General features: G+C 65.8%; 223 protein-coding genes and 2 tRNA genes (2 of these 225 only partly in view). 109 read left to right on the forward strand and 116 right to left on the reverse strand.

The window, feature by feature from the left end:
• A protein-coding gene (locus AAA989_RS05600; RefSeq protein ID WP_338241732.1) for a hypothetical protein crosses the window boundary here: on the forward strand, positions 1-12 show its 3' portion. It extends 648 nt beyond the left edge of the window; 12 of the gene's 660 nt are visible here — the last part of the coding sequence; the start codon falls outside the window, past its left edge; it ends in the stop codon at positions 10-12.
• Between the two features lie 7 nt (positions 13-19).
• Here AAA989_RS05600 and AAA989_RS05605 read toward each other — a convergent pair whose 3' ends face one another.
• Entirely contained in the window at positions 20-277 is a 258-nt protein-coding gene (locus AAA989_RS05605) for an HP1242/YdcH family protein (RefSeq protein ID WP_338241733.1), read from the reverse strand.
• Between the two features lie 337 nt (positions 278-614).
• Positions 615-1691: a ribonucleotide-diphosphate reductase subunit beta gene (locus AAA989_RS05610; protein ID WP_338241734.1), complete on the reverse strand. Its 1077-nt coding sequence runs from the start codon at positions 1689-1691 to the stop codon at positions 615-617.
• Between the two features lie 190 nt (positions 1692-1881).
• On the opposite strand from AAA989_RS05610, the gene AAA989_RS05615 reads away from it, so the two are divergent.
• Together AAA989_RS05615 and AAA989_RS05620 are read left to right on the forward strand one after the other, a co-directional pair.
• Positions 1882-2091: a hypothetical protein gene (locus AAA989_RS05615; RefSeq protein WP_338241735.1), complete on the forward strand. Its 210-nt coding sequence runs from the start codon at positions 1882-1884 to the stop codon at positions 2089-2091.
• Between the two features lie 38 nt (positions 2092-2129).
• The gene (locus AAA989_RS05620) at positions 2130-2450 is read left to right on the forward strand and encodes a hypothetical protein (protein WP_338241736.1); all 321 of its coding nucleotides are present in this window, start codon (positions 2130-2132) and stop codon (positions 2448-2450) included.
• A gap of 27 nt (positions 2451-2477) precedes the next feature.
• Here the strand turns inward: AAA989_RS05620 and AAA989_RS05625 are convergent, their stop codons facing one another.
• Positions 2478-2780, reverse strand: coding sequence for a hypothetical protein (locus AAA989_RS05625; protein WP_338241737.1), 303 nt, complete (start codon positions 2778-2780; stop codon positions 2478-2480).
• Positions 2781-2958: 178 nt separating this feature from the next.
• On the opposite strand from AAA989_RS05625, the gene AAA989_RS05630 reads away from it, so the two are divergent.
• On the forward strand, positions 2959-3810 hold the full coding sequence (locus AAA989_RS05630; RefSeq protein WP_338241738.1) for an arylamine N-acetyltransferase family protein: 852 nt from the start codon (positions 2959-2961) through the stop codon (positions 3808-3810).
• 26 nt (positions 3811-3836) lie between these two features.
• Here the strand turns inward: AAA989_RS05630 and AAA989_RS05635 are convergent, their stop codons facing one another.
• The 4 genes from AAA989_RS05635 to AAA989_RS05650 form a co-directional block, all read right to left on the reverse strand.
• Entirely contained in the window at positions 3837-4133 is a 297-nt protein-coding gene (locus tag AAA989_RS05635; RefSeq protein WP_338241739.1) for a hypothetical protein, read from the reverse strand.
• Positions 4134-4225: 92 nt separating this feature from the next.
• Entirely contained in the window at positions 4226-4501 is a 276-nt protein-coding gene (locus AAA989_RS05640; RefSeq protein WP_338241740.1) for a hypothetical protein, read from the reverse strand.
• Positions 4502-4523: 22 nt separating this feature from the next.
• Positions 4524-4808: a hypothetical protein gene (locus AAA989_RS05645; RefSeq protein WP_338241741.1), complete on the reverse strand. Its 285-nt coding sequence runs from the start codon at positions 4806-4808 to the stop codon at positions 4524-4526.
• A gap of 7 nt (positions 4809-4815) precedes the next feature.
• Positions 4816-6849, reverse strand: a complete 2034-nt coding sequence (locus tag AAA989_RS05650; RefSeq protein WP_338241742.1) for a ribonucleoside-diphosphate reductase subunit alpha — start codon at positions 6847-6849, stop codon at positions 4816-4818.
• A 563-nt stretch (positions 6850-7412) separates the two neighbouring features.
• Here AAA989_RS05650 and AAA989_RS05655 point away from each other — a divergent pair.
• Complete coding sequence (locus AAA989_RS05655; RefSeq protein ID WP_338241743.1) at positions 7413-7631, forward strand: hypothetical protein; 219 nt, start codon at positions 7413-7415, stop codon at positions 7629-7631.
• An 80-nt stretch (positions 7632-7711) separates the two neighbouring features.
• On the opposite strand, the gene AAA989_RS05660 is transcribed toward AAA989_RS05655, so the two are convergent.
• Positions 7712-7987 (reverse strand): hypothetical protein, encoded by a 276-nt coding sequence (locus tag AAA989_RS05660; protein WP_338241744.1) that lies wholly within the window; start codon positions 7985-7987, stop codon positions 7712-7714.
• A gap of 212 nt (positions 7988-8199) precedes the next feature.
• Here AAA989_RS05660 and AAA989_RS05665 point away from each other — a divergent pair, with 212 nt between their 5' ends.
• The gene (locus tag AAA989_RS05665) at positions 8200-8499 is read left to right on the forward strand and encodes a DUF1330 domain-containing protein (protein ID WP_338241745.1); all 300 of its coding nucleotides are present in this window, start codon (positions 8200-8202) and stop codon (positions 8497-8499) included.
• A gap of 24 nt (positions 8500-8523) precedes the next feature.
• On the opposite strand, the gene AAA989_RS05670 is transcribed toward AAA989_RS05665, so the two are convergent.
• From AAA989_RS05670 to nadB, 3 genes are all read right to left on the reverse strand, one after another.
• Positions 8524-9546 (reverse strand): methyltransferase, encoded by a 1023-nt coding sequence (locus AAA989_RS05670; protein ID WP_338241746.1) that lies wholly within the window; start codon positions 9544-9546, stop codon positions 8524-8526.
• 90 nt (positions 9547-9636) lie between these two features.
• Entirely contained in the window at positions 9637-10665 is a 1029-nt protein-coding gene (locus AAA989_RS05675) for an amidohydrolase family protein (RefSeq protein ID WP_338241747.1), read from the reverse strand.
• Between the two features lie 27 nt (positions 10666-10692).
• Positions 10693-12285, reverse strand: coding sequence for an L-aspartate oxidase (gene nadB / locus AAA989_RS05680; protein WP_338241748.1), 1593 nt, complete (start codon positions 12283-12285; stop codon positions 10693-10695).
• Positions 12286-12471: 186 nt separating this feature from the next.
• On the opposite strand from nadB, the gene AAA989_RS05685 reads away from it, so the two are divergent.
• Complete coding sequence (locus AAA989_RS05685; RefSeq protein ID WP_338241749.1) at positions 12472-12639, forward strand: hypothetical protein; 168 nt, start codon at positions 12472-12474, stop codon at positions 12637-12639.
• Here AAA989_RS05685 and AAA989_RS05690 read toward each other — a convergent pair.
• Entirely contained in the window at positions 12636-13571 is a 936-nt protein-coding gene (locus AAA989_RS05690) for an ABC transporter ATP-binding protein (protein ID WP_338241750.1), read from the reverse strand. The genes AAA989_RS05685 and AAA989_RS05690 overlap by 4 nt on opposite strands.
• Before the next feature lie 56 nt (positions 13572-13627).
• On the opposite strand from AAA989_RS05690, the gene AAA989_RS05695 reads away from it, so the two are divergent.
• From AAA989_RS05695 to AAA989_RS05705, 3 genes are all read left to right on the forward strand, one after another.
• A complete protein-coding gene (locus tag AAA989_RS05695; protein WP_338241751.1) occupies positions 13628-13882 on the forward strand; it encodes a zinc-finger domain-containing protein in 255 nt (84 codons plus the stop codon).
• Between the two features lie 72 nt (positions 13883-13954).
• On the forward strand, positions 13955-14362 hold the full coding sequence (locus AAA989_RS05700) for a hypothetical protein (protein WP_338241752.1): 408 nt from the start codon (positions 13955-13957) through the stop codon (positions 14360-14362).
• Between the two features lie 5 nt (positions 14363-14367).
• Complete coding sequence (locus AAA989_RS05705) at positions 14368-14922, forward strand: DUF924 family protein (RefSeq protein WP_338241753.1); 555 nt, start codon at positions 14368-14370, stop codon at positions 14920-14922.
• Here the strand turns inward: AAA989_RS05705 and AAA989_RS05710 are convergent, their stop codons facing one another.
• The 3 genes from AAA989_RS05710 to AAA989_RS05720 are packed head-to-tail and all read right to left on the reverse strand — an operon-like array spanning position 14923 to position 17084.
• Positions 14923-15708: a hypothetical protein gene (locus AAA989_RS05710; RefSeq protein ID WP_338241754.1), complete on the reverse strand. Its 786-nt coding sequence runs from the start codon at positions 15706-15708 to the stop codon at positions 14923-14925. It lies immediately after the preceding gene.
• Positions 15705-16364, reverse strand: a complete 660-nt coding sequence (locus AAA989_RS05715; RefSeq protein ID WP_338241756.1) for an endonuclease III domain-containing protein — start codon at positions 16362-16364, stop codon at positions 15705-15707. Before AAA989_RS05715 ends, AAA989_RS05710 begins: the two co-directional genes overlap by 4 nt.
• A gap of 6 nt (positions 16365-16370) precedes the next feature.
• On the reverse strand, positions 16371-17084 hold the full coding sequence (locus AAA989_RS05720) for an endonuclease III domain-containing protein (protein WP_338241757.1): 714 nt from the start codon (positions 17082-17084) through the stop codon (positions 16371-16373).
• Positions 17085-17203: 119 nt separating this feature from the next.
• On the opposite strand from AAA989_RS05720, the gene AAA989_RS05725 reads away from it, so the two are divergent.
• Genes AAA989_RS05725 through AAA989_RS05735 form a run of 3 tightly spaced genes read left to right on the forward strand, consistent with a single transcriptional unit; the run spans position 17204 to position 19487 of the window.
• Positions 17204-18430 (forward strand): MFS transporter, encoded by a 1227-nt coding sequence (locus AAA989_RS05725; protein ID WP_338241759.1) that lies wholly within the window; start codon positions 17204-17206, stop codon positions 18428-18430.
• Complete coding sequence (locus tag AAA989_RS05730; protein ID WP_338241760.1) at positions 18430-18867, forward strand: hypothetical protein; 438 nt, start codon at positions 18430-18432, stop codon at positions 18865-18867. The genes AAA989_RS05725 and AAA989_RS05730 overlap by 1 nt, the downstream gene beginning before the upstream one ends.
• Positions 18807-19487: a hypothetical protein gene (locus tag AAA989_RS05735; protein ID WP_338241761.1), complete on the forward strand. Its 681-nt coding sequence runs from the start codon at positions 18807-18809 to the stop codon at positions 19485-19487. The genes AAA989_RS05730 and AAA989_RS05735 overlap by 61 nt, the downstream gene beginning before the upstream one ends.
• A gap of 7 nt (positions 19488-19494) precedes the next feature.
• On the opposite strand, the gene AAA989_RS05740 is transcribed toward AAA989_RS05735, so the two are convergent.
• From AAA989_RS05740 to guaA, 3 genes are all read right to left on the reverse strand, one after another.
• Complete coding sequence (locus AAA989_RS05740) at positions 19495-20652, reverse strand: alkene reductase (protein WP_338241762.1); 1158 nt, start codon at positions 20650-20652, stop codon at positions 19495-19497.
• A gap of 192 nt (positions 20653-20844) precedes the next feature.
• Positions 20845-21210, reverse strand: a complete 366-nt coding sequence (locus AAA989_RS05745; RefSeq protein ID WP_338241763.1) for a hypothetical protein — start codon at positions 21208-21210, stop codon at positions 20845-20847.
• Positions 21211-21253: 43 nt separating this feature from the next.
• A complete protein-coding gene (gene guaA / locus AAA989_RS05750) occupies positions 21254-22828 on the reverse strand; it encodes a glutamine-hydrolyzing GMP synthase (RefSeq protein ID WP_338241764.1) in 1575 nt (524 codons plus the stop codon).
• Between the two features lie 221 nt (positions 22829-23049).
• On the opposite strand from guaA, the gene AAA989_RS05755 reads away from it, so the two are divergent.
• The 4 genes from AAA989_RS05755 (at position 23050) to AAA989_RS05770 (ending at position 28183) form a co-directional block, all read left to right on the forward strand.
• Entirely contained in the window at positions 23050-23349 is a 300-nt protein-coding gene (locus AAA989_RS05755) for a hypothetical protein (protein ID WP_338241765.1), read from the forward strand.
• 414 nt (positions 23350-23763) lie between these two features.
• Positions 23764-26310, forward strand: a complete 2547-nt coding sequence (gene gyrB / locus AAA989_RS05760; protein ID WP_338241766.1) for a DNA topoisomerase (ATP-hydrolyzing) subunit B — start codon at positions 23764-23766, stop codon at positions 26308-26310.
• Between the two features lie 62 nt (positions 26311-26372).
• Positions 26373-27452, forward strand: coding sequence for an AI-2E family transporter (locus AAA989_RS05765; protein ID WP_338241768.1), 1080 nt, complete (start codon positions 26373-26375; stop codon positions 27450-27452).
• On the forward strand, positions 27449-28183 hold the full coding sequence (locus AAA989_RS05770) for a M50 family metallopeptidase (RefSeq protein WP_338241770.1): 735 nt from the start codon (positions 27449-27451) through the stop codon (positions 28181-28183). The genes AAA989_RS05765 and AAA989_RS05770 overlap by 4 nt, the downstream gene beginning before the upstream one ends.
• A gap of 43 nt (positions 28184-28226) precedes the next feature.
• On the opposite strand, the gene AAA989_RS05775 is transcribed toward AAA989_RS05770, so the two are convergent.
• From AAA989_RS05775 to AAA989_RS05795, 5 genes are all read right to left on the reverse strand, one after another.
• Entirely contained in the window at positions 28227-28934 is a 708-nt protein-coding gene (locus AAA989_RS05775; protein WP_338241772.1) for a hypothetical protein, read from the reverse strand.
• Positions 28935-29024: 90 nt separating this feature from the next.
• Complete coding sequence (locus AAA989_RS05780; protein ID WP_338241773.1) at positions 29025-29705, reverse strand: 1-acyl-sn-glycerol-3-phosphate acyltransferase; 681 nt, start codon at positions 29703-29705, stop codon at positions 29025-29027.
• Positions 29706-29766: 61 nt separating this feature from the next.
• Positions 29767-30474, reverse strand: coding sequence for a head GIN domain-containing protein (locus AAA989_RS05785; protein WP_338241775.1), 708 nt, complete (start codon positions 30472-30474; stop codon positions 29767-29769).
• Positions 30475-30606: 132 nt separating this feature from the next.
• The gene (locus AAA989_RS05790) at positions 30607-31431 is read right to left on the reverse strand and encodes a hypothetical protein (protein WP_338241777.1); all 825 of its coding nucleotides are present in this window, start codon (positions 31429-31431) and stop codon (positions 30607-30609) included.
• An 8-nt stretch (positions 31432-31439) separates the two neighbouring features.
• Positions 31440-33041, reverse strand: coding sequence for a carboxyl transferase domain-containing protein (locus tag AAA989_RS05795; RefSeq protein WP_338241778.1), 1602 nt, complete (start codon positions 33039-33041; stop codon positions 31440-31442).
• Between the two features lie 85 nt (positions 33042-33126).
• Here AAA989_RS05795 and AAA989_RS05800 point away from each other — a divergent pair, with 85 nt between their 5' ends.
• Entirely contained in the window at positions 33127-33870 is a 744-nt protein-coding gene (locus AAA989_RS05800) for a hypothetical protein (protein WP_338241780.1), read from the forward strand.
• Between the two features lie 9 nt (positions 33871-33879).
• On the opposite strand, the gene AAA989_RS05805 is transcribed toward AAA989_RS05800, so the two are convergent.
• Both AAA989_RS05805 and AAA989_RS05810 read right to left on the reverse strand, forming a co-directional pair.
• A complete protein-coding gene (locus tag AAA989_RS05805; protein ID WP_338241781.1) occupies positions 33880-34905 on the reverse strand; it encodes an alpha/beta hydrolase in 1026 nt (341 codons plus the stop codon).
• Positions 34906-34918: 13 nt separating this feature from the next.
• A complete protein-coding gene (locus AAA989_RS05810; RefSeq protein ID WP_338241782.1) occupies positions 34919-36079 on the reverse strand; it encodes an isovaleryl-CoA dehydrogenase in 1161 nt (386 codons plus the stop codon).
• 125 nt (positions 36080-36204) lie between these two features.
• On the opposite strand from AAA989_RS05810, the gene AAA989_RS05815 reads away from it, so the two are divergent.
• From AAA989_RS05815 to AAA989_RS05825, 3 genes are read left to right on the forward strand one after another with little or no spacing between them, the layout of a single operon-like run.
• Positions 36205-37722 (forward strand): sensor histidine kinase, encoded by a 1518-nt coding sequence (locus tag AAA989_RS05815; RefSeq protein ID WP_338241783.1) that lies wholly within the window; start codon positions 36205-36207, stop codon positions 37720-37722.
• Complete coding sequence (locus AAA989_RS05820; protein WP_338241784.1) at positions 37723-38490, forward strand: ATP-binding cassette domain-containing protein; 768 nt, start codon at positions 37723-37725, stop codon at positions 38488-38490.
• Positions 38487-40028 carry an ABC transporter permease/substrate-binding protein gene (locus AAA989_RS05825; protein WP_338241785.1) on the forward strand — a complete coding sequence of 514 codons (1542 nt, stop codon included), beginning with the start codon at positions 38487-38489 and terminating at the stop codon, positions 40026-40028. The genes AAA989_RS05820 and AAA989_RS05825 overlap by 4 nt, the downstream gene beginning before the upstream one ends.
• Here AAA989_RS05825 and AAA989_RS05830 read toward each other — a convergent pair.
• Together AAA989_RS05830 and lgt are read right to left on the reverse strand one after the other, a co-directional pair.
• Positions 40025-41116 (reverse strand): class I SAM-dependent methyltransferase, encoded by a 1092-nt coding sequence (locus AAA989_RS05830; RefSeq protein WP_434781426.1) that lies wholly within the window; start codon positions 41114-41116, stop codon positions 40025-40027. The genes AAA989_RS05825 and AAA989_RS05830 overlap by 4 nt on opposite strands.
• The gene (lgt, locus tag AAA989_RS05835) at positions 41113-42045 is read right to left on the reverse strand and encodes a prolipoprotein diacylglyceryl transferase (protein ID WP_338242188.1); all 933 of its coding nucleotides are present in this window, start codon (positions 42043-42045) and stop codon (positions 41113-41115) included. Before lgt ends, AAA989_RS05830 begins: the two co-directional genes overlap by 4 nt.
• A 147-nt stretch (positions 42046-42192) precedes the next feature.
• Here lgt and AAA989_RS05840 point away from each other — a divergent pair, with 147 nt between their 5' ends.
• Positions 42193-44952, forward strand: a complete 2760-nt coding sequence (locus AAA989_RS05840; protein ID WP_338241786.1) for a [protein-PII] uridylyltransferase — start codon at positions 42193-42195, stop codon at positions 44950-44952.
• A gap of 3 nt (positions 44953-44955) precedes the next feature.
• Here AAA989_RS05840 and AAA989_RS05845 read toward each other — a convergent pair whose 3' ends face one another.
• On the reverse strand, positions 44956-45444 hold the full coding sequence (locus AAA989_RS05845; protein ID WP_338241788.1) for a hypothetical protein: 489 nt from the start codon (positions 45442-45444) through the stop codon (positions 44956-44958).
• A 103-nt stretch (positions 45445-45547) separates the two neighbouring features.
• A complete protein-coding gene (locus tag AAA989_RS05850; RefSeq protein ID WP_338241789.1) occupies positions 45548-46216 on the reverse strand; it encodes a YggS family pyridoxal phosphate-dependent enzyme in 669 nt (222 codons plus the stop codon).
• Positions 46217-46236: 20 nt separating this feature from the next.
• Between AAA989_RS05850 and AAA989_RS05855 the strand changes: the two genes are divergently transcribed.
• The 7 genes from AAA989_RS05855 to AAA989_RS05885 all read left to right on the forward strand — a co-directional run bounded on the left by AAA989_RS05855 (position 46237) and on the right by AAA989_RS05885 (position 53953).
• Positions 46237-46770 carry a thiamine phosphate synthase gene (locus AAA989_RS05855; RefSeq protein ID WP_338241790.1) on the forward strand — a complete coding sequence of 178 codons (534 nt, stop codon included), beginning with the start codon at positions 46237-46239 and terminating at the stop codon, positions 46768-46770.
• 175 nt (positions 46771-46945) lie between these two features.
• Positions 46946-49300, forward strand: coding sequence for an FtsK/SpoIIIE family DNA translocase (locus AAA989_RS05860; protein WP_338241791.1), 2355 nt, complete (start codon positions 46946-46948; stop codon positions 49298-49300).
• Between the two features lie 177 nt (positions 49301-49477).
• Entirely contained in the window at positions 49478-50377 is a 900-nt protein-coding gene (locus AAA989_RS05865; protein ID WP_338241792.1) for a hypothetical protein, read from the forward strand.
• On the forward strand, positions 50367-51941 hold the full coding sequence (locus AAA989_RS05870; RefSeq protein ID WP_338241793.1) for a 7TM domain-containing protein: 1575 nt from the start codon (positions 50367-50369) through the stop codon (positions 51939-51941). Before AAA989_RS05865 ends, AAA989_RS05870 begins: the two co-directional genes overlap by 11 nt.
• The gene (locus tag AAA989_RS05875) at positions 51859-52629 is read left to right on the forward strand and encodes a sugar-transfer associated ATP-grasp domain-containing protein (protein ID WP_338241794.1); all 771 of its coding nucleotides are present in this window, start codon (positions 51859-51861) and stop codon (positions 52627-52629) included. Before AAA989_RS05870 ends, AAA989_RS05875 begins: the two co-directional genes overlap by 83 nt.
• A gap of 108 nt (positions 52630-52737) precedes the next feature.
• Positions 52738-53247: a hypothetical protein gene (locus tag AAA989_RS05880; protein ID WP_338241795.1), complete on the forward strand. Its 510-nt coding sequence runs from the start codon at positions 52738-52740 to the stop codon at positions 53245-53247.
• Positions 53248-53323: 76 nt separating this feature from the next.
• Positions 53324-53953 carry a hypothetical protein gene (locus AAA989_RS05885; protein ID WP_338241796.1) on the forward strand — a complete coding sequence of 210 codons (630 nt, stop codon included), beginning with the start codon at positions 53324-53326 and terminating at the stop codon, positions 53951-53953.
• A gap of 61 nt (positions 53954-54014) precedes the next feature.
• Here AAA989_RS05885 and AAA989_RS05890 read toward each other — a convergent pair whose 3' ends face one another.
• The 3 genes from AAA989_RS05890 to AAA989_RS05900 all read right to left on the reverse strand — a co-directional run bounded on the left by AAA989_RS05890 (position 54015) and on the right by AAA989_RS05900 (position 57466).
• Complete coding sequence (locus AAA989_RS05890) at positions 54015-54236, reverse strand: hypothetical protein (RefSeq protein WP_338241797.1); 222 nt, start codon at positions 54234-54236, stop codon at positions 54015-54017.
• A gap of 368 nt (positions 54237-54604) precedes the next feature.
• Complete coding sequence (locus AAA989_RS05895) at positions 54605-55615, reverse strand: HWE histidine kinase domain-containing protein (RefSeq protein WP_338241798.1); 1011 nt, start codon at positions 55613-55615, stop codon at positions 54605-54607.
• A gap of 285 nt (positions 55616-55900) precedes the next feature.
• Complete coding sequence (locus AAA989_RS05900; protein ID WP_338241799.1) at positions 55901-57466, reverse strand: DUF6351 family protein; 1566 nt, start codon at positions 57464-57466, stop codon at positions 55901-55903.
• 158 nt (positions 57467-57624) lie between these two features.
• Here AAA989_RS05900 and AAA989_RS05905 point away from each other — a divergent pair, with 158 nt between their 5' ends.
• The 5 genes from AAA989_RS05905 (at position 57625) to AAA989_RS05925 (ending at position 64408) form a co-directional block, all read left to right on the forward strand.
• Positions 57625-59064, forward strand: coding sequence for a helicase HerA domain-containing protein (locus AAA989_RS05905; RefSeq protein WP_338241800.1), 1440 nt, complete (start codon positions 57625-57627; stop codon positions 59062-59064).
• A 60-nt stretch (positions 59065-59124) separates the two neighbouring features.
• Entirely contained in the window at positions 59125-60375 is a 1251-nt protein-coding gene (locus AAA989_RS05910; RefSeq protein ID WP_338241801.1) for an SGNH/GDSL hydrolase family protein, read from the forward strand.
• Complete coding sequence (locus tag AAA989_RS05915) at positions 60372-61382, forward strand: alpha/beta fold hydrolase (RefSeq protein WP_338241802.1); 1011 nt, start codon at positions 60372-60374, stop codon at positions 61380-61382. The genes AAA989_RS05910 and AAA989_RS05915 overlap by 4 nt, the downstream gene beginning before the upstream one ends.
• 115 nt (positions 61383-61497) lie before the next feature.
• Positions 61498-62613: an alanine dehydrogenase gene (gene ald / locus AAA989_RS05920; RefSeq protein WP_338241803.1), complete on the forward strand. Its 1116-nt coding sequence runs from the start codon at positions 61498-61500 to the stop codon at positions 62611-62613.
• 76 nt (positions 62614-62689) lie between these two features.
• Complete coding sequence (locus AAA989_RS05925) at positions 62690-64408, forward strand: sensor domain-containing diguanylate cyclase (RefSeq protein ID WP_338241804.1); 1719 nt, start codon at positions 62690-62692, stop codon at positions 64406-64408.
• Here AAA989_RS05925 and AAA989_RS05930 read toward each other — a convergent pair.
• Both AAA989_RS05930 and AAA989_RS05935 read right to left on the reverse strand, forming a co-directional pair.
• Positions 64405-64818 carry an acyl-CoA thioesterase gene (locus AAA989_RS05930; protein ID WP_338241805.1) on the reverse strand — a complete coding sequence of 138 codons (414 nt, stop codon included), beginning with the start codon at positions 64816-64818 and terminating at the stop codon, positions 64405-64407. The two genes, AAA989_RS05925 and AAA989_RS05930, sit on opposite strands and share 4 nt — an antisense overlap.
• On the reverse strand, positions 64815-66959 hold the full coding sequence (locus AAA989_RS05935; protein ID WP_338241806.1) for a S9 family peptidase: 2145 nt from the start codon (positions 66957-66959) through the stop codon (positions 64815-64817). The genes AAA989_RS05930 and AAA989_RS05935 overlap by 4 nt, the downstream gene beginning before the upstream one ends.
• Positions 66960-67076: 117 nt before the next feature.
• On the opposite strand from AAA989_RS05935, the gene AAA989_RS05940 reads away from it, so the two are divergent.
• The 5 genes from AAA989_RS05940 (at position 67077) to AAA989_RS05960 (ending at position 72168) form a co-directional block, all read left to right on the forward strand.
• A complete protein-coding gene (locus tag AAA989_RS05940) occupies positions 67077-68885 on the forward strand; it encodes an aminopeptidase P family protein (protein ID WP_338241807.1) in 1809 nt (602 codons plus the stop codon).
• A 10-nt stretch (positions 68886-68895) separates the two neighbouring features.
• A complete protein-coding gene (locus tag AAA989_RS05945; protein WP_338241809.1) occupies positions 68896-69300 on the forward strand; it encodes a cupin domain-containing protein in 405 nt (134 codons plus the stop codon).
• 200 nt (positions 69301-69500) lie between these two features.
• On the forward strand, positions 69501-70025 hold the full coding sequence (locus AAA989_RS05950; RefSeq protein WP_338241811.1) for an EF-hand domain-containing protein: 525 nt from the start codon (positions 69501-69503) through the stop codon (positions 70023-70025).
• Entirely contained in the window at positions 70022-70759 is a 738-nt protein-coding gene (locus AAA989_RS05955; RefSeq protein ID WP_338241813.1) for a response regulator, read from the forward strand. Before AAA989_RS05950 ends, AAA989_RS05955 begins: the two co-directional genes overlap by 4 nt.
• Before the next feature lie 17 nt (positions 70760-70776).
• Positions 70777-72168, forward strand: coding sequence for an ATP-binding protein (locus AAA989_RS05960; protein ID WP_338241814.1), 1392 nt, complete (start codon positions 70777-70779; stop codon positions 72166-72168).
• A gap of 22 nt (positions 72169-72190) precedes the next feature.
• On the opposite strand, the gene AAA989_RS05965 is transcribed toward AAA989_RS05960, so the two are convergent.
• A complete protein-coding gene (locus AAA989_RS05965; RefSeq protein ID WP_338241815.1) occupies positions 72191-73717 on the reverse strand; it encodes a helicase HerA-like domain-containing protein in 1527 nt (508 codons plus the stop codon).
• Positions 73718-73772: 55 nt separating this feature from the next.
• Here AAA989_RS05965 and pabB point away from each other — a divergent pair, with 55 nt between their 5' ends.
• The 9 genes from pabB (at position 73773) to AAA989_RS06010 (ending at position 81617) form a co-directional block, all read left to right on the forward strand.
• Positions 73773-75584 (forward strand): aminodeoxychorismate synthase component I, encoded by a 1812-nt coding sequence (pabB, locus tag AAA989_RS05970; protein ID WP_338241816.1) that lies wholly within the window; start codon positions 73773-73775, stop codon positions 75582-75584.
• A complete protein-coding gene (locus tag AAA989_RS05975; RefSeq protein ID WP_338241817.1) occupies positions 75581-76759 on the forward strand; it encodes a pyridoxal phosphate-dependent aminotransferase in 1179 nt (392 codons plus the stop codon). Before pabB ends, AAA989_RS05975 begins: the two co-directional genes overlap by 4 nt.
• A 108-nt stretch (positions 76760-76867) precedes the next feature.
• Entirely contained in the window at positions 76868-77521 is a 654-nt protein-coding gene (locus AAA989_RS05980) for an RluA family pseudouridine synthase (RefSeq protein WP_338241818.1), read from the forward strand.
• A 12-nt stretch (positions 77522-77533) separates the two neighbouring features.
• Positions 77534-77938 carry an alternative ribosome rescue aminoacyl-tRNA hydrolase ArfB gene (gene arfB / locus AAA989_RS05985; RefSeq protein WP_338241820.1) on the forward strand — a complete coding sequence of 135 codons (405 nt, stop codon included), beginning with the start codon at positions 77534-77536 and terminating at the stop codon, positions 77936-77938.
• 131 nt (positions 77939-78069) lie between these two features.
• Entirely contained in the window at positions 78070-78237 is a 168-nt protein-coding gene (rpmG, locus tag AAA989_RS05990) for a 50S ribosomal protein L33 (protein WP_047003840.1), read from the forward strand.
• Between the two features lie 142 nt (positions 78238-78379).
• Complete coding sequence (locus tag AAA989_RS05995) at positions 78380-79015, forward strand: LolA family protein (protein ID WP_338241821.1); 636 nt, start codon at positions 78380-78382, stop codon at positions 79013-79015.
• 249 nt (positions 79016-79264) lie between these two features.
• On the forward strand, positions 79265-80053 hold the full coding sequence (gene xth / locus AAA989_RS06000) for an exodeoxyribonuclease III (protein ID WP_338241822.1): 789 nt from the start codon (positions 79265-79267) through the stop codon (positions 80051-80053).
• A 32-nt stretch (positions 80054-80085) separates the two neighbouring features.
• A complete protein-coding gene (gene ribA / locus AAA989_RS06005) occupies positions 80086-81123 on the forward strand; it encodes a GTP cyclohydrolase II (protein WP_338241823.1) in 1038 nt (345 codons plus the stop codon).
• Entirely contained in the window at positions 81120-81617 is a 498-nt protein-coding gene (locus AAA989_RS06010; RefSeq protein ID WP_338241824.1) for a GNAT family N-acetyltransferase, read from the forward strand. Before ribA ends, AAA989_RS06010 begins: the two co-directional genes overlap by 4 nt.
• Here the strand turns inward: AAA989_RS06010 and asd are convergent.
• The 5 genes from asd to recQ are packed head-to-tail and all read right to left on the reverse strand — an operon-like array spanning position 81596 to position 86658.
• Positions 81596-82462, reverse strand: a complete 867-nt coding sequence (gene asd / locus AAA989_RS06015) for an archaetidylserine decarboxylase (protein ID WP_338241825.1) — start codon at positions 82460-82462, stop codon at positions 81596-81598. The genes AAA989_RS06010 and asd overlap by 22 nt on opposite strands.
• Complete coding sequence (locus AAA989_RS06020; RefSeq protein ID WP_338241826.1) at positions 82462-82725, reverse strand: DksA/TraR family C4-type zinc finger protein; 264 nt, start codon at positions 82723-82725, stop codon at positions 82462-82464. The genes asd and AAA989_RS06020 overlap by 1 nt, the downstream gene beginning before the upstream one ends.
• Before the next feature lie 52 nt (positions 82726-82777).
• Complete coding sequence (locus AAA989_RS06025) at positions 82778-83767, reverse strand: right-handed parallel beta-helix repeat-containing protein (protein WP_338241827.1); 990 nt, start codon at positions 83765-83767, stop codon at positions 82778-82780.
• 51 nt (positions 83768-83818) lie between these two features.
• On the reverse strand, positions 83819-84829 hold the full coding sequence (locus tag AAA989_RS06030; protein ID WP_338241828.1) for an LLM class flavin-dependent oxidoreductase: 1011 nt from the start codon (positions 84827-84829) through the stop codon (positions 83819-83821).
• Between the two features lie 44 nt (positions 84830-84873).
• Positions 84874-86658, reverse strand: coding sequence for a DNA helicase RecQ (recQ, locus tag AAA989_RS06035; protein ID WP_338241830.1), 1785 nt, complete (start codon positions 86656-86658; stop codon positions 84874-84876).
• An 87-nt stretch (positions 86659-86745) separates the two neighbouring features.
• Between recQ and AAA989_RS06040 the strand changes: the two genes are divergently transcribed.
• The 3 genes from AAA989_RS06040 to phhA all read left to right on the forward strand — a co-directional run bounded on the left by AAA989_RS06040 (position 86746) and on the right by phhA (position 88318).
• On the forward strand, positions 86746-87093 hold the full coding sequence (locus tag AAA989_RS06040) for a hypothetical protein (RefSeq protein WP_338241831.1): 348 nt from the start codon (positions 86746-86748) through the stop codon (positions 87091-87093).
• Positions 87090-87338 carry a hypothetical protein gene (locus tag AAA989_RS06045; protein ID WP_338241833.1) on the forward strand — a complete coding sequence of 83 codons (249 nt, stop codon included), beginning with the start codon at positions 87090-87092 and terminating at the stop codon, positions 87336-87338. The genes AAA989_RS06040 and AAA989_RS06045 overlap by 4 nt, the downstream gene beginning before the upstream one ends.
• Before the next feature lie 89 nt (positions 87339-87427).
• Positions 87428-88318: a phenylalanine 4-monooxygenase gene (phhA, locus tag AAA989_RS06050; RefSeq protein ID WP_434781438.1), complete on the forward strand. Its 891-nt coding sequence runs from the start codon at positions 87428-87430 to the stop codon at positions 88316-88318.
• 80 nt (positions 88319-88398) lie between these two features.
• Here the strand turns inward: phhA and AAA989_RS06055 are convergent, their stop codons facing one another.
• From AAA989_RS06055 to AAA989_RS06075, 5 genes are all read right to left on the reverse strand, one after another.
• Positions 88399-88650, reverse strand: coding sequence for a hypothetical protein (locus AAA989_RS06055; RefSeq protein WP_338241835.1), 252 nt, complete (start codon positions 88648-88650; stop codon positions 88399-88401).
• Positions 88651-88731: 81 nt separating this feature from the next.
• Positions 88732-89001, reverse strand: a complete 270-nt coding sequence (locus tag AAA989_RS06060) for a GlsB/YeaQ/YmgE family stress response membrane protein (protein ID WP_338241836.1) — start codon at positions 88999-89001, stop codon at positions 88732-88734.
• Between the two features lie 134 nt (positions 89002-89135).
• The gene (locus tag AAA989_RS06065; protein WP_338241838.1) at positions 89136-89981 is read right to left on the reverse strand and encodes an undecaprenyl-diphosphate phosphatase; all 846 of its coding nucleotides are present in this window, start codon (positions 89979-89981) and stop codon (positions 89136-89138) included.
• Positions 89982-90093: 112 nt separating this feature from the next.
• Positions 90094-92217 carry a M13 family metallopeptidase gene (locus tag AAA989_RS06070; RefSeq protein ID WP_338241839.1) on the reverse strand — a complete coding sequence of 708 codons (2124 nt, stop codon included), beginning with the start codon at positions 92215-92217 and terminating at the stop codon, positions 90094-90096.
• 162 nt (positions 92218-92379) lie between these two features.
• Positions 92380-94176 carry an ABC transporter transmembrane domain-containing protein gene (locus tag AAA989_RS06075; protein WP_338241841.1) on the reverse strand — a complete coding sequence of 599 codons (1797 nt, stop codon included), beginning with the start codon at positions 94174-94176 and terminating at the stop codon, positions 92380-92382.
• A gap of 223 nt (positions 94177-94399) precedes the next feature.
• Here AAA989_RS06075 and AAA989_RS06080 point away from each other — a divergent pair, with 223 nt between their 5' ends.
• Complete coding sequence (locus tag AAA989_RS06080) at positions 94400-95632, forward strand: polyhydroxyalkanoate depolymerase (RefSeq protein WP_338241842.1); 1233 nt, start codon at positions 94400-94402, stop codon at positions 95630-95632.
• 47 nt (positions 95633-95679) lie between these two features.
• Here AAA989_RS06080 and AAA989_RS06085 read toward each other — a convergent pair whose 3' ends face one another.
• From AAA989_RS06085 to AAA989_RS06095, 3 genes are read right to left on the reverse strand one after another with little or no spacing between them, the layout of a single operon-like run.
• Complete coding sequence (locus AAA989_RS06085) at positions 95680-96798, reverse strand: acyltransferase family protein (protein WP_338241844.1); 1119 nt, start codon at positions 96796-96798, stop codon at positions 95680-95682.
• A complete protein-coding gene (locus AAA989_RS06090; protein WP_338241845.1) occupies positions 96795-98162 on the reverse strand; it encodes a putative O-glycosylation ligase, exosortase A system-associated in 1368 nt (455 codons plus the stop codon). The genes AAA989_RS06085 and AAA989_RS06090 overlap by 4 nt, the downstream gene beginning before the upstream one ends.
• Positions 98155-98310, reverse strand: coding sequence for a hypothetical protein (locus tag AAA989_RS06095; RefSeq protein WP_338241846.1), 156 nt, complete (start codon positions 98308-98310; stop codon positions 98155-98157). Before AAA989_RS06095 ends, AAA989_RS06090 begins: the two co-directional genes overlap by 8 nt.
• 88 nt (positions 98311-98398) lie before the next feature.
• Between AAA989_RS06095 and AAA989_RS06100 the strand changes: the two genes are divergently transcribed.
• The 4 genes from AAA989_RS06100 (at position 98399) to AAA989_RS06115 (ending at position 107467) form a co-directional block, all read left to right on the forward strand.
• A complete protein-coding gene (locus AAA989_RS06100) occupies positions 98399-99628 on the forward strand; it encodes a TIGR04063 family PEP-CTERM/XrtA system glycosyltransferase (protein ID WP_338241847.1) in 1230 nt (409 codons plus the stop codon).
• A gap of 42 nt (positions 99629-99670) precedes the next feature.
• Positions 99671-101122: a TVP38/TMEM64 family protein gene (locus AAA989_RS06105; RefSeq protein ID WP_338241848.1), complete on the forward strand. Its 1452-nt coding sequence runs from the start codon at positions 99671-99673 to the stop codon at positions 101120-101122.
• A 240-nt stretch (positions 101123-101362) separates the two neighbouring features.
• On the forward strand, positions 101363-106018 hold the full coding sequence (gene gltB / locus AAA989_RS06110; protein ID WP_338241849.1) for a glutamate synthase large subunit: 4656 nt from the start codon (positions 101363-101365) through the stop codon (positions 106016-106018).
• 12 nt (positions 106019-106030) lie between these two features.
• Complete coding sequence (locus AAA989_RS06115; RefSeq protein ID WP_338241850.1) at positions 106031-107467, forward strand: glutamate synthase subunit beta; 1437 nt, start codon at positions 106031-106033, stop codon at positions 107465-107467.
• Between the two features lie 12 nt (positions 107468-107479).
• Here the strand turns inward: AAA989_RS06115 and AAA989_RS06120 are convergent, their stop codons facing one another.
• On the reverse strand, positions 107480-107656 hold the full coding sequence (locus tag AAA989_RS06120) for a hypothetical protein (protein ID WP_338241851.1): 177 nt from the start codon (positions 107654-107656) through the stop codon (positions 107480-107482).
• 113 nt (positions 107657-107769) lie between these two features.
• On the opposite strand from AAA989_RS06120, the gene AAA989_RS06125 reads away from it, so the two are divergent.
• Complete coding sequence (locus AAA989_RS06125; RefSeq protein WP_338241852.1) at positions 107770-108027, forward strand: DUF6894 family protein; 258 nt, start codon at positions 107770-107772, stop codon at positions 108025-108027.
• Between the two features lie 39 nt (positions 108028-108066).
• Here the strand turns inward: AAA989_RS06125 and AAA989_RS06130 are convergent, their stop codons facing one another.
• Genes AAA989_RS06130 through AAA989_RS06140 form a run of 3 tightly spaced genes read right to left on the reverse strand, consistent with a single transcriptional unit; the run spans position 108067 to position 110839 of the window.
• On the reverse strand, positions 108067-108399 hold the full coding sequence (locus tag AAA989_RS06130) for a TraR/DksA family transcriptional regulator (RefSeq protein WP_338241853.1): 333 nt from the start codon (positions 108397-108399) through the stop codon (positions 108067-108069).
• Positions 108400-108443: 44 nt separating this feature from the next.
• On the reverse strand, positions 108444-109133 hold the full coding sequence (ung, locus tag AAA989_RS06135; RefSeq protein ID WP_338241854.1) for a uracil-DNA glycosylase: 690 nt from the start codon (positions 109131-109133) through the stop codon (positions 108444-108446).
• The gene (locus AAA989_RS06140; RefSeq protein ID WP_338241855.1) at positions 109130-110839 is read right to left on the reverse strand and encodes an ABC transporter ATP-binding protein; all 1710 of its coding nucleotides are present in this window, start codon (positions 110837-110839) and stop codon (positions 109130-109132) included. Before AAA989_RS06140 ends, ung begins: the two co-directional genes overlap by 4 nt.
• 112 nt (positions 110840-110951) lie before the next feature.
• Here AAA989_RS06140 and AAA989_RS06145 point away from each other — a divergent pair, with 112 nt between their 5' ends.
• From AAA989_RS06145 to AAA989_RS06155, 3 genes are read left to right on the forward strand one after another with little or no spacing between them, the layout of a single operon-like run.
• Entirely contained in the window at positions 110952-111572 is a 621-nt protein-coding gene (locus AAA989_RS06145) for a ribonuclease D (protein ID WP_338241856.1), read from the forward strand.
• Between the two features lie 23 nt (positions 111573-111595).
• Positions 111596-112252 carry an LPS export ABC transporter periplasmic protein LptC gene (lptC, locus tag AAA989_RS06150; RefSeq protein WP_338241858.1) on the forward strand — a complete coding sequence of 219 codons (657 nt, stop codon included), beginning with the start codon at positions 111596-111598 and terminating at the stop codon, positions 112250-112252.
• Positions 112253-112266: 14 nt separating this feature from the next.
• The gene (locus tag AAA989_RS06155) at positions 112267-112830 is read left to right on the forward strand and encodes an LptA/OstA family protein (protein WP_338241860.1); all 564 of its coding nucleotides are present in this window, start codon (positions 112267-112269) and stop codon (positions 112828-112830) included.
• Here AAA989_RS06155 and AAA989_RS06160 read toward each other — a convergent pair whose 3' ends face one another.
• The 6 genes from AAA989_RS06160 to AAA989_RS06185 all read right to left on the reverse strand — a co-directional run bounded on the left by AAA989_RS06160 (position 112831) and on the right by AAA989_RS06185 (position 119521).
• Positions 112831-113541, reverse strand: a complete 711-nt coding sequence (locus tag AAA989_RS06160; RefSeq protein ID WP_338241861.1) for a hypothetical protein — start codon at positions 113539-113541, stop codon at positions 112831-112833.
• The gene (locus AAA989_RS06165; protein ID WP_338241862.1) at positions 113429-114823 is read right to left on the reverse strand and encodes a sugar transferase; all 1395 of its coding nucleotides are present in this window, start codon (positions 114821-114823) and stop codon (positions 113429-113431) included. Before AAA989_RS06165 ends, AAA989_RS06160 begins: the two co-directional genes overlap by 113 nt.
• Before the next feature lie 149 nt (positions 114824-114972).
• Positions 114973-116007 (reverse strand): DNA polymerase III subunit delta, encoded by a 1035-nt coding sequence (gene holA / locus AAA989_RS06170; protein ID WP_338241864.1) that lies wholly within the window; start codon positions 116005-116007, stop codon positions 114973-114975.
• Positions 116008-116017: 10 nt separating this feature from the next.
• The gene (gene lptE / locus AAA989_RS06175) at positions 116018-116524 is read right to left on the reverse strand and encodes an LPS assembly lipoprotein LptE (RefSeq protein ID WP_434781427.1); all 507 of its coding nucleotides are present in this window, start codon (positions 116522-116524) and stop codon (positions 116018-116020) included.
• A complete protein-coding gene (leuS, locus tag AAA989_RS06180; RefSeq protein ID WP_338241865.1) occupies positions 116521-119040 on the reverse strand; it encodes a leucine--tRNA ligase in 2520 nt (839 codons plus the stop codon). The genes lptE and leuS overlap by 4 nt, the downstream gene beginning before the upstream one ends.
• A 19-nt stretch (positions 119041-119059) precedes the next feature.
• A complete protein-coding gene (locus tag AAA989_RS06185; RefSeq protein ID WP_338241866.1) occupies positions 119060-119521 on the reverse strand; it encodes a DUF3576 domain-containing protein in 462 nt (153 codons plus the stop codon).
• Positions 119522-119866: 345 nt separating this feature from the next.
• Here AAA989_RS06185 and AAA989_RS06190 point away from each other — a divergent pair, with 345 nt between their 5' ends.
• Together AAA989_RS06190 and phbB are read left to right on the forward strand one after the other, a co-directional pair.
• The gene (locus tag AAA989_RS06190) at positions 119867-120649 is read left to right on the forward strand and encodes a hypothetical protein (RefSeq protein WP_338241867.1); all 783 of its coding nucleotides are present in this window, start codon (positions 119867-119869) and stop codon (positions 120647-120649) included.
• A 114-nt stretch (positions 120650-120763) separates the two neighbouring features.
• Positions 120764-121486: an acetoacetyl-CoA reductase gene (gene phbB / locus AAA989_RS06195; RefSeq protein WP_338241868.1), complete on the forward strand. Its 723-nt coding sequence runs from the start codon at positions 120764-120766 to the stop codon at positions 121484-121486.
• A gap of 43 nt (positions 121487-121529) precedes the next feature.
• Here the strand turns inward: phbB and AAA989_RS06200 are convergent, their stop codons facing one another.
• Complete coding sequence (locus tag AAA989_RS06200; protein WP_338241869.1) at positions 121530-122282, reverse strand: DUF4019 domain-containing protein; 753 nt, start codon at positions 122280-122282, stop codon at positions 121530-121532.
• 86 nt (positions 122283-122368) lie between these two features.
• On the opposite strand from AAA989_RS06200, the gene AAA989_RS06205 reads away from it, so the two are divergent.
• On the forward strand, positions 122369-122614 hold the full coding sequence (locus AAA989_RS06205; protein ID WP_338241871.1) for a ribbon-helix-helix domain-containing protein: 246 nt from the start codon (positions 122369-122371) through the stop codon (positions 122612-122614).
• On the opposite strand, the gene AAA989_RS06210 is transcribed toward AAA989_RS06205, so the two are convergent.
• Entirely contained in the window at positions 122608-122853 is a 246-nt protein-coding gene (locus AAA989_RS06210; protein WP_338241872.1) for a hypothetical protein, read from the reverse strand. The genes AAA989_RS06205 and AAA989_RS06210 overlap by 7 nt on opposite strands.
• A gap of 143 nt (positions 122854-122996) precedes the next feature.
• Between AAA989_RS06210 and galU the strand changes: the two genes are divergently transcribed.
• Entirely contained in the window at positions 122997-123872 is an 876-nt protein-coding gene (gene galU / locus AAA989_RS06215) for a UTP--glucose-1-phosphate uridylyltransferase GalU (RefSeq protein WP_338241874.1), read from the forward strand.
• A 36-nt stretch (positions 123873-123908) separates the two neighbouring features.
• Here the strand turns inward: galU and AAA989_RS06220 are convergent, their stop codons facing one another.
• The 4 genes from AAA989_RS06220 to glnE form a co-directional block, all read right to left on the reverse strand.
• Entirely contained in the window at positions 123909-124580 is a 672-nt protein-coding gene (locus AAA989_RS06220; protein ID WP_338241876.1) for a M23 family metallopeptidase, read from the reverse strand.
• A 149-nt stretch (positions 124581-124729) separates the two neighbouring features.
• Positions 124730-125521 (reverse strand): ferritin-like domain-containing protein, encoded by a 792-nt coding sequence (locus AAA989_RS06225; RefSeq protein WP_338242190.1) that lies wholly within the window; start codon positions 125519-125521, stop codon positions 124730-124732.
• Between the two features lie 6 nt (positions 125522-125527).
• On the reverse strand, positions 125528-126004 hold the full coding sequence (locus AAA989_RS06230) for a peroxiredoxin (protein ID WP_338241877.1): 477 nt from the start codon (positions 126002-126004) through the stop codon (positions 125528-125530).
• Entirely contained in the window at positions 126004-128670 is a 2667-nt protein-coding gene (gene glnE / locus AAA989_RS06235) for a bifunctional [glutamate--ammonia ligase]-adenylyl-L-tyrosine phosphorylase/[glutamate--ammonia-ligase] adenylyltransferase (RefSeq protein WP_338241878.1), read from the reverse strand. The genes AAA989_RS06230 and glnE overlap by 1 nt, the downstream gene beginning before the upstream one ends.
• Before the next feature lie 110 nt (positions 128671-128780).
• Between glnE and AAA989_RS06240 the strand changes: the two genes are divergently transcribed.
• The 5 genes from AAA989_RS06240 to AAA989_RS06260 all read left to right on the forward strand — a co-directional run bounded on the left by AAA989_RS06240 (position 128781) and on the right by AAA989_RS06260 (position 135291).
• Positions 128781-130424: a M28 family peptidase gene (locus AAA989_RS06240; RefSeq protein ID WP_338241879.1), complete on the forward strand. Its 1644-nt coding sequence runs from the start codon at positions 128781-128783 to the stop codon at positions 130422-130424.
• A gap of 16 nt (positions 130425-130440) precedes the next feature.
• Entirely contained in the window at positions 130441-131415 is a 975-nt protein-coding gene (locus AAA989_RS06245; protein WP_338241880.1) for an agmatine deiminase family protein, read from the forward strand.
• A 293-nt stretch (positions 131416-131708) separates the two neighbouring features.
• Positions 131709-132620 (forward strand): sulfate adenylyltransferase subunit CysD, encoded by a 912-nt coding sequence (gene cysD / locus AAA989_RS06250; protein ID WP_338241881.1) that lies wholly within the window; start codon positions 131709-131711, stop codon positions 132618-132620.
• The gene (cysN, locus tag AAA989_RS06255; protein ID WP_338241882.1) at positions 132620-134542 is read left to right on the forward strand and encodes a sulfate adenylyltransferase subunit CysN; all 1923 of its coding nucleotides are present in this window, start codon (positions 132620-132622) and stop codon (positions 134540-134542) included. The genes cysD and cysN overlap by 1 nt, the downstream gene beginning before the upstream one ends.
• Positions 134543-134553: 11 nt before the next feature.
• On the forward strand, positions 134554-135291 hold the full coding sequence (locus tag AAA989_RS06260) for a 3'(2'),5'-bisphosphate nucleotidase CysQ (protein WP_338241883.1): 738 nt from the start codon (positions 134554-134556) through the stop codon (positions 135289-135291).
• Here AAA989_RS06260 and AAA989_RS06265 read toward each other — a convergent pair.
• From AAA989_RS06265 to thrS, 3 genes are read right to left on the reverse strand one after another with little or no spacing between them, the layout of a single operon-like run.
• Positions 135288-136025: a sulfite exporter TauE/SafE family protein gene (locus tag AAA989_RS06265; RefSeq protein ID WP_338241884.1), complete on the reverse strand. Its 738-nt coding sequence runs from the start codon at positions 136023-136025 to the stop codon at positions 135288-135290. The genes AAA989_RS06260 and AAA989_RS06265 overlap by 4 nt on opposite strands.
• Before the next feature lie 3 nt (positions 136026-136028).
• On the reverse strand, positions 136029-136772 hold the full coding sequence (locus tag AAA989_RS06270) for a sulfite exporter TauE/SafE family protein (protein WP_338241885.1): 744 nt from the start codon (positions 136770-136772) through the stop codon (positions 136029-136031).
• Between the two features lie 3 nt (positions 136773-136775).
• Positions 136776-138794, reverse strand: a complete 2019-nt coding sequence (gene thrS, locus AAA989_RS06275; protein WP_338241887.1) for a threonine--tRNA ligase — start codon at positions 138792-138794, stop codon at positions 136776-136778.
• An 85-nt stretch (positions 138795-138879) separates the two neighbouring features.
• On the opposite strand from thrS, the gene AAA989_RS06280 reads away from it, so the two are divergent.
• The 4 genes from AAA989_RS06280 (at position 138880) to AAA989_RS06295 (ending at position 146723) form a co-directional block, all read left to right on the forward strand.
• Entirely contained in the window at positions 138880-139605 is a 726-nt protein-coding gene (locus AAA989_RS06280) for an alpha/beta hydrolase (protein WP_338241888.1), read from the forward strand.
• Positions 139602-140582 carry an LLM class flavin-dependent oxidoreductase gene (locus AAA989_RS06285; RefSeq protein WP_338241889.1) on the forward strand — a complete coding sequence of 327 codons (981 nt, stop codon included), beginning with the start codon at positions 139602-139604 and terminating at the stop codon, positions 140580-140582. The genes AAA989_RS06280 and AAA989_RS06285 overlap by 4 nt, the downstream gene beginning before the upstream one ends.
• A gap of 128 nt (positions 140583-140710) precedes the next feature.
• Entirely contained in the window at positions 140711-145441 is a 4731-nt protein-coding gene (locus AAA989_RS06290; protein WP_338241890.1) for an NAD-glutamate dehydrogenase, read from the forward strand.
• A 58-nt stretch (positions 145442-145499) separates the two neighbouring features.
• Positions 145500-146723 (forward strand): NAD(P)/FAD-dependent oxidoreductase, encoded by a 1224-nt coding sequence (locus AAA989_RS06295; protein ID WP_338241891.1) that lies wholly within the window; start codon positions 145500-145502, stop codon positions 146721-146723.
• Here AAA989_RS06295 and queG read toward each other — a convergent pair.
• Positions 146707-147768, reverse strand: a complete 1062-nt coding sequence (queG, locus tag AAA989_RS06300) for a tRNA epoxyqueuosine(34) reductase QueG (RefSeq protein ID WP_338241892.1) — start codon at positions 147766-147768, stop codon at positions 146707-146709. The two genes, AAA989_RS06295 and queG, sit on opposite strands and share 17 nt — an antisense overlap.
• Positions 147769-147819: 51 nt before the next feature.
• On the opposite strand from queG, the gene AAA989_RS06305 reads away from it, so the two are divergent.
• Genes AAA989_RS06305 through msrB form a run of 3 tightly spaced genes read left to right on the forward strand, consistent with a single transcriptional unit; the run spans position 147820 to position 150564 of the window.
• A complete protein-coding gene (locus tag AAA989_RS06305) occupies positions 147820-148794 on the forward strand; it encodes an ABC transporter ATP-binding protein (protein ID WP_338241893.1) in 975 nt (324 codons plus the stop codon).
• Positions 148791-150053 carry an ABC transporter permease gene (locus tag AAA989_RS06310; protein WP_338241894.1) on the forward strand — a complete coding sequence of 421 codons (1263 nt, stop codon included), beginning with the start codon at positions 148791-148793 and terminating at the stop codon, positions 150051-150053. Before AAA989_RS06305 ends, AAA989_RS06310 begins: the two co-directional genes overlap by 4 nt.
• Positions 150054-150063: 10 nt before the next feature.
• Positions 150064-150564 (forward strand): peptide-methionine (R)-S-oxide reductase MsrB, encoded by a 501-nt coding sequence (gene msrB / locus AAA989_RS06315; protein WP_338241895.1) that lies wholly within the window; start codon positions 150064-150066, stop codon positions 150562-150564.
• Here msrB and AAA989_RS06320 read toward each other — a convergent pair.
• The 5 genes from AAA989_RS06320 to AAA989_RS06340 form a co-directional block, all read right to left on the reverse strand.
• Complete coding sequence (locus tag AAA989_RS06320) at positions 150561-152303, reverse strand: hypothetical protein (protein WP_338241896.1); 1743 nt, start codon at positions 152301-152303, stop codon at positions 150561-150563. The two genes, msrB and AAA989_RS06320, sit on opposite strands and share 4 nt — an antisense overlap.
• A gap of 12 nt (positions 152304-152315) precedes the next feature.
• Positions 152316-152717, reverse strand: coding sequence for a GtrA family protein (locus AAA989_RS06325; RefSeq protein WP_338241897.1), 402 nt, complete (start codon positions 152715-152717; stop codon positions 152316-152318).
• Positions 152718-152721: 4 nt separating this feature from the next.
• Complete coding sequence (locus AAA989_RS06330; RefSeq protein WP_338241898.1) at positions 152722-154353, reverse strand: NAD(P)/FAD-dependent oxidoreductase; 1632 nt, start codon at positions 154351-154353, stop codon at positions 152722-152724.
• 90 nt (positions 154354-154443) lie between these two features.
• Positions 154444-155073 (reverse strand): PilZ domain-containing protein, encoded by a 630-nt coding sequence (locus AAA989_RS06335; protein WP_338241899.1) that lies wholly within the window; start codon positions 155071-155073, stop codon positions 154444-154446.
• 148 nt (positions 155074-155221) lie between these two features.
• Positions 155222-155307, reverse strand: a tRNA-Leu gene (locus AAA989_RS06340).
• Between the two features lie 108 nt (positions 155308-155415).
• On the opposite strand from AAA989_RS06340, the gene AAA989_RS06345 reads away from it, so the two are divergent.
• From AAA989_RS06345 to AAA989_RS06365, 5 genes are read left to right on the forward strand one after another with little or no spacing between them, the layout of a single operon-like run.
• Positions 155416-157065 carry a GMC family oxidoreductase gene (locus tag AAA989_RS06345; protein ID WP_338241900.1) on the forward strand — a complete coding sequence of 550 codons (1650 nt, stop codon included), beginning with the start codon at positions 155416-155418 and terminating at the stop codon, positions 157063-157065.
• An 11-nt stretch (positions 157066-157076) separates the two neighbouring features.
• Positions 157077-157979, forward strand: a complete 903-nt coding sequence (locus tag AAA989_RS06350) for an MBL fold metallo-hydrolase (RefSeq protein ID WP_338241901.1) — start codon at positions 157077-157079, stop codon at positions 157977-157979.
• A 1-nt stretch (position 157980) separates the two neighbouring features.
• Positions 157981-158787, forward strand: coding sequence for an N-acyl homoserine lactonase family protein (locus AAA989_RS06355; RefSeq protein ID WP_338241903.1), 807 nt, complete (start codon positions 157981-157983; stop codon positions 158785-158787).
• A complete protein-coding gene (locus AAA989_RS06360; protein WP_338241905.1) occupies positions 158784-159674 on the forward strand; it encodes an NAD(P)-dependent oxidoreductase in 891 nt (296 codons plus the stop codon). Before AAA989_RS06355 ends, AAA989_RS06360 begins: the two co-directional genes overlap by 4 nt.
• 42 nt (positions 159675-159716) lie before the next feature.
• Positions 159717-160112 carry a hypothetical protein gene (locus tag AAA989_RS06365; protein ID WP_338241907.1) on the forward strand — a complete coding sequence of 132 codons (396 nt, stop codon included), beginning with the start codon at positions 159717-159719 and terminating at the stop codon, positions 160110-160112.
• A gap of 6 nt (positions 160113-160118) precedes the next feature.
• Here the strand turns inward: AAA989_RS06365 and AAA989_RS06370 are convergent, their stop codons facing one another.
• The 10 genes from AAA989_RS06370 to AAA989_RS06415 form a co-directional block, all read right to left on the reverse strand.
• Entirely contained in the window at positions 160119-160907 is a 789-nt protein-coding gene (locus AAA989_RS06370; RefSeq protein WP_338241909.1) for an SDR family NAD(P)-dependent oxidoreductase, read from the reverse strand.
• A gap of 3 nt (positions 160908-160910) precedes the next feature.
• Entirely contained in the window at positions 160911-161126 is a 216-nt protein-coding gene (locus AAA989_RS06375; protein ID WP_338241911.1) for a hypothetical protein, read from the reverse strand.
• A complete protein-coding gene (locus tag AAA989_RS06380; protein WP_338241912.1) occupies positions 161123-162703 on the reverse strand; it encodes a phytoene desaturase family protein in 1581 nt (526 codons plus the stop codon). The genes AAA989_RS06375 and AAA989_RS06380 overlap by 4 nt, the downstream gene beginning before the upstream one ends.
• A gap of 9 nt (positions 162704-162712) precedes the next feature.
• Positions 162713-163858, reverse strand: coding sequence for a serine hydrolase domain-containing protein (locus AAA989_RS06385; RefSeq protein WP_338241913.1), 1146 nt, complete (start codon positions 163856-163858; stop codon positions 162713-162715).
• A gap of 12 nt (positions 163859-163870) precedes the next feature.
• Complete coding sequence (locus tag AAA989_RS06390; RefSeq protein WP_338241914.1) at positions 163871-164620, reverse strand: SDR family NAD(P)-dependent oxidoreductase; 750 nt, start codon at positions 164618-164620, stop codon at positions 163871-163873.
• Positions 164620-165036 carry a nuclear transport factor 2 family protein gene (locus AAA989_RS06395; RefSeq protein ID WP_338241916.1) on the reverse strand — a complete coding sequence of 139 codons (417 nt, stop codon included), beginning with the start codon at positions 165034-165036 and terminating at the stop codon, positions 164620-164622. Before AAA989_RS06395 ends, AAA989_RS06390 begins: the two co-directional genes overlap by 1 nt.
• A 17-nt stretch (positions 165037-165053) precedes the next feature.
• Positions 165054-165557, reverse strand: a complete 504-nt coding sequence (locus AAA989_RS06400) for a nuclear transport factor 2 family protein (RefSeq protein WP_338241917.1) — start codon at positions 165555-165557, stop codon at positions 165054-165056.
• Positions 165535-165945, reverse strand: a complete 411-nt coding sequence (locus AAA989_RS06405; protein ID WP_338241919.1) for a carboxymuconolactone decarboxylase family protein — start codon at positions 165943-165945, stop codon at positions 165535-165537. The genes AAA989_RS06400 and AAA989_RS06405 overlap by 23 nt, the downstream gene beginning before the upstream one ends.
• 11 nt (positions 165946-165956) lie before the next feature.
• Positions 165957-167186 (reverse strand): serine hydrolase domain-containing protein, encoded by a 1230-nt coding sequence (locus AAA989_RS06410; RefSeq protein ID WP_338241921.1) that lies wholly within the window; start codon positions 167184-167186, stop codon positions 165957-165959.
• 88 nt (positions 167187-167274) lie between these two features.
• A complete protein-coding gene (locus AAA989_RS06415) occupies positions 167275-168084 on the reverse strand; it encodes a CmcJ/NvfI family oxidoreductase (RefSeq protein ID WP_338241922.1) in 810 nt (269 codons plus the stop codon).
• A 356-nt stretch (positions 168085-168440) separates the two neighbouring features.
• Between AAA989_RS06415 and AAA989_RS06420 the strand changes: the two genes are divergently transcribed.
• A complete protein-coding gene (locus AAA989_RS06420) occupies positions 168441-171074 on the forward strand; it encodes a TonB-dependent receptor (RefSeq protein WP_338241923.1) in 2634 nt (877 codons plus the stop codon).
• A gap of 106 nt (positions 171075-171180) precedes the next feature.
• On the opposite strand, the gene AAA989_RS06425 is transcribed toward AAA989_RS06420, so the two are convergent.
• Both AAA989_RS06425 and AAA989_RS06430 read right to left on the reverse strand, forming a co-directional pair.
• Entirely contained in the window at positions 171181-171465 is a 285-nt protein-coding gene (locus tag AAA989_RS06425; RefSeq protein ID WP_338241924.1) for an integration host factor subunit beta, read from the reverse strand.
• Between the two features lie 181 nt (positions 171466-171646).
• Positions 171647-171985 carry a GntR family transcriptional regulator gene (locus AAA989_RS06430; RefSeq protein WP_338241925.1) on the reverse strand — a complete coding sequence of 113 codons (339 nt, stop codon included), beginning with the start codon at positions 171983-171985 and terminating at the stop codon, positions 171647-171649.
• Positions 171986-172148: 163 nt separating this feature from the next.
• On the opposite strand from AAA989_RS06430, the gene AAA989_RS06435 reads away from it, so the two are divergent.
• From AAA989_RS06435 to AAA989_RS06450, 4 genes are all read left to right on the forward strand, one after another.
• On the forward strand, positions 172149-173786 hold the full coding sequence (locus AAA989_RS06435; protein WP_338241926.1) for a peptide MFS transporter: 1638 nt from the start codon (positions 172149-172151) through the stop codon (positions 173784-173786).
• Between the two features lie 5 nt (positions 173787-173791).
• Positions 173792-175186 carry an amidohydrolase gene (locus AAA989_RS06440; RefSeq protein ID WP_338241927.1) on the forward strand — a complete coding sequence of 465 codons (1395 nt, stop codon included), beginning with the start codon at positions 173792-173794 and terminating at the stop codon, positions 175184-175186.
• Complete coding sequence (locus AAA989_RS06445) at positions 175183-176556, forward strand: amidohydrolase family protein (protein WP_338241929.1); 1374 nt, start codon at positions 175183-175185, stop codon at positions 176554-176556. The genes AAA989_RS06440 and AAA989_RS06445 overlap by 4 nt, the downstream gene beginning before the upstream one ends.
• A gap of 99 nt (positions 176557-176655) precedes the next feature.
• The gene (locus tag AAA989_RS06450) at positions 176656-177336 is read left to right on the forward strand and encodes an NnrU family protein (protein WP_338241931.1); all 681 of its coding nucleotides are present in this window, start codon (positions 176656-176658) and stop codon (positions 177334-177336) included.
• On the opposite strand, the gene AAA989_RS06455 is transcribed toward AAA989_RS06450, so the two are convergent.
• The 8 genes from AAA989_RS06455 to rpe all read right to left on the reverse strand — a co-directional run bounded on the left by AAA989_RS06455 (position 177333) and on the right by rpe (position 186665).
• Positions 177333-178073, reverse strand: coding sequence for a hypothetical protein (locus AAA989_RS06455; RefSeq protein WP_338241932.1), 741 nt, complete (start codon positions 178071-178073; stop codon positions 177333-177335). The genes AAA989_RS06450 and AAA989_RS06455 overlap by 4 nt on opposite strands.
• Before the next feature lie 101 nt (positions 178074-178174).
• Positions 178175-178954, reverse strand: a complete 780-nt coding sequence (locus tag AAA989_RS06460; RefSeq protein ID WP_338241933.1) for an alpha/beta hydrolase — start codon at positions 178952-178954, stop codon at positions 178175-178177.
• Between the two features lie 29 nt (positions 178955-178983).
• The gene (gene dxs, locus AAA989_RS06465) at positions 178984-180915 is read right to left on the reverse strand and encodes a 1-deoxy-D-xylulose-5-phosphate synthase (protein ID WP_338241934.1); all 1932 of its coding nucleotides are present in this window, start codon (positions 180913-180915) and stop codon (positions 178984-178986) included.
• A 67-nt stretch (positions 180916-180982) separates the two neighbouring features.
• Positions 180983-181447, reverse strand: a complete 465-nt coding sequence (locus AAA989_RS06470) for a Fur family transcriptional regulator (RefSeq protein WP_338241935.1) — start codon at positions 181445-181447, stop codon at positions 180983-180985.
• A gap of 57 nt (positions 181448-181504) precedes the next feature.
• The gene (gene msrA, locus AAA989_RS06475; RefSeq protein WP_338241936.1) at positions 181505-182179 is read right to left on the reverse strand and encodes a peptide-methionine (S)-S-oxide reductase MsrA; all 675 of its coding nucleotides are present in this window, start codon (positions 182177-182179) and stop codon (positions 181505-181507) included.
• A 262-nt stretch (positions 182180-182441) separates the two neighbouring features.
• Complete coding sequence (gene purH, locus AAA989_RS06480; protein ID WP_338241938.1) at positions 182442-184064, reverse strand: bifunctional phosphoribosylaminoimidazolecarboxamide formyltransferase/IMP cyclohydrolase; 1623 nt, start codon at positions 184062-184064, stop codon at positions 182442-182444.
• A 10-nt stretch (positions 184065-184074) separates the two neighbouring features.
• A complete protein-coding gene (locus AAA989_RS06485) occupies positions 184075-185994 on the reverse strand; it encodes a heparinase II/III family protein (protein ID WP_338241939.1) in 1920 nt (639 codons plus the stop codon).
• Positions 185991-186665, reverse strand: coding sequence for a ribulose-phosphate 3-epimerase (rpe, locus tag AAA989_RS06490; RefSeq protein WP_338241940.1), 675 nt, complete (start codon positions 186663-186665; stop codon positions 185991-185993). Before rpe ends, AAA989_RS06485 begins: the two co-directional genes overlap by 4 nt.
• A gap of 250 nt (positions 186666-186915) precedes the next feature.
• Here rpe and AAA989_RS06495 point away from each other — a divergent pair, with 250 nt between their 5' ends.
• On the forward strand, positions 186916-187401 hold the full coding sequence (locus AAA989_RS06495; RefSeq protein ID WP_338241941.1) for a DUF2141 domain-containing protein: 486 nt from the start codon (positions 186916-186918) through the stop codon (positions 187399-187401).
• A gap of 9 nt (positions 187402-187410) precedes the next feature.
• Here the strand turns inward: AAA989_RS06495 and AAA989_RS06500 are convergent, their stop codons facing one another.
• Positions 187411-188304 (reverse strand): hypothetical protein, encoded by an 894-nt coding sequence (locus AAA989_RS06500; RefSeq protein ID WP_434781428.1) that lies wholly within the window; start codon positions 188302-188304, stop codon positions 187411-187413.
• A complete protein-coding gene (locus AAA989_RS06505) occupies positions 188301-189329 on the reverse strand; it encodes a diacylglycerol/lipid kinase family protein (protein WP_338241942.1) in 1029 nt (342 codons plus the stop codon). The genes AAA989_RS06500 and AAA989_RS06505 overlap by 4 nt, the downstream gene beginning before the upstream one ends.
• A 206-nt stretch (positions 189330-189535) precedes the next feature.
• Between AAA989_RS06505 and AAA989_RS06510 the strand changes: the two genes are divergently transcribed.
• Positions 189536-190750, forward strand: a complete 1215-nt coding sequence (locus AAA989_RS06510; protein WP_338241943.1) for a M20 metallopeptidase family protein — start codon at positions 189536-189538, stop codon at positions 190748-190750.
• Here AAA989_RS06510 and AAA989_RS06515 read toward each other — a convergent pair.
• Positions 190747-191367 (reverse strand): cytochrome P450, encoded by a 621-nt coding sequence (locus AAA989_RS06515; protein WP_338241944.1) that lies wholly within the window; start codon positions 191365-191367, stop codon positions 190747-190749. The genes AAA989_RS06510 and AAA989_RS06515 overlap by 4 nt on opposite strands.
• Positions 191368-191489: 122 nt before the next feature.
• On the opposite strand from AAA989_RS06515, the gene AAA989_RS06520 reads away from it, so the two are divergent.
• Positions 191490-192125, forward strand: coding sequence for a class I SAM-dependent methyltransferase (locus tag AAA989_RS06520; RefSeq protein WP_338241946.1), 636 nt, complete (start codon positions 191490-191492; stop codon positions 192123-192125).
• Positions 192126-192242: 117 nt separating this feature from the next.
• On the opposite strand, the gene AAA989_RS06525 is transcribed toward AAA989_RS06520, so the two are convergent.
• The 3 genes from AAA989_RS06525 to AAA989_RS06535 all read right to left on the reverse strand — a co-directional run bounded on the left by AAA989_RS06525 (position 192243) and on the right by AAA989_RS06535 (position 193636).
• Positions 192243-192761 (reverse strand): hypothetical protein, encoded by a 519-nt coding sequence (locus tag AAA989_RS06525; RefSeq protein ID WP_338241948.1) that lies wholly within the window; start codon positions 192759-192761, stop codon positions 192243-192245.
• Positions 192762-193081: 320 nt separating this feature from the next.
• Positions 193082-193158 (reverse strand) — tRNA-Arg (locus AAA989_RS06530).
• 82 nt (positions 193159-193240) lie between these two features.
• Entirely contained in the window at positions 193241-193636 is a 396-nt protein-coding gene (locus AAA989_RS06535; protein WP_338241949.1) for a DUF6152 family protein, read from the reverse strand.
• A 159-nt stretch (positions 193637-193795) separates the two neighbouring features.
• Between AAA989_RS06535 and AAA989_RS06540 the strand changes: the two genes are divergently transcribed.
• The 14 genes from AAA989_RS06540 (at position 193796) to AAA989_RS06605 (ending at position 205954) form a co-directional block, all read left to right on the forward strand.
• Positions 193796-194611, forward strand: a complete 816-nt coding sequence (locus tag AAA989_RS06540) for a hypothetical protein (RefSeq protein ID WP_338241951.1) — start codon at positions 193796-193798, stop codon at positions 194609-194611.
• 43 nt (positions 194612-194654) lie between these two features.
• Complete coding sequence (locus AAA989_RS06545; protein WP_338241952.1) at positions 194655-195056, forward strand: hypothetical protein; 402 nt, start codon at positions 194655-194657, stop codon at positions 195054-195056.
• 40 nt (positions 195057-195096) lie between these two features.
• Entirely contained in the window at positions 195097-195627 is a 531-nt protein-coding gene (locus AAA989_RS06550; protein WP_338241953.1) for an MmcB family DNA repair protein, read from the forward strand.
• Between the two features lie 76 nt (positions 195628-195703).
• A complete protein-coding gene (locus AAA989_RS06555) occupies positions 195704-196420 on the forward strand; it encodes a sterol desaturase family protein (RefSeq protein WP_338241954.1) in 717 nt (238 codons plus the stop codon).
• A 77-nt stretch (positions 196421-196497) separates the two neighbouring features.
• Positions 196498-196863 (forward strand): DUF2141 domain-containing protein, encoded by a 366-nt coding sequence (locus AAA989_RS06560; protein ID WP_338241955.1) that lies wholly within the window; start codon positions 196498-196500, stop codon positions 196861-196863.
• 115 nt (positions 196864-196978) lie between these two features.
• Entirely contained in the window at positions 196979-198349 is a 1371-nt protein-coding gene (locus tag AAA989_RS06565; RefSeq protein WP_338241956.1) for a PAS domain-containing protein, read from the forward strand.
• Between the two features lie 69 nt (positions 198350-198418).
• A complete protein-coding gene (locus tag AAA989_RS06570) occupies positions 198419-199558 on the forward strand; it encodes a phosphatase domain-containing protein (RefSeq protein ID WP_338241957.1) in 1140 nt (379 codons plus the stop codon).
• A 52-nt stretch (positions 199559-199610) separates the two neighbouring features.
• Positions 199611-201080, forward strand: a complete 1470-nt coding sequence (locus tag AAA989_RS06575) for a M48 family metalloprotease (protein WP_434781429.1) — start codon at positions 199611-199613, stop codon at positions 201078-201080.
• Between the two features lie 9 nt (positions 201081-201089).
• Positions 201090-201782 carry a DsbA family protein gene (locus AAA989_RS06580; protein ID WP_338241958.1) on the forward strand — a complete coding sequence of 231 codons (693 nt, stop codon included), beginning with the start codon at positions 201090-201092 and terminating at the stop codon, positions 201780-201782.
• A 79-nt stretch (positions 201783-201861) separates the two neighbouring features.
• Positions 201862-203100, forward strand: coding sequence for a sensor histidine kinase (locus AAA989_RS06585; RefSeq protein WP_338241959.1), 1239 nt, complete (start codon positions 201862-201864; stop codon positions 203098-203100).
• Positions 203097-203891, forward strand: a complete 795-nt coding sequence (locus AAA989_RS06590) for a LytR/AlgR family response regulator transcription factor (RefSeq protein ID WP_338241960.1) — start codon at positions 203097-203099, stop codon at positions 203889-203891. The genes AAA989_RS06585 and AAA989_RS06590 overlap by 4 nt, the downstream gene beginning before the upstream one ends.
• A 56-nt stretch (positions 203892-203947) precedes the next feature.
• A complete protein-coding gene (gene nadC / locus AAA989_RS06595) occupies positions 203948-204811 on the forward strand; it encodes a carboxylating nicotinate-nucleotide diphosphorylase (RefSeq protein WP_338241961.1) in 864 nt (287 codons plus the stop codon).
• Complete coding sequence (locus AAA989_RS06600; protein ID WP_338241962.1) at positions 204808-205254, forward strand: hypothetical protein; 447 nt, start codon at positions 204808-204810, stop codon at positions 205252-205254. Before nadC ends, AAA989_RS06600 begins: the two co-directional genes overlap by 4 nt.
• Positions 205241-205954: a ribonuclease T2 family protein gene (locus AAA989_RS06605; RefSeq protein ID WP_338241963.1), complete on the forward strand. Its 714-nt coding sequence runs from the start codon at positions 205241-205243 to the stop codon at positions 205952-205954. The genes AAA989_RS06600 and AAA989_RS06605 overlap by 14 nt, the downstream gene beginning before the upstream one ends.
• Here AAA989_RS06605 and AAA989_RS06610 read toward each other — a convergent pair.
• Positions 205951-206406: a nucleoside deaminase gene (locus AAA989_RS06610; RefSeq protein ID WP_338241965.1), complete on the reverse strand. Its 456-nt coding sequence runs from the start codon at positions 206404-206406 to the stop codon at positions 205951-205953. The two genes, AAA989_RS06605 and AAA989_RS06610, sit on opposite strands and share 4 nt — an antisense overlap.
• Positions 206407-206514: 108 nt before the next feature.
• Here AAA989_RS06610 and rpmB point away from each other — a divergent pair, with 108 nt between their 5' ends.
• On the forward strand, positions 206515-206805 hold the full coding sequence (gene rpmB, locus AAA989_RS06615) for a 50S ribosomal protein L28 (RefSeq protein WP_338241966.1): 291 nt from the start codon (positions 206515-206517) through the stop codon (positions 206803-206805).
• Positions 206806-206874: 69 nt separating this feature from the next.
• On the opposite strand, the gene AAA989_RS06620 is transcribed toward rpmB, so the two are convergent.
• Genes AAA989_RS06620 through xseA form a run of 4 tightly spaced genes read right to left on the reverse strand, consistent with a single transcriptional unit; the run spans position 206875 to position 210506 of the window.
• Positions 206875-207834, reverse strand: a complete 960-nt coding sequence (locus AAA989_RS06620) for an esterase-like activity of phytase family protein (RefSeq protein ID WP_338241967.1) — start codon at positions 207832-207834, stop codon at positions 206875-206877.
• Between the two features lie 18 nt (positions 207835-207852).
• Positions 207853-208794: a M23 family metallopeptidase gene (locus AAA989_RS06625; RefSeq protein WP_338241968.1), complete on the reverse strand. Its 942-nt coding sequence runs from the start codon at positions 208792-208794 to the stop codon at positions 207853-207855.
• Positions 208791-208994, reverse strand: a complete 204-nt coding sequence (locus AAA989_RS06630; RefSeq protein WP_338241969.1) for a DUF2093 domain-containing protein — start codon at positions 208992-208994, stop codon at positions 208791-208793. Before AAA989_RS06630 ends, AAA989_RS06625 begins: the two co-directional genes overlap by 4 nt.
• Positions 208995-209054: 60 nt before the next feature.
• Positions 209055-210506, reverse strand: a complete 1452-nt coding sequence (gene xseA / locus AAA989_RS06635; protein ID WP_338241970.1) for an exodeoxyribonuclease VII large subunit — start codon at positions 210504-210506, stop codon at positions 209055-209057.
• On the opposite strand from xseA, the gene purD reads away from it, so the two are divergent.
• On the forward strand, positions 210505-211791 hold the full coding sequence (gene purD, locus AAA989_RS06640) for a phosphoribosylamine--glycine ligase (RefSeq protein ID WP_338241971.1): 1287 nt from the start codon (positions 210505-210507) through the stop codon (positions 211789-211791). The two genes, xseA and purD, sit on opposite strands and share 2 nt — an antisense overlap.
• The gene (locus AAA989_RS06645) at positions 211788-212360 is read left to right on the forward strand and encodes a protein-methionine-sulfoxide reductase heme-binding subunit MsrQ (protein WP_338241972.1); all 573 of its coding nucleotides are present in this window, start codon (positions 211788-211790) and stop codon (positions 212358-212360) included. Before purD ends, AAA989_RS06645 begins: the two co-directional genes overlap by 4 nt.
• Here AAA989_RS06645 and AAA989_RS06650 read toward each other — a convergent pair.
• Positions 212357-212872 carry a ComEA family DNA-binding protein gene (locus AAA989_RS06650; protein ID WP_338241973.1) on the reverse strand — a complete coding sequence of 172 codons (516 nt, stop codon included), beginning with the start codon at positions 212870-212872 and terminating at the stop codon, positions 212357-212359. The genes AAA989_RS06645 and AAA989_RS06650 overlap by 4 nt on opposite strands.
• Positions 212873-213053: 181 nt before the next feature.
• Positions 213054-214052, reverse strand: coding sequence for an adenosine kinase (locus AAA989_RS06655; RefSeq protein WP_338241975.1), 999 nt, complete (start codon positions 214050-214052; stop codon positions 213054-213056).
• A gap of 80 nt (positions 214053-214132) precedes the next feature.
• On the opposite strand from AAA989_RS06655, the gene AAA989_RS06660 reads away from it, so the two are divergent.
• From AAA989_RS06660 to AAA989_RS06670, 3 genes are all read left to right on the forward strand, one after another.
• Positions 214133-214840 (forward strand): EI24 domain-containing protein, encoded by a 708-nt coding sequence (locus tag AAA989_RS06660; protein WP_338241976.1) that lies wholly within the window; start codon positions 214133-214135, stop codon positions 214838-214840.
• Position 214841: 1 nt separating this feature from the next.
• A complete protein-coding gene (locus AAA989_RS06665; RefSeq protein WP_338241977.1) occupies positions 214842-215279 on the forward strand; it encodes a hypothetical protein in 438 nt (145 codons plus the stop codon).
• Positions 215280-215353: 74 nt separating this feature from the next.
• Positions 215354-216295, forward strand: a complete 942-nt coding sequence (locus tag AAA989_RS06670; RefSeq protein WP_338241978.1) for a hypothetical protein — start codon at positions 215354-215356, stop codon at positions 216293-216295.
• A gap of 51 nt (positions 216296-216346) precedes the next feature.
• On the opposite strand, the gene AAA989_RS06675 is transcribed toward AAA989_RS06670, so the two are convergent.
• The 10 genes in view from AAA989_RS06675 to sufB are tightly spaced (each overlapping or abutting the next) and all read right to left on the reverse strand, a layout consistent with a single transcriptional unit that may run on beyond the window.
• Positions 216347-216706 (reverse strand): HesB/IscA family protein, encoded by a 360-nt coding sequence (locus AAA989_RS06675; RefSeq protein WP_338241979.1) that lies wholly within the window; start codon positions 216704-216706, stop codon positions 216347-216349.
• Positions 216703-217215 carry a GNAT family N-acetyltransferase gene (locus AAA989_RS06680; RefSeq protein WP_338241980.1) on the reverse strand — a complete coding sequence of 171 codons (513 nt, stop codon included), beginning with the start codon at positions 217213-217215 and terminating at the stop codon, positions 216703-216705. Before AAA989_RS06680 ends, AAA989_RS06675 begins: the two co-directional genes overlap by 4 nt.
• The gene (locus AAA989_RS06685) at positions 217212-217730 is read right to left on the reverse strand and encodes an SUF system Fe-S cluster assembly protein (RefSeq protein WP_338241981.1); all 519 of its coding nucleotides are present in this window, start codon (positions 217728-217730) and stop codon (positions 217212-217214) included. The genes AAA989_RS06680 and AAA989_RS06685 overlap by 4 nt, the downstream gene beginning before the upstream one ends.
• Positions 217730-218923: an aminotransferase class V-fold PLP-dependent enzyme gene (locus AAA989_RS06690; RefSeq protein ID WP_338241982.1), complete on the reverse strand. Its 1194-nt coding sequence runs from the start codon at positions 218921-218923 to the stop codon at positions 217730-217732. Before AAA989_RS06690 ends, AAA989_RS06685 begins: the two co-directional genes overlap by 1 nt.
• Positions 218920-219678, reverse strand: coding sequence for a SufD family Fe-S cluster assembly protein (locus AAA989_RS06695; protein WP_338241984.1), 759 nt, complete (start codon positions 219676-219678; stop codon positions 218920-218922). Before AAA989_RS06695 ends, AAA989_RS06690 begins: the two co-directional genes overlap by 4 nt.
• Positions 219675-220004, reverse strand: a complete 330-nt coding sequence (locus tag AAA989_RS06700) for a hypothetical protein (RefSeq protein WP_338241985.1) — start codon at positions 220002-220004, stop codon at positions 219675-219677. Before AAA989_RS06700 ends, AAA989_RS06695 begins: the two co-directional genes overlap by 4 nt.
• Complete coding sequence (gene sufC / locus AAA989_RS06705) at positions 220001-220747, reverse strand: Fe-S cluster assembly ATPase SufC (RefSeq protein WP_338241986.1); 747 nt, start codon at positions 220745-220747, stop codon at positions 220001-220003. Before sufC ends, AAA989_RS06700 begins: the two co-directional genes overlap by 4 nt.
• Entirely contained in the window at positions 220747-221292 is a 546-nt protein-coding gene (locus AAA989_RS06710; RefSeq protein WP_338241988.1) for a DUF559 domain-containing protein, read from the reverse strand. Before AAA989_RS06710 ends, sufC begins: the two co-directional genes overlap by 1 nt.
• On the reverse strand, positions 221289-221636 hold the full coding sequence (locus tag AAA989_RS06715) for a hypothetical protein (protein WP_338241989.1): 348 nt from the start codon (positions 221634-221636) through the stop codon (positions 221289-221291). The genes AAA989_RS06710 and AAA989_RS06715 overlap by 4 nt, the downstream gene beginning before the upstream one ends.
• Positions 221636-222893: the 3' portion of a Fe-S cluster assembly protein SufB gene (gene sufB / locus AAA989_RS06720; protein ID WP_338241990.1), read on the reverse strand. The gene runs 224 nt beyond the window's last position; the window shows 1258 of its 1482 coding nt (coding positions 225-1482); its start codon lies beyond the right edge, outside the window; its stop codon occupies positions 221636-221638. The genes AAA989_RS06715 and sufB overlap by 1 nt, the downstream gene beginning before the upstream one ends.

A 222893-nucleotide genomic window follows, 5' to 3' on the forward strand; every position in this document is an offset into this window, starting at 1 on the left:
TGGGGCTGGTGACACGCCGCTAGGCCGCCGCCGCGCGCGCCTTTTCCACGATGGCGGTGATCTCGTCGAGCAGGGCGAGGCGCCGCTTTTTCAGCTCTTCGGCATGGTCGTCGCTCACCACCTCGGCCTCGCTCTCGTGCCGATGCACAGCGCGGTTCACGTCGTGATACTCCTCCGCCAGCCGCGCATAGTGCGCATCCTGCGTCTTCAGCCGCGTGAGCAGGTCTGCATCGCGTTTGAAGATGGCGGTGAGTTCGTTCGGGGTATGCTGCGACATTGCCGGGTCCTTCCAAGGGGTGGTGTTGGAAGGAGGTTAGCGCGGGTTCGGAGGCGGGGCTTTGAGATGGGTCAAGTTAGAGCCCGCGGTTATCGCTCAAATGCCGCTGGCTGATATGCGCTACTTTTCGCTGCCACTACCTATATTGGCCTCCTAAAGCGGCTAGCAATATTGAGTGGAGGATGATCGAAATGAGCGCAAAGCCGAGTAGTCCTTCACGGACATTCGGCATGCGCCCACTCAGAAACTGCGAGCGAAAATAGCCGAACAGAGCTCCGGAAGCCGCGTAAAGAAGCAGCTTTAACGCCTCTGCCCCGGTGGCCTGTCCGGCAATCAACTACTCCGCAGCAACGCTCCCGGCAGCACCACCCTTGGGCGTAGTCTCACCGAACATGTCCGGACCTTCGTCCACCGCGTCTTCCTCGTTCGCGGCCTTGGCTTTCTGGCGCTTGTCGAAGCTGGACCACACGTCCTGCCAGTTGCCCTTGGTCGCGCCCTTGGAATATTCGGTCGCGCGGGTTTCGAAGAAGTTGGCGTGCTCCACGCCGTTCAGCAGCGGGGCCAGCCAGGGCAGCGGGTGGTCGTCCACCATGTAGATGGCGGGCAGGCCAAGCTGCGACAGGCGCCAGTCGGCGATGTAGCGGATGTACTTCTTGATCTCCTTCGCCGTCATGCCGGGCACGGGGCCCATCTCGAAGGCGAGATCGATGAAGGCGTCTTCCAGCCGCACCGTCTTCTGGCACATGTCCATGATGTCTTCCTTCACCGGCTTGGTGAGGCAGTCGCGCTCCTTGCAGAAGGCGTGGAACAGGCGGGTGATGCCCTCGCAGTGCAGCGATTCGTCGCGCACCGACCAGCTGACGATCTGGCCCATGCCCTTCATCTTGTTGAAGCGCGGGAAGTTCATCAGCATGGCGAAGCTGGCGAACAGCTGCAGCCCTTCGGTAAAGCCGCCGAACATGGCCAGCGTGCGGGCAATGTCCTCGTCGTTGTCGACGCCGAATTCCTGCAGGTAGTCGTGCTTGGCCGCCATCTCCTCGTATTCCAGGAACATGCCGTACTCGCTCTCGGGCATGCCGATGGTGTCGAGCAGGTGGGAATAGGCGGCGATGTGGATCGTCTCCATGTTGGAGAACGCGGCCAGCATCATCTTCACCTCGGTCGGCTTGAACACGCGGCCGTATTTCTCGTGGTAGCAATCCTGCACTTCCACGTCGGCCTGGGTGAAGAAGCGGAAGATCTGCGTGAGCAGGTTGCGCTCGTGATCGGTCAGGTTCTGCGCCCAGTCGCGGCAGTCCTCGCCCAGCGGCACTTCCTCGGGCATCCAGTGCACCTGCTGCTGCCGTTTCCAGAACTCGTAGGCCCACGGATATTCGAAGGGCTTGTAGGTCTTGCGGGCTTCGAGCAACGACATCTGGTATCTCCGGCTTTGCGTGCGAATGACCTACATAGGGAATCATTAACCCGATTCGATAGCAAGCCCGGACTTTGTGTCGTGGATAAATCGGGATTTGCCGCGCCATCCGGGCGACGAACGGCGGAACGGGCGCGCCCGCTCGCCCGTTGATACCTGTGAACGACATATTCCGTCACAGGAGGCCCCGATGGGCGAATACGAACCCCGCGATTCCCGCAACGTCACCCTGAAGCCGGGGAATGAGCCCGGCAACATCAAGCGCACCGGTCCGCAGGAGGATGAGGCACGCGACGAGGCCCGCAAGCGCGAGGCCGAAAAGGCGAAGGACGATGAAGACCAGCGCTCCGACGCCTCGCGCCGCTCGCAATACGACCCCGCCGAGCGGACCAGCGGCTGACCTGAACGACAGACACGAAAGAGAGTTCGAGACACATCATGACCCAGCAGACCGGAAACGACCGCTACGCGGGCACGACCCCAGCGCGCGAGACACAGGGCGTGCAGCGCCTCTATGACGGCGCGATCATGGAAGAGCCGAAGCAGACCGGCGCGCAGATGGACGACCAGACCCCGCGCGACGAGGATGACAGGCGCCGCGAACAGGCCGGCGCGCAGTCGGACCGCGGCTTCGGCTACGGCGCGGAAGGCGGCGAGGAAATGGCCGACGCGCCCGACGCCAGCGAACGCGGATACGGCGGCGCTACCGAAAAGCGCGAGGAAAAGATCGAGAAGGAGAAGCGCGGGAAGGACGACTGACGCGCGTCCTCTGGCGAGGCCTGTGGCCTAGTCCTTGCCCTGTCCGAAGTGGCGCGAGATTTCCAGCGCCACGAGAATGGGCGTAGCCCACAGCCAGGTGAGCAGGGCCGCCTCGCGCCAGCCGCCATTTTCCGGCAGCCGCATCGAGCAGCCGTAGATTTCCAGCAGGTTGGCGGGAGTACAGGTGCTGGGCCAGTAGGCCCCGGCATAGAGGTAGAACCCCAGTGCCAGCCACGCCACCTGCGACATGTACAGCACGAAGTACCGCGAGACATTGATCTCGCCGTATCCGTAGTGGATCGGGAAACGGTTCTGGCCACGCCCTTTCATGGTTTCGGCCTATATCGCGTGACTGGTTAACATTGTCTCACCAGCGGGCGGGAAGCCTCTTGCAGGGCCTCGTCTAAGTGCGCGTTTCCAATCGTTTGGCTCCGATTACGGCGATAAAGGCATGGCCGGTCGCCGCCGGCGCTTGCGCTGCCCCCGCCTTCGGGCGCATGGGATGGGGATGCACGGACCTGCCAGACTGAACGCTTACCTTTCGCGCATCGGCCTCGACCGGCCGCCCGGCGTGGATGCGGGCGGGCTGCAGGCAGTGCAGGCCGCGCACCGCCGCGCGATCCCGTTCGAAAACCTCGATATCCCGCTCGGCCGCGCGATCGCCTGCGACAGCGAGGCCGTGTTCGCCAAGCTGGTGACGTGGCGGCGCGGCGGATATTGCTTCGAGCAGAACCGCCTGCTGGCCGACATGCTGGGCGCGACAGGCTTTGCCGTCCGCATGCTGCTGGCGCGCGTGATGCTGGGCGACCCGCCCGACCACACGCCGCGCACCCATTGCCTGGTGCTGGTGGGCCTGGATGGAGAGCCGTGGATCGCGGACGCCGGTTTCGGCGGCTCCTACGCCCCGCCCATGCGGCTGGTCGACGGGGAGGAGGCCGTGTCCGGCGACGGCGCGCGCCACCGGCTGACCCGTATCGGTGCGCAGGGCGATCTTCCCGGCAGCTGGCTGTTGGAACGGATGGGGCCGATGCTTTCCACCGACGGGCGCGTGAAGAGCGACGATGGGTGGGAAGCGCAGTTCGCCTTCGACCTGGCGCAGGTTGCCGATGCCGACCTGGCGCTGGGCAACCACTGGACGAGCACTCATCCCACGGCGCGCTTCACCAACGTGACGGTAGCCAGCCTGTGCCTGCCCGATGGCTTTGCCAGCCTGGTGGATGGCCAGCTGACCGTCTGGCGCAAGGGGCACGAGACCCAGCGCCGCACGATCGAGACCGCCGAGGACTATCGCACCGTGCTGCAAGAGGTCTTCACCATCGCACTGGACGATAGCGAAGCCGCCGCCCTGCTGGGCCGCTAGCCGTGCCGGGCGAACACCTCGCCCATTCAGGCAGCGGCCAGGACAGCGTTGACCACGTATGCGGTCTCGATCACCTGCGGCGCATCGTCGTCCCTCGCCCAGACCCACACGGCGATGCTGGCGATCCAGCCGATGTTGAACAGGAAGAAGGCAGTCCAGACGGCCCCTCGTGAAGGGCCGCGCGGACCGGGGCCCGGCTCCAGGTCTGCTGTGCCGCGAAAGGTGCGGGCAACGGCGCGCAAGTTCAGCAGTAGCCAGACGCCGCTCAAAAGCGACATGACGGCGGAAAAGGCGATGATCGCTTGCGCGCTCCATAGCGGCATATCGGGCCTCCTCGGCGGTTCTCCCGCCCGGTCTCGCTTGTCAGTGGGTCAACAGGAAAGGCCCCCGCAAGGTTCCGAAACGAGCCGGACGTTCAGCCGCGCTTCTTCGATCCGAACACGCTGCCTCCGCCAAGCACGGTGATGCCGAGGAAGAAGCCGAAATCGTACCAGCCGCCCGAATTGGGCACGGCGTAGACCGCGATGTCGTCCGAAAACAGCGAGCCGATCCAGGCGAAGGGGAAGACGAACCCGTGCCAAAGGCCCCACCAGAAACCGGGCGCCGCGCCGTCGCGCACAACGCCCGCGTCGATCTGGCTCGCGCAGGCGGAGAGGGTGAGAAGCAGTGCAACGGCAATTATACGCTTCACGCTTCAGTCTCCTCGATTTTCCTCAGATCCACGGATTTCCCAATAGCCCGGCCTTCACGCAGCTATAGACCAAGAGACGGCCAGCGCCCAGCAAGGTGAACCACGCGCATCCGATGACCATGAGACCCTGCACGAAACGCCAGCCGGATTGCCACCACGAGGTCTCCGACCAGCCGCTATTCATCCATTTGACCGCTGGCATCATTACCGAGAGCAAAGCTGGAAATAGCAAAAGGCCCGCAAGCAAGAGGAAGACCCTCATCAACAATTGCTGACGGGGGCCTTCTTCAAGGAAAAGCGAAATCATCGGCTGGTCACTGACAGGCGAGACACTCGTCGTAGTCGGTCGTCGGCAGTTCGTACTTCGCCGGCTCGCCGGTGTTGTCCGCTTCCACGCCGCCGGCGAAACCGGCGCGCTGCACGGACTTGGAGCGCAGGTAGTAGAGCGACTTGATGCCCTTCTCCCATGCCTGGAAGTGCAGCATGGCAAGGTCCCACTTGTCGACATCGGCGGGGATGAACAGGTTCAGCGACTGCGCCTGGTCGATGAACGGCGCGCGGTCGGCTGCGAATTCGAGCAGCCAGCGCTGGTCGATCTCGAAGCTGGTCTTGAACGTGGCCTTTTCCTCCGGCGTCAGGAAGTCGAGGTGCTGGACGCTGCCGCCCTTCTCGAGGATCGAGTTCCATATCGTGGTCGAGTTCTTCGATTTCTTGTCGAGCAGCTTTTCCAGGTACGGGTTCTTCACCACGAAGCTGCCCGAGAGCGTCTTGTGGGTGTAGATGTTGGCCGGGATCGGCTCGATGCAGGCGCTGGTGCCGCCGCAGATGATGCTGATCGAGGCGGTCGGCGCGATCGCCATCTTGCAGCTGAACCGCTCCATCGCGCCCATTTCCTCGGCATCGGGGCACGGTCCGCGTTCCTTGGCCAGCATCATGCTTGCCTCGTTCGCCTTGGCGTTGATGTGCTTGAACATCTTCAGGTTCCACACCTTCGCCATCGGGCTTTCGAAGCCGATGTTCTTCGACTGCAGGAACGAGTGGAAACCCATCACGCCCATGCCGACGCTGCGTTCGCGCATGGCCGAGTACTTGGCGCGGGCCATCTCTTCGGGCGCGCGGTCGATATAGTCCTGCAGCACGTTGTCGAGGAAGCGCATCACGTCCTCGATGAAGGTCTTGTCGCCGTTCCACTCGTCCCACTTTTCCAGATTGAGCGAGGACAGGCAGCACACCGCCGTGCGATCGTTGCCGAGGTGGTCGACACCCGTGGGCAGGGTGATCTCGCTGCACAGGTTGGAGGTGGAGACCTTCAGGCCCAGGTCGCGGTGATGCTTGGGCATCATGCGGTTCACCGTGTCGGAGAACACGATGTAGGGCTCGCCCGTGGCGAGGCGGGTCTCGACCAGCTTCTGGAACAGGCTGCGCGCGTTCACCTTGCCGCGCACGCTGCCGTCCTTCGGCGATTTCAGCTCGAAGTCCTCGCCCGCGCGCACCGCTTCCATGAATTCGTCGGTCAGCAGCACGCCGTGGTGCAGGTTCAGCGCCTTGCGGTTGAAGTCGCCGCTGGGTTTGCGGATCTCGAGGAATTCCTCGATCTCCGGGTGGTGGATGTCGATGTAGCAGGCGGCAGAGCCGCGGCGCAGCGAGCCCTGGCTGATCGCCAGCGTCAGGCTGTCCATCACGCGCACGAAGGGAATGATGCCGCTGGTCTTGCCGTTCAGGCCCACCGGCTCCCCGATGCCGCGCACGTTGCCCCAGTAGGTGCCGATGCCGCCGCCCTTGGAAGCGAGCCACACGTTCTCGTTCCAGGTGCCGACGATGCCGTCGAGGCTGTCCGACACCGAGTTGAGATAGCACGAGATCGGCAGGCCGCGCCCGGTGCCGCCGTTCGAAAGGACGGGGGTGGCGGGCATGAACCACAGGTTGGAGATGTAGTCGTAGATCCGCTGCGCATGGGCCTCGTCGTCGGCGTAGGCATCGGCCACGCGGGCGAACAGGTCCTGGTAGCTTTCGCCCGGCAGCAGGTAGCGGTCGGTCAGCGTTTCCTTGCCGAACGCGGTCAGGTTGGCATCACGCTCGGGATCGGTCTGGATCGTGAAGCGACGCGGGTTCACCGTCTTGGAATCGCTCTGCGGCTTCAGCGCGGCCTTGGTCGCCTCCGCCAGGGCTTCCGCCGCGGCTTCGCTCACCAGATCTTCGCTACCCTTGTCGCTCTTTTCCATTTTCATCGCTTTCTCGTCGGAACGCTTTGCCTTGGCAGGTGCGGTCTGTGCACCGGCTGTCTCGACATCGCCCGCATTCTGTTCGTCCAGCCCCATCGCCGCGTCGTCTCCGTTCCGAAATTCCATCTGGCCCTGATCCCCGTTTCATTGGGGTCGGCGCATCACCCTGGATGCCCCCGCGCCCCGCTTTCGATCCGCATGGTCCGATTCGAAACCGACACGCTGCCAGCACCGCCCCGGACATGCATAGACGGGTCTGAACTTATCCCCGCCTGTCCCGTCGCAAGCTTGCCGGATGCCCCTTCCAGACCGACTCGGAACCCGTGGCGCGAGGCCTGTCGCGCTCATCCGTATATCTAGGTCTAGTAGGTCGGCCCGGCAAGGCGACCACCACCCCTTGTGAATCACCCGGGACTCGCACGCAAGAGTGTTAAGGCCGATTTACCGCCGCGATGAACCTGATCGAAGGGTGTATCGCGCTACCAACACGGCGCGACGCGTGGTCGATCCTCGACTCGCGCGGTGCGCAAGAGGCAAAATCATTCTGCGGAAAAAAGCTTTCAAGGTGCGACCGCACGAATCAAAAGAATCGGAATGGGCAATATTGCGTCGCGGGGCTCGGCCCATGTGTTTGCGATGCCGCCGGGATGTGGCACTACCGGTCGCGGAATAGTGAAGAGAGACAGATCATGATGACCATGCTCAAGGCGATACCGTTCGGCATCTTCCTGACCCTTATCGTGGCGCTGTTCGTGGGCTCGGGGGGCGCGACGGGGGGCATGCTGGCCATCTTCCCGTTCGACATCGTCGTGCCCGACACCGAGATCGACTTCACCCTGTTCTGGAGCTGGTCGCTGTTCCTGGCCGGAACCGGCCTCGCCTTTGCCATCCTGCTGATGATGGACTGACAGGCCGATGCAAAAAGGCCCCCGCCATTGGCGGAGGCCTTCTGTTGCCCGGCGGATATGCCGCCAAGTCGAAAGTCGAATTATTCCATTTCGTCGGCGCGCTCGTTCATCGCGTCGGCCGCTTCGTCACCGATGTCGTCGATTTCCTCGGCGCGCTCGTTCAGCATGTCTTCCTGGGCATCGGTCGGCGCTTCGTCAGCCATTTCCTCGAGCTGGCCGGCACGGTCGTCACCGACGTTTTCGATGGCATCAGCCTGCTCTTCGAGGGCGTCGCCGCGCTCTTCGACAGCGCTGTCTTCGCCGCAAGCGGCAAGCGCGAGAGCGGGGGCAGTGGCAATAAGAATCAGCTTCTTCATAACTATCTCCATCCTTCGTACGGCAGCACTCAGCCGCCGCTTTCTTCTTTACACATTGCTCCACCAACGGAGCCCCGCCGCGAAGGTTTCGAAAAAGGCTAAAAAAAGGCAGGAACCTTCGGGCTCGCCCCGGCGGACCCGCCCGTGAGTGCGAATTCGTGGACATCGAGCCTGTCCCGACGCATGCAGCGAGAAGACACGAGGAGGACGAAATGCCGGGCTACGTAATCGCGCACTACAGGATCACCGATGGCGATGGGATCGGCCAGTATGTCGATGCGGTCATGCCGATCCTGCAGAAGTATGGCGGGCAGCCGCTGGTGGTGGACGGCGCGAGCCAGGCGATGGAAGGGGCACCGCCGCACCAGACGGTGGTCGTCCGCTTCCCCTCGGTGAAACAGGCGCGCGCCTTCTACGATTCGGAGGAGTACCGCGCCGTCAGGCACCTGCGCACCGACCACTCCGATACCGGCAGCCTGGTGATCGTCGAGGGTGTCGAGGGACCGGACTGAGCGCCCCGCACCGGCGGGATGCTGTCACTTGTAGGCGATGGCCGCGCTGCACGGCCCGGCAAGATGGATCACCTCGGTGCGGGTGAAACCTGCCTCGCTCGCCCATCCGCCAAAGTCGGCGCCCGTGTAATCGAAGGCATCGCCGCCCTCGATCAGCATGTTGAGGCTCATGAGAAGGCCGAACGCGTTCTCGCGCCGGGCATCGTCGATCAGTTGTTCGATGACGATGAATGCGCCGCCTTCGGGCAGGGCGTCATAGGCCTTTCCGATGAGCATCTGCTTGGTCGGCAGGTCCCAGTCGTGCAGGATCATGCCCATCGTGATCACGTCTGCTCGCGGCAGGTCGTCCTTGAAGAAATCGACCACCGCCGTTTCGACCCTGTCGGACAGGCCCGCCGCCGCGATCCTGTCGTGCGCGATGGGCTCCACGGGCGGAAGATCGGCCGTGATGCAACGCATGTGCGGATTGGCGCGGGCGACCGCAATCGCCAGCATCCCCTCTGCCCCGCCGACGTCGCACAGGGTCTGATAGGGGCCGAAATCGAACTTCTCGGCCAGCGCGACGAAGTTGCCGGTGGAAATGCTGCTCATGGCGGCAAGGAACTGTTCCAGCCGCTCGCGGTCGGCATAGAGGCGGTCGAAGATCCCCTCCATGCCGTGGCTCTGTTCGTTCTGCGCTTCGCCGGTTTTCAGAGCGACGTCTAGGTCGCCCCAGAACCGATACAGGCGATCGTGCGCCATCTCCACGAAACCGCCGATGTAGGCCGGGCTCGCCTTGTCCAGGAAGTGCGCGGTTTCGGGCGTGTTGGCATAGAGCGCCTCCGGCCCCTCACCCTCGCGGTCGAGAAAGCCGAGCGCCACCAGCGCGTCGGTAAAGTCGGGCACCGCGCGGGGCGCCAGGCAGAGCCCTTCGCGGATCTGCTCCGCGGTCAGGCGCTTGTCGCCCAGCAGCGTGAACAGCCCGAGCTTGGTGGCGGCTTGCAGGACCCGTGCCGGGCCGAAACCGAAGGTTGTCTGGACGATGCGTTCCGGTGTCAGTTGCGCCATGCGAGCTCCCCTCCCCTCGCGACCCGGTTGAAAGGATGTGCAGCTTTGCCGCCTCGGTCAATCTTCGCCACGGCCGAGCCGCCGCACGGCCTACTCGCCGGACCGGAACGCCTCCAGTTCCGGAGCGAAGAAGCGGGCCGCGTTATCGTGCAGGATGGCGCGCTTCTGCTCGTGCGTCAGGAACGGGGCATCGTTGATCGCGTCGATCCCCTCCCCGATCATGCCGGGCCAGTTCATCTGGTCAGACCCGAACATGATCCGGTCGACAAAACCCGCGTCGACGAGCTCTTTCAGAAAGGCATGATATTCCGCGCGCGTGGCGGCGAGCTGCAGCACGCCGGTGTCCACGTTCAGCTGCGGATAGAGGTAGAGCATCGCCTTGAGATCGTCGACGAAGGGCCAACCGGCGTGCATCAAGTAGACGCGCAGGTTCGGGCGGGTGCGCAGCACTTCCTCGATGGCGAGCGGCGACTGCACGCGAAACTCAGGATAAAGCGCGGGAGCGCCCGGAGGTCCGGGTCCCAGATGCAGCCCGACGGGAATGCCTTTTGCCGCAGCCATGTCCCAATAGGCGGCGAAGGCGGGATCGTCTGCCAGCACGCCCCCATACTGGTTCGTCACTTCGGCCAGCACCTGGAATTCGCCGCGATCGTAGGCGTCGGCAAGCTCGGCCACTGTGGGAGCATCCTCCCAGGTCAGGTTGAACGAGTGTCCGCGCAGGAAAAGCCCCGGCGCCGCCGCGGCCCATTGCGCAAAGTCGTCCTGCCGCGAGCTGAGAATGGCGATCGCGTCATGCTCCTCGAGCTGCGCGATTGTCTGCTCGCGCACCTCGGCGTCGGTGGCCGGGCCGCGGATCGGATCAGCGCATGTCGGGTTCTGCGCTATTCGGGTCATCTCTGCCGGCCAGGGCGGACTGCCCGTATAGCGCAGGTCGGCTGCCAGACCCGGGCACACCGCATTCGGGGCCGGACCGTTGTCCTGCGCCCCGGCAGCGTGCAGGTGCACGTCGATCACGGGCCCGGTATAGGAGCGAGTTCGCTCGCCGTCCTGCGCGGCCGCAGGGCAACTGAGGGAAAGGGCCACCAGGAAGGCGGCCACCGCGGACAAGGTCTTGTGCATCGAAACGCCCCTTCTTGCGGGCGAAGATTATGGCACCAGCACGGTGTCGCGCGCAACCTCGTCCATCTCGGGATAATCGAGGATGTAGTGCAGCCCACGGCTCTCGTGGCGGCGCAGCGCGCTCTGCACGATCAGGTCGGCGCACTGGTGCAGGTTGCGCAGTTCGATGAGGTCGGTCGTCACGCGGAAATGACCGTAATAGTCGTCGATCTCACTCGCCAGCAGGTCGATGCGGTGCTTGGCGCGCTCCAGCCGCTTGGTGGTGCGCACGATGCCGACGTAGTTCCACATCATGCGCCGGATCTCGGTCCAGTTCTGCTTGATGACCACTTCCTCGTCGGAATCGGTCACGCGGCTCTCGTCCCATTCGCGGATTGCGGGCGGAGCCTCGAACCCGTCCCAGTGCGCCATGATGTCGCGCGCCGCCGCCTCGCCGAAAACGAAGCATTCCAGCAGCGAGTTAGACGCCAGGCGGTTGGCCCCGTGCAGGCCGCTCTCGGTGCATTCGCCCGCGGCGTACAGGCCGGGCAGGTCGGTGCGCCCGTCAAGGTCGATCACCACGCCGCCGCAGGTATAGTGCTGCGCGGGCACCACCGGGATCGGGCCTGTCGTCATGTCGATGCCGAGGCCGAGCAGCTTCTCGTGGATCGTGGGGAAGTGCTCCTTCACGAATTCGGGCGGCAGGTGGCTGATGTCGAGGTGCACGTAGTCGAGGCCGAAACGCTTGATCTGGTCGTCGATGGCGCGGGCCACCACGTCGCGCGGGGCCAGTTCCATGCGCTCGGGGTCGTAATCCTCCATGAAGCGGTGGCCGGTCTCGGGGTGGAACAGCCGCCCGCCCTCGCCGCGCACCGCTTCCGTAACAAGGAAGTTCTTGACCTCCAGGTTGTAGAGGCAGGTGGGGTGGAACTGCATCATCTCCATGTTGGAAACCCGCGCCCCCGCGCGCCAGGCCATGGCGATGCCGTCCCCCGTCGCTCCGCGCGGGGCGGTGGAGAACTGGTAGACGCGGCCCGCCCCGCCCGCCGCCATGATCGTGGCGCGCGCGGTGTGGGCTTCCACCTTGCCGGTGGCGGTATCCAGCGCATAGGCGCCCCAGACCCGGCCCGACCCCGAATACTTCTGCTCGTGCCTGCCGGTAATCAGGTCGATGCAGGTGCGATCGGGCAGCAGGGTGATGTTGGGATTTTCCTCCGCCGCCTTCAGCAGCGCCGCCTGCACCGCCCAGCCGGTGGCGTCGTTCACGTGGACGATGCGGCGATGCGAATGGCCGCCCTCGCGGGTCAGGTGCAGGTCGCCGCTCTCGCGGTTGAACGGCACGCCCAGCTCGCTCAGCCGGTCGATCGCGGCCGGCGCGCGCTCGATCACGAATTCCACCGTCTCGCGGTCGTTCAGGCCCGCGCCCGCCACCATGGTATCGCGGACATGATCGTCGAAGGTGTCGCCGGCATCCAGCACCGCCGCGATGCCCCCTTGCGCCCAGGCTGTGGAGCCGCTGGTCAGCTTTCCCTTGGCCAGCACCAGCACGCGGTGCCGCGTTGCCAGGGTAAGCGCAGCCGTAAGTCCGGCAGCGCCCGAGCCGATGACGAGTACGTCATGATCTGTCGAATGGGCATCCATCGCCGCTTCCCTTGCCCGCTGCACGGGGCCGCCGCAAGGCAAAGCGGTGACACGGGCGTTACAGGCCTGAAATCATTGTGCTTGCCAAGGACGCGCCGGCGTGAAATGCTGCACTGCAATAACGAAAATCTCTCGCGTTGCCACCGGGGGGAGTGGACAGCAGCCTGCCAGGAAGGAGGCGGCCCGTTGCTCGATTCCCTTTTGTGTCTCGTGAACCGTCACCGGCCCGCCGACAGGCGCGCCGACTGGAACGGGGAAACCTTCGTCAGCCGTTGCGGCACCTGTCACCAGCCGATCCGCCGCGCGGGCAAGGGTCGCTGGATCGTGGGCGGGAAGCCGAAAGCGGAAAACTAGGCCGCGCTGCCGGTCAGCTGCACGAACACGTCCTCCAGGTCCGCCTCGCGCGTCGACACGTCCTCGATGGCAAAACCATGCTGCTGCACCAGGCCCAGCACCTGGCCCGCGGTCATTTCGCCGGTGTCGTAGGTGATTTCGATCACCCGGTCGCCCACCGTCTCGATCTTGCGGAAGCGCGGGTCTGCAGGAATGTCCGTCGCGTCGCGGTCGACGCTCACGGTCACGATCTTCTCGCCCATCATACCCACCAGCTCGCGCGTGGGCTTGTTGGCGATCAGCTCGCCGTGGTTGATGATGGCGATGCGCTCGCACAGTTCCTCGGCCTCTTCGAGGTAATGCGTGGTCAGCACGACGGTCACGCCCTCGGCGTTGAGCTCGTTCACCAGTTCCCACAACTGCTTGCGCAGTTCCACGTCGACGCCGGCGGTCGGCTCGTCCAGCACCAGGATGGGCGGAGAATGCACCATCGCCTTCGCAATCAGCAGCCGCCGCTTCATTCCGCCCGACAGCGTGCGGGCATAGGCGTTGCGCTTGTCTTCCAGGCGCACGGCCTTCAGCAGTTCTTCCGAACGGCGCAGCGCCTTGGCAATGCCGTAGAAGCCGCCCTGGTTCTCCAGCACCTCGAACGGGGTGAAGAACGGATCGAAGACGATTTCCTGCGGCACGATGCCGATGTTCAGCTTGGCGTTGCGGTGATCGACGTCGATATCGTGACCCCAGATCTTCACCGTGCCGCCGGTCTTGTTCACCAGGCCGGCCATGATGTTGATAAGGGTGGACTTGCCCGCGCCGTTCGGCCCCAGCAGGCCGAACACGCTGCCCTGCGGCACGTCGAAACTCACGCCCTTCAGCGCCAGCTTGGGCGGTTCGTCGCCCGCTCCGGCATATTCCTTCACGAGGTCGCGGATTTCGATTGCAGCATCGGCCATGGGGCACGCCCTTAGGGGCTTTTCCAGCCCGCCGTAAAGCGATAGGAGCATCGCCCATGGATCACGTACCCGAAACCACCATCGTCGATACCGTCCGCGTCTGGTGCGACGGCGCAGGAGACATCCGCGGCGGCGAGAACTACAAGCCCGCCAGCCTGGGCCATCCCCGCGTCTACATGCAGATCGACGAGAAGGGCTATGTCGACTGCGGCTATTGCGACCGGCGCTTCATCCTCGAAGGCGGCCCGGCCGACGACGGCAACGTGCCCGACGCGGCCCTCGATGCGGCGCCCGACGGCACCGGGGTCTGACGGCAGAACAAAAGGCGGTCATTTGCGGTTCATCGGCCTGGGTGTATTCCTGTAGGCCTAAGGAGATTCGCCATGATCAAAACGCTTGCCATTTCTACTGCGGTCGCCGCGATGGCGCTGGCCGCTCCCGCCACTGCACAGGACCGTGAGGAACGCTCGGAACGCGCGTTCGCCGAGCTGGTCGAAGGCCGCGTCGCCGGTGAGGCACGCAGCTGCATCAACACCTTCCGGACCAACCGCCTGCGCGTCGAAGAGAACGTGGGCCTCGTCTACGAGCAGGGTGACACGCTGTGGGTCGCGCGTGCGCGCAACCCGCAGAACCTCGACCACTGGGACGTGCCGATCATCGAACGTATCGGCTCGCAGCTGTGCAACACCGACGTGACCCGGACGATCGACCGCGGATCGGGGATGTTCAGCGGCGTCCTCTTCCTCGACGATTTCGTGCCCTACACGAAGGCTGATTCGGCAGAAGGCTGACCGGCATGGCCCTGGCCAGCAGGCCATGGGCCGCCGAACTGCTGCATTTCTGGTTTCACGAACTGACCCCGCCCGACTGGTGGGACGGAAACGAGAAACTCGACAGCGAACTCGAGAAGCGCTTCCGGCGAGAGCTGGAGGCGCTTTTCTCTTGCCCGCCCTCCAGCTTTCTCGAAACACCGCAGATCGCGCTGGCCGCAGTGCTGCTGTTCGACCAGGTGCCGCGCAACGTCTTTCGCGGCAGCGCCCGCGCCTACGCTACCGATCCGCTGGCTCGGGCCATCACCCACGGCGCGCTGGCCCGCGGCTACCTGCCGCTTCTCGAGCGCCGGCAACGCCAGTTCCTGGTCATGCCGCTGATGCACAGCGAGGCGATTGCCGACCATCTGCTGAGCCTGCAGCTGTTCGCCCGCATCGATGGCGGCGCGAACCTCTCCTTCGCCCGCTCCCATTACCGCATGATCGCCCGCTTCGGACGCTACCCGCACCGCAACAAGGTGCTGGGCCGCACCTCGACCCCGGCGGAAAAGCGCGCGGTGGAGTCGGGATTCGCCTGGTAGCTACTTCGGCTTCACCAGTTTCGCCGGGCGCGACCTCTGCGCGTCGGAGAACAGGCCGTAGGTGCGATTGACGTAGTTGGAGACGTCGATGATCGAATCGAGATAGCTTTCCAGCTCTTCGGTCATTTCCTGTTCCACCAGCCGCACGCGCGCGCCGGGGTTCTCGGTCTCGAAATGGACGTAGAACCACGGGTCTCCGCGCTTCAGCTTCAGCGGCTTGGACAGGTCGTACCATTCGAAGGCCCAGGCCAGCGGACGCGGCCAGATGTGGACGGGAAAGCGCCCGCCCATCTGCACGCCGGGGCGCTGCTCCGGAAACCAGTGCAGGTGCGGCGCGGTCTGCACCACCCAGCACGGCTCGTCCGCCACGAACACGTAGGGGGCGGTGAACTGGATGATCGGGCGTTCCGGGTGACGCCACTCGCTAGCCGGCTGCATCTGGAACAGGTTGGCGCGGCCCTGCGGGCGCATGCCCGATTTCTCGCCGTTGTTGTCCATCAGCGTCAGCTGTCCCTGCGGGTTCCTGCCGAACGCCAGTTCGATATCGACCGGGCAGGGAATCACGAAATGCCGCCGGTCGAAATCGATCGCCGCCGGGCACGCCTGGATGGACTTGGCACTGGTGGCCTTGGGGTCGGAGCGGCTGAAACTGGTAGGCGGCGCCCAGATCGAGCCTCCCTTGGCATCCCACTTCACGGTCCACCCGACCGTCACGGTGCGCGACTTGCCGCGCCCCTCGGCCTCGGCAGCACCGGCATCCTCGGCAAAATAATCATCCCAGCTCATGCATTCTCCTCGCCCAGGGCGGCGTAATATTCGCACAGGTCGCTGACAGGACACACCTCGCACCGGGGCGAGCGCGCCTTGCACACCTGCTTGCCGAACTGGATTAGCCAGAAGTGGCCGTCGCGCATAGCCCAGCGGGGCGATCGCTCCTCCAGTTGCTGCGCGGTCCTGTCCGCAACCTTGGCCTGCGTCAGGCCGATGCGGCTGCACACGCGGTGGACGTGGGTATCCACCGCGATCACGTCCTTCCCGAAGGTGAAGCTCATCACGATGTCGGCACACTTGCGCCCAATGCCGGGCAACGCCAGCAGCCCCTCGCGACTGTCGGGCACGACCCCGCCATGCTCGGCCAGCAGCACTTCGCAGAAACGCCGGATGTTGCGCGCCTTCATGTTGTAGAGGCCGCAGGGCCGGATCGCTTGCGCCACCTGCTCGTCGGACAGCGCCAGCATGGCCTCCGGCGTTTTCGCCAAGGCGAACAGCGCCTTCGTGGCCGCGGCCGTGTTGCGGTCCAGCGACTGGGCGGACAGCATGCAGGAAATGCAGGACCGGAAGGCATCGGGCTGCCCCTTCGGCCCTTTCGCGCCAAGTGTGCGGCCGGGCATCGCGCGCGAAAGGCGCCTGTAGACCTCCTCCACCTCGCGTTCGTCCAGCATGACGGATCAGCGCACCGGCTCTATCGCGGTTCCGGTGTCGCAGTCGGGATGGATCGGGCAGGCCGTGCAATGCGGACGCGCCGGGCGGCAGTGCACCTGCCCCAGCCGCTTCACCAGCAGGTGAAGTTCGTCGATGTCGGCGGCGCTCCATTCCTCGGGCAGCAGCGGCATCAGCGCGGTGTAGGTGCGGGCGGTATCGGCGCGCGGCGGGACGAGCCCCGTGCGCTGCATTACCCGGCGGTGGTGCCCGTCGATCACCAGCTGGCGGCGGGCGAACACGCTGGTGTTCATCACCCCTGCCGCAATCTTGCGGCCGACGCCGGGCAGCGCTTCCAGCCAGGCCATCGCCTCTTCGTCGGGCAGGTTGGAAAGGTGCCGCAGGCCCACCGCGCCGCGCTCCGCCACAATGGCGGCAAGGCAGGCCCGCACCCGCTCCGCCGCGACGGAGGGGAAGGTCTGCTCGGCCAGCACCTGCTGCACGGCGGGCAGGTCGGCCTCGGCCACGGCCTCCCACGATCCGAACCGGGCCAGCAGCGCATCGGTGGAGGCGTTGGAGATCGCCGTCTTGGTCTGCGCGCCGATCACGCCCTGCACCAGCGTCCACACCGGGTCGCGGCGCTTGTCGTCCGGCCTCTCGATCCGCCCGAACGCGGCCATCAGCGCCGCGTGGATGCGCGCCAGCTGCGCCGTGCGAGGATCGGGGCCGATGGGCAGTTCCATCGCCTTTGCCTGCCATCCCCCCGCGACGATGGCCAGCGGGCATTGCCCCGCGCTTCGGCCATGGCCGCTTGACGGAGCTGGGGACGGGCGGCAATCTTTGCCGCGGGGAGAGGACGAGGATGGGCACTACACGGGGTTACGAGCTGCGCGTCGTGCTGCTCCTGGGGCTGGCCTACGGCTTCGCCTATTTCGATCGCATGGCGCTGACCTTCGTCTCGCCCTTCGTGATCGCGGACCTGGGCCTCAGCAATTTCGAAGTCAGCGCGCTGGGCGCGGGCCTTTCGGCGACCTGGGCACTGGGCGCGCTGGTGTTCGGCCTGTTGAGCGACCGGATGGGGCGCAGGAAGCCCTTCCTGCTCGTGGCGATGGTGGTGTTCTCGCTCTGCTCGATAATGTCCGGCCTGTCACAGGGCTTCTGGCAGCTGTTCGCCTCGCGCGTCGTCATGGGCGCGGCGGAAGGGCCGTTCCTGCCGATCTGCCTTGCCATCATCATCGCCGCCAGCGCGGAGAAGCGCCGGGGCCTGAACGCGGGCATCGTGCAGAACGTGTTCGGCGCGGTCATGGGCACCGCCATCGCGCCGATCGTGCTGGTCGCCATCGCCGAGGAATGGAGCTGGCGCGCGGCCTTCCTGGTGGCGGGCGTGCCGGGCCTGATCCTGGCGGTGCTGATCTGGCGACTGATCGACGAACCCGAAGGCGTGCCCGGCAACGATGCCGCGCCCAAGACGCTGGGCCTGAAACTGCTGCGCGAGCGCAACATCTGGCTGTGTTCGCTGATCTCCTGCCTGCTGGTGGGCTGGGTCGTCGTCGGCTCGATCTTCTACCCCCTCTACCTCGTCGGTCCGCGCGCACTGGAGCCTGCGACCATGGCCACGGTGATGGCCGCGCTGGGCTTGTGCCCCGCCATTGGCGGCGTGCTGGTGACGTGGATCTCCGACCGGGTGGGACGCCGTCCGCCGCTGATCGGCTTCTCCTTGCTGATGGCGACCAGTCCCATGGTCATGCTGTGGTTCGACGGGTCGATGGCGCTGTTCACCGCCCTGCTGTTCGTCGGCTGGATCGGCATGGGCGTGTTCCCGCTGTTCATGGGCGTGATCCCGGGAGAGACACTGGGTCGCGGGCTTGCGGCCACCGCAATGGGTCTGGTGGTCTGCATCGGCGAACTGACCGGCGGCGTGTTCGCTCCGCTGGTGGCGGGCTGGCTGGCCGACACGGCGGGCCTCGACCTGCCCATGCTCATCATGATCGGCCTCGCCCTTACGGCGGCGGTGGTTTCGCTGGGTCTCAGGGAAAGCAATCCCGCCGTGCTGCGGCGACAAGGCGCGCTGGAAGGGGAGTTTGCATAGTGGCCATGCGGCTGGCGGTCTGGTGGGTGCGGCTGATCTACGCCGCGTGGATGGTGCCCGCCGGGCTCAACCATTTCATCCGCCTCTATCCGCAGCCCGGCGGCGCCAATCCGCTCAGCGATGGCGTGTTCACCGCACTGCTCGATTCCGGCCTGTTCACGCTGGTGAAGGCGGTGGAACTGCTGGCCGGGCTGATGCTGCTGTTCGGCGTGCGCGTGCCGCTGGCGCTGGTGATGGTGCTGCCGATCAGTTTCACGGTCTGGTACTGGGATACAGAGCTCCAGGGGTGGTGGAGCGTCTCCGCCGTCTATGGCTGGGCAATCCTCTCGTGCAACCTGTTCCTGCTCTACGCCTACCGCGATCGCTACGCGGCGATGTGGGACGAATCCGTCTCGCCGAACTGGCCATGGGCATCGCGGGCCGGGGCGCAGCCATGATGCGCCCGCTCGACATGCTGCGTTTGGCGCTCGGCTTCATCATGGTGCCCACCGCGCTCGCCTATTTCCTGCCCGACCTGCTGCCGTTCGTGCGGGTGGCCACGTGGGAGGCGCCGATGAGCCTGCGGCTGATGGGCCAGCTCGATGCCAGCGGGCTGCTGGCGGGGGCGAAGTTCATCCAGCTGGCCGGCGGTCTGGCATTGCTGCTCAACCGCGCCGTGCCGTTCGCGCTGGCGGCGATGCTGTGCGTGAACGTGTGCGGCGCATTCGTGGCCGTCCTGGTCGAGGGCGAGCCACTGCTGGCGACGATGGCGCTGGGCGTGCTGGCGCTGAATGTCCTGCTGATGTTCGCCTGGCTGCCCGCCTATGCCGGCGTGCTGGCCGGCGACGCTGCGGCCGACGGCGAAACGGCGCAGCCGGGAGAGCGCTACGAGAGCCTGTTCGTCAACCCGCTCTCGGGCGCCAGCCGAAGGGCGGTGCTGATCGGCGCGATACCGCTGGCGGGCGCGCTCGCGTTCTACTGGTGGGTGGTTCCATTCGCCAACGGCACTACCGGCCTCGCGGTGCTCGCCATACCGGCCCTGGTACTGGCCACGGCCTTCTGGCGAGCACCCGGCTAGAGATCGCTCACCTGGCCTGCAGCGGATCGTTCGTCCGCGCCAGGCTGGGATAGTCGACGTAGCCCGCTGCTCCGCCACCGTAAAAGGTATCGCCATCGGCCTCGTTGTATGGGCCGCCGTTGGCGATACGCGTCGGCAGGTCCGGGTTGGCGATGAACAGGCGACCGAACGCCGCGGCATCGGCCCAGCCTTCCGTGATCCAGTGCGCGGCATCCTCTGGCGAGAGGTTGCCGTTCACCACGAAGGGCCCATCGAAGGTTTCGCGCATGGCGTGGATTACCTTGTCGCCTTCGGAGCGTTCGCCGGCGACGCCACCGTGGTCTGTGGCGCGCACCACGTGCAGGTAGGCAAGGCCGCGCCCGGCCAACACCCTCGCGGCGGCAGGATAGGTCTCGCCGGGTTCGGCATCGCTGCTGCCGCCGGGTCCTCCGATCGGGGTGAGACGCACGCCGATGCGGCCGGCAGGCAGCACTTCGGCAAGGGCGTCGACCACCTCGCCCAGCAGACGCGTGCGGTTTTCCAGCGATCCGCCATACCGGTCGGTGCGCTTGTTGACCGAACTGCGCAGGAACTGGTCGATCAGGTAGCCATTGGCGGCGTGCAGCTCCACGCCGTCGAAGCCGGCGCGCGCGGCCATGCGCGCGGCATTGCGATAGTCGTCCAGCAGGGCCGGGATCTCGTCCTCGCGCAGGGCGCGGGCCTTCTCGTGCGGAACCATCGGGCCGTCGGGATGATAGTCGCCGACGAAGGCCTGCCCCTCGGGCGTCCATTCGCTGGACGAAACCGGCGCGCCGCCATCGGGCTGGAACACCGGGTGGCTGATGGCGCCCACGTGCCACAACTGCACGAAGATGCGTCCGCCCGCGTCGTGCACGGCGTCCGTCACCAGCTTCCAGCTGTCGGCCTGCTCCTCCGTGTAGATGCCGGGCGTCCAGGCGTATCCCTGTCCCTGCTGGCTGATCTGCGTCGCCTCCGAAACGATGAGCCCCGCCCCTGCTCGCTGGGCGTAGTAGAGCGCGTGCAGCGGGGTCTGCAGATGCCCGTCCTTCTCCGACCTCGCGCGTGTAAGCGGGGCCATGACAATGCGATTGGGAAGAGTGATGTCGCCGAGCTCGAGGCTGTCGAAAAGCGGGGCGGTGGGGGATTGGGGATCGTGGAGAGACATAGGGAAATGCTCCGTGAGAGAGGTTTCATTCGCAACCGGCAAGTTCGGTCGCGCGTTCCCCCGTCGCCAGCTAGCTATTCTTTAGCCCGCTCCAGAAACCGTTTTCAACGCCACCGCGCCTCAATCGAGCGAGGCGAACCGCTCCACGAAGCCTTGCGCCTCCTTGCGGAGCCTCGCGTTCCCTGCTGCGAATTACGTCCTGCTTCGCGTGGTAAGCCCTGCCAGCAATGCGCCCGCGGCCCCGCCCGCCAGTTTCAGGCCATGGTTGACCCATGCCATCAACGGAAACTCCTGCTGTCCGGCAAGGACTGTCGGCAGGGACAGGGCGTAATAGAACAGCGTGCCGACGATCCCGACAGCGAGGCCGACGGCCAGGCGATTGCCCGGTGCCGGTCGTGCCGCCCAGAAACCGCCGAGGGCGAACAGGACGAAGGCCACGGCCAGCCCTTCGGGCTTGTAACCGATCAGATCCTCGGTCGCGAGGTAGAAGACGTAGACCGCGTAGAGCAGCTCCACCGCGATGCCCGCGATGACGATCCTTGCCCAGATTCTCCCCATGCTTTCCTCCCCCTGGTCTGCTGCGGCTCTCACGCCGCCGGGATCATTCCCATTCGATCGTGCCCGGCGGCTTCGACGTGTAATCGTACACCACGCGGTTGATGCCCTGCACCTCGTTCACGATCCGCGTCGCGGTGCGGGTGAGGAATTCAGCGGGGAAGGGATAGACGTCCGCCGTCATCCCGTCGGTGCTGGTCACGGCGCGCAGGCCGCACACGCTGTCGTAGGTGCGGTGGTCGCCCATCACGCCCACGGTCTTCACCGGCAGCAGGACGGCGAAGGCCTGCCAGATCGCGTCGTAGAGGCCCGCGTTGCGGATTTCCTCGAGGTAGATGGCATCGGCCTTGCGCAGGATGTCGCAGCGTTCCTTGGTCACTTCGCCGGGTATCCGGATGGCGAGACCCGGGCCGGGGAAAGGATGGCGACCGACGAAGGCATCGGGCAGTCCCAGCTCGCGGCCAAGATCGCGCACCTCGTCCTTGAACAGCTCGCGCAGCGGCTCCACCAGCTGCATGTTCATGCGCTCGGGCAGACCGCCCACGTTGTGGTGACTCTTGATTGTCACGCTCGGCCCGCCGGTGAAGGATACGCTCTCGATAACGTCGGGATAGAGCGTGCCCTGCGCGAGGAAATCGGCCCCGCCGATCTTGCGCGCCTCTTCCTCGAACACGTCGATGAAGGTCTTGCCGATGAACTTGCGCTTCTTTTCCGGGTCGGTTTCGCCCGCGAGGCCGGTCATGAACATCTCTTCGGCGTCCACGTGGACGAGCGGGATGTTGTAGTGTCCCTTGAACAGCGAGACGACCTGCTCGGCCTCGCCCTGGCGCATCAGGCCGTGGTCCACGAACACGCAGGTCATCTGTTCGCCGATCGCCTCGTGAATGAGGACGGCGGCCACGGCGGAATCGACGCCGCCGGAGAGGCCGCAGATCACCTTGCCGTCACCCACCTGCTCGCGGATCTCGGCGATCTTGGTGGCGCGGAATTCGGCCATGGTCCAGTCGCCCGCCAGCCCGCACACGTGCCGCGCGAAATTGGACAGCAGCCTGCCGCCATCGGGGGTGTGCACCACTTCCGGGTGGAACTGCGTGCCGTAGAACTTGCGCTTTTCGTCGGCAATCACCGCGAAGGGCGCGCCGTCGCTGGTGGCGACGATCTCGAACCCGTCGGCAAACTGCGTCACCTTGTCGCCGTGGCTCATCCACACCTGGTGCCGCTCGCCCACCTGCCACAGGCCGTCGAACAATGCGCAGTCGGCGGTCACGGTAAGGAAGGCACGGCCGAATTCGCCGCCCTCGCCGGTTTCGTGGCCGGGGCGCACTTCGCCGCCCAGCTGGTGCGTCATGACCTGCTGGCCGTAGCAGATGCCAAGGATCGGCACGCCCGCCTCGAACAGGAACTGCGGCGCGCGGGGGCTGCCCTCGTCAGGCACGCTGGCGGGGGAGCCCGAGAGGATGATGCCCTTGGGATTGAGCCGCTCGAAGGCCTCCTCGGCCTGCGTGAAAGGCGCGATCTCGGAATAGACGCCCGCTTCGCGCACGCGGCGTGCGATCAGCTGCGTTACCTGGCTGCCGAAATCGACGATGAGGATGGAATCGGGGAGATGGTCTGCCTGCATGAGCGCGCATTGCCCAAACGACGCGCCCAAGTCCAGCGCCGGGCGGCCTGCATCGACGTAAAGGCCCGTTCGCGATTGTGAAAATCTCGCCGATGCGAAAACCGCAACGTCTGTCGCCCTTTTCGCACTTGCACAATTAATGCTGCAGGTGCACAAAAATGGCGGAAGTCGAGGATGTCCTGAACCCGTGAACGCTAGTTCAGATCAGGAGTATAGTCGCCATGAAGACCATTCGCCTCTCCGCCTTTTGCCTGGCCCTGATGGCCGCTACCCCGGCCTTTGCCCAGTCCTCCTTCGTGATGATCCTGGGCGAAGCCCCGAGCGTCACTGAGCGGAGCGAATCCGCACCGGCCAGCCGCGAGCAGCAGATCGAAAGCGCTGTCGAGGAAGCCTGCGTGCGCCCGGTGGGCCGCGACCTGAAGGCGCACATGCTCTACCGAGAGTGCAAGGCCATCCTCGGGGCAGAGATCGCCGAGGCGGACACCACGGTTCGCGCCCCAATCCAGCTCGCCGCCCGCTAGAGGCCTTCCCCCTACCAACACCGTTTCGCGAAATGATCGGCAATGTTGCGTAAAACGCAACACTTGTCGATTATTTCGCATTTGCAAAATTATCGTTCCCCGGCCATCTGGCGCGCAACGACGCCGGGCGCGGCTTTGTTCGCCTTTCCAGACGGGCGAGGTAACCTGTCCGCCCCGCGCTGCGAAAACACGAAGACCCCTTGGGCCCGGGAACCTCCTCTCCCCCCTTCCCCGTTTCCGGGCCTTTCATGTGGCCGCCCCTCCCCAAGGGGCGGCCATTCTTGTTTCCGCGACAGCCGCAATCTCCGGACATGAGGCCCTGCCGCGCCGCCCCCTTTCGGTAAGCCGTGGAAAAGCGGGCCGCCAGGGGTCCGCAGCCTTCCGCACGGGGCGCGCAATGCCTATATGATCGATATGGACAATACCCCCGAAGAAACGCCCAAGACTCCCCCTGCAAATGCCCGCCGCAACGGCGAATACGGTGCCGAGAGCATCAAGGTGCTGAAAGGGCTCGATGCCGTGCGAAAGCGGCCCGGCATGTACATCGGCGATACCGATGACGGATCGGGACTGCACCACATGGTTTTCGAAGTGTCCGACAACGCCATCGACGAGGCGCTGGCCGGGCACTGCGACCTGGTGCTGATCGAGCTCAACCCCGATGGCAGCGTCTCGGTGGAGGATAACGGCCGCGGGATTCCGGTGGACATCCACAAGGAAGAAGGCGTGTCCGCAGCGGAGGTCATCATGACCCAGCTGCACGCCGGCGGGAAGTTCGAGAACACCAGCGACGACAATGCCTACAAGGTCTCGGGCGGTCTGCACGGCGTGGGCGTTTCCGTGGTGAACGCCCTTTCCGAATGGCTGGAGCTGCGCGTGTGGCGCAACGGGCGTGAGCACTGGATGCGCTTCGAGCTCGGCAACGCCGTGGAACCCTTGCGCGAGGTGGGCGACGCACCGCCGGTGGAAAGCAACGGCGACGAGGACGGCCTCAAGAAAGGCACCCGCGTCACCTTCAAGGCCAGCGAAGAGACGTTCAAGAACGTCACCGATTTCGATTTCGACAAACTGGAGCATCGCTATCGCGAACTCGCCTTCCTCAATTCCGGCGTGCGCATCCTGCTGCGCGACAAGCGGCACGAGGAAGTGGAGGAGCACGACCTGTTCTACGAGGGCGGCATCGCGGCCTTCGTGAAGTGGCTCGATCGCAACAAGGCGCCACTGGTGCCCGAACCCATTTCCGTCTCCGCCGAGAAGGACGGCACCGGCATCGACGTGGCGCTGGAATGGAACGATTCCTACTACGAGAACGTGCTGTGCTTCACCAACAACATCCCGCAGCGTGACGGCGGCACCCACCTCGCCGCCTTCCGCGCCGCGCTCACCCGCACGCTCAACAACTACGCCAACGCCACAGGCCTGCTAAAGAACGCCAAGGTCACGCTTTCGGGCGAGGACATGCGCGAGGGCCTGACCGCGATCGTCTCGGTGAAGCTGCCCGATCCCAAGTTCGGCTCGCAGACCAAGGACAAGCTCGTCTCCTCCGAAGTGCGTCAGCCGCTGGAAAGCCTGATGGGCGAGAAGATGACCGAGTGGCTGGAGGAAAATCCCGCCGACGCCAAGGCCATCATCGGCAAGATCATCGATGCCGCCGCCGCCCGCGAAGCCGCGCGCAAGGCGCGCGAGATGAGCCGCAAGGGCGCGATGAGCGTCGCCAGCCTGCCGGGCAAGCTGTCCGACTGCCGAGAACGCGATCCTGCCAAGAGCGAGATCTTCCTCGTCGAGGGTGACTCCGCCGGCGGCTCCGCCAAGAGCGGGCGCGATTCCAAGTACCAGGCGATCCTGCCGCTGAAGGGCAAGATCCTGAACGTGGAACGCGCGCGCTTCGACCGGATCATCAGTTCCAAGGAAGTCGGCACGCTGATCCAGGCCATGGGCACGGGTCTTCGCGACGAGTTCGACCTGGAAAAGCTGCGCTACCACAAGATCGTGATCATGACCGACGCCGACGTCGACGGCGCGCACATCCGCACGCTGCTGCTCACCTTCTTCCACCGCCAGATGCCCGAGATCATCAAGGCCGGGCACCTGTTCATCGCCCAGCCGCCGCTGTTCAAGGTCGCCAAGGGCAAGAGCGAGGTCTACCTGAAGGACCAGGGCGCGCTGGATCGCTACCTGGTGGAGAACGGCCTGCAGGGCCGCGTGCTGGAAACACACCAGGGCGCACGATCGGGCGCCGACCTGGCCGACCTGGTGGATAAGGCGCTGCAGCTCAAGAACCTGCTGGCTTTCGCCCCCCGCAAGTACGATTCCGCCGTGATCGAGGCCATGGCCATGGCCGGCGCGCTGGAGCCGGACCTCACCCCGGCCCAGCGTGACGAGCGACTCACCCATGCGGCAGGCCAGATGCAGCTGAGCGATCCGGAAGCCGACTGGTCCGCGCGCACTACCGAAAACGGCGACGTGCGTTTCGACCGCGTGTGGCGCGGCGTGACCGACGTGCACCTGATCGAGGCCAAGTTCCTCGACAGCGCGGAGGCGCGCAAGCTTAACACCCGCGGCATCGCTCAGGCCGAAACCTACGCGCAGCCCGCCCGCCTGGTGAAGAACGCCAGCGGAGAGGCCCAGCCGGTGGAGGACAACGCCGAGGAAACCGACGCAGACAGCCCGGCCTTCGATCCCGAGACCGCGATCACCCGCCCCAGCCAGCTGCTGGATGCCGTGCTGACGGCGGGTCGCAAGGGCCTCTCGGTCAGCCGCTACAAGGGTCTTGGCGAAATGAATGCCGAGCAGCTGTGGGAGACCACGCTCGACCCCGAGAACCGCGAGCTGCTGCAGGTGAAGGTGGAAGACGCCGACGTTACCGACGAGATCTTCACCCGCCTGATGGGCGACGTGGTGGAGCCGCGCCGCGAGTTCATCCAGGAAAATGCCCTCAATGTCGCCAACCTCGATGTCTGATACCGTCATCTAACCCGCCGATCGTAACCGTCGTCCATGCACCGCAGGAGCATCATCGCCGCATGACCGATCCCCAGCACAAGCAGACGCTGGAACGCGGCGGTTTCCTTGTGTTCCTGGCACTGGTCTCGCTGGCGCTGCTGGCCATTATCTGGCCATTTGCCGCGCCAATGCTGTGGGCCGCGCTGGCGGCGATCATGTTCCAGCCGCTCTATCGCCGCATCCGGGACTTGCTGGGCGGCCATGAAAGCACCGCCGCGGGGCTGACCCTGCTGGTAATCACCATTGCCGTGATCATCCCTGCCTTCATCCTGGGAACCATGGTGGTGGAGGAGGCGATCGGGCTGCTGAACGCGTTCCGCGAAGGCGAGGTGGACATCACCGAATGGCCCGCGCAGGTCATCGGCGCGCTGCCCGAGAACCTGCGCGCGCCGCTGGCGGCGGACGGCTGGACCGACTTCGCCGTGCTGCAGACCCGGGCGCAGGAGTTCGTCGAGGCGTCGCTGGGCCTGATCGCGCAGCAGGCGGTGGCCATCGGCGGCGGCGTGTTCGGCTTCGTGCTGGCGTTCGGCGTAGGCCTCTACATTACCTATTTCCTGCTGCGCGACGGCGGGCGGCTGGGGCCGCAGGTGATAGCGGCCCTGCCGATGGAGCAATCGCTGGCGCAGCGCATGGGTGACAAGTTCCTCTCCATCGTGCGCGCCACCATCAAGGGCTCCGTCGTCGTCGGACTGGTGCAGGGCGCGCTGGGGACGGTGACCTTCATGATCGTCGGCGTGCCGTCGGCCCTGCTGTTCGGCGTGCTGATGGCAATCTTCTCGCTGCTGCCCGCGCTGGGCCCGGCCATCGTCTGGGCACCGGTGGCGATCTACCTGCTGGCGACCGGTGCCATCTGGGAAGGCGTGGTGGTGATAGTTTCCGGCGTCGCCGTGATCGGCATGGCGGACAACGTGCTGCGTCCCATCCTGGTGGGGCGCGATACCGGCATCCCAGACTGGATCATCCTCATAAGCACGCTGGGCGGGATCGCCGCCATGGGCCTGTCGGGGATCGTGGTCGGCCCGCTGGTGGCAGGCCTGTTCCTTGCCGCATGGAGCGCGCTGGCCGAACAGCGCGGCGTCGCGAAGGCGGTGCGGGAATGACGGGCTGGCAAGGCGTTCGGCCCGGGAGCCAGGAAGAACAGGTAGGTCGCCTGGTCCTTGCGGGCGTGCTGGTGGTTTTTCTTCCGGCTCTCCCCTTCGGCACCTACCTGATCTGGCCTTTCGTCATCCTCACGACGTGGTTCCACGAGATGGGCCATGGGCTTACCGCCCTGCTGACGGGCAACGCGTTCGACATGCTGGTGATCAATGCCGATGGCTCGGGCTATGCCACTTCCCGCACCGCACTGGACGGCAGCGGGCTCGACCGAGCGCTGATCGCCATGGGCGGCCCGCTGGGACCAAGCATCATGGGGGCCGTGCTGATCCTGGCCAGCAGCGCGCGCAAGTACTGGCAGCCCGCGCTCTATGCCCTGGCGGGCGCGCTGGCGCTGTCGACGCTGATATGGGTGCGCAGCGTGGTGGGGCTGACGGTCCTGCCGCTGATCGCCGTGGCCCTCGCGTGGCTGGCGTGGAAAGGGCCGCGCGGGCTGCAATTGTTTGCACTGCAGTTCGTGGGCGTGCTGGCGGCCCTCTCGATGTTCAACGATCTCGATTACCTGTTTTCCGAAAGCGCGATCGTGGGCGGACGGCCGATGCTTTCCGATACCGGCGCGATCGAGGCCGAACTGCTGCTGCCGCACTGGGTCTGGGCGGTGGTGATAGTCGGGATTTCAGGGCTGATGATCGGCGCCAGCCTGAAATACGCCCTCAATCACGAGGGCCATCGCTAGGACAGCCGAGCCGACCGGGATTGGTCCCAGCCGGCCCCGCCCTTCAGTCTGTCTTTGCCCGCGTGGTTTCGGCGTGCCCGTCGCCATCGAGGTCGCGGCGCACGATATCCGCATCGCCATCGCCGTCGACGTCGGTGGTGCGGGTGGTTGCCCCGGTCGATGCAGGGGCGTCGCGCGTAGAGGCGCCGGCGTATTCGCCCTGCGAAACGGTGTCGCGTTCCCTGTTCGATGCCAGGTGATCGTACAGCGCTTCGTAGTGCTTCATCGCCTGGCGCATGTCCTCGGTGCTGGCATTGCCGGAACCGTGGCGCTCGGCAATCGCATGGCCTTCGCGGTAATGGCGGGCCACGTCGGGGTGATCGACGGTCAGGTCTTCGTAGCGATGATCGAAATCGGCCATCGGATAGCCGACGGTCTTCATCATGTTGGCCAGCATGCGATCGGCGTGCAGCACCGCTTCGGCGGGACTGTCGACGAACACGCCCTTCACATCGCGCCATTCCTCTTCGAAGCGCGAGTGTTCCTCTGCGGTAAGCGGTCGGATATCCAGCGCATCGACGCGCTTCTCGCGCTCTTCCAGCGCCCGTTCAGCCGCGGTGCGATCGCCCGAATTGTCGAGCGTGCGATCATATTCCTCGCCGAACCTGTCCCGCAGGTGATCGGTGCGGCGGCGCGAGAAGAACAGCCAGATGGCAATGGCGATGACGAGTGCGACAACGACGAGAATGGCGATAAGGGTATTCTGGTCCATGAGAAAACCTTCCTTACAGAACCCCCGTCCTGTGTGTGGGCTCTCAACGCCCGCCCCTCGCCAGCGGTTCCTGCGGCCGCCAGCGGCGCCTCAACCGCCGTGAGGATTGGCGTCGGGCTGCTCGGGGGCCAGGACCTCGGGGTCCACGGGTCTTTTCGGCGTCTCGATTTCGCCCCTGGCCTGCTGCTCCAGCACGGCAAAACGAGGACAGTCCGGCATGGCCTGACGATAGAAGGCCGCGATCCGGGCGAGGTCGGCCTGGAAATCGCCGGACGGCTCCAGCGCCTCGCTGAAACCCACCTGGCCGCTGTCCTCGTCCACCCAGGCGCACACGATGGGCACGCCAGCGCCGGTGGCGATGTGGTAGAATCCGCTGCGCCAGCGCCCGTCGCTGGAGCGGCTACCTTCAGGCGCGATCACCAGGGCGATATCGTCTGCCGCCTTCACCTGTTCCACCACCGCATTCACGTATCCGCGCGGGGACGACCGGTTTATCGGCATGCCGCCCATGTCGTACATGAACCGTGTCAGCGGCCACTTGAACAGTGTGTGCTTGCCGATGAAGCGCGGGCTGACGCCCACTTCCTGCACCACGCCCGCGAAGCAGACGAAATCCCAGTTCGAGGAATGCGGTGCGCCCACCAGGATGAACTTGGAGAGGTGCGGCGGATGGTTGAGGAGCGTGTAGCCCTTCCAGCGATAGAGGGCGCGCAGCAGCCGCCACACCACGCGCGACAGCATGCTGGGTTTGCGATCCGGCTGATCAGGCAATTGCTCCTCCCTCTGCAAGGCCTAGCAGGAGGACGAGCAATTGCCAGCGAAGTTCGCGAAGTCAGCGAGCCGAGACGATGCGGATATCGCCGCTGCCATTCACCGACTGATCGACACTGCGCACCTCGCCAGCGTCGATATCGCCCGAACCCGCAACACGGGCCACGAGCCGGTCGAGCGAGCCGAGCCGAATGTCGCCCGAGCCGTTGACCCTGGCCGTGGCCTCGCGAATGGATGCGCCGCGCAGGTCCATGTCGCCCGAGCCCATGACATGGGCATCCACCGTATCGACCGCGCCGCGCAGGCGGTTATCGCCAGAGCCCATGACGCGCAGCGCCAGGGCCTGCGCATTCCAGCCGTCCACGTCGATATCGCCGCTGCCCTTGATGGTTGCCTCATCGAGAGAAGGCACCGTCAGGACGCCGCGCAGCCCAGCGTTCGTGCGGAAGGACCCGCGCGTCCCCAGCGACAGCGTGCCACCGGAAGTCTCGGCCTCGATCAGGTCGATCAGGTTGTCTTCCGCGATCACCACCAGGCGCGGCGTGGCCCCCTGCCGGAGCTCCACATTCATCGGCCCGTTCAGTTCCAGCCGCCGGAAATCGCCCATGGCAAGTTCGCGCTGCACCACGTTGCCGGACCCTTCGATCTGCCGCTCGCCGCCCGAATACTGCGACGCGGCGAAGCTGTCCCCCTGAGAGTAGCTTTGAGAACATCCCGCAAGGGCGGCGACGGCGATGCCCGCGACGAAGACGCTGTGTATTGTTTTCATGGCCATTCCTTCGAATTACATGTGTAATCGATTAGCCTTGCCTCGCTGGCCCGGCAAGCATCGCGCAAGTTGCCGGTCGATGGACAATTGCCGTTCGGCGAACGGGTTGGCCGGACGGGGCAGGTCCGCCCCTCACTTCCAGAGCCAGCGCTTTTCCCATGACACGGTATCGGGCCACTCGGACTCATGCAGATAGTCGAGGATCAACCTCAGAGCATCGCGGCTGCTCAATGGTTCGGCCAGCCCGTCGGGCCGCCTTGCGGCAAAGTGCCGCTCGGCTCCGCCATCGCGCCATTCGACGACGTAGCCATCGTCTTCGGGCCGGCACTGGACGAAATGTTCCGTGCCCGATTCAAGGATGAGGTACTCGGCAACGCCCGCATCCATTTCTCTGAATGCACTGCGGACATTCGCCGCCGCAGGCCCTTCCACGGGACCCTTTGAACCGATTGTCAATTTCGCTTGCCTCGGGGTTCGCGAGTAATCGGGTAGCGGCTCCTCCGAAATCGGTTCCATCGTCAGCCCGCCTGCCGCGCGGCGCAGGAAGACGATGGTTCGATCTTCCCGGGTTCCGCGCGGCCAGTGGATGACGAGAGCGATCGCTCCGACCGCGAGGATGCCAAGGGGGACGGTGCCCAAGGCAAACAGCTGCCCGGCGATTGTCCGTGCGATCAGCCATCCCAGAAGGCCGATAGACAGCAGCAGGGCGAGCGCCAGGGCGATATCGTTGAGTGTCACACCGACGATCCTGGCATGCCAGCCCCGGCGCAGTATCAAGGCATAAACGGTATTGTCGTTGAGGAGGGCTGTTCGCCAAAGGCACATGAAGGGTCCGGCGACCCAACCGCGTGGCCCGTCTCTCTCGGCAAGCCATTTCGACAAGCCAGCGCGGATCGCTGCCCGTGCCTCATCGGCATTGCCGGTGCAGTCGATCGTGAACACACGCGGCAGGGCCATGGCGCTTGCTACATCCGGAACACGCCGAAGCGCGGGGTCTCGGGGATCGGCGCTTCGAGACAAGCCGCCAGCGACAATCCCAGCACGTCGCGGGTCTGGACGGGGTCGATCACGCCGTCGTCCCACAGGCGGGCGGTGGCGTAGTAGGGGTTGCCCTCGTCCTCGTATTTCTGACGGATCGGGGCCTTGAACTCCTCCGCCTCTTCCTCGCTCCAGGTGTCCGCATCGCGGTGGACGGTGGCAAGCACGCTGGCCGCTTGTTCACCGCCCATCACGGAAATGCGCGCATTGGGCCAGGTGAACATGAAACGCGGGGAATAGGCGCGGCCGCACATGCCGTAGTTGCCCGCGCCGAAGCTGCCGCCGATCACCACGGTGATCTTGGGCACCTGCGCGGTGGCGACCGCAGTCACCAGCTTCGCGCCGTGCTTGGCAATGCCCTCGGCCTCGTACTTGCCGCCGACCATGAAGCCCGAGATGTTCTGCAGGAACAGCAGCGGGATGCCCCGCTGGCAGGCCAGTTCGATGAAGTGCGCGCCCTTCTGTGCGCTATCGGAAAAGAGCACGCCGTTGTTGGCCAGGATCGCCACCGGCATGCCCCACACGTGGGCAAAGCCGCAGACCAGCGTGGAGCCGAAATCGCGCTTGAACTCGTGAAACTCGGATGCATCCACCAGCCGGGCGATCACCTCGTGCACGTCATAAGGCGCGCGCACGTCTTCCGGGATGATGGAATAGAGGTCTTCCGCGTCGAACTTCGGCGGGCGCGGCTCCTGCACCTCCAGCTTCGCCCGCTCGTTGCGGCCAAGGTGGCTGACGATATCGCGCACGATGGTAAGCGCGTGCTCGTCGTTCTCGGCGAGGTGATCGACCACGCCCGATTTCTTCGCGTGGAGCGCACCCCCGCCAAGATCCTCGGCGCTGATCTCCTCGCCCGTCGCGGCCTTCACCAGCGGCGGCCCGGCGAGGAAGATCGTGCCCTGCTCGCGCACGATCACGCTCTCGTCGCTCATGGCGGGCACGTAGGCGCCGCCGGCGGTGCATGAGCCCATCACGCAGGCGATCTGCGGGATGCCCATCGAACTCATCTGCGCCTGGTTGTAGAAGATGCGCCCGAAGTGTTCGCGATCTGGAAAGACCTCAGCCTGGTAGGGCAGGTTCGCCCCGCCGCTGTCGACCAGGTAGACGCACGGCAGGCGGTTCTGCTGCGCGATCTCCTGCGCGCGCAGGTGCTTCTTCACCGTCATCGGGTAGTAGCTGCCGCCCTTCACCGTGGGATCGTTGCAGGCGATCATCACCTGCCGCCCGGACACGCGCCCGATCCCGGCGATCATGGAGGCACCGTTTACGTCGCCGCCATACATGCCGTTCGCCGCCAGCTGACCGATCTCGAGGAAGGGCGAGCCCGGATCGAGCAACCGCTCCACCCGCTCCCGCGGCAGCAGCTTGCCGCGCGACACATGCCGCTCGCGGTGCTTCTCGCTACCGCCCAGCGCGGCCTCGGCCACCTTGTCGCGAAGCTCCTGCGCCAGCGCGCGGTTGTGCTCGGCGCGGGCTTTCGCCTCGGCGCTGTCAGTGTCGAGAGTGGAGGTGAGGACGGGGGCGGTCATGGCTGCGAGACCTAAGGCTAGTTTCGAGCGAAAGCAAACACGCTGAGAGGTTGGCACCGCTCGGCTGCCATGCAATGCAACTGCAATGACAAGATACAAGATAATTCGAGCCGTTGCCGTGTCATGGCTTGCTCTCCTGGCGTCGCCGGCGGCTGCTGATGTCACCGCACTCTACGAGATGGCAGACGACAGCATACCTTTTGAAATGACCATGACCCTCGAAGTTAGCGGAAAGGGCGACGTTCGGCTCCAGATGGCCAATCTGCCTGTCTACTATCTGCTGCTCGATGGAGAGCTTTACGTCGTGCAAAGAGGGCTTTCTGGCCCGCATGTCATCCGCATGGCCGACCAGATGCAGCTACAGGCCGAACTTGGAGAGACGATGTTTCGCGGCGAAATGCCCGAAGCAACAGATTCACCAAGTTGGCAATTCGCGCCAATGGGTAAAGAGCAAATCCACGGTCGGTCGGGCATCGCTTATGGCATCGTGAACGAGCAGAATGCCGAGCCAGTTTACGCCCTTCTCGTTATCAGCAACGAGCCCGCGCTCGCACCGATTGGCGACGCAATGCAGTCGATGAACACAGCGATCACTGGACGCTTTTCTGGCACGTTTGCCATGCTGGCCAGGGCCAATGCGGACATGCAGGAAATTATTGGCTCCGGGGCTCCCCTGCGGATTTCCAATTTGATCCTGACCGACGTATCGACCGAGACTATTCCGGGCGACCGCTTTGCACTGCCGGGCGAACCGCTCACCGTTGAACAGCTTCGCGCGCAACTGGTGCCGTTCGAACAACCGCCGACCCTACCCCCTCGCGGGGAATAGTCGCCGAGGTCAGACTCCGCCCATATCCAGGTGCTCGGCAAAGAACGGCAGCACTTCGGTGCGGATGCGTTCGCGGATGCGGTTGCCGTGGTCGCCTTCGTAGAGTTCGAAGTCGTAGTCGACGCCGAAACGGTCGAGTTCCTCGCGGAACTGGGCATTGCCTTCGAGCAGGAAGTCCTGGTCGCCGATGTCCATGGCGAAGCCGTCCAGCGCGTTCAGTTCAGGGAGGAACTGCGGCACCAGCACCACCGGTGAGTTGGCGGCAAGGCGCTGGTTCACCAGCGGGTCGATCGTGCCGTCTTCGCGAAGCCCAGTGTCGACCTTCAGGAAATTGTCGGCGGTGGGATCGGGCGACCATGTGGCCAGCGTCGAGACACCGGCAAGCCGGCCGAAATCGGCACTGGCGACATCTTCCTCGCTCATGCCCTCGATCATGCGCGCCTGCTCCGGCGTCATTTCCATCGGCGGCAGGCAGCACGCGCTCATCATGTAGATGCTGGAGAAAATGCCGGGCCGGTGCATGGCGATGCGGATGGTTCCGTATCCGCCCATCGAGTGACCTGCCAGCCCGCGCGAGGCGGGGTCGGCAATAGTGCGGTAGTTGCTGTCGACCCAACTCACCAGGTCGTCAGCCACCATGCTCTCGTAGTCGCCCACCGTGGGGCCGGAGGAATAGAACCCGCCGCGCAGCTTCGAGAAGCCGTCGGGCATCACCATGATGAAATCGTTGCCCGCCTCGGACGCGGCCTGCACTGCCTCGTCCAGCCGGAAACCGGCCTGCTGGACGTCCACCGGCATCCAGTAGCCGTGCAGGTAATAGACCACCGGGTAGCGCTTGCCGAGGTTCTCGTCGTAGCCGGGAGGGGTAACGACCACCACGCTGCGGGCGATGTCGTTGCCTTCGAGGTTGCCCGCCAGCGACGGGCTTTCGAACGTCAGCTGCTCCACCCGCGCGGTGTCCTGCGCGGCAGCGGGAACGGCGACAAGCAGCGCGGCGGCTGCGGCGGTCACGAAAGTGGCGGCGGTCTTCAGCAAGTTATCTCTCCCCTCAGCTCCCGATCAGCTCGCGGCCGATCAGCATGCGCCGTATCTCATTGGTTCCCGCGCCGATGTCCAGCAGCTTTGCATCGCGCAGGTAGCGCTCCACCGGCCAGTCGGTGGTGTAGCCCGCGCCGCCCAGCGCCTGCACCGCCTCGCCCGCCACGCGGAAGGCGTTCTCGCTGGCGAGCAGGATGGTGCCAGCCGCGTCGAAGCGGGTGGTCTTGCCGTTGTCGCAGGCCTTCGCCACCGCGTAGGTGTAGGCGCGCGCCGATTGCAGGGCGACGTACATGTCCGCCACCTTGGCCTGGATCAGCTGGAAGTCGCCGATGCGCTTGCCGAACTGGTTGCGCTCGCGAACATAGGGAATGACGGTGTCGAGGCATGCCTGCATGATGCCAAGCTGCACGCCCGAAAGCACCACGCGCTCGTAGTCCAACCCGCTCATCAGAACGGCCGCGCCCTTGCCCACTTCGCCCAGAACGTTCTCTTCCGGAACGTGGCAATCCTCGAACACCAGTTCGCTGGTGATGGAGCCCTTCATGCCCATCTTGTCGATCTTCTGACCCGGAGAGAAACCCTCCATGTCCTTCTCGATCAGGAAGGCGGTGATGCCCTTGCTGCCGGCGGCGGGATCGGTCTTGGCATAGACCACCAGCGTCTCTGCCACATGTCCGTTGGTGATCCAGAACTTGGTGCCGTTGAGCAGGTATCCGCCCTGCACCGCGTCGGCCTTCAGCTTCATGGAAACGACGTCGCTGCCCGCGCCCGGCTCGCTAATCGCCAGCGCGCCGACATGCTCGCCCGAAATCAGGCCCGGCAGGTGCTTCGCCTTCTGCGCCGCATTGCCCCAGCGGGCGATCTGGTTGACGCACAGGTTGGAGTGCGCGCCGTAGGAAAGGCCCACGGCCGCGCTGGCGCGGCTCACTTCCTCCACCGCGATGGTGTGTTCCAGGTAGCCGAGGCCGGTGCCGCCGTCCTCCTCTGAAACGGTCATGCCGTGCAGGCCCAGCTCGCCCATTTCCGGCCACAGCTCGATCGGGAACCAGTCCTCCCGGTCCGCCTTCGCGGCAAGCGGCGCGATGCGCTCGTCGGCGAACCGGGCGACGCTTTCGCGGATCATCTGGGCTTCTTCGGTCAGGCCGAAATCGAAATCGGGGGTGGCGCGCATGATCTGTAGGCTCCTTCGTCTGCCAGCCCTGTAGCAACAGCGCAGGTTCAGGCAAACAGGTTACGCTGGAAACGATCTCGTAGTTGCATTGGCTTCAATCTCCATTCCAGCTAGACAGGACACGAATGACCGTCCACGACCCCGTTTCCGCGCCAACGATGCCCGAACCAATCCGCGACTTCGACGACGAAGCGCGGCGCCTCGGCGTCGTCGAAAGCTTTGCCGCACAGGAACTCGAGGACGATCCCGAGCTCCAGGCCATCGTCGAATTCGCCGCCAAGCTGTGCGATGCGCCGCTTTCGATGGTGACGATGCTGGAGCGCGACCGCCAGCGCTTCATCGCCCGGCGCGGACTGAACGACCGTGGAACGCCGCGCGACATCGCGTTCTGCAACGAGACGCTGGGCAAGGCGGACCTCCTCGAAGTGTCCGATGCCTCGGTAGACCCGCGCTTTTCCGGAAATCCGCTGGTGACCAGTGCCCCGGAAGTGCGCTTCTACGCGGGCCAGCCGCTGGTGTCGCAGGAAGGCGCCTCGGTCGGCACCCTGTGCGTCATCGACAAGCAATCGCGTACGGAGCCGCTCAGCGCGTTTCAGAAGGAAGGCCTTGCCGTGCTGGCGCAGGCGGCCATGCGGCGGCTGGAGGCGCGGCGTTCGAACCGGGCCGCGCAGCAGATCATCGCCGAGCGCGAGGAGCGTTTGCGCCGCATGATCGAAGGCGTGCCGCAGGCGGCATGGTCTGCCGATGCAGACGGAAAATTCGACTATTTCAACAGGCGCTGGACCGAGCTTACGGGGGCCGAACCTCCGCGCACGGCCGACGACTGGCGCCCCTTCATCCATCCAGACGACGTGGCCGAAACCTTTGCCGACTGGGACGTCAGCTTCGCCAACGGCAAGGAATTCGAGGCAGAGTTCCGCCTGAAGCTGGCGGACGGTTCGTGGATGTGGGTGCTGGGCCAGGCCGTGCCGGTGGCCGAGCGCGAAGGCGATCCGCTGCGCTGGTTCGGCACGCTGACCGATATCGACGAAGTGCGCAACGCGCTGGAAGAGCGGGACCTGCTGGCCAAGGAACTGGCGCACCGCATCAAGAACATCTTCGCCGTCGTGATCGGCCTCATCTCCCTGAAGGCGCGCAAGGCGCCCGAGAGCCAGCCCTTCGTGAAGGAGCTGACCCAGGCCCTGCGCGCACTGGGGCGTGCGCACGAATTCGTGCGACCGGGCGACGGCCTGCGTCAGGACAGCCTGGCCGGGCTGCTGGAAGCGCTGTTCTCTCCCTATACCGCCGGGGACGACGAACCGCGCGTGCGCGTATCGGGCTTCGACGCCGAGATGGGTCCGCGCGCCGCCACGCCACTGGCGCTCGTCTTCCACGAACTGGCCACCAATTCCGCCAAGTACGGAGCGCTGTCCGCCGACGATGGCCATGTCGACCTGGAACTGCAGGAGCGGGGCGACGGCATTGTCCTGCGCTGGAGCGAACACGGCGGACCCGTGGTGCGCGATTCCGGCGAGACCGGGTTCGGATCGCGGCTGGTGGAAATGAGCGTGACCGGCCAGTTGCAGGGCAGCTGGGAACGACATTTCGCCGAGGACGGCCTGGTCGTGGAGATCACCTTGCCAAAGGCCGCGCTGAGCACCTGAATGGAGCGAGCGGCGCCCGCATTCCTGCGCTTCGAGGGGCTCTCCAAATCCTACGACGATACGGCTGCGGTGCGCGATGTCTCGCTGGCAATCGCGCCGGGTGAGTTCGTGGCGCTGGTCGGCGCATCGGGATCGGGCAAGTCCACCCTGCTCAAGTGCATCAACCGGCTGGTCGAGCCGACCGGCGGCCGCGTGCTGCTGGACGGCGAGGACGTGACGGCCGGACCGGCCGCGCCGCTGCGCCGCCGGATCGGCTACGTCTTCCAGGGCATCGGTCTGTTCCCGCACATGAGCGTCGCGGAAAACATCGCGCTCGGCCCCCGGCTTGAAGGAGAGCGGCTGGACGATGCGCGCGTGGCCGAACTGCTGCGCCTGGTGGAGCTTGACCCGGCCTTGGCCGATCGCCTGCCTGCGGAACTGTCCGGCGGCCAGCGGCAGCGCGTCGGCGTAGCCCGCGCGCTGGCGGGCGATTCCCACCTGCTGCTGATGGACGAGCCGTTCGGCGCGCTGGACCCGATCACGCGCGGGCAGCTGGGCGAGCGCGTGCGACGCCTGCACGACGAACTGGACCTGACCACGGTCATGGTGACGCACGACATGGCCGAGGCGCTGCTGCTGGCCACCCGCGTGCTGGTGATGGACGGCGGCCGGATCGTGGCCGACGAAACGCCCGCCGCGCTGCTGGCCGGACAGGGCGGCGACGTGGCGCAGGCGCTGGTGGAGGTTCCGCGCGAACAGGCCCGGCGGCTGGCCGGGATCGGCGAATGAACGCGCTTGTCGATGCCGTGCTCGATCTCGGCCCGCAGCTGGCCGAGCACGTGCTGCTGTGCGCCGCCGCCGTGGCGCTGGGCATCGCGGTGGCCTTGCCGCTGGCGGTGTGGGCCAGCCGCTCGCCTCCAGTGGCGCGCGTGGCGCTGGGCTTTGCCAGCCTTGTCCAGACCATCCCCGCGCTGGCCCTCCTGGCGCTGTTCTTTCCCATCCTGCTGGCGGCGCGCGCGGTATTCGGCGAAGGGCTGCCGACGCTCGGCTTCCTGCCGGCCTGGCTCGCGCTGGCGCTCTATGCGCTGCTGCCGATCCTGCGCAACGCGGTAACCGCGCTCGCCAATCTCGACGACGAACTGATCGAGGCCGCCGACGGCCTCGGCATGAGCGGGTGGCAGAAACTGCGGCTCGTCGAGGCTCCGCTCGCTGCGCCCTACGTGATGGCGGGCATCCGCACCGCCAGCGTCTGGACCATCGGCGCGGCGACGCTCGCCACCACCATCGGGCAGCGGAGCCTGGGCGATCCGATCTTTGCCGGTCTGCAGACGCAGAACTGGGTGCTGGTGCTGGCGGGCTGCATCGCCAGCGCGGGGCTGGCCCTCGTGGCCGACGGCCTGTTCGGCCTTGTCGAACGCGGTTTTGCCCGCCGCCGACCGGCCCTGGTGATTAGCGGCGCACTGCTGGCGCTGGCAGGAATTGCCGGCGCGGCCGTGTCGCTCGTCGACTGGCGTGGGGAGACGCGCGAGACAGTGGTGATCGGGGCCAAGAGCTTTTCCGAACAGTACATCCTCGCCCGCGCCATCGGCTCCATGCTGGAGGACGAGGGCTTTGCCGTCGAATACCGCGAAGGGCTGGGTTCGGCGGTAGTGCACAATGCCGTCGCCAGTTCGGCGATTGACATCGCCATCGACTATACCGGCACGCTGTGGACCAACCAGCTCGAACGCTCCGACAACCCCGGGCGCGAGGCGATGTACGAGACCATTGCGCAGTGGGAAGCCGACAACACCGGCATCCGCGTGCTGGGCCGGCTGGGGTTCGAGAACGCCTATGGCCTGGCGGTGACGCAGGAAACGGCGCTGGAATATGGCCTCGCGACCATTGCCGATCTTGCGGGCGTCGCGCCGCGGCTGACCGTGGGCGGCGATCCCGAATGGTTCGAACGGCCCGAATGGATCGGCGTGCGCGATGCCTATGGCCTGCGCTTTGCAGAGCAGCGCACCTATTCGCCAACCTTCATGTACAACGCCCTGATTTCGGGAGAGGCCGACGTGATCAGCGCCTACACGTCCGACGGGCGGATCGCGGCGGAAAACCTCGTGGTGCTGGACGACCCGCGCGAGGCGCTGCCCAGCTACGATGCCATCGTGCTGATCTCCCCGCGCATGGCCGACAACGCCGCGCTGGTGCAGGCGCTCGAACCGCTGCTTGGCACCATCGATGTGGAGACCATGAGACAGGCGAACTATGCGGTGGACCGCGAGGACGACAAGTGGTCGCCCGAAAGGGCGGCGCAGTGGCTGCTGGAGCAGGTTGCGCCCTAGCCTTGGCCGAAGCCTGCGCCGTCGGGCCAGTCCGGTCCTGTCAGCCCCATCACCTTGAACAGCTCACCCATCTGGTCGGGCGCAATCAGGCGATCGCGGGCGCGCACCAGCGTTTCGCCGTGCTGCGGGGCGGACCTTGCCAGCGCATCCGCGCGGGCATGAATGCCGAGGCTCGTCAGAAACTGGCCCTGCGTCACCGTGCCCAGCACCTTGCACCCCTGCGACCGGGCGACCTGCTCCATCTGCGCGAAATCGACATGGGCCGTCAGGTCGGCATCGCCCGGCGCATCGAACACCCCGATCCGGGTGTGATCCTTCACCGCCTGCAAGGTCGAACCGCTGCGCCCGTGGGTATAGCCGTAATCTATGAACAGTGCCGCGCCGCCCTGCCTGGCGAGGCGACCCGCCACTTCCTGCATCACGGTGGCGCTGGCGGGCGAGGTTTCGATCACGGTGCCGGGCGGATCGTCGCGGCGGTCTTCCGGCACGGCGGAATCCATCGGCTGGCGACCGGGCGTTTCGACGAACGCGCCCTCGCCATCCACGCCCACCATGATCTCGCGCCAGCCGGCCTGCGTCTTCACCAACTGGCGCACCGGCAGCGCATCGAGGAATTCGTTGGCCACCAGCAGGATCGGCCCATTCTCCGGCACGTCCGACAGGTCGGCGTGGTGGATCGCTCCTGGAACGGCAGCACGCTGCACCTCGCGCATCCGGCGCGAGGTTTCGATGAGGTGCACCTGCAGCCTCAGGCCCTGGCGCTCCATCACCCGCAGCGCGTCGCGCGCGAGAGTGCCCTTGCCCGGCCCGAGTTCGACGTAGTGGACCGGTTCTGCCCGTCCGCCGCGATGCCAGATGTCGGTCAGCCACAGGCCGATCAGTTCGCCGAACATCTGGCTGATTTCGGGCGCGGTGATGAAATCCCCGCCGCCAGCGCCCTGACCGCCGATCACGCGCTTCTCGTCGTAATAGCGCATGTTGGATTCGCCCATGAACTGCATGAGGCTGATCGGACCGGTGGTGGAAATCAGGCGGCGGAAGATGTCGCCAAGATCGCGCTTGTCGTGCTCGTCCCGCCGCTCGCTCAAGAGGCCTCCGCCGGAGAGGTCTTGCGCGCCTTGGTCCCGCTGGCCAGCGGCGGACGCCTCAGCGACCAGACGATGAGGCCAAGGCCCAGCAGGACCAGCGGGATCGTCAGCCACTGGCCCATCGACAGGCCCGTATCCTCGTATAGCCACATCAGCTGCTGGTCCGGCTCGCGATAGAATTCCACCACGAAGCGGGCGATGGAGATCAGCGTGGTGAACATGCCGACGAGGAAGGCCGGGCGATAGCGCGCGCGGGTAAGCCAGAACAGGCACAGCATCACCACCACCACCAGCAGCCCTTCTCCCAGTGCCTGGTAGATCTGGCTGGGGTGTCGCGGCATCAGGGAGGACAGGCATTCACCGCCCGGCCCGCGACCCTGGTCGCAGAACACCATCGCCCAAGGCACGTCCGGCCCCGCAGGGCGGCCCCACAGCTCGCCGTTGATGAAGTTCGCCAGCCGCCCGAACAGCATGCCGAAACCCACGTTCACGGAAATATAGTCGGCCACGCGGATGAACGGCAGCCCGCCGCGCCAGCTGACGTAGGCGATGGCCAGCACGGTGCCGATCACCCCGCCGTGGAAGCTCATCCCGCCGTCCCACAGCCGCAGCACTTTCCACGAAATCAGGCCGTCGCCCGAAAAATCGGTCCAGTGGCCGGGTTCGTAGAAGGTGACGTAGCCCAGCCTTCCGCCGATGATGATGCCCAGCGTGCAGTAGAAGAACAGGTCGTCCACGTGCACCTGCGCCATCGGCGCGCCGGGTGCCTTCACCATGCGTGAAAGGTGCCAGTAGCCGATGATGATGCCCGCCAGGTAGGCGAGCGAATAGTATTTGAGCTCGAAGAAGCCGAGGTCGATCCCGGTGCGCAGGCCGAGGTCGCTCCACCGCAGGACTTCGCTTCCCGTCGCTGCCAGAACATCCAGAATCACGCCGCGCCCCTTGAATCTGCGAAGGCGAAAAGCGCCTTCGAACGTGGTGCAGCGCTTTGGCACAGGGCGGGCGGGCAGAAAACCCCCTGCGACACCCGCGATGTGCCTTTGCAATGCATTGCGCGCACGCCTATCTCAGCCGACGTGAGCCTGCCGACCATCCCCAAGCAACGCGCCATCATCGATCGGCGCAAGCTGACCGCCGCCATTGACGACATCGTTGCCGACAAGGGCGCGGACAACGGGCGGCAGGCGATCGTCGAGCTGATGCGGAAGGCGCTGGACAAGGGCCGCGCCGAACTGACCCGTCGGCTGGATGAGAAGCCCGGCGCCGGGCACGATAGCGCCAACGGCTACGCTTTCCTGATCGACCAGCTGATCCGCGTCATCCACGATCACGTGATCGACGATGTCTATCCCGTCGCCAACCGCAGCAAGGGCGAACGCCTCGCGCTGATGGCGGTGGGCGGATACGGTCGCGGCGAGATGTCGCCGCATTCCGACGTCGACATCGCCTTCGTCACCCCGGACAAGCCCACCGCGTGGTGCGAACAGGTGATCGAGGCGATCCTCTATTACCTGTGGGACCTCAACCTGACCGTGGGCCATTCCAGCCGCTCGCTGGCCGAAGTCACGCGCATGGCGAAGGAGGACATCACCATCCGCACCGCCCTTCTGGAAGGGCGCTTCCTGTGGGGCGACCAGGAGGTGTACGACGCCGCCAGCAGCCGATTCTGGAGCGAGGTGGTGCCCGGCACCGAAGGCCGGTTCGTTTCCGAGAAGCTGGCCGAGCGCAATGCCAGGCACAAGCGCATGGGCGATTCGCGCTATGTCGTGGAACCCAACGTGAAGGATGGGAAGGGCGGCCTGCGCGACCTGCAGACGCTCTACTGGATCGGCAAGTACGTGCACCGCGTGAAGAGCGCGCGCGAACTGGTGGACAAGGGCCTCTTCACGCAGAAGGAATATCGCAGCTTCCGCCGGGCCGAGGGATTCATGCTGGCGGTGCGCGCCCACCTCCACACCATCTCCGGGCGCTGCGAGGACCGCCTGACCTTCGACCTGCAACGCGAAGTCGCGAACCGGATGAATTACGCCGACCGGCCGGGCAAGAGCGCGGTGGAGCGGTTCATGCAGTTCTACTTCCTGCAGGCCAAGCACGTCGGCCACCTGACCGGCGTGTTCCTCTCGCACCTGGAGGAAGAAACGCAGGAACGCAGCCGCATTGGCGAATTCCTCTCCTCCTTCAAGCCGAGCAAGGCGATCGACGGCTATCCGGTGGAGGGCGGCAAGATCGCCGCCCCGTCCGACGACTGGTTCCAGCAGGATCCCGTGCGCCTGATCGAGATCTTCACCATCGCCGAGCGCGAGGGGCTGGAAGTGCACCCCGCCACCATCCGCATCGCGCGGCGCGATGCGGGCCTGATCGACGGCAAGATACGCAAGGACCCGCGCGCCAACGCGCTGTTCATCGACCTGCTGTCGGGACGCCGCGATCCCGAAACCGTGCTGCGCTGGCTGAACGAGGCGGGCGTCTTCGGCCGTTTCGTGCCCGATTTCGGCAAGGTCAACGCGCAGATGCAGTTCGACATGTACCACCACTACACGGTGGACGAGCATACCATCCGGGCCATCGGGCTGCTGAGCGAGATCGAACGCGGCGCGCTGGCGGAAGAGCATCCGCTGGCCACCGACATGGTGCCCAAGATCAAGAACCGCCGCGCGCTCTACGTCTCGGTGCTGCTGCACGATATCGCCAAGGGCCGCGGCGGCGACCACTCGATCCTGGGCGCTGAGGTGGCCATGCGGCTGTGCCCGCGGCTGGGAATGGATCGCCAGGAAACCGAACTGGTCGCCTGGCTGGTGCGCTATCACCTGCTGATGAGCGCCACCGCCTTCAAGCGCGACCTTTCGGATCCCAAGACCATCACTGATTTCGTCTCGGAAGTGCAGAGCCTGGAACGGCTGCGGCTGCTCACCGTGCTGACCATCGTCGATATTCGCGCCGTCGGACCGGGCATCTGGAACAGCTGGAAGCGCCAGCTGATCGGCGACCTGCACGAGGCATCGGTCGAGCGCCTGCGGCTGGGCCACAAGGCCCACGGCCGCGAGGAACGCGTCGCCGCCAAGAAGCAGGCCGTGGCCCGGATGCTGGGCGAGCAGGGCTACCTGGTGGAGAAGCTGGACGACCGTTTCGACGATGCCTACTGGATCGCCGAACCCGACGACGTGATCGCCATCAACCTGCCGCACTACGAGGCGGCGAAGAACGCCGAACACTCGCTGTCCATTCACGCGGAGTATTACGAGGCATTGGGCGCCACGCTGGTCACCGTGATCGGAAACGACCACCCCGGCCTGTTCTTCCGCATCGCAGGCGCCATCCACCTCGCGGGCGGCAACATCATCGACGCGCGCATCCACACCAACCGGGTGGGCAAGGCAGTCGACAATTTCCTCGTCCTTGATCCGCTGGGCAAGCCCTTCCGCGAGGAACAGCAGCTGGCCCGGCTGAGAACCTCGATCGAGGATGCACTGGCCAACAAGATCGATATGGTGCCGCGCCTGGCCAAGCGTCCGCTGAAGCAGAGCCGGGCGGAAAACTTCCGCGTGGCCCCTGTCATCCTGTTCGACAACGATGCCTCGAACCGCTTCACCGTGATCGAGGTGAACGCCACCGATCGCCCGGCCCTGCTCAACCGCCTGACGCGGGCGATGTTCGAGGCAAGCCTGATCATCAATTCCGCGCACATCACCCAGTACGGGGAGCGCGCGGTGGACACCTTCTACGTGACCGACCTGCTGGGCGACAAGATCGTGAGGCAGGACCGGCTGGACAAGGTGGAGCAGGCGCTGCTCGATGCCATCGCCGCAGGCGAACCGCAAAGCGCCGAGGCGGCCTGAGGCTTACTGGATTCGGGCGACCCGCAAATAGCCGCTGCGACCCTCGAACCGGATCTCGTAGGCACCGCTCCAATGGCGGCTGATGGTCGCCACCCACCCTTCGCGCACGCGGTTGCGCATGGTGGAGCCGTCGATCTCGCGCCATAACTGGCCGTTGTCCAGCAACAGCACCTGCGACTGGCGTGCACCGCGCAGAACTTCCGCCACCGTGGCTGTCACCTCGACCTCTTCGTCGGTCCGCTCGATTGCCCTGTCCTCCTCGCGGAAGCCGAACACTTCCTCGCGCTCCTGCTCCTCGCGCTCCTCCTCCTCGGCGATCACCACCTGCTGGCTGGCGTAGGTCGAATCGAAACAGGCAAGGCGCGCGGCATCGTCCGTCGTGGCGGCGCATTCGGCGTAGGGATCGTCCTGCTGCGCATGGGCCGGGACGGTGAGGGCGATCAGGCCGAGCGGGGCAACGGCGGCAAGGCAGCGGGCGGAAAGCTTGGTCATGAAATCGGGGTCCGGGGCAAGGGATTGTCCCGCCTCTTGAAAGCGCCGCGCGCCGCCGCGTCAACCTCCGATTGCATCCGCCTGCGTTTTGCCGGGCGACCGGTCAGCCGCCGCGCTCTCCGAACAGCGCCGTGCCCACGCGCACGTGCGTGGCGCCCAGCATGATGGCAGTGGGATAGTCGCCGCTCATCCCCATGGATCGGCCTTTCAACCCGTGATCGTCGGCGATCTTTGCCATCAGCGCGAAGTAGGGCGCGGGCTCGATACCGAAGGGCGGCACGCACATCAGCCCGATAACGGGAATGTCCGCCCCGCGCGTCTGCTCCAGCAAGCCCGGCAGGTCGGCAATCGCGCAGCCGCCCTTCTGCTCCTCTTCGCCGATATCCACCTGCACGAAACACGGCACCTGTCTGCCGGCCTTGTCGAATGACTTGCCCAGCGCCTTCACCAGGCTGGGCCGGTCGAGCGAATGGATGCAGTCGAACAGCGCCGTCGCATCGTCCGCCTTGTTCGATTGCAGCTGACCCACGAGGTGCAGCTTCGTATCGGGAAATTCCTCTCTCAGGGCAGGCCACTTGTCCTGTGCTTCCTGCACCCGGTTCTCGCCGAACACGCGGTGGCCGGCTTCCAGCAAGGGAGCGATATCCTCTGCCGGATGCGTCTTGCTGACGGCGACCAGCGTCACCTCCTCCGGCTCGCGGCGGGCGATCTTGCAGGCCTTGGCGATTTCGGCCTGCACGGCGGCAAGGCGGTCTGTGGCGCTTTCACTCATGGGCGCGCTATAGCGGGCCGATGAACGGTTTCCACTCCCTGCCGAACCTCTGGCTACTTTCGGACGAACGCAACGATTCGATGGTTGAGACTGCACTCGCAGCGCTGCCTCGCGGCAATGCTTTCGTGTTTCGTCACTACCATCTCAATCCGGCGGAGCGAAAGGCACGCTTTGACAGGCTGGCCGCGATCTGCCGGCGGCACGATCACCTACTGGTGCTCTCGGGCACGTCGAAGGAGGCGCAGGATTGGGGCGCGGACGGTGCCTATGGCCCAGCGCGCAAACTGGATAGGGTCTGCGGCATCGGTCGCTTCGCCACCGTTCACGACTTGCTCGAGATGAGCCGGGCCGAAAGGTACGGAATCGACGCAATGTTCCTTTCGCCCGTTTTCCCGACGCGCTCTCATCCTGACGGCAGCTGTCTTGGAAAAGAGCACTTCCTTTTCATGGCGTCCAAGGCGAATGCTCCGGTGATCGCGCTAGGCGGAATGAATGCAGAGCGAGCAGCGGAGCTCGGGTGGAACCGCTGGGCCGCGATCGACGGCCTCTCCTGAACGGCCCGAAGGGCTGCAAGGCCACGCGGCCGCCCCGCAGCGGGCGCGGCTTGCCTGCGCATCTAGCGAGGACGCTCATGCGGAGGCATGAGCGAAAAACAAAACCCAAACATTGACCCCGGAGTCCCGCTGTGGGATTCTTCGCGCCGGGACGCAGAGACGAAGGGAACGGACCATGGCCAGCAGGGCCGCAAAGCCAAATGCGGACTGGCGTGCCGCTTTCCGGCGTTCGCTGGCTCGCAGTGCGCAGCTGACGGGCGCGGTGCTCCTGTTTGCCTTTACCCTGTTCCTGGGGCTGTCGCTGCTCAGCTACAGCCAGACCGATCCATCGCTATCCACTGCCGCCGGGGATACCATCGACAACTGGATGGGCGCGCCGGGCGCTTTCGTGGCCGACCTCGCCCTCACCGCCTTTGGCTGGGTCTCGATACTTTTCCTGCCGTTCACCTACGTCATCGCGCGCAAGCTGTGGCGCGATGCCGACGAGGACGAGAGGTGGGGCGGCGCCTGGTGGCGCACCGTGGCTGTGTTGCTGCTGGGCATGCTGCTGCTGGCGACCGCCATCTCGCTGGTCACCGATCCGCGCGAACATAGCTGGCCTGCAGGCTTCGGCGGCCTTGCCGGGCTGCTGGGCGAAGCCGGGCTGGAGGCTCTGGCAGGACTTCTGCCCGAGGGCGGACAGGTGTGGGGCATACTGGTCGGCGGCCTGGCCTGCCTTGGTGGCGGCGCCCTGCTGGCGGGCCGGGTGTTCGCAGTGGACTGGGCCAGCCTGCTGACACTGCCCGACTGGGCGGGCGCTCTGCCGCGCCTAACCGGTTCGGCACGGAAGTATAATCCTGACGAACCGATGCGAGCCAAATCGCGGCGGGCGAAGGCCCCGTCGGCCGGTGAGGACGACGAGGACGAGGACACGCCCTCGCCCTTCGCCGACCGCCGGCCCGTGGAAATTGCCGATCCGGCGGCACCGCCGCGCCGGGCGAAACCCTCGCCCAGGGCGCAGCAGAAGGACATGTTCGCCACCTTCGACCTGCCCAGCCTCGACCTGCTGGAGGAAGGCGCCATCGACCAGGCGCCCCCGCTCGACAAGCTGGCGCTGGAGCGCAACGCCCGTCTGCTGGAAACCGTGCTCGACGATTTCAACGTGAAGGGCGAGATCACCGCGGTGAAGACCGGCCCGGTCGTCACCATGTACGAGCTGGAGCCTGCGCCGGGCATCAAGGCCAGCCGCGTCATCGGCCTGGCCGAGGACATTGCCCGCAACATGAGCGCGATCAGCGCGCGCGTTGCGCCCATTCCGGGCAAGACGGTGATGGGCATCGAACTGCCCAACGCCAATCGCCAGACCGTCAGCTTCAAGGAACTGGTGGAGAGCGAGGCCTTCGTAGATGCCAAGGGCAACCTGCCGATCATCCTCGGCAAGGGCATTTCGGGCGAACCCGTGGTGGCAGACCTTGCCGCCATGCCCCACCTGCTGGTGGCGGGCACCACCGGATCGGGCAAGTCGGTGGGCCTCAACGCCATCCTTCTCAGCCTGCTCTATCGCTTCACGCCGGCCGAATGCCGCCTGATCCTGATCGATCCCAAGGTGCTGGAGCTGAAGAGCTACGACGACATTCCCCACCTCCTCGCCCCCGTGGTGACGGAGCCGCACAAGTCCGTGCGCAGCCTGAAATGGGCCGTGGAGGAAATGGAAAAGCGCTACCGCATGATGAGCGAGATCGGCGCGCGCAACCTGCACGGCTTCAACGAGCGCGTCGCCGCCGCCGCCGCCAAGGGCAAGCCGCTGAAACGCACGGTGCAGACCGGCTACGATCCCGAGACGGGCGAGGCCATCGTGGAAGAGGCGGAACTGGATTACGAAGTCCTGCCGCAGATCGTGCTGATCGTCGACGAGCTGGCCGACCTGATGGTTGTGGTCGGCAAGGAGATCGAGGTGCTGATCCAGCGCCTCAGCCAGAAATCGCGCGCGGCCGGCATCCACCTGATCATGGCGACGCAGCGCCCCTCGGTCGACGTGATCACCGGCGTCATCAAGGCGAACCTGCCCACCCGCATCAGCTTCAACGTCACCAGCCGCATCGACAGCCGCACGATCCTGGGCGAGCAGGGGGCGGAACAGCTGCTGGGCAAGGGCGACATGCTGTTCAAGCCCAACACCGGCGCGATCAAGCGCGTGCACGGTCCCTTCGTCTCCGACGAGGAGGTGGAGAAGGTGGCCGATCACTGGCGCAAGCAGGGCGAGCCGGCCTACGTCGACTCCGTCACCGAGGAACCCGAGGACGGCGGCCTGTCGTTCGACGACGACGTGACCGCCAGCGACAACCCCGAAGAACGCAAGTATCGCCAGGCCTGCCAGATCGTGATCGAGAACCAGAAGGCCAGCGGATCGTGGCTGCAGCGCCAGATGGGCGTGGGTTACAACACCGCCGCCAAGTGGATCGAACGCATGGAAAGCGAAGGACTGGTCGGCCCTGCCAACCACGTGGGCCGCCGCGAGATCTTCCGCGACCGTGACGGCAACCCGCTCTAGGTGGTTCTACGTAATCTCGAATTGTGCCAAAACGGTTAGCGTCCTGTTGCCGACCAAGGCCGTGTCGCCGCGTTTCTTCCCTGTTAGGGTTAGCAAAGCCTAAACCTTTCCCCGGGTAATTCCCCGTCCATGCAGGGGAAAACACCTATTCGCGTTCTTCAACGTGCGTGTCGCCGCGTGCTCGGCCTAGTCGTCGCAGCACTGGTTGCCGTGCCTGCCGCGGCGCAGGACGGCGAATGGGAGATCGATCCCTTCGCCCGCATCGAAGTGGGTGCCGTGTCTTCCGAGAGCAGCGACCGCGAGGACGAGCTGATCATCGTGGGAGATGGCGGCTACCTGCGCGGCCAGGCCGGCGTTGAACTGATTGGCGATGCAGTGACCTTCCGGCTGGAGGCCGACCGTATCCAGGTCGAACGCTTCGGAAACGCCACTGGCCGCGAGCGCTACGACCGCGACCGCTTCACCGCCGCGGTGGAAACGGAACTGGGCGAGGAATGGGAAGTGCGCCTCCAAGGGCGCGTCTACGACGACCTTGTGACGGTCGAGAGCCCTGATACCGACGAAGTGCAGGCCGCCGTGCGGATCGAATACGAACCGGTGCGCGCGCACCGCGTGCGGGCCGAAGTCACCTGGCGCGAACGCACCTATGCCGACAACGATGGCCCCGGCGGCACCGCCTCGGAAGGTGAAGGCCTGCGGGTCGATCTCGACTATCGCCACCGCATCGCGCGCTACCACTACGTGGGGCTGGACCTGCGCGCGGAAGAGATCGAGTCCGACAATCCCCGCCGCGGTTACGAACGCCAGTCCGCCCGCCTTTCCTACACCCGACCGATCGCCGACGACCTGCGCGTGCGGCCCGCCGTGGAAGTGCGGAAGACGCAGTTCAGCGGACGCATGACGCCGGACGACATCCCGCGCGACGATACGCAGATCGTGCCGGAGCTGGAATTCCTCTGGTGGCCGGGCAACTGGCGCATGGAAGCAGAGGCGAAGTACATCTTCAGCGACTCCAACGATCCCGTGCGCGATCGCAAGGGTTACCGTGTGAGTGTTTCCGTAGGCTATGTTTTCTAGGCACTTCGCCTACTGGAGGCGGGTGTACGAACGCGCCACGCCGCAGGTTCGCCGCCCCGCCTACCTGGGGATGGCGGTCTGCGGCACTATCGGCCTGCTGGCACTCTGGGGCCTTTCCAACACTCGCGATCCGCTTTCGATGCCGTCCGCACTGGGCGGCATTGCCGTGTCGCAGGCGATCTGGGGGCTCAAGCCGTCGAACCTGCTGATGGTGCTGCCCATCGGCAGCTTCCTCGTGGTGCTGGCGCGCAGCTTCATCGGGCTGAAGGCCTTCGGCCTTTTCACCCCCATGCTGATCGCGCTGGCCTTCCTCCAGATCGGACCGATCTTCGGCCCCATCGTGTTGGGAACCGCCGTGGGCATCGGCATGATCGTCGCCCCGTCGCTTCTGAAGCTGCGTATGACGCGCGTGGGCTTCCTGGGCGTGCTGATCTCGCTGGTGGTGTTCGTTCTGGCGGCACTTCAGGGCATCCTCGATACCGAGTTGCAGGTCGATGCCATGCCGGTGGTGGTCACCGCGCTGGTGGTGGAGCGCTGGTGGCGGCAGTGGGAGAAAGACGGCTATTTCGAAGCCGCACGCATGGCCTTCAACACCATGATGCTGGCGCTGGTCATCCAGTTCGTGATGGTGAGCCACGTGGCGCTGATGCTGATCGAGGTCTCGCCGCTGCTGCTGCCGGGCTTTGCCGCCATCGCGATCACCATCCTTGGCCGCTACCGAGGGCTGCGCATGACCGAGATCGGGCGTTTCTTCCCCATCTGGTACGAGGGCTGGCGGCGCAAGATGGGCTGGGACGAAGTGATCCCGGAAGAGGCCATCGGAGAGGTGCTGGCCGCGCGCGCCGCGATCGACCAGACGCCCGAACCCGAGATCGACGACGTCAAGCTCACCGTCTTTCCGAAGCGGGCGCCTGGAAAGGGTCGCCCGCTGATGCTTCACACGATTGCCAGCGGACCGGCGCCCGTCATCGCGCCGAAGAAGGCCGCGCCGGCCGCCGTGGAGCCGGAGCCCGAACCCGTTGCCGCGCAGGTGGAGGAGCCCGCACCCGCCGCCGCGCTGCAACCGGACCTGCCTCTCGCGCTTCCGGCCGAAGCTGAAAGCCCCGCGCAGATCGAGCCCGGTATTCCGGCGAACGACGAGCCCGACCGGAAAGTCGCTGCAACGCCGCGAGACGATGGCCGCCTGACCCAGTCCGACTGGGACCGTATCCGTGCCGAACTGTTCAAGAGGGACCAAGGAACCGCCCATGCCGCTCAGTTTGCTCAAACGCCGCTCGCAACCGCGCACGCCGCCGATGCCGGGTCCGCCGGAGAAGGACTCTCCGCCTTCTTCTCGCGGCACGCCGCGCGTGGACCCATCGTCGATCCAGCCCTCCTTGCCTTCCTACGTCCCGATCGACGACATCCTGGGGATCAATCTGCGCAACGCGATCATCGCGAAATACAACTCGCGCGCGGCGATCGAGCGGGCGCGCGACAAGGTGGCGGCAAAGGTGGCGCTGGTGGAGCACGGGGTTTCGACAACCGGCACGATCGCCGTCATCTCCGGCTATGGACAGCTTAGCAGCTTCAAACCCGCGCAGTTGCTGCCCGACAGCTGGGCGATCAAGCCCGCACGCGGATCGCAGGGCGACGGCATCCTGCTGGCGGTGGCAAGGCACGGCGATCACTGGGTCAAGGGGTCGGGCAAGCCGATCACGGTGGACGAGGTGCAGAACCATGTTCGCCGCATTGTGGACGGGCAGTTTTCCGGCGACGCCGCGTCCGACGATGCCGCGCTGATAGAGCCGCTGATCCGCGCCGATCCCACCTTCGCCTCGCTGGTCGACGACGGCCTGCCCGACGTGCGCGTGATCTGCCTCGGCAGCAACCCGATCATGGCCATGGCGCGCTTTCCCACCAACCAGTCGGACGGCAAGGCCAACCTGCACCAGGGCGGCATCGGCGCCGGCGTCGACCTGGCCAGTGGCGTGCTGTACCGCGCGAAGCAGGGCAAGAAGGTGCTGACCCATCATCCCGACACCGGCAAGCGGCTGATCGGGTTTCGCATCCCGCACTGGCAGAAGGTGATGGAAATCGCCGGCATGAGCGGCCCCGCCGTGGGGCTGGGCTATTGCGGCGTGGATATCGTCCACGACGTGAACGAGGGGCCGATGGTGATCGAGGTGAATGCCCACCCCGGTATCGAGATCCAGAACACCACGATGCAGGGCCTGCGCGGCAAGATGCTGGAACTGGGCGAGAAGTGCTGACGCCGGCCTGCCTGGCAGGCGGCGCGCGTTAACCAATTACCGCAACGCGGGTTGAACGGGTTGGTGCGATATGATCGTCGGCAATTGGCAGCAGGGGGAAATGCGCCGATGCTGGACTGGTTCAAGCCGAAGATGGCCCCGGAAGGGCCGGTGGAAGTCGAACTCGACACCGTGATCGCAAGGTCAGCGGCCGAGATCTATCCGTTGGTCGATTTCGGCGATCCGCGGCATCACAAGGCGGCGGTCGGCACGATCACCCGCACCGGGCCCAAGCGCTTCGACCTGCTGCTCGACATGATGCCTGACGTAACCTTCCCCATCGTGGAGCTGAAAGCCGATCCGGGCCGAAGCTACACTATCGAATCCGTCCTGCCGAAGGAACTTGGCGTGCGGCTGGAAAGGACGGTGGAAGCGATCGTGATCGAGCCGCTGGGCGCAGGTTCCTGCAAGGTGACAGCCAGGACGACGGCCTATTTCCACCCGATGAAGATGAAGCACTTCGAATACGAAGTCGCCGTGATCGCAATGGCCTGCAAGAATTCGCTTTCGAAGCTGAAGATTCATGCCGAGCAGGGCGTGCACGCGATCCGCGAGATCGAGGCCTGGCAGGCCGCCTGACGGGCCGCCCCGACACGCCCACGTTGACAGTGCAGGCCAGACTGGCATCCTCCGCCGCAGAACGGAGAGAATGCCCATGGCGAGCAAGTACGAACGCGAGGTCTATTCCTGCATGGATCCCTCGATCGCGGTGCACGATGCGACCGACAATTCGCTGCACAGGGCGATCCTGAAGAACTACTGCCGCCACGTGCACCTGGAAGGCGCGGCCATGTTCGAGGAGATTACCGCGCCCGACATGATGGCGGACGATCCCGTCTACCACGTCACCTGGGGCGACAACCCGTTCCAGGTGAAGGGACGCCAGGGCGTGCACGATTTCTACGCGGGGATCGGCGACATCGTGCTGTGGAACAGCGGCGACAAGGTGGCCGTGGCCGACTGGGGCATCGCCGACGAGATGTGGTTCCACCAGATGAGCACGGGAGAGGAACTCGCCAAGATCGGCGTGAAGGCGGAAAAGGCCGACGGCCTCTACCTCGTCTCCAGCCGTCAGGCCTTCATCTGGCCCTACGATGAAAACGCGCTGCTGAAGGGCGAGCACCTCTACGAGGACAAGTCGACCCTGACGGTGGAGGAGATCGACCCGGCGGACTACATGACACCCGAGCGCGTGCGCGAAATCCACCGCGAATGCCTGGCCGACCTGGAAGAACGCTGGGGCGAGAACTACTGGGTCTGGCAGCGCGAGGCGGTGGGCGCGTAACTAGCCGGAAGGAACGCCCGAGCGGCTTTGCAGCGGCCCGGGCGTCCGGTCTCCTGCGAGATTACCGATTCCCGCGACAGGTCTGGCCCGGCGTTCCCGGCGGGACACCGAAGAAGCGCATCACCCAGCCGAAGGTCTGGATGAACAGCCCGTCTTCCTCTGGGTCATCGTTCAGACCCGAAAAGCTGCAGATCGAACTTGCGATGTAGTCGCGAATTGGCGTGCTCTTGCCGTTGCCCGTCACCTCGCCCGCCTGCGCAGGAACACTCGCAAGTATGGACACTGCAATTGCGCATGAAACAATTTTACGCATGATCGGCTTCTCCCAATGAAGCGACCCCTTTTGCAGGCGCGCGACCAGACGCGTTGCCGATCTTTAATAGTCCAGTACTTGCGATTCGCCAATCTATTGTTAGCCCAGTTGCCTGAGCACATTGAGGAAGCGCTAGGCCGTCGTCATTGCATCTGCGTTGAAGATGGCAACGGGGACATAGCCATCGAGGTCGTTAGGATCTTCAGCCACGGCCAGTCCCGCCCCGGCAATCGGGCGTTAGCGGAAGGTCCGCTTATGGCGTTAGGCGTGCCAGCGGTTATGGCCCATGACTGGGTGGAAAGCGGCCATCCGAACAACGGGCTCTGCTGCCGACTGGCTTATAGTGCTGTCAGCGGAATCTGCATTCGGCAAATGAGGCCGTCCGGCGGGTATTCGAGATCAACGCTTGCCCGCAGTCCCCTGGCGACAGATTTCGTAATCAGCTTTGTCCCGAAGCCCGTGCGCGCTGGTGGCTGCACTCGGGGACCACCAAGTTCACGCCAGGTGATCTCCAGCGATTTTTCCGCTTCTTCGTCACAGATACGCCATCCGACGCGTATTTCGCCGGCGCGCGTGCGTAGAGCTCCATACTTCGCGGCGTTGGTCGCGAGTTCGTGGAACGCCAGAGAGAGGATCAACGCCGATGAGGCCTTGAGCTCGACAGTCGGACCCTCGATTTTGAGGTTCTCCCTTCCTTTGCTTCGGAACTGTGAGAGCTCCTTGCACAACAGCTCTTCCAAGCCAGCGTTTCGGCCGTCGTTCTCCCGCACCACGTCTTGGGTGCGAGCCAGAGCACCCAACCGCTCCCTCAGCAACCGAGCAAAACCGTCGACGTTCTCGGCATCCCGTGCGGTCAGCGCCACAAGAGCGTCAACCACAGCGAGGACGTTCTTCACTCTGTGAGCAAGCTCATTCGACACGAGCTCACGCTCGCGCTCAAGCCGCCTTCGTTCCGTCACGTCCCGCAGGGCAACTGTAAGGTAGATCTTTCCCTCGACGACCTCTCTGCTAACAATGGCTTCAGCCGGGAATTCCTCGCCATTCTTGCGCAAGCCGCAGACTTGTCGGCTGTGCCCCATGATCCGTCTCGCCGGCCCCTCCCCAGTAGCGAAGCTACTGACCTGTGTCCGATGATCTGATCGGTAGCGTTGCGGAAGAAGCACCTCCACCGGCTGTCCGAGCACCTCGCCGGAACTGTAGCCGAAGGTCTCTTCAGCCGCGAGATTGAAAAGCACGATTAGCCCGGCTTCGTCCGTGCAGATGAGCGGTTCGCCCACGAGCGCGAAAACATAAGGAGCGCTTTGCAGAACCGCTGACTGCCGCACCTGCTTAGGACCATCCTCTGCCAATCAGTACTCCATTGTGGCGACAAGGCTCCGCGCAAATCAAAGGAGTAGCGGGAACTTTAGGAACTGTGAACCTGCCGAGCCGAAAGCTGAGCGACAGCGATCCCCCTTCCAATGGGGAATGGCTGTCAGACAACCAGGAAAAACCCGCACCTCTTGAAGGACGCTCAGAGGACTGTGGAGAGCAGCACGTTCGCACCCGGCACGATGCGCTTCGCGAGCGCCCGCAATCGGGTCGCAGGCCGACTGTCCGCCCACTTTCGAAAACCGCTGCAAACCGGCCGTCTGCTATCCCATGGGCATCCGGCACTCGTAGCTTTCGGCAGATGACGCATCGCCGCCGGTGTAGTGCGCGTAGGACGGGTGCGGGCAGAGCGGCATCTGCGCCTCGCTGTCGCGGCGGCTTGCCGTCACCCCGCCCGGTGCCTCGCCGTTCTCCACCCAGTCCACCATCGGGCTCAGCAGATCGAAGCTGTCGTAGGCGTTGCCGCCCCCGCAGTGGCCCATGCCCGGCACCATGTAGAAACGCGCGGCGTCATTCCACGCGTCCGCGCCGTTCGCTTCCCGCGCGCGCTGGTAATAGTCCCAGGTGTCGAAGGCGGAGAACCACGGGTCGGACACGCCGTGGAAGAACATCAGCTTTGATCCACGACCCAGATAGGTGGAGAGGTTCGTCCAGTACGCAGTGTCGGTCAGCCGCCCAACGGCATCCCAGCGCACTTCATGGATGCGATCGTCGATGGAGATTTCCCGCGCGGTGCTCGGGGGGCCGAGCGGGCCGCCCTGGCCCACGGGCAGGAAACCCGGCAGGCCCGGACCGGAGAAGGTGATTCCGGTGTCCCACGGATAGGGAACGTAGATGGGCCGCCCATTGCTCTCGCGCGGAGAAGCCATGGCCAGTCGCACCGCTTCGGCACGTTCGGGCGCCAGGCAGCCTTCGGTCTCGCCAGCCTCGCACTGCAGGGCAGAGGCGTCGAAATCGCGGCATGCGGCGACGTTCGCGATGATGCCGTCGGCGCGCCCGTCCAGCGGATCGCACTGGCGAACGAGTTCGCGGTCCACCACGGCCAGTTCGGCTGGCGTAAGGCGCGCGGGCCCCTCCGCCCCTTCGGGAAGGGTGGCGTTCAGCAGCACCTGCGCTGTCTCGATCGCGAGGTTGGAATGGCCGGGACGCATGGCGGGCGCGCCGATCACGATGCCGTCGAACAGTTCGGGATAGCGCTGGCTCGCCAGCATCCCCTCGCGCCCGCCGGTGGAACAGCCGGTCATGTAGGAATGGTGCGGCGCGTTGCCGTAGAACATCTGGACGAGCCTGCGCGCGGTCTGCGTGACGGCCGGAACCGAGCTCTCGGCAAAATCCAGCGCCGCGCGCTGGTCGGCATAGAAGCTGTCGTCGAACACCGCTCCCTTGTGCCCGCTGTCGTGACTGGCCACGGCGAAACCGCGCGCCAGCGCGGGGGTGCTGCCCGATGCCGTCGAGCCCGTCGCGGGGTTCACGCTGCCGTTCAGGCCGCCGCCGCCCTGCAACAGGAACCGTCCGTTCCATTCCGCGGGCATGCGGACTTCGAAGCCGATGCCGTATTCGACCCCGCCGGCGCCCTGTCGCCGGTTGATCACGCCGCCGACCTTGCAATGCGCAGGCAGCATGACGCCGGGCTGGCCGAATTGCCCCGGCATCGTACCCGCTTCCACGAAGGTCGCGCTCGCTTCGCTCACGCCTTCGATGCCGCCGACCTGCTCGGCAAAGCCCTGGCAGCGCGCAGCCGCATCAGTCTCGACGCGGTCCTGCGAGGCGGCAGGAATGGCAGCGGCCACTGCGACAGTGCCGACGGCGGTAAAAAGCTTGAAGCGCATGAAAATCCCCTCTCCCTAGACGAAGCCTAATCGCAGGGCTTTTGCCCCGCAATCGGGTAATTGCACCCGTTTGTCGCAGCAATCATTGGAAAACCCTGCAAGCCGCCTAGGCCGAATCGCCTGCGGTCCCTACGTTCGGACGCGATGAAGGCAGGGTCGTGAATACCAGTATCGCAATCGGCACCGACCCCCACGGCACGCAGGTGCTCGTGGACGTGGAGGAACTGCTCGCCACGCGCCTGCTGGTGCAGGGCAATTCGGGCAGCGGCAAGTCGCACCTGCTGCGCCGCCTGCTGGAGCAGAGCGCGGGGCTGGTGCAACAGGTGGTGATCGACCCCGAGGGCGATTTCGTCTCGCTGGCCGATCACTTCGATCACGTGGTGGTGGAGGGCGCGAGCTATTCGGCGCGCGAAATCGAGGCGCTGGCTGGCCGTATCCGCCAGCACCGGGCCAGCGTGGTGCTGGCACTGGAGGATCTCGAGGTCGAACAGCAAATCCGCTGCGCCGCTCAGTTCCTCACCGCTCTCTTCGATGCCCCGCGCGAACACTGGTATCCCGCGCTGGTGGTGGTGGACGAGGCGCAGATGTTCGCCCCCGCCGCCGCCGGGGAAATGGCGGAAGACACGCGCCGCATGACGCTTTCCGCCATGACTAACCTGATGTGCCGGGGCCGCAAGCGCGGCCTTGCCGGGATCGTGGCGACGCAGCGCCTGGCCAAGCTCGCCAAGAACGTGGCGGCAGAGGCGTCGAACTTCCTCATGGGGCGCACCTTCCTCGATATCGACATGCAGCGCGCGGCGGACCTGCTCGGCATGGACCGCAAGCAGGCGGAGCGTATCCGCGACCTGCAACGCGGGCATTTCCTGGGGCTTGGCCCGGCGGTCAGCCGCCGTCCGGTGGCGGTGCACATCGGCGAGGTGAAGACGGGCGGGAAGAACGCCGCCAGTGCGCTCACCCCGCTGCCGCAGGCGGGCTCTGCGGAAATGGGCGAACTGCTGCACGCCGACCTGGCGGAGGAAGCGGCGGAGAAGGTGCACCAGCCGCCCCCTCCCCCGCCGCCAGCGCCACCCCCGGTGGAGGAACTGGCGCAGTCGATGGCTGCGAGGGCCGAACCCGTCAACTCGCTCTCGGGCGAGGTGGCGAGCGGCGATGTCGATTCTGTGCTGCGCGAAATGGCGGCAGAAGAGGGGTCGACCTTTCGCCCCGCCGCCACGCTTTTCCGCGATTTCGCCACCCGTTGCCGCCAGCAGGGCGTGGCATCGGCGCATGTCGACATGCCCACCTTCCGCCGCCTGTTCGCCTTCGCCAGCGCCGGGGTTCACCGGCTGGACGAAAGCCAGCGCGAGGCGGTGGAGCGCATGGCGGGCGGCGTGGCCGACGACATGCTCGCGCCATACCTTGCCATCCTCGTTTCCGCCGCGCTGGGCCAGGGCACACCGGACGAGGATCACCTCGCCCGCGTATACGGAACCGCTTCGCCCGGCCGGATCCGCCGCCTGCTCGAACACCTCGAGAAGACCGGCCTGATCGCCGTGCACGAGGACTTCGGCGGCGAGCGCACGATCACCGTGCCGGGCATAGAGGACGTTATGGCCTGACGCGGCGCGTGGCGCTAAGCTCGTTCCCAAGCGCTGTAGCGCCATGAGGAGAGAAAAGCAGTGTCACCCATCATCCGCGCCCTTGTTCCCGCCGCCACCTTGCTGCTCGCCACGCCGCTGGCCGCGCAGGACAACTGGGTCGCCAGCTGGACAGCCTCGCCCCACGCCCCGCTAGGCGCCCAAGGGCCGTTTGCCGCCGCCCAGTACGACGACGTGACGATCAGCCAGGTGCTGCGCCTGTCCGAAGGCGGCGACCGCCTGCGCGTGCGTTTCACCAATCGCTATGGCGAGGTGCCCCTTACGATCGGTCAGGCCAGGATCGTGCTGCTGGACGATGCCGGGGCCGAAGTCGCCGGAACCGGCCGCGCGCTTACGTTCGGTGGAGAGGAAGGCGCCGTCATCCCGCGCGGCGCACCGTTCGCCAGCGACGTGGTGGACCTAGACACCCGGGATTTCGACAAGGTGAAGGTGGAGTTCTACCTTCCCGAAGCGACCGGCCCGTGCACCTGCCACCTCACCGGGCTCGATACCCTCGCCGTCTCTCCCGCGGGCAATCACGTGGGCGAGGAATGGGAGCCCGCCTCTACCGCCATGCACCGTGCATTCCTGTCAGTGGTCGAGGTCGATTCCGACGATGCTCTGGGCACCATCGTCACCTACGGCGATTCCATCACTGACGGGGTCGGCTCGACACCCGGCGAGGACAACCGCTGGCCCGACGTGCTGGCCGAGCGGCTGGAAGCGGCGGGCCTCGAATATGCCGTCGCCAATGCCGGCATCAGCGGCAACCGCGTGCTCAGCCCCGGCATGGGCGAAAGCGCACTGGCGCGGCTGGACGAGGACGTGCTGAGCTTGCCGGGCGTTACCCACATGATCGTGTTCGTCGGCGTGAACGACATCGGCAACCGCTTCGGCGGCGCCTTCGACAATGCCGGGGGCGGGATCGGCGGATTGCAGCTCGACCAGCCCGATATCGATGTGCAGCAGATGATCGCGGGCTATCGCCAGATCATCGCCCGCGCTCGTGCCGAGGGGATCGAGGTGATCGGATCTCCCATCGGCCCCTACAAGGGCGCGATGTACTGGACCGAGGAAGGCGAGGCCGCGCGCCAGGTGATCAACGACTGGATCGTGAATTCGGGCGAGTTCGACGCCGTGGTGCGGCTCGACACCGCCTTTGCCGATCCCGACAACCCGCAGGCCATGCGCGAGGGCTATCACATGGGCGACTACCTGCACGGCTCCGACGCCGGCCTTCGCGCCGTGGGCGAGAGCATCGACCTTGCGCTGTTCGCGCCGGAGGGTGAATGATGCGCGGCCTCATGTCCCTTGCCGCCGCTGCGCTCGCCATATTCGCCCTGCCCGCCGCCGCGCAGGAGCAGCAGTTTGCCGAACTTGGCACCTGCGGCGAGATTAGCGATTGCCGGATCGGATATCGCACCTACGGAACGCTGAACGAGGCGCGCGACAATGCCGTCCTCGTGCCCGCCTGGTATGGCGGGAGCACCGAGCAGATGGGCTTCATGGCCACCGCTCCCTTCCTCGATCCCGAGCGCTATTTCATCATCCTGGTAGACCCAATCGGCAACGGCGTGTCGATCTCGCCCAGCAACTCGCCAAGCCAGTCCATGGGCGAATTTCCTGAACTCACCATCGGCGACATGGTGGAAAGCGAATACCGCCTGGTGACCGAGCACCTGGGCCTCGAAAGCCTCCACGCCGTGACCGGCATATCGATGGGCGGGATGCAGACCTTCGAATGGGCGGCGCGCTATCTCGATTTCGCCGACCGCTTCGTGCCCATAATCGGCAGCCCGCGCCTGCCTGCCTACGATATCGTGCGCTGGGATACCGCCAATGCCATCCGCGCATGGGAGCGGGCCTGCCGCTGCCCGGAAGCGCGCGCGATCGAGGCAGGTTTCGGCATAACGACCCGCCCGATCGGCGTCGCCAACGATGCCGTGGCGCGCGCCGAGGCTTTCGATTTCATCGAGACCCGCGCGGCACAGGACGATTTCGACGAAGGCGAAAGCTGGGATCTGCAGCGACAGGGCGAAGCCATGATCGACCTCGACATCAGCCGGCATTTCGGCGGCGACATGGCGCTCGCGGCGCGAGAACTGGGTCGGCAGGTCGACATGATGATCGTGGTCAGCCGGGAAGACCGGATCGTCTCGCCCGAGCCCGCCATGGATTTCGCCCGCCTCGCCGGCTTTCCCGTGCTGGTGACCGACGAAGGGTGCGGCCACGGCGATTTCAACTGCAATCCCGATGTCTGGACCGTGGCGGCAGGAGCTTTCCTTGCCGACGACGATTGAGTCCTTTGCCCAGCCGGGCGGGAAAGCGAGCGGGATTGCGCGAAACAGGTTTCATCTGTAACGGCCCCGGCATCCCATTGGTCACCCGCCCCCACTAGAACCGGAGTTCCATCCCATGCGCATCGGCTGCCCCCGCGAGATCAAGAACCGCGAATACCGTGTCGGTCTGACCCCCGAAAGCGCCAAGGAACTGGTCGCCAACGGACACGAGGTGTGGGTCGAGAGCGGCGCGGGCGAAGGCATCGGCGCATACGACGAACAGTATACGGCCAGCGGCGCGAAGGTGATCGCGGCGGTGGAAGACATCTTCGCCGAGTGCGAGATGATCGTGAAGGTCAAGGAGCCCCAGCCCGAGGAAATCGCCCGGCTGCGCGAAGGCCAGATTCTCTACACCTACCTCCACCTCGCCCCCGACGCAGCGCAGACCGAGGGACTGGTGAAGTCAGGTTGCACGGCCATCGCCTACGAGACCGTCACCGGCCCCAGGGGCGGCCTGCCGCTGCTCAAACCGATGAGCCAGGTCGCTGGACGCATGAGCATCCAGGCAGGCGCCAATGCACTGGAGAAGGCGCACGGCGGACGCGGCGTGCTGCTGGGCGGCGTTCCCGGTGTGCTGCCGGGCAAGGTGGTCATCATCGGCGGCGGCGTTGTCGGCTTCAACGCCGCGCAGATGTCCGCCGGGCTGGGCGCGGATACCGTGATCATGGACCTCAATCCCGAAGTGCTGGAAAAGGTCGGCACCCATTTCGAAGCCCGCGCCAGCACCCGCTTCGCCAGCAAGGCCAACCTCGAGGAAGCCGTATCCGAGGCCGACATGGTCGTGGGCGCCGTGCTGGTGCCCGGCGCCGCGGCACCCAAGCTGATCGATCGCGCCATGCTGAAGACGATGAACCCCGGTGCTGTGCTGGTGGACGTCGCCATCGACCAGGGCGGCTGCTTCGAAACCAGTCGGGCCACGACGCACGACGATCCCACCTATGTCGTCGACGACATCGTGCACTACTGTGTGGCCAACATGCCGGGTGCCGTCAGCCGCACCAGCACCTATGCGCTCAACAACGTGACCCTCCCGCACGCCATCCGCATCGCCAACCTGGGCTGGAAGGAAGCCATGCGCCGCGACCCGCACCTGGCGCAGGGGCTCAACGTCCACGCCGGGCGCGTGACCTATCCCGCGGTCGCCAGCGAACTGGGCTACGACCTGCTGCCGACGGAGCAGGCCATCGCCTGATCTCCGCCGGGCGGAGAATTCCTGAGCCGCGCCTTTACCCAATATACAGCTTGCGCGCCTATTGCCGCTTGCTGAAATGCGCGGATTCGTTTTCCAGATACTGGCGGCCATGGCGTGCCTGCTGACGCTTGTCGGCGGCGATGAAGTGCGCGCGCAGGATTCCGGCAGTGCCGGCATCCGGGCCAGCTGCCATGCCTATTCGGACCATCCCCTGGATCTGCAACGCGCGCTTTCGGCCCTGGAATGGCGCTGCGACCGACAGGGCTGGCAGGATGGACGGGCCGTCACGTGGCTGCGCTTCCCCGCCGCGGACAAGGCCGAGGCACCTGTCGACTTCGCCAGCCGCACGACCGTTTTCCAGAGTTTCGCCATCGCCGCGGTTATCGACAACGAAATCGTCGCCCAGCAGCACTACACGCTGGACGAAGCCGAGGCCGTGCCGGCCGGCCCCGTCTTCACCTATCCGGTGCCTGAGACGGACGAGGTCCCTCACGAATACATCGTGCGCATCGTCGGGCCGCACAGCATAACCGCCGGCTCCGAAGCGCAACTCTGGATGCCGGAGCATGCCCGCCATGAATTGCTGGCGCCGCTGGTCATCCTCGCCGTCATCGCCGGCATGCTGGTAATGCCGCTGCTGTTCGACAGCATGTTCTACCTTGTCCTTCGCGAGCGGTTCGTCCTGCTGCACGCCGGAATGACAGTCGCGATGCTGATCTACGCCCTGTCCTCCGGCGGCGTGATCACCGCCTTCGTCGATGTGCCCGTCGACGTGCTGGCGCGGGTCGGCCCGATCGCCTGGGCCATAGGGGTCGGCCTGTCGGGCCTGTTCATCACGGCCTTTCTGGAGCGGGACGCCCTGCCGGGCTGGCAGCGCCGCGTGCTCTACGCCACCGCCGCCTGGACCATGATCGTCCCGGGATTCGCGGGGATGCAGTTCGGCTTCTCGCAGCAGTTCGACAACCTGCTCTATTTCTACGCCTTCGTTCCCGTGATCCCGATCTACCTGACCGCCATCGTGACGGCCCTGGCGCGTGGCAGCCGATCTGCACGGTTCCTTGCGGCGGCGTGGCTGCCGCTGGTGCTCGCATCGCTCGATCGCCTGCTCCGAGGCCTCGGCATCCATACCAGCACCGATTCAGCCGATCTCGTGCTGTTCGGGGCGCTGGGCGTCGAGGTCATCGTCGTGGGCCTGGGCGTGGCGGACAGGTTCCTGGCCGTGCGCCGGGAGCGCGACCGCGCCGTGACCGAGGCGCGGACGCTGGAGGAACTGAGCGAGCGCGACGCCCTGACCGGCCTGCTCAATCGGCGGGCCATCGAAGACCGGTTCCCTGCCCTTCGGGCGGAAGGTTTCACCACGCTGGCCGTGGTCGACCTCGACCGGTTCAAGGACATCAACGACCGCCACGGTCATGCCGCCGGAGACACGGTGCTGCGAAGCGTGGCGGACGCGCTGCGTTCGGACGACGTCGATTCGCTGGTCTTCCGCATGGGCGGCGAGGAATTCGTGCTGCTGCTGCGCGGCCCTCGCCCGCTGGAGCGGGCCGAACGCAAGCGCCAGGCGATTACCGAAATCGTCGCGCAGGCGGGCGTCGTTCCAGACAGGGTCTCGGCCAGCATGGGCATCGTCGAGGCACCGCATGATTCACTGGCCGAGGCCGGGTTCGAAAAGCTCTACGCCCGCGCGGACCGGCTGCTGTACGAAGCCAAGGCCAGCGGCCGCGACCGCACGATGGCGGAACGCCTAAAGGTCTTCAGGCCGCGCCGCGGTGAGGACAGGCGCGCGGCGGCCTAGCCGTCTTCGCCGGGCGGCGGCAGGAAGGGCTCGGCCACCTCCGCGGGAACGCGCATCAGGCGGGCGCTGTCCTTGTCGACCATCGCCCAGGAGGACTTGGCCCGCACCAGCGCCTTCCCCTCTCCATCGCGGAATTCGTAATGCCGGTCGAACCGGGCCCCGCGCGGCCCATCTTTGATGATCGTCTCGCCAGTCACTTGCGCACCGACTGTCACGTTGCCGCGATAGTCGATCTCGTGGCGTGTCACGACCCAGGCATAGGCGTCGCGATGCTCGGGCGCGGCATCCGCGTCCCAGTGCGCCGTCGCCAGGTCCTCCATCCACCGCACCCAGACCGTGTTGTTCACGTGGCCGTTAGCGTCAATATGTTCGGGCCGCGCGGTGAACGCGAGGGAGAAGCGGTTGCTCACCTGTCGACGCCCAGCTGCCACAGGATGAAGGCAACCTCTTCCGCCGTTTCGCGCAGGCCTTCGAAACGCCCCGAGCGTCCGCCGTGGCCCGCGCCCATGTTGGTCTTGAGCAGCAGCACGTTGTCGTCGGTCTTGTACTCGCGCAGCTTGGCGACCCACTTGGCGGGCTCCCAGTAGGTGACGCGCGGATCGTTGAGGCCAGCGGTCACCAGCATCGGCGGATAGTCCTGCCGGGTCACCTGGTCGTAGGGCGAATAGCTAAGGATGTGAGTGAAGGCCGCCTTGCTCTCGATCGGGTTGCCCCACTCGGGCCATTCCCCCGGCGTCAGCGGCAGGCTGTCGTCGAGCATGGTGTTCAGCACGTCGACGAAGGGGACGTCCGCCACCACCGCGCCGAAAAGTGCCGGGTCCTGGTTCACCACCGCGCCCATCAGTTCACCGCCGGCGGAACCGCCGCTGGCCGAAACCTGACCTTCGCTGGTGTAGCCCATCTCCACCAGGCCGCGCCCGACATCGACGAAGTCGTTGAAGGTGTTGGTGCGCTCTTCCATCTTGCCCTGAAGGTACCAGTTGCGACCCAGGTCGTCGCCGCCGCGGATGTGCGCGATGGCATAGGCCACGCCGCGGTCGATCAGGGAAAAGCGCGTGGTGGAAAAGCCCGGCGGCACGGCATAGCCGTAGGCACCGTAGGCATAGAGGTGCAGCGGGCCGCCCATCGGGCGATCCTTGCGATAGACGATGCTGACAGGCACCATCGTCCCGTCCCGCGCCCGCACCTCGCGCCGCTCCACGGTGTAGAGCGAGGGATCGAAGCCGCTGGGAATTTCCTGCACCTTCAGCGTTTCCAGCTCCTGGCTGGCAACGTGATAGTCGTAGACGGTGTCGGGCGTGATCAGGCTCTCGTAGCCGAGGCGGATGCGGTCCACGTCCCATTCGGGATTGTTCGCCGTGCCCGCATCATAGCTCGCTTCGGGAAAGGCGATGGACTCGACCCGGGACGGGTCGTCGTAATAGCGCACCTGGACCTGGTCGAGGCCGTTGAGACGCCCTTCGACGACGTAGAAATCCTTGAACAGGTCGAAACCGGTCAGGTAGAATTCGTCGGAGCCCTCGATCAGCGTCGTCCAGTTGTCCGGATCGCTCAGCGGCGCCGTGGCGAGGCGAAAGTTGACGTGCTCGTCGTTGCTCCAGATGTAGATCGTGTCGTCGCGGAAGTCGGCGGCGTACTCCACGCCCACCTTGCGCGGCTTGATTACCCTCAATTCGCCCGTGGGCTGATCGATCGGGGTGAACATCGCCTCGCTCGTCTCGTTGTCGCCCGTGCTGATGACCAGCCACTCGCGATTGGCGCTGACGGAGGGGCTGGCGGTATAGCCCAGCGTCTCCTCGTGGAAGATCTCCACGTCGCTGTCCGCCGGCTGGCCGATGGTATGCGCGAAGATGCGATCCACGCGCCAGTTCTCGTTGGCGCGGCCATAGACCAGCACGCTGTCCCCCGCCGCCCACACCAGGTCGGTGTTCACGTTGGCGATCCGGTCTTCCAGCAATTCGCCGGTCTGCAGGTCCTTGATGTAGCCGGTGTAGAACTCGCCGCCGGTCGTATCGGTGGAATAGGCGAGATAACGCCCGTCCTCGCTGACGGAAAAGGCACCGAGGCTGAAGTATTCCTGCCCTTCCGCCAGGGCAGGGGCGTCCAGAATGAGATGCCGCTCGTCACTGCCCGCGGGACGGCGGTAGTACTTGCGGTACTGCCCGCCGGTCTCGAATTCGGACCAGTATTCCCAGTCGCCGTCGCGCTGCGGAACGCTGGAGTCGTCCTCCTTTATCCGCGCGCGCATTTCGGCGAAGAGCTCGTCCACCAGTTCCTGCTGTCCGGCCATCTGCGCCTCGAAATAGGCGTTCTCCGCGCGCACGTAGTCCAGCACGTCCTCGTCGTCGATCTTGGGATAGCTGTCGTCGCGCAGCCAGGCCCAGGGGTCGGATACGGTGATGCCATGATAGGTATAGCTGTGCTCGCGCTGCTCGGCGCGCGGCGGCTGGATGCTTGTGTCGTGGTTCAAGTCGGTTTCCTGTGCTGCTGCGGGCAGCGACGTAGCGACGGCTGCGATTGCGGCAAGGGTGATCCTGCGAATAGTCTTCATGGTTGGGGCGACCCTGATTTCGCCTCGCCGCGCTGCGGGTGGAAACCCACCGGGCAAAGGCCTATGTGAAGCCTCCTAGCGAGAAACTATTTCACATGTAACCGGATATCTGACGCCATGCTTATGCAGACCCACGAAGCCCGCCTCGACGCCCTGCGCAAGGAGCTTGCACGCCGCGAACTGGACGGTTTCGTGATCCCCATCAGCGACGAGCACCTGAGCGAATACGTGGGCGCCTATGCCCAGCGGCTGGCCTGGCTGACGGGATTCGGCGGCTCGGCGGGCAGCGCGGTCGTCCTCAAGGACAAGGCGGCCATGTTCGTGGACGGGCGCTATACCCTGCAGGTCCGCGAACAGGTGAGCGGACAGCTCTACGAGTACAAGAGCGTCCCCGACGACTCGATGGCCGACTGGATCGCGAAGAACGCCGGCGAGGGCTCTCGCATCGCCTACGATCCGTGGCTGCACACGCGCGGCTGGGCAAAAGGCGTCGAGAAGAAGCTGGAAGCCGTTGGCGCGGAACTGGTGCCGGTCGACAGCAACCCGCTCGACGCCGTGTGGGACGACCAGCCCGCTCCTTCCGACGCGCAGGCCTATGTCCAGGACGACAAGCTGGCGGGGCGTTCCAGTGCCCAGAAGCGCGACGAGATCGCCGACTGGCTGAAGGAAAACAAGCTCGACGCCGTGGTGATCAGCGCGCTCGATTCGGTCGCCTGGACCTTGAACATCCGCGGGGCGGACGTCGATCACACACCCGTCGCGCTCTCCTACCTGTTCGTGCAGTCCGACGGCACGGCAGACTGGTTCATCGCGCCCGACAAGGTGCCTGCCGAAGTGGCGCAGGCGCTGGGCAATGCCGTCCGCATCCGCCCGCGCGACGAATTCTCCGCCGCCTTCGCCGAACTGGCGGGCAAGCGCGTGGCGGCCGATCCGCAGCGCTCCGTGGCGGCGATCTTCCAGCGGCTGGACGATGTCGGCGCGGAAATCGTCAGCGAGGACGATCCCACCGTCCTGCCCAAGGCGATCAAGACTCCGGAAGAACAACAGGGTCACCGCGATGCCCAGGCGCGCGACGGCGTGGCCATCACGCAGTTCCTGCACTGGCTCAGCGTCGAGGCGCCCAAGGGCGACGTCGACGAACTGTCCGCCGCTGCCAAGCTGCACGACCTGCGCAAGGCCAACAGCGACCTGCTGCGCGACCTTTCGTTCGACACCATCAGCGGTGCGGGCCCCAACGGTGCCAGCCCGCACTACCGCGTGAACGAGGACAGCAATCGCAAGCTGGAACCCAACAGCGTCTACCTGGTCGACTCGGGCGGCCAGTATCCCGATGGCACCACGGACATCACCCGCACCATCTGGGTCGGCCCCGATGCGCCGCCCGCCGAAGTGTGCGACCGCTTCACCCGCGTGCTCAAGGGCCACATCGCGCTGGACACGCAGACCTTCCCGCCCGGCACACCCGGATCGGCGCTCGACGCGCTGGCGCGCCAGCACCTGTGGATGGCGGGCCTCGACTATGCCCATGGCACCGGCCACGGCGTCGGCGCTTTCCTGGGCGTGCACGAAGGACCGCAGCGCATCGCCAAGCCGCGCGGCAGCCAGTCCGGAACCGACCAGCCGCTGATGGCGGGCATGATCCTTTCGAACGAACCCGGCTACTACAAGGCGAACGAATACGGCATCCGCATCGAGAACCTGGTGCTGGTGGAAGAACGCCAGATCGAGGGCGGCGAAGGCGAATGGCTGGGCTTCGAAACGCTCACCTTCGCGCCGATCGACCGCACCCTGGTGGACAGGAAACTACTCGGCCCTGCCGAGATCGAGTGGTGGAACAGTTATCACGCCAAGGTGCGCGAAGTCCTGGCCCCGCAGATGGAAGGCGAGGCGCTCGCCTGGCTGGAAGAGGCCTGCAAACCGCTGTAGGCTTGCGCGCATGACAGCGCGGAAACTCGCGGAGGAGTGGATCCACCTGGGCCTTGGCGCGACGGCCGAGCCGCAGCCGCCGTTCGACGGCATGGAGTGGTTCGACCGGTATTCCGAGGCTCACGCCGGGGACGCGCAGGAGGCGCGGCTCGTTTCGCAATACCGTTTCACGCAAAGCTGGGACATGTGGGAAATGCACCCGCACGGCGCGGAAGTGGTGATCTGCACCGATGGCGAGCTCACCTTGATCCAGGACGTCGACGGAAAGCACGTTCACACCCGGCTTGCGCGCGGCGAGTATGCCATCAATCCTCCCGGCACGTGGCACACCGCCGATGTGGAGGGCGAGGCGGAGGCCCTTTTCATCACCGCCGGGATAGGCACCCAGCACCGCCCGCGGGACGTCGACGCCTGATGTCCGCCAGATCGCGGTTTCCGGGCGATGAACGGTATCGCGATGGCGCGACAAAATGCGACAATACAGTCTCTCTCGGGCAAACTGCTGCGACAAGCTGTCGCTATAACCGGTTTCGAGAGTGGCGGGGTGCCGCAATCGTCCTCCCCCCTTCAAGGCGGCGCCCCGTTGCTCTACCAAATGAACTGGAGAGCATTACAATGAAAAAGACCCTCATACTGGCCCTTGCCGCAGGTGGTCTTGCCATCGGCGGAACCGCCGTGGCGCAGGAGCGTCCCGAACGCGGCGCCGACATCACCCGCGCCGATGCCGAAGCCCGCGCCGCGCGTCATTTCGAACGCATGGATGCCAACAGCGACGGCGTCATCGACGAGGCCGACCGCGAAGCACGGGCCCGCGCCCGCTTCGATCGCGCAGACGCCAATGGCGATGGCATGCTGAGCTTTGCCGAAACGCAGGCCATGCGCGGGGAACGCCGGGCCGAGCGTGGAGAACACCGCGGCATGCGCGGCCATCGCATGGGCCGCCGCGGCGAAATGCGCGGCATGATGGCCGAGCGCGCCGATACCAATAACGACGGCAAGATCAGCCAGGCCGAATTCACCTCCGCCGCCCTCGCCCGCTTCGAAAGCGCGGATGCCAATAACGATGGCACCGTCACTGCCGAGGAACGCCGAGAGCAGCGAAACGAACGCCGTGCCCAGCGCCGCGCCAATCGCGGATGAGCGAAGCACCAATAAAATTGCTGCTGGTGGATGACGAAGCCAGCCTGCGCGAACCCCTGGCCGACTACCTGTCGCGCCAGGGGTTTGCCGTGCACCAGGTGGGCGACGCGGCAAAGGCGCGTGCAGCCTTGCTCGACGAGGCGCCGGACCTTGTCCTGCTCGACATCATGATGCCGGGCGAGGACGGGACTTCCCTGTGCCGCCACCTGGTGGAGAGCCGCAACCTCCCGGTCATCTTCCTCACCGCCAGAGGCGAGGCGACCGACCGCATCGTGGGATTGGAAATCGGCGCCGACGATTACGTGGTGAAACCCTTCGAACCGCGCGAACTCGTCGCGCGCATCCGCTCCGTCCTGCGCCGCGCCAGCAAGGGCAACGGTGGAAACAACCAGAGTGTCGACGCGCACTACGAGTTCGACGGCTGGCGGCTCGACCCGCTCAAGCGCCGCCTGACCGATCCCGAAGGCAGCGTGGTGCCCATTTCCTCCGCCGAATTCCGCCTGCTGGTCGCCCTGCTCGACCATCCGCAGCAGGTGATGGACCGCGACAAGCTGCTCGACATGGTGCAGGGGCGCGAGGCCCACCTGTTCGATCGCGCGGTGGACAACCAGGTCAGCCGCCTGCGCCGCAAGATCGAGGCCGACAGCCGCGATCCCAAGCTGATCCAGACGGTTTGGGGCGGTGGATACATGCTGGCAGCGGAAGTCCGGCGTTTCGTGCCGGAAGCCGACTGAGGACAGTTCGACCGATCATGCGACGCTTCCTTCCAAAGAGCCTGCTGGGGCAGATGCTGCTTTCCGTGGCGCTGGCCCTGCTGGTGGCCCAGGTGCTGTCGGGCGTGCTGCTGTTCCGTGCCGAACAGCGCAGGCTGGAATCGGGCGTGATCAGTTCGCTGGCCTTCCAGCTCGTGCGCGACCCGAGGGTCGACGTGCGCGACGACCGGCGGAGCGGCGAAGGCCGCCGGGAACGTCGGCGCATGCGGATCGAGCGCGCACTCGAATCGCCCATCGTGCGCGGCGAACTGCGCGACCGCGAGCGGGAGGAAGCCCTGCGCACGGTTTTGCAGGACCAGGGCGTGGCTGTTGCGGAGCTCGTCGTCCTCACCCGCGAGGTGGACGAAGACCGCTACCTGATGAACCGGATCCGCAATGCGCCCGGCCTCTACCGTGACCGCTTCGATCCCGGCGGTCAGATCGTGCTCGCCGGGCTGAAACGCACCGACGCGGAGCAGTGGCTGGTAGCCCGGGCACCCCTGCCGCCGCGCAATGCGCGGGCCTTTCGCGGGGTCATCTTCCAGACCCTGATCCTCTACATCGTGATTGTCGGCGGGCTGGCCCTGCTGCTGCGCCGAATCACACGTCCGCTGGCTGCGCTCACCCGGCGCGTCGAGCAGTTCGGCGGCGTGCCCGAACGCGGCGATCCCATCGAACCTTCCGGGCCGCAGGACACCCGCCGCCTGATCGCCGCGCACAACGCGATGGAGGCGCGCATTGCCGCCCTGCTCGATGAAAAGGACGTGATGCTGGGCGCCATCGGGCATGATCTCAAGACCCCGCTCGCCGCGCTTCGCGTGCGCATCGAGAGCGTGGAGGACGATACCGAGCGCCAGCGCATGGCGAGCACGATCGAGGACATCACCACCTCGCTCGACGATATTCTCTCGCTCGCCCGGGTGGGTCGCCCCAGCGATCCGTTGGAGCGTACCGAGCTGTCGGCCCTCGTGGCCTCGGTCGTGGAGGAATACGAGGACATGGGCGAGGACGTCGCCCTGGGCGATGCCGAGCGCATTGCCCTCCCGATGCGAACGACATGGCTGCGGCGAGCGATCCGCAACCTGGTGGGCAACGCGCTGCGCTACGGCGGTCAGGCGCGCATCAGCCTTTCGCGAGACAATACCCATGCCGTCATCCGCATTGCCGATACCGGCCCCGGCATCCCCGACGACCAGATCGACGCCATGCTGGAGCCTTTCACGCGCGGCGAAACGTCGCGCAGCCGCGAAACGGGCGGGGCGGGGCTGGGCCTCACGCTGGCCCGCGCGATTGCCGAGCAGCACGGCGGCACCCTGGCCCTGGCGAATCGCCTAGACTCGCAAGGCGAGGTCGCCGGACTGGTGGCGGAGCTGCGGCTGCCCCTCGCCTGATACGACAGGGGCCTCCCGGCCCTCAGCGCATCAGCCCGCCGACGATGTTGCGGACGAAGGCGTTCAGGCCGGTGCGCACCGGATCGGCGCGGGACTTGCGGCCCAGTGCCGCTGCCACCGCCACCGAGGCCAGCGATCCGGCGGCCGCCCTCACGCCACTCTTGCCTGCACGTTCCCATAGCGAGGGAGACTTGCGCGGCTGCTTGGCAACTTCCTCGCGCCCCTTCTCCTCCACCTGCTCGGCGGTGATGGCGGCATCGCGCGCCTTCTGCAGCAGCACCTCCTCGGCGCTCTCGCGGTTCACCCGCTCGTCGTACTTGCCTGCATGCGGGCTGACCGACTGGATGGTGGCCCGCTCCTTCGCCGTCAGGGGGCCGAGGCGGCTGCGTGGCGGCTTAATCAGTGTGCGCTGGACGACGGTGGGCGCACCGTCCTCGTCCAGCGTCGAGACCAGCGCTTCGCCCACGCGCAGCTGGGTGATCGCCTCCTCAACGTCGAGATCGGGATTGATCCGGAACGTCTCGGCCGCGGCCTTGATGGCGCGCTTGTCGCGCGGGGTGAAGGCGCGCAGGGCGTGCTGCACGCGGTTGCCCAGCTGGCCCGCGACTTCCTCCGGGATGTCGATGGGGTTCTGCGTCACGAAAAATACGCCCACGCCCTTGGAACGGATCAGGCGCACCACCCGCTCGATCGTTTCCTGCAAGGCATCGGGTGCATCGTCGAACAGCAAGTGCGCCTCGTCGAAGAAGAACACCAGCTTCGGCTTCTCAGGGTCGCCGACCTCGGGAAGGCTTTCGAAGAGTTCCGCCAGCAGCCACAGCAGGAAGGTGGCGTAGAGCTTGGGGCTGCGCATCAACTGCTCGGCCGCCAGCACGTTCACGATGCCGCGCCCCTTCTCGTCCACGGTCAGGAAATCGTCGATCTCCAGCGCGGGTTCGCCGAAGAACTTGTCCGCCCCCTGCGCCTCGAAGCTGAGCAGTTGCCGCTGGATGGCCCCGACCGACTGCTTCGACACGTTGCCGTACTGGCCCGACAGCTCCTGGGCGTTGTCGTAGGCCCAGGCCAGCATGGTGCGCAGGTCCTCGAAATCCAGCAGCAGCAGTCCGTTCTCGTCGGCATGGCGGAAGACGATCTGCAGCACGCCTTCCTGCGTTTCGTTCAGGTCCAGCAGGCGCGAAAGCAGCAACGGCCCCATTTCGGATACCGTGGTGCGGATCGGGTGCCCGTTCTCTCCGTAGAGGTCCCAGAACACCACCGGATTGTCGGAATAGGCATAGTCCTCCATGCCCAGTTCCTTCGCCCGGCTCTCGAGCTTGTCGGCATGCTTGAACGTGGGCGAGCCCGGCATGGCGATGCCCGACAGGTCGCCTTTCACGTCGGCCACGAAGACCGGCACGCCGTGAGCTGAGAAACTCTCCGCCATGCCCTGCAGCGTCACCGTCTTGCCCGTGCCTGTCGCGCCTGCGACCAGGCCGTGACGGTTCGCGCGCGACAGGTCGAGCGCCTGCCGATTTCCGTCCAGATCGTTGCCAAGGAAAATGTCGGCCATTCGGACCCCTATTCGATTGTTGCCGTATTCGGGGAGTGACCCTAGAGCGGGGCGGATGGATGGCAAGGCCCCCTTCGTCCTGCTCGACGATGCGCGCACGACCGGCGCCAGCGATGCGCATTGCTTCACGAATCCCTCGCAGGTCTTCGTGGCGCGCCGCGCACAGGATGTCGTTTCCGTGCTGGAAGAGGCGGACGCCGCCCGGCGCGAGAGCGGTAAGCACCTTGCCGGTTACCTCGCCTACGAGGCCGGACTGGCCCTGGAAGGCCGGCTTGCCCCCTTGGCCGCGCAGCGTTGCGGCGGCTCCGGCCCGCTGGTCTGGCTGGGCCTGTTCGACGATCCGGAAATCATCCCCGCTGGCGAGATGGAAGGCTGGCTCGCCGCTCGCACCAGCGGCGATGCGAGCATCGGCCCCCTCGATCCGCAGGTCTCGACCGGCGCCTATCTCGATGCCTTCGACACGCTGCAGGAGGCGATCCGGGCGGGCGACATTTACCAGGCCAACCTCACCTTCCCGCTGGCAGGCCCGGCGAAGGGCGACCCGATCACGCTCTACGCGAAGATTCGCCCGACGGCCGCCGCCGGTTATGGCGGCCTGATCTTCGACGGGTCGGACTGGCTGCTCTCGTTCAGCCCCGAACTCTTCTTCGCCCTGCGCGGCCGCGATGCGAAGGTGAAGCCGATGAAGGGCACCCGCCCGCGCGGCGGCAGCGAGGCGGAAGACGCGGCGCTGAAGGACGAACTGGCCCGTTCGGTGAAGGACAAGGCCGAAAACCTGATGATCGTCGACCTGATGCGCAACGATCTCAGCCGCGTGGCCCAGGCAGGCACTGTCCGCGTGGAGCATCCCTTCGCCGTCGAAACCTATCCGACGCTGCACACCATGACCACGACGGTGCTGGCGAGGCTGATGGAAGACAAGGGCGCTGTCGACGTGCTCGACGCGATCTTCCCCTGCGGCTCCATCACGGGCGCGCCGAAAATCCGCGCCATGGAACTGATCGACGAGGTGGAGCGCGACGCGCGCGGCCCCTATTGCGGTGCGATCGGTCGCATCGATCCACCGGCCGACGGGCACGACGGTGACGCCGCCTTCAATGTCGCCATCCGCACCATCCGCCTGACGCCGGGCGAGAACCAGCGCCACAAGGCGGTGCTGGGCGTGGGCGGCGCGATCGTCGCCGACAGCGACGGGATGGAGGAATGGCGCGAATGCCTGGTGAAAGGGGCGTTCGTGCGCGGTGCGGCGGGCGGCCATGACCTGATAGAAACCATGCGGTTCGATCCGCAGGACGGCGTGCCGCTGCTGGAAATGCATCTGGAACGGATGAAGGCCAGCGCCGCCGACCTGGGTTTCGCATTCGACCGGCACGAGACGCGCAACCGCATCCAGGCGCTGTGCTTCGAGCTGGAGAGAACCGCAAAGCTTCGCCTGGTCCTGTCGCGGTCCGGCGCGGTAACGCTGGAAGCCCATCCGCTGCCCGCCCCCTTGCCCGACCCCGCCCCGTGCATCGTCCTGCCCCACCCCACCGTGGCGCACGACTGGCGCCTGCGACACAAGAGCACCGATCGCGCCTTCTATGAAGAAGCCCTGGGCGTGGCGAAGGGCACGGGCGCGGTCGAAGCCGTGCTGGTGCGAGACGGCATGGTGACCGAAGGGTGCTGGACCAACGTTTTCGTGGAGCGGAACGGTGTTCTCGTCACCCCGCAGCTTTCCGCCGGGCTGCTGCCGGGGGTGCTGCGGCGCTCGCTTGTCGAAGAAGGCAAGGCGAAGGAAGGACCCGTGAGCCTGGACGACCTCGACAACGGGTTTTTCATCGGCAACGCCCTGCGCGGCCTGATGCCGGCGACGCTGGACGTGCCATGAGCACGCAGCACCTGAGCCAGGCGCTCCAGCGCATCGAGGCTTCGCCCACCACCGCGATGACCGACCGGGCCAGCGAACTGCGCGAAGCCGGACGCGACATCATCTCTCTGTCGGTAGGCGAACCCGATTTCCCCACGCCGCCGCACGTGATCGAGGCCGCGAAGGCAGCGCTGGACGCGGGCGACACCCGCTACACCCCCGTCACCGGCACCGCGCGGCTGAAAGCCGCGGCGACGCTTCACTTCCGGCGCGATCTCGGCATCGAGACCGATCCCTCGCGCGTGATCGTCACCGCGGGGGGAAAGCAGGCGATATTCGAGGCGCTGGCCGCCACCGTCAGCGCGGGCGACGAGGTTATCGTGCCCGCCCCGTGGTGGGTCAGCTATCCGCAGATGGTGCGCTTTTGCGGCGGCACCGTCGTCCCGCTGCGCACCAGCGCCGCCAACGGTTTCCGCTTCCACCCGACCGAACTCGACGCGCTGATAACCCCGCGCACCAACTGGCTGATGCTGAATTCGCCCGGCAATCCCACAGGGGCCGTCTATCCGGCGGACATGCTGCGCGGCATTGGCGAGGTGCTGCGCCGCCATCCGCAGGTGCTGGTGCTGTCGGACGATATCTACGCGCCGCTTTCCTATACGGGCCAGCCGCACGCCACGCTGGCCGTCGAATGTCCGGACCTTGCCGATCGCATCATCACCGTCTCGGGCGTTTCCAAGAGCCACGCCATGACGGGCTTTCGCATCGGCGTTGCCACCGGGCCGGACTGGCTGATTTCGGCCATGGGCCGGTTGCAGAGCAATTCCAGCGGCAACCCCGCCAGCATCTCGCAGGCCGCGGCCGTCGCCGCTTTCGAAGGGCCGCAGAATTTCCTGTCGGACTGGCGCGAGGCTTTCCGCCGCCGCCGCGACATGGTGGTGGAGCGGGTGAACGCCATTCCCGGTCTCTCCACGCCCGTTCCCGATGGCGCCTTCTACTGCCTTGTCGATGCCGCGCCGCTGATGGATCGCTTCGGCGGGGACGATTCGAAACTGGCGCTGCAACTGCTCGACAACGGCGTGGCCACGGTCGCCGCCTCCGCCTTCGGTGGCAGAGACGGCTTCCGCATCAGCTTCGCGGCTGACGAGGCGGTGCTGGACAAGGCTCTGGACAGGGTTAAGGACGCCCTCACCTGAGTTCCGACGGTCCCCGGCTTGTCGAAGGACCGCCTCTTTTTTCTCGATAACGCCAGGCCGGAAAGCAGCCCTTCGACAGGCTCGGGGCAAACGGATAGAACATACGCCATGCACATTCCCATTCTCTACGAAGACGGCGAAGCGCTCGTCATCGACAAGCCCGCCGGCCTGCCGATCGAGACCCCGCGCAAGGGCGGGCCTGCGCTCGAGGACCAGTTCGACAGCCTCAAGCTGGGCTTCCAGCGCGCCCCCGTGCCGGTTCACCGGCTCGATACCGACACCAGCGGCTGCCTGCTGCTGGCGCGCAATCCCAAGGCGCTGAAACGGTTCAACAAGGCGTTCGAGGAGAAGCAGGTCGCCAAGACCTATCTCGGCATCGTCGCAGGGCCGGTGGAGGACGAGGAAGGGACGATCGACCTTGCCCTGTCCAAGATCAGCAGCGAAGCGCGCGGCTGGCGCATGATCGTGGCGAAGAAGGGCAAGCCTTCCGTCACTCACTGGACGAAGCGCAAGGAACTGGAGGGCGGCCTGACCCTGGTGGAATTCCGCCCCGAGACCGGGCGCACCCACCAGATCCGCGTCCATGCCGAACACGCCTTCAAGCGCTCGCTGCTGGGCGACCCCGTCTACGGTAACAAGGATGCACGGGTGAAGCGGACGATGCTGCACGCCAGCGCCCTGGTGATGCCGCGCGAAGGCAAGCCCGATATCGTTGCCGAGGCGCCCTTGCCCGCGGACTTCGTGGCCCTGGGCGCCCAATAGAGCGGACGGGCGATGGGCAGGATTCTCGACCGGGCGCACGAGATCGCGGAGGAAAGCTTCATCGCCGCATCCGGCCCCGGCGGGCAGAACGTCAACAAGGTGGCGACGGCGGTGCATTTGCGGGTGAACATCTACGCCCTCGCCCTGCCGCCGCGGATCTTTCACCGGCTGAAGGATCTCGCAGGCAACCGCCTGAACCAGGCGGGCGAGATCGTGATCGATGCGCGCAACCACCGCACGCAGGAGGCCAACCGACGCGAGGCGCGCGAGCGAATGGCCGAGATGATCACAGAGGCCTGCCGCGAGCCCAAGAAGCGAGCGAAGACGCGGGTGAACCGCCTGAACAAGAGAAAACGCCTCGCCAACAAGAAGGCGCACGGAGAGAAAAAGGCGCTGCGCGGGAAGATCGACCTGTAGCGCGAAGCTTGACTTTTCCCCGATTCTCTCGCAATGGGCGCGCCGGAGCGGCGGTGCCGATGGCATCGCCCTATTTATTTCGGGCGGCCCAAACGCATCTGGGCTCCCCTCAGAACCTTTACGAGAGAACCATGGCGAAGCCCGCAACCATCAAGATCCGCCTCAACTCCACCGCGGACACCGGCCACTTCTACGTGACCAAGAAGAACCCGCGTAACCACACGGAAAAGTTCACCTTCCGCAAGTACGATCCGATTGCGAAGAAGCACGTCGAGTACAAGGAAGGCAAGATCAAGTAAGCCGCCTTCGGGGACACTTGATCGGCGTTTTCCTGAACGCCGGGAACCTGCCGGGTTCACTGACAGTTCAACGCCTCACCTGCATATCGGGCACTCAACTGGTGAGAGTATGAACGTCTTGAAATCCATTATTCGTAAACCCGTGATCGCCGCCGTCGCCGGCGCGATGGCCCTTGGCCTGCCCGCCACCCTTTCGGTGGCCGCCACCCCGCTTGCCGCACAGGCGCAGACCGATCAGTTGCAGCGCGCCGCGAACGCCCTGCGCTCGATCAGCACCATGCGCGCCGATTTCACCCAGACCGATCGCGTCGGCAATGTCATCGCCGGCGAACTGACGCTGAAGAATCCCGGCAAGATCCGTTTCGAGTATTCGGACGACGTGAACATGCTGGTCGTTTCCAACGGCAGCGCGCTGTCCGTGATCGACTACGAAGTCTCGCAGGTAGAGCGCTATCCGATCGGCGATTCGCCGCTGGGCGCGCTGCTCAACCCCGAACGCGACATTCGCCGCTACGGCTCCGTCAACCGCGGCACGCGTGATGGCGTTGTCAGCATCGCGGTAAGCGATCCCGACCGGCCGGAATTTCCCACTCTCACGCTGATTTTCACGGAAAACGCATCTGCCCCCGGCGGACTGGAGCTGAACAGCTGGGTGGCGCTGGATGCGCAGAATCAGCGCACGACCGTGCGCCTGCGCAACCACCGTTATGGCATGAGCGTGGCGGACAGCGAATTCCGCTTCCGCGACCCGCGTCGTTCCTCCCGTCGCCCGGGATAAACAGTCTGAAGTCGAACGGTTGTATATTTACGACAAATTACAACCGTCATTCATTGCCGCGACAGGCAGTAGGCCCTACTTGTAAGGGCATAGAGACGCGGTGAGGCGGGTTTCCCCCCTGTTGCCCTGATCCTCATTAAAGCCGCGTTTCTTGCGAAGCGTGACGAACGCTCGAAAAACGAACCCCCGTCGCATTATGCCCCCGCGACGGGGGTTTTTTTATCTGCGCGCCGCGCCTAGTCATCGCGCATGGTCACGATCACCACCTGGAACATCAATTCCGTCCGCCTGCGCATGCCGACTGTCGAGCGTTTCCTTGCCGAGCATTCGCCCGACGTGCTGTGCCTGCAGGAGATCAAGTGCCAGGAACAGCAGTTCCCTTACAAGGCCTTCGCAGATCTGGGATACGAGCACATCGTCGTGCACGGGCAGAAGGGCTACCACGGCGTCGCCACCGTCAGCCGCATTCCCATGCAGGAGTTCTCCCGCCACGACTGGCAGGACAACGGCGAAGCACGCCACGTGGGGGCAGAATTTCCTTCGCTGGACGGACTGGTGCTGGAAAACGTCTACATCCCGGCGGGCGGCGATATTCCCGATCGCGAGAAGAACCTCAAATTCGGGCAGAAACTCGATTTCCTCGAACGCATGACGCGGTGGGCGGAAAAGATTGACCGCCCCACGCTGCTGGTTGGCGACTTCAACGTGGCTCCGCTGGAATGCGACGTCTACGATCACAAGGCGCTGCTGAAGGTCGTCAGCCACACCCCGATAGAGGTGGAGACGCTGGGCACCCTGCAGGGCGCGCACGAATGGGTCGATCTTGGCCGCAAGCACATCCCCGCGCCGCAGCGCAACTATTCGTGGTGGTCCTATCGGACCTACTGGCAGGGCAAGGATCGGGGCCGACGGCTGGACCACATGTGGGCCTCGCCTGATCTGGCAGCGCAAAGCCGCGCGCATACGATCGCCGAGCATACCCGCGACTGGGAAAAGCCCAGCGACCACGTGCCGCTGACGACGGAGTTCGACCTCTGAGCGAGTGGCCGTCACCCTCGCCCGAGCGGCGCGTGGCGCAGGCGGTGGACGCGTTGCGCCACGGCTGGCCCATCAGGGTTGGGGACGCGCCCGTGCTGCTGCCGGTGGAAACCGCTCCGGATCGCGCGGCAAGGTCCGATCACATGCTGATTTCTGCCGCGCGGGCCGAGACGCTGAAACTCGCGAACCAGCGGCCCGCCGCCGACGGCCATTCGCCGGTGCTGATGCGGGCGGCGGAGACCATGGATATCGCCGCCGCGCTCCCGATTGCCGATCCCGCGCTCGATCCGGTGAATCCGCTCAAGGGGCCTTTCCTGGCCGAGCCGATGGAATGGATGACGGCGGCGCGCACGGCCATGGAACTGGCGCGCATCGCGGGAATCCTGCCCGCCTTCCTGGTCGGTCCCGATCCGGCGGGCGAGCCCGTGCCGCTCAATTCGGTGGACCTTGCCGCCTGGGCCCGGCCCGCCAACCTTGCGATCGCCACGCGAGCGCACCTGCCCATAGCGGCGGAGGAGACGGCAGAGATCGTGGCCTTCCGCTCCGCCAACGACATGCGCGAACACGTCGCCCTGGTGCTGGGCGAGCGCAGCCTGGATCGCCCGCCGCTGGTGCGGCTGCATTCCGAATGCCTGACCGGCGACATCTTCGGCAGCCTGAAGTGCGATTGCGGCCCGCAGCTGGACGGCGCGCTGGCGGCCATGTCGGCAGAGGCGGCGAAAGGCGGCTGGGGCGTGCTGCTCTACATGCGGCAGGAAGGGCGCGGCATCGGCCTTGTCAACAAGCTGCGCGCCTACCGCCTGCAGGACCAAGGCTTCGACACGCTGGAAGCCAACCGGCGGCTCGGCCTGCCGGAGGAAGCCCGCGACTTCCCGCTGGCCGCGCGCATGCTGGACCTGCTGGGCATCGGCACGGTGAGGCTGATGACCAACAACCTCGAGAAGGTGGTCGCGCTGGAAGACGCGGGCGTGAGAGTGACCGAGCGCGTGCCGCACCAGCTTCCCGCCAACCCGCACAACACCCGCTACCTCGCCACCAAGCGCGACCGGGCGGGGCACCTGCTGGAATGACCTGGACCATTCGCGAGGAACGCGCGGGCGACGAAGCGGCGATCCACGCGCTGACAGAGCGGGCGTTCGACGGCCAACCCTATGCCGATGGCGACGAGGCCGACGTGATCGACCGCCTTCGCGCCGCTGGTGATCTGAAACTCTCGCTGGTGGCGGTGGAAGACGGCCACATCATCGGGCAGGCGACCTATTCCACCGCGCGGTTATCCAATGGTGACGACGGCTGGATGGTAATCGGACCGATTGCCGTGCAGCCCTCCCGTCAGGGCGAGGGTATTGGCCGCGCGCTGATCGAAGCCGGCGAAGCGGCGCTGAAGGCACGCGGCGTCAGGGGCATTACCGTCCTCGGCGACCCGGCACTCTATTCGCGCTTCGGTTTCAGGCAGCACACGCCCCTCCGCCAGGAAGGCGAACTGGGCGAATACCTGCAGGTGAAAAGCTTCGGCGCAACCATTCCCGACGCAACGATCGGTTACGCGCCCGCCTTCGGCTGATCATCGGTCCAGCGCCCCAGCGCCTGGCCCATGCGCACAGAATCGCCAGCCTTTAATTGCTCCAGCCATTCGACGCGTCCCGGCTCGAACAGCAAAACGACCGTGGAGCCGAGGAAGAAGCGCCCCATCTCGTCCCCCGCCGCGAACCTGTGTTCCCCGGCGTCGAACGCGTGGTGCACCGGCGCGGGATTGTGCGCCTCGACACGGCCCTGCCAGACCGTCTCGACCCCGGCGACGATCATCGCCCCCACCATCACGCTGGCAAAGGCGCCATGTGGACCGTCGAACAGGCAGGCCAGCCGCTCGTTGCGAGCGAAGAGCCCGTCGACGTTTTCCGCCGTCACCTGGTTCACCGAGAACAGGTCGCCCGGAATGTAATGCGTGGCGCGCAAGGTCCCGGCGGCGGGCATGTGCACGCGGTGATAGTCCTTCGGGCTGAGATAGATGGTGGCGAAGGTGCCGCCCTTGAATCGCGCCGCTGCCTCGGCATCGCCGCCCAACAGCTGCGTCGCAGTGAATTCCCGGCCCTTTGCCTGGAAGATCCTGTCGTCGCTGATGCGTCCGATCTGGCTGATCGCGCCATCGGCCGGGGACAGCACGTGTTCCCCGGCATCGGCCAGCGGGCGCGCGCCGGGTTTCAGTTCGCGGGTGAAGAAGTCGTTGAAGCTGGCATAGGCCTCCACCGGGCGGGCGGCCTCGCTCATGTCGACATCGTAGGCCGCGATGAAACGGCGGATCAGGCGGTCTTTCAGCCAGACCGCCTCGCTACCCGCGAACTTGCCAGCGAAACGCGATACCGCATGGTGCGGCAGCGCATGCTGCAACCAGATAAAGGGGCTGGCCATCAGCGCAGCTGGCTGTCCTTCGATCCGCGACGATTCATGCTGGAGTGGCGCACGGCGCTGTCCTTGCCCGACTGGCAAGCCACGCAGGTGCGCACGCCCGGCACGGCCTCGCGCCGCTTTTCGGGAATGTCCTCTCCGCACACGTCGCAGTATTCGGCGCTCTCGCCCTTTGGCAGGCGCGAGCGGGCGGCGGCGACTGCGTCGCTTACCGTATCGTCGATCTGGTCCTGCACCGCGCCATCGCGCGACCATCCGCCTGCCATGGATAATCTCCTGCTTTCAGGACCAATGGCATAGCAGGCGGGGATGTTCCCGTCAGCGTATGACTTCGTAGGGGGTCAGCCGGCGATCGAGCGCGTTTTCGCCCACGCCGCCAAGGTCGCCCGACCAGTCGGCCACGAAGATGGAATTGCGATCCACTCCGGTGGCGAACCGCGCATCGTTTTCGACGATGGAAAGCTGCGAGGAATCGCGCTGGCGGCCTTCGGCGGCCACGGCGATGAACGCGGCGTAGTTTTCCTTGTCCTGCCCCTGCACGAACCAGTTGTTGCTGATCTGGCCGCTGGCTCCGCCGGGCAGGTCGATCATGTAGTTCGTGCCGCGCCCGGCGCTGTCGTCGAAGCTGGACGCGGCGATATCCACGCGGATCGCGCGGGCCTTCACGTAGTGGCCGCCGCGGCCTTCCTCGAACCGGCTGCGAGTGATGCGCACCAGTCCGTATTCGCCGGTGTAGATCGAATGGGCGCAGCCGCCCGACCCTTCGCAGGTGCCCAGCCGCGTGAAGGTGGACCGGTCGATGACCAGCTGAGCGGCGGGATCGTTGTGCGTCAGGATGCCCTGCTGGCTGTCGCGGAACCAGCTTTCGGCCACGGTCAGGTCGCCCTGCTCCAGCCGGATTCCCGATCCGTTGTAGTCGGGCACGCGCATGTTCTGGAACACGAGGCCAGAAACCTCCGCACCCCGGCCGCGAAGCACCAATGCGGCCTTGCCTTCACAGGTCACGCCGTCGAACACGGCGGAGCCCGCCTGGCTGGCGAGGAAAGCGACATGCCCTGCGGTCTGCACGGCGCACTGCTCGTAACGGCCCGGAGCGATGGCGATGGTGCCGCGGCTATCGCCAATGGCGTCCACCGCGTCCTGCAACCGCTCGAAACCGCGGCCGGTCTCCACCACGGTGAAGGGAGCAGGCCGGGCCTGCGCCAGCAAGGCTGCCATGGGGATTGCCGCGACGGCAATCGCCGCGACAAGCCCGACCAGCCCCGGCGGAAGGCGGCGCGAATGCTGCGATACATCCTGCTTCGTCATGCCCGCGGATATAGAGGAAATCGGTTAACGCGCCGCCAAGCATTGCCGCGATCAGGCGAAGGCCGGCATGACTTCGCGCGCGAACAGCTGCGCGGAATGCCGGGCCGCCTCCAGCGGCATGTCGCCGAATGCCAGCTGGGCGACGAAGTAGGTGTAACCGGCCGTCTCCGCCTCGGCGACGATGAAATCGCGCACCCGCGCGGGCGATCCCGCACAGGCGGCGCCACTTTCCGTCAGGGCATCCCAGTCGGCGGGAAAGGATTTGACGAAGGGATTGTCCGCCCCGCGCGCTTCCCACAGGTGGACGAAGCTGGCTCGCCACCGGGCAAAGGCAGGGCGTGCTATCGCCAGGGCTTCCTCGTCCGTGTCGGCGAGGACGATATGCCGTCCCACCCCCACCAGCGGCATGGCCTCCGGATCACCGCCGCTCTCGGCGTATTCGCGCCGGTAGTCCTCGATCATGGCGCGCATTCTCTCGCCCGCCAGTAAGGTGACCATGTTCAGCCGCTGGCGCGCGCAGCGACTGGCCGAGGCGGGCGAGTTCGTGCCGTACCACAGCGGGGGATGCGGCTTCTGAACGCAGGTCTGCGTCATGGGCACGTCGTCGAAGCGGAAGAACGCGCCCGAATGCGACAGGCGTTCGCTCGTCAGCCCCTTCACAAGGATCGCGAAGGTTTCCTCCGCCAGCGCTTGCTGGTGATCCATGTCGATGCCGTAGAAACCCATCTCGATCGGAGAGATGCCGCGGCCATAGCCAAGTTCCAGCCGCCCGTTCGACAGCGCATCCAGCGTCGCCACTTCCTCGATCAGGCGCAGCGGGTGATAGAGCGGCAACAGGTAGACCAGCGGGCCGAAACGCAGGTTTCGCGTGCGCTGCGCCAGCGCGGCCAGGAATACGCTGGGGCTGGGGGAATGGCCCAGGGGCGTTCCGTGGTGTTCGGCCACGTGATAGGCATGAAAGCCCAGGCCGTCGTAGGTTTCCGCCAGTTGCAGCCGCGCTTCCAGGTGCTCTGCCAGCGGCAGGCCACTGTCGTCGACATGATCGAAAATGCCGAATTTCATCCGCGTTCCCCTCGCCCCTTACCCTAGCGGCGAGGGTTGCCGGGTCAATTCTCGCTGATGGCTTTCAGAAAGGCCTCGCCGTACGCCTCGAGCTTCTTCGCTCCGACACCGGGAACCTGAGCCATCGCCTGAAGGCTGGCAGGGCGCTGCGCAGCCATGGCCCGCAGCGCCGCGTCGTGGAAGACGACGTAGGGCGGCACGCCGGCCTCCGCCGCCAGGTCGCGGCGCAGGGCGCGCAGCGCATCGAACAGCGGATCGCCCACCGGATTGGGCGTGGTTGAAGATCGTCCGCGGCGGCCGCGCTTCATTTCTGGAGGACGGGTCATCACCAGCGGCACGTCGCCTTTCAGGATATCGGGCGCGTCGCCCGCCAGAGCCAGGCCGCCGTGTTCCGTCTGCACCAGGCTGCCGCGCACCTGCAACGCCCTCGAGACCGGCTGCAACAGCCGCGCATCCTCGCCCTCCACGATGCCGAAGACCGACAGGTTGTCGTGCCCCTTGGCCTGCACGCGTTCGTCCGCCGTGCCCGTCAGCACCTTCTGCACGTGGCCGAAGCCGAAGCTCTGCCCGGTGCGGTAGACCGCCGACAGTAGCTTGCGCGCCAGTTCGGTCACTTCGATCACCTCGGGCGGGTCGAGGCAATTGTCGCAGTTACCGCAGGTCTCGGGCGGATCCTCGCCGAAATGCCGCAGCAGCACGGCGCGGCGGCATCCCGCCGTTTCCACAAGTCCGCCCAGTGCATCGAGACGCTGGCGTTCGCCCTGCTGGCGGCCCTCGCCCACTTCGGAAAGGCGCGAGCGGGCCTGCGCGAAATCGCCCGCGCCCCACAGCATCAGCGCGATCGCCGGATCCCCGTCGCGCCCTGCGCGGCCGGTTTCCTGGTAATAGGCCTCTATCGACTTGGGCACCCCGGCGTGGGCGACGAAGCGCACGTCGGGCTTGTCGATCCCCATGCCAAAGGCGATCGTGGCCACCATCACCATGTCTTCCGAGGCGACGAAGGCGGCCTGATTCGCGCGTCGCTGCTCTGCCGGAAGACCCGCGTGATAGGCCAGCACCTCGCGCCCGGTGGCATCCTTCAGCTGCTCCGCCAGTTGCTCCACCTTGCGGCGGGTGGGGGCATAGACGATGCCCGGCCCCGGCTGCTGCGCGCACAGTTCCGCCAGTTGCCGGGACAGCGAATCGCGCGGGCGGATGGCATAGCGGATATTGGGCCGGTCGAACCCGGCCACGATCAGTCCGTCCTCGGGAATGCCGAGCTGCGTCAGCACGTCGGCGCGGGTGTGGGCGTCGGCGGTCGCCGTCAGCGCCAGCCGGGGCACATCGGGAAAGGCATCCATCAGCGGGCGAAGCTGGCGATAGTCCGGGCGGAAATCGTGGCCCCATTCGGAAACGCAGTGCGCCTCGTCCACGGCGAACAGCGCCAGTTTCGTCGATCCCAGGAGATCGCGGAAGGTGCCCTGGCTGGCACGTTCCGGCGCGACATAGAGCAGGTCCAGCTCGCCGCCGCGAAAGGCATCCAGCGTTTCGCGCCAGTCTTCGTCGGCGCTGGTCAGCGTGGCGGCACGGATGCCGTTGGCGCGTGCCGCCCGCAGCTGGTCGTGCATCAGCGCGATAAGAGGAGAGATCACCACGCAGGTGCCATCCAGCATGGTCGAGGGCAGCTGGTAGGTCAGCGACTTGCCCGCGCCCGTCGGCATGACCGCCAGAGTGGACCGGCCCGCCAGCACGCGCGTGACCACGTCCGCCTGCCGCCCGCGAAAGTCGGGAAAGCCGAACAGGCGGCGCAGTTCGTCGCGAGCGTGATCGAGAGAGGGAGAAGCGACCATGTGCTGTTCCTGTGACAGGTCGCACGGCGCGCGCCTACCGCCGCAAACGGCATTTCCACGCGCGGCTCGCTCGTTTATGGCCATTTTGTGATCAACCACAAGGAAAGGGCCATTCGCGCCATGAAGAAGTTCGCCATTATTGCCACCGCCACCGCCGCCCTGGCTCTGTCCGCCTGCGGGGAATCGACCGACGCGTCCGAGGATGCCGTGGCCGATACCGTGGAAGTGCCTGCCGACGATGCCATGGAAGGACTGCCCGATCCGGTCGCCGATGCCGACGCCATGAGCGCGGACGAGGCCGCCGAAATCGACGCCGAGATGGATCAGAACGAGGAAGTGGCCGAGGAAGCCGGCGACGCCGCGCAGCAGACGGTGGACGATGCCATCGCCGCCGCCGAGGCCGCGCAGGACGAGATGGCAGACGCCGCCGAGTGACGACCACCGCCGAAAGCGGCTATCTGGGCCGGGCCTTCGCGGGCCTGGCCCTTATTGCTGCGGCAACCGCCTGCGACAGCGGCGATACGGGCCGTGGCCCGGGTGCCCCGACACAGGGGGAGGAGGCGGCTCTCGAAGACGCTGCCGAGATGCTGGAAGCTCGCGAACCCGTTGAAACGGAACCGGAAGCCGATCCGGATGGCGCGGACGCCGAACAGGTCGCGCCGACTCGCACAGGCTCCTGAGGTGTGGTAACATCTGAAACATGACAGATATTGCCGAAAAGCCCCCCGAAACCGGCACGCAAGGCCAGGACTTCAGCAAGCTGCCCGAAGTGGCGGACGAGGTCTTCACCGCTCCCCTCAAGCGTCCTTCCCACGTGGGAGAGGACTGGCTCGAGCCTCGTCAGACGCAGTATACGTCCGAGGACGATGCCATCTGGGACGACCTGTTTGCCCGGCAGATGGGCGTGCTTCCGGGTCGTGCCTGTTCGGCCATGCTCGAAGGGCTGGAGAAGCTCGACCTCGGCAGGGGCGGCGTGCCCGATTTCGGAGAACTGTCGGAAGAGCTCGGCAAGCTGACGGGGTGGAGCGTGGTGCCCGTGCCGATGCTGATACCCGATCACGTTTTCTTCTGGCACCTCGCCAATCGTCGCTTCCCGGCCGGCAATTTCATCCGCACGCGCGAGACGTTCGATTACATCCAGGAACCCGACGTGTTCCACGATGTGTTCGGCCACGTGCCGCTGCTGACCGATCCCACGTTCGCGGACTACATGCAGGAATACGGCCGCGCCGGCTGGAAAGCCATGCGCTACAACAAGCTGAAGGCGCTGGGCGCGCTCTACTGGTACACCGTGGAATTCGGCCTGATGCTGGAGAACAACGAGCCGCGCATCTACGGCGCGGGCATTCTCTCCGGGCCGACGGAGGCGATTTTCGCGCTGGAGGGGGAAAGCCCGAACCGGATCATGCTGAACGTCGACCGGGTGATGCGCACCGATTACGTGATCGACGACCTGCAGCCCACCTACTTCGTCATCGAGAGCTTCGAAGACCTGTATCGCCAGACGGTGGAGCGCGATTTCGACCGGCTCTATCGCAACCTTGGCGCAAGCTTCACCTACGCGAATTCGGCGGTGATCGATGTCGACAACGTGCTGAACCGGGGAACCCAGGAATATTTCCTGCGGGGCGGCCGCGGGAGCAACGCGAAACCCGTCTGAGCTACGACCGGACCCAATGAGAAAGGCCGGCTCTCCCTTCGGAGGCCGGCCTTCCTGTTTCGCCTTAGCGAAGAGCCTTCTTAGTTGACGGCTTCTTCCATGCCTTCGGTGTATTCGTCGGTATCGCCTTCGGCGGCATCTTCCATGTTGTCGGCTTCAGCTTCCATCGCATCAGCTTCCTCGTCGGTGATCATGCCGGCGTCTTCCATGTCGTCGGCCTGCTCTTCCATGGCTTCCGCTTGCTCTTCGGCTGCTTCTTCCTGGGGGCTGTCGCATGCGGCGACGCCAAGGCCCAGCACTGCAGCGGATGCAAAAGCTACAATCTTCTTCATTGAGAACTTCCCTTGCTTTTGATGGAGCGATCCGGTTGGTCGGCCCTTCGTTCTGATGGCCCACATTAAAAACAAACTCGCCTACAACACTTCCTTCTGACGCAGGATATTCGCCACCAGAAGCGTTGCCAGCGAGCCGGCCATGGAGAACAACAGCGCATCCACCGTATAGGTTCCCGCTGCAAGATCGCCCATCGAGAGCGCAGGCCCGACGAGAAGGCCTGCAAGCAGGGCTCCGCCAATCCCGGCGATGACATTCACCTTGAGGCTTTGCGGGGATTCGGCGCGCAGGATGAACGCAGCCAGCCATCCCAGGATGGCTCCTACCACGATCAGGAAAACTAGACCCACGTAACAAATCCTTCTTCTGCCTTCACCCTATCAACGGCAAGGTGCCGGATCGGGTTCCAGCAGTCGGCGCCGGTTGTCCGGATCCTGCTGATCATGTGGCCGAAAAAGAAGAATTCTACTGGGTTAACGCCAGATCAGAACATCCACAGAAGCAGCACGCCCATGGCAATGCGATAGAGCACGAAGACGAGCATCGACGCCTTCTTCAGGAAGTTCATCAGGAAGGCCATGGTGGCGAAGGCCGCGACGAAGGTGAGACCGCCGGTAATCAGCGCTTCTATCACCATGTCGCTGCCCGCTTCCATCAGATCCGGCACGATCAGCACGCCCGCCCCGGCCACTGCGGGGATAGACAGCAGGAACGAAAAGCGCGCCGCTTCCACCCGGCCGAAGCCGAGTACGCGTGCCGCCGTCATGGTGACGCCCGAGCGGCTGGTGCCGGGTATCAGCGCCAGCGCCTGCGCCAGGCCCACCAGCAGGCCATCGCGCCAGGTCATGTTCTCGTAGGTGCGGTCCTCGCGGCCGAAATAGTCGGCAAGGCCAAGAAGGATACCGTAGAAGATCAGGTTGAAGGCAATGAGATCGGTTAAGCGCAGGGAGGCAAGCAGGTCGCCGTCCTCGATCTTTAGGCCGAACAGCGCCACGGCCACCCCGTTGAGCGCGCCGGTCTTGATCGCGAGGCCCGCCACGACGGCCGGAATCGTGCCCAGCACGATCCACCAGAACAGGCGCTTCTGCTCCGGCGCGTGGCCGATGCCGACGGTGGCGAAACCGCCGCGCGCCAGGCCCCAGGCGTCCTTGAAGAAGTAGACGATGATCGCCAGCAGCGAGCCGATGTGCACCGCGATGTCGAGCATCGGCCCCTGGTCGCGGAAATCGAGGAAGACCGGCACGAGGATCAGGTGCCCGGAGGACGAGATCGGCAAAAATTCGGTGATCCCCTGCACGATGGCGAGGATCAGCATCTGAAGGAAAGTCATGCTCTGGCGGAAGTCCCTGGCTTGATAGCTTTGGCTCCCCCGCCTCCAACCAAAACGGGGGCGAAGTCAAGCCTCGCCCCCGTTCGGGTGTTCGTTTTTTGCCGCTGGCCGATTACCAGATCGAAATCCGCTCCTCCGGCGGCAGGTATAGCGCGTCGTCCGCGCCGACATCGAAGGCGTCATACCAGGCATCGATGTGGCGTACCGCGTTGTTAAGGCGGAATTCGCCCGGCGGGTGGTTGGCCGTCATCACGCGGTTGCGCAGGCTTTCCTCACGCTCCATTCCGCGCCATACCTGCGCGAAGCCGAGGAAGAAGCGCTGGTCGCCGGTCAGGCCGTCGATCACCGGAGCTTCCTGCCCGTCCAGCGACAGGCGGTAGGCGCGGTAGGCCATCTGCAGGCCGACCACGTCGCCCAGCGTTTCGCCCATCGACTGGCCGCCGCGCAGGCAGACCGGGCCCTCGGAGCTGTCGACCGGGCAGTAGGCCTCGATATATTCGGCCATGCGCGCGGTGAACTGCTCGAAGCCCTCGCGGTCTTCCTCCTGCCACCAGTTGCGCAGCGTGCCGGTGGCATCGAACTGCGATCCCTGGTCGTCGTAGCCGTGACCGATCTCGTGCCCGATCACCGCGCCGATGGCGCCGTAGTTCACGGCCGGGTCCGCTTCCGCGTTGAAGAACGGCGGCTGCAGGATTGCGGCGGGGAACACGATGCGGTTGGTCAGCGGGGAGTAGTAGGCATTCACCGTCTGCGGCAGCATGCCCCATTCGCTGGGGTCCACCTTGGTGCCGAGCCGCTCCAGGTTGTCCTGGATGCTCCAGCGGGTGGCGCTGATGCGGTTGGCCAGCGGGTCGTCGGCAGTGATCTCGAGGCCGTCGTAGGTCTCGAACTCGTCCGGATAGCCGATCATCGGCACGAAGCCTTCCAGCTTGGTGCGCGCTTCGGCAATGGTCTCGGGGGTCATCCACTCGTTTTCGTCGAGGGCCATGGCCATGGCGCGCTGCAGGTTGGCGACCAGCGCGTCCATGCGCTGCTTGCTCTCGGGCGGGAAATACCGCTCGACATAGAGTGCGCCCAGCTGTTCGCCCAGCGCGCCTTCCACGGCCGCGATGGAGCGCTTCCAGCGTTCCCGCTGCTCCTCCTGGCCATTGATGGTGCGGCCAAAGAATTCGAAGTTGGCTTCATCCAACTCGCTGGAGAGGACCGATGCGTTGTTCGAAAAGAACTGCGCGGCCATGAAGGCCTTCAGCGTGGCCAGCGGCGTCTCGGTGAGAAGCTCCATCATCGCCGGCAGGCCGCCACCGATCATGCCAAGCTGTTCCTCGGTCAGGCCCAGCGCCTCGACCTCTTCCTCGGTAGGAGGAAGCTGCGCCACCAGGAAACGCGGCTGGTCGGCGAACTGACCGGATTCCAGCACCGTGTTGATGGGAAAGTCGCCTGCCATTGCGGTAAGCTCTGCGGGCGTCAGCTCGTTGTAGGTGAGCTGGGGCAGGCGGAACATCTGCCGTGCCCATTCCAGCTGGGCCACCTTGCGCTCGAACGAATAGACCGCCTCCGCAGCGCCGCGCGCATCGGCATAGCCGGCCTTGTCCAGCAGGAAGGTCAGATAGTCCTTGTAGGCAGCGCGGATTTCCAGGTTGCTCTCGGAATCGACGAGATAATAGTCGCGATCCGGCAGGCCCATGCCGTCGAAGCCGATGGAGACGACATATTCAGTCGGGTTACGGGCATCCACGCCGACGCCTGCGGCGACAAGGCCGGGATAGCCGGCCTGCTGGAACAGCCCGACCAGTTCCGTTAGGTCGCTCGCCCCGTAGATGTCCTGCAGGAACGGCTGTGCCGGGGCGAGGCCCGTCGCGTCGATCGCCTCGACATCGTTATAGGCATTGAAGGCATCGACGATGCGCCGCGCCGTGGTGCCGGGGGCCGGATCGGAGGCAACCAGGTCGCGCACCAGCACTTCCACGTCGCTGATCGAATCCTCGCGCAGCATGTCGAACGCGCCATAGCGGTTGCGGTCAGCCGGAATTTCGTTGGCGGCGACCCACTTGCCGTTGGTGTAGGCGTTGAAGTTGTCACCCGGGTCCACCGACTGATCGAGCTGGGTGAGGTCGACACCCCAGGTGCCGAATTCCATCGTGGGCGCCTCGGTGGCGGTATCGTCCTGCGCCATGGCAGGGGCGGCGACGGCCAGACCGATAACGGAGGCCGACGTGACAAGCAGTTTGCGAATCATTGAAGTATGCGATCCCTTCAAAGGCGGTGATGTAAGAAAATGGGCGACCGCTATCGAGACAACCTCAAGACGGTTTCTGTCGTTACCAAATCGATGTAGGGCTGATTCTTCTCGACGCAAGGCATCAACGGTACGGCCGCCGCCCTTTAAGCCACTGGAAACTCAGGCCGCGGCGGGATCGTCGAACTGCAGCGCCGCCAGGCGGGCGTAGAGGCCGCCCTTCGCCGTCAGGCTGGCGTGATCGCCCTGTTCGACGATGCGCCCGTTCTCCATCACCACGATCCGGTCCGACGCGCGCACCGTGGCAAGGCGGTGCGCGATCACCAGCGTGGTGCGGTTTTCCATCAGGTGCTCGAGCGCGTCCTGCACCAGCCGCTCGCTCTCGGCGTCCAGCGCACTGGTCGCCTCATCCAGCAGCAGGATCGGCGCGTCGCGCAGCACGGCCCGCGCGATCGCGATACGTTGCCGCTGACCGCCGGAAAGGCGTGCCCCGCCCTCGCCGAGGAAGGTATCCAGCCCGTCGGGCAGATTGCGCAGGAAATCTTCGGCATTGGCCGCGCGCGCGGCATCCCAGATCGCCTCCTCGTCCGCGTCCCAGGCACCGTAGCGCAGGTTGTCGCGCGCGCTTGCGGCGAACAGGATGCCTTCCTGCGGCACCAGCGCCATGCGGCGCCGGATCGCGGCAGGATCTGCCTGGGTCAGCGGCACGCCGTCCATGCGGATCGTGCCCTCGGCGGGATCGTAGAACCGCTCCGCCAGCTGGAAGATCGTGGACTTGCCCGCGCCCGAGGGGCCGACGATGGCCACAGTCTCGCCCGGCTCGACGGTCAGCGAGAAATCCGTGATGGCCCGTTCGCCGGGTCGGGTGGGATAGCTGAAGGTGACGTTGCGGAACGACAGGCTTCCCCGCGGCGGCTCGGGCAGGTCCTGCGGACGCGCCGGAGCGGTGATCTCGGGGCGCTCGTCCATCAGTTCGCGCAGGCGGCTGGCCGCGCCCGCGCCGCGCAGGAGGTCGCCGAACACCTCGGTCAGCGCGCCGAAGGAGCCGGCGACGATCACGCCGGCAAAGATGAAGGCGGCGATCGTGCCTCCGGAGATCGCCCCCGTGGTCACAAGCACCGCCCCGCGCCACAGCAGGATAGTGATGGCACCGAAGATCAGGGTGATCAGCAGCGCGGTCATCACCGCCCGGATCAGGATGCGCGTCTTCGCGGTGGCAAAGGTGCGCTCTACCGCGTCGCCGAAACGCCCGCTTTCGCGCGTTTCCTGATTGAAGCCCTGCACGATCTTCATCGCCGAGAGCATTTCCGTCACCATGGCGCCCACGTCGGCCACCCGGTCCTGGCTGGTGCGGCTGATATCGCGCAGCCGGCGCCCGAAAACGGCGATGGGGATGATCACCACGGGTATGCCGACCAGCAGCCAGATGGCCAGTTGCGGGGCCAGCCAGAACAGGTAGCCCGTGCCCAGCACGGCGATGATGACGTTGCGCAGCGCGACGGAGACGGTGGTGCCCATCACCTGCTCGATGATGGCCGTGTCCGACACCATGCGGCTGCTGATTTCCTTGGGGCTGTTCTCCTCGAAGAACGAGGGCGAGAGGCGCAGGAGGTTGTCGTAGACCTTGCGGCGGATGTCGGCGACCACCCGTTCGCCAAGCCAGCTTACGAAGTAGAACCGCACCGCCGTGCCGATCCCCAGGACGGCCACCAGCACCAGCAGGTAGCGGAACCAGCGTCCGATCTCGCCCCCGTCCTCTCCGGCGCCGATGAAGCCGCGATCGATGATGAGGCGCAGCGCGCTGGGCAGGGCCAGCGAGGTGATGATGGCGGTTATCAGCAAGGCCAGCGCGGCGAAGCCCAGCTGCAACGGATACTTCTTCGCCTCGCGAAAGATCATGGTCAGCGGCGCGAGGCTTTTCGCCTTCTCGGGCTCTGGTGTCGTGTCGGGGAAAGCCATGTTGCAGGGGCACTAGCCCAAAGTCATGCGGCTTTGAAGCACCGTTTCCCCTGCTTGTTCGCAGCCGGTTGTTCGGGGCCCGGCAAAGCGCCGCGCGCTCCTATGCCGCATTGCAACAAGAGGCAAAAGGGGCCATGTCTGACGCAATCCATGGGCACGGTCAGCAATTCCGGCCCGCAAATACCCTCGCCCCCGCAGCGGGCGACACGCAGAGGAAGTATCAGTGCTTTATTCCGCTTACGAGATGCAACGCGCCATGCTGGGAACGGCCAGCAACTGGGCCGCCGTAGGCGCGCGGCTGCTCGACAACCCGGCCCTGCCAATGGGCTACATGGGCATGGGCCCGGCCATGGCATCCGCCCTGAAAGTCTTCGCCCACCTCTACGAGGAGCGCGGCAAGCCCGATTTCGACATCCAGCCAGTGGAGAAGGACGGCGAGACGCATTACGTGAGCGAAAGCGTGGTGATGGAGAAGCCGTTTGCCTCGCTGCGCCGCTTCACCCGCGACGGCCTCCCCGAAGATGCGCCCAAGCTGCTGATCGTCGCTCCGATGAGCGGCCACTACGCCACCCTGCTGCGCGGCACGGTTCAGCGCATGGTGGAAAACCAGCAAGTCTGGATCACCGACTGGGCCGATGCCCGGCAGGTGCCGGTGAGCGAGGGCCACTTCGATCTCGACGACTACATCGACTACCTGATCGAGTTCCTGCAGTTCATCGGCCCGAACACGCATATCCTGGCCGTTTGCCAGCCCTCGGTCCCCGCCTTCGCCGCCACCGCCATCATGGCAGCGGCCAAGGACAAGTGCCGTCCCGCAACGCTGAGCATGATGGGCGGCCCGATCGACACGCGCGCCAGCCCGACGGGCGTGAACGACCTCGCCATGGAAAAGCCGCTGAGCTGGTTCGAGAACAACGTGATTGCCACGGTGCCGCTGAACTATCCCGGCGCGGGGCGCCGCGTATATCCCGGCTTCCTGCAGCTGGCGGGGTTCATCTCGATGAACCTGGCCGACCACATGATGAGCCACTACGAGATGTTCAAGCACATGACCGTGGGCGACCACGACAGTGCCGAACGCACGCGCCAGTTCTACGACGAGTACCTCTCTGTCTGCGACATGACGGCCGAATTCTACCTCCAGACCATCCATCACGTGTTCCAGGAACACTCGCTGCCCAAGGGCGAATTCGTGCACCGGGGCAAGGCCATCGATCCCGATGCCATCCGCGACACCGCGCTGCTGGCGATCGAGGGCGAGCACGACGACATTTCCGGCGTCGGCCAGACCCGCGCCGCGCTGGACCTGGCGGAACACCTGCCCGCCAGGCGGAAGAAGTACCACCTCGCGCCGAACGTGGGCCACTACGGCATCTTCAACGGCAGCAAGTGGCGCGGCCAGATCGCGCCCGTCGTGGAGGAATGGATGCGGGCCAATCCAACGGTGTCGGACTAGTCTTCTCGTCCTAGGCCCTCGGGCAGCGGAAGCAGCTTGCTGCGCGTCTAGCGAGGACGAGCGTGCGGAGGCACGTTCGAAAAGCCGACACGCCTCCCGTTCAGCCAGCGCTGCGTGGGCTTTTCCAGCCAGCGGTAGAGACCGCCGGACAGGGCCAGCAGCACCGCCAGGTAGGCGGCGAAGACCAGCGGGCCGATCTGCAGGCTTTCGTCCACCGCCACCAGCTTGAGCGCCACCAGCAGCGGAAAATGCACCAGGTAGGTCGCGTAGCTGGCGTCCCCCAGCCATACGAGCGGTCGACTGGAGAGCAGGCGGGCGACGGGTCCACGATCCAGCGCCAGGGCCGTCAGCATGGCCGCGAAGGCGAGCGGGATCAGCAGGGTTCCCGGACCATCGAAGATGACCACTGCGGCAAACGCCGCGGCGGACATGCCAGCGCAGCCCAGTGCCATGCCGCCGCGCCCCTGCCATGCGTGCCACAGGTTGGCGAGCAGCATGCCGATGCCGAACTGCACGATGCAGCGCACCAGCCCCAGCCGCGTGATCTGATCGCCCAGCGACTGCGCTCCCGCCAGAGTGAACACCCCGTGCAGCGCCAGCGCCAGCACCACCACGCCCGCCACCAGCGCAAGGGGGCGCATCTCCTCCCAGCGCATGGCCAGGACGGCCAGCGGAAACAGCAGGTAGGCGGCCAGTTCGGTGCTGATCGACCATGCCGGGTGGTTCCATGTCAGCTCCGCCGTCAGGCCCCAGTTCTGCAGCAGCAGGAGATGGAGCGGCAGCTCTGCCAGCGGATAGTTCGCCGTGTCGCGCCCGGTCGCCAGCAATGTGAGTGCAAACAGCGCCACGGCGCCCAGTATCGCGGCATGCAGCGGCCAGATGCGTGCAAAGCGCCGCCACCAGAAGGCCGGCGCACCCGCCAGCCCCTCGCTGCGCAGCCGCGCGCCGTAGTTCAGCCACATAACGAAGCCCGAAAGCATGAAGAACAGGTCCACCGCGAGGTATCCCTGCGCGGCAACGGCGATACCCGCCTCCGGCATCCATTGCGTCAGGGACAGGCGAGCGTGGTAGAAGACGACCCACCACGCCGCCAGGCCGCGCAGGCCCGTCAGGGCCGCGAGATGCGGCGTGCGGGTGCGCTGCGGGGGGATCGGCGGGGCGATCATGCGGGGGCCTTCTCCGCCACCTGCGCGCGCAGCCACGGGCGCTCGGGCGTCTTCACCCCGGCCCAGTCCCGCTTCATCAGGCTGTAGAGCGCGATCTGCAGGCCCAGCAGCATGAACATGAAGGGCTGATACCCCACGCCCACGAACATCGCGCCGACGAGGTAGATCACCTGCCCGTTCTGCAGCGCGGTGGCGAGGGAACGCCAGCGCTTCTCGTCCTCGTCCTCGCTATTGGCATAGCGGCGGCGGATGCGCTCCATGTGCCACAGGCCAAGGCCCTGCAGCGTGATCCAGATCGCGAAGCCGGGGTAGCCCTGCTCGCCCAGCACCTCGAAATAGGCGGAGTGATAGGCGCGGCCCTCGTCGGTGACTTCCTGGTAGACCACCGCGTCGGTGTTCCCCAGTTCCCGGGTCTGGCGCATGTTGTAGGTAAAGCTGTTACCCAGGAAGGCATCGAAGCCGCCGCCCGTGGGATTGTCCGCCACGTAATCCAGCGTCCACTTCCACACGGCGACGCGGGTGGAGGCGCTTTCGTCTGCCTGGTACTCCGTGATCGTGGACATGCGCTCGGTGTAGCTGGCGGGAAGGAAGGGCAGCGCGGCCAGCATCACGGCCCCGGCCAGCCCGGCGTAGACGAAGCGATAGCGAACGCTGCGCATCACCAGCACGCCCAGAACGGCAATGCAGATCAGCCCGGTGCGCGTCTGCGTGCCGATGGGCACCAGCAGGGCGGCAAACACCAGCGCTGCGGCAAAGATCATCGCCAGTCGCCGCTCGGTGAAGATGCTGCCGTGGCGCGCCACCCACACGATCAGCGGGATCATGGCGATGGCGACGGTTGAGAGGGTGGAGCCCTCGTAAAGTCCGGCATTGTCCTGCACCAGCGAGACCAGCGTGCCGTATCCGCCGCCCGACAGTACCGTCTTGATCCCCGCCGAGACGATGATCGAGGCGGCGGAAAGCACCATGATCAGCGCCGCGGCCTCCAGCCGCAGCTTGGTGCGCAGCGTCAGCGGCAGGAAAGCGGCGAAGACCAGGCTCTTCCACACCCAGTCCCACTTGGTCCATGCCTCTTCCGGAAAGTCGGCTCCCAGCGTGGTGTAGCCGCACCATGCCAGCAGCGCGACGATCAGCCACTGTCGCAGGGCGAAGCGGCTGCCCTGCTTGCTGTCGAGCAGGACATACCCGACGAAGGCGGCGACGAAGCACAGCAGCGACAGCGAAATGCTGGTGATGATGCCGTAGCCCACCTTCTGCGGGGTGACGATATCGACATAGATGTAGAGCAGCACCCACAGAAACGGACGCCTCAGGCCCATGAGGGCAACGGCCGCCACAAAGGCGAGCAGGACGAGGTCACGCATCCTTGCCGCCCTCCTCGCGCCTCAGCCACGGGCGCGGCGACCGGGGGCGCACTTCGCCCTCCGCATCCAGCTCGTCGCGGAACAGCAGGCGCCAGCAGGCGAGCAGGATCAGCCCGTGCGTCAGCGCGATGGAGAAATAGTCGATCACCGGTCCAAGCGTCCTCGCGTGCGAGGCTCTCGCTTTAGGGCCAAGCTATTGACGCGCCGTTAAGTCTGTTCTGGCAGGGAATGCGCCGATGACACGCATCCTGCACATCCTCGACCATTCGCTGCCGATGCACAGCGGCTATACCTTCCGCACGCGCGCCATAATGCGGGCGCAGCAGGGCATGGGACTGGAAGTGCGCGGATTGACCGGGCAGCGCCACGTCGAGCCGGGACCTGCGACCGAGCAGGTCGATGGCCTTGCCTTCCACCGCACGCAGGGAAAGTCCGGCGGTCCGGCGGGCCTCAGGGAATGGCGCGAGATCGACGCGCTGACGCAGGCGATAATCGCGCTGGCGCAGGTCTGGCGGCCCGATGTGCTGCACGCCCACTCCCCCGCGCTCAACTGTCTTGCCGCGGTGCGCGCGGGCCGCAGGCTGGGCATCCCGGTGGTCTACGAGATCCGCGCGTTCTGGGAAGATGCGGCGGTCGGCAACCTGACGGGGCGAGAGGGATCGCTGAAATACCGCCTCACGCGGCATCTCGAGAACATGGCCGTTCGCGGGTCCGATGCGGTGATGACCATTTGCCAGGGCCTGAAGGATGACCTGGTAGCGCGCGGCTTTTCGGCCGCGAAGATCGACATCATGCCCAACGGCGTGGACCTCACTACGTTCGGCAACCCCGCCGAGCGCGACGAGGCCCTGGCCGAGGAACTGGGCATCGGCGAAGGTCCGGTGATCGGCTTCATCGGCAGCTTCTACGATTACGAGGGGCTGGACGACCTCATCGCCGCCATGCCCATGCTGGCGGATCGCCATGCGGGCGCGCACCTGCTGCTGGTGGGCGGCGGCCCGATGGACGAGGCCTTGCGCGCAAAGGCCGCGGCCTCACCTGTTGCCGATAGCATCCATTTCACCGGGCGGGTCCCCCATGCCGAGGTGGAGCGGTACTATGCCCTTACCGACATCATGGCCTATCCGCGCAAGAAGAGCCGGCTGACCGATCTCGTCACCCCGCTCAAGCCGCTGGAGGCCAACGCCCAGATGCAGCTGGTGGCCGCGAGCGACGTGGGCGGGCACCGCGAACTGATCCGCGACGGCGAGACCGGCGTGCTGTTCGCGCCCGACGATCCGGCCGCCTGCGCCGCCGCGCTGGCCGACCTCGTCGATCGGCGCGCGGAATGGGACGCGATCCGGCGGGCGGCACACGCCCACGTGCGCGAGAACCACGACTGGTCCACCAATGCCCAGCGTTATCGGACCGTTTACCTTGCCCTGCTAGGCAAACGCGATGATGGCCGTGTCCCTGCCGCCGCCTGAACCCGGTCGGGGCAGGACAGGGCGCCGGAACAGGATCGGGACATGGCGACCAACCCCGAACATATGGACGACAGCATGACGGCTCCCGCCCGCGCGGGGAAGCCTTCGATCACGGCGAGCCCGGCGTTCCCGTGGATCGTGGCGCTGTGGCTTGCCGCGCTGCTGGGCATCGGCAGCATGATCGTGCCTGTATCCCTGCTGGAACGCGCGAGCGTGGCGCTGGGGCTGCCTTCGATATTGCCGATGGCTGCTCCGCCGCTGGGTCTCAAGGCGCAAAGCCTCGTGGCGCTGGGCGGCACGCTGCTTGGTGCCGCGCTTGGCCTCGCGATCGCGCGCCGGATCGCCGCCTCCAGGATACCCGCGCTCGCCGATCACTCGGAAGGCGAATGGCTGGATGCGCCGGCGGACCTGGGCGAATCCGATATCGAACCCGAAGTCGAGCTTCTTGCTTCCACCACCCGCCGCCGTTCTCTGGCGACGGCGGTCGACAGTGATGAGGTCGCGGACAGCGAAGTGCTGCCCGCCGCGCGCTTCCCCGAAGTCGAACTGGTCTACGAACCCGTCGCCCCCGCAGCCGAACCTGCGGACGATGATGTCTTCGAACTCGAAGCCGAAGCCGCGGTGATCGACGAGGAGCCGGTCGAGGAATGGCACGAACCTGCCGAGAGCGAGCCGTTCCTGCAGGTGGTCGACGCGGAAGACTCCGAGCCCGTTGAGGGCGATGCAATCGATGCAGGCGATCCGCTGCCCTTTTCTCCGCCTTCCTTGGCGCGAGGCGAGGGCGACGCGGTCCACCTGGCCGAGGATGACGAGATCGACCCGGCGCAAGATGCCGGCCCAGAGAGCGAGGATAGCGTGTACGAGAAGCCAGATTCCGAGGCCGCGACAACCGCCAGCCGGGAATCCGAAGCCGACATGGCTGACGAAGGTCTCGTCCAGCTGGTCCAGCGACTGAGCGCCACGCTGGACAGGCATCGCCGGTGGAGCGCCGAAAGGGCCGCCCAGAAGGCGGCAGCGCCCTCACCCGTATCCGGTGCGGTCGCGGAGCCCGTGGCCCGGAAAACCGGCGATCCGTCCGTCCCCGGCGATTTCGATGTCGCCGCCGCCGCTGAGGCCGCGCGGGCCAAGGTCGCTTATTTCAGCCCTTCCGCCGCCAGTCTTCCCACGCCAGTCGAAGACGACGCTGCCCAGCCGGCGGCGAACGAAGTCGAGCACGTGGACGCCGCCCTCGTCGACCTGTGGAGCGAACATGAGGACGAGGACGGGGCCGACGAAAGCGCCGAGTTCGGCGACTTCGCCTCGCTCAATCCGTTCAGGCGCGATCCCGGAAAAGCCGTTCACCCGGACCGGGTGGAATCGGTGGTACGCGAAGCCCCTTCGGCGCCGGCGCAGGACGGGGCAGCGCAGCAGGTCGCCCGGCCGAAGCCTTCCAACGACGATCACGAGCGGGTATTGCGCGAAGCGCTGATGAACCTGCAGCGCATGGGCAAGTAACCCCGCGGCGCTGCCGCAAGTCGTTCGCCGGGAAACCGAACCTATCGGGCCGCGAAGCGATTTTGCGGTGCTGCGAACCTTGCCAAAATTGCTTCGTGTCGTCATGAGGGCAACTCGCGACATTTTCGTGCAGCACCACGGGCTGGTGAGTCGCGTTTCGTTACCGTTGTAACCGGCTTCGCGCCGGGGCAGGGTTCGAAGCGTTCCCTCGTTCCGCCCGACAAAAGGAAGAGTTGAGAATTGAACGAGTACCCGTCAGCCCGCGGCCTATACGATCCGGTCAACGAGCATGATGCCTGTGGCGTGGGCTTTGTCGCCCACATCAAGGGCAAGCCCTCGCACGATATCGTCACGCAGGCGCTGGAAATTCTCGCCAATCTCGACCACCGCGGCGCCGTGGGCGCCGATCCGCTGCTGGGCGATGGCGCGGGCATCCTCATGCAGATCCCCGACAGGCTCTATCGCAAGTGGGCCGATGACGAAGGGCTGACGCTGCCGCCGGTCGGCGATTACGCGGTGGCCATGTGCTTCATGCCGCAGGAAGACGACGCCCGCACGTTCATCACCGAGCAGTTCGAGAAGTTCATTACCAAGGAAGGCCAGCGCCTGATCGGCTGGCGCGACGTGCCCACCACCAACGATGGACTGGGCAAGGCGGTGCTCGAATCGATGCCGGTGATCCGCCAGTGCTTCATCGCCAAGGGCGACAACTGCGCCGATCAGGACGCGTTCGAGCGCAAGCTGATCGTGATCCGCAAGCAGACTCAGAACCCCCTGAAGGAACTGGCGGCAAAGCACGCCATGCCGGGGCTGGAAAAGCTCTACATGCCCAGCTTTTCCAGCCGCACGGTGGTCTACAAGGGGCTGCTTCTGGCGACCCAGGTGGGCAGCTTCTACGACGACCTCCGCGATCCCGATTGCGAGAGCGCGCTGGGCCTGGTGCACCAGCGCTTTTCCACCAACACGTTCCCCAGTTGGCGGCTGGCGCAGCCGTTCCGCCTGATCGCGCACAACGGCGAGATCAACACGGTGCGCGGCAACGTGAACTGGATGAACGCGCGCCGCCGCACGATGGAGAGCGACCTGCTGGGCGCCGACCTCGACAAGCTGTGGCCGATCGTGCCGCACGGCCAGTCGGACACCGCCTGCCTCGACAACGCGCTCGAGCTGCTGATGTTGGGCGGCTACTCGCTGGCCCATGCCATGATGATGCTGATCCCGGAGGCGTGGAACGGCAACGACCTGATGGATCCCAAGCGGCGCGCCTTCTACGAATACCACGCCGCGCTGATGGAGCCGTGGGACGGCCCGGCCGCCGTGGCCTTCACCGACGGGCGGCAGATCGCCGCCACGCTGGATCGCAACGGCCTGCGGCCTGCGCGCTATTGCGTGACGAAGGACGACCTCGTGTGCCTTGCCTCCGAAAGCGGCGTGCTGCCGTTTGCAGAGGAAGACATCGTCCGCAAGTGGCGCCTGCAGCCCGGTCGCATGCTGCTGATCGACCTCGAACAGGGCCGCATCGTCGAGGACGAGGAATTGAAGGCGCAGCTGGCCAACGCCGAACCCTACGAGGAATGGCTGGAAAAGGCGCAGTACAAGCTGCGCGACCTGGAAGCGATCGAGACCGACGCCGAGGCCGTGCAGGCGAACGAGGTCAGCCTGCTCGATCGGCAGCAGTCGTTCGGCTACACTCAGGAAGATATCGCCAAGTTCCTGGAGCCGATGGCGACCAGTGGCGACGATCCCATCGGCTCGATGGGCACCGACACGCCGATCGCCGTGCTGTCGAACCGCAGCCGCCTGCTGTACGACTATTTCAAGCAGAACTTCGCCCAGGTCACCAACCCGCCGATCGATCCGATCCGCGAGGAACTGGTGATGAGCCTGCTGACCATGGTCGGCCCGCGCCCCAACCTGCTGGGTCACGAGGCAGGCACGCACAAGCGCCTGGAAATCAGCCAGCCGATCCTGACCAACCGCGGCATGGAGAAGATCCGCTCGGTCGAGGCCAGCCTCGACGGGGCCTTCCGGACCGCCACCATCGACATCACCTGGGACGCCGAGACCGGCGCCGAGGGGCTGGAAATGGCGATCAAGGAAATGTGCTGGGCTGCCACCGAGGCAGTGCTGCAGGATCGCAACATCCTGATCCTGTCGGACCGCAAGCAGGGCCCCGACCGCATTCCCATGCCCGCGCTTCTCGCCACCGCCGCCGTGCACCACCAGCTGGTGCGCCAGGGCCTGCGCATGCAGACCGGCATCGTGGTGGAAACCGGGGAAGCGCGCGAGGTGCACCACTTCTGCGTCCTCGCGGGCTACGGCGCGGAAGCCATCAACCCCTACCTCGCCTTCGAGACGCTGGAAGACCTGCGGGCCAAGAAATTCCCCGAGCTCGACCCCGCAAAGGTTGAGCAGAACTACATCAAGGCCGTGGGCAAGGGCATCCGCAAGGTGATGTCGAAGATGGGCATCAGCACCTACCAGTCCTATTGCGGCGCGCAGATCTTCGATGCCGTCGGCCTGTCGAGCGAGTTCATCGACGCCTATTTCAAGGGCACCGCCACCACCATCGAAGGGATCGGCCTTGCCGAAGTGGCGGAGGAGACCGTGCGCCGCCACGCCGCGGCCTTCGGCGACAATCCCATCTACCGCCACATGCTGGATGTTGGCGGCATCTACCAGTACCGCCTGCGCGGCGAGGAACATGCCTGGACGCCCGCCAACATCGCCCAGTTGCAGCACGCCGTGCGCAGCGAGCAGGGCGGCGATGCGAAGAAGCAGTACGAGGAATTCGCCCGTTCCATCAACGAACAGAGCGAACGCCTGCTGACCATCCGCGGCCTGATGGAACTGAAGCTGGCGGACGAGCCCATCCCGCTCGACGAGGTCGAGCCGGCCGAGGAGATCGTCAAGCGCTTCAGCACCGGGGCCATGAGCTTCGGTTCGATCAGCCACGAGGCGCACTCGACGCTCGCCATCGCCATGAACCGCATCGGCGGTCGCTCCAACACCGGCGAAGGCGGCGAGGAACCCGAACGCTTCGTACCGATGGCCAACGGCGATTCGATGCGCAGCCGGATCAAGCAGGTGGCCAGCGGCCGTTTCGGCGTCACCACCGAATACCTCGCCAATTCGGACGACATCCAGATCAAGATGGCGCAGGGCGCGAAGCCAGGCGAGGGCGGACAGCTTCCCGGCCACAAGGTGGACAAGCGCATCGGCAAGGTGCGCCACTCCACGCCGGGCGTCGGCCTGATCTCACCGCCGCCGCACCACGACATCTATTCGATCGAGGATCTGGCCCAGCTGATCCACGACCTGAAGAACGTGCAGCCCAAGGCGCGCATTTCGGTAAAGCTCGTCTCGGAAGTGGGCGTGGGCACCGTGGCCGCGGGCGTATCCAAGGCACGCGCCGACCATGTGACCATTTCCGGCTACGAAGGCGGCACCGGCGCATCGCCGCTCACCAGCCTGACGCACGCGGGTTCCCCGTGGGAGATCGGCCTCGCCGAAACGCAGCAGACCCTGCTGCTGAACGACCTGCGCAGCCGCATCGCGGTGCAGGTGGACGGCGGCCTTCGCACCGGGCGTGACGTCGCCATCGGCGCGCTGCTGGGGGCGGACGAATTCGGCTTCGCCACGGCTCCGCTGATCGCAGCGGGCTGCATCATGATGCGCAAGTGCCACCTCAACACCTGTCCGGTGGGCGTCGCCACCCAGAACCCCGAATTGCGCAAGCGGTTCGTCGGCCAGCCCGAACACGTGATCAACTACTTCTTCTTCGTTGCCGAGGAACTGCGCCAGCTGATGGCCGAAATGGGCTTCCGCAAGGTGGAGGAAATGATCGGCCGGGTGGACCGGATCGACATGAAGCGCGCTATTCGCCACTGGAAGGCCGACGGCGTGGACCTGTCCAAACTGCTGCACAAGGTGGAGCTCGCGCCAGACGTGCCGCTGTGGCACCAGATGGACCAGGAGCACGGACTGGAAGCGGCGCTGGACAACACGCTGATCGCTGACTGCAAGTCCGCCATCGAAAGCGGCACGGCGGTGCAGCTGGATTACACCATCCGCAATCTCAACCGCACGGTAGGCGCGATGCTTTCGGGCCGCATAGCCGAGGCTCACGGCCACAAGGGTCTGCCGGTCGATACGATCCGCATCAACTTCACCGGCACCGCCGGGCAGAGCTTTGCCGCATGGCTGGCGCACGGCGTCACGCTGGACCTGGTGGGCGATGCCAACGACTACGTCGGCAAGGGCCTGTCGGGCGGCCGCGTGATCGTGCGCCCGCCTGAAGGCGTGAGCCGCGATCCCACCGATAACATCATCGTGGGCAACACCTGCCTCTATGGCGCGATTTCCGGCGAAGCCTATTTCTGCGGCGTCGCGGGAGAGCGGTTCGCCGTGCGCAATTCGGGCGCGGTGGCCGTGGTGGAAGGCACCGGCGATCATGGCTGCGAATACATGACCGGCGGCGTGGTGGCCGTGCTGGGCCAGACAGGACGCAACTTTGCCGCTGGCATGAGCGGCGGCATTGCCTATGTCTATGATCCGGATGGCACGTTCGCCCAGCGCTGCAACATGGCGCAGGTGGACCTAGAGACAATCGACACGGCCGCCGACGATCCGGAAGGCATCGGCCTGCCGCAGCAACGGCCCAATACCGTGGACGATCTGGGCATGGGCGATCCGCTCTACCACGATGCCGCGCGGCTGAAGATCCTGCTGGAGCGGCACAAGCTGCACACCGGGTCCGAACGGGCGGCACAGCTGCTGGAAGACTGGGATACCACCGTCACCCAGTTCGTGAAGGTGATGCCGAAGGATTACGCACGCGCACTCAAGCAGCTTGAGGCAGAGCGCGAGGAAGCCGCCAGCGTGGCGGCGGAATAAGGGTTAGCAGACATGGGCAAGGAAACGGGCTTCCTCGAGATCGAGCGCCAGGATCGCAGCTATGACGATCCCGAGGAGCGGCTGAAGCACTACAAGGAATTCGTGATTCCGCACAGCGAGGAGGGGCTGAAGAACCAGGCCGCCCGCTGCATGAATTGTGGCATCCCCTACTGTCACAACGGCTGTCCGGTGAACAACATCATCCCGGACTGGAACCACCTCGTCTACGAAGGCGACTGGAAGAACGCGCTCGAAGTGCTGCATTCCACCAACAACTTCCCCGAGTTCACCGGCCGCGTGTGCCCCGCCCCGTGCGAGGCCAGCTGCACGCTGAACATCACCGACGAGCCGGTGACCATCAAGTCGATCGAATGCGCCATCATCGATCGCGGATGGAAGGAAGGCTGGGTCAAGCCCGAGAAGCCCGAGACCCGTACCGGCAAGAGCGTGGCCGTGGTTGGCTCCGGCCCGGCGGGCCTCGCCTGCGCGCAGCAGCTGGCGCGCGCTGGCCATTCGGTGACGGTGTTCGAGAAGAGCGACCGCGTGGGCGGCCTGCTGCGCTACGGCATCCCCGACTTCAAGATGGAGAAGTCGCAGATCAACCGCCGGGCGGTGCAGATGGAAGCCGAAGGCGTCACCTTCAAGACATCGACCGAGGTCGGCGTCGACATTTCTATGAAGAACCTGAAGGAGAATTTCGACGCGGTGGTGCTGGCCGGCGGGGCGGAGCATCCGCGCCAGCTGGAAATCCCCGGCGCGGAACTCCCCGGTGTGCGACTGGCGATGGAATTCCTCACCCAGCAGAACAAGCGCAACGCGGGCGACGACGAAAGCCGTGCCGCGCCGCGCGGCACGCTGACAGCTACCGGCAAGCACGTGATCGTGATCGGCGGCGGCGATACGGGGTCCGACTGCGTGGGCACCAGCAACCGCCAGGGTGCGAAGTCCGTCACCCAGATCGAGATCATGCCGCAGCCTCCCGAAAAGGAGAACAAGCTGCTGACCTGGCCCGACTGGCCGATGAAGCTGCGCACTTCCTCCAGTCACGAAGAAGGGGTGGAGCGCGACTGGTCGGTCCTGACCAAGGAAGTCGTGGGCGAGGACGGCAAGGTGACCGGCCTTAAGTGCGTGCGCGCCGACTGGTCGGGCGGTCAGCTGACCGAAGTGCCGGACAGCGAGTTCACCCTGCCGGCGGACCTGATCCTGCTGGCCATGGGCTTCCTCGGGCCGCGCAAGCAGGGGATGCTGGAACAGAGCGGCATCGACCTGACCGATCGCGGCAACGTGGACGCCAACGTGAAGGACTATCGCACGTCCGATCCCGCCATCTACGCCTGCGGCGACATGCGCCGGGGGCAGAGCCTGGTGGTCTGGGCCATCCGCGAAGGCCGCCAGTGCGCGGCCAGCGTGGACGAGGCACTGATGGGCGTCACCCAGCTGCCCCGCTGAAGCCTCGCGGTTTCAGCGGCGGCGGCCCGCCTTCACCAGCGCGCCGCCGGCGATGCCGGTAATCGCCAGCGCGACGGCAAGGCCGATTCCCGCGCCCACGATCATGCCCTCCGGCCCCGCCAGCCAGCCGCCCAGCATCATGCCCGCCAGGGGCAGGACAAGCAGCGCAAAGCATCCGACGGCAGCCATGGCGGCCTCTTAGCAGGCCCGCGCACCCGCGCCACCGGATCAATTCGGCGCATATCTGCCCGCTGTCATCAAACTGTAACAGTGGTGCTGTGAGTCAGGGTGGAAGGGGGCCTATGCCTGACTACCGATTCTATCTCGAACAGGGCGAAAAGCGCAGCCGCGAGGTTCGCTTCGACCTTCCCGACGATTCAGCCATCCACCCCGTCGCCAAGCGCGTGGCCCGCCATTTCGCCGCCAGAGAGATCGGCAGCGGCCGGCTGCACCTGGCGCAGAACATCACCGTGATCGACAGCGAGAACAACGAGGTGGCGCGGTACAAGCTGGGCGCCTTCCTGCACGTTGACGGCGCGGAGGCGCTTCCGATCCCCTGACCGGCTGCGGTCACTCGCCCGCCTATCTATCGCTCGACTTCAAGCTGCACTGGCACATCCCACGCATCGCGCCAGGCTCGGATCGTTGCGCAACCGGCCCTCGGCGATTTCCTCTCCGCAGGTCACGCACCAGCCCCATTCGCCCTCGTCCAGACGCGCCAACGCTGCCCTGATCCGCGTCCGCTCCGCCCCGCGGCGCCGCTCCTCGGCCTGGGCCATCGCCTGCTGCTGCATCGCGTCCATCCGGCTCAGCCGCCCGACCGAGTCCTGCTGGAGGGTCACCGGCGCGCGTCCTTCGGTATTCATCGCGTCGAGGCGGTCGAGTTCGGCGAGGCGCTGGGTCAGTGCGCTACGGGCTTCGTCATCGGTCATGGCAGGGTTTTCGTCCGTCAGCGTTGGGTGGCAAGGACCCGGCCTCACAGCCGCCAGTCGATCGTCCCGCGTCCGTTCTGTTCGAGGAAGGCGTTGGTCCTGGAAAATGGTCGCGATCCGAAGAAACCGCGATGTGCAGACAACGGGCTGGGGTGCGGGCTCCTGATCGCCAGGTGACGGTCGCTTTCGCGCAATTCGGCAATGCGTGCGGCCTTGCCCTGCGCATGGCTGCCCCAGAGGATGAAGACGCTCGGCTCGGCCTTTTGCGCAACTGCGGCGACGCAGGCATCGGTTATCGCGTCCCAGCCCTTGCCCGCGTGGCTGCCTGCCATGCCCTGCTCCACGGTCAGCGTATTGTTGAGCAGCAGCACCCCTTGCCGCGCCCAGCTTTCCAGCGATCCGTGCGCCGGACGCGCGAGCCCGATGTCGCTCTCCAGTTCCTTGAACACGTTCTTCAGCGAAGGCGGGGGCGGCACGCCGTCGGGCACGGAAAAGCAGAGTCCATGTGCTTGCCCGGGCCCGTGGTACGGATCCTGCCCCAGGATCACCACGCGCACAGCCTCGAGCGGGGTAAGCTCCAGTGCCTTCAACCGGCACCCGCGCGGCGGGTACACGACCTTGCCGGCATCCTCCTCTTCCCGCAGCCAGCCGCCCAGACGCCGCGCTTCGGGCGTGGCGAGCGCTGGTTCGAGAACGTTGGTCCAGCCCGGAGGGATCGCGGTCGCCTCGGTCATTGCGGTGCCGGACCCTGCGCGCTGGCGCCGTGGCGACCCGCCAGTAAACGATCCAGTTCGTCGCCTGGCGTCAGTTCGCGGCATCGCCCGTCGTCGACCAGCACGATTCGGTCGGCCAGCGCCAGGCTGGCGGGGCGATGGGTGATGAGCAGGACCGTGCGCCCGACCAGCGCCTGCTTGCAGCTTTCGACGAAGGCGGTCTCGCCTTCGAGATCCCACATGGATGTGGCTTCGTCGAACACCAGCACGGGGGGATCGGCCAGGATGGCGCGAGCCAGGGCGATGCGCTGGCGCTGCCCACCCGACAGGCGCACGCCGTTGTCGCCGATGAGGGTTTCCAGCCCCTGCGACAGGCGGCCTACGAAAGCGTCGGCCTGCGCCAGCGCCAGCGCGCGGTCGAAATCTCCGGTCTCGGCGTCGGGCGAGCCGAAGGCGATATTCTCGCGGATCGTGCCGTTGAACAGCAGCGCGCGCTGCGGAACGTATCCCACCTGCCGCCGCAGGCTGCGCACGTCGATATCGGTGATGTCGTGGCCGTCGAAAGTGATGCGTCCGCCGTCGACTTCGTAGAGCCGCAGCATCAGCTTCAGCAGCGTCGTCTTGCCGCACCCGTTCTCGCCCACCAGCGCCACCACTTCCCCCGGCGAGATCGAAAGGCTGGCGTCGTGGATCGGCCCCGTGCGGCCGGGATAGGCGAAACGGACATTCTCGAAGGCAATTGCGCCCTTCGCCTCGAGCAGTTGCTTCGCGGGAGCATAGCCCGGCTCCTCGGGCAGCTGCAGCACGCTTTCCAGCCGCGCCAGCGTACCCTTTGCCACCTGCCACTGCCCGTAGACGTTCGACAGCAGGCTGACGGGGCGGGTCAGCAGGGCGGCATAGAACAGAAAGCTGAAAAGGCTCGCCGGATTGTCCTGCGCCGCCGACAGCTGCGAGCCGATGGCCACGATAATGAAGATGGCGGCCAGGCCGCCCAGCACTGCCGAGAAGGGGCCGATCACGGCACTGGCGTGCTCGATCGCCACGCTCCGGGCACGCGCCTTGTCCACCGCGATCGCATATCGCTCGCCCTGCGCGTCCTCGGAAGCGAAGGTCTTGGTGGCCATGAGCATGTGCAGGTGGCTCTCGGCCACGGCGTAGACTTCGGCCTCGGCTTCCTGCGCGCGGGCGCCCAGCTTCCGCAATCGCCGGGAAAGCAGCTTCAGCGCGATGTAGAACACCGGGATCAGCACCGGGATGATGAAGGCCAGCACGGGGTCGATCAGGAACAGCGCGATGGTCGCGCCGATCGACGTCACCAGCATGGCAGGCACGTTGGCGAGAGTGGAGGTGAGGAAGCCGCTCAGCCGCTCGGCCTCGTAGGTGGCGAGCGCGATCAGGTCGCCCTGGCGGCTGCTGTCGTGGAATTCCAGCGGCAGGCGCGAAAGATGGTCGAAGACCTCGCACCGCAGATCGGCGAGGATCCGCGCCGAGGCTGACGCCGTCGCCATGTCGGATGCCATCTTGAACACGTTTGTCAGCACGATCGCGCAGACCAGCAGGATCACCACCAGCGCGCTGTCGATGGCAACGCCCGATACGGCATCGCCCAGCAGCATGCCGGCCAGCGCCGGAATGGTGAGCAGGCTGAGCGAAGAGAACAGGGCCAGGCCGCCAATCGTGGCCAGCCGCCCCCGGTATCGCCCCGCGCGCCGTATCAAGTCTCGCAAGGTCATGGTCGCAGGCCGGTGTGGCGGCGAAAACGATGCCGCGCAAGCACCTCCGGCGGAATTGGGCATCGCCCCTTCCACCCAGGGGGGTAAGGCCCTAAGGACGGGTGCGATGACAGTACATTTCCACGAAGAAGACCTGCCCGCAGGCGTTCTCGCCGATGGCCCCGTGGCCGTCGATACCGAAACAATGGGCCTCGTCACTCCGCGCGACAGGCTTTGCCTCGTGCAGATCAGCGACGGCAGTGGCGACGAACATCTCGTCCGCTTCGCCAAGGGCAGCCGCTACGATGCCCCCAACCTGAAGGCGGTGCTGGCCGATCCGGCCCGCGTGAAGATCTACCACTTCGCCCGCTTCGACCTTGCCGCGATTGAGCACTACCTGGGCGTGGTGGCGGCACCCGTCTTCTGCACCAAGATCGCCAGCAAGATGACCCGCACCTACACGGATCGCCACGGGCTGAAGAACCTGGTGGAGGAACTGCTGGGGGAGAGCATCTCCAAACAGCAGCAGTCCAGCGACTGGGGCGCGCCCGAGCTGAACGAGGCGCAGCGCGAATACGCCGCGTCCGACGTGCGCTACCTTCACCGCCTGCGCGAGATCCTGATCGACCGGCTACGGCGCGAGGACCGGCTTGAACTGGCGCAGGCCTGCTACGATTTTCTCCCCGCACGCGCCCGGCTGGATATCGCCGGCTGGGCAGACAAGGATATTTTCAGCCACGAGTCATGATGCTCGTGCGTTAGGCTAGCGCGATGACCAGAGCCGCAGACAGGATGCGCACCAGGCGCCAGCATTTCGCTGCACCGGGCAGTTCGCTCGACAAGATCGTGCGCGTCCTCGCCGTGGGCCTGCCCGCGCTGGTTGGCGTGGTGGCGGCGATGATGCTGATCACGCCGCTCAGCCCGCGCGGCGAGATCAGCTTCCTGCTGGATCGCAACAAGGTGGCCATCGCCAACGATCGCCTGCGCGTCGACAACGCCATGTATCGCGGGCAGGACAGCAGCGGTCGGCCCTTCAGCCTGGTGGCTGGCGAGGCCGTGCAGGAAAGCAATTCGGTGCCGCTGGTCCAGCTCCAGTCGATGACGGCGCGCATGGTCCTTGCCGAAGGGCCGGCTGTGCTCACCGCGCCGCGCGGCATCTACGATATCGACGACGAACAGGTGGTCATCCCCGGCATCGTGCAGTTCACCGCTGCCGACGGCTACGAATTCGTCGCGCGCAACGTGACGATCGACCTGCCGACGCGCACCCTTTTCGGACGGGGCCAGGTCAGCGGGCAGATCCCCGCCGGCACCTTTTCCGCCGATGCAATGCGCGCGGAACTGAGTGAGCGGACCTTTTCCCTCGTCGGCAATGCCAGGCTGCGGATGGTTCCCGGTCGCCTGCGCCTGCCCGATGAAATGCAATGACGGAGCCTGACAGCATGACACGTGCCTCTACGCTATCGCGCCTTTCGCTGGGGCGTCTGGCCACGCGCGGGCTTGCGGGCGGCCTTCTGGCGGGAGCGGTCGCCGCCCTGTCCTTCGGCTCGATTGCCGGGGCGCAGACGATTGCCGGGTTCAACTCCAACCAGCCGGTGAACTACGCCGCCGACCGGATCGAACTGCAGGATCGGCAGAACCGCGTCGTGCTGTCCGGCGACGTGGTGATCGAGCAGGGCGACCTGCGGCTGACGGCAGCGCGCACCACCGTCGCCTACAGCGACGCAGGCAGCCTGCGCATCCAGCGCATCGATGCGACCGGCGGCGTTACGGTGACGCGCGGCAGCGAGCGGGCCAGCGGCAATGCCGCCGTCTACGACTTCAACCGGCGGGTAATCGTGCTGTCGGGCAACGTCGCGCTGCGCCGCGGGGGCGATACGCTGGACGGTGGACGGCTGGTGATCGATCTCAATTCGGGGCTGTCCAGCGTGGACGGAGCGGGCGCGCAGGGAGAAGGCAATACGGGCCGGGTCACCGGCACCTTCGCCGTGCCGGAAGGCGACTGATCAGTCGCTGAGGCAATCGCTGGCGGCGAGCGTGCTGGCAGCTTCAGGATGACCGTCCCGCTCATAGCGCATGGCCAGCCGCTCCAGCGCGCTGCAGGGTAGCTCGGCGCCCTTTTCCAGCCCCAATGCAATCGTCGCCGCCCAATCGCCCGGCTCCGCAACGCCAGCGGCCAGGCCAAGGGTGTTGGTCTGCCAGCGCCCAGCGCTCGCCAGCCTGGTGGCCATGGCCTCCCGCCCCTCGGGCACGACGACGATGCCGGCCAGCAGGCCCAGCGCGGGGTCGGTCAGGTTGCCGGTGGAAAGCAGGGCCACGACGCGCTGCGAGGCGATCTCGTATTCCCCCTGCTCGAAGGCTCCCTGCCCGCTTGCCAGCTGCGAGATCGGCTCTCTCCAGCCGCGGCGGCTTGCAGCCTCCAGCGCCAGGCGGCCCGTCTCGCCATCGCCCGCCTGGAGAGCGGCTAGGGCCAGGATCGTGAGCGATTCCGCCGGTATCGGACGCAGCGAGATCTGCGCGCGCGCTTCGTCGACGGCCAGGTCGGGCTGGGCTACCTGCAAGGCGATCTTGCTGCGTTCGCGTGCGGCACTGCCGCTGAACGCGTCAGGCACGACCGCTGCAAACGCGGGCGAGAGGCGCGCCTGCTGATCCAGCTGCGCAAGGGTGACGGGAATCGCGATGACCAGCATCGCGATCGCGGCGGCTATCCTGATCATGCTTCGCGTCTCCGCGCACGTCCTGCCAGGAGGACGATGAGGATTGCCGCCATGCACAGGATCGTCTGGTTGCGCAGCGGATAGTCGAGCAGCGACGGCTCATGTCGCCTTTCAGGACATTGATGAGCTGCGGCAGTTCGTCGATGCTCGTCCGGCGAATGAACCGGCCTATCGGAGTGACCCGGTCGTCATCCCTCGACGCAGAACGGTCCCCGTTGGCATCCGTCTCCGACATCGAGCGGAACTTGTAGATGTCGAAGAACTGGTTCCCGCGACCCATGCGTCGCTGCAGGAAGAAGACCGGGCCGCCATCGTGCAGCTTGATCGCCAGGGCCACAAACAACATGAGGGGCGACAGCACGATCAGCGCTGCCAGCGAGATCGAAACGTCGAACATGCGCTTCAGCACGCGCGACCGCATCCCGAGGTGGCCCGTCGAAACGAGAAGCGAGCTTACGTTGGCGGAAGAGTGATGGATGACGCCGAGGGCCCCGATTTCCCTGGTGAATTCGGAGACGATCTCGCCATGCCTGCCCGAACCCTTGAGTACTTCCGCCCAACGCACCCGGTCCTCCGTGCTGCAACTCACGATAACCTCGTCCATGTTTGAGAGGAACTTCGACAGGCGATCCAGCGCGGTAGGGTCGTCGAAGGTGGGCTCGAGCCCGTATTCCTCGGCATCGACGTGATAGGCGTAGGGCAAGGTAAACCGGGGACCGCCATCGTAGATCACCAGCTGGTTCTTCGGATTGGGCCCCCAGCGCCGGACGAGCCAGCGCGTAAAGGCAAAGCGGAACCCGATCATCAGCAGAACCGAACCGCCGATGCCCGACGTGAATATCACGCGGGAGAATTCGGCGTTCCCCTTGGCGAAGAAGGCCAGGAAGTTGAGCAGCGCCGCGGAAATCAGGATCGCGGCCACGATGCGCAGGCTGGCCTTGTTCGGCTGGGTCAGCGAGGAAAGCGAATAGGAATTGTTGTAGAGCGCGATGGTCAGGAACAGCGGAAGCAGCAGGAAACCGGGCGCCATGCCTCCCCGCAGCACGACGGAAATAGGTATTCCGCCGTAATAGGCTATCGTCGCGACGGCAAAGCACGACACCAGGATGACGATGTCGGAAACCAGCATCAGGAGGTAGTATTGCAGCCGCTTTCGCTCGAGTGATCCGGCAAGGCCATTGCGAGGAGCGGTCGGCAGGCGCGGGGTAGCGACGGCATGATCGTCGGGCGGTGAGAGCAGGTCTTCTGCCTCAACCCTTTGATCAGCGCCTGATAAATCCATAGCGAACCCTCGACAAGGAGCGTGCAACACGCTCTGCCCTTAGGGGAAACCACGTAACCCAATAAAGGTCCCGTGACACTAATTTTTGCAAATGCGAAGGAGATTAGTGCCGGGGTGTGTTCCGTAGCCTGGAGGGGCGAAATGCAGCCCTAGCGGCGCGCGGCCGCATAGCGGGCAATTTGCGCCAGTTCCTGTGCCAGGATCAGCTCCGCCATCTGGCTGTTCGCCAGCAACGACCGGTGCAGTTCCGCAAGGCGGGGCACTAGCCTTTCCAGCTTGCCCCCGCTCCAGCGCTGCAGCTGATCGCCGACCTCGCGGTGTTCGCGAAAGAACACGCCCTGCGACTTCAGGAAGGCCTGCATGTCATCTCCTGGCCTCATGTTGGCCGAGAGCCGCGCGAGTTGCGCCGCGCGTCGTTCAAGGGCCAACGCCACGCCCACCGGGTTGAGGGAGACCTCCCGCAATCGCCGCAGTTCGCTCGGCAGCTTGCGCACCTCGCCGCCCAGCGCCGCGTTGACCAGCGGCATGAAGCCGTCCTCCTCCGTCGAGGCTCCGATGGCATCGAAATCGTCGGTGCTCGCCTGCTTGGGGGCCTGCGGAGATGCGTCGAGATAGAGCGCCAGCTTCTCGACCTCGCTCTGCGCAAGCCGCACGTCGAGCCCGGCGGCATGGGCGATGCGTTCGGCAAGGTTGCCATTGAGGCGCATGCCTGCCGCATCGGCCATGGCGCGCACGTCTGCGGTAACGGAGCGAAGGTCGGGCGGGTAGAAGACCGCCACCAGCGCATCGCCGCGCTTGATCAGCAGCTTTGCGCTGCGGGACTTGTCGGTGGCCGAGGTCGCGACGATGAAGATGGGCCAGGCAGCGTCGGCCTCGCCACGGTCGGCCAGTTCGCAGTAGGTGTTGATCGCATCGTGCGCTTCCTCGCCCGACGCCCGGACAAGGATGTGACGGGTGTCGCCGAACAGCGAGGTGGACCGCGCCTCGTCCACCAGGCGCACCGGGTCCGATCGCAAATCGCTGCCGGACAGTTCCACCCGTTCGCCCGGCTCGTCGAGGTTCTCGATCAGCTTGCGAGCGGCAGCGGACGCGCCGGCTTCGTCGGCCCCGCAGAAGAAGAATATGCGCAGCTTGCCTGCCGCCTTCTGCGCAGCCTGGGCGTAGTCGCGCTGGGTCGCCTTCACCCGCCCGCGCTCACTGCCGTTCGCGCAGGGCTCGCGTCAGCCGCACCACGATCTGGTCGGCCACTTCCTGCGCCAGGTTTTCCAGGGCCGTCTGCTCGGCGGCGATCGTCGCGAATTCGGAACTGACTACGTCGATACCCGCGTCGGACCCTGCCGTCGCATCGACCAGGATGGTATCGGTGGCGAGGTCCACCAGCTGGTAGCGCGCCCGCAGGATACGGCGCTGACGACCGATGGTGTCGTCCGTCAGCAGGCCGAGGCCTTCGAGGTCGTCGTCCAGCACGATGTCGAGCCGGTATTGCGAGGCACTGTCGCCGGAGCCGCGCCCCAGCCTGTCGGTCAGGGCATTGCGGACGAGCCAGCCTTCGCGGCCCGGAATGGCGGGCACCTCGATCGCGGCGAGTTCGCGCGCCACATAACCGCTTCCGCCGCCTGCATAGATCGGCTGCAGCCCGCACGAGGAGAGGGGCAGGGAAAGGGCGGCAAGTGCCAGGGCAAGGGCGGCGCGGCGCATCATGTGACGATATTCACCAGCCTTCCGGGCACCACGATCACCTTGCGAATTTCCGCACCATCGATCGAACGCTGGACCTTCTCGCTGGCGAGCGCAAGCGCCTCGAGGTCTTCGCGCGATGCATCGGCGGGCGCGGTCAGCGTGTCGCGCAGCTTGCCCTTGTGCTGGACGGCGATCGTGACTTCATCGTCGACCAGCAGGCTCTCGTCCACCTCGGGCCAGCTCGCTTCGGCCACCAGTCCCTTGCCTCCCATCGCGGCCCAGCCTTCCTCGGCGAGGTGCGGCATCATCGGGCTGGCCATCAGCAGCAGCGAGCGGATCGCGTGGTTGCGGTCAGCGGAAGGGGCCGCTTTCTCGGCCGCGCTGGCGAGTTCGTAGATCCGCGCCACCGCCTTGTTGAAGGCCAGGGCCTCGATGTCCTCGGCGACGGCGGCAATGGTCTGGTGGGTCTTGCGGGCAAGGTCCTTGTCCTCGCCCGATGTGCCGTCCTCGTACTTGCCGAACAGCCGCCACAGGCGCTGGACGAAACGGCCGCAGCCCTCGATGCCGGCTTCGGACCAAGGCAGGTCGCGCTCCGGCGGGGAATCGGACAGCATGAACCAGCGCACCGCGTCGGCGCCGTAGTCGCGGATGATGTCCTCGGGGTCGACGACGTTCTTCTTCGACTTGGACATCTTGATAACCTTGCCGATCTGCACCGGCTGACCGTCGTCCTTGAGCACCGCGCCTTCGCTGGATCGGTCGATCTCGGCGGGAGTGTAGTACACCTCGCGCGGGCCTTCCTTGCGGCTGTAGGTCTCGTGCGTGACCATGCCCTGCGTGAACAGCGAGGCGAACGGCTCCGTCACGTCCAGCTTGCCGCAGTGCGCCAGCGCGCGGGTCCAGAAACGGGCGTAGAGCAGGTGCAGGATCGCGTGCTCGATGCCGCCGATGTACTGGTCCACCGGCATCCACTGGGCGACTTCCGCCGCGTCGAACGGCTTGTCCTTCGGCTGGCTGGCGAACCGCAGGAAATACCAGCTGGAATTGACGAAGGTGTCGAGCGTGTCGGTCTCGCGCTGGGCGTCGCCCCCGCACCTGGGACAGGTGGTGTCCTTCCAGGTGGGATGGCGCAGCAGCGGATTGCCGGGGGTGTCGAAAGACACGTCCTCGGGCAGCTTCACCGGCAACCGGTCCTTGGGCACGGGAACCACGCCGCAGGTATCGCAGTGGATGAAGGGAATGGGCGTGCCCCAGTAACGCTGGCGCGAAACGCCCCAGTCGCGCAGGCGCCACACCGTGGTGCCCTTGCCCCATCCGCCCGCTTCGGCGCGGGAAATGACCTCCGCCTTGGCATCCTCCACGCTCATGCCGTCGAGGAAATCAGAATTGACGAGGACGCCCTCGCCCGCCTCCGCCTCGCCGTCGAACGGCCTGGCCGCTTCGTCCACGCTGGGAGCGACCGCGCGCGGGATCGGCAGGTCGTACTTGGTGGCGAATTCGAAATCGCGCTGGTCGTGGCCCGGCACGGCCATGATCGCGCCGGTGCCGTAGTCCATCAGCACGAAGTTGGCGATGTAGAGCGGCAGCCGGGCACCGGTGAAGGGATGGCGCGCGGTGATGCCGGTATCGAAGCCCAGCTTCTCCGCCGTTTCCAGTTCTGCGGCCGTGGTGCCGCCCTTCTTGCACAGCTCGATGAAGCTGCGCGCCTCGCCGCTGTCGGCGGCGACCGACTGGGCCACGGGGTGATCGGCGGCGACCGCCACGAAGCTGGCACCGAAGATCGTGTCGGGCCTCGTGGTGTAGACGGGCAAGCGCTCGCCATTGGAGAGATCGAACGCGAATTCCAGGCCCTGGCTCTTGCCGATCCAGTTGGCCTGCATCAGCCGCACCTTTTCCGGCCAGTCCTCCAGCGTATCGAGGCCTTCCAGCAGGTCTTCGGCGAACTGCGTGATCTTCAGGAACCACTGGTTCAGCTTGCGCTTCTCGACCTCGGCGCCGCTGCGCCAGCCCTTGCCGTCGATCACCTGTTCGTTCGCCAGCACGGTCATGTCGACCGGGTCCCAGTTGACCTCGCTTTCCTTGCGATAGACCAGGCCCGCCTCGAACAGGTCGATGAACTGCGCCTGCTCGTGGCCGTAGTATTCGGGATCGCAGGTGGCGAATTCGCGGCTCCAGTCGAGCGCGAAGCCCAGCTGCTTGAGCTGTCCCTTCATCGTCTCGATGTTCTTGTAGGTCCAGCCGCCCGGATGCACGCCCTTTTCCATCGCCGCATTCTCGGCCGGCATGCCGAAGGCGTCCCAGCCCATGGGATGCAGCACCTCGCGCCCGCGCATCGCGTGATAGCGCGCCAGCACGTCGCCCATGGTGTAATTGCGCACGTGGCCGATATGGATGCGCCCGCTGGGATAGGGGAACATCTCCAGCACGTAGGTCTTGGGCTTTTCGCTGGCGCTGTCGGCCTCGAAGCACCGGGCCTCGTCCCACGCGCGTTGCCAGCGCCCGTCGGCGACAGACGGATCGAATCGTTCTGCGGTCATGTGGTGCCCCTAGGGGAAGTTAGCTGACGGCGGAACGCCTGAGATCGCGCGCCTTGGTGAGGATGATATCCTCCAGCCGCTGAACCGTGGCCGCCTGCACCGGCGCTTCCACCCAGGTGCCGCCCTGCAGCACCTGACGGCTGGCGGCGACGCGCAGGGCATCGGCGCGCAGGTCCTGGTCGAGTATCGCGACCGAGACCTTTACCCGCTCGTTGGGGTTTGCGGGATCGGCATACCAGTCGGTCACCAGCACGCCGCCGGCGCTGTCCGCCTGGGTGAGCGGCATGAACGACAGCGTCTCCAGGCTGGCGCGCCAGAGATAGGAATTCACCCCGATCAAGGTGACGCGGGCTGCCGCGAGATCGGTGCGCAGCCGCTCGTCGTTGCCGCCCCCGCAGGCGGATAGCGCGAACGCGGCGGTGCCGAGCATGGCGGCGCCGGCGATCCGGCGGGTCAGGGTGCGAACGGTGGAAGTTGCCATCATGGGTCCTGTAAACACGAATGTCGCTGCAGACCGGCGCGATGCCGGCATCGTTAACGGGCCTCTATAACGGGGATGCGGCCCGCGGCAAGGCGAAGCGGCAAAAGCACCCATATGCCGTGAATGTCCGCTTAATACGGCGAGTCGCAAGCCTCGGAATCGGGAAAGCCGGCGGGGCACCCTGTGGACAAGCTGCAACAGTGTGCGAAAAGTCTTTCGGTTGCAAAGCGATGTCTGGAATTTAACATCAGCGGGGCGTAGCTATTGAAGGTGTCGACGCGACTCGGCGAATCGAGGAACCGCCGCGTTCATCGAGAGTCCATTGACTGGGGATAGAGAGGCATCATGGTTTTGTTGCGCAAACGAACAGCAGGAAAGGCAACGCTAGCTGCGTCTGCCGCGCTGCTTGCCGTCGCGCTTCCCAGTGCCGGCTTCGCCTTCGGTTCCCTGACCGAGGATAGCGTAGAAGAAGGCGTGCCCGAGGCCTTCGTGGCCTTCACCCCTGCCGATGCCGATCCGCGCCTGGCCCAGTTTCTTGCCTCGCGCAGCGGCGAAGCGCGGATGATGCGCTTCACGCCCGCCGGCGCTGCCGAATCGCCCGTATCGCGTTCGGTCACCGTCGCAGTGCGGGTGGATCAGCAGACGGCCGATGCGCTTGCCAACAGTTCCATCGCCTCGCAGCGCATGGCAGACGCCGGGCCGGCTGGCCTGCGCGTCACGCCCACGCGCTACAACCTCGGTCTCGCTCGCGGCTATTCCAGCTTCGCCCAGGCCCAGACCCAGGCACCGGCGCGAACCATTTCCGCACCCGCCCTGTCCGACAAGCTGTCGCAGGCGCGGATTCCCGACCTGGCCGAATTTGCTCCGCGCCGCGCCACGCGCGAGGAGCCGAGCCGCTTTGCCGCCCGGATCGAGCTCGACGGGGATGGCGAATCGAACGAAGTCGCCGTCTCGGGTGAAAAGCTTGCCGACCAGATGCTCGACGTTGCGGGCAGCTATCGCCTCACCCGCAATCTCGATATCACCGCCGGCGTGCGGTACGAGCAGGACCGCGACCTCATCCCGGTTCCCAATCTCGACCAGCAGGACAGCCAGGCCGTCTACGTCGGCACGCAATTCCGCTTCTGACGGCTCAAGCAATCCTAGTTCTTCAGGACCCCGCCTCGGCGGGGTTTTGTTTTGCGTGCCCGGCGAGGCATGGCTAACAACAGGGCAAACACGAAACGGAGAGGATAGGCAGACATGGCACACGTAGCAGTCGTTACCGGGGGAACGCGCGGAATCGGGCGCGCCATTTGCGAAGCCCTGCGCGAGGACGGATTCACCGTGGTCGCCAATTATGCCGGCAACGACGAAAAGGCCCGTGCCTTCAGCGACGAGACCGGCATCCCTACCTACAAGTTCGACGTGGGCGATCACGAAGCCACCATCGCCGCCTGCCAGAAGATCACCGAAGAGGTCGGCCCGATCGACGTGGTCGTGAACAACGCTGGCATCACCCGCGACGGCACCCTGCTGAAGATGAGCTACGAAGAGTGGGACGACGTGATGCGCACCAACCTTGGCGGCTGCTTCAACATGGCCAAGGCGACCTTCGCCGGCATGAAGGATCGCAAGTGGGGCCGCATCATCAACATCGGCTCGATCAACGGCCAGGCCGGTCAGTACGGGCAGGTGAACTATGCCGCCGCGAAGAGCGGCATTCACGGTTTCACCAAGGCGCTGGCGCAGGAAGGTGCGCGCTACGGCATCACCGTGAATGCGATCGCGCCGGGCTATATCGATACCGACATGGTGGCCGCGGTGCCCGAAAACGTGCTGGAGAAGATCGTCGCCAAGATCCCGGTCGGCCGCCTGGGCCAGGCGAGCGAGATCGCCCGCGGCGTCAGCTTCCTGGCCAGCGAGCAGGGGGCCTTCATCACCGGCTCCACGCTGTCGATCAACGGCGGCCAGCACATGTACTGACGGCCATGCGGGGACGTCCGGTGGACGCCCCCGTCATGGAATGTCAGTCGATGAGGTAGGCGACCACTCTCAGCGACCCGCCTTCGCGCTCCAGCGTAACCGTTTCCGTGACCCCCGCGCGCTCGGCGAAATCGGTGCGAAAGCGCACCACGGTGTATCCCGCGGGCGGCGCGGGCAGATTCTGGAACGCAATCGCCTCGCGGCTGGTGACGGTGCCCAGCGGCACGCGCGCTTGTATCGAAGCGTCTTCCCACACCTGCTGCGAGTTCAATCGGCGGAATGCGGTGCCGGTGGCCTCGTAGCTCGCCTGCCAGTCGCTGGCGTCGGTAAGGGCCAGCCAATCGCGCGCAGCGTCTTCCGCCTCGGCATCGGTTGCGGCAACGGAGGCAGTCCGGGCGTCGTCCGGTCCTGCCTGGGGAACAGGCATCGTGGGCGAAAGGGCGAGAAGGGCGAGAACTAGGGACATGAAGATGGCTCCTGCGACGATCCAGGCGGGGGCGATCCCTGCCTTTGCGGAAGGCATCCTTGCCGCGCCGGAGCCGCGCGCGGCTTCCCCCAATTGCTTGTGACCAAGGAATTCGGGGGTCGCGCTCCCTTCCTCCTCTTCCAGCAGGAGCCGCGCGGCTTCCTTGCTGCTCGTCACGGACAGCTTGCGCCGTGCGCTGCGCAGCCTTTCGTTGACGGTGTGGACCGATAGCTCCAGTTCGCGCGCCATCGACTTTGCGTCGTGACCACCCAGGATCAGCCGCAGCGTATCCTTTTCCTTTTCCGTCAGTGCGTCGTAGCCGTGCGACATGGCCTCGGCCTAGTCCCTGCCCGCGCGGCCAGCCACCCCAAAAAATTCGTAGGGCCGGACGTCTCGCCCGCCTAGGGTAGCGGGCGATGGATACGCCTTACCACCCTCCCGTGAAACGCTCGGTCGAGATTGCCGGCCACAAGACCTCGATCAGCCTCGAGCCGCTGTTCTGGGACATGTTGCACGCGGTGGCGGCGCGCGAACGGCTGCCGGTCAATGCCGTCGTCGCGCGGATTGATGCCGAACGTATCGAGGCCGAGCATGCGCCCGGCCTCGCGACTGCCATCAGGTTGTGGCTGGTGGCCGACCTTCGCCGGCGCTTCGATCAGTAGTTCGCCGGGGGATCGCTGGCGGGGAAGCTTTCGTCCATTTCCTCGTCCACCTCGTCCCAGGTGTCCTTCTTCGGCTTGTCGGCCATCGCGGACGGGCCGGCATCGCGAATCTGCTGATAGTTGGACCCACCCGCCTGGTTGGCGGCAAAGGCCTCGTTCTTGTCGTTGCGCATGTTGCGATCGTAATAGCGGTACCCGGCATATCCCAGGGCACCCAGTGCTGCGAGTTTGAGAAGCATTGGCTGTCTCCTTTCCTTGACCCTGCAACGCACGGGGTCGCTGAAAGTTCTGGCGAAAAGCGCAGCGCAAATTCGTCACCACATAGGTTTATGCCTGCCGCAATGCGGTTGACCCTGCGGGCAGCGCGTTCCAAACGTCTGGCATGACCACTCGCAAACCTATCCGCAAGGCCGTGTTCCCCGTCGCCGGACTGGGCACCCGCTTCCTCCCCGCCACCAAGGCCATTCCCAAGGAACTGCTGCCGATCGTGGACCGCCCCTTGATCCAGTACGCGGTGGACGAGGCGCGCGAGGCGGGGATCGAGCAGATGATCTTCGTCACCGGTCGCGGCAAGACCGCCATCGTCGAGCATTTCGACGTCGCCTACGAACTCGAGACGACCATGCAGGAGCGGGGCAAGGACCTCAGCGTCCTAGATTCCAGCCGCTTCACGCCGGGCGACATCATCACCGTGCGCCAGCAGGTGCCGCTTGGCCTTGGCCACGCCATCTGGTGCGCCCGCGCCATCGTGGGGGACGAGCCGTTCGCCATCCTGCTGCCCGACGAGATGATGGTGGGCGAACCGGGATGCATGGCGCAGATGGTGAAGGCCTACAACGAAGTGGGCGGCAACCTGATCTCGGTTCTCGAAGTGCCTCACGAGGACGTATCCAGCTATGGCGTCATCGATCCGGGCGAGGAAAACGGTGCGCTTACCGAGGTGCGCGGACTGGTGGAGAAGCCGCCGGTCGACGAAGCGCCGTCGAACAAGATCGTTTCCGGCCGCTACATCCTCCAGCCCGAGGTCATGCGCACGCTTGAGGACCAGGGAAAGGGCGCTGGCGGGGAAATCCAGCTGACCGACGCCATGGCAAGGATGATCGGTACGCAGCCCTTCAACGCCGTGACCTTCGAGGGACGCCGTTACGACTGCGGCAGCAAGCTCGGGTTCGTGGAAGCCACGCTGGCGCTGGCGATGGAACGCCCCGACATGGGCGAGGAAGTGCGCCGCATGGCAAAACGGCTGCTAGAAACCTAGCAGCCGCTTCAGGAAAACAGATTGTGGCGGGGGCCCTTATTCCGGTCCGCCGCGCGCAGCGCCTTCCTCTTCGGAAGTCTCGAGATGCGCGACCATGTAGGGGATCGGGTTGACCGGTTCGTTGGCCACGCGCACTTCGTAGTGCAGGTGCGGGCCGGTGGAACGGCCCGTGGAGCCCACGTAGCCGATCAGGTCGCCCTTGCGCACCTGGTCGCCATCGCGAACGGTGTAGCTGGACAGGTGGGCATAGCGCGTCTCGAGATCGCTGCCGTGGCCGATCTGGACGTAGTTTCCATAGGAGCCGTAGTACTGGGCCATTTCGACCAGACCGTCGGCCGTGGCATAGACCGGCGTTCCGCGCGGTGCGGCAAGATCGACGCCGTTGTGCTGGCGGCGTTGGCGCAGGATCGGGTGATCGCGCATGCCGAAGGAACTGGTGAGGCGAACGCCGTCGACCGGCATACGCGAAGGCACCGACACGGCAATCCGCGGAGCGGCGATGATATCGCCGGCGGAAGTCACGCGGCCACCGTCTTCCAGCTCTTCCCAGCTGGCGAACAGCTCGGTGAATTCCTCGTCGTCTCCAAGCGGTGCCTGGGTCACGGTGTTGGTGTCGATAACGCCGGTTGCAGGCGCTTCTTCGGCCATGGCGGGGCTGGCGACAGCCGCAGTGCCCATGGCGAGAATGGTAGCAATCTTGACGAGCATACGATCCCTCTTGCTTCGTCAGGCGCTTTCCAACGCCCTTTCGGTTCTTATGGCGACCCGGCTTTTCCGGTTCTTCGAAACCCATTTTTTCAAGAGACCCGGAACTCGTCCCCGCCTCTGATGTTCTGAGGTATGAGCGGAAATCTTAATCAAGCAACACTTGCGTAGAGATCGCGCGATAGACCGGCTGCAAGACGCGCCGAGTCGTTGAACGGCGGCTTCAGGGTCCCCCTGAAATGACGCTTCACCAAGAATTTCCAGTGCTTTTTCGGCTCCTTGCCGCAGATGCGGCAAAAGTCCGCAAAGTGCCTTGATCCCGCGGAAACGTGCCGGATTTCGTCGTCAAGGATTCGTTGGAGAATCGCCGCGCCGCGCGAATCCCCCTGCGATTCGACGCGTTCCAGCGTTTTCGGGGTGACATCCAGACCGCGCGCCTCCCGCACCATCGGAACCACCGCCAGCCGCGCGCCGACATCGTGAGCCGTCTCTTCGGCCGACTGCCAGAGCCCGGCATGAACGGGCAGGTCGCCATAGGCCGCGCCCATGCTCGCCAGGTGCCGTTCGATCAGCGCGAAATGCATCGCCTCGTCCGCCGCGACGTGCAGGAAGTCGGCGATGAACGCATTGCCCATCTCCGCCCCGAAGCGTCCCACGATATCCAGGGCAAGGTCGATGGCGACGAATTCGATGTGAGCCAGCGAATGCCACAGCGCCACGCGATTGCGCTGCGAACCGCCCTTCCCTCGCTTCGGCATCTGTCCCGGCGGCAGCACCTCCAGTTCGGCGGGCCAGGCAGGGCTATCGGGCATGGGCGCCGTGAAGGCGGTGGGCAGGTCGCCCCGTCGCCAGGCCCGCACCAGGGCGCGCGTGGCCATCACCTTGCCGCGCTTGTCGCCTGTCAGCAAAGCCGCGCGGATCGCTTGCGAGAGATCGGCCACCAGGGAAGCTTACAGCGCCCTGGCGGCTTCAAGCACCTCTTCCACGTGGCCCTTCACCTTCACCTTGCGCCAGACACGGGCGATCCTGCCTTCCGCGTCGACAAGGTAGGTGGTGCGAACCATGCCCATGAACGTTTTCCCGTACATCGACTTCTCGGTCCAGATGCCCAGCGCATCGGAAAGGCCGCCTTCCTCGGGATCGGAAGCGAGAGGCACGGTAAGGTCGTGCTTGGCGATGAACTTCTCGTGGCGGGCGTAGGGGTCCTTCGATACGCCCAGCAGCGCCGTGTTCGCCGCCGCAAAGTCATCACGCGCGGCGCTGAATTCGACGTTCTCGGTCGTGCAGCCGGGTGTCATGTCCTTGGGATAGAAGAACACCACCAGCTTCTGCCCGCGGTAATCGGAAGGTTTCACGGTCGCACCGTCCGCGCCTTCCATCGCCACGTCGGGCATCGGGTCGCCTTCGCCGGGAAGCTCGTCGCTCATCAGTCAATCTCCAGTGTCTCGCCGAAATGCTCGGCCCATTGTGCGGCTATTTCCTGCCTCGCCTTCGCCAGCGATTGCAACAGGGCCTTATAGCTGTCTTCGCCGCATGCCTGCGCCAGCACCTTGCGGGTCGGTTCGACAGGCTCGTTGCCATCGGGCGCGAACAGGCGGACCGCGACGAGGTAGCGGGTCAGGTCAAGGTGATGGCGGGCATAATCGGCTGGCAGCAGCCCGGCCTCGGCCAGTTCGGAGATCGCCTCCTCGATGGCAGGCTCGAAGCCCAGGCCCTCGCGCAATTGCAGGTAGTGGACGAGGAATTCAGAATCGACCAGTCCGCCGCGCATCAGCTTCACGTCCAGCGGACCCTGCGGCGGCTTTGCGGCGAGCATCTCGGCGCGCATGTCGAGCACTTCGGCCTTCAGCCTCGCGGGGTCGCGCGGGGTCTTGAGGACATCCTGGATGATCCCGGACAGTTCGGCGCGGGCCTCGTCCGAGCCGTAGATCGGTCGTGCGCGGGCCAGGGCCATGTGTTCCCAGGTCCATGCCGTTTCGTGCTGGTACTTGGCAAAGGCCGCAAGGCCGGTGGCGAGCGGACCCTGCTTGCCCTGCGGTCGCAGGCGCGTGTCGACCTCGTAAAGCGCGCCCTCCGCGGTCGGAACGCTGAGCGCGGCGGACACGCGCGCGGCCAGGCGATTGTAGTAGAGCACGGTCGAGAGGGGACGCTCGCCATCGGATTCGACGCCGATCTCGCCCGGATCGGTGAACAGGAACACGATATCGAGGTCCGAGGCATGGGTCAGCGCGCCCCCGCCCAGGCGGCCCAGCCCGAGGATCACCAGTTCGCTGCCGGGTATGGTCCCGTGCTTGGCGCGGAAATCGGCGATCGCCGCGTCTGCCCCGGTGCGCACGGCGGCCTCGGCGACGCGGCACAGGCCCTCGGCAATCTCCAGCGGGTCGTGCCGGCATTCCACCATCTGCGCGCCCAGCGCAAACCGCTCTTCCCCCACCACCTGGCGCAGCCGGTCGAGCCGCGATTCGGTGTCGCTTTCCTCGCTCGCCTCCATGCGCGCCGCCAGGCTCTCGATCGAACCGGGCAGGTCCAGCGCGCTGGGATCGATCAGCGCATCGAGCAATTCCACGCGGCGGGCCAGCGCGTCTGCCAGCGGCCGCGCGAGGGTGAGAATGCGCAGCACCCGGTCCAGCAGGCCCGGCCGCTGTTCGAACAGGCGGAAGAGGTTGATGGCCGTCGGCAGGCGCTCCAGCAGGGTTTCCCAGCGGGCCAGGGCATGGTCCGGGTCGGGGGCGGCAGCGATGGCTTCCAGCAGATCGGCGCGCATGGCGTCGAAGGCCTTGCGCGCCTCTTCCGAGCGCAGCGCGCGGATCGAGCCGCGCCAGCTTTCCACCCGTTCCTCGAACCTTTCGCGGAAGTCTTCGGGCACGGCGACGATCGTTTGCGCTTCGTCGTCGTCCTCGCCCAGCAGGTCGTCGTAGCGGGCGGCCACGCGGTCGCAGATGGCGCGGACCTCCTCCACCAGCGCGGTGCCATCGGGCAGGCCGCCGAGCCGGGCGACGTTGTCGATCTTCTCCGCCGAATCGGGCAGGGCATGGGTCTGCCGGTCGTTCACCATCTGCAGCCGGTGTTCGATCACGCGCAGCCGATCGTAGCTGTCGCCCAGCACCTGCGCGTCTTCCCGGCCGATGATTTCCGCGTCGGCCAGGGCATCCAGCGCCGCGCGCGTGCCGCGCCGCCGCAGGGCGGGATTGCGCCCGCCGTAGATCAGCTGGTGGGTCTGGGCATAGAATTCGATCTCGCGAATGCCGCCCCTACCCTTCTTGATGTCGAAGCCCGGGCCGACCCTGGTCGTGCCCTTGTAGGCCGCCCGGATGCGCGCGGTAAGGCGGCGCACTTCCTCTATGGCGGTGAAATCGAGGCTTCTGCGCCAGACGAAGCTACGGATCTCCTCGAGGAAATGCTCGCCCGCCACCACGTCGCCGGCAGCGGCGCGCGCGCGGATGAAGGCGGCCCGTTCCCAGGCCAGCGCGCTGCTTTCGTAATGGGAAATGGCTGCAGCAAATGGAATGGCGAGCGGAGAGACCTCGCTGGCCGGGCGCAGCCGCAGGTCGACGCGCAGCACGTAACCCTCGCCGGTGGGCTGGCCCAGCAGTTCCACCAGCTGGCGCGCATAGCGCTGCGCCGCCTCGCCCGGCTCGTCCCGGTCGCGGCGGGCCAGGCGTTGGGGATCGAACAGCAGGATCGGGTCGATGTCGGAAGAATAGTTCAGTTCGCGCGCGCCCTGCTTGCCCAGCGCCAGCGCGGTGAAGCCGTCGGTGCCGGCATCCTCCACGCGGCGGCGCACGACAGCCAGCATGGCTTCGTTGAGCGCGGTATCGGCGAAGTCGCTCAGCTCCGCCATCACGGTCTCCAGCGAGAACGCTCCTGCAAGGTCGCCCACGCCCAGCACCAGGGCCAGCGACAGGCGGCGGCGGCGCAGCGAATAGGCCGTGTCCTCGTGCTCCAGGCTATCCTGCCTGGCGGCGTTCAGGGCTTCCTGCGCCGCGCCCTTGCTCATCAGCTCGACAAGCTCGGGACGATTGTCCATCGCCCGCCTGAGAAAGGGCGAGTGCGCGCGGGCGCGCTCCAGGGCGGATTGCCAGTCGGCGGTCATCGCCTCGCGTCCTGCCTGTGCGCGCGGCGCGCTTCAAGCCCTCTCGCGCTTGCCCCGACGCGGCGGCGGTGCCACATGGGCCGCCGATGATTTCTCCTGAAAGGATATCCATGATCCGTATCGCCGCTTCGCTAGCCGTTCTCGGACTGGCTGCCTGCACGACGATGGAGGGAGCCGAGACCTCCGCCCCGATCTCGCTGGAAACGATGAAGGAAAGTGTCCGCAACCTTTCTTCCGACGAATTCGAGGGCCGGATGCCCGGCACGCCCGGCGGACAGATGACCGTGGACTACCTGGTCGAGCAGTTCGAGGCCGCGGGCCTGCAGCCCGGCAACGGCGACAGCTGGCTGCAGGAAGTTCCGCTGGTGGAAATCACCGGCAGCGACTTTGCACCGCTTCAGGTGGGCGACCTTTCGTTCGACCATGGCGAGGACTGGGTCGGCGTGAGCTATCGCCAGACGCCGGAAACCACGGTGCAGGACAGCGAACTGGTTTTCGTCGGCTACGGCATCAACGCCCCCGAGCGCGGCTGGAACGATTACGCGGGCGTCGACATGGCGGGCAAGACGGCCCTCATCCTCGTGAACGACCCCGACTTCGCCGCCGAAGGGCTGGAAGGCCCGTTCAACGGGCGTGCGATGACCTATTACGGTCGCTGGACCTACAAGTTCGAGGAAGCCGCCCGCCAGGGCGCCGCGGCCGCGCTGATCGTGCACGAGGATTTCGCCGCCAGCTATGGCTGGAACGTGGTCGAATCGAGCTGGAGCGGCCCGCAGGCCTATGCCGACACGGGCGGCGACGGGTCGGACCAGACGGCGATGAACGGCTGGGTCTCCAACGGCGCGGCGGCCACCATCTTCGAAGCGGCGGGCATGGACCTCCAGGCCATGGTCGAGGCCGCCAGCCAGCCCGGCTTCGAGGCCGTCTCGCTCGGCATGCCGGTCTCGACGAGCTTCTCCAACACCACCCGCCGCTACACCTCGAACAACGTGATCGGCATCCTGCCGGGCACCGAGCGTCCCGACGAGGTCATCCTCCACACCGCGCACTGGGACCACCTGGGTCGCTGCACGCCCAACGAAGACGGCGACGACATCTGCAACGGCGCGGTGGACAACGCCACCGGCACCGGCGCGCTGGTGGCGCTGGCCGAGGCCCACGTGGAGGTCGGGGCACCCGATCGCAGCCTGGTGTTCCTGGCGGTGACGGCGGAGGAATCCGGCCTGCTGGGCGCGGAATACTACGCCGCCAACCCGGTCTATCCGCTGAGCCAGACGGTGGGCGGCATCAACATGGACGGCATCGCCGTTCGCGGCGAGACGCGCGACGTCAACGTGCGTGGCGGCGGCAAGAGCGAGCTCGACGATTACCTCGCCACCGCGCTGCTGGCGCAGGGTCGCACCGCTTCTCCCGATCCCGCGCCCGAGGCGGGCTATTACTACCGCTCCGACCACTTCCCGATGGTGAAGCGCGGGGTGCCGATGTTCTACGTCAAGTCGGGCCTCGACCTGGTCGATGGCGGCACGGCAGCGGGCGAAGCGGCGGAAGCCGCCTATCGCGCCAACGCCTATCACGGCCCGGACGACGAATACGACGCGAACTGGGACTGGTCGGGCCTGATGCAGGACCTCGACCTCTATTTCCGACTTGCGCGTGCGCTGGGGAACACCACCGACTGGCCCGAATGGAACGAGGGCGACGAGTTCCGCGCGGTCCGGCAGGAAAGCTGCGCCGCCAGCAGCGAGGGGTGCTGATCCGATGGGATATCTGATGCCCGCCGAATGGGCGCCGCAGGACTGGATCTGGATCGGCTTTCCCGCCCACGGCGACCTGTGGGAAGCGAACCTCGCTCCCGCACAGGAGCAGATGGCGGCCTTCGCCAACGCCGTCGCGGAAACCGGCCAGCAGGTGCGGCTGGTGGTGCGCGATGCCGCAACGGAAATGCGCGCGAAGGACCTGGTTTCAGGTGCCGTCGCGTTCGAGCGGCACCCCTATGGCGACATCTGGGTGCGCGACACCGGACCGCTGACCGTGCTGGGCGATGGCGGCCAGCGCCGCGCGCAGGGCTTCGGATTCAACGGCTGGGGCGGGAAGTACCTGCTGGAAGGGGACCAGGAGACCGGCGCTTCCCTGGCCGAGGCCGGCGGGCTTCCCTACGAACGCGCCGACTGGATCCTGGAAGGCGGTGCGGTGGAGAGCAACGGCAGTGGCCTCGTCGTCACCACCGAGCAGTGCCTGCTGAACCCGAATCGCAATCCCTCGCTCTCGCGCGAGCAGATCTGGGCCAACCTGCAGCGAGACCTCGGGTTCGACCGCGTCCTGTGGCTGGGCAATGGCCTTGCCGGCGACCACACCGACGGCCACGTCGACAATCTCGCCCGGCTTGTCGGCGAGAACGCCATCGCCATCCCGCGCGCCTCCACGCCCGACGATCCCAATGCCGCGGTCTATGAAGATGCGCGCGCCCGCGCCCGCAAGTTCGGGCTGGATGTTCGCGACGTTCCCTCCCCCGGCTGGATGGGCGAAGGCGACGAGGTGGAACCTGCCAGCTACATGAATTTCGTCATCGCCAACGACGTGGTCGTCGTGCCCACCTACGGCTCGGCGCACGACGAGGAGGCCGTCGCCGCCATCGGCGACCTGTTCCCCGGCCGCGCCGCAGTGGGCCTGCGGGCCGATGCCGTGCTGACCGGCGGAGGAAGCTTCCATTGCGCCAGCCAGCACGTGCCGGCAGAGCGAAATTAACTTTTTGTTAGGGCTTTCAGGACTATTTTCGACGACATGGCCCATGCTCTTGCCCAGACACGTCTGTCCATCGCCATCCGGGCGGACCATCTGCGTTGCGCGATCGTTTGCGGCTGTGCGCTGGCCCTCATTCTTGCCGACCGTATCGCGCCGGGGATTTCTTTCTAGCTGATCCGCGCTGTCGCCCCACTGTGGCACAGCTATCAAGCCAGAAAATTATTGTCCTTTGCCTCTGCTATATCAGATGCATAATGCCTTGAGTGTTGTGCACTGCAGCAGACCTAGCGAGTAACATGAGAGCCCTCACCCATCTTGAACGCCTCGAGGCGGAGGCGATCCACATCATCCGCGAAGTGGCGGCAGAGGCGGACAAGCCCGTCATGCTCTACTCCGTGGGCAAGGACAGCGCGGTGATGCTCCACCTCGCGCGCAAGGCCTTCTACCCGGCCCCGCCGCCTTTCCCGCTGCTGCATGTCGATACCACCTGGAAATTCCGGGCCATGTACGAACTGCGCGACCAGATGGCCGAGAAATCCGGGATGGAATTGCTGGTCTACCAGAACCCGGAGGCGAAGGAGCGCGGCATCAACCCCTTCGACCACGGCCCGCTGCACACCGACATGTGGAAGACGGAAGGTCTGAAGCAGGCGCTGAACCTCTACGGTTTCGACGCGGCCTTCGGCGGCGCGCGCCGCGACGAGGAAAAGAGCCGTGCCAAGGAGCGCGTGTTCTCCTTCCGCACATCCAGCCACGGGTGGGACCCGAAGAACCAGCGTCCCGAGCTCTGGAACCTCTACAACGCCCGCAAGAAGAAGGGCGAGAGCATCCGCGTCTTCCCCATCTCCAACTGGACCGAGCTGGACGTGTGGCAGTACATCCAGCTCGAGAACATCGAGATCGTCCCGCTCTACTTCGCCGCCCCGCGCCCCACCTTCATCTACGAGGGCGGACTGTTCATGGCCGATGACGAGGATCGCCTGAAGGACGTGCTTGGCGAGCTGCCCGAAATCACCACCCGCTCCGTGCGCTTTCGCACGCTCGGCTGCTTCCCGCTGACGGGCGCGGTTGAAAGCGAGGCCGGCACCCTGTCCGAAGTGATTCAGGAAACCTTGCTGACCACCACCAGCGAGCGGCAGGGCCGCGTGATCGACAAGGATGCCGGCGGGTCCGGAATGGAAAAGAAGAAGCAGGAGGGGTATTTCTGATGACCGAGCAGACACCCGACTCCGTCTACCGGACCGATGCCCTCATCGCCGAGGATATCGACGCCTACCTCGAAACCCACCAGCACAAGACCATGCTGCGCTTCATCACCTGCGGCAGCGTGGACGACGGCAAGAGCACGCTGATCGGGCGACTGCTCTACGATTCCAAGATGATCTTCGAGGACCAGCTCGAGGCGCTCAGCAACGACAGCAAGACGGTCGGCACGCAGGGCGGCGAAATCGATTTCGCGCTGCTGGTGGATGGCCTCGCCGCCGAGCGCGAGCAGGGCATCACCATTGATGTCGCCTACCGCTTCTTCAACACCGAGAACCGCAAGTTCATCGTCGCGGACTGCCCCGGACACGAGCAGTATACGCGCAACATGGTGACGGGCGCGTCCACCGCCGATCTCGCCGTGATCCTGGTCGATGCGCGCAAGGGCGTGCTCGTGCAGACCCGGCGGCATTCCTATCTGTGCCACCTGATCGGCATCAGGAATATCGTGCTGGCGGTGAACAAGATGGACCTGGTCGATTACGACCAGTCCGTGTTCGACAAGATCGTGGCGGATTATGCCGCCTTCGCCGAGGAAATCGGCATCGAGAGTTTCACGCCCATGCCGATCAGCGGCTTCAAGGGCGACAACATCACGACCGCGCCTTCGGAAAACACGCCCTGGTACGATGGGCCGAGCCTGATCGACCACCTGGAAAGCGTGGAAGTCCTGTCCAGCGTTGCGGCCGAGAAGCCGTTCCGCATGCCGGTGCAGTGGGTCAACCGCCCCAACCTCGACTTCCGGGGCTTCTCCGGCCTGATCGCCACCGGTTCGGTAAAGCCGGGAGACGCGGTCCGCGTGCTGCCATCGGGCAAGACCAGCACGGTGAAGAGCATCGTCACCTTCGACGGCGAACTGGACGAGGCGATGGCCGGCCAGTCGGTAACCCTTACCCTTGCCGACGAGATAGATTGCTCGCGCGGCGACGTGATCTGCATGGCGGATACCCCGCCCGAGACCGCCGACCAGTTCGAGGCCACGCTGGTGTGGCTCAACGACGAGGACATGCATGTCGGGCGCGGATACTGGCTGAAGCTGGGCACCCAGACCGTCTCGGCCACGGTGCAGCAGCCGAAATACCGCATCGACGTGAACACCATGGACGAGCTTGCGGCGAAGTCGCTGTCGCTGAACGATATCGGCGTGGCCGAAGTCTATTCGGACAAGCCGCTGGTGTTCGAGCCCTATGTCGACAACCGCACGCTGGGCGGCTTCATCCTGATCGACAAGATCACCAATGCCACCGTGGCGGCGGGCATGCTCAACTTCAGCCTGCGCCGCAGCCAGAACGTGCACTGGCAGGCCACCGACATCACGCGCGAGCACCACGCCTCGCTGAAGAACCAGACGCCGCGCGTGCTGTGGTTCACCGGGCTTTCGGGCAGCGGCAAGTCCACCATCGCCAACGAAGTCGAGAAGAAGCTGGCGCTGATGAACCGCCACACCTTCCTGCTGGACGGCGACAACGTGCGTCACGGCCTGAACAAGGACCTGGGCTTTACCGAGGCCGACCGGATCGAGAACATTCGCCGCATCGGCGAAGTCGCCCGGTTGATGACCGATGCCGGTCTGATCGTCCTCACCGCCTTCATCAGCCCCTTCCGCGCGGAGCGGAAGATGGTGCGCGACATGGTGGGCGAGGCCGAATTCATCGAGATCTTCGTCGATACGCCGCTGGAAGTCGCCGAGGCGCGCGACGTGAAGGGCCTCTACAAGAAGGCCCGCAGCGGCCAGCTGAAGAACTTCACCGGGATCGACAGCCCCTACGAGCCGCCGGAAAACCCGGAGATCACCGTCAACACGGTGGCGATGACGCCCGAGGAGGCCGCCGATCACATCATCCAGCAGATCCTGCCGCTAAAGTGAGTCATCCCGATATGAACGACGCCCGGCTTGCCGCCCACCTGGCCGAATGTGCCGGACGCATCCTGCTGGAGGTGCGCGCGTCGCGCATGTTCGAGGGCAAGGCTCTTGGCAAGGCGGGGGACGAGACCGCCAACCAGTTCCTCGTCCATGCCCTGCGCCAGCAGCGCCCCGAAGACGGCCTGCTGTCCGAGGAAAGCAAGGATACCGACGAGCGCCTCTCGAAAGAGCGCGTGTGGATCGTCGACCCGGTCGACGGCACGCGCGAATATGGCGAGGAGCGCACCGACTGGGCCGTGCACGTGGCGCTGACCATCGGCGGAAAGCCCGAAATCGGCGCCGTGGCTCTGCCCGGTCTCGGCATCGTCCTCAGCAGTGACGAACCTTCTGCGCTGCCGGCCGCTGCCGAAAGGCCGCGCCTCGTCGTCAGTCGCACCCGTCCCGCCGCCGAGGCCGTGGCCGTCTCGGAAGCCATTGGCGGCGAACTGGTCGGCATGGGCAGCGCCGGCGCCAAGGCCATGGCCGTGGTGCGCGGCGAAGCGGAAATCTACCTGCATTCGGGCGGACAGTACGAGTGGGACAGCTGCGCTCCGGCAGCGGTCGCGAATGCGTACGGCCTGCACTGCTCGCGCATCGACGGCAGCCCGCTCGTCTACAACAATCGCGACACCTACATGCCAGACCTGCTCATCTGCCGCCCCGAATGGGCGGACCGCGTGCTGACCGAGGTCTCCGCGCTACAGGACGCCTAGGCCGCCAGCTTGTAAAGGGCGCCGAGCGCCGCTCCGCCCAGCACCAGTGCGGTGGCGATCTGCCACTGGCGCGGCGTGACACTGCCAAAGGCGCGGTGGCCGAACCAGTCGCCCAGCAGCACGGCCGGAAACAGCAGCAGGGCCAGTTCCAGTTCGGACATGCCGCCGACCCCCAGCCAGACGAACACGGCGGCGGAGATCGGCGTCAGCACCAGGAAAATCGCCATCATGGATGCCCGCGCGGCCTTCGGCTCCAGCCGTCCGCGCAAGTAGAACGGGGCCATGCCCGGCCCCGGCATCCCGGCGAACCCGCCGAAGAAGCCGGTGAAGAAGCCCGACAGCGCCATCGCGGGGCGGCGCGGCATCACGATTTTGCCCAGCGGCACTACGACGAGGACGAACGCGCCGAGCGAGACGAGCGCGATCAGCAGGCGGGCCCAGGCCGGCGGCAAGGCGACCAGCGCCCACAGGCCGAGCGGCATGCAGGCGAGCGCCAGCGCGGCGATGGGTATCGCCGAACGATCCGCATCGCGGCGGATGCGCCCCACGTCGGTCAGGCCGATCAGGAATAGCGAGATGATGCCCACCAGCACGGCGGCGCTCGGCGCGATGGCCAGTTGCAGCACCGGCACCAGCACCACCGACAGGCCAAAGCCCGCCAGGCCGCGCACGAAACCGGCGGCGATGGCGGCCAGCACGGCGACGATCACCGCCTCGATCGGGAATCCGAACATGGGCTAGACCAGCTTTACCAGTGCCGCGACCGCAGCCGCTCCCAGCACCAGGCCCACGAACACGCGCCATGCCCTGTCACCGACCTTGCCGAAAGCCAACGAGCCGAGCCAGTTGCCCAGCAGCACCAGCGGGAACAGCGCCAGGCCAAGCACTACGATGCGCCATTCGAGAAGCCCCGAAACGGCCCCCGAAGTCACTCCGGCCATCGCGGCCACGCCGAAGATCCCGATCATGGAGGCCTTGGCGGTGACGCGCGGAATGTCCCGCCCCACGTAATAGGGCACCACGGGAGGTCCGGGCATTGCGGCGAAGCCGGTCAGCACGCCTGCCGAGAGGCCCGTCAGCCCGGTGGCGAGCGGGCCGGGAATATGCGCCGCGCGGCGCGGCAACAGGATTGCGACAAAGGCGGAGAGCGCCACCAGCGCAATCAGCAGCCGGGCTAGCGCGGTAGGCAGGGCATCGAGCAGGAGCAGTCCCGGCAGGGTGGTGAGCACCAGCAGCACGCTGATGGTGAGCGCGGAACGCTCCGCCTCGCGCAGCACGTAGCGGATCTCGCTCAGCGCCAGCAGCCCGGCCATGATGTTGAGCGCCAGCACCGCTTCTACCGGCGTGATCGCCAGCGCCAGGATCGGCACCAGCAGGATGCCGAAGCCGAAACCGGTCAGCCCGCGAATGAAGGCCGCGCCCAGCGTGGCGATTGCGGCCACCGCGATCTGCAGCACGCTGAAGCCGGCGAGGTATTCCAAGTCCTAGCCTTCGCGAAGGTCGGGCGGGGTCGCCTCGCTGCGGATGAGCGCGATGGCCTCGTCCAGCGAAAGGACCTTCTGCGCGTTCTCGCCCAGCGTACGCATGGCGACCGTGCCTTCCTCGGCCTCCCTCTTGCCGACCACCAGCATGTGCGGAACCTTGGCAAGGCTGTGTTCGCGAACCTTGTAGTTGATCTTCTCGTTGCGAAGGTCGCTCTCTACCCGGATGCCGGCGGCTTCCAGCTTCGAGACCGCTTCTCTGGCATAGTCGTCCGCATCGGAAACGATGGTGGCAACCACCGCCTGCACCGGGGCGAGCCACACCGGCAGGCGACCGGCGAAGTGTTCGATCAGGATGCCGATGAAGCGTTCGTACGAACCAAAAATCGCACGGTGCAGCATGACCGGGCGGTGCTTCTCGCCGTCCTCGCCGATGTAGGTCGCATCGAGGCGTTCGGGCAGCACGCGGTCGCCCTGGATCGTGCCGACCTGCCAGGTGCGGCCGATGGCGTCGGTGAGGTGCCATTCCAGCTTGGGCGCATAGAAGGCGCCTTCGCCGGGCAGTTCTTCCCAGCCGTAGTCGTCGTTCTGCATCCCGGCCTCGGCCACGGCGTCGCGCAGTTCCTGCTCGGCCTTGTCCCAGTCGGCATCGGAGCCGAAGCGCTGTTCGGGCCGCAGGGCCAGCTTCACTTCGTAGCTGAAGCCGAAATCCTGGTAGACGCTGTCGGCCAGCTTGCAGAAGGCACGCACTTCCTCGACCACCTGGTCCTCGGTGCAGAAGATATGCGCGTCGTCCTGCGTGAACTGACGCACGCGCATCAGGCCGTGCAGCGCGCCGTGCGGTTCGTTGCGGTGGCAGCAGCCCATCTCGCCCAGCCGGATCGGCAGGTCGCGGTAGCTGGTGATGCCCTGCTTGAAGACCAGCACGTGCGCCGGGCAGTTCATCGGCTTGAGCGCCATCCAGTCCGCGTTCTTCGAAACCAGCTCGCCCTCGTCCTCGGTATTCGGGATCTCGTCGGGGATGACGAACATGTTCTCGCGGTACTTGCCCCAGTGGCCGCTCTGCTCCCACTGGCGCGCGTCCATCACCTGCGGCGTCTTGATCTCGCGGTAGCCCGCGCCGTCCATCTTGCGGCGCATGTAGCTCTCCAGCTCGCGCCAGATGCGATAGCCGTTGGGGTGCCAGAAGACGCTGCCGTGGGCCTCTTCCTGCAGGTGGAACAGGTCCATCTCGCGGCCCAGCTTGCGGTGGTCGCGCTTGGCCGCTTCCTCAAGCCGGGTGAGGTGAGCATCGAGCTGCTTCTTGTTGAGCCAGCCGGTGCCGTAGATGCGGGTAAGCTGCGCGTTCTTCTGGTCGCCGCGCCAGTAGGCGCCGGCCACGCGCATCAGCTTGAAGGCCTGCGGGTCCAGCTTGCCGGTGCTGGCGAGGTGGGGGCCGCGGCACATGTCGAGCCAGGCGTTGTCGGAATTCGGCTCGCCCGACCAGTAGACGGTCAGCTCCTCGTCCTCGGGCAGTTCCTTCGCCCATTCGGCCTTGAAGGTCTCGCCTTCCTTTTCCCACCGTTCGATCAGCTGCTCGCGGCTCCACACTTCGCGCACCAGCGGCTTGTCCGCCTTGATGATCTCGCGCATGCGCTCCTCGATCTGCGGCAGGTCGTCCATCGAGAACGGCTCGCGGCTGTCGGGCGCCTTCACGTCGTAGTAGAAGCCGTCGTCGGTGGCGGGGCCGAAGGTGATCTGCGTGCCCGGCCACAGCGATTGCACGGCCTCGGCCAGCACGTGGGCATAGTCGTGACGGGCCAGTTCCAGCGCGTCTTCCTCGTCCCGCGAGGTGATCAGTTCGAGGTCGCTGTCGCAGTCGAACGGGCGGTTGAGGTCGCGCACCTCGCCGTTGACGCGCGCGGCAAGCGCGGCCTTGGCAAGGCCGGGGCCGATGGCGGCGGCGACGTCTGCAGGCGTGCTGCCCGGCTCCATCGCGCGCTTCGAGCCGTCGGGAAGGCTGATCTGGACGAGTTCTGTCATAGGATAGCCACCTAGTGGCACTGGGCGATTACGCCAAGTCTGCAATCGCGCTTGCGATGGCCGTTTTCGCGCCCATAGTTGTTGCATGACAACGCAATTCCACACCGTCGGCGACCGCCGGATCGCTTTCAGGCATTCCGGCGGCACCGGCCCGGCGGTGGTTTTCCTGCCCGGCTACATGTCCGACATGGCAGGGGGAAAGGCGACCGCCGTGTTCGACTGGTGCGTTGCCCAGGGGCGTGAATGCCTGCTGCTGGACTATTCGGGCTGCGGGGAAAGCGAGGGCAGGTTCGCGGACGGCTCGCTTAGCCAGTGGCGTGACGAGGTTCTGGCGCTTATCTCGGCGAAAGTGCAGGCCGATGGCGTGATCGTGACGGGTTCGTCGATGGGCGGCTGGCTGATGCTGCTTGTCGGCATGGAACTCGGCAAGCGCCTGCACGGCCTTGTCGGCATCGCCTCGGCTCCCGATTTCTCCGACTGGGGCTATGGCGAGGTGCTGAAGAGCCAGCTGCGCGCCGGGATCACCGTCTACGAGGAAAGTGACTACGGCTACGACCCCATGCCCACCCACGCGAAATTCTGGCACGATGCCGAGGGCCTCAAGCTGCTCGACGGCGAAGTGCCGATTGCCGCGCCGGTGCGCCTGCTGCATGGGCAGGAGGATACCGACGTTCCGCCCGAAATTTCGCTCCGCCTCGCCCATGCCCTCGCCAGCGATGACGTGCAGGTCACCCTGGTAAAGGGGGGCGACCATCGCCTCTCGCGCGACGGTGACATCGCGCTGCTGCTGCGTACGATAGGTTCCCTATGACAGATCTCTCCGTTCTCGACCTCGTTCCCGTCCGCGAAGGCAGCAATGTCTCCGAGGCGATTGCCGAAGCGGGGCAACTGGCGCAGGCCGCGGAAGCCGCCGGCTACAAGCGGTTCTGGGTTGCCGAACACCATGCCAGCGACGGGATTGCCGGCGGCGCGACCTCGGTCGTCCTGAGTCACATCGGGCACGTGACGCAGACCATCCGCATCGGCGCAGGCGGCATCATGCTGCCCAACCACAACCCGTTCGTCATTGCCGAGCAGTTCGGCGCGCTGGACGCGCTGTTTCCGGGCCGGGTGGACCTGGGCCTTGGCCGGGCACCTGGCTCTGCACCGATCATCGGACAGGCGCTGCGCAAGGACCTGGCGCGGGCTTCCGAATATTTCCCGCAGGACGTGATCGAACTGCGCGCGCTGTTCACTGGCGATATCGACCTGCCGATCACCGCCACGCCCGGCCTTGGCGCGAAGGTCGAGCTGTGGATGCTGGGCTCCAGCCTGTTCGGCGCGCAGCTGGCAGCGAAGCTGGGCCTGCCCTACGCCTTCGCCAGCCACTTTGCGCCCACCCACCTCGACGAGGCGCTGCGCATCTACCGGCAGGATTTCCGCCCGTCCGAAGCGCTCGAGCAACCGCGCGTCATGGCCGCCATGAGCGTGATGTGCGCCGAGACCGATGCCGAGGCGAAGACGCTCGCCAGCAGCCAGGAACAGGCCTTCGTGCGCTTGCGCAGCGGCGATCCGGGCAAGCTGCCCCCGCCCGTGCCCGGCTACCGCGACAGCCTGCCGCCCGGCGCGCAGGCGATGCTGGAAAGCCTCGACGTGGCCCGTGCGGTCGGCTCCCCCGCCACGGTGAGAGAGGCCATCGGGCGGTTCGTGGAGCGCACGAAAGCGGACGAGATCATCGTGTCCGGCGCCACGCACGATCCGGCCGCTCGCCGGGAATCGCTGCGACTGACGATGGAAAGTTTCGCCTGAAACAAAGTGCTGGCATCGGCGCATCCGCAAGGATAGAGGCGCGCGGGAACTTCCGGTAAGGGCTTTCGCTGGAAGAAGGAGTCGCGGCGCCGGCTGTGGTGCCGCTGCTCTAGAGGAGACAGGCAAGCATGGCGAAGACAGGCAGCACGTCCGCAGCTTTCAAGGAACTGACCAAGGAAGAGCGGGGCTTTGCCACCGTGCTGAAGGATCGCATCAGCGATTCGCTGCTCCCCGGAGAAGTGCCCCTCGAAGGCAAGGCGCTGGACGAAGCCGCCGCCTTCCTCGTCGAAGCCGCGCGCGAGCGGGAGGACGGCAAGCCCGCGATCCTCGTGCGCACCGAATCCGGCGATCGCCGCTTCATGCGCATCGCCATCATCAACAAGGACATGTCGTTCCTGGTCGATTCCATTGCCGCGACCATGGCGGTGCGCGGCCTGGCCATCGATACCCTCGTGCACCCCATCCTTCCCGTGCGCCGGCGCGAGGGCGCGCTGGTCGACGTGCCCGAGGGCGAGGGAACGGGTGAGAAGAAGGAAAGCTGGGTCTACATCGAGACCGCGCGGATCGACGCCAAGGACCGCCGCGAGCTGGAAGCCGAGCTGAAGGCCACCATCCTCGATGTGCGCGCGACCGTGGCCGACTGGCCGAAACTGCGCGATGCCATGACCCAGGATGCCGACCGCCTGCCCGACGCCGAAGGCGCCGCGCTGCTGCGCTGGCTGGCCGACGGCATGCTCACCCTGCTGGGACACGTCACCCGCAAGCGTGACGGCACGCAGACCGACGAGTTCGGGATCTGCCGCCGTTCCACGCCCGACCTGCTGGCCGACGACGCATTCGACAAGGCCTTCGCCTGGTTCGACGGCGACAAGGGTCACCAGGGCCGTGCGCCGCTGATCATCAAGGCCAACCGCCTTTCCAAGGTGCACCGGCGCGTGCCGCTGGACCTGTTCATCGTGCCGCTGATGGAAAAGGGCCGGGTCGAGGCGCTGAGCGTCCACGCCGGCATCTGGACCAGCGCCGCGCTGGTTTCCGCCCCCGATACCGTGCCCGTGCTGCGTCAGCAGCTGAAGATCATCATGGACCGGCTGGATTTCGAACCCGGCAGTCACGACTACAAGTCGCTGGTCCACGCCCTCACCGCGCTGCCGCACGATGTCATCATCAGCTTCTCCGACGACGACATCACCCGCGTCGCCACCGCCATGATGGGCCTGACCGACAGGCCGCGTCCGCGCGCCACCCTGGTGATTGCGCCGCTGGGCCGCCACGTCTTCGGCTTTGTCTGGCTGCCGCGCGACATGCTCTCCACGTCCGTAAGGTTGCAGGTGCAGGACATGCTGGAGGCGCAGACCGGTGCCTCCACCCTGGACTGGAGCCTGATGGTGGAAGGCGGCAACCTCGCGCTGCTGCGGTACGTCATGGATTTCCGCGGCAAGGGCAACAAGGCCGATGCCGCCGCGGTGGACCGCGCGCTGGGCGAGATGCTGCGCGGCTGGCACGACGCGGTGGAGGATGCGCTGGCGCAGGGCGAGGACGCCGGCCGCGCCGCAGCGCTTGCGGTGCGCTATGCCGAGAGCTTCCCCACCTTCTATCGCAACACCTACAGCGCCGCGGAGGCCGCCGCCGATATTCATCGCCTGCGCCAGCTGGCCGCCCACGCCGAGGAAGGCGGGCCGGGCCGCGACGTGCGTCTGTTCCGCGCGGAGGCGGAGGACGATGATCGCCTGCACCTGAAGGTCTACCAGCACCACGGTTCGCTGCCGCTGTCGGATGCGGTGCCCGCGCTGGAGAATTTCGGCTTCCGCGTGCTGTCCGAAATCCCCTCGCGCCTGCAGGGTCAGGACGCTGGCACGATCCACGATTTCACCCTCGGCCTTCCCGCGGGCGTCACGCACGAGGACGTGCTGGCCCGCTCCGGCGATATCGAGGACGCCATTTCCTGCGTCCTCAACGCGCGGGCGGAGGACGACGTGTTCAACCGCCTGGTGGTGGTATCCGGGCTGGTGGCGAAGGAAACGGACTGGCTGCGGGCGTTCTATCGCTACCTGCGCCAGGCCAACATCGCCTTCACCATCTACACCGTGGTGGATGCGCTGGCAGGCGCGCCCAAGGTTACGCGCGGCCTGATCGACCTGTTCGCCGCGCTGCACGATCCCGCCGCCAAGGGTGACCGGGAGAAGGCCACGACCGCGCTCGACGACGAGATCCGCGCCGGGCTGGGCGAAGTGACAGCCATCAACGACGATCGCATCCTGCGCCTGTACTGGTCCGCCATGCGCGCCGTGCTGCGCACCAACGCCTTCGCCCCCGCGGCAGAAGATGCGCTGGCCTTCAAGTTCGATTCCGCGCAGGTTCCCGGCCTGCCAAAGCCCGTGCCATGGCGCGAGATCTTCGTCTATTCGCGGCGGGTGGAAGGCGTTCATCTGCGCGCGGGCCCGGTGGCGCGCGGCGGCATCCGCTGGTCGGACCGGCGCGACGACTTCCGTACCGAGGTGCTGGGCCTGATGAAGGCGCAGAAGGTGAAGAACGCGGTGATCGTGCCGACCGGCGCGAAGGGCGGCTTCTATCCAAAGCGCCTGCCCAACCCGGCCATCGACCGCGATGCCTGGTTCGCCGAGGGCAAGGAAAGCTACAAGCTCTACATCCGTACCCTGCTGTCGATCACCGACAACTACGAGGGCGACAAGGTCGTCCATCCCGAAGGCGTGGTGATTCACGACGGCGACGATCCCTATTTTGTCGTCGCCGCCGACAAGGGCACGGCGACCTTCTCCGACACCGCCAACGCCATCGCGCTGGAACGCGATTTCTGGCTGGGCGACGCCTTCGCCAGCGGCGGTTCCAACGGCTACGACCACAAGGAAATGGGCATCACCGCGCGCGGCGCCTGGATTTCGGTGCAGCGCCACTTCCTCGAAATGGGCGTGGACGTGCAGAAGGATCCGGTGCGCGTGGTGGGCTGCGGGGACATGTCGGGCGACGTCTTCGGCAACGGCATGCTGCTGTCGAAGTCGATCAAGCTCATCGCCGCTTTCGACCACCGGCATATCTTCATCGATCCCGATCCCGATCCGGCGGCCAGCTGGAAGGAGCGCAAGCGACTGTTCGACATGGAACGCTCGAACTGGGCCGAATACGACGAGAAGCTGATCTCGCGTGGCGGCGGAATCTATCCGCGCACCATGAAGCGGATCGAGCTTTCGAAACCGGCGATGGACGCGCTGGGCATCGACGAAGCGGAAATGGGTGAAGGCGGCATCGACCCCGACAGCCTGATCGCGGCCATCCTCAGCAGCCCCAACGACCTGCTCTGGTTCGGCGGCATCGGCACCTACGTGAAGAGCTCCGACGAAAGCCATGCCGAGGTCGGCGACCCGTCCAACGACGGGCTGCGCGTGAACGGGGAAGACCTGCGCGTGAAGGTGATCGGCGAGGGCGCGAACCTGGGCGTCACCCAGGCAGGTCGCATCGAGTTCGCGCTTCAGGGCGGCCGGATAAACACCGACTTCATCGACAACTCCGCCGGCGTCGACTGTTCCGACAACGAGGTGAACATCAAGATCGCGCTGGCCGCGGCGCGGCAGGCCGGTCGCCTGTCCGAGGAGCGCCGCAACGCGCTGCTGAAGGACATGACCGAGGAAGTCGCGGCGCTGGTGCTGGAAGACAACCGGCTGCAGGCGCTGGCGCTTTCCATTGCCGAGCGCGGGGGCAGCCGCACGGTCGGCGCGCAGGCCCAGCTGATCGAGACGCTGGAAGACCTCGGCGGGCTGGACCGTGACAACGAGGGCCTGGGCGATGCCGAGGATCTCAAGCGTCGCTCCGCGGACGAGCGCGGCCTGACCCGGCCCGAGCTGGCCGTCCTTCTGTCGCATTCCAAGCTGGTGCTGCAGGACGCGGTGGAAGCGGGCCCGCTGGCCGGCGACGATGCCGCGGATCCGCTGGTGCTGGGCGATTTCCCGCCGCAGCTGCAGGAAAACTTCCGCAACCAGCTGCTGGGCCACCGCCTGCGCAACGAGATCGTGGGCACGGTGGTCGCCAACAAGATCGTCAACCGCATGGGCATGCTGCATCCCTTCGAACTGGCCGAGGAGGAGGGCTCGGGCCTTGCCGCGATCGGCAGCGGGTTCATCGCGGCCAGCAAGCTGCTGGGCATGGACGAGATCTGGGAAGCGCTGGACACCACGGCGATGCCCGAAACGGCGCGCCTCATGCTGTTCGACCAGGCCGCCCTCGCCCTGCGCGGACATATCGCGGACCTGCTCCGCGCTGGCGGAGGCACGATTTCGCCGTCGCGGCTGCGCGAGGAAATCGGCGATACCGTCCACGAGCTGACCGACAAGGTCGATACCCTGCTGGGCGACGAGGCACGCGCCCACGTCGACGGCATTTCCGCCCGCATGGTGGAGAAGGGTGCGCCGCAGAAGCTGGCCGACAACGTCGCGCGGCTGTTCGCCATCGACGGGGCCATCGGCATCGCCCGCCTGGCCAGCGAGACGGAGATCGCACCGATCGAGCTTGCCAATGCCTTCATCAAGCTGGGCAGCCTGCTGGGCATCGACTGGGCGCAGTCGCGCGCGGCGATCATGTCGCCGTCCGATCCCTGGGAACGACTGCTGGTGGCGGGCCTTGCCCGTGATTTCCAGGCCATGCGCTTCGAATTCCTGCGCGGTCTCGCTCGCAAGCGGGGCAAGTCCTCGGGCGATCCGCTGGCCCTGATCGAGGAATGGGCCGCAGCGAACGAGAAGCCGGTGGAGCAATTCCGTCGCATGATCGGTCGCGCCCAGGCGGCAACGCCCGTCGCGCCCGCCATGCTGGCGCAAATCGCCAGCCAGGCACGCAACCTGTTGCATGGGTAAGGTGGGCCGCGCGCACCGCGCTTGACGCGCGGGTGCATTCTGGCCCACCCGGTTAACCATGAACCGGTATGATGTTGTCATCGTGGGCACGGGCCACGGCGGCGCGCAGGCGGCGATAGCCCTGCGCCAGTGCGGCTTCGAAGGCTCGATCCGGATGATCGGGCGCGACCCGAAGCCGCCCTACGAACGCCCGCCGCTGTCGAAGGAATATCTCGCCGGCGAGAAACCCTTCGAACGCATCCTGATCCGCCCGGTACAGTTCTGGGCCGACCGCGACATCGAGCTCTCGCTGGGCGAGACGGTGACCAAGATCGATCCGGAACTGCGCGAACTGGTGCTCGCCTCGGGCGAGCGCGTGGAATTCGGACGCCTGATCTGGTCGGCCGGCGGCGATGCGCGGCGGCTGTCATGCCCCGGGGGGCATCTCGACGGGGTTCACGCCATACGCGATCAGCGCGACGTGGATTCGCTGAAGGCCGACATTGCGAACGGCGCCCGCCGCTTCGTCGTTGTCGGCGGCGGCTATATCGGCCTGGAAGCGGCCGCCGTCCTGCGCAGCCTCGATTGCGAGGTCACCCTGATCGAGACCGCGGATCGCCTGCTTTCGCGTGTCGCCGGGGAAGAGCTTTCCACCTTCTTCGCCGAGGAACATCGCCGCCAGGGCGTGGACCTGCGGCTGGGCGAGAATGTCGAGGGGCTGGAAGGGCAAGGCCGGGTTTCGGGTGTCACGCTGGCAAGCGGGGAAACGCTTCCCTGCGATGCGGTGGTGGCCGGGATCGGCATCGTGCCTTCGGTCGGACCGCTGCTCGCGGCGGGCGCTGCCGGCGCCAACGGCGTCGACGTATCCGACATCTGCCATACCAGCCTCGACAAGGTCTACGCCATTGGCGACTGCGCCGCCCACGCAAACCCCTATGCCAACGGCGCGGTCGTTCGCCTCGAAAGCGTGCAGAACGCCAACGACATGGCGAACACCGTGGCCAGGGCGATCTGCGGCGATCCGCAGCCCTACGCGGCCATGCCTTGGTTCTGGTCCAACCAGTACGACATCAAGCTGCAGACCGCGGGGCTGAGCCTCGACTACCATACGACAGTGCTGCGCGGCGACCCGGCGGATCGGCGCTTCTCCGTGATCTACCTTCGCGATGGCGTGGTGATCGCGGTCGACGCGGTGAACTGCACGAAGGATTATGCCCAGGGCGGCAAGCTGGTGAAGGCCCGCGCCCAGGTGGACCCGGAATTGCTGCGGGATACCGGGGTTCCGCTCAAGGAGATGATGTAAGCCGGGCCAGCGCCCACTCGGCGGCTTCGGCCACTACCGGGTCGGCATCCTTCGCGAGCGAGCTGACCTGCGGCAGCAGGGCGGCATTGCCGCTGTTGCCCGCCGCTATCAGGCAATTGCGCACGAACCTGTCGCGACCCACGCGCTTGATCGGAGAGCCCGAGAACTTCGCCCTGAACGCGGCGTCGTCCAGCAGCAGCAGTTCGGCGAGGTCGGGGTCGGCCAGGTCCTCGCGCGGGGCCAGTTTGGCATGGCGCGCGGCGACATCGGCGAACTTGTTCCAGGGGCAGACCGCAAGGCAATCGTCGCAGCCGTAGATGCGGTTGCCGATAGCTTCGCGAAATTCGTCCGGGATCGGACCCTTGTGCTCGATGGTCAGGTAGGAAATGCACCGCCGGGCATCGAGCCGGTAGGGTTCGGGAAAGGCGTTTGTCGGGCAGGCATCCTGGCAGGCCCGGCACGATCCGCAGCGGTCCTCGTGCGGCGCATCGGGCGAAAGCTCAAGCGTGGTGTAGATTGCTCCCAGGAACAGCCAGCTGCCGTGCTCGCGGCTGACGAGATTGGTATGCTTGCCCTGCCAGCCGATCCCGGCCGCCTCCCCCAGCGGCTTCTCCATCACGGGCGCAGTATCGACGAAGACCTTCAGCTCGGTTCCCGGGCGTTGCTCCACCAGCCACCGCGCCAGGGCCTTCAGCGCCTTCTTCACGACGTCGTGGTAATCCCGGCCCTGCGCATAGACCGAGATCTTCGCGTCGCGCGCCATTTCCTCGCTCGCCAGCGGGTCGCCTTGCGGGGCATAGCTCATGCCAAGCGCGATGACGCTGCGCGCTTCGGGCCACATGCTGTGAGGCCCCTGCCGCACATCCGCCCGGTCCTGCATCCAGCCCATGTCGCCGTGGTATCCGGCATCCAGCCATTCGTGCAGGCGCTCCGCGCGCAGGGGGTCGTCCTGCGCGGGCGCAATGCCCACGGCGGCGAAACCCAGCTCGCGCGCCTTTGCCTTCAGCGCATCCTCAAGCGAAGTGGTCTCTTGCCCGTTAACCATAAAGCGGGTTGTTCCCGTTCATTCCTGCCCATTAGCTGATAGGACATGGATATGGCGACAGCTGACTTCGGCGCACAGGTGGATTGCGGGCGTGCTCTGGCGATAGAGGCTCGCGGCCTGGTAAAACGGTTCGATGGCACGCTGGCGGTGGACGGTGTAGATATCGCGGTGCCCGAAGGCGCGATCTACGGCATCCTCGGCCCCAACGGGGCAGGCAAGACCACCACGCTGCGCATGCTGCTGGGCATCATCGATCCCGACGAGGGCTATCGCCGTGTGCTCGGCGCCGAAAATCCCCAGCACGTCGCGCGCCGCATCGGCTATCTCCCCGAGGAACGCGGCCTCTACCCGGCGATGAAGGCCTACGAGGCGATCGGCTTCATGGGCGCGCTGCGCGGGCTTCCGCAGGACGAGGGTCGCAGGCGCGGCAAGGCGCTGATGGAGCAGCATGGCCTGGGTCACGCCATCGACAGGCAGATCCGCCAGCTGTCGAAAGGCATGGCGCAGACCGTGCAACTGCTCGGCACGCTCGTGCACGATCCGCAACTGGTGGTGTTCGACGAGCCATTCAGCGGCCTCGACGCGATCAACCAGGGCAAGCTGGAAGGGCTGATCCGCAGCCTCGCCGACAAGGGCACCACGGTCATCTTCTCCACCCACGTCATCGCCCATGCGGAGCGCCTGTGCGAGGACATCGCCATCATCGCCGGCGGCAAGGTGCCCTATGCCGGCAGCGTGGAGGAAGCGCGCGACCGCATTCCCGCGCAGGTGCGGCTGGAAACGCGCAATGCCGACGGAACCTGGCGCGCGGCCCTGCCCGCAGATGCCCGGCGCAACGGTGCTTTCTGGCATTTCGCCCTGCCCGAAAGCGGGGTGGAGCCGCTGCTGAAATCGCTGATCGACGGCGACGCGGGCATACAGTCGCTTTCCATCGAGCGCGCGGGCCTGCACGATGCCTTCGTCGCCATCGCCGGCGAAGCGGCGGCGCGCGACATGGTGAGCGGTGATGCGGGAGGCGAGGCATGAGCGTGCGCGACGGCGGCCGGCTTTCGATCTGGCAGGCGGCCTATGTCATCGCCCGGCGCGATTTCACCGCCATCCTGTTCAGCCGCGCCTTCATCTTCTTCCTGCTCGGCCCGCTGTTCCCCGTCTTCGTCATGGCACTGGCCGGCGGAGTCGGAGCGCAGGTGCAGTCGGAAGCATCGGCGGCGGACGTCGGCATCGCCATGGAATCGCGGTACGTCGACGAGATGCTGAACGCGCAGGACGAGGCGCGGCGACTTCTCGGCCCGGCAGTGCCGCGCATGGTGGAACTGAAACGCCTGTCGCCCGGCGAGGACTTCGATTCCGCCGCCTATCTGGAGAACCGCGAAGGCAGTCTTGCCGCGATCGTCAGCGGGACGCCCCAGGCACCGGAGCTCGCGGCCACGCCGGGGCGGCTGGCACGCTGGGAGGGGATGATCTCCTTCATCGCGGCGCAGGCAGCAAATCCCGGCGCCCAGAGCTATCCGCCGGTCTCCACCACCATCGTCGAAACCAGCGGCGCGTCGCAGAATTCGCAGCGCCTGCGCACTGCGCAGGGAGGGCAGCTGCTGCTGTTCCTGCTGATCATGCTGCTGGCGAGCATGGTGCTTTCGAACCTGGTGGAGGAGAAGGGCAACAAGATCATCGAGATCCTGGCCGCTGCCGTGCCGATGGACGCGGTGTTCCTGGGCAAGCTGTTCGCCATGCTGGCAATCTCGGTCGTCGGTATCGCGGTGTGGGGCAGCGCCGGGTTTGCCGTGCTGACGGCGGGCGGCATCTCGCTTTCGGACTATGCCAATCCGGGGGTGGGCTGGCCGATGTTCTTCCTGCTCTTCGCCGCATATTTCGGCATGGGCTACCTGATCCTGGGCTCGATCTTCCTCGCCGTGGGTTCGCTCGCCACCACGGTGCGCGAAGTGCAGACGCTGTCGATGCCCGCCACCATGTTCCAGATCCTGGTGTTCTTCTTCGCCAGCCTGGCTGTAACCGACAGGGGGGGATGGCTCGAATACACGGCCATGGCATTCCCCCTTTCCTCGCCCTTTGCCATGGTGGCGCGCGCCGCGGTCGACGAGGCGCTGTGGCCGCATCTGCTGGCCCTGGCCTGGCAGGCGCTGTGCGTCGCCCTGTTCGTGAAGGCGGGCGCAGGCCTGTTCCGCAGGCGCGTGATGAAATCCGGCCCGCGCACGAAGCGCCGGTCGCTCCCGCTGACGAAGGTGCTGGGTGGAATGTTCAGGAACGGTTCCAATCCAGCCGCATAGAAGAGATGTCATGACCAACAACACGACCACCCGCCGATCGGCTCTCGCCTGGCTCGGGGCCGGCGCGTCCATCCCCGTTCTGGCCGCCTGCGGAGGCAGCGAAGCCCGCGCGCAGCAGAATTTCCCCGTCTCCTATTCCGAGGCCGAATGGCGCCAGCGCCTGACCGCGCAGGAATTCCGCATCCTGCGCGAGGAAGGCACGGAACGTGCCTACACCTCCCCGCTCAACGACGAGAAGCGCACCGGCGTCTATCACTGCGCGGGTTGCGGCAATCGCCTGTTCTCCAGCGCGCACAAGTACGACAGCGGCACCGGCTGGCCCAGTTTCTGGCGTGCGATCGACGATGGCGCCGTGGGCTATTCCACGGACCGGAAGCTGGGCTACGCGCGGACGGAAGAGCACTGCGCGGACTGCGGCGGACACCTGGGCCACCGCTTCGACGACGGGCCGGAACCGACCGGCCACCGCCACTGCATCAACGGCGTGGCGCTGGATTTCCGCCCGGCCTAGTCGGCTACCCTGAAAATCCTCAGCGCGTCGGCGGCGTCGCCCCCGACCGGCTCCAGCCACGCGGGCGGTGCCTGCGATAGCAGTGCGTTGGCGAAGTTGTCAGGCGAGGCCGTGCGATAGAGCGCCACGTCCGACGCCGCGCCGCAGATCGCGACATAGTCGGCCTCGTGCGCGGCAACGGTTGCGCGAGCGGTCTCTACCGATCCCGTGAAAGCGCGGATGACATCCACCATCGGCAACTGGTTGCGATGATAGCTGGCGGCCACGATCGCGTGATCGGTCCTGCCGAGGATTTCCGGCCCGGCGTCGAGAGGCGCGAAGACCTTGCCCGCAGGCAGTGCCGCCAGCCGTGAATAGTCGCATTCTCCCGGCTCGAGCAGGGCGAGTGTCTCTGGCGTCATGGTGGCCATGGGGAATTGCCGGTCCAGCGGTTTGGCAAAGGCGCTGGCGAACATCGGCGTCGTCAGGCCGACGGCGGCCAGCGTTGCCAGCACGCGCGGCACGGGGGCTGCCAGTGCGCGCGCTTTCGGCAGGAACTCCGCCATCAGCAGCGCGGCAAAGGGGATTGCCAGGAGCTGCGCGACGAGGCCCGCCCGCATCACCAGAAGAGAGTATCCTCCCGCGGCGAGCGCGAACAGGAACAGCATGGTGCAGGCCAGCGCGCGGCCATGGTGGAAATATCCGGTGGAATGCGCCCGCCACCAGCCGGCCACGATGATCCCCACGGTCCAGAGCAGCGCCAGCGCCACTGAAACGGGCTGTCTCCAGATCGGCAGCCCTTCGGTGATGTAGCCGTGCCAGTAGGTCTGCAGGACAGGGTCCAGTTCGGCCATCGGATTGGTGGCGCATGGCCCCAGCAGCGCGGTCGCCAGTTGCAGGCAGACGAGACCCATCGCGGCCAGTGCGACGACGCGGCCCTGCACCCTGTCCTGCCAGGGAAGGAACGGGATGGCGGCGGCGATGATCGCCGCCGCGGCGAAAGTCAGGATATGCCCGGGCAGCAGCACGTCGCAGTAGGGCGTGCCCAGCGGCCCGCGCGTCGCATAGGAAAGCGCGGCGGAACCGAGGGCCAGGGCTCCCAGGAACCACGGCAGTAGCGTCCGCTCGCCGAACCAGTAGCGAACGCCGTAGAGTCCGGCGAGCACTGCCACCAGGGGCAGGCCTTCGAGCGAGATCACCACCCATGCCGCCGCACACAGCCCGCAGGCGAGCGCGCTCCACCGGCTGTCGCGGATCAGCAGCGCTGCGCACACCACCGCGAGCACCGCCTGGGGCGCGTGGTGATCGATGCTCATGGGGGCGAAGTTGCCCGGCAGCAGCGGGAACAGCGGCAGAATGACGAGTCCGAAGGCGAAGGCCAGCGGGGCGAAGTCCAGCCGCAGCATGATCGCGCGCAGGGCGAACAGCGCCGGCAGGAGCCACAGTAGCGGCACCAGAGCCATCGCGGCCGTCTCGCCGAATACGAGCATCAATGCTGCCAGTGGCAGGTCCACCAGTCTCGACCAGTGCATCGAGAAGCCCTCGGGCGGGTTCATCCGGTATTGGGTGACATCCCAGAACGCCTGCCCGTCCAGCCAGGCGCGCACCTGCAACAGGCGCGTCCAGTCATCCTGGCCTACCGGGTCCCAGCCCAGCAGCGGCTGGATGGCAAGGCGCACGGTGCAGTAGGCCAGCCATACGGCCAGCACCGCCCAGGGCGTGCGCACGAACGCACGCCAGTCTTTCCCCCCGATCGTCATCGGAGGCGAGCCTTAACGGAAAACCACGCGGCTGCGTAGAAGCCATGTGGCGGTGAAGCTGACGGCGATGGCCACCAGCTTGGCAAGGCGCGGATCGAAGCCGCTGACATCGCCCGCCCACACGATGGCGGTGGTGAGGCCAAGGCCCACCAGCGCGGATACGACGAACAGCGCCTTTTGCCGGGTGCGGGCCATGCCCTCGTGCGCCACGTTGCCCACGAACACCGCGCGGCTGCTCATCAGCCAGTGCGCGCCGATACCCAGGCAATAGCCCACGGCGGAAGCGCCGGCGGCCCACATGCCCAGCGACAGGAGGGCGAGGAAGGTGCCCATGTCCACGGCCAGCGCGCCAACGCTGGCAAGGAGGTAGCGCACCAGCCGCGTATCGATCATGCGCATGAATACGGCAGGCATGGGGTCAGGCCGCCTTCCGGTCCTTCGCGGAAACACGCTCCGGCACGTCGCGCACCGACGAAAGCGCAGCCGCCTGGTCCTCGCTCACCGGCTTGCGGCCTTCGGGCAGCGCCTTTTCCGCGCCCTCGTCGCCCGCCTCGTGGTATTCGGCGTCTTCGTTCACGCACCATGTGTCGTAGATCTTTTCGCCCGCCAGGATGTTCTCCACCGTCAGCATGGCGGTCATCATGGCGTGGTCCTGATTGTTGTAGCGGTGCATTCCGTTGCGTCCCACCAGGTGCAGGGACGGATGCTTTTCCTCCAGCTCGCGGCGCATGGCGTCGACGTTGGCGGCATAGTCCTCGTCGTAGACGGGATAGGCCTTCTCCTGCCTGACGACCGCGCCGCCGATCACCTTTTCAGGCGCGACGAGACCGAGGATGTCCATCTCGCGCTTGGCCAGTTCGACAAGGTCGTCGTCGTCCATCGACCACAGGCCGTCGCCTTCGAAGCAGAAGTATTCCAGACCCACGCAGGCCACGTCCTGGTCGGGCACCATCTCGGGCGACCAGCTGCGGAAGTTCTGCACGCGGCCGACCTGCACCTTGGAATCGTGGATGTAGATCCAGTTGTCGGGAAACAGGTCTTCGCTGCGGATCATCAGCGCCACGGTCAGGAAATCGCGGTACTTGAGGTTGCTGGCGTTGAGCGTCGTCTCCGGCAGCGGGTGCATGCGCGCGGCCAGCTGACGCATCGGGGCGGAACTGATCGCATCCTTCGCGCGGATCGTGATTTCGCTGCCGTCCTCTGCGCTGGCCGTCATGCGCCAGCCGCCTTCGCCGTCGCTGGCGAGCCGCTTCAGCGCGTGGCCCATGATGACCTGGCCCTTGCCGGTCGCCACGATCCTGTCGCGCGCGGCTTCCCACATCATGCCGGGGCCAAGGCGCGGATAGCGGAAGGTTTCCAGCAGGGTCTTGGCCTGCTTGCCGCTGCCATCGTTCAGCTTGTTGAGACCGAACGAGCGTTTCAGCCCGTCGACCACCGCGCCCCACAGCGACAGGCCCTTGATACGCTGCGCCGCCCAGTCGGCGCTCATCTCGTCACAGGGCATGCCCCACACCTTCTCGGTGTAGGTCTTGAAGAAGATGGAATAGAGCTTCCTGCCGAACTGGTTGCTGGTCCAGTCCTCGAAACTGCGGATATCGCGATTGGGAAAGGCCCTGGCCTTGAGGTAGCTCGCCATGCACAGGGTGGAGCGCCACAGGCCCAGGTTGCGCAGCGCCTCGAAGGCGCGCAGCGGGTAGGAGTAGAACTTGCCCTCGTAATAGATGCGGCTCATGCGCGGGCGCTGGATGAAGTCGTCGGGCAGGATCTCGTTCCACAGGTCCACCACCTGCTGGCTTTTCGAGAAGAAGCGGTGGCCGCCGATATCGAAGCGATAGCCCTCGTGCTCCACCGTGCGGCTGATGCCGCCCACGTAGGTTGCGTCCTTCTCGATGATGGCGACGGACTTGCCCTGCTTCGTCAGCAGGTAACCCGCCGTCAAACCTGCCGGGCCCGCACCGATGATGGCCACGTCGACGATGATGTCGCCTGCCCCAAACTCCGCGCCTGTATCCGCCGCAGAATTCGCGTCGCAAGCCTTTGGATCGTGCATGAATGCCCCCGGTTTTTCGTCCTCACCGGGAGTGAAGGAAAATGGTTATGAGGCAGTTAACGCGGGCTTCCCGGATCGCCGGGATCCCGGCTAGGCAGTGCCCTGCAGCTCGGCCGCGATCCGGGCGAATTCGCCGTACTGGTAGGTGTTCTCGAAAATCAGCCCGCAACTGCCCTGCTTGCGCCAGCGCACCTTGGCCAGAGTGGGTGGAAGCCCGCGCGCAGAAACCTTCACGCGTTCATCGAGGGCGAAGCGGCACGAACAGGTGATCTTGGCACCCTGCTGCGACAGGTCGGTGAACTCGACCATCTCGATGCGGCCATCGCTCGTTTCCACCTGTGCGGGGGCGGCAACGTTGAGCCTGATCGCGCGCTTGGCGAAGCGGCTGGGACTTTCGATGATGCGCCCGATGTCGGCAGCTTCCATGAAGCGAAAGCCGGCCCGGTCCTTCTCCTGCCATATCAGTTCGACCGCGTGGCGATCGCCGTTCTGCAGCTCCACCGTCATGAAGGCCGGTTCGGGAAGCGGGTGGAATAGCCGGGCACTGATGCCCGTTTCGGACGCGTCGCGGATCACGCAGAGGAATTCCCCCGCCTCGCTGATCAGCTTCGCGGCGCGGATAAGCAGCGTGTAGCGTTGCGAGTCACGCTGTTCACGCGTGACCCCGGCGGCAAAGTCGGCGCTGTTCGGCGTTTCGCCGTATTTCAAGGCGTTTTGCATGCGATCCCCAGCTTGCGGGACGGGCCGGAGCGACCAAGTCCCTGATTGACAAGCCATACACCTATTCAAGTCTTCTTACGGTTCTTACCGTCCCCGAATAGGCGTTTTCCTACGGTCATTGGTTAACCGCTCGGTCACGCATGAGATCTGGTGCGGGCGGCGGGACTCGAACCCGCACGTCTCAAGGGACAGGGGATTTTAAGTCCCCGGCGTCTACCATTCCGCCACGCCCGCACCTCTGCCGCTGCCTAGCCGCTGCGGCGCCTGCTTGCCAATTGGCTCTTGCGTTTCACCCCCCGCCTCGCGCACTGTAACAATCGTTAGGGAGAGGCGCCGCACACAATGAGCGCAGGGGAATTCGATTTCGTCGTGATCGGCGCCGGCTCTTCCGGCGCGGCCCTGGCCGCACGGCTGGGAGAGGACGAGACTAGCACCACCTGCGTGCTGGAAGCCGGCGGGCCGGACCACCACCCCTTCATCCACATTCCCAGCTTCGTTGCCGCGGCCATCGGTCGCGAGGAAACGAACTGGCGGTTTGCCACGGTGCCGCAGGCGGGCATGGCCGGGCGAGAGATCCCGGTTCCGCGCGGGCGCGTGATCGGCGGATCGGGCGCGATCAACGGCATGGTCTATTTCCGCGGCCATCCCACCGATTACGACGACTGGTCGGACATGGGCTGCGAGGGCTGGTCGTACCGCGAGGTGCTGCCCTACTTCACCCGGACCGAGCACAACGAGGATTACGAGGGCAGCGTCTTCCACGGCAAGGACGGGCCGATCAACGTCAAGCTGGTGGAGAACCCAAACCCGCTCAACTACGCCTTCATGCACGCGCTGGATTCGCTGCAATTCCCCGCCTGCCCCGATTTCAACGGGCCGGACCCGGAAGGCTACGGACGGCGGCAGGGCCTGATCCGCGACGGGCGGCGCGAAAGCACGGCCACCAACATGCTGAAGCCCGCGCTGAAACGCGGCAACATTCATGTGCAGACCCATGCGCGGGTGGCGCGCATCGTGGTGGAGGATGGCCGCGCCACCGGCGTGCAGATGGTGGACGGCAGCGTGATCCGCGCGCGGCGCGAAGTCGTGCTGAGCGCCGGCACGGTGCAGAGCCCGCATATCCTGATGCTGTCCGGCATCGGTCCGGCCGGACACCTGAAAGAGCACGGCATCGATGTGGTGCACGATCTGGAAGGCGTGGGCGGCAACTATCAGGACCATGTCGCCAGCCCGATGCACATGGAGACAGACGATACCACCAGCTACGGCATCAGCTGGAAGGTACTGCCGCGCGATATTCTGCACGGCATCCAGTACCTGCTGACGCGCAAAGGCCCGCTGGCGGGCAACGTGTTCGAAAGCGTCGCCTTCCTGCGCACCGATCCCGCGCTGGAGAAGCCGGACGTGCAGTTCGTGTTTCAGCCCGCCCGGCGGCTGACCAATCCGAAAATCCCCTTCCCGCTGGGTCACGGATACGCCATCAGCCCGGTGGCGCTCTATCCCAAGAGCCGGGGCACGGTGCGACTGGGGTCGCCCGATCCCGCCGCCGCGCCATTGATCGATCCGCACCTGCTGGAGCATCCCGACGACATCAAGCCGCTGATCCGTGCGCTGAAGATTTCGCGCCAGGCCTTCGCCAGCCGGCCCTTCGCCAGGTACGAAGGCACCGAAGTCGCGCCGGGTCCGGAGGTCGAAAGCGACGAGGACCTCGACGCCTACATCCGCGAAACGGGCTATACGGTGCACCACCCGGTCGGCACCTGCCGTATGGGCGACCCCGGCGACGCGGAAACCGTCGTCGACCCGCACCTGAAGGTGAAGGGCATCGAGGGGCTGCGCGTGGCCGATGCCAGCGTGATGCCCAGGGTCGTCGGCGGCAACACCAACGCGCCGTGCGTGATGATAGCCGAGCGCTGCGCCGACTTCATCCTCGGCAAGCCGCCGATGCAGCCCGCGCAGCTGCCGCCCGAAAGCGTGGCGCGGTACAAGTAAGGGAGAGGGACGTGGCGAGAGAGCACATCAAGAGCTGGCAGGTCGGCGACGTGAAGGTCAGCCGCATCGTGGAGATCTGGGATTTCCAGGACGACATCCACATGGCCATGCCCGAGGCCACCCCGGAAGAGGTGAAGGCGATGGAATGGCTGCACCCGCACTATGCCACGCCGGAAGGGCAGATGCGGATGAATTTCCAGGGCATCGTGCTGCAGACGCCGGACCGCAACATCGTCGTCGACACCTGCATCGGAGCAGGCCGCGAACGCGAGTACGAGGTCTTCACCGACCTTCCCGAGGGCTTCCTGGAAGACCTGGCCGCGCTGGGCATCTCGCGCGAGGACGTGGACACGGTGTTCTGCACCCACCTGCATTTCGATCATGTCGGCTGGAACACCTACAAGGACCCCGAGACGGGCGAGTACAAGCCGACCTTTCCCAATGCCCGCTACCTGTTCGGCAAGACCGAATACGAAGCCTGGCAGAACGACCTGCGGCACGACGACCACCACGACGACAAGCACATGGTGGAAAGCGTCGATCCCATCGTGGCCGCCGGCCTCGTCGATTTCATCGATAGCGATCACCAGATCGCGCCCGGCATCCACGCCGAGCCCAGCCACGGCCACACGCCGGGTCACATCCACGTGGTGATCGAAAGCAAGGGCGAGCGCGCCGTGGTTACCGGCGACCTGATGCACCATCCGATGCAGTGCGCCATGCCTCATCGCCACGCCACCTTCGACATGAACCGAGAGGCCGGCAGCGCCACGCGGCAGGCCTTCGTCGAGAAATACCGGGACAGCGATACGCTGGTCGTCGGCATGCACTTCTTCGAACCGACGGCGGGCCACTTCGTCACCGGCAGCAACGGAGAGACCTGGTTCCGCGGGCTGGGTGTGCCCGACCGCTAGGATGGCCGAAGTCACGCGCATCGATGCCATCCGCTACGCCCGGCACGAGCGCACGGCGGCGGACAATTTCACCACGCCGGTGGACGATCACGACCTGCCCATGCCGCTCGACTATTTCGTCTGGGCGATCCACCGCGAAGGCCGTCCGCCGGTAATCGTGGACACAGGCTTCGGCACGGAAGCGGCAACGGCTCGCGGTCGCACGATCACGCGCCCGGTGGTGGAAGGACTGCGCGATGCGGGGATCGATCACCTGCTGGTGGAGGACGTGATCCTCACCCACCTGCACTACGATCACGCCGGCTCGCTGAGCACCTTTCCCAACGCCCGCTTCCACGTGCAGGACGCCGAACTCGCCTTCGCCACCAGCCGCCACGTGTGCGACCGCGACATGCGCGCTCCGTTCGACGGGGAGCCTGTCGCGGAACTCGTTCGCAGGCTCTACGCCGATCAGGTGGTATTCCACGACGGCGACCAGCAGTTCGTCCCCGGCATCGCGCTGCGACTGGTACCCGGCCACACCGCCGGACTGCAGGCCGTGGTCTGCGACACCGCGCGCGGCCTCGTGGTTCTCGCCAGCGATGCCGCGCACCTCTACGCCAATATCGCCCGCAAGCTGCCCTTCCCCATCTTCGTCGACGAAGCGGCCTACCGGAAGGCGCAGGCGCGGGCGCTGGAACTGGCGGGCGGGTCGCTGGATCACCTGATCCCGGGGCACGATCCGCTTGTGCTGGCGTGCTTTCCGACCGAAAACGAAATCGCGCGGGTCGACCTTGCCCCGCACACGCCGATTGCGGAGATGCTATGATCGCCGGATTCCTCGGACTTGGCCGGATGGGCAGCCCGATGGCGGAAAACCTGCTGGCCCACACCGGCAAGCTGCTGGTGCACGACATTTTGGAAGAAGCCGTGCAGGCGCTGGTCGCCAAGGGGGCCGAGGCGGCGGGCAGCCTGGCCGCGCTGGGCGAGCAATGCGACGTCGTCTTCACCAGCCTGCCCACGCCGCAGATCGTGCGAGAGGCCGTGCTGGGAAGCGAAGGCCTGACTTCGCACGGCGCCCCGCGCATCCTGTGCGACCTTTCGACCAGCGGCCCGCAGCTGGCGGCCGAACTGGCGCATGCATTGCCCGAGACGGACTGTCTCGACGCGCCGGTATCGGGCGGCATCGCAGGCGCGAAGGCTGGCACGATCAGCATCATGGTGGGCGGGCCGAAGCAGGCCTTCGACGAGGTGCGCCCCATGCTGGAAGCCATGGGCAAGCCCACGCACATGGGCGAGACACCCGGCGCGGGACAGACGATGAAGCTGGTCAACAACCTGCTGGGCGCGGTCGCAATCGGCGTGACCGCGGAAGGCATGGCCTTCGGCATCAAGCAGGGGCTGGACCCTGCAAAAATGATCGAGGTGCTCAACCAGTCCACGGGCATCAATTCCGCCACCCGCGACAAGTGGCCGAAAAGCGTCCTGCCGCGCACCTTCGACTTCGGCTTCGCCGCCGCGCTCAGCCTTAAGGACACGCGGCTGCTGCTGGACGAGGCGCAGGCGGCCGAGGTTCCGCTCCCGCTGGGCCGGATCGTGGCAGACTACCTCGAGCGCACGCTGGAGCGCGAGGGACCCGACGCGGATTTCACCGCCATTGCCAAGGTGGTGGAGGAAGCCGCCGGGCTTGACCCCGAACGCGACAATCATGGTTAGCGCGATTGCCGCGCAGTCGAATCCGGCGCATCATGATCGGCGATGCTGACCCTGGCTTTCCTCCTCGCGGCCCAGTTCGCCGCCGATGCCCTGCCCACGGGCACCTACGATGGCACCTGCCTTTACCCGCCGGCGCTGGAAGAACGCGCTGCACCTGGTGAACTCGTTGCCTGCAACCAGGCGGAAGTTTCCGCTGACCGGATCGCCTTCGGGCGGCGCAGCTGGGAATCGCGCATCAGCTTCAACGGCCAGTTCGAAGGCGACCGGATGGATCTCGATTCGATAACGCTGGCTAACGGCCGGACCTACGAGGTGCGCGGCGTTTGCGAGCTCTCCTACGCCGGCGGCGCTCTTTCAACGATTGCCTGCACTGCCCAGTCGAACCGCGGGGCCATGCTTGCCAACTTCGTGGTGTCGCGGATCAACAATCCACGCTGACCCGGTTCAGATATCGTTGCGGATGGTGGCGAGTGCGCCGCCGTCGATCTCCCACTTCGCGCCGTTGACGTAGCTCGCCTCGTCACTGAGCAGGAAGCTGACCACGTCGCCCACTTCGCGCGGCTGGCCCACGCGGTTGAGCGTGGCCGTCTGGCCGAGCTTTTCCATGCCCTGTTCGACCGAATCGAACATCTGTTCCAGCATGCCGACCAGCAGCGGCGTCTCGATCACGCCGGGCATCACGCAGTTCACCCGCACGCCTTTCTGCGCCACCTCGCTGGCGGCGGTGCGCGTCAGGCCGACAGCGCCGTGCTTGGCTGCATTGTAGGCGCATGCCCCGGCGAGGCCCCGCTCCGAACCGATCGAGGCGGTGTTGACCACCGCGCCTTTTCCGGCGGCGACCATGTGCGGGATCACGTATCGAAGCCCCAGGAACATGCCGCGCAGGTTCACGCGCAGCACCTTGTCGAATTCCTCGATCGGATATTCGTGGGTGGGCGCCAGGGTGCCCTCGATCCCGGCATTGTTGAAGAAGCCGTCGATCTTGCCGAAGGCGGTGATCGCCTCCTTGGCGTAGCCCGCCACGGCATCCACCTCGGCGCAGTCGGCCACGTGGGCGATGGCGGTGTGGCCCTTTGAGGCAAGATCGGAAACGCGCTCTTCCAGCCGATCCCCGTCGATATCCACCATCAGCAATCGTGCGCCCTCGCGGGCAAGAATTTCGCAGGTGGCAAAGCCGATGGCACCGGCGGCGCCGGTGACGATGATGGAATTGCCTTCGTGCCTTCTGGACATGTCTTATCCCTTCTTCGACGATCGGAACGGCAGGGTGAGGAGGAACAGCGCCAGCCGGGGCGTCAGCAGCTTGAGAAAGTTCTTCGCCTCCTCGGGCGAGAGCGTCGCCGTCATCGGCATGGTGCCGTAGACCTTGCCTTTCAGCACCAGGTCGTTGCCCTTCCGCTCGATCTTGCTGACCTGCATCAGTTCGCTCTTGTCGGCGGCGCGGATCTTCATGACGCCACCCGTATCTCGTCGAAGTCGATGCCGAGGTCTTCGGCGGCCACCATGGCGGTGGCGCGGCCCGCGCCGAACACGCCGCCGCCGGGATGCTGGAACGGTCCGACGAGGTAGAGCCGGTCGACGCCCGGCACGCGGTACTGGCCAAGGTCCGGCGTCGGGCGATGGCTGCCCGTCTGGTATGTGGTGGTGGCGATGCCGTGCAGGTCGCCGCGGAAGAAGCTGGGGCTGGTGCGCTCCATGTCGACGGGGCTGTCGCAATGGTAGTCGAGCACCGCTCCGGGCAGGTTGTCGATGTAATTGCTCATCCGCGCGATCATGCCTTCGGCGAACTCGCCCTTGGCCTCGTCCCAGCTGCGCCCGTCCTCGCGGGTGTAGGGCACGTAGTCCCAGGCGTGGAAGATCGCCTTGCCCTCGGGAGCGCGGCTGGGATCGTGCTGGGTCAGCTGACCCACGCCCACCAGCGGGGTGGGGCTCATGTTGCCGTAGCGCAGTTCGTCGAAGGCGCGGCGCATGTCTTCGTAGCTGTCGGGCATCAGCTCGTACATCACCGCCGACAGGGGTTCTCCGTCGTGACGCTTCGCCTTGAACTGCAGCGGCGCGTCCAGCGCGGCATGAACGGTGAAGCAGGCGGCACTGGTGATGTGCGTGCGCTTCGCCCTGCGACCGACGTCGGCAGGAAGGGCATCGACCATGTCGGGCAGCACGTGCGGGTGCAGCGCGCCGATAATGGCGTCGCCCGCAGTCAGCCGCTCCCCATCGTCCAGCACCACGCCGGTGGCGCGTCCGCCCTCGCTGGTCACCTCGCGCACGCTGGCCGAGGCGCGAACACTGCCGCCATGATTTTCGATACAGGCGATCAGCGCGTTCGTGAGACTGCCCGAACCGCCCACGGGCACGCCGAACCCGTACTTCTCGAGGAAGCCGAGGAAGACGTAGGCCCCGATGCCGGTCGCTTTCTCGTCAGGCGAGACGAGGTTCTCTCCCGCCACCCGGCCGAAATGCGCCTGCACCTTCTCGTGCTCGAACAGCTCCTCCATCAGGTCGAAGGTGGATACGCCCATGGTGCGCATGATCTCCTGCCCCTCGGAGCTCTGGTCCATCATCGCGGTCTGCGCGCCCAGCGGCATGGGCGGAGAGTAGAGCCCCGCCTGGATCATCGGCAGCCACTCGGCGGCCTGCTGGCTCATCTTCAGGAAGGTCTGCGCATCCTTCTCGCTGAACCGGGCGATGGCTTCCGCGCTTCTGGCGGGGTCGCGGTGCAGCGGCAGGGTGGCGCCATCCTCCCACACGCTCATCATCGGCACGTCGGGGAAAATGTATTGAAGGCCGTATCTCGATTTCAGACCGAGATCGTCGTTCGCCAGCAGCGGATTGCCCTGGATGAAGATGTGGCTCATCGAATGCTGGTCGTGCATGAAGCCGGGCCGGGTCAGCTCGCGGCTGACCACGCCGCCGCCGTGCCAGGCGTTGCGCTCCAGCACGAGCACGCTCTTGCCTGCGACGGCGAGATAGGCGCCCGCGACAAGGCCGTTGTGGCCCGATCCGATGACGATGATGTCTGCGTCTGCCATGAATTCTCCCTAGAGGCAGGCGGAAAGCACGATGTCGGACAGCTTGCCCATGCGCTCTATGTTGGCGGCCTGCGTCATCACTCCGGCGCTGACGAAGCTGAACGACAGGTCCGCTTCGGGGTCGACCATGAACATCGTCGATCCCGCGCCATAGTTGCCGAATGTCTCGGGGCTGGAAAGCTGGCCGAACAGGTGGTGGAACACGCCCGTGCCCCGCACTTGGAAGCCGATCCCCTGGTTCGCGGGCGGCACTTCCCACCCGGAGCGCAGGGCCACGCCGCGGTAAAGCTCGTTGGGCTTGTCGCCGGTGTGCACCTGGCGCGCCAGCCGCACCATGCGGGGGCTGAGGATGCGGACGCCCTCCAGCTCGCCTTCGCGGCGCAGCATCTCGGCAAAGCGCCACAGGTCGCCGCAGGTGGAAGCGCAACCGACGTGCGGTGCCTCCACGTCCGGGTCCTCGAACAGCGCGTGGTCGCCCTCGATGTTGCGCGACAGGTGCTTGATCGGCACCGTCCCGCGCATGTCGGGGCGAACGTGACGATCGTCCAGATCCTTGCGCAGGCCCATGCTGGTGGATTGCATCTTCAGAGGCTGGAACAGGTCCTCCGCCAGCAGCGTCTGATAATTCCTCCCCCTGGGGTCTGTGCGCACCAGCGCGGTGCCCATCAGCACGTGGTTCACCAGCGGCGAATAGTCGCAGCGTTCACCCGGCGGTGTCGCGCCATGAACGTTGGCAATGCTTTCCTCGAACAGTTCCTGCAATCGGTCGAGATACATGCCCGGCTTGGGCGACCATACGCCGGGCATCCCGGCCGTGTGGGTCAGCAGGTTGTAGAATGTCGCCTCCTCGCGCGGCTGGCCGGTGAATTCGGGCAGCACGTCCTTCACCTTGGTGGTCAGCTGGAAGCGGCCTTCCTCTATCGCCTTCATCATCAGCACGTTGGTGAAGGCCTTGGTGACGGAGAACAGCGAGAAGACATCGTCCTTCTTCAACGCGCGTTCGCCGCCCGCGTATGCGTGGCCGATGGCTTCCTCGAACACCACCACGTCGCCGCGTCCGATTTTCAGCACCGCGCCGTAATAGTCGCCGCGCTCGATATCGGCCTCGATCACGTTCCTGAGATGGTCGAGACGTTCCTGCCAGATCCTGGACATCGCTTCCTCCGTCTAGCCCGCCGCGATGATGCCGCCGTCGACGGCCAGCATCGCTCCGTTGATGAAACTCGCCTCGTCGCTGAGCAGGAAGGCGGCGGCCTGCGCCACGTCCTCCACGGTGCCGTTGCGGCGCAGGGGAATGTTCTTCGCCCGCTGCTCGTACTGCTCTGCCGTCACGAACCCCTCGGTCGCGGGCGTGGGCACGCTGCCCGGGGCCATGGCGTTCACGCGGATGCCGCGCGGCCCCAGTTCGCCTGCCAGCACCTTGGTCAGCCCCGCGATCCCTGCCTTGATGGTGGTATAGGCGCCGGTGTTCGGCCTCCCGCGATAGGCCACCGGGCTGGAGTAGTTGAGAATGTTGCCCGTTGCGTCCTCGTCCCGGTGGGCCAGGAATGCCTGCACGCCCCAGAACACGCTCTTGAGGCCCGCCGACAGCATCCGGTCCAGCGTTTCCTCGGTCACGTCCTCGATCGGTTCGTAGACGAGGACGGAGGCATTGTTGATGACGGCGCGAAGCGGCCCTGCATCGCTGGCGAAGTCCTCTGCCAGCTGCATGAATTCGGCGCGGCTGCCGCAGTCGGCACCGTAGCTGAAGGCGCGCCCGCCCGCATCGTCGATGGCTTCGGCCACCTTCAATGCAGACTGGCCGTCGATATCGGCGATGCCGACGATGGCCCCCTCCCGCGCCAGATGCCGCGCGATCCCTTCACCCAGCCCGCGACCGGCGCCGGAAATCAGGATGGGTTGGCCGGCGAACCGCATCACTCCATCCCGAACAGCTTGGCGGTGTAGTGGCTGTCCATGTACTCGCGCATGGCGTCGATCTTGCCGTCCGACACTTCGAACACCCAGCAATAGTCGTTGTCGTAGACCTTGCCGTCCATCGTCTTGCCGGTGGAATTGCTTTCCACGCAGACCCACGGTCCGACCGAGAACATGTTCTGCACATGCACCTTGGGATCGCCGGGTTCGAACATGCCGCGCACCGGCGCGAGGAACTTGTCGATGATGTCCATGCCGACGTGCTTTCCGGCCCCGGCGATGTCCTTCACTTTGGGCTCCCACACGCTCTTCTCGTGGTAGAAGGCGCGCAGCTTCTCGAGATCGCCCGAGGACAGGACCTCGAAGAATTCCAGCACCAGCCGTTCGTTTTCGTTTTTCGCTTCGACTGCCATCATCCTCTCCGTTTTCGCTCTCAGGTCAGCCCGCGCGCTTCGTCGCTTGGCGGCGGAATGTCGGGCATGGCCCCGCCCATGTGCAGGGCGACCATCCCGGCGCGCCTGGCAAAGCGCCAGACCCCGCCCGGCACCGACTGGTCGAGCACGTATTCGTCCTCGAACCCGCCGACATACAGCGCGCCCGCTTCCTGCGGCGGCTGCGTGCTGGCGTGGCTCGAGAGCATGGTGAGGTAGCTTGTGCCGCGCGCCCGCGTCTCGGTCACCGCATCCACCAGCACGTTCGTAACGATATGGCGCACCAGGATCGGCGGGCGATTGCGGAACACCCCTTCCACCGCCGCGCGGCCGTAGAACGGATAGTCGGGCTGGAAAGGCCGCGAGAATTCGCAATCGGTGGTGAACAGCTGGCCCATGGCGTCGGCGTCGCCATCGTCCGCGTACTTCGCGAACAGCAGCGGCAGCTTGCCGCAGGCGAGTTCTATGGCGAGGCGCTGGCCGTCATCCATCGGGGTTCTCGCCATTGTCGTTCTCGGCGTCGATCTCGGCCAGAGCCTCGTTCACGATGCGGAAGCTGTCGACTGCGGCGGGGATGCCGCCATAGATGCCGACCTGCAGCAGCACCTCGCGGATTTCCTCGCGGGTCAGGCCGTTGTTCAGCGCGCCGCGGGTGTGGACCTTCAGTTCGTGCTTGCGCCCCAGCACCGCGATCATCGCCAGGTTGATCAGGCTGCGGTCGCGGCGGGAAAGTTCCTCCTCGCGGCCCCAGGTCCAGCCCCAGCAATAGGTCGCGACCAGTTCCTGCAACGGATCGTTGAACGGGTTTGGATTGGCCGTGGCCTTGTCGACATAGGCATCGCCCAGCACCTCGCGCCGGATCTTCATGCCCTTGTCGAAGAGTTCCTTGTCCATCTTTGGTCCTTTCAAAGGCAGGAATATACCGCGTCGATCAGCCGCCGCGCGCGCGGGCCGTTGTCGCCCACGGCGTGCATCTGGTTGCAGCAGTACGAGAAGCCCAGCTTCGCATCCGGGTCGCCGAAACCGATCGACCCACCCAGTCCGTGATGGCCGAAGCTGCGCATGTTCGGTCCCATGTAGACGGCTTCCGGCGTGTTGAGCAGCACGCCGTTGGCCTGGTGATAGGGCCGGTCCTGCAGCAGTTCGACCTGGTTGTGCTGTTCCTCGATCATCGCCTCGAGCTGGTCGTCGGACAGCAGGTCGACCCCGTCGACCTCTCCCGTGGCAGCGCCGTAGATCCGCGCCACGCCGCGCGCGTTGCCGTGGCCCGATCCGCTGGCGATCTCCACCTCGCGCCAGCGCGGCGAGTTCATGGTGTCGCGCCAGGCTTCCTGCGGGTTCTGCAGGAAGGCGAAGCTGCGCAGCACCGCGCCATCCTGCCAGCCCTCGGGCGTGCTGGGTTTGGGCGGCACCGTCTGGTCCTTCGCCGCGAACAGCCGCGCGCCGGTGTTCGGCAGCACTTCGGCCACGTGGCTCTGTTCCTCGGCGCTCATGCCACCGATGTAGTACTCGGCATTCAGCGGCCCGGTGACGTTCTCGCGCAGGAACGGACCGACCGTCATGCCGGTCACCCGGCGCATGATCTCGCCCAGCAGAAAGCCCTGGTTGTGGACGTGGTAGGCGGCCCTCGTGCCCGGCTCCCACAACGGCTCCTGCACTTCCAGCGCGCGGATGTAGGCATCGAAATCGAAGAAGCCGCCGGGATACATGGTGTCGGTCGTCAGCACCGGGATGGCGGCGGTATGATCCAGGATCATCCGCACCGTGATGCCATCCTTGCCGCCCTGCGCGAACTCGGGCCAGTAGGTCGCCACCGGCGCATCGAAATCGACCAGGCCCCGGTCGGCCAGCATGTTGAAGGCAATGCCGGTCACGCCCTTGGCGACGCTCATCATGCAGACCGTGGTATGCCGGTCCCATTCGGCGGACCGATCCTCCTTCGCCCAGCCGCCCCACAGGTCGACCACCGTCGCACCGTCGATCACGACCGAGCAGGCAGCGCCAAGCTCCTCTTCCTCGCGGAAATTGTCCTCGAAGGCCTCGGTCACGCGGGCGAAGCGTTCGTCGCATGTGCCGCTGAGGGGAAAGCTGCCCCCGCGTGCCTCTATCTTCTCGTGGAAGTCGAAATGGCCCAAGTCGTCTCTCCCCGCCGAGCCTTCTGGCGACTCTAACGTTCGTTAGCGTAGGCGAGGCGGCGGCCCGCCGACAAGCATGTTCTGGGCATCAGTCGAAATAGGCGATGGTGCGCAGCTCGATGCTTTGCCGCGGGGCGGCATCGGGGGGAACGTCGGGTGGGTTGAAGCTGGTATGCGCGGTGAACTGCACCGCATCGTCGTCGGTGTCGAACAGCTTGAAGACCAGCATCTGCTCGGGCCGCTGATAGGGCAGCCAGCACCAGCGATGATCGGGCGCGTAGGCGAGGTTCCAGCCCCAGAGGGAGAAATCGACGCCGCCAAGGCCGCCCACGATCTCGCTGGGGAACAGGTCCTCGCGCTTTACCGTGCTGGCATCGCACACCGCGAAGGGCGCGCTTTCGACCGTGGTGATCGGGCGCCAGAGGTTGAACAGCATGTGGCGTTTTGCCAGCCGGTCCTCCGCCTCGTCGGCGGGCAGAAGCTGGCGGGTATAGTCGCCCACCGTCTTTGCCCCGTAGTCCACGTGAGCCCCTGTGGCGGGCTGGTTGTGCCCGTGCGTTCCGGTGGCATTGGTCCGCCGGATGGCACCGAAACTCACCACCTTCGCCGCGCCCGTCAGTCGCTTCACGGTCTCTTCGCAATAGCGGCAATAGGCCTCGAGCCGGTCGGGATCGTCGTAGTCGGCAACGGGCGAGGCCTCCTCCACGACGACGAAACCGTTGCGGTCGAAAGCGAGACGGTCGGTCTCGTCGCGAATGTCGTGAACGATGACCTTGTGATCTTCGCCAGGCCAGTAGCTGCGGTCGCGATCACCCGCGTAGAACGTGGCCTTCTCGCCGCGCACGACATAGCGGATGTCCGCTTCCACGTCGTGACCAACGGTTTCAGTGTCTTGCATGGCTCTCCCCACCACTACTTGCCCGGAGAATAGGGCCGGGCAGCACAGCTTCGCAAGAGATTAACGGGCAGACGCCACTGCGTCGGAGCCAAGATCGTTACAATCGGGAATAACTATATGTTGCTTGATTGCGACAATAGCGCAGCGTGTCTTCGAATCGTGCGCATCGCTCTTGATCGTAACAGGCGTGATTGTACAACAGTTGATGGAGAGGAATTGTGCAATAGCGCCCGTTCGCGGGACCGATTGTCGTGCTTTGTCCTCCCCACAAAATCGTTACGCCCACCAATAAAGGGTGATCGATGACATAGCATTTGCAGGCCATTTCCAATGGCTTGCCTTAGGGAGGATGCCAGATGAAGTTGAAGAATCTCAGCGTCGCTTCGTCGCTGGCGATCGCGGTGTGCATGAGCACGCCTGCCTTTGCCCAGGACGAGTCGGAGGCACAGGAAGAGGCGGAACAGCGTTCCAACCAGACCAACGTGATCGTGGTGACGGCGCAGTTCCGCGAACAGAACCTGCAGGAAACCCCGATAGCCATCACCGCAGTCAACGCGGAAATGCTGGCCGCGCGCGGCCAGACCGACATTTCGCAGGTCGCGGCCCAGGCGCCGAACGTCACGCTGCGCCCGCAACCTCAGAACGGCGGTTCGGGCCTCATCGCCTTTATTCGCGGCGTCGGCCAGACCGACTTCAACTACGCACTCGACCCCGCCGTCGGCGTCTACGTGGACGATGTGTACATTCCCACCCTCTCGAGTTCGCTCCTCGAACTGGTCGACCTTGACCGCGTGGAAATCCTGCGCGGGCCGCAGGGCACGCTGGCGGGGAAGAACTCGCTGGGCGGCGCCATCAAGCTGTTCTCCGCGCGCCCGCGCGGTGACGGGTCGGGCTCGCTCCGGGTCGAATACGGTTCCTACAACAACATCTCGATCCGCGGCATGGCCGACATCGGCCTGACCGAGAACCTCGCCATGCGCGTGTCGGGCATGGGACGCTCGCGCGACGGGTACGTCGATATCGTCGACTATTCGCTGACCCATCCGGGTTCCAACGTCCCGTCCAACAATGCTCGCGGGCGCGGGAACTACGCCTACGAAACACTGGGCGGCCAGAACGTCGTAGCCGGTCGCATCGCCCTTGAGTGGGAACCGAATGACAGGTTGACTGTGTACACGGCGGCGGACTTCAACCGCGAGGATTCGGACGCCATCCCGGCTGTCCTGCTGGCCGCAGGTGCGCCTGTCGGCAATGCGGCGAACTTCGATCCGTTCTCCTCCAACCCGGCCACCTCCGTCGGCGCGTTCGATCCGACGCTGAACGGCGGTCAGGGCGGCTACACCCCGCTACCTTGGCTCGAGGGCACCGACGGCAACGCCGTGCCGGTCGATTGCCGCTTCGTGCCAGCCGGCCAGTACAGCTGCGACACTGCCAATCTCGACGGCCTCGGCTTCGATCCGCGCTACGTCAGCTATTCCACGTTCGCGGATACCCGCACTCCTACGAGCCAGGCACCCTACAAGCCCTACTTCGCACTTCCGATCACGGAATTCGAAGGCTGGGGCGTGATGTCGAACATCACCTACGACCTGACCGACGCTCTGCAATTCGTGGCCATCGGCTCCTACCGCACCTACACCTCGCGGTGGGGCCAGGACCAGGATGCGACGCCGGTTCCAGTCGCCCAGCTCGACAACCAGCTCGACCACAAGGCGTGGAGCGCCGAAGTCCGTTTGAACTTCGAATTTGCGGACGAACTGGTGCAGGGCACGATCGGCGGTTTCTACCTCGACCAAGATGGTGAATACACCGCCCGCGTCGACCTGAACTATGCCGGTATCGACTTCATTCACGGCCCGGACACCACGCCGAGCACGACGGAGGCGGTATTCGGAACGGTGACGGTCACGCCAAATGAGGTGTTCAGTCTGACCGGCGGCCTGCGCTACACCAAGGACGAGAAGATCTACACCTACTTCCGTTCGAATCCGGATGGCACGGTGCCCTTCCAGGGCTCCCTGGATCCGAGCCCGGCACCGCCGATCTGCGAATACTTCTACGGCGCGGATCCCGATGGCGGCGGCCCGGTGTCGATTGGCAACTCCCCGAACTGTCTGCTTACCGGTCTGTTCGGCATCTCCGACGGCTTCGAGGGCGACCGTCTGGACTGGCGCGTCGTCGGCAACGTGAATGTCTCCGAGGATGTCTTGGTCTACGCCTCGGTTTCCACGGGGTTCAAGGGCGGCGGCGTGAACCCGCGTCCGTTCTTCGGCCCTTCGGCTGGCGACTGCAATGCACCGGGCTACGTGGCCCCGGCACCGTGCAACCAGCTCCGCTCCTTCGAACCTGAGGAGATCACCACTTACGAAGTCGGCTTCAAGCTCGATGCTCTTGATCGTGCGCTGCGCCTGAACGGTGCCGCGTTCTACAACGATTACAAGAACATCATCCTGACCCTTCCGGCCTGCCCCAGCGTGCCCTGCCTGCAGCCGCGCAACGTGGGTGAAGCCAAGGTGAAGGGCTTCGAGCTCGAGCTCACGGCCTATCCTGTCGACGGGTTCTCGATCGACGGGGCGCTGAGCTACATCGACTTCAACTATGATGACGCCTCGGTTGCCCCTGCCGGCCTGACGGGTGACGAAATCACCCCCTACACGCCGGAGTGGACCTGGAGCGTCGGCCTGCAGTACGATCATGACCTGGCCAGCGGCGCGCTGATTTCAGCACGCTTCGACGGCAGCTACCAGTCGACGATCTACACCGATGTCTTCAACACCCAGTGGTCGGAGATCGACGGGTATTTCCTCGGCGGAGCGCGCCTTGCCTTCACCGATCCCGGCGACCGGTGGACCCTGGCCCTGCGCGTCGACAACCTGTTCGACGAGTACTACTTCCAGTCGGTCAGCGACGTCACCACGTCGCTGGGCCTGGTCACCGGCGTGCCCGGCCTGCCGCGCACCTGGTCTGTGTCGGTCGAACGGCGCTTCTGATCAAGACGGTGGCCCTCGCTTCGGCGGGGGCCACATCCATACGAAAAGGGGCGCGGACCACATCGGTCCGCGCCCCTTTTTCGTATCGGTGCAGCGCGTCAGGCGATCAGCCGTCCGGGTTCAGTCGCTCGCGCATTTCCTTGCCCGGCTTGAAATAGGGCACGCGCTTGGCCGGCACGTCCACCTGCTCGCCCGTGCGCGGGTTGCGGCCCACGCGGGCATCGCGCTCGCGCGTCGAGAAGGTGCCGAAGCCCCTGAGTTCGACGCGGCCGCCCTCGGCCAGCCGCTGCGTGATCTCTTCGAAGAAGATGTCCACGACCTGTTCGATTTCCTCTGGCCGCAGGTCCGGATTGTCTGCGGAGAGTGCCTGGAGAAGTTCCGACCGTATCAATTATTTTCCCCCCAAGGATTCCTGCCGTCTAAACAACGGCTCGGTTTGTATATTTGCGCCGACCCAAAGCGCGCGAGTGGGGAGCAAACTGCCAGAAATGGTGGGGTTTCGCAATCTTTACGGATAAAATTCGGTGACTGCCCGATTCCGGCACATCCCCGATTGAACCCGAACCGGTTCTTCAGGCGAGATCAAGGAGCTCCGCGGGGTCAAGGCCCAGTCGGTCCATCCGCTGGCGGATCTGTGGCCACTCCTCTTCGAGGAAGGCGTCGCGCTCGGCCTGACGCAGTTTTTCCGCCGCGCCTTCGCGCACGAACATGCCTACACCGCGCTGCACCCGGATAAGGCCGTCCGCCTGGAATTGCTGGTAGGCCTTGGCCACGGTGAGCGGGTTGGCACCCTGCTCCGCCGCGAATGCGCGAACCGAAGGCAGCATTTCCCCTTCCGCATAGCTGCCGTCGATGATCGACGCAGCGATCTGCTCTCGCAAGCGCAGGTATACGGGGCGGGTGTCTGCCATGGGTGAGTGAGTGCCATAATACAGCGGGTCAGGTCAAGCAAATGCGCCTAAAAATTCGGTTTCAAGCGCAACTTGGCTTCACATGACCGATTTGATCGCTAGGGTGCCCGTTTTCGCGCCTGCGAGGGGCGACCAACGAATTGCAAATCTCGGGGAATAAACAATGAAAGATCTGGCCTCATGGAACGAGGGCGACTGGATCGTTGCGATCGCATCCGTCGTACTGGCACTGTTCCTTCTTGCCGGCGCCTGGGCCGTAACGCGCAAACAGCCCGAAGTCGGCGGCCACCCAAAAGGTCTCTACATCCTGTTCTTCGCCGAGATGTGGGAGCGCTTCTCCTACTACGGCATGCGCGCCCTGCTCATTTTCTATCTGACCCAGCACTGGCTGTTCAACGACAGCGCCTCCAACATCATCTACGGCGCCTACGTCAGTCTCGTCTACATCACCCCCGTCCTGGGCGGCTGGCTGGCTGACCGCTACCTCGGGCAGCGCAAGGCGGTTCTGTTCGGGGCCGTGCTGCTTACCCTGGGGCACTTCTTCATGGCTTTCGAGGGTACCGGCGGACAGGACGATTCGACGATCAACATCTTCTGGCTCGCCCTCAGCTTCATCATCGTGGGTTCGGGCTTCCTGAAAGCCAATATCTCGGTGATCGTCGGCCAGCTCTATCCGCGTACCGACGTGCGCCGCGACGGTGCCTACACCATCTTCTACATGGGCATTAACGTGGGCGCGGCGATCGGCACGATCATCGCGGGCTACCTCGGCACCACGATGGGCTGGTCCTACGGCTTCGGCGCCGCGGGCATCGGCATGTTGCTGGGCCTGGTCGTGTTCGTCATCGGCAAGCCCTTGCTGCTCGGCCAGGGCGAACCGCCCCAGCCGCTGGCCAAGGGCACCGAATGGACCATGTACGGCGTGGGCGCGGTGGGCGTCGCCATCATGTGGCTGCTGATCCAGTACCAGTCGGTAGTCGGCGGCCTGATGCTGGCCTGCGGCGTTCTCCTGCTGGGCTACGTGCTGTTCGAGGCCTTCAAGCTGGAGAAGCATCCGCGCGAACGCATGTTCGCCATCCTCTTCCTCATCGCGCTCCAGCCGCTGTTCTGGGGCCTGTTCGAACAGGCGGGCGGCTCGCTCAACCTGTTCACCGATCGCTTCATCGACCTTGGCGGCGTGCCCGCTCCGATCTTCCAGTCGATCAACCCGATCTACATCATCCTGCTGGCCCCGGTCTTCGCGGGCCTTTGGACCTGGCTGGGCCGCCGCGGGCTGGAACCTTCCACCCCCGCCAAGTTCGGCCTCGGCCTGGTGCAGCTGGGCTTCGGCTTCCTGGTCCTCGTCTGGGGCGCGGCCACCGTCGGTGCGAACGAGCTGATCCCGGTGATCTTCCTCTTCGGCATCTACCTGTTCCATACCACCGGCGAACTTTGCCTCAGCCCGGTCGGCCTTTCGGCCATGAACCGGCTCGCTCCGCGACACCTTGCGTCGCTGATCATGGGCGCCTGGTTCTTCGCCACGGCGGGCGGCAACTTCGTGGCCGGCATGATCGGCGCCGCGACCGGCGGCGAGGATGGCGAGATGACCCGTGCCGGCACCCTCGACATCTATCAGCAGATCGGCTGGGTCGCGATTGTCGTGGGCATCGTGGTCATCATCGTCGCGCGCTGGGTCAAGAGGCTGATGCATCTCGACACGCTGGCTGACGACAACGTGGGCGACGACCTGGAAGGCCAGGCGGAAGCCGGTCTGGAAACCCAGGAAGCCGGCATGCACCCCACCACCAGGCCGAAGGGATAAGCGATATGGGTCGCAACGATAACCGGGGCGGGCTTGCCGCCCTGCTGGCAACCGTCGGCGCCCTGGCGCTGGCCGGCTGCAACACCGCCTCGGGGACCGAGCGCCCCGTCGTGGCCGCGCAGCCCGCCTCTGCCGACGAGCCCTACGCCTCGACCTACCAGCGCTTTCCCGGCGTGCCCACGGCCATAACCGGCGCGACCGTCTACGATGGCGCGGGCGGCGTGATCGAGGGCGGGACGGTGCTTTTCGCCGATGGCGAAGTTGTCGGCATCGGCGGGGCGGACCTTGCCATTCCCGCCGGCTACACGCGGGTCGACGGCACCGGCAAGTTCGTGACGCCCGGCATCATCGACATCCACTCCCACCTGGGCGACTATCCCACGCCCAGCGTCGATGCGCACAGCGACGGAAACGAGGCGACCGATCCCACCACCCCCGAAGTCTGGGCGGAACATTCGGTCTGGCCGCAGGATCCCGGCTTCAGCAGAGCGCTGGCCAACGGCGGCATCACCAGCCTGATGATCCTGCCCGGCTCTGCCAACCTGATGGGCGGGCGCTCGGTCACGCTGAAGAACGTCCCCAGCCGCACCGTGCAGGGCATGAAGTTCCCCGGCGCGCCCTATTCGATGAAGATGGCCTGCGGAGAGAACCCCAAGCGGGTCTATGGCAATCGCAACACCATGCCCTCCACCCGCATGGGCAACTTCGCCGTCAACCGCGAGACGTGGATCGAGGCACAGGACTACATGGCCGACGCTGATCCCGACCGGGATCTCGGGATGGAAACCCTTTCGGGCGTCCTGTCGGGCGACATCATGATCCAGAACCACTGCTACCGCGCCGACGAGATGGCGCTGGTGCTCGATATGGCGGACGAGTTCGGCTACCGCGTCTCCGCGTTCCACCACGCCGTGGAAAGCTACAAGATCGCCGACCTGCTGCGCGAACACGATGTCTGCAGCGCGGTGTGGGCTGACTGGTACGGCTTCAAGATGGAAGCCTACGACGCGATCCCTGAAAACGCCGCGATGATCCACAACCAGGGCGCCTGCGTGGTGATCCACTCCGACGACGAGAACGGCATTCAGCGCCTGAACCAGGAAGCCGCCAAGGCACAGGCCGACGGTCGCCGCATGGGCATCGAGATCGCCGACGCCGACGTGATCTCGTGGATCACCCTGAACGCCGCGCGCGCCATGGGCATCGGCGATGTGACCGGCAGCCTCGAAACCGGCAAGATGGCCGACGTCGTGCTGTGGAACGGCGATCCGCTGAGCATCTATTCGCGCCCCGAAACGGTGTGGATCGACGGCGCGGTCATGTACGACATGAACGACCCGCGCATGCGACCGATCAGCGATTTCGAGCTTGGCCAGCCCGGTGCAGGAGACGTGAAATGAACCGCCTTCTTGCCCTGGCCACCTCGGCCCTCGCCCTCGCCGCCTCTCCCGCCCTTGCACAGGACGTTGCCATTACCGGTGCCACCATCGCCCTTGGCGACGGCAGCGAACCGGTGGAAAACGCCACCGTCGTCGTGCGCGGCGGTCGCATCGTGGGCGCCGGCAGCGGCATTGCCGTTCCGGCGGGCATTCCCGTTCTGGACGGCAGCGGCGTGTGGGTGACGCCCGGCCTGTTCGCCTCGCTCACCGAACTGGGCATCTACGATGTCCAGGCGGTGGAGGACAGCAACGACGTGTCCGCCTCCGGCTCACCGTTCGGTGCGGCGCTGGACGTGGCGCCGGTCATCAATCCCAACTCGCAGGACATCGCCTACAGCCGCGCAGGCGGCGTCACCCGCGCCAGCGTAACGCCTTCCGCCGGGGCGAGCATCTTCGGTGGCCAGGGCGCCATCATCGATACCGGCGCGGATTACGACGCGGTCGTGCGTCCGCGCGCCTTCCAGGTCGTGGAAATGGGCGAGCGCGGCGCGCGCCTGGCCGGCGGCAGCCGCACGTCCTCGCACGCATTGCTGCGCAACGCCCTGCGCGAAGCCTCCAGCTATGGCGACGATGCGCAGCTCACCGGCCGCAGCCAGCGCAATCCTTCTCGCACGGGCGATGACGTCCCGCTCGACCCGCGCCTGACGGGTCGGGCCGAACGCGACACCGACGTGCTGCTGACCCGCTTCGATGCCGCGGCATTGGTTCCCGTCGTGACCGGAGAGCAGCAGCTCTACGTGAAAGTCGAACGCGCGTCGGACATCCTCTCGGCGCTCGCCTTGCGCGAGGAATTCCCGGGCCTCGACATGGTGCTGGTAGGCGCGACAGAAGGCTGGATGGTGGCAGACCAGATCGCCGCCGCCGGCGTCCCGGTAATCGCCGCCGCGCTGCGCGATCTGCCGGTCAGCTTCGAACAGCTGGCGGCCACGCAAAGCAATCTGGGACGATTGGTGGATGCCGGAGTACGCGTCGCGATCGGCGTCTACGACAGCAGCGGCGATCACCCGCGCAACCTGCCGCAGCAGGCGGGCAACATGGTCGCCCTGAACGACGTGCCCGGCGCGACCGGCCTCACCTGGGGCGAGGCCTTTGCCGCGATCACTTCCGTCCCCGCCGCCATCGGCGGTCTCGAGGGCGAGGCGGGCGTGCTGGCCCCCGGCGCCCTGGGAGACCTCGTCGTGTGGGACGGGGATCCGCTCGAACTCAGTTCTGCCCCGATTAGGGTTTTCGTGGAAGGCGTTGAGCAACCGCTCACCAACCACCAGACGCGGCTGCGCGACCGCTATCGCTCCCTCGACGAGAGCGAACGGCCGCGCGCCTACGAATGGTGATGCCTTCCTGATGAGGGGGGAGAGGGCGGAGCCGGCCGGCTCCGCCCTTTTCGTTTGTGCACGGCGTGGTAACCTGCCCGACCGAAGGAGACGTGCGTAATGGACCCGTCACTCGCCGCGCTTGTTGCCGCCAGCACTGCTCTTGTCGGCACCCATTTCGCCCTTTCGCATCCGCTCCGCGCGCCGCTTGTCCGGCTGCTGGGGGCGAATGGCTTCATGGGCCTCTATTCGGTCGTGGCCCTCGCCTGCCTCTACTGGATGGGCGAGGCGTTCAAGGAGGCTCCGCCTGCCTCACTGGGCGGCAGCGGCGTGATCGGCTGGATCGTCGCCAGCGTGCTGACGGCGGTTGCCGTCGTGCTGCTGTTCGGCTCCTTCCGCTCAAATCCCGCATTGCCCGCGCCCGGCGCGGAGAAGGTCGCCGCCACGCGCGAGCCGACCGGCGTCTTTGCCGTCACGCGCCACCCCATGATGTGGAGCTTCGCCCTCTGGGCGTTCGCGCACATCGTCCTGTGGTGGAGCTGGCGCACGAACATCGTCGCCCTCGCCATTCTCGTGCTCGCCCTGGTCGGCGCGCACCTGCAGGACCGCAAGAAGGAATCGCTGATGGGCGAGGCGTGGCAGAGCTGGGAAGCGAAGACCAGCTACTGGCCGAAATGGGGCAAACTCCTTTCGGCAGGCTGGGTGCTGTGGCTGGCGGCGATTGCCGGATGGCTTGCGCTGACATGGGTCCACATTGCCCTGGCAGGCATTCCGGCCGGCGCCTGGCGGTGGATCGGCTAGGACTCCTCAGGAGCGGGGCAGCCTTCCCAGTGGGACGCCAGAGCGGCCCGCCATGCACCCTCGCCCTCCTCGCGGCGAACGAGGTGATAGGCAAAGTCGGAATATTCCGCGTGATTGGCGAGCGGTAACCGCGCCGCCAGCAAGCGCCCGTCGTCGGCGTCGAACCACATGGCGCCCGTTTCGCCGCCCAGCGCCGGACCGCCAGCGCGGTAGTAGACGAAACCCCTGCCCTCTACCTCGCCTGTTCCCGCATAGGTCAGTTTGAAGGTTCCGCGGCTGCTCATTGTCGGTTCGTCCTCCCCGGTGAGCAGCAGGATCATTTCGCGGGAGATATCCTCTCTTGAAAGGATTTCTGCAGGCGGTTGCGCGATCCAGTCGGCGAAATCGAAATCGTACAGGAACCACCTGTCGCTGACCGCGATATCGAAGACCGGATCGCTCTCGGGCGAGCCCAATCGTACCTGCGCCCGACCGACCGGGCTGGAGAACCACGCCGCCGCATCCTGATTGAGATCGCGTCCCAGCCGCCCGCCGACCAACGATCGCGTCTGCCCCGACACGGGATCGAGCTCGGCAGTGACATAGGCGGCACTGGTACATGGCTCGCGCCCCTTGAACACGCGAACGGATCCGGGCGCATCGGCGTAGACGATGACGGTTTCGGGCTCGGTGCCATCGCTGTTGGACCGCACGTAGTGCAGCACCGGTGCAGCGGCGGCCAAAAGGAGGAGGCTCATTTGCGTGTATTATTTCTATAACACACGTAGCGTCAAGTGACCTGATGATCGGTCCCGGACTGCGCTCCGGCGGCCAGACACGTCCTGCGCCCGGCAGAGGCTCAAGAGACCGAAACGAAGGCGGCGATCTCGTTCTGCACCGGCTCGTGAACGACGAGATCGTGGCCCCAGCCGGGATAGGTGACAAGGCGCGTGTCGGGATGCGAGCTTGCCAGGGCCTCGGCCTGTTCGAGTGCGATCAGCGTATCGTCCTCGCCATGCAGGATCAGAATCGGCAGCGTGAGGTGCGCGAACTTTCCGGCGTTGTCGTAGCGGTCGCGCAGCAGTTGCCGCACCGGCAGCCAGCGGAGACTGCGCGAAGCCGTTTCCTCGAGGCTGTCGAAAGGCGAGATCAGCACGAGTGCGCGCGCTTCGACTTCGGTGGCGAGGTGGGTGGCCACGCCCGACCCGATTGAATTGCCGACCAGCACGATATCGCCGGGCGAAATGCCCTTCTCCAGTAGGAAGTCATAGGCAGCGCGGCCATCGCGGTAGAGACCCGCCTCCGACGGGGAGCCGGGATTGTCGTTGTAGCCCCGGTACTCGGCGGCGAGGACGCCAAACCCGCGCGCGACGAGGTCGGCGGTCACGTATGACGTCGACTGCCAGCTGGCGCCGTTGCCGTGGAAGAACAGCAGGGTTGGCCTGCCTTCCCGCGCCGGGAGATAGCCTGCCCGAAGCGCGAGCCCATCCTGCGTGCGATAACTGACGTGTTCGAAGCCGTTCGGCGCATCGCTGCGAACCGGGGGTGCCGGATAGATCAGTCGCCCCTGCAGCACGTACACCGCCAGCAGCGTTGCGCCGTAGGCGACGACCAGGAAGACGACGACAGATGTGACCATGCGCCCGAAGCTCCGGCGCGCGGGCAAGATCAGGCCCGCGCTTCCGCCACCCCGGCAGAATTATGCCGCAGCGCCGACAGCACCGTCTCCACGATGTGCGGCGCGTTGAGCCGCGCGGCGTCGTACTGCTTCACCGGATCGTCGTGATCGAGGAAGACGTCGGGCAGGCGCATGGTGCGGATTTTCAGCCCGCCGTCGGTCAGCCCCTCGTCGCTGGCCATGGTCAGTACGTGCGCGCCCAGGCCGCCGATCGCGGCCTCCTCGACAGTCACCAGCACGTCGTGCGTGGCGGCAAGCTTGCGGATCAGTTCGGAATCGATGGGCTTGGCAAAGCGCATGTCGGCAACCGTGGTGGCAAGGCCCTTGGCCTCCAGTTCGCCGGCCGCCTTCTTCGCTTCCGCCAGCCGCGCGCCGAGCGAGAGGATGGCGACCTTGCCGTTCTTCTCGTCGCCAAGGACCACGCGGCCCTTGCCGATTTCCAGCTTCTGCGGCGTTTCGGGCAGTTCGACGCCCACGCCGTTGCCGCGCGGATAGCGGAAGGCAATCGGGCCTTCGTCGTATTCCGCTGCGGTGTAGGTCATGTGCACCAGTTCCGCCTCGTCGGCAGCCGCCATCACCACGAAATTGGGCAGGCTGGCGAGATAGGTGACATCGAAGGAACCGGCATGGGTGGCCCCGTCGGCCCCGACCAGTCCGGCGCGGTCGATGGCGAAGCGCACGGGCAGGTTCTGGATCGCCACGTCGTGCACAACCTGATCGTAGGCGCGCTGCAGGAAGGTGGAATATATCGCCGCGAAGGGCCGCATGCCCTGCGCCGCCAGTCCTGCCGCGAAAGTGACGCCGTGCTGCTCGGCAATGCCGACGTCGAAGGCGCGCTCCGGGTGGGCCTTGGCGAACTTGTCCACGCCGGTGCCGCTGGGCATGGCGGCGGTGATGGCGCAGATGCGCTTGTCGGTCTCCGCCAGCTTGGCCAGCGTCTCGCCGAACACATTCTGGTAGGCGGGAGGACCGGCCTTGGACTTGGCCTTCTCTCCGGTGACGACGTCGAACTTGGGTACGCCGTGATACTTGTCGTCGCTGGTTTCCGCGGGGTGGTATCCCTTGCCCTTGGTGGTGACGACGTGGACCAGCACCGGCCCCTGTTCGCTGTCGCGCACGTTTTCCAGCACCGGCAGCAGGTGATCGAGATTGTGCCCGTCGATGGGGCCGACGTAATAGAAGCCCAGTTCCTCGAACAGGGTGCCGCCGGTCACCATGCCGCGCGTGAATTCCTCCGCCTTGCCGAGCGAGGTGTGCACCCGGCGCGAGAACTTGGCCGCGACCTTGGACGCCAGCGAGCGCAGGCCCAGGTATTCGCTGCTGGAGACCATGCGGGCGAGATAGGCCGAAAGACCGCCCACGGGCGGGGCGATCGACATGTCGTTGTCGTTGAGGATCACGATCAGGCGGTTACCGGCCTGCTCGGCGTTGTTCATCGCCTCGTAGGCCATGCCGGCGCTCATCGCGCCGTCGCCGATCACGGCGATGGCCTTGCCGGGCTGGTTGTTCAGCTTGTTGGCGACGGCAAAGCCCAGTCCGGCGGAAATCGAGGTGGAGCTGTGCGCCGCGCCGAAGGGATCGTATTCGCTCTCGCTGCGCTTGGTGAAGCCCGAGAGGCCGCCACCCTGCCGCAAGGTACGGATGCGATCGCGGCGACCGGTGATGATCTTGTGCGGATAGGCCTGGTGGCCCACGTCCCAGATCAGCCGGTCTTCCGGCGTGTTGAAGACATAGTGGATCGCAACTGTCAGCTCGACCACGCCGAGACCGGAGCCCAGGTGCCCGCCGGTGGACCCGACGGCATCGATCATTTCACTGCGCAATTCATCCGACAACTGCCGCAATTGCCCGGAATCGAGCTTTCGGAGGTCTGCGGGAGTATCGACGGTGTCGAGAAGCGGCGTATCAGGTCGATTTGTCATCGCCCCTTCCTACCCCGCCAAATCGGGCCTGTCGATGAACGAGTAGGGCAGATGAACGCGTGGCCTCTCAACCGGCGCAATCGGCACACAGGCCGCGCAATTCCACTACCGGGCGAACCGCGGTGTATCCGTGCGCTCCGCCTGCATTGCGCAGCGCATCGGTCAGCTTGTCGTCGTCGAAATGGTCGGCCTGGCCGCAGTCGTCGCAGATCAGGAAGATGCAGTCGTGGCGGCAGCCCGGATGGGTGTTGGCGAGATAGGCGTTCGCGCTTTCGATGCGGTTCGCCAGGTTGGTGCGAACGAACAGGTCGAGAATGCGATAGACGCTGTTGGCGGCAACGCGCTTCCCGCGACGCTTCCCGACTTCCTCGGCGATATCGTATGCGCTGGCGGGACGCTCCTGATCGGCCAGGGCGCGGAACACATCCTCGCGCATGGCGGTCCACTGCTCTCCGGCGTCGGCAAGCACGCGGCCCGCCTCGTCGACCAGGCGGTCGCCTGAATGTTCGTGATGTTTGTGCTGCGTTGCCATGAAGTCCTACATAGGAAGCGGCGCGCGCTACGGCAATCGCGTTGCGCCCTTGTGCCGTCAGCCGGTACGGAACCGCGCGCGGTAGAACTGCGGGAAGTTCGCCTCCAGCGCTTCCACCTTGGGCGCATCCCAGCGCCGGATATAGGCGCTCTGCGGGTTTTTCAGCATGTAGTCCTGGTGGTATTCCTCCGCCTCGTAGAAGGTACGGTGGCGCTCGACGGCCACGGCCATTGGACGATCCCACACGCCGGAGCGGCCCATCTGGGCGACGTAGGCTTCCGCCACTTCACGCTGTTCGTCGGTGACGGGCACGATGGCGGCGCGATACTGCGGTCCGCGGTCGGGGCCCTGGCGGTTGTGCAGCGTGGGGTCCGCACCCACGGAAAACAGGATCTGCAGCAGCTGGTCGTATCGGATTACCGACGGATCGTAGGTTACCCGCACGGCTTCGGCGTGGCCGGTGGAGCCGGAAACGACCTGACGATAGGTAGCGGTGCCCGCACTGCCGCCGTGATAGCCTGCTACGGCGCTGGTCACGCCGCGCGTATGACTGAACACACCTTCGATTCCCCAGAAGCAGCCACCCGCGAAGATTGCGGTCTGCAGGCCGCTTTCGTTGGCCTGTCGCGCCGCGACCGGCGCATCGAACACCTCTTCGGCAAAGGCGGTCGAGGGAAGTGCGCAGGCCGAAAGGCCAAGCGCGGCGGCTGCGAGAATCGACTTGATAGTCATTAGAGTCCTCCGAGTTGCGGCAGGATATTCGCTGCAAGTATTACAGCGGTTACTGCGAAACCCGCAAGGAAGGAGCGGTAGAGTTCGGCGTTGAACAGTTCCATCGGTATCGGTCCAGTCGGTCGTAAGTGTGCGTTTTCATCTCTGAAACTAGATCACACTTGCTTTCGAGGGACTGAATTTTGGACAAAACCGCCCGGAGTTCGCCGCACCGTGGCAACGACTTGTCGTGTGCCACGGCGATCCGGGCCGATGTGGCCGCTCAGTGGCGGAAATGGCGCATCCCGGTAAACACCATGGCAATTCCCGCCTCGTCGGCGGCCGCGATCACTTCCTCGTCGCGCATCGAGCCGCCCGGCTGGATCACCATCGTCGCCCCGGCCTCAACCGCGCTGAGCAGACCATCGGCGAAGGGGAAGAAGGCGTCTGATGCCACGGCGCTTCCCACGGTGCGGGGCTTTTCCCATCCGGCGGTCTCGGCAGCTTCGCGCGCCCGCAGCGCTGCGATGCGAGAGGAATCGCGGCGATTCATCTGTCCCGCGCCGATCCCCGCCGTCACGCCATCCCTGGCATAGACGATGGCGTTGGACTTGACGTGCTTGGCCACCTTCCATGCAAACAGCGCATCGGCCACTTCCTGGTCGGTAGGCTTGCGGTTGGTGACTACCGTCAGATCGTCCGCGCCCACCACGCCGTTGTCGCGCGATTGCAGCAGCATCCCGCCGGCGATGGTCTTCATCTGGAAGCCGGGGCGTTCGGGCCGGGGCAGGTCGTCCACCAGCAGCAGGCGCAGGTTCGTTTTCGCGGCGAAGGCCTTTCGCGCGGCATCGTCCGCGCCCGGCGCGATCACCACCTCGGTGAAGATCTCGCAGATCGCCTCTGCCGTCGGGCCATCGAGCGGACGGTTGACGGCAACGATGCCGCCGAACGCCGAAACGGGGTCGCAGGCAAGCGCCTGTTGCCATGCCTCAAGCAGACTTGAGCTTTGTGCAACACCGCACGGATTCGCGTGTTTCACGATCACCACGGAGGGGTCGCCGCCTGCGAATTCGGCCACCAGTTCCAGCGCCGCATCGGCATCGTTGTAATTGTTGTAGGACAGCGCCTTGCCCTGCACCTGCTCCGCCTGCGGAATGCCCTGCGTGCCCGCGGCCTGCGGCAGGTACACCGCCGCCGACTGGTGCGGGTTCTCGCCGTAGCGCAGCTCGTCCTTCTTCGTGAAAGCGAGCGGCATCTTGTCGACGAACGGGGTGGCCTTCAGCGCCTCCATCCCCAGCGGGTTGGTGAAGGCATCGCCGAATGCGAACCAGTTGGCGATGGCGGCGTCGTAGCTGGCGGTCTTGGCGAAGGCCTTGGCCGCCATGCGGGTGCGGAACGCCAGCGTCGTTGCACCATCGTGTTCGGCCAGTTCCTCCACCAGTTCGCCGTAGTCCTCCGGATCGGTGACGATGGTGACGAACCGGTGGTTCTTGCTGGCCGATCGCACCATGGCCGGGCCGCCGATATCGATGTTTTCCACCACGTCCTCGCGGCTGGCGCCGCGGGCCACGGTTTCCTCGAACGGGTAGAGGTTGACCACCAGCAGGTCGATCGCGCCGATATCGTGCGCGTCCATCGAGGCGGTGTGATCGGCATCGTCGCGCACGGCCAGCAGGCCGCCATGGACTCCCGGATGCAGCGTCTTCACTCGGCCGTCCATCATCTCGGGAAAGCCGGTGATGTCGGAAACGTCCAACACGTCCAGCCCGGCATCGCGAAGCGCCCGCGCGGTGCCTCCGGTGGAGACAAGTTCCACTCCGCCTTTCGCAAGCCTGCCGGCCAGTTCGACAATACCCGTCTTGTCGGACACCGAGAGGAGCGCCCGCTTGATCGCAACATCAGTCATGCCAAGAAATCTATCCCATGCGTTTGAGCAGCCAGGCGAAATTACCGCCGCCGCGCGAGGCGAATCCCTCTATCACAAGCTGGTGTACCGGATGCGGCCGGCCATTGCCATCGACCCACAGGCTCTCTTCGACCTGCAGGCTTTCCGATCCGCTGACGAATTGCCACAGGCTGCCGTCGGGCAGCACCAGGCTGGCATGGCGGCCGCTGTCGCCAAGGCTGGCTTCGACGTGACGGCCCAGGTGGAACCGTATGGCGAAGGGCACCTTGCCGCGCTTGCCCTTTCGACCCGAGGGGATAAGCACGTCCTCTCCGCGAAGTTCCTGCCCGTCGTCGCGCAGCATCAGGATGCGCCGGTGCAGCAGGCCGAAGCGTGCGGCATAGCCATCGTGGCTTGCCTCAAGCCGGGTGGCGCTGCCGTTCTCCAGCTTCACCTGCCGGGTGTCGATCTCCACTTCGCCCACGCCGTGGCCCAGCTTGCCGTCGATCAGCACGGCGGTGGAATTGGCATCGCCCAGCACCAGCGTGGAATGGGCCGCCGTGGCGCGCAGGCCCTGTTCGATACGCACCGGCACCTGGCCGCCCGCCAGCGCCGCGCCTCCGCAGTTCACCACCAGCCGGTGTTCGCCGTGGCTGAATTCGAAGGCGAGGGTGGAGGCGCAGCCGTGGCGCGCATGGCGGCCGAGCGGCGGCGGCGACCCGTCCAGCAGCAGAGTAGCCTTGCGGGCGGTGACGCGCTGGTAGCCCCAGCCGCTGGGATCCTTCAGCGGGCGCGCGCGCACTCCGCTCGCCCCGATCAGTGCGGACAGGCGAGAGGCGCGCGTAGCCCCGCTGCCCTGCCAGTTGCCCAGTCCGCCGTCGCCGTGCGTCAGCGCGAGCAGCGGCGGCACTAGCATGTGCAGCATGGTATCCAGCAGCTGCGGCGGCTTCTGCTCTGCCGCGGCATAGCACGCGCGCAGGTCCACCAGCCCGGCGATTGCCTGCATCTGCGCATCGGGGCTGCGCGAAAGCAGTCCGCCATCCTCGCCCACCGCCTCGCCGAGGGCGCGCGCAAGGGCGGCCTCCCCGTAAAGACGGCGCGGCTTGCCTTCCGGCAGCAGCAGTCCTGCGGCGATCACGGCGCACCATCCGGTCATCTCGCCCAGCCGATCGTCAGCCTTGCCGGCGTTGCGATCCAGCCAGCGCGCGGTATCGGCCATGGCAGCAAGTGCGCGATCTCGCAGCGCCCGGTCGCTGCCCGACAGCAGCAAGGGCGCGTGGACCAGCCACGACATCAGTCGCAGCCCGGCATTCTCCACCTTCCAAGCCGATCCCTTGCCGATGACGGGGTTGGCGTCGAGCCAGCTAACCAGCAGTCGTTCCGCCACCTGCCGGCACTGCGGCGGAGTGCCCGAACTGGCAAGGTCGCGCAGCCAGGTGAAGCCCTGCACCACCCGCTCGAACGGAGAGCTGAGATTGCCGAGCGGCCCCATGTCCACCTGCGCGAACGGGGCCTTGACGCCATGAATGTAGAAATGCCCCGCACGCAGCGCCATTCCGGCAGCGCGGTCTCCCTCCAGCGGAGACTGCACGCGCGCCTGCAGGCGTGGGCGAAGCGGCTTGCGGAAGGGCGCGACGATGGTGGAATGCGACACGCCCAGCTGGAATGCCAGCCGCATAAGCCTTTCGCTGGGAGATGCCGAGGGCGGGCTGAAATCGGTGACCACCAGCGCGCGGCTCTTGGCCAGGTCTTCCACCCGGCCATTGTCTGCGCGATCGACGGTTGCGGCATCGCCGGGAACGTCGTCGATCAGGTCCTCGCGCGGCTCCTCTCCCAGCGGAATGGCCAGCTGGCCGGCCTTTTCCCGCGTGCCGCCATGGTTATCGCCGGCGGTATCGTCCCGAAGGTTTCGCCGGGCCTTGCCGGCAAGCTCGGCGGAATGCGCGTTCAACGGCCACCTCCTCCTTCGCCCCGAAGGGCGGCGATGTTTTCGGCATAACGATCCGGTCCGCCCTTGAAGGTGGCGCTGCCCGCAACCAGCACGTCGGCCCCGGCATCCACGCATTGCCGCGCGGTATCCGGGTTCACCCCGCCGTCCACCTCGATCAGGACGTCATGCCCGCCCTTGTCGATCATCTTGCGCACCGCCTCGATCTTGCGCAACTGCGAGGAAATGAAGCTCTGGCCGCCGAAACCGGGATTGACGCTCATGATCAGTACCAGGTCGATTTCCTCGAGCAGGTAGTCCAGCATCTTGGCAGGCGTGCCCGGGTTCAGCGAGATGCCCGCCTTGCAGCCAGCCGCCTTCACCGCCTGCACGCTGCGGTGCACGTGCGGCCCGGCTTCGGGGTGAACGGTGATGATGTCGGCGCCTGCCTGCGCGAACTCGTCGATCCAGAGATCCACCGGCGAGACCATCAGGTGCACGTCGAATGTCTTTTCCGAATGGGGACGCAGCGCCTTCACCACGGCGGGGCCGATGGTGAGGTTGGGAACGTAATGCCCGTCCATCACGTCCACATGGATCCAGTCGCAGCCCGCGGCATCGATGGCGCGCACTTCCTCGCCCAACTTCGCAAAGTCGGCGGACAGGATCGAGGGTGAAATAAGTGGGCGGGCCATGGTCAGTATTTCCACACTAAAGGTGCGCGAATCGCGTAACAAGCGGCAGCGGCGGCGTTTTCCACCAGTGTTGCGGCGCTATGCCCCATGCCTGCGACTGGTCAAGCGAACGGCTAATTCTTAAGCCGCGGTTCAGTGCGTCAGCGGCAAGGGCCGGGAAACAACAGCTATTTTCCGACCGCATACGGAATCCGGCTCGCGTGTTGCGGACCCTCGCCTTTCGTGCTGGTCAAGAGGTATGACTTTTTCGATGATCAAGACAGTCCTTCGCATCACCGCAGCCGCGGCCATCGCCCTTGGCCTGAGCGCGCCTGCGAGCGCCCAGTATCGTAACGAAATCCGCCATTCGGTCGCGCCCTGCCGGGGCGAGGGCCCGGCGGTATGGCTGCAGGTGACGAACATCGAGGGTTCGTCGGGCACCATGCGCTTCCAGCTCTATCCGGGCACGGATGCCGACTGGCTGGAGCGCGGCAGGTGGATCAACCGTATCGAACTGCCCGCGCGCAGCGGCACCATGCAGGTGTGCATGCCGGTTCCGCGTCCCGGCAACTATGCGATCGCGATCCGCCACGACAAGAACAACAACGGCCGCACCGACATCTCCAGCGATGGCGGCGGCATGTCGAACAATCCCAGCATCAATATCTTCAACCTGGGCAAGCCGGGCATCGACAAGACGCGCTTTTCCATCGGCCGCGAAGTGCTGCCGATGTCGATCCGCATGCGCTATCTCTGATCGCCGACGCTAGTCCCTGTTCCGGCGCTTCGCCCGCCACAGCTGGATGGCCACGGCAGGCGCCGACAGGATCGGGTGCTTCTCGCGAAATGGCGTGACCGCGATTTTCTCGCCGGTGTGCCGCTCCACCTTCCAGGCTGCATAGCGCGCCGCCCCGTCGAACGTGCGCGTGGCCCGCGCCAGCCGGGCGATGTTCAGCGGCTTGCCCAGCCGACGACGCTTTTTCCACCAGGCCTGCACGCGCTGCTGCTCCGGTCGGGTAATGCGCGGGGTCAGCACCGCGCCGTCGCGGCCGAAAGGGATGCCGCCTGCCGCCAGGGCATCGGGCAGCAGGCCATCGAAGTGATCGGGGTTCAGCTGCAGGATGGAATCCTCGCGGCCCGGTTTCTCCACCCGGAACTCGGCGCGGTAGGTGGCCCGGAACAGCTCGCGCCAGTATTCCGCTTCAACACCGCTGTCCGGCCCCACGGCCACGGCCAGCCGGGCGGCGGTGATGGCGGCGGCCTCTATCGCGGAGGCCACCTGGCTGCGGGCCAGGGGATCGCGGCTCCACACCAGCGCGCTTGGCTGAACGAAACGCGTCCAGATCGTGGTGTCGAGCGTCTCGCCCCGCGCCGCCGCGACAAAACGGGCCAGCGTCATCGTGGCGATCTTGGCTCGCAGCGTTTCGCCCTCGTGCTCCCATTCGCGGTAGGAGACGGTGGGCCACAGCCGCTTTTCAGGCGCGCCGGGAGTCAGGACGTAGAAATCCAGCACGCCTTCGAGGCTGCCGGTGCGCAGGTTCGATCCGTAGAAAAGCACGGCCATCGCGCCGGCCTCTCCCGCCAGCTTCTCCGCGAAGGCGGAGACCGCTGGCTCGACGCTTCTAGACAGCGCCGCGCCGACGCGCGACTGCAGGCTCACGGTACGACGAAGCGCAGCTTGGGCCCGGCGGACAGACGGTATTGTCCGGCGGGAAACGCTTCGCCATCCAGAATGAAGGCCTCTCCCAGATCGATATCCACCGCGCTGTCGCCGAAGGCGTGGTAGCCACGGCGGCGCGTCGCCGCGCTGCTGGTGCCACGGAAGATCGAGGGAAGGCTGAGAAGCAGCCGGCGGCCCGGATTGTCGATCACCGCAACCTGCAGCGGTTCCTGCACATCGCGGAAAGGATCCAGTCCGGCGGGAAAGGCCTGCAAGGTAGAAGCGAACAGCAGGTATCGCTCGTCTTCCGGCAGGCCGCCGCAATGCGGCAACTCGGAGCCATCGGCGCTGCGGATCCGCATCGGCGTACCGGTGCGCCACTTGTTGCCGGGCAGGCCCAGCATTGCCTGAACAGCGCTCCAGACAGTCGTGATCGCCACCACCGTCTGGTTGAAGGCACCCAGATCGTGGCTGCGCTGTCCCAGCGTGATCACATGGTTGAATACACCCGCGCCCAGCACGAAACCGCGCACCTGAGCGCGCTCGTTGTCGCGCTGCGCCACCACCAGCGGCTGCCGCCGCACGATGCCGCCGCGCTGCACGGCAGCCAGCGCATCGTCGAGAGACCAGTCGGTCGGCACGCCGATATCCAGCGCCAGGGCATTGGTCTTGCCGCCAGGCAGCACGATCAGCATCGGCCAGCTGTCGCCGAACACACCCGCGCCGCAGGTCAGCACGTCGCGCACGGTGCCGTCGCCGCCGTCGATGGCGATGTAATCCACGCGCTTTTCCGCGAAATCCGCCAGCACGCCGATCAGTTCGCTGCGGCGGCGCGGCGTTGCCAGCAGCACGTTTTCGGGCAGGGCCTCGCCTTCGGGACGATGTTCGTTGCGGTGGCTGCGGGCGTTGCGGATCAGCCCAACCAGCGGGCGCGTGCGCACGGAAGACAGCGCATAGTCGTTCGCCGGACGCGGATAGGCGTCGACTTGCGGCAGGCGCTCGAACAGATGGATGCTTCCGTGCATGATCGGCTCGCCTTAAACGTGAGGACGCTCCCTACGCTACGCCTTTTGTGAACATAGTGCGCCTGTTGATGCCGCTCAGCAACACTTGGAGCGGCACAGTGTATCTTGCGCGCAACATAATGCCGACAGCATTGGTGGATGCGCTGCGCTGAAATAGGTGGCACAAGGCGTCTTTCAATCGCCCCGATCCGGCCACGAGGACCTATATGCTGACCGAAACCCTGCTCGACGCCGCCCGCTCCGAAAAGGATGCCATCACCAACCTGCGCCGCGCCATCCACGCCGAGCCCGAACTGGGCCTGGAAACCCCGCGCACGCTGGCCAAGGTCAAGGATGCCCTGAAGGACCTGCCGCTGGAATGGCACGAAGGCCCCTCGTGCACCGGCGCGGTGGCAGTGCTGAAAGGTGGCAGGCCCGGCCCCGCCGTGCTGCTGCGCGGTGATATGGATGCCCTGCCGATGGACGAGCATACGGGTCTCGACTTCGCCTCGACAATACCCGGCCGCATGCACGCCTGCGGCCACGATGCACACACCGCCATGCTGGCCGGCGCGGCGCGCGTGCTGGCGGCGCAGGCAAGCGAGCTGGCAGGCGAAGTGCGCTTCATGTTCCAGCCTGGTGAAGAGGGCTTCCACGGTGCGCGCTTCATGCTGGAGGATGGATTGCTCGGCGGCACGGCCGACTATCCCCTCCCCGACGCCGCCTTCGCCCTGCACATCTGGCCCAACGCCCCGCATGGCCGGGTCGAAGGGCGCGCGGGCGCCATGCTCGCCTCTGCCGACATGCTGGAGATCACGGTAAAGGGCAGCGGCGGCCATGCCTCCCTGCCGCAGGATACGGTGGACCCGGTGCCGGTCGCCGCCGAAATCGTGCTGGCCCTGCAACTGATGATCACCCGCCGCTTCGCCGCGACCGAGGCCAGCGTGCTCACCATCGGCAAGATCGAGGCGGGCACCAGCAACAACATCATCCCCGACAGCGCCTATCTGCTGGGCACCATGCGCAATCTTTCGCCCGAACGCCGCGCCGCCATGAAGGACGCCGTGCGCGAAGTGGCGGAAAATATCGCCAGGGCGCATCGCTGCACCGCGGATGTCACCATCACCCCCGGGTTCCCGCCCACGATCAACGACGCCCGCGCCATCGCGCTGGGAGAAAGCGTGGCGCGCGGCCTTGGCGGAGAAGAGCCCTGGGCCACCCGCCCCGCGCCCACCATGGGGGCGGAGGACTTCTCCTACGTGCTGGAAAAGGTGCCCGGCGCGATGTTCTTCCTGGGCGTCGCCGCCGAGGGGACGGACTGGCAAGGCTGCTGCGGCCTCCATTCCAGCCGCATGATCGTGGACGAAAGCGTGATGCCCAAGGGCAGCGCCTTCCTCGCCGGCTGCGCGGTGCAGTTTCTCGAAGGCGGCTGGTCGCTCTAGCCCCGCCAGCGCACCTGCCAGCCTTCGGGCACCCGCCCGCCGCGATAATCGGGCGAAGACACGGGTTTCAGCCCATCCAGCCGCAACACCTGCCGCGCGATTTCCGGCACCATCACCTGCGCCACGTGGCGACCGAGGCAGGAATGAACGCCCTGCCCGAAAGTGAAGGTGTCGGAGAAATCGCGGTCGGGGTCGAAGCGTTCGGGATCCGGGAAGCCATCGGCGTCGAACATCGCGGAATGGGTCACGGCCAGCACCGTGGTCCCCTCGCGCAGCACATGGCCGGCCATCGGCGTGTCTCGCTTCACGGTGCGGAAGTAGTAGGGAAACGCCGGACGAAAACGCAGCGCCTCGAACACGTAACCATCGAAGCCCTGCGGATCGTCCTTCCGCGCGGCCGCCTGCGCCCTTGCGAGCAGGTCCGGACCTTCCAACAGGTATTCCAATGCGTTCACCACGCAGTGGGAAGTCGTCTCCACCGCGCCGATCAGCAACCCGCCGACATTGGAGATGACGTCGCGCAGGTTGAAACGGAACATGTCGGCAAAGGTCATGCGCACCAGCCGGCTTACCGGGTCACTTTCGTCTTGCCCCGCCCCGCCCAGCTTCACGGCCATGGGCGCGGGTGCAGAATCGCAAGCGAAGCACTTTTGCTGGGGAGCATTTTGGGCAGGCGGTTGCGTTAATCTAAACTTCTCCGACGGTAGCGAGTGAAGCCATCAATATCTGGGGACGGTCGGTGATAGTGAAGCTGTTAGGAAAATTGGCCGAGTTTAGCGGCCATCGCATAATCCCGAAGCGCACTCCCTGGTACTCCGGCCCGCCGATTCCCCGCCTCGCCTTTCGGCATATCAGCGACGCCACCTTGCTGCCCGACCGCGAGGCATTGATCGATACCCTGCCGCACGGGACAGGCGCGGAAATAGGGGTGGCGTTCGGGGACTTCTCGGAGAAGCTGCTGGCAAAGTCCGAGAAGCTCTATCTCGTCGATAACTGGACCGAAACCCGCTATGAAGCCGGTCTGCGAAAGGTCAGGGAGCGCTTCGCGGGCGAAATTGCCGAAGGGCGCGTCGTAATCGAGGAAGGCCGATCGATCAATGCCTTCGAGCGGGTCCCCGAGGGGCTAGACTGGGTCTATATCGACAGCAATCATCAGCTTGAGACGACCCGTGCCGAACTGGCCATCGCCCTGCAGAAAGTGAAGCCGGGCGGAATTATCGCGGGGCACGATTACACACGGGGCAATCCCTACACCGGGGTTCCTTACGGGGTGATCCACGCCGTGCATGAATTCTGCATTGAACACGAGTGGAAGATCCAGCACCTGACGATGGAACCGGACCTCCCCCGGTCGTTCAGCCTGGTGAAGTCATAGCGCTTGGCTTCGTCTGATGGCACGGGATGCTCCTCGGCTTCTACTCGCCCCGTGGCGACTACTGCCGTGACAGGCACAAGATGCTCTTCGGTGCCGGTAATCAGTTGAGGAGCCTCATCACCAACGCGGCGGGATAGCCGATCCCTCACTTTCGGTTGCGAAGTCCGCCCAGTTGAGTGTGAGTTTGTCGCCCTTCTCCTTGCGCAGAGCCTTGCGGTCGATCAGCTTGCTTCGCACTTCGAAGTCGGCGTCGATCTTCACGATCAAAACCTTGCTGAAGTTGCGCTTGAGGTTGAGTGTGACAGTGTCCTTGGCTTTGAACGGGGTTATGGTCTTCACCTCGACGAAGTGATTGCCGATCTTGCCATCCGATCCTTGCGCGTAATTGCGATGCAGTTTGAGCCCATGGGTGATCGCACCATAGAGTTCGCCAAGGTCGCCATAGACCTGTAGGTGGCTGCCGGTGAGTTCGTGATAATCGATCGCCACGGCGAGCAGGTCTTGGAAAATCGGCACCAGGTCGACATCGAGGTCGGGGAACCGGGCTTCGAACTCCAAACGTTCGAGATGCGAGTTGATCTCGGTCCAAGTGATCCACTCGCCATCGTCATAGATGGCGTTATCGTCGTTCCACATGTCGGTTGGGCCGTGCATCATATAGCCCGGACATTACTGCCGTACTCGTAAACGGATTATTTTTGTTTCGTCAGGTTTTACAACGCCGAAATCGGCCATCCTTGATGATGCTTTTCAGCCGATCTTCGCGCCACGGAACAGACCCCATGATGGAATGGCCCGTCCACCGCCAATCTGTCGGGTCTGCAGATCACTTCGCCCTCGGTCGCTGGTGCGCCCAGCAAATCGGCAAACCGCTGGAACTCGTCCCGCCAGCAGTGTGTCGCACAATGAGTGGTGAGCGTCTTTAAGTTGCCCTGATCCCGTTGCATTTCGAGAGCTGGCGCACCCGACAGGATTCGAACCTGTGGCCTCTGCCTTCGGAGGGCAGCGCTCTATCCAGCTGAGCTACGGGTGCCAGTTGCCACCAATGGGCAGCGGCGCGCGCCGTAGCAATGGCATGGGCAAGAGCCAAGCGCAATCGTGCTTGGCCGCCGCGATCACATCGCGCTGGGGAGCTGCAGCATCTCCGTGCCGTCTTCCTTGAACACGCGCACGTTGAAGCCGCCGCGGCGGCCGTCGCGCAGCGGGTAGTAGCCGACGGTGATGGTCTCGCCCGGTGCGAGCGTGCGGCGCGACCAGCCTGCGCGGCTCAGGTGATTGGGGCTCATGCCCTCGAACGCCCAGCGGCGCCCCTGTTCATCCCGCGCGTAGATGAAGGTGTGGGGATTGGTCCAAACCCAGCGCTCCACCGTCATGTCGGCGATGCGCGATTCCGATCCCCACTCGAACATGGCGGTGGAATGGTGCGCGGAACCCGGCACGCTCATCCCGGCCAGCACGGCAAGTGCGGAACCGGCGGCAAGCCCCATGCGGCGGATCGAAAAGGTTGTCATGTCATCGCTCTCCGGAAATTATCGGAACGGTGCAAAAGGCCCGGCCGGTGTTTCGCCACATAATGCCAGCAGAGACCGGACAAAATCAACCCGCAGCTTGACTTGCCCCGGCAAACCGCACCAATCATTGGGCAAAGACAATCATGACGGGTGAGGGACATGACGAAGAACTGGCAGGCAAGACTTGGTGGAATTGCGGCAATTCTGGCGGTGTGCGCCGGGCCGCTGCCGGTTACCGCGCAGGACGAAGGATTTACTCCGCCGCGCGCCGATCAATATGCCCAGGTGACCGGCTGGCCCGACTTCACCGGCGTGTGGAACCCCGACTGGTCGATCCTGTTCGGGCGCAACGGGCGAGTGCCCGCCAACCCGGTTCTCACTCCCGAGGCCCAGGCCGCCTACGACGCTTTCCTCGAACAGCAGGAACGCGAAGGGGTGGACCAGTTCCTGCAGGTCAACTGCATCCCGCCCGGTATGCCCGGCATCATGCGCCAGCCCTATCCGATCGAATTTCTCTATTCCCCGGGCCGGGTGACGATCTTTGCCGAGACCTATTCGCAGGCGCGGCGCATCTATGTCGATCCGGATCGCGACCTGCCCGAAGATCCCGATCCGCTGTTCAACGGCACCTCGGTGGGTTTCTGGGAAGGGGACCGGCTGGTGGTGAACACCGTGGGCTTCAACCCCTACGTCACCTTCATGGCGGGCGTCACTCCGTCCGACGAGATGCGCATCCACGAACATTTCTGGCTCGATCAGGAAGGGACGCTGTGGCTGGAGACCACCATCACCGATCCGCAGGTCCTGGCAGAGCCGTTCGTGCAGACGCTGGCCTATTCGCGCCAGCCGGACTGGGAAATCCGCGAATACGTGTGCAACGAGAACAACCGGCTGGTGGACGACGAGAACGGCGCCAACGTCGATCTGGGGCTGGAAGAGGAAGGCGATCCCTTCGGCCCGCCCGTGGAGGACTAGCCCGCTAACCGGATGGCAACCCGCCCTGCGCTACGGCGCGGGCATGAATGCACCCACGCCAGAGTTCGCGTCGTCGACATCCCGCGCTCGTCGCCTCGTCGATGCCAGCAACATCGCCATGCGCTGGAAGGCCCTGATGGAAGCGGGCCAGGTCGTGGCCATGCTGGCGGGGCTGGAGGCCGAGCGCCCCAGCGCAGCAATCCGCGACTTTCCCTCCCTGATTCGCGGCAGCGAGCCGTGGCGGCAGGATCTGGCGGACAACGGGTGCGCGGATCTCGCCGCAGTGATGGAACCGGGCATATCCGCCCTGCTGGCAATCAACGCGCGCGGAACGGACTGCAGGCCGGCCGCGCAGGCCCTGTGGCGCGAGTTCGCGGCAGGCCGCTCCGCGCTTCTCGCCCTGCTGCCGCCGGTTCGCGAAGCGGAGTCGCCAAGAAGCGCATAGCGCGCTTGACCGTGTTCGCTTTTCGTTCCAGTTTCCGGGCATGGCCGATTCGCTGATCCACCCGACCGCATCCCCTTCCCGGAACGATACTGGGGACGATCCCATCACCTTGCGTTCGCGCGCCGTGTGCCGCGGCATCTCGCGCCTGTTCGCGCGCAACAACGTGTGGGCGCTGCCTGAAATGCCGCTGCGCAACGGCCGCCGGGCAGACCTGATGGGCGTGGACGCCAAGGGCAAGATCGTAATCGTGGAAGTGAAGACCGCGCGCGGAGACCTGCTGGGCGATGGCAAGTGGCCCGACTACCTCGATTTCTGCGACCGGTTCTACTGGGGCCTGCCGCCGGAACTGGACCGCGCCTGCCTCGACGGACCCGATTTCAAGCCCGAGTGCTGCGGCGTGATCGTGGCCGACGAATACGATGCGGAAATCGTGCGCCCCGCCCCCAGTCACCCGCTGGCCGCCGCACGCCGCCGCGTGGAGATGGAACGCCTTGCCCGCACGGCGCTGCGCCGGTTGCTGGTGGCAGCAGACCCGCACTGCAACACCTGGGGCGCGGACCTGGCGGGGTGACCCGGTCGCCGCGATGAACACACCGGCTGGCGAATGCGCTGGTCCATTGCGGCGGCAGTTGGCATAAGCGCGGCAAATGCTTGCCGCCATCATCCTGTCCGCCGTGGCCATGACGGCCATCGTCGCCGTGCGCTACCTGGTGACGAGTGGCGGCTTTGCCTTTGCCACCAGCCGCGTGCGCCCGGGCCTCTATGACGGGCTGAACCCGCAGATCCGCAAGGAAATCGGCTGGTCGCTGGCCTCCGCAGCGATCTACGGCGTTCCCGCCGGCATCGTCGCCTGGGGCTGGCAGGAGCATGGCTGGACGCTGATCTACACCGATTTCGCCGCCTGGCCGCTGTGGTACCTTCCGCTTTCGCTGTTCCTCTACCTGTTCGCCCACGACACCTGGTTCTACTGGACCCACCGTCTGTTGCACCGGCCGAAGTGGTTCCGCCTGGCACACGCGGTCCATCATGCCAGCCGTCCGCCCACGGCATGGGCGGCGATGAGCTTCCACCCGATCGAGGCGCTGACCGGCGCCGTGGTGATCCCGGTGCTTGTCTTCCTGATCCCCGTGCATATCGCCGTTCTGGGGCTTGTGCTGGCGATCATGACGGTGATGGGTGTCACCAATCACATGGGCTGGGAGATGTTTCCGCGCTGGCTCGTTCATTCCCGCGTAGGGAATTGGCTGATAACAGCCAGCCATCACCAGCGGCACCATGACGAATACCGCTGCAACTATGGCCTCTACTTCAGATTTTGGGATCGCTTGTGCAACACCGATCGCGGGCTGGCAAAGCCCTCTTAATTCTCCTTGCCGCCACCGTTCTGGGCGCTCCGGCGGCGCAGCCTGCCGCGCAACCCGGTGCCGCGCGCGGCGCTCAGGTGACCATCGAGGTAACCAACCTGCGAAACCATGACGGCGTGGTGCGCGCCTGCATGACCCGCGACGCGAATCGGTTCCCGCGTTGCCAGGATTCCTCGCAGGGCTATCGCGTGGTCGTTCCTGCCGGGCAGGCGGCCACACTGCGGTTCGATGGCGTGACACCGGGCACCTATGCCATCGCCCTGCTGCACGACGAGAACGACAACGGCCGCGCAGACCGCGTGCTGGGCATGATGCCGCGCGAGGGCTTCGGATTTTCCAACGACGCGCCCGTCAGCATGGGCCCGCCGGCCTTCACCGACGCGGCCATCAGTGTCGGCGCGACGTCAATGCGGCAGACGATCCGCATGCGCTACATGCTGTAATCAATAGGGATTGGGCCGGAACGCGCGCGTAAGTCCGGCGCAACTTCACACAATTTTTACCAAAAATCGCCAAAGGTGTCTTTGCTAGAAAGACTAAAGGGAAGGCGATTTCGGCATGGACACTTTGCGCGGCAATTTCGGGGCTCTCGACACGGCTGATCTCGGCCCGGGCTTCGATGCACCGGAGGACGAGCACGACAGCACGGTGGACGATTCGCCGCCGCCCGCCATCGGCACGGACGAGCGCCGCATGCAGGTGCGGGCCTACAATTTCTGGGCCAGCCTGCTGGACGAGCGCAATTTTCCCGCCATCGAGGATCTCGATCCCGATGCCCTGCCCGACTTCGGCCCCAACAGCGTGCTGCTGGATTTCTCGCGCGGACTGGAAAATCCTGAAGTCGCCTATCTGGGCCACCGCCTGGCCGAGGAATGTGATACCAGCGAAACCGACATCAGCCAGCTTACCGACGTTCCAGCACGCTCGCTGCTGAGCCGCATCACCGACCATTACATGCAGATCATCGCCAACCAGGCTCCGATCGGTTTCGAGGCCGAGTTCGTGAACCAGCGCGGCGCTACCATCCTCTATCGCGGCATCCTGCTGCCCTTCTCCAGCGACGACGAGAGCATCGACTTCATCTACGGCGTCATAAACTGGAAGGAGATGGCGGATTCCGGCGTTTCCGACGAACTGCTGCTGGAAATGGATCAGGCTGTCGATCTGGACGGAGACGATGTCGTTCTCGAGGAACCGCGCCGCCAGGTGCAGGACGAGATGGTCGACTGGGCCGACGGCCCCTCCGTGCCGGCAGCCTCCAGGGTCGATATTCCGGAGCCCGCATTCGGACAGGGCGCCGATGCCCCCGCCGATCCGGCGGACATGGAGCTTGCCGACTGGCTCGCCGCTGCCCGCGAAATGGCCCAGACCGCCCAGAACAGCGAGGAACGCACGCGCTCCTCGCTCTACGAAGCCGTATCGCGCGCCTACGACTTTGCCGTCGCCGCGCTCGATGCGCCGGAGGACTTCGCGGAACTGCTGTCCGATTCCGGCCTGACCATGCAGGAGCGCGCTCCGATGACTCCGGTGGTGAAGCTGGTCTTCGGCGTGGACTACGACAAGACCCGCCTCACCGAATACGCCGCGGTCCTTTCCTGGGCCAGGCGCACCGGGGTGGAGCGCGGCGCGCTGGGCGACCATCTCAAGACGGCCGAAGGCGGCCTGAAGGGCGTGATTGCCGCAGAGCGTGCCTACCGCCGCGAACAGGATGGCAAGCCCGCCGCACCCAAGCCCCGCGGACCGAAGAAATCCGTCGTGCGCAAGCTGCGCGCCATGGAACCGCGCCGGCTTGAATCGCTCGGCGGCGAAGGCGAGGAATTCGGCCTGGTGATGATCCGTCGTTCGGAAACCGGCGAAGTGCTGGTGCTGGGCGAAGTGCCCGCCAACGCCGCGCTTATCGAGAAGGCCGCGCGCGAACTGCTGGACTGACGACTGGCGATCCCACCCCCCACCGCGGGGGGTGGGCATCGGCAGGGAATTTGGGTAGCGGAGGCGGCCATGCCCCTGCTTGCCCGGCACCCCCTTCGCGTCCAGCCCTATTTCGGCCATCGCTCACGCGACCGGCTGGTGCTCTCCGCCCGCGCGCTCCGCGCAAAGCCGCCGGGTTTCGACCAACGCTCTCGCCTGCGTGCAGTGAAGACGATGGTCACGCAGTTCGTCAGCCACGAGATGGCGAGCATCCCGGTGACGCTGGAGCTGGAAGGCGACGGCGGCAAGATCCTGGAGCACGAGGGGCACACGAACGACGAAGGCTATGTCCATTTCGACGTCGCGCTCGACCCCCACTGGGATCTGCCCGAACACCCGGCGTGGGAACTCGGCCGGATTCGCTGGGTCAACATCGAGGGCCCCCAGGTCGAGGACGTGCACATCCTGGCACCGGGCAGGGACAGCAGACTGGCGGTAATCTCCGACATCGACGACACCATCATCGAAACCGGCATCACCGGCGGGCTGCGCAGCGTGATGCGCAACTGGAAACGCGTCTTCGCGCAGCTGCCGCACGAGCGCGTGCCGGTCCCCGGTGCCGACGCATTCTACGGACAGCTGGCGGGCGGCGTGCTCGAGCGCGGCGAACACCGCCCTGCCTCGCGCATTCCGGCCACCAAGCGACCGTTCTTCTACATCTCATCGAGCCCGTGGAACCTGTTTTCCTACCTCGTCGCTTACCAGCGGCTTCAGGGGCTTCCACTCGGCCCGCTCAAATTGCGCGACTGGGGATTCAACCGGCGGACGCTGGGCAAGTCCAGCCACGGCGCACACAAGGATGCCGCGATAGACGGCATCCTGGGCATGTATCCGGACCTTCGCTTCGCCATGATCGGCGACGATACCCAGGGCGATCTTCCCGCGTTCGCCCGCGCGGTGGACATGTACCCGGATCGCGTCGCCGCCGTGTTTCTGCGCACGGTTTCGGGGCACACCTTCTCGCCGGAGGAAGAGGCCGCCTGTAGTGCGATACGGGACGCCGGCGTGCCGATATGGCTGGGCGACAGCTACGACGCCGGCCTCGATTTCCTGCGCACCCTCGGCTTCACGCCGGGCGGCGAAACCGAGCAGATCGTCAAGACGGTCGAAAAGGTCGAGGATGCCGGGAGCCCTGCCGAAGAGCCCGGCCCGGCTTCGGAGACCGCGTAATTCTTCAGTTCCGGTTCATGGTGCAAGCCGCTAGGCTGGGCACCTGTAGATCATGGCTATGCTGAAGACCCTCGTCGTTCGCCTGCTGGCCGTGCTGGCCATGCTCGCCGTTACCGTGCAACCGGCGGCGGCGCAGGGCGTGAGCGTACTGCGCGACGCCGAGACCGAGGCCTTGCTGCAGGACATGGTCGATCCGCTGGCCGAAGCGGCCGGGCTCGGCGAAGGCGCGGTGGAAATCGTGCTGCTGAACGACAGCTCGATCAATGCGTTCGTTGCCGGGGGGCAGCGCATCTACGTGCATTCGGGCCTCATCAATGCCGCAGACAGCGCCAACGAGGTGCAGGGCGTGCTCGCGCACGAACTGGGCCACATCACCGGCGGCCACATCAACAGGTTTTCCGAAGGCGCGGGCAATGCGAGCCGCATCACCCTGCTGTCGACGCTGCTTGCCGTGGGCGCTGCGCTGGCGGGCGGGGGTGAGGCGGCAATGGGCGTGCTCGCCGCCGGGCAGCAGGCCGCCATGGGCAGTTTCCTCGCCTTCAGCCGTGTGCAGGAAGCCAGTGCCGATGCGGCCAGCGTGGACTATCTCGAGTGCGCGGGGATCGACGGGGCGGGCCTGATCGCATTCTTCGGCAAGCTTCAGAACCTCGAATATCGCTACAATGTCCCGCAGGATTCAGATGCCGGCTATGCCCGGACCCATCCGCTGACGGGCGATCGCATTTCCCGGCTGGAAGACGAATTGGCCATCAGGGCCGACCGAGATGGGCCGCCGGCCGATCTCGTGGCCAGCATGGAGCACATCCCGTCCACTCCGGGCGCGGAGACAATCCAGCGCGAGCCAGGCGAGTGCAGGTCCTCGCCCCTGCCCACCGCCGATCTCGAGGAGCGTTTCCAGCGCGCCAAGGCCAAGCTGTACGGCTACCTCGCTCCGCCGGAGAGGACCTTGAACGCATTTCCCGTCTACATGACGGGCGCGCCTGCACGCTACGCTCGCGCCTACGCCTTCCACCAGCAGGCCAAGGTGGACGAGGCGCTGGAAGAGGTGGACGCGCTGATCGCGATGGACCCCGACGATCCCTATTTCCTCGAGCTGAAGGGCCAGATCCTGCTGGAATCGGGCCGTGTTGGCGAGGCGATCCCGGCCCTGCGCGAGGCAACCGAGATGACGGGCTCCAATCCGCTGATCGCTTCCACCCTGGGTCACGCGCTGATTGCCACCGAAGACCCCGAGTATTTCGACGAGGCCGAACAGGTCCTGCGTGCAGCCGTCGGGCGCGACCGGGAGAACCCCTTCGCCTGGTATCAGTTGGGAGTCGTCTACGGCCAGCGCGGAGACATTCCGCGCGCCCGCCTTGCCAGTGCCGAACAGCAGATCATGCAGGGCAATTACCAGGCCGCGCTGGTCAATGCGCAGGCGGCCGAAGGGGGCCTTCCCACCGGTTCGCCGGACTGGATTCGCGCGCAGGACGTGGCCCTGCAGGCACGCGGGCTGCTTGAACGCCAGCGGGATCGCAACTAGGCATCTTACATGCGCTGGATTGTCACCTCAGTTATCGCCCTTGTCGCCGGTTTCGCCGGAGCCGCCGCGTGGGACTTTTCGGGCCTCGGTCCCGATCGCACGCGCGAGGCACTGATGGCCAATCCGGAAATTCTGCCGGAAGCGATCCAGGAATTGCAGCGCCGAGAGATGGTTGCGCGGATCGAGCCGCTGCGCTCGGAGCTCGAGACACCCTTTCCCGGGGCCGTGCTGGGTAACCCGGATGGTGAAGTCACGCTGGTGGAATTCACCGATTACGCCTGCGGATACTGCCGCATGAGCGTCGATCACGTGAACCAGCTCGTCGCCGCCAATCCGGACCTGAAGGTGGTGATTCGCGAATATCCCATCCTTTCAGAGGCCAGCGCCGAGGCCGCGCGCATGGCTCTCGCCGCCGCGCAGCAGGGCCGTTACGCGGCATTTCACGATGCGATGTTCGCGGCCGAAAGCCTCTCTCCCGAGAACATCGAGGCTGCCGCGCAGCAGGCTGGCGTCGATCTTCAGCGGGCAAGAAGCGCGATCGAATCCGGCCAGTTCGAAGGTCATCTGCAGAACAATCTCTTCCTGGCGCAGAACATGGGCGTCGGCGGAACCCCGGCCTGGGTAGTGGGTGACCAGTTGCTTTCCGGTGCGGTAGGTCCCGAGGCGCTGGGGGCCGCAATCGCCGAGGCGCGCGATTCCTGAGGCAGGCCGCCTGGAGCGGGAGGAAAATCCCGCGGCCCGCCCGCTGCAAAGCGGCGACAACGATACTAGAATAGGTGGCATGTCGATGCTGCCCATCAGTCCCACGCCATTCTTCGCGGACAAGAACCGCGCGTTCTGGCGTCTGCAGCTGCTGGGCTGGGGCGGCGCGGTGATCCTGCGCGCGGCAACCTCCATCGCCAACGAGCGACCGGCAGACTTCCTCATCGTGGTGATGATCGCCGCGATTGCCGGCTTCTCGATCAGCACCGTGCTGTCGGTTGTCTATTCCAACCTCATCAACCGCAGCCCGCTGGTCACCTGGACCGCTACTGCCGTCACCCTGGCGATCGCCGTCGGTGTTTCCGCCTTCATCAACGCGTGGACGATCGACGTCTACCAGGGCGGCAGCGAGGCGAGTTTCGCGCAGCTGATGCTGGGCGTGTTCTACATCGACATGACCCTGCTCGGCGCATGGTCGGCGCTTTACTACGCCATCAACTTCTTCCTGCAGGTGGAACAGCAGGCCGACCGGTTGGAACGGCTGGAAACGCAGGCCACCAGCGCCCAGCTTGCCATGCTGCGCTATCAGCTCAATCCGCACTTCCTGTTCAATACGCTGAACTCGATCTCGACGCTGGTGCTGCTGGGCGAGACGCGGCCCGCCAACGCCATGCTCACCCGCCTTTCCAGCTTCCTGCGCCATACGCTGGTGAACCAGCCCGGCGGCAAGGTGACCGTGGCGCAGGAGGTGGAGACGCTGAAGCTCTACCTCGATATCGAGCGCATGCGCTTCGAGGAGCGCCTGCGCACCGATTTCCGCGTGGACGACAAGGCGGCGCGTGGCTGCATCCCCTCATTCCTGCTGCAGCCCCTGATCGAGAACGCGATCAAGTACGGCGTTTCCGCGCAGGAAGAAGGCGCGCGCATCAACCTGTCGGCACAGGTGATCGGCAACATGCTGCGCCTGATCGTTTCGGATACCGGCCCAGGCCTGCAAGGCACCCAGCGCAACGCCGAGACGCTGGCCGCCACCCCCTCCTCCACCGGTGTCGGCCTTGCCAATATCCGCGATCGCCTGGCGCAGGCCTATGGCGAGAACCATCGTTTCGAGATCGAAACACCGCCCGACGGCGGTTTTACCGTCATCATCGAGCTGCCCTACGAAGAAGGGGAACTCGAGGACGATCCCCGCAAGCTGGCGAAACTTACGCGCCCCTCGTCCGTTTCAGGCGCGAGGACGCAGAGTCCGTCGGTATCGAATCCATCCGAAAGTGACGGCCAGACCGTCCCAGCCCCCCGAACCGGAGCCAACGCATGAGCATCCGTACTATCCTCGTCGATGACGAGAAACTGGCCATCCAGGGCCTTCAGGTGCGCCTCGAACCGTTCAACGATATCGAGGTCATCGAAACCTGCGCCAACGGCCGCGAGGCCATTCGCGCGATCAAGACGCAGAAGCCCGATCTCGTGTTTCTCGACATCCAGATGCCGGGGTTCGACGGGTTTTCCGTGGTGAAAGGCGTGATGGACGTCGATCCGCCGCTGTTCGTCTTCGTAACCGCCTTCCAGGAACACGCCATTCGCGCTTTCGAGGCCAATGCCGTGAACTACCTGATGAAGCCGGTGGACGAGGACAAGCTGGCCGACACCATCGAACGCGTGCGCCAGCGCATGGCCGAGAAGGCCAGCGCGCAGGAGGCCGAGAAGCTGAAGGACGTGCTCGCCGAAGTCAGCCCCGAAAGCCTGGAAGAGATCTCCGACGACGGCGAGGCGACCGGCCGTTACGAGAAGATGATCAACGTGAAGGACCGCGGACAGATCTTCCGCGTGGACGTCGACACCATCGAGCATATCGAGGCCGCCGGCGACTACATGTGCATCTACACCGGCGACAATTCGCTGATCCTGCGCGAAACGATGAAGGATCTGGAACGCCGGCTGGACCCGAAGAACTTCCAGCGCGTCCACCGCTCCACCATCGTCAACCTCGACCAGGTGCGGCAGGTGAAGCCGCACACCAACGGCGAGTGCTTCCTGGTGCTGGACTCGGGCGCCGAGGTGAAGGTCTCGCGCTCCTATCGCGACGTCGTGGCGAGGTTCGTGCATTAGTTTGCAGGCCGGCGTTCGCCCTTGCGGTCGCTGCGCGACCGATGCAGGGGTGAGTGATGACCGAATTCAAGATCGAAGGCTTCGACCTTCACGCGTTCGTCCGTGAGACCCTTGCCGAAGACCTCGGTGAAGGGCTTCCCGGCGGCGGCATCGACGTTACCGCCAACAGCGTGATTCCCGCCGACGCGCGGTTCCAGGGGGTGATGGACAGCCGCGATGCCATTACAGTCGCGGGCCTGCCGATCGCCGTCGCCTTCTTCCGCCATCTCGATCCGGACATGCAGATCGACGTGCTGGTGGAGGAGGGCGCGCAGGTGCAGCCCGGCACCGACCTGATGCGGCTCTCCGGCAATGCCCGGGCCATGCTGACTGCAGAGCGCAGCGCCTTGAATACCGTGCAGCACCTCTCGGGCGTCGCCACGCTGGTGCGCCGCTATGTCGATGCGATGGACAACCCTGATTGCACCCTGCTCGATACCCGCAAGACCATCCCTGGTCTCAGGCACATCGAGAAATATGCCGTGCGCATGGGCGGGGGGAGCAATCACCGCATGGGGCTGTGGGACGCGGCCATGATCAAGGACAACCACATCCTCGTCGCCGGCAACGTGGGCGAGGCCGTGCGCCGCGCGCGCGATGCAGGCGTGCAGGACATCATCTGCGAAGTGGACCGGCTGGACCAGATCGAACCCGCTCTGGAGGCGGGTGCGAACCACATCCTGCTCGACAACATGGACCCGGAGACGCTGCGCGAAGCGGTGAAGATCATCGCCGGTCGCGCAAGAACCGAGGCGAGCGGAGGCATCACGCTGGAGACGATCAGGGCCAAGGCGGCAAGCGGGGTGGACTACGTTTCGGTAGGCCGCCTCACGCAAAGCGCGCCCGCCGCCGATATCGGACTGGATTTCACGCCGTTGTGAGCTGGGCAAGGCCGCCCCGCCCCGCCGCCATTCGCGGCTTCGCGGTGCTGTTCGCGATGGAAGGCCTGATCGCATTCGCTGCGACACTGGCCGATATCGGCCAGCAGATCGGCTATTTCTCCGCGCGCTATCCGCGCTTCGTATTCGATTCCGACACGATCATCGTGCTGGCGAGCGCGCGTCTGACCATCGTCGCGATTCCGGTCGCGCTGGTGTGGTTTCGCGCCAGCCGCTTCGCGCAGGTGATGCTGACGATCTTCGCGCTTGCCCGCCTCATCCGGCTACCCGGCGCGCTCGACAACGCGCTGGGCGCGCAACCGCTCGCTTTCGCCTGGCTCGCGAGCCTGCTGTGCGGCCTTGCTGCGGTTGCCCTGCTCTATACGCCGCAAGCGCGTGCCTGGTTCGCCCGCAAGGGAAGGGGAGAGGCTGATGCCTTTACGTGAAGCCTTTCTTGGCGTCGCAGCCTTGGCGTTGCTGCCCGCGCCCGCAATCGCGCAGGCCTATCAGTGCCGCGTGCCGCAAGGGGCCGTTTCCCTTCCGCAGGTCGAGCGCGATGGCCCCGTGCGCCAGAGCCGCGTCACCGGATACACTCTCGCCCTTAGCTGGAGCCCTGAGTTCTGCCGCTTCCGCGATGACGAGCCTCGTCATGCGCGCCAGTGCAGCGGGCGGGAGGGGCGCTTTGCCTTCATCGTTCACGGGCTCTGGCCGGAAGGGCGCGGCAGCCAGTGGCCGCAATGGTGCCCCACGCGCCGCCAGCCCAGCGCAAGCGAATTGCGCCGGTCGATGTGCATGACGCCCGATGCCGCCCTGATCGCGCACGAATGGGCCAAGCACGGCACCTGCATGACGCGCGATCCGGACGCTTACCTGCGCGTCTCCCGCATCCTCTGGAACTCGCTGCGCTGGCCCGACTTCGACCACCTCTCCCGCCGCGACGGCCTGACCGCCGGGATGGTCCGCGAGACCTTTGCCGATGCAAACCCCTACTGGGATGCCGAGGACGTGGGGCTGGTCGTCAACGAACGCGGCTGGCTGCGCGAGATGCGGCTCTGCTACGATACGGATTTCATGCCCACCGCCTGCGATACGAGACGCTTCGGTCCGGGGAATGACGAGGAAGTGCGGATCTGGCGGGGGCTCTAGCGCCGCCGGGCAAAGAAGCTGCGCAACAACCCGGCCGACTCGCTCTCGCCCAGTCCGGAATAGACCTCCGGCCTGTGCAGGCACTGCACCTGCTGGAACACGCGAGCGCCGTGTTCCACCGCACCGCCCTTGGGGTCGCTCGCGCCGTAGTAGAGCCGGGCAATCCGGGCGTGGCTGATGGCGCCGGCGCACATCGGGCAGGGCTCCAGCGTCACATAGAGGTCGCAGCCGGTCAGGCGCTCGTCGCCCAGGGCCTCCGCCGCCTTGCGAATCGCCACCATCTCGGCATGCGCGGTAGGATCGCTGCATGTGCGTGTCAGGTTGTGGCCTTCGCCCACGACGTTTCCATCCTTGACGAGCACGGCCCCCACGGGCACTTCGCCTTGCGCTGCCGCCTCCTGCGCCAGCTGCAGGGCACGCTTCATCGGATCGGGTGTGGCCCATTTTGCCATTCTCCCGCGCTACCGCGAAGCTTGACGAATCTCCACCCCCCCTGTATGCGCCCGCCTTTCCCAGCCCGAAAGCTGTAACCGAAACCGTTTCAAGCGAGAGAATTCGCCATGTCGCGCATCTGCGAACTTACCGGCAAGGGCCGCCAGATCGGCCACAATGTCAGCCACGCCAACAACAAGACCAAGCGCGTCTTCCTGCCCAACCTGCAGAACGTCACGCTGATCAGCGAAAAGCTGGACCGCAGCTTCAAGTTCCGCGTCTCGACCGCGGGCCTGCGTTCGGTGGAGCACAACGGCGGGCTGGACAACTGGCTGCTGAAGACCAGCGACGACAAGCTTTCCTCGCGCGCCCTCAAGGTAAAGCGCGAGCTGAAGAAGGCCGACAGCGAAGCCGCCTGAATCACGGCGAGAGCCAGGCTTTGAAAAGCGCGCGGGGGTCTGTCCTCCGCGCGCTTTTTCGTGCGCGGGCTAGTTCCCGCCAGGCTGCCAGAGCAGGCGCGCCAGCAAGGTCCGCTGGAAACCGCTGAGATTGTCGTCCGACATCAGCCAAAGCTCGACGCTGCCATCGTCGGCCGTTTCGCCCACGACCAGCGCCTCGTAATTCTCCCGCGGCAGGATCGCCTCCAGCTGCAGCAGCAGCGCGACGTCCAGCGTATCGCCGCGCTCCAGTGAAGCCGGATCGGCGAGGCCGATGGCGCTGGAGAACGGCGGAACGCCGAATTCCAGCTTGCGAAGAAGCACCAGCACGCGGCCATCGGGCAGGGCTGCCGCATCGGTCGGGGCATAGTCTGCGGGAATGCCCACGGCGAAAGTCGTCGCTTCCACCTCGTCGGTAGGAGCGGAAGGATAGATCAGCCCGGTCGGGCTGCGTTCGGGCAGGACCAGGAATCGACCGTCGGGCAGGCGGGTCATCGCTTCCGCACCGCTGTTGTCAGGCCAGGTCTGCCACTCGGGCGGGAGGCGGGAAGTCAGGAATTCGCCCGCAGCGGTGAAACGCGCCACCGAATTGGCATTCTCGAAAGCCAGCCAGAAGTCGCCCGTTGCCGGGTCGCGGGTCGCCGCCTCGATGTCCGAAGCCGACTCGCCGGGTCGACCATGATCCCAGATCGATAGCAGCGTGGCATCGCGTTCGCTTGCCGTGTCGGGTGCGGCAAAAGTCAGCTGCTTGCCCCGATCCGAAAAGGCCTGCAGCGTCTCGTCTGCGGTAACCAGAAGCGCGGAATAGCCGCCGAACTCGAGCGTCGAGCCGGTCAGGTGCCACACCCCCTCACGCGTGAAGCCAGAAGCCTCCGCGGTGTCCGGCAGGTCTTCCTCCGGCGTGATCGCGAGGTTCGCGGTTGTGGAGGGAACGATCTCTGTCCGCACGAAGGTGCCGGGCGAGAGCGCCACGGCCAGCAGCGCTGCGGCGATAAGTCGGCGCTGTCTCATTCGCTCCGCCGCCCCTGCTCAGGGCATGGGGCCAGTGAACAGGATCGGATCCAGCCGCGTGAGGTGCCACTTCAGGCTCCAGTGCAGGTGCGGCCCGGTTGCCCGGCCCGACGAGCCGATGCGGCCAAGCAACTGCCCCTGCTCCACCCGCTCACCCTGCTCCACCGCGATATCAGACAGATGCAGGAAGGCACTGTTCAGCCCGGCACCGTGATCGATGATCAGGAGATTGCCTTCGAGGCTGAAATCGCGGACGGCCAGCGTCACCACGCCCGCCGCGGGCGCGACGAAGGGATCGCCGCTCCCGCCGGTGGCGATGTCGATGCCCGAATGATAGCTGCCCGGTTCGCCGCGATAGATGCGCTGCGAGCCGAACCGGCCGGAAATGCGGCCGGTCAGCGGCCAGATGAAATCCTGCTTCCAGCCGTCCGTGTCCGATGCGGCAGTCCGCGCATCCCAGATGGCGTCGAGTTCCGGCTGACGGCGACGCATGAAGCTCTCGCTCGAGCCCCCGGCGCGGCGGGCCACGTTGACCCTCTCGACCTCCCAGTCGCGCGGCGCAACCGTCAGCGGGCTGCGCACTTCGCGGCCGTTCTCCAGCGTGGCGACGAGCACCTCCTCGCGGCCCGCATCGCGGTCGAACGCGGCGAAGAAGCGGCCCTCGGCGTCCAGGAGCAGTTCGGTTTCACCCAGCCGCGCGCTGGCGGTCCCGGCGGGAGCCTGCCCCCTGATCCAGCCGCCCTGCGTCAGTTCGCCATCGTAGACGAAGGTGCTGGGCCCGGCGGGAGTGGGTGTGGGGGTAGGCGTTGGAACCGGCGCAGGCGTCGGGGTGGCCACCGGCTGGACGACTTCGACCTGCTGCGGAGAAGGCGTCCGGGGCTGAGATTCGGGAACGACGGTGCAGGCCGCGATGGCGGCGCAACCGGCTATTATGGCTGAGAAACGTCGGGTGCCTGTCACATGTCCTCAAGCGCGCGCCGGGCGGAAAGTTCCGCGCTGGCGTAGGCTTCCTGGCGATCGACGCTCCAGTAGCGCAGTTCTTCCAGCGGCACGGGCACGCCGCTGACGGCGCAGAGCACGAAGTGCCCCGGCTTCACGACGCGAAACCCGTTCGGGCCATAGAGGAGAGTGGCGGCCTTGTCGGAGGATGACATCAACATGTCTGCCTATGTAGTGCGCCATGGCGGCGAGCGCAATTTGGATGGTGAAGGCAGTTCGGATCAAAGCAGCTTGGGCTGCCCGCTCTCGACCTCCGCCTGCCCGCGCCGTGTCGGCTTCTTCGGCGTGGAGCCCGGGACGACCTGCAAGGTGCCGTCGGCAAACTCCAGCGTAAGCAGGGGCTGACGGGCAGCTTCCTCGCGCGAGGATATGACCGGATGGCCCTCGGCGCACACCAGCGCATAGCCGCGTTGCAGCGGCGCTTTGGGATCGAGTTGCAGGCGCAGTCGCTCCAGCGCGGCCAGCCGCTCGCGCCGCTCGGCGATCGGGCGCGTCACGAGGGCAGGGGTCAGGCGGGCGGCGGCAAGTCGCTGGCGCGAATCGCGCAGGCCGGCGCGCAGGATCGCCGGAGACAGGCGCAGGTCGGCCAGCTTCTCGCGCCCCTTCGCCGCGCGATCCACGAGGCCGCGGCGCAGTCGCTCGCCAAGCTCGTCCAGCCGCTGTGCATGGGGCTGGAGCAACTGCTCGGCTTTCGGCAGCCGTTCGGCGCGGGCGGAAAGCCGCTCCCGGCCAAGCTCCACCGGGCGCAGCGCGCACTTGCGCTGACGCAGCGCGAGATCGTCCAGAGTCGCGCGTATGTCGCGCAGGACCGGCACGGCTATCTCGGCGGCAGCGGTGGGCGTGGGCGCGCGGCGATTTGCGGCGTAATCGCACAGCGTGGTGTCGGTTTCGTGGCCCACCGCGCTGATCACCGGGATCGGGCTTTCGGCGACGGCGCGCACCACGATCTCCTCGTTGAAGCTCCACAGGTCCTCGATGGAGCCGCCACCGCGCGCAACGATCAGCAGGTCGGGGCGGGGCACGGGGCCGCCTTCGGGCAGGTCGCCGAAGCCGCGCACCGCCTCTGCAACCTGCCTGGCCGCGCCTTCACCCTGCACCAGCACCGGCCAGACGATGACGTGGCTGGGAAAGCGATCCTCCAGCCGATGGAGGATATCGCGGATCACCGCGCCGGTGGGCGAGGTCACGACACCGATCACGCGCGGGGCGAAGGGCAGGGCACGCTTGCGCTCTGGGTCGAAGAGGCCTTCCGCCTGCAGTCTCGCCTTGGTCTTTTCCAGCAGTGCCAGCAGCGCGCCTTCGCCCGCGATCTCCATCCGCTCGATGACGATCTGGTACTTGCTGCGCCCCGGAAAGGTCGTCAGCTTGCCGCTGGCGACGACCTCGATGCCGTCTTCCGGCTGGAACCCAAGGCGCGGTACGGCACTGCGCCACATCACCCCGTCGAGCACGGCCTTCTCGTCCTTCAGCGCAAGGTAGAGGTGGCCGGATGCCGCGAGCTTCACGCCCGACAGCTCTCCGCGCAACCTGACGTAGCCGAAGCGATCCTCCACCGTGCGCTTCAGCGCCTGCGAAATCTCGGTGATCGAGAGCGGCGCGGAATTGTCGCCTGCGCCACTGGTCGCTAACAGCCGGTCGTCCGAAGAATCGTCGTAGGGAGTGCTTTGCGCCATGAATATCCTTGTGCTGGGCGGGGGCGGCCGCGAACATGCCCTTTGCTGGAAGCTGGCGCAATCCGCGGCCGTGGCGAAAGAGGGGGGAACCCTCTACGCCGCCCCCGGCAACCCGGGCATTGCCGAATGCGCCGATTTGGTATCGCTGGACGCGGCGGACCATGCCGCCGTGGCGGCGTTCTGCCGGGAGAAGGCGATCGGGCTGGTCGTGATCGGGCCGGAAGCGCCGCTGGTGGACGGTCTGGCCGACAGCCTTCGTGCCGCCGACATCGCGGTTTTCGGCCCATCGAAAGCCGCCGCCCGGCTGGAAGGCAGCAAGAGCTTCACCAAGGACCTGTGCGACCGGGCGGGCATTCCCACCGCCGGATACGTCCACTGCACCTCGCTCGAACAGGCACGGCAGGCGCTGACCACTTTCGCTCCGCCTTTCGTGCTGAAGGCCGATGGTCTTGCGGCGGGCAAGGGCGTGGTGATCGCCGAGAGCGAGGAGCACGCGCTGGAGGCGCTCGACGACATGTTCGGGGGGGCTTTCGGCGAGGCTGGCGCGGAAGTCGTGATCGAGGAATTCATGGAAGGCGAGGAAGCCAGCTTCTTCGCCTTAACCGATGGCAGCAGCGTCATTTCCTTCGGCACGGCGCAGGATCACAAGCGCGTGGGAGAGGGCGACACCGGCCCGAACACGGGCGGCATGGGGGCATACTCGCCCGCCCGCGTGCTGGGCGAAGCGCTGGTGGCCGAGACGCTGGAGCGCATCGTCTTTCCCACCGTGCGGCAGCTTGAAAAGGACGGCACTCCCTATGTCGGCGTTCTCTATGCCGGGCTGATGCTGACCGCCGAAGGCGTGAAGCTGGTGGAATACAACTGCCGGTTCGGAGATCCCGAATGCCAGGTGCTCATGATGCGCCTGCAAAGCGACCTGGCGCAGTACATGCTGGCCTGCGCAAGCGGCTCTCTGGCGGCTCTGCCCGAGCCCGATTTCGGCACGGAAACCGCCATGACCGTTGTGATGGCGGCCAGGGGGTATCCCGGAACGCCGGAGAAGGGCGGCGCGATCGATCTGGACGGGGCCGAAACGGACGGCGCCAAGGTATTCCATGCCGGAACCACGCTGGATGAAGGCGTGCTGGTCGCCAATGGCGGGCGCGTTCTCAACGTCACGGCGGTCGGTGAAGACACAAGGGCCGCGCAGCGCGCTGCCTATGCCGCTGTCGAGAAGATCGACTTTCCGAGCGGATTCTACCGCAGCGACATCGGCTGGCGGGAAATCGCGCGCGAAGGTCGATGAAAGCCCTTGTCAATTCGCGACCGCTGCTGTGGCTGGTGCTCGCCCTGCCGGGGCTCTGGATCCTCGGCCGCTGGGCCTTCACGCCCGATGCCTACGGGTACGGACATGCCATCCTCGACAGCGGGGACTGGGCGGCTTGGCTGCTGCTCGTGACACTGGCGGTGACGCCCATTCGGCTGGCGTTCCGGCGAAACGCTTTCGCACAGTGGCTGATGCGGCGCAGGCGCGATCTGGGCGTGGCCAGCTTCGCCTATGCCCTGGGGCACACGGTCGTCTATCTGGTGAACAAGGGCGCGCTGGCCCCGGTGCTGAGCGAATTCACCTCGCCCGACATGCTGACCGGGTGGCTGGCCTTCGCCCTGTTCGTGCCGCTGGCGATCACCTCCAACGACGCTTCCATGCGGGCGCTCAAGCGGTCATGGAAGCGGCTGCACAGGCTGGTCTACCCGGCGGCGATACTGGTGTTCGTGCACTGGGCCTTGGCGGCCTTCGATCCGACCACGGCCTATATCCACATCGGGATACTGGCCGCGATCGAGATCGTCAGGGTCGTCTTGCAGCGCCGTTAGAGCGTCACGTACTGGCGGAAGCGGGCAACCTCTTCCTCGTCGACATACTTGCCGATTTCGCGGTCGAACTCGGCCATGTCCTCGTACGGGCGATACTCCAGGAATTCGCCGACCATGCGATCGGTCATGCCGGGGACCAGCTCGATTTCCTCGTTGCTGGCGGAGTTGAGGTTGATCGGCACGAAGACGCTTTCGAGCACGGTTGCGGCTTCTTCCTCCGACAGCGTTTCGATCAGCACCGCATTGAGGTCTACCACGCTGCCATAGGGCTGACCGGCCACGATGGCGTCGGCCAGTTCGGGCGTGACGCCTTCGATGGCCACCAGTTCCTCGGTCGTGGCGGTGCTGGCATCGAGAACGGCAGTGCTCGTCGCGGCCTCTGCGTCGACGGCTTCGACATCGGTCATTTCGGTGTCTGCAGCCGGTTCGGCAACGTCCTCGGTGGTCTCGCCACAGGCGGCGAGGGTGAGGGCAGTGCCGGCCATGGCGGCGGCGAGTACGATCTTGCGCATTCTTAGGTCCTTTTCGTTGCTAGCATCGAGGCGGGCAGGGCTTAATGCGAACGCTTTGCAATTACCAGCCCAGTTTTCACGGAGCGGCAAATGCGCCCTGGAAGCCTGAACACGCGCGCGCCTAACCTGTCTGGCACAATAGACGCTTCTCAATGTGCCGTATTTACCTCTTCTCGGGCGATCATTCGGGGAGCTTTTCTGCCATCAGCTGTTTCAGGTCGGTTTCGGGCCGGGCGCCGTAGTGGCTGATGATCTCCGCTGCGGCGATCGCGCCGCGGCGCAGGCACTTCCCAGGCTCTTCCCCGCGAACGTGGCCGAAGAGGAAGCCAGCCGCGAACAGGTCTCCCGCTCCCGTGGTGTCGACCACCTTCTCGACAGGCTCGGCCTCCACCGTGTGGATCTGCCCGTCCGTGGCGCAGACCGCGCCCTTCTCGCTGCGTGTCACCACCAGCGTGGGGACCTTGTCCTTCAGCGCCGCGATACCCGTGTCGAAGTCGTCTTCGCCCGTCAGGGCGCGCAGCTCCACCTCGTTGGCGAACAGGATGTCGATCAGACCATCGTCGATCAGCGCGCGGAAATCGTCGCCGTAGCGCTCGATCACGAAAGCGTCGGACAGGGTGAAGGCCACCTTGCGTCCGGCCTGCTTGGCGCTCTTGATCGCGGCGCGCATCGCCTTGCGCGGTTCTTCCGGGTCCCACAGATAACCTTCGAGGTAGAGTATCTCGGCACCGCCGATGGCTTCCTCGTCCAGCGCCTCGGGCGGGAGGAACTGCGTGGCGCCCAGGAAGGTGTTCATGGTGCGCTGGCCGTCGGGCGTGACGAAGATCAGGCAGCGCGCGGTGGGCGGCTCGCCTTCGCGCGCCGGCACGTCGAAATCGATACCGGTGGCGCGAATATCGTGCGCAAAGACGTTGCCCAGCTGGTCGTCGGCCACCTGGCCCACGAAAGCGCACTGCGCGCCCATGCTCGAAAGCCCGGCCAGCGTATTCGCCGCGGAGCCGCCCGAGATTTCCTTGGCCGGGCCCATCGCCGCATAGAGATCTTTCGCCTGGTCCGCATCGACCAGCGTCATGCCGCCCTTGTTCATGCCGAGCTCCTCAACCAGTTCGTCCGAAGCGGGAGCCATCACGTCGACAATGGCATTGCCGATGGCGATTACGTCGTAACGGGGGGCAGTCATGCATTCTCCTGAAAATAATCGTGCGCGCATTGACGGCGCGGCGTTGACTTGGCCGATGGGCCGGGCAATCGCAAGGACCTATGGGCACGCTTGCCACATCGCTGGGCCTCGGCCTGCGGCAGCTTCTCGATGGGGCGGTGCTTCGCATCGTTCTGAAGAGCGTGGCCGTCTCGGTGATCCTCTTCCTGCTCGTGGCCGGCGGCGGCTGGTTCCTGCTCGACTGGCTGCTGGCGCGCGGCGGGCTGGACGACACGCTGTTTGCCGGAGCGGGCGCGATCCGCGGGGCGCTGGCCTTTCTTGTCGCGCTGCTTGGCCTGTGGCTGGTGTGGCGCATCGTGGCGATGGCCGTGATCCAGTTCTTCGCCGACGAAGTGGTCCAGGCGGTGGAAGCGCGGTATTATCCCGAAGCTGCCCATACCGCCCGCGAACTGCCGCTGGCGGAGCAGGCGCGCAACGCGCTGGGAAGCGCGGGCCGCGCCCTGCTGGCCAATCTCATCGCCCTGCCTTTCGCGCTTGTCCTGCTCTTCACGGGGGTGGGCACCTTCGCCCTGTTCCTGCTCGTCAACGCGCTGCTGCTGGGCCGCGAACTGCAGGACATGGTGTGGCTGCGCCATCGCCATGCTCAAGGCGTCCAGGCACCGATCGGCCGGACAGAACGATTCCTGCTGGGCGGCATCATTGCCGCCTTGCTCGCCATCCCATTCGTCAATTTCCTTGCGCCGGTCCTGGGGGCAGCATCGGCGACCCATCTCCTTCATCGCAATTCGAGACTGCAGAAAGCTGCCTGACATGCGTCTGATATCCGCCCTCCTGCTTGCCGGGATGCTGTCCGCCTGCGTTTCCACGCCCCAGCAGCGACAAGCGCCGCCGCCACCGCCCATCACCGTGGATCCGCGGACGGTACCACCCACCGAGGCGCCGCCGCCCCCGCCCCCGGTCGCGGGCTTTCGCCAGCCCGAGATCCTGCAGGGACCCGGCCTCGACGGCATCATCCGCCAGCCTGCCTCCAGGCTCGTCGCCCGTTTCGGCCAGCCGCGCCTGAACACGCCCGAGGGCGACATGCGCAAGCTTCAGTTCCGCGACGAGGCCTGTGTGCTCGACATCTATCTCTATCCGCTTTCACCGGGAGCGGAGCCCGTCGCCACGTGGCTGGAAGCCCGGCGATCGAGCGATGGAGCCGCCGTGGACCGCCAGGCCTGCATCCGGGCCCTTTCCCGGCGCGGATAGGGCATTTCTCCGGCCGGTAACGCGAATTTAAGCCTGATGCGGCATGACAGCCTGGCGACAGGAGGAAAATCCGCATGAGTTTCGAATTCGCCGAGATCGCCAGGCAAGCCGCCACCGACCGCTCGATCAGTGCCGACGAGGTGCTCGCCTTGCGCAAGGCCGGCTGGGCCGATGGTCGCATGACGCGCGAAGAGGCGGAAATCGTCTTCGCGACCCAGCGAGCCATCGACGATCCGTCGCGCGAATGGTCCGACTTTTTCGTCGAGGCCATCCAGAATTACGTGCTGAAAGGCACCGACCCCCGCGGGTTCGCCAGCGCCGAGGAAGCCGAGTGGCTGATCGGCCAGGTCGAGATGGACGGCAAGGTCTGCTCGATGACCGAACTGGAGTTGCTGACGCGCATCGTCGAGCGCGCCCAGAACGTGCCGGAAACGCTGAAGGCCTACGTCCTCGGCGTGCTGGAGCGCGAGGTCATGGAAGGCACCGGCCCCACGCGCTGCGGCGGGGACCTGTCCGATACGCATGTCAGCGCGGCGGAATGTCGCATCCTGCGCCGCGTGATCTTCGGCCAGGCGAGCGATCGCCCCGCCGCCGTCAGCCGGCGCGAGGCCGAGGTGCTGTTCCGCATCAAGGACGCCGTTGCCGGGGCCGACAACGCTCCCGAATTCCAGCGCCTGTTCGTGCAGGGCGTGGGCAATTTCCTGATGGGCTTCGCCCATTCGAACGGGCAGATCAGTCGCGAACGCCAGCTGGAACTCGATGCCTTCGTCGCCGACAACAAGGTGCGCGTGGGTCGTTTCATGGGGCGCATGGCGAATCAGGTGCCCAACGCCTTCGGCGTGGTGTTCGGCAGGAAGGACGAAGGTTCGAGCCACACCGATCAGGTCGCTGCCGAGGCGGATGTGACGGGCATCGAAAAAGCCTGGCTCGACGAGCAGATCGCGGCCAGCGGCGAAGTCGACCAGTACGATCAGGCGCTGCTGGAATTCATCGCCGAGGAAACCGGCCAGGCCTGAGCCAAAGTCGGCCGGGAAGTCGCAAGGCGCCCGGCCCGCGCATGGCGCGAGTTATACCATGAAGCTTTCGCCGCAGCCGCAAGCGCCCTTGGCGTTGGGGTTGTCGAACACGAACCCGGCGGTGAAATCGTCTTCCACCCAGTCCATCGTGCTGCCCACCAGGTAAAGCACGCTGGCGCCGTCGATGTAGAAGGTGCCGCCGGGCGTCTCGATCTTTTCGTCGAAGGCGTCTTCCTCGCTGACATAGTCGACGGAATAGGCGAGGCCCGAACAGCCGCGGCGCGGAGTCGACAGCTTGACGCCGATGGCATCGTCAGGCGCTTTCGCCATAAGGTCTGTCACGCGCTGCTCGGCAGCCGGGGTCAGGTTCACGGCGGCCTTGGGGGCGGGGCGGGTTTTCGTATCGGTCATATCAGTTTCTTCTGCCAGAACAGGGCGTTGCCGGCGGCGGGATCCAGAACGTAGTCGCCATAGCCGCATTTTTCGTAAAGCGCCTTGGCGGTCTCGTTCCCGCTCAGCACTTCCAATGTGATCTTGCACGCGCCGCGCTTCAAGGCCTCGGCCTCCACGGCCTCCATCAGCGCCTTGCCGATGCCGTGGCCGCGATGGGCCGGCAGCACCGCCAGGTCATGGATGTTCACCAGCGGCGCGGCGGCGAAGGTGGAGAAGCCGGTGACGCAGTTGGCGAGCCCTACGGGCACGTCGTCCAGCCGGGCAATCAGGCTGAAAGCGCCGGGAAAGGATGCTAGCGCGTCGACCAGGGTGCGCCGTGTCTCGTCGCTCAATGGTTCGCCGCCACCCATCGGGTCCCGGGCGTAGGCATCCAGAAGGGAAACCAGCGCCGCACCATCGGCGGGGTCGTCGTAATCGGCCAGAGAGACCGTGGGCGCGACCGTCAGGGCTGGCGCGTCGAGGCTCACAGCATCCCCAGCTCCAGCCGGGCCTCGTCGCTCATCTTCGACGGATCCCACGGCGGGTCCCAGGTCACCACCACTTCGGCGTCGCGCACGCCGGGCAGGCTGGCGACGCGCATCTCGATCTCGTTGGGCATGGTCTCGGCCACCGGGCAGTGCGGCGTGGTGAGGGTCATCGTCACCACCACGTCGGCGTCCTCAGCCACCTCGACATTGTAGATCAGGCCCAGGTCGTAGATGTTCACCGGGATTTCCGGATCGTAGATGTCCTTCAGCGCCTCGATCACCGACTGGTGCACGTCGCCGCCCGGTTCGCCCGGGGCAACGCTTTCCGGCTTCTTCTGAAGGAAGCCTTCAAGGTAGTCGCGCTTGCGCCCCAGCTTCTCGCTGGCGGTCTCTTCCGGAAGCGGAGCGTCGGATACGCGGGCGCGCGGCGGCTTTTCCACCACGTCCTCCGTTGGCGAAGGTGCTGCCACGAAATCCGTGTCGTCCTTCTGATCGGTCTTGCTCTGATCGTCCATCAGCCGAAAATCCTCTTGGTGCGTTCGATGCCGCGGATCAGCGCGGCGACGTCTTCCTCGTTGGAATAGATACCGAAACTGGCGCGCGCGGTGGCGGTGATGCCCAGCTTTTCCATCAGCGGCTGCGCGCAGTGGTGGCCCGCGCGGATTGCCACGTTCTCTTCGTCCAATATGGTGCCCAGATCGTGCGGGTGAACCCCGTCGATCAGGAAGCTGACGATGCCGGCGCTGTCCTCCGGCCCGTAAAGCGTCACGTCGTTCATCCCGCCCAGCGCCTCGCGCGTCTGGCGAACCAGGTCCGCCTCGTGGGCGTGGATGGCGTCGAGGCCGATATCGGCCACGTAATCGCAGGCTGCCGCAAATCCGATCGCCTCGACGATGGCGGGCGTGCCGGCCTCGAACCGCTGCGGTGCGGGGGCATAGGTGGTCTTTTCGAAGGTGACCTTGTCGATCATCGCTCCGCCGCCCTGCCACGGCGGCATAGCCGCCAGAAGATCTGCCCGGCCCCACAGCGCGCCGATGCCCGTCGGGCCGTACAGCTTGTGGGCGGAGAAGGCGTAGAAATCGCAATCGAGCGCAGCCACGTCGACCGGCAGACGGGGCACCGCCTGGCAACCGTCGAGCAGCAGCTTCGCGCCAACCGCGTGAGCCAGGTCTGCCGCGCGCTTCGCGTCGACCACGCTGCCCAGCACGTTCGAGACATGGGCAAAGGCAACCATGGTGTGCTCGCTCGTCAGCATGGCCTCGGCCGCGTCGAGATCGATGCGTCCGTCCTCGGTCAGCGGGCAGACATCCACCTGCCACCCGGCTAGCTGCCAGGGCACGATGTTGGAATGGTGTTCCAGCTCGGACAGCAGCACGCGCCCCTTGTCGGGGTAGCTGTAGGCGAGCAGGTTGATCGCCTCGGTCGCGCCGCGGGTGAAGACGATCTCTTCCTCGCGTCCGCCGATGAATTCGGCCACCCGTCGCCGCGCCGCTTCATAGCCCAGCGTCATTTCCGCCGAGCGGGAATAGACGCCGCGATGCACGGTGGCATAGTCCGCACCGATGGCCCGGGTCACGGCATCGATCACCGCCTGCGGCTTCTGCGCGGTGGCGGCGGAATCGAGGTAGTACCAGGGCTTGCCTTCCGCGGTCACGAGACCGGGAAAGTCGCTCTTGCGCGAACGGGTGGCGGCGGCGTGCGTCGTCATGCAAGCATCCCCCGGGCGTCGCTCAGCACGTCCAGCGCAGCCTCCAGAAGGCGTTCGGCCTCGGCCTCGTCATCCAGCGCGGCCAGCGCATCGGCGATGAAGGCGCGGACGAGGAGCTTCTTCGCGAGATCGGGCGCGATGCCGCGGCTCGCCATGTAATAGCGGGCCATCTCGTCCATCTGGCCGATGGCGGCACCGTGGGCGCACTTCACGTCGTCGGCGAAAATCTCCAGCTCGGGCTTGGCATTTGCGGCGGCACCTTTTTCCAGCACCAGCGCCTTGAAATCCTGCGCGGCATCGGTCCGCTGACCGCCCCGCCCGACATTGATCGCGCCGAGGAAATTGCCCGTCGCCTCGCCCCAGTGGACGGCGCGGACGACCTGGTTGGAGGTTGCCTCGGGCTCGTCATGCGCAGTGCGGGTCACGAATTCACGCACCGCGTCTCCGCCCCCGATGGTGACGCCGCCGAATTCGAAATGCGCGCCCTCCGCAAGGTCCGTCTCGACTTCCACGCGGGCATAGTCGCTGCCGGTGATGACCACGAACAACTCGGCCCGCGCACCCTTGCCCACCTTCAGGCGGATGCGGTGCAGTTCAGGCGTATCGCTGCCCACGATCATGCACTGGCGCTTCGTCGCGCCCGGCTCGATCGACAGTTCCTGCCACTGGTCGAGCGCATCGGCCCCCAGCGCGCGGACGGCGTCGATGTCGGCGTAGCGCCAGGCTTCGTCTCTGGTTGTGGGAAGTTGGTTCATGCTTCGCCCCTTTCGAGAGCTTCGCGGAATTCGTTAATGATGGAGGCGCGGCGCCGGGTGACGCAGCGTTCCACGCGGTCGGAATCGGCATCGCGTACGCAACCCGTGGTGATGCGGCACAGGCGGTCGTCCACCCATGCGCTGCCCGTGCTGCCGGAAAGGCTGCAGTGCCAGGTGCCTTCGCGGTCCTGCCCGACGTTGACTTCGATCGAGCGCATACGCTCGGCAGAAACGATGATCGTGTTCTCGATCTCGCTCGAAGGTGCCGGATCCGCCGCGGGCGCGGCGGCCTGTGCGGTCAGGAGGATGGCGGCGAGCACACTCATGCAGCCATCACCTCGTCGTAGCCTCCGGCCTCGAGCTGCTTGGCAAGCTCGGCGTCGCCGGTCTTGACGATCGCGCCAGCCGAGAGGATGTGCACGAAATCGGGCTGCACGTAGTCGAGCAGGCGCTGGTAGTGGGTGATCAGCAGCACGCCCTTTTCGGGCTGGCGCATGATGGCGTTGATGCCTTCGCCGACGACCTTCAGCGCGTCGATGTCGAGGCCGCTGTCGGTCTCGTCGAGCACGGCGAAGGCGGGATCGAGAATACCCATCTGCACCATCTCGTTGCGCTTCTTCTCGCCGCCCGAAAAGCCGACGTTCACGTTGCGCTTCAGCATTTCCATGTCGAGCTTCAGCAGCCCGGCCTTTTCCTTGGCGAGCTTCAGGAATTCGCCGCCGGTCAGCGGCTCCTCGCCGCGCGACTTGCGCTGCGAATTGAGGGCCTCGCGCAGGAACTGCACGTTGGAAACACCGGGGATCTCGACCGGGTACTGGAAGCCCAGGAACATGCCGGCAGCGGCGCGCTCGTGCGGCTCCATCTCCAGCAGGTCCTTGCCGTCGAACGTGACGGTGCCCTGCGTGACCTCGTAACCCGGACGTCCGCCCAGCACATAGGCCAGCGTGGACTTGCCCGCGCCGTTCGGCCCCATGATCGCGTGCACTTCGCCCGCGTTCACTTCGAGCGAGAGGCCCTTGAGGATTTCCTTGCCGTCGATCTCGGCGTGGAGGTTTTCGATTTTCAGCATCAGTCGTTCCGTGTCTTTCTGCGGGGCGGACCGTTTCCGGCGCGGTCGTAGCGCGGTCGGGTCTGCCGGGGATTTTCGGCCTCGTGGCGACGGCGTGCGTCGCCCTTGTCGGCGATGCGCTGGCGCATACCGGCGGTGATGCGCTTCAGCACGTCGTCCATGTTCTCGAGGATTTCGGCGGCCTTCAGGTGCATCACCTTCACGCCGACCGCATCCAGCGACTTGTCGCGGCGACGATTGAGCGCCGGATCGTCGCCTTCCTCGTCGATCACGATGGCCATGCCCAGGTTGTGGCAATTGAAGTCGACAATCGCGCTGCCGACCACGGCAAACCGTTTGAAGGTGTACTTGCCGAGGTCCGCCTTGGCGAACCGCTCGGCCAGCGCCTTGTGCGCTTCGGACGCATGCCGCTTCATCTCGCGCGCACGATCATGCAGCGCGTCGAGCCGCTTGTCGGAAATCTCCCACCCACGCCCACGCTTCTTGAGCGCGGGGGCTTCGGCGTCCGAAGTGTCGCGGAGGTTGAGTGTTTTGCGTTCAGTCACGATACTGTGTCTTTCGCATTTCGGTCTGCAAGCATGTCTAAGGCCATCGCTCGGCCTGCATCGCGGCCGATCTGCTCTTGACGGTCACGATACATCTCAAGCGTGACTCCCGCGTCGGCATAAGCTGCAAGGAGTTCAGATGGTGTCTCGTCCACAAACGCTTGAGCTGAAGCAGACACGAATTCTTCGCAGTTCAGCACCGCACTGTCAGCGATCGCTTCATGGGACGCGTTTGTGTTGGAAAGGCGATCGACTTCGGCCTTGATACAGTCGATGTATGGCCCTGTTGGGTCGTCGCTGACCGTCGCTACGGCGGTAAGCGCCGTCACAATTAAGAGCATCATCACCCCACACTCCCCTCAAGCGAGATCGCCAGCAGCTTCTGCGCTTCGACGGCGAATTCCATCGGCAGCGTCTTCAGCACATCCTTGGCGAAACCGTTGACGATCAGGGCCACGGCTTCTTCCTCGTCCAGGCCGCGCTGCATGGCGTAGAACAGCTGGTCGTCGCTGATCTTGCTGGTGGTGGCCTCGTGCTCGATCTGTGCCGACGGGTTCTTAACCTCGATGTAGGGCACGGTATGCGCGCCGCATTGGTCGCCCAGTAGCAGGCTGTCGCACTCGGTGCGGTTGCGCACGTTGTCGGCATTGGCCGCCACGCGCACGAGGCCGCGATAGGTGTTGTTCGACTTGCCCGCGCTGATGCCCTTGGAGATGATCGTGGAGCGTGAGCCCTTGCCATTGTGAACCATCTTGGTTCCCGTATCGGCCTGCTGGTGGTTATTCGTAACCGCGACCGAGTAGAACTCGCCCACGCTGTTCTCACCGTTCAGCACGCAACTTGGATACTTCCACGTCACCGCAGAGCCGGTTTCCACCTGCGTCCATGAAATCTTGCTGCGGTCGCCCTGGCACAGGCCGCGCTTGGTGACGAAGTTGTAGATGCCGCCAACGCCTTCGGAATTGCCGGGATACCAGTTCTGGACGGTCGAGTACTTGATCTCCGCATCTTCCATCGCGACCAGTTCCACCACGGCGGCGTGCAGCTGGTTCTCGTCGCGCATGGGCGCGGTGCAGCCTTCCAGGTAGCTGACATAGCTGCCCTTTTCGGCCACGATCAGCGTGCGTTCGAACTGGCCGGTGTTCTCGGCATTGATGCGGAAATAGGTGGAAAGCTCCATCGGGCAGCGCACGCCCTCGGGCACGTAGACGAAGGTGCCATCGGAGAAGACCGCCGCGTTGAGGCAGGCGAAGTAGTTGTCGCGCTGCGGCACGACCTTGCCGAGCCACTTCTTCACCAGCTCCGGGTGCTTCTTCAGCGCCTCGGAAATCGAGAGGAAGATGACGCCCGCGGATTCCAGTTCCTTGCGGAAGGTGGTGGCAACGCTGACAGAGTCGAACACGGCATCCACGGCCACCTTGCGCGCGCCCTTCACCCCGGCGAGCACTTCCTGCTCCGCAATCGGGATGCCCAGCTTGTCGTAGACCGACTTGATCTCGGGATCGAGCTCGTCGAGCGACTCCAGCTGCTCCTTCTTCTTCGGAGCGGCGTAGTAATAGGCATCCTGATAGTCGATCTCGGGATAGCCGAGCTTGGCCCAG

This window comes from Aurantiacibacter hainanensis, assembly GCF_036321025.1.
GTDB classification, from domain to species: domain Bacteria; phylum Pseudomonadota; class Alphaproteobacteria; order Sphingomonadales; family Sphingomonadaceae; genus Alteraurantiacibacter; species Alteraurantiacibacter hainanensis.

Coding starts and splice junctions, on each gene's coding strand:
- AAA989_RS05605 (WP_338241733.1), bottom strand. CDS start 277: ATGTCGCAGCATACCCCGAACGAACTCACCGCCATCTTCAAACGCGAT.
- AAA989_RS05610 (WP_338241734.1), bottom strand. CDS start 1,691: ATGTCGTTGCTCGAAGCCCGCAAGACCTACAAGCCCTTCGAATATCCG.
- AAA989_RS05615 (WP_338241735.1), top strand. CDS start 1,882: ATGGGCGAATACGAACCCCGCGATTCCCGCAACGTCACCCTGAAGCCG.
- AAA989_RS05620 (WP_338241736.1), top strand. CDS start 2,130: ATGACCCAGCAGACCGGAAACGACCGCTACGCGGGCACGACCCCAGCG.
- AAA989_RS05625 (WP_338241737.1), bottom strand. CDS start 2,780: ATGAAAGGGCGTGGCCAGAACCGTTTCCCGATCCACTACGGATACGGC.
- AAA989_RS05630 (WP_338241738.1), top strand. CDS start 2,959: ATGCACGGACCTGCCAGACTGAACGCTTACCTTTCGCGCATCGGCCTC.
- AAA989_RS05635 (WP_338241739.1), bottom strand. CDS start 4,133: ATGCCGCTATGGAGCGCGCAAGCGATCATCGCCTTTTCCGCCGTCATG.
- AAA989_RS05645 (WP_338241741.1), bottom strand. CDS start 4,808: ATGATTTCGCTTTTCCTTGAAGAAGGCCCCCGTCAGCAATTGTTGATG.
- AAA989_RS05650 (WP_338241742.1), bottom strand. CDS start 6,849: ATGGAATTTCGGAACGGAGACGACGCGGCGATGGGGCTGGACGAACAG.
- AAA989_RS05655 (WP_338241743.1), top strand. CDS start 7,413: ATGATGACCATGCTCAAGGCGATACCGTTCGGCATCTTCCTGACCCTT.
- AAA989_RS05660 (WP_338241744.1), bottom strand. CDS start 7,987: ATGAAGAAGCTGATTCTTATTGCCACTGCCCCCGCTCTCGCGCTTGCC.
- AAA989_RS05665 (WP_338241745.1), top strand. CDS start 8,200: ATGCCGGGCTACGTAATCGCGCACTACAGGATCACCGATGGCGATGGG.
- AAA989_RS05670 (WP_338241746.1), bottom strand. CDS start 9,546: ATGGCGCAACTGACACCGGAACGCATCGTCCAGACAACCTTCGGTTTC.
- AAA989_RS05675 (WP_338241747.1), bottom strand. CDS start 10,665: ATGCACAAGACCTTGTCCGCGGTGGCCGCCTTCCTGGTGGCCCTTTCC.
- nadB (WP_338241748.1), bottom strand. CDS start 12,285: ATGGATGCCCATTCGACAGATCATGACGTACTCGTCATCGGCTCGGGC.
- AAA989_RS05690 (WP_338241750.1), bottom strand. CDS start 13,571: ATGGCCGATGCTGCAATCGAAATCCGCGACCTCGTGAAGGAATATGCC.
- AAA989_RS05695 (WP_338241751.1), top strand. CDS start 13,628: ATGGATCACGTACCCGAAACCACCATCGTCGATACCGTCCGCGTCTGG.
- AAA989_RS05700 (WP_338241752.1), top strand. CDS start 13,955: ATGATCAAAACGCTTGCCATTTCTACTGCGGTCGCCGCGATGGCGCTG.
- AAA989_RS05705 (WP_338241753.1), top strand. CDS start 14,368: ATGGCCCTGGCCAGCAGGCCATGGGCCGCCGAACTGCTGCATTTCTGG.
- AAA989_RS05710 (WP_338241754.1), bottom strand. CDS start 15,708: ATGAGCTGGGATGATTATTTTGCCGAGGATGCCGGTGCTGCCGAGGCC.
- AAA989_RS05715 (WP_338241756.1), bottom strand. CDS start 16,364: ATGCTGGACGAACGCGAGGTGGAGGAGGTCTACAGGCGCCTTTCGCGC.
- AAA989_RS05720 (WP_338241757.1), bottom strand. CDS start 17,084: ATGGAACTGCCCATCGGCCCCGATCCTCGCACGGCGCAGCTGGCGCGC.
- AAA989_RS05725 (WP_338241759.1), top strand. CDS start 17,204: ATGGGCACTACACGGGGTTACGAGCTGCGCGTCGTGCTGCTCCTGGGG.
- AAA989_RS05740 (WP_338241762.1), bottom strand. CDS start 20,652: ATGTCTCTCCACGATCCCCAATCCCCCACCGCCCCGCTTTTCGACAGC.
- AAA989_RS05745 (WP_338241763.1), bottom strand. CDS start 21,210: ATGGGGAGAATCTGGGCAAGGATCGTCATCGCGGGCATCGCGGTGGAG.
- guaA (WP_338241764.1), bottom strand. CDS start 22,828: ATGCAGGCAGACCATCTCCCCGATTCCATCCTCATCGTCGATTTCGGC.
- AAA989_RS05755 (WP_338241765.1), top strand. CDS start 23,050: ATGAAGACCATTCGCCTCTCCGCCTTTTGCCTGGCCCTGATGGCCGCT.
- gyrB (WP_338241766.1), top strand. CDS start 23,764: ATGGACAATACCCCCGAAGAAACGCCCAAGACTCCCCCTGCAAATGCC.
- AAA989_RS05765 (WP_338241768.1), top strand. CDS start 26,373: ATGACCGATCCCCAGCACAAGCAGACGCTGGAACGCGGCGGTTTCCTT.
- AAA989_RS05770 (WP_338241770.1), top strand. CDS start 27,449: ATGACGGGCTGGCAAGGCGTTCGGCCCGGGAGCCAGGAAGAACAGGTA.
- AAA989_RS05775 (WP_338241772.1), bottom strand. CDS start 28,934: ATGGACCAGAATACCCTTATCGCCATTCTCGTCGTTGTCGCACTCGTC.
- AAA989_RS05785 (WP_338241775.1), bottom strand. CDS start 30,474: ATGAAAACAATACACAGCGTCTTCGTCGCGGGCATCGCCGTCGCCGCC.
- AAA989_RS05790 (WP_338241777.1), bottom strand. CDS start 31,431: ATGGCCCTGCCGCGTGTGTTCACGATCGACTGCACCGGCAATGCCGAT.
- AAA989_RS05795 (WP_338241778.1), bottom strand. CDS start 33,041: ATGACCGCCCCCGTCCTCACCTCCACTCTCGACACTGACAGCGCCGAG.
- AAA989_RS05800 (WP_338241780.1), top strand. CDS start 33,127: ATGACAAGATACAAGATAATTCGAGCCGTTGCCGTGTCATGGCTTGCT.
- AAA989_RS05810 (WP_338241782.1), bottom strand. CDS start 36,079: ATGCGCGCCACCCCCGATTTCGATTTCGGCCTGACCGAAGAAGCCCAG.
- AAA989_RS05815 (WP_338241783.1), top strand. CDS start 36,205: ATGACCGTCCACGACCCCGTTTCCGCGCCAACGATGCCCGAACCAATC.
- AAA989_RS05820 (WP_338241784.1), top strand. CDS start 37,723: ATGGAGCGAGCGGCGCCCGCATTCCTGCGCTTCGAGGGGCTCTCCAAA.
- AAA989_RS05825 (WP_338241785.1), top strand. CDS start 38,487: ATGAACGCGCTTGTCGATGCCGTGCTCGATCTCGGCCCGCAGCTGGCC.
- AAA989_RS05845 (WP_338241788.1), bottom strand. CDS start 45,444: ATGACCAAGCTTTCCGCCCGCTGCCTTGCCGCCGTTGCCCCGCTCGGC.
- AAA989_RS05850 (WP_338241789.1), bottom strand. CDS start 46,216: ATGAGTGAAAGCGCCACAGACCGCCTTGCCGCCGTGCAGGCCGAAATC.
- AAA989_RS05855 (WP_338241790.1), top strand. CDS start 46,237: ATGAACGGTTTCCACTCCCTGCCGAACCTCTGGCTACTTTCGGACGAA.
- AAA989_RS05860 (WP_338241791.1), top strand. CDS start 46,946: ATGGCCAGCAGGGCCGCAAAGCCAAATGCGGACTGGCGTGCCGCTTTC.
- AAA989_RS05870 (WP_338241793.1), top strand. CDS start 50,367: ATGTTTTCTAGGCACTTCGCCTACTGGAGGCGGGTGTACGAACGCGCC.
- AAA989_RS05880 (WP_338241795.1), top strand. CDS start 52,738: ATGCTGGACTGGTTCAAGCCGAAGATGGCCCCGGAAGGGCCGGTGGAA.
- AAA989_RS05885 (WP_338241796.1), top strand. CDS start 53,324: ATGGCGAGCAAGTACGAACGCGAGGTCTATTCCTGCATGGATCCCTCG.
- AAA989_RS05900 (WP_338241799.1), bottom strand. CDS start 57,466: ATGCGCTTCAAGCTTTTTACCGCCGTCGGCACTGTCGCAGTGGCCGCT.
- AAA989_RS05915 (WP_338241802.1), top strand. CDS start 60,372: ATGATGCGCGGCCTCATGTCCCTTGCCGCCGCTGCGCTCGCCATATTC.
- ald (WP_338241803.1), top strand. CDS start 61,498: ATGCGCATCGGCTGCCCCCGCGAGATCAAGAACCGCGAATACCGTGTC.
- AAA989_RS05925 (WP_338241804.1), top strand. CDS start 62,690: ATGCGCGGATTCGTTTTCCAGATACTGGCGGCCATGGCGTGCCTGCTG.
- AAA989_RS05935 (WP_338241806.1), bottom strand. CDS start 66,959: ATGAAGACTATTCGCAGGATCACCCTTGCCGCAATCGCAGCCGTCGCT.
- AAA989_RS05940 (WP_338241807.1), top strand. CDS start 67,077: ATGCTTATGCAGACCCACGAAGCCCGCCTCGACGCCCTGCGCAAGGAG.
- AAA989_RS05945 (WP_338241809.1), top strand. CDS start 68,896: ATGACAGCGCGGAAACTCGCGGAGGAGTGGATCCACCTGGGCCTTGGC.
- AAA989_RS05950 (WP_338241811.1), top strand. CDS start 69,501: ATGAAAAAGACCCTCATACTGGCCCTTGCCGCAGGTGGTCTTGCCATC.
- AAA989_RS05955 (WP_338241813.1), top strand. CDS start 70,022: ATGAGCGAAGCACCAATAAAATTGCTGCTGGTGGATGACGAAGCCAGC.
- AAA989_RS05960 (WP_338241814.1), top strand. CDS start 70,777: ATGCGACGCTTCCTTCCAAAGAGCCTGCTGGGGCAGATGCTGCTTTCC.
- AAA989_RS05965 (WP_338241815.1), bottom strand. CDS start 73,717: ATGGCCGACATTTTCCTTGGCAACGATCTGGACGGAAATCGGCAGGCG.
- pabB (WP_338241816.1), top strand. CDS start 73,773: ATGGATGGCAAGGCCCCCTTCGTCCTGCTCGACGATGCGCGCACGACC.
- AAA989_RS05975 (WP_338241817.1), top strand. CDS start 75,581: ATGAGCACGCAGCACCTGAGCCAGGCGCTCCAGCGCATCGAGGCTTCG.
- AAA989_RS05980 (WP_338241818.1), top strand. CDS start 76,868: ATGCACATTCCCATTCTCTACGAAGACGGCGAAGCGCTCGTCATCGAC.
- arfB (WP_338241820.1), top strand. CDS start 77,534: ATGGGCAGGATTCTCGACCGGGCGCACGAGATCGCGGAGGAAAGCTTC.
- rpmG (WP_047003840.1), top strand. CDS start 78,070: ATGGCGAAGCCCGCAACCATCAAGATCCGCCTCAACTCCACCGCGGAC.
- xth (WP_338241822.1), top strand. CDS start 79,265: ATGGTCACGATCACCACCTGGAACATCAATTCCGTCCGCCTGCGCATG.
- AAA989_RS06010 (WP_338241824.1), top strand. CDS start 81,120: ATGACCTGGACCATTCGCGAGGAACGCGCGGGCGACGAAGCGGCGATC.
- asd (WP_338241825.1), bottom strand. CDS start 82,462: ATGGCCAGCCCCTTTATCTGGTTGCAGCATGCGCTGCCGCACCATGCG.
- AAA989_RS06020 (WP_338241826.1), bottom strand. CDS start 82,725: ATGGCAGGCGGATGGTCGCGCGATGGCGCGGTGCAGGACCAGATCGAC.
- AAA989_RS06025 (WP_338241827.1), bottom strand. CDS start 83,767: ATGACGAAGCAGGATGTATCGCAGCATTCGCGCCGCCTTCCGCCGGGG.
- AAA989_RS06030 (WP_338241828.1), bottom strand. CDS start 84,829: ATGAAATTCGGCATTTTCGATCATGTCGACGACAGTGGCCTGCCGCTG.
- recQ (WP_338241830.1), bottom strand. CDS start 86,658: ATGGTCGCTTCTCCCTCTCTCGATCACGCTCGCGACGAACTGCGCCGC.
- AAA989_RS06055 (WP_338241835.1), bottom strand. CDS start 88,650: ATGAAGAAGATTGTAGCTTTTGCATCCGCTGCAGTGCTGGGCCTTGGC.
- AAA989_RS06065 (WP_338241838.1), bottom strand. CDS start 89,981: ATGACTTTCCTTCAGATGCTGATCCTCGCCATCGTGCAGGGGATCACC.
- AAA989_RS06070 (WP_338241839.1), bottom strand. CDS start 92,217: ATGATTCGCAAACTGCTTGTCACGTCGGCCTCCGTTATCGGTCTGGCC.
- AAA989_RS06075 (WP_338241841.1), bottom strand. CDS start 94,176: ATGGCTTTCCCCGACACGACACCAGAGCCCGAGAAGGCGAAAAGCCTC.
- AAA989_RS06085 (WP_338241844.1), bottom strand. CDS start 96,798: ATGATCGCCCCGCCGATCCCCCCGCAGCGCACCCGCACGCCGCATCTC.
- AAA989_RS06090 (WP_338241845.1), bottom strand. CDS start 98,162: ATGCGTGACCTCGTCCTGCTCGCCTTTGTGGCGGCCGTTGCCCTCATG.
- AAA989_RS06100 (WP_338241847.1), top strand. CDS start 98,399: ATGACACGCATCCTGCACATCCTCGACCATTCGCTGCCGATGCACAGC.
- AAA989_RS06105 (WP_338241848.1), top strand. CDS start 99,671: ATGGCGACCAACCCCGAACATATGGACGACAGCATGACGGCTCCCGCC.
- AAA989_RS06115 (WP_338241850.1), top strand. CDS start 106,031: ATGGGCAAGGAAACGGGCTTCCTCGAGATCGAGCGCCAGGATCGCAGC.
- AAA989_RS06120 (WP_338241851.1), bottom strand. CDS start 107,656: ATGGCTGCCGTCGGATGCTTTGCGCTGCTTGTCCTGCCCCTGGCGGGC.
- AAA989_RS06125 (WP_338241852.1), top strand. CDS start 107,770: ATGCCTGACTACCGATTCTATCTCGAACAGGGCGAAAAGCGCAGCCGC.
- AAA989_RS06130 (WP_338241853.1), bottom strand. CDS start 108,399: ATGACCGATGACGAAGCCCGTAGCGCACTGACCCAGCGCCTCGCCGAA.
- ung (WP_338241854.1), bottom strand. CDS start 109,133: ATGACCGAGGCGACCGCGATCCCTCCGGGCTGGACCAACGTTCTCGAA.
- AAA989_RS06145 (WP_338241856.1), top strand. CDS start 110,952: ATGACAGTACATTTCCACGAAGAAGACCTGCCCGCAGGCGTTCTCGCC.
- lptC (WP_338241858.1), top strand. CDS start 111,596: ATGACCAGAGCCGCAGACAGGATGCGCACCAGGCGCCAGCATTTCGCT.
- AAA989_RS06155 (WP_338241860.1), top strand. CDS start 112,267: ATGACACGTGCCTCTACGCTATCGCGCCTTTCGCTGGGGCGTCTGGCC.
- AAA989_RS06160 (WP_338241861.1), bottom strand. CDS start 113,541: ATGATCAGGATAGCCGCCGCGATCGCGATGCTGGTCATCGCGATTCCC.
- AAA989_RS06165 (WP_338241862.1), bottom strand. CDS start 114,823: ATGGATTTATCAGGCGCTGATCAAAGGGTTGAGGCAGAAGACCTGCTC.
- lptE (WP_434781427.1), bottom strand. CDS start 116,524: ATGATGCGCCGCGCCGCCCTTGCCCTGGCACTTGCCGCCCTTTCCCTG.
- leuS (WP_338241865.1), bottom strand. CDS start 119,040: ATGACCGCAGAACGATTCGATCCGTCTGTCGCCGACGGGCGCTGGCAA.
- AAA989_RS06185 (WP_338241866.1), bottom strand. CDS start 119,521: ATGGCAACTTCCACCGTTCGCACCCTGACCCGCCGGATCGCCGGCGCC.
- AAA989_RS06190 (WP_338241867.1), top strand. CDS start 119,867: ATGGTTTTGTTGCGCAAACGAACAGCAGGAAAGGCAACGCTAGCTGCG.
- phbB (WP_338241868.1), top strand. CDS start 120,764: ATGGCACACGTAGCAGTCGTTACCGGGGGAACGCGCGGAATCGGGCGC.
- AAA989_RS06200 (WP_338241869.1), bottom strand. CDS start 122,282: ATGTCGCACGGCTACGACGCACTGACGGAAAAGGAAAAGGATACGCTG.
- AAA989_RS06205 (WP_338241871.1), top strand. CDS start 122,369: ATGGATACGCCTTACCACCCTCCCGTGAAACGCTCGGTCGAGATTGCC.
- AAA989_RS06210 (WP_338241872.1), bottom strand. CDS start 122,853: ATGCTTCTCAAACTCGCAGCACTGGGTGCCCTGGGATATGCCGGGTAC.
- galU (WP_338241874.1), top strand. CDS start 122,997: ATGACCACTCGCAAACCTATCCGCAAGGCCGTGTTCCCCGTCGCCGGA.
- AAA989_RS06220 (WP_338241876.1), bottom strand. CDS start 124,580: ATGCTCGTCAAGATTGCTACCATTCTCGCCATGGGCACTGCGGCTGTC.
- AAA989_RS06230 (WP_338241877.1), bottom strand. CDS start 126,004: ATGAGCGACGAGCTTCCCGGCGAAGGCGACCCGATGCCCGACGTGGCG.
- glnE (WP_338241878.1), bottom strand. CDS start 128,670: ATGACCGCCGACTGGCAATCCGCCCTGGAGCGCGCCCGCGCGCACTCG.
- AAA989_RS06240 (WP_338241879.1), top strand. CDS start 128,781: ATGATCCGTATCGCCGCTTCGCTAGCCGTTCTCGGACTGGCTGCCTGC.
- AAA989_RS06245 (WP_338241880.1), top strand. CDS start 130,441: ATGCCCGCCGAATGGGCGCCGCAGGACTGGATCTGGATCGGCTTTCCC.
- cysD (WP_338241881.1), top strand. CDS start 131,709: ATGAGAGCCCTCACCCATCTTGAACGCCTCGAGGCGGAGGCGATCCAC.
- cysN (WP_338241882.1), top strand. CDS start 132,620: ATGACCGAGCAGACACCCGACTCCGTCTACCGGACCGATGCCCTCATC.
- AAA989_RS06260 (WP_338241883.1), top strand. CDS start 134,554: ATGAACGACGCCCGGCTTGCCGCCCACCTGGCCGAATGTGCCGGACGC.
- AAA989_RS06265 (WP_338241884.1), bottom strand. CDS start 136,025: ATGTTCGGATTCCCGATCGAGGCGGTGATCGTCGCCGTGCTGGCCGCC.
- thrS (WP_338241887.1), bottom strand. CDS start 138,794: ATGACAGAACTCGTCCAGATCAGCCTTCCCGACGGCTCGAAGCGCGCG.
- AAA989_RS06280 (WP_338241888.1), top strand. CDS start 138,880: ATGACAACGCAATTCCACACCGTCGGCGACCGCCGGATCGCTTTCAGG.
- AAA989_RS06285 (WP_338241889.1), top strand. CDS start 139,602: ATGACAGATCTCTCCGTTCTCGACCTCGTTCCCGTCCGCGAAGGCAGC.
- AAA989_RS06290 (WP_338241890.1), top strand. CDS start 140,711: ATGGCGAAGACAGGCAGCACGTCCGCAGCTTTCAAGGAACTGACCAAG.
- AAA989_RS06295 (WP_338241891.1), top strand. CDS start 145,500: ATGAACCGGTATGATGTTGTCATCGTGGGCACGGGCCACGGCGGCGCG.
- queG (WP_338241892.1), bottom strand. CDS start 147,768: ATGGTTAACGGGCAAGAGACCACTTCGCTTGAGGATGCGCTGAAGGCA.
- AAA989_RS06305 (WP_338241893.1), top strand. CDS start 147,820: ATGGCGACAGCTGACTTCGGCGCACAGGTGGATTGCGGGCGTGCTCTG.
- AAA989_RS06310 (WP_338241894.1), top strand. CDS start 148,791: ATGAGCGTGCGCGACGGCGGCCGGCTTTCGATCTGGCAGGCGGCCTAT.
- msrB (WP_338241895.1), top strand. CDS start 150,064: ATGACCAACAACACGACCACCCGCCGATCGGCTCTCGCCTGGCTCGGG.
- AAA989_RS06320 (WP_338241896.1), bottom strand. CDS start 152,303: ATGACGATCGGGGGGAAAGACTGGCGTGCGTTCGTGCGCACGCCCTGG.
- AAA989_RS06325 (WP_338241897.1), bottom strand. CDS start 152,717: ATGCCTGCCGTATTCATGCGCATGATCGATACGCGGCTGGTGCGCTAC.
- AAA989_RS06330 (WP_338241898.1), bottom strand. CDS start 154,353: ATGCACGATCCAAAGGCTTGCGACGCGAATTCTGCGGCGGATACAGGC.
- AAA989_RS06335 (WP_338241899.1), bottom strand. CDS start 155,073: ATGCAAAACGCCTTGAAATACGGCGAAACGCCGAACAGCGCCGACTTT.
- AAA989_RS06345 (WP_338241900.1), top strand. CDS start 155,416: ATGAGCGCAGGGGAATTCGATTTCGTCGTGATCGGCGCCGGCTCTTCC.
- AAA989_RS06355 (WP_338241903.1), top strand. CDS start 157,981: ATGGCCGAAGTCACGCGCATCGATGCCATCCGCTACGCCCGGCACGAG.
- AAA989_RS06360 (WP_338241905.1), top strand. CDS start 158,784: ATGATCGCCGGATTCCTCGGACTTGGCCGGATGGGCAGCCCGATGGCG.
- AAA989_RS06365 (WP_338241907.1), top strand. CDS start 159,717: ATGCTGACCCTGGCTTTCCTCCTCGCGGCCCAGTTCGCCGCCGATGCC.
- AAA989_RS06370 (WP_338241909.1), bottom strand. CDS start 160,907: ATGTCCAGAAGGCACGAAGGCAATTCCATCATCGTCACCGGCGCCGCC.
- AAA989_RS06375 (WP_338241911.1), bottom strand. CDS start 161,126: ATGAAGATCCGCGCCGCCGACAAGAGCGAACTGATGCAGGTCAGCAAG.
- AAA989_RS06380 (WP_338241912.1), bottom strand. CDS start 162,703: ATGGCAGACGCAGACATCATCGTCATCGGATCGGGCCACAACGGCCTT.
- AAA989_RS06385 (WP_338241913.1), bottom strand. CDS start 163,858: ATGTCCAGGATCTGGCAGGAACGTCTCGACCATCTCAGGAACGTGATC.
- AAA989_RS06390 (WP_338241914.1), bottom strand. CDS start 164,620: ATGCGGTTCGCCGGCCAACCCATCCTGATTTCCGGCGCCGGTCGCGGG.
- AAA989_RS06395 (WP_338241916.1), bottom strand. CDS start 165,036: ATGATGGCAGTCGAAGCGAAAAACGAAAACGAACGGCTGGTGCTGGAA.
- AAA989_RS06400 (WP_338241917.1), bottom strand. CDS start 165,557: ATGGCGAGAACCCCGATGGATGACGGCCAGCGCCTCGCCATAGAACTC.
- AAA989_RS06405 (WP_338241919.1), bottom strand. CDS start 165,945: ATGGACAAGGAACTCTTCGACAAGGGCATGAAGATCCGGCGCGAGGTG.
- AAA989_RS06415 (WP_338241922.1), bottom strand. CDS start 168,084: ATGCAAGACACTGAAACCGTTGGTCACGACGTGGAAGCGGACATCCGC.
- AAA989_RS06420 (WP_338241923.1), top strand. CDS start 168,441: ATGAAGTTGAAGAATCTCAGCGTCGCTTCGTCGCTGGCGATCGCGGTG.
- AAA989_RS06430 (WP_338241925.1), bottom strand. CDS start 171,985: ATGGCAGACACCCGCCCCGTATACCTGCGCTTGCGAGAGCAGATCGCT.
- AAA989_RS06435 (WP_338241926.1), top strand. CDS start 172,149: ATGAAAGATCTGGCCTCATGGAACGAGGGCGACTGGATCGTTGCGATC.
- AAA989_RS06440 (WP_338241927.1), top strand. CDS start 173,792: ATGGGTCGCAACGATAACCGGGGCGGGCTTGCCGCCCTGCTGGCAACC.
- AAA989_RS06445 (WP_338241929.1), top strand. CDS start 175,183: ATGAACCGCCTTCTTGCCCTGGCCACCTCGGCCCTCGCCCTCGCCGCC.
- AAA989_RS06450 (WP_338241931.1), top strand. CDS start 176,656: ATGGACCCGTCACTCGCCGCGCTTGTTGCCGCCAGCACTGCTCTTGTC.
- AAA989_RS06455 (WP_338241932.1), bottom strand. CDS start 178,073: ATGAGCCTCCTCCTTTTGGCCGCCGCTGCACCGGTGCTGCACTACGTG.
- AAA989_RS06460 (WP_338241933.1), bottom strand. CDS start 178,954: ATGGTCACATCTGTCGTCGTCTTCCTGGTCGTCGCCTACGGCGCAACG.
- dxs (WP_338241934.1), bottom strand. CDS start 180,915: ATGACAAATCGACCTGATACGCCGCTTCTCGACACCGTCGATACTCCC.
- AAA989_RS06470 (WP_338241935.1), bottom strand. CDS start 181,447: ATGGCAACGCAGCACAAACATCACGAACATTCAGGCGACCGCCTGGTC.
- msrA (WP_338241936.1), bottom strand. CDS start 182,179: ATGACTATCAAGTCGATTCTCGCAGCCGCCGCGCTTGGCCTTTCGGCC.
- purH (WP_338241938.1), bottom strand. CDS start 184,064: ATGACTGATGTTGCGATCAAGCGGGCGCTCCTCTCGGTGTCCGACAAG.
- rpe (WP_338241940.1), bottom strand. CDS start 186,665: ATGGCCCGCCCACTTATTTCACCCTCGATCCTGTCCGCCGACTTTGCG.
- AAA989_RS06495 (WP_338241941.1), top strand. CDS start 186,916: ATGATCAAGACAGTCCTTCGCATCACCGCAGCCGCGGCCATCGCCCTT.
- AAA989_RS06505 (WP_338241942.1), bottom strand. CDS start 189,329: ATGCACGGAAGCATCCATCTGTTCGAGCGCCTGCCGCAAGTCGACGCC.
- AAA989_RS06510 (WP_338241943.1), top strand. CDS start 189,536: ATGCTGACCGAAACCCTGCTCGACGCCGCCCGCTCCGAAAAGGATGCC.
- AAA989_RS06515 (WP_338241944.1), bottom strand. CDS start 191,367: ATGGCCGTGAAGCTGGGCGGGGCGGGGCAAGACGAAAGTGACCCGGTA.
- AAA989_RS06525 (WP_338241948.1), bottom strand. CDS start 192,761: ATGTGGAACGACGATAACGCCATCTATGACGATGGCGAGTGGATCACT.
- AAA989_RS06535 (WP_338241949.1), bottom strand. CDS start 193,636: ATGACAACCTTTTCGATCCGCCGCATGGGGCTTGCCGCCGGTTCCGCA.
- AAA989_RS06540 (WP_338241951.1), top strand. CDS start 193,796: ATGACGAAGAACTGGCAGGCAAGACTTGGTGGAATTGCGGCAATTCTG.
- AAA989_RS06545 (WP_338241952.1), top strand. CDS start 194,655: ATGAATGCACCCACGCCAGAGTTCGCGTCGTCGACATCCCGCGCTCGT.
- AAA989_RS06550 (WP_338241953.1), top strand. CDS start 195,097: ATGGCCGATTCGCTGATCCACCCGACCGCATCCCCTTCCCGGAACGAT.
- AAA989_RS06555 (WP_338241954.1), top strand. CDS start 195,704: ATGCTTGCCGCCATCATCCTGTCCGCCGTGGCCATGACGGCCATCGTC.
- AAA989_RS06565 (WP_338241956.1), top strand. CDS start 196,979: ATGGACACTTTGCGCGGCAATTTCGGGGCTCTCGACACGGCTGATCTC.
- AAA989_RS06570 (WP_338241957.1), top strand. CDS start 198,419: ATGCCCCTGCTTGCCCGGCACCCCCTTCGCGTCCAGCCCTATTTCGGC.
- AAA989_RS06575 (WP_434781429.1), top strand. CDS start 199,611: ATGGCTATGCTGAAGACCCTCGTCGTTCGCCTGCTGGCCGTGCTGGCC.
- AAA989_RS06580 (WP_338241958.1), top strand. CDS start 201,090: ATGCGCTGGATTGTCACCTCAGTTATCGCCCTTGTCGCCGGTTTCGCC.
- AAA989_RS06585 (WP_338241959.1), top strand. CDS start 201,862: ATGTCGATGCTGCCCATCAGTCCCACGCCATTCTTCGCGGACAAGAAC.
- AAA989_RS06590 (WP_338241960.1), top strand. CDS start 203,097: ATGAGCATCCGTACTATCCTCGTCGATGACGAGAAACTGGCCATCCAG.
- nadC (WP_338241961.1), top strand. CDS start 203,948: ATGACCGAATTCAAGATCGAAGGCTTCGACCTTCACGCGTTCGTCCGT.
- AAA989_RS06605 (WP_338241963.1), top strand. CDS start 205,241: ATGCCTTTACGTGAAGCCTTTCTTGGCGTCGCAGCCTTGGCGTTGCTG.
- AAA989_RS06610 (WP_338241965.1), bottom strand. CDS start 206,406: ATGGCAAAATGGGCCACACCCGATCCGATGAAGCGTGCCCTGCAGCTG.
- rpmB (WP_338241966.1), top strand. CDS start 206,515: ATGTCGCGCATCTGCGAACTTACCGGCAAGGGCCGCCAGATCGGCCAC.
- AAA989_RS06620 (WP_338241967.1), bottom strand. CDS start 207,834: ATGAGACAGCGCCGACTTATCGCCGCAGCGCTGCTGGCCGTGGCGCTC.
- AAA989_RS06630 (WP_338241969.1), bottom strand. CDS start 208,994: ATGTTGATGTCATCCTCCGACAAGGCCGCCACTCTCCTCTATGGCCCG.
- purD (WP_338241971.1), top strand. CDS start 210,505: ATGAATATCCTTGTGCTGGGCGGGGGCGGCCGCGAACATGCCCTTTGC.
- xseA (WP_338241970.1), bottom strand. CDS start 210,506: ATGGCGCAAAGCACTCCCTACGACGATTCTTCGGACGACCGGCTGTTA.
- AAA989_RS06645 (WP_338241972.1), top strand. CDS start 211,788: ATGAAAGCCCTTGTCAATTCGCGACCGCTGCTGTGGCTGGTGCTCGCC.
- AAA989_RS06650 (WP_338241973.1), bottom strand. CDS start 212,872: ATGCGCAAGATCGTACTCGCCGCCGCCATGGCCGGCACTGCCCTCACC.
- AAA989_RS06655 (WP_338241975.1), bottom strand. CDS start 214,052: ATGACTGCCCCCCGTTACGACGTAATCGCCATCGGCAATGCCATTGTC.
- AAA989_RS06660 (WP_338241976.1), top strand. CDS start 214,133: ATGGGCACGCTTGCCACATCGCTGGGCCTCGGCCTGCGGCAGCTTCTC.
- AAA989_RS06665 (WP_338241977.1), top strand. CDS start 214,842: ATGCGTCTGATATCCGCCCTCCTGCTTGCCGGGATGCTGTCCGCCTGC.
- AAA989_RS06670 (WP_338241978.1), top strand. CDS start 215,354: ATGAGTTTCGAATTCGCCGAGATCGCCAGGCAAGCCGCCACCGACCGC.
- AAA989_RS06675 (WP_338241979.1), bottom strand. CDS start 216,706: ATGACCGATACGAAAACCCGCCCCGCCCCCAAGGCCGCCGTGAACCTG.
- AAA989_RS06685 (WP_338241981.1), bottom strand. CDS start 217,730: ATGGACGATCAGAGCAAGACCGATCAGAAGGACGACACGGATTTCGTG.
- AAA989_RS06690 (WP_338241982.1), bottom strand. CDS start 218,923: ATGACGACGCACGCCGCCGCCACCCGTTCGCGCAAGAGCGACTTTCCC.
- AAA989_RS06695 (WP_338241984.1), bottom strand. CDS start 219,678: ATGAACCAACTTCCCACAACCAGAGACGAAGCCTGGCGCTACGCCGAC.
- AAA989_RS06700 (WP_338241985.1), bottom strand. CDS start 220,004: ATGAGTGTGCTCGCCGCCATCCTCCTGACCGCACAGGCCGCCGCGCCC.
- sufC (WP_338241986.1), bottom strand. CDS start 220,747: ATGCTGAAAATCGAAAACCTCCACGCCGAGATCGACGGCAAGGAAATC.
- AAA989_RS06715 (WP_338241989.1), bottom strand. CDS start 221,636: ATGATGCTCTTAATTGTGACGGCGCTTACCGCCGTAGCGACGGTCAGC.